Below are 224168 nucleotides of genomic sequence, written 5' to 3'. Positions count from 1 at the left end.
ACCGACAGCGGAAACTCAGCCTTGAGGGCGGCGATGATCTGGGTTTTCACCCTCGCCCCTGCTCCCTCAAGGCCCGCAATTTTTTCAGGTAGGCGACTTCCGCGGACAGCAGCAGGTTCTCCGCCCGCAACCGTTCCAGCTCACTGTCGGCAGGCGCGGACGCACCACCGGCAGGACGGCCCTTCCGCTTGGGCCGCAACGCTTCCTCGCCCTCACTGCGATACGCCCGACCCCAGGTCTCGACCAGCTTGGGCGAGGACAGACCGTGCTCGCGCGCCAGCTCGAGCGCCGTCGCCTCACCACTGACATACCGGCGCACGACCTCGAGCTTGAACTCGAACGTGAACGACGGCTTGCCCGGCTTCCTCATCAGCGCTCCCGCGCTCCGCAGCATCCAACGATCACGCAAGCGTCGCACCGCCGTCGGCGACACACCCAACCGGGTCGCCACAGCCTTCGCGCCATACCCGTTCTCGAACAACACGACAGCGGATGCCCGCTCCCGCTCAGACAACGAACTACCTGGATGCACCCCACCACTCCCCGGAGAGCCGGAACTGGATTCCCAGTCCAACTTCCGGGGAGCGGTTCATCCACGTCAGGTGGATGTGAAGGCGCCCTTCATCACTCACATCAGCGCGGCGATCCGGCGCGCCACGTCCTCGGAGCGTTCCAGCGGCAACATGTGCCCCGCCTTCGGGTAGATCACGAACTCCGCCGACGGCAACGCCTCCGCCAGCACCCGTGAATGCCGCAGAGGCGTGAGCACGTCCCACGACCCGGCCATCACGACGGTGGGCACGTCCGACAGCACCGCGAGCGCCTCCCGCCGCTGGTGCAGCGTCAGCTCCTCGCGGATCCCGACGAACGCCGCACCGCTCGTGTTGCCCGCCATCGCCGCGGCGGCCCGCACGTCGGCCCAGCGCGGCCGATGCCCGAACGTCACTCTCAGGCCAGGCGTGATCAAGCGGCCGAACCCGACCTTCGGCCGCCTGATCAGCCATCGCCCGGCGAGCAGCTCCGCGCCGCTCTGCCCGGGCAGGTCCCCGCACGACGTGGCGATCAACGCCACCCCCGTCACGCGCGAGAACAACTCGGGACGCTGCTCAGCCAGCGCCATGATCGTCATGCCACCGAGGGAATGCCCGGCCAGCACGATCCGCCCGCTCGGGACGCGCTCCTCCAGCACCGCCGCCAGGTCGTCGGCGAGCTCGGAGATCGTCCCCGCGCCGGTGGACTTCCCGTGCCCGCGCACGTCGTACCGGACCACCCGCCCGGGCAGAGCGGCTGCGACGCGGTCCCACGTCGTGAGGTCCATCGTCCAGCCGTGCAGCAGAACCGCGGTCACGCCGGAGGTCGAGTCTCCCGACTCGACGACGTTCAGCCGATCAAGAACGAACGACGCCACGAGCGCATCCCCGGCTTTCCGACGAGTCCGGCCTCTTCCAGGAACGACATGATCCGTTCCCCCGACCAGCGAATGGTCTCCTGGAACCGCGGGTTCGCCAGCGCCTGACGACGGGCCTCCCGCACATCGAGCCCCACAGCGGCGTACACGGCCGGGTTGATGATCGTGCGAGTGATCATCATCGACACGTACCCGATGAGCCACTTCTGGTACGGCAACTCGAAACCGCGGAGGTCCGCCATCCCGCGCACCAGCTCCTCACGCGCGAACCGCACGTGCCGAGCCTCCTCCAACACGTGGATCCGGTTCACCATCCGCACGATCGGCTGGATCGTGTCGTCGTTCATCGCCTCGCGCTGCAACCGGTCGAGGATCTCCTCGGCGACCAGGATCGACCCGTACATCGCCGGCCCGTACCCGATCGCCGGCAGCAGCTTCCCCAGCCGGTGGGTCGAACGAACAGGTCCGTACGGCGGGCACCCGATCCGTTCCACGAGCCGGGCGAACATCGTCGAGTGCCGGCACTCGTCGGCCACCTCGGTCAGCGCGTACTGGGCGTGCCGCGAGGTCGGGTCGGTGTTGTAGACGACCTTGACCAGCATCTGCATGAGCAGCAGCTCGAACCACAGCCCGACCGACGCGATCGAGGCCAGCTCGTGCTTGGACAGCTCGATGCGCTGCTCGTGCGTCAACGAGTCGTAGAGAGGCGTGCCGTAGAGCGAAATGCGCTGTTCAGGGATGTAGAAGAGCCCGTCGACCAGAGGCGCGGACCAGTCGATGTCCACCTCGGGGTCGTAGAACTTCTCGGCGGACGACTTGAGCAGCCTCTCCGCTGTCTTCTCCCGATCGGCGACCCTCATCGGTTGCCCTCCCCGGTAAGTGTTACTTGAGGTAACGGTTACTTCTGGTAGCGTGCGTCACATGGCACGCACTGTCAAGGGGCCGGACGCGCGACGCGAACGCTGGAAGGGGCATCGCGAGCAGCGCAGGGCGGAGTTCGTGGAGGCCACGATCGCCGCCGTCGCCAAGAAGGGCCCCGACGTCGGCATGGAGGACGTGGCCGCGGAGGCCGGCGTCAGCAAACCCGTGCTGTACCGGCACTTCACCGACAAGTCGGACCTGTACCTGGCCGTGGGCCAGCGGGCCACCGAGCTGCTGATGGAACGGATGAGCCCGGCGCTCGCCACCGACGGCCCGATCAAGGACCGCATCCGCAGGATCGTCGACGCCTACCTGTCCGTCGTCGAGGACAACCCGAACCTCTACCGGTTCGTGGTGAAGGGGTCCTTTGTGGACCGGCCGGTCGAGAAGGACGTGGTGCAGGAGGACAAGAACCTCATCGCGAACACCCTCGCCCGCATCCTCGGCGACTACCTGCGGGCGTTCGACATGGACTCGGGCGGCGCCGAGCCGTGGGCGCACGCGCTCGTCGGCATGGTGCAGAACGCGGGCGACTGGTGGCTCGACCGCCAGACCATGTCGCGCGAGAACCTCAGCGACTACCTCGCCACGATCATCTGGCACGCGATCGACGGGCTGTTGCGCTCGGCGGGCGTCCAGGCGGACCCGGCGAAGCCACTCACCCCACTCCGATTGGTGGACTAGATGAGCGAGCACGACGAAGACGGCTACACCGGCGAAGCCGTCCTGGTCTTCGGCACCGACGAGGTCGCGGTGAGCGTCGAGCTGCGCGGCTACTTCCAGCCGATCGACGGCCGCTACCACTGGTACGGCCGGGTGAAGAAGAACGACGAGGTCACCAGCCGTGTCGAGGCGGGCGCGCGCACCGCGTTGCTGCGCACCCCCACCGGGCAGGCGGAGGGCGCGCTGACCGACCCCGACCCGTGGGGCCGCTACCGCGTCGGCGGCGTCTCCACCCCGCCGTACCGGATCGAAGAACCCGCCGAACACTGAAGAAGCCCCGGTCAGAGCTGACCGGGGCTTCTTCGTTCAACGACCTCAGGCGCCGAAACCGACCTTGCGCGAGTCCTGCGGGCCGATCTCCACGTACGCGACGCGGCCAGCGGGCACGACGAACCGCGCACCCTTGGCGTCCACCAGCGACAGCACGCTGGACTTGCCGGACACCGCGTCCGCCACCAGAGCCTCAACGTCCGACGGGTTGAGCTCACTGGTCACGACGAGTTCCCGCGGGCTGTCCGCGACGCCGATCCTGACCTCCACGCTGACCTCCGTGCTCAAAGAGAAAAACTGATCCCGAGCCTACCTAGCCCAGACCCAGCTGCGTCATGCGCCGCGCGTGGGACTGCTGGAGCCGGCGGAACAACTGACCGATCCCGGCGAGGTCTCCCGAGCCCCGCACGATGAGCTCCGACAGCCCGTCCCGCTCCGCCACCACGTACTGGGCCTGCGTCAACGCCTCGCCGAGCAGCCGGCGGCCCCACAGCGCGAGCCGGTCGCGCACCCGCGGATCCGACTCGACGGCGGCCAGGACTTCGCGCTCAGCGAACGCCGAGTGGCCCGTGTCGGCGAGCACGGCGAGCACCAGCTCGCGCGTCGGCTCGTCGAGCCACTCCGCCACCTCGCGGTAGAAGTCGGCGGCCAGGCCGTCGCCCACGTACGCCTTCACGAGCGACTCGAGCCACGACTTGGGGCTCGTCGACTCGTGGAACGCGTCGAAGCCCTTCACGAACGGCGCCATCGCGTCCTCGACCTTGAGGCCCTCGGCGGCGAGGTACTTCTGCAACAGCGTGAAGTGACCGATCTCCGCGGCGGCCATCTGCGCCAGCGCGGCACGCCCGGCCAATGTCGGCGCAGAACGCGAGTCCTCCGTCATCCTGTCGAAGGCCGAGAGCTCGCCATATGCGAGCGCTCCGAGAAGATCGACAACACCCTCCGCAACACCCATGAGACCGAACTCTAGTGGTGAACCGGGTCTTGCCAGCTAGAATGGTCCCGGACGCCCGGCGTGACGAGTGTGACGAACCGCCGCGAGGCGCACGAAATGGTGCGCGTACACCTTTCCCGCAGCTGCTCATCGAGCGCGGTCGAGAGGCCCGGCCAGGGCTCGTACGCGCTTGGTACGAGAGAGGCTGATCACCCTGACCGCTGAAGTAGAAGCACATCTGGACCCGGTCCTCCTGGAGCACAGCGAGGCCGGAGTACCCGAAGAGGACACGTCGCACCCGCTGCTGGCAGACGCCCCGGTGCAGTCCGAATCCCCCACGTTCGCCGAGCTGGGAGTGCGTGACGAGATCGTCAGGGCACTCGGCGAGGCCGGCATCGTCCGCACGTTCGCCATCCAGGAGCTGACGCTCCCCATCGCCCTCGCCGGCGACGACGTCATCGGCCAGGCGCGCACCGGCACCGGCAAGACCCTCGGGTTCGGCGTGCCGCTGCTGCACCGCATCGACACGCCCGGCGACGGCACCCCGCAGGCCCTTGTGGTCGTTCCCACCCGTGAGCTGTGTCTCCAGGTCGCGCACGACCTCACCGACGCGTCGAAGCACCTCGGGGTCAAGGTCGCCGCGATCTACGGCGGCATCCCCTACGAGCGGCAGATCGCGCAGCTCCGCAAGGGCGTCGACGTCGTCATCGGCACGCCCGGCCGCCTGCTCGACCTCGCCGAGCAGCGTCACCTGGTGCTCGGCAAGGTCCGCATGCTGGTGCTCGACGAGGCCGACGAGATGCTCGACCTGGGCTTCCTGCCGGACATCGAGCGCATCCTGACCATGGTTCCCGACGAGCGGCAGACGATGCTGTTCAGCGCGACCATGCCCGGCCCGATCATCACGCTGGCCCGCACGTTCCTCACTCAGCCGACGCACATCCGCGCCGAGGAGAACGACGCAGGTCAGACGCACGAGAACACCTCGCAGTTCGTCTACCGGGCGCACTCGATGGACAAGCCGGAGATGCTGGCCCGCGTGCTGCAGGCCCGCGACCGGGGTCTGACGATGGTCTTCGCCCGCACCAAGCGGACGGCGCAGAAGGTCGCCGACGACCTGACCGAACGCGGGTTCGCCGCGGCCGCCGTGCACGGTGACCTGGGCCAGGGCGCTCGCGAGAAGGCGCTGCGGGCGTTCCGCGCCGGCAAGGTCGACGTGCTGGTGGCCACCGACGTCGCCGCGCGCGGCATCGACATCGACGACGTCACGCACGTCATCAACTACCAGTGCCCCGAGGACGAGAAGACCTACGTCCACCGCATCGGCCGCACGGGCCGTGCCGGGCGCACGGGTGTCGCCGTCACGTTCGTCGACTGGGACGAGACGAACCGCTGGCAGGTGGTCAACGACCTGCTCGGTCTCGGCCAGCCGCTGCCGGTGGAGACGTACTCCACCTCCGACCACCTGTTCGCCGACCTGGGCATCCCGTCCGGTTCCACGGGCCGGTTGCCGATGAGCCACCGCACCCGCGCCGGCCTGGACGCCGAGGAGGAGGAGAACCTCGACACCGGCAAGCGCAAGCGCCGTCGTCGCACGGGCTCCACTCGTGGCGCCGAAGCGGCACCGGAGGCGAACGAGGAGACCCGGCCGAAGCGCTCCCGCTCGCGCACCCGCAGCCGCGCCGGTGTGCCGGTCGAGGGTGAGCAGGCCGACTCAGCCGCCGCCGAGGCGTCGGACAAGACCCCGTCCGACAAGCCCCGCAGGCGTCGGCGTCGCCGAACCTCTGCCGAACAGGCCGCACCTTCGGCAGACTGATCGCCATGTCGTCCCCCGGTTCCGACGTCACCGAGATCGAGGACGTCCTCGACGAGCCAGCGCACGAGACCGCGTCCGGTGCCGCGCCCGTCGTCGAACGTCCGCCAGCCAGGTCGTGGCGCACCCGCGCCGACTTCGTCGCGGTCGCGCTGATCGCCGTGGTGTCGCTCGTCGCGTCCGTGCTGACCTGGGCGTTCAGCGATGCTCGTGCCACGACGTCGGTCACCGGGCCGTCGTCGTGGGATCCGCTGCCCGAGGTGACCGCGCTGCCTCCGTCGCTCGCCGAGGTGTGGCGTGCGAAGAGCGGCGCGACCCAGTCCCCCGTGGTCGTGCTGACCCCGTCGAAGGACACGGGCGAGGAGAAGCCGTCGACGGTGGTGACCGGCGACGGCGGCGAGGTCAACGGGCGCGACCCCCTCACGGGTGACGTCCGGTGGACGTACGAGCGCGATCTGCCGCTGTGCGTGGTGAGCACGGGCTGGGGCCGCGCCATGGCCCTGTACTCGAAGGGCACGAACTGCTCGGAGCTCACCTCGCTCGACGGTGTCACCGGCGAGCGGCGGGCGCAGCGCAACGGCGACGCGGAACCGGGCACGGCGCTGCTCAACGAGGGTTCACACCTCATCGCGACCGGGTCGAAGTACCTCGAGGTCTACCGGCGCGACGACCTGGTGAAGTCGCTGGAGTACGGCAGCCTGCGCGCGATCGTGAACCCCGGCAAGCAGCCGCGGGTCGGGTGCGCGTTCGGCTCGGTCGCGGTGTCGTCCGGCAAGTTCGCGCTGATCGAGCGCTGCCCGGACGACAGCTCCGACCGGGTCTCGGTGCTCAAGCCGAACCCGGACAAGTCCGACGAACCGAAGGTGTTCACGAGCGTCGTCACCGCCGGCAAGAACGCGCAGGTCGTGGCCGTGACGGACAAGCTCGCCGCGGTCGCGTTGCCGAACCCGAGCCGGATCGCGGTGTACGACGCCGAGAGCGGCGCCCTGGTCACCGAGACGCCGGTCGACGTGCCCGCGGCGGACTTCGTCGAGCCGCCGAACCACGTGGCGCGCTCGTTCTCGACCAAGACGAACGTGTTCTGGTTCTCCGGTTCGAAGACGATCGCCCTGGCGCTCGACACGCTCACTCCACAGTGGACGGCCGAGGGCACGCTGGGTGCCGGCACGACCCTCGCGGGCCGTGCGCTCATCCCGGTGAAGGACGGCCTTCGGGTGTACGAGCAGACCACCGGTCAGCTCGTGGGCACGATCCGGGTGAACCGCGAGGGCCACACCGGCCCTGTGCAACTCGCCACAGCCGGTCCCGTCGTGCTGGAGCAGCGTGGCGAAACCCTGGTCGCACTGCGATAGTTCCCTCGTGTACTCGCAGCTCAGCCCGCACCGGGCGCAACGTGTCGACCTGCCTGGCCGTTACGGCACCATCGCGGCGCTGCGCGCGCCCGCCGTGGGCGACGACGCGTTGCGCACGACAGCGCTGCTGGTGCCGGGCTACACGGGTTCCAAAGAGGACTTCGCGCCGATGATCGACTCGATCGCGGACGCCGGTTTCGAGGTGCTGGCGATCGACCTGCCGGGCCAGCAGGACTCGCAGGGCCCTGACGACGAGGCGCTCTACCGGCCGGGTCCGCTCGGGTCGGTGATCGCCGAGCTGATCGAGAAGATCGCGGCGGACGGCCGGAAGGTCCTGTTGCTCGGCCACTCCTACGGTGGTCTCGTATCGCGGGCCGCGGTGTTCGCCGGTGCCCCGATCGCCGGTCTCACGCTGATGTCGTCGGGTCCGTCCGAACTGCCCGCCGGCGAGCGCCGCACGGTGCTGGAGGTCGGCGAGCACGTGCTGGCCGAGCAGGGCGTCGAGGGCACGCACAGGCTGAACGAGCTGCGGTCGTCGCAGAACCCGGCGTGGGTGGCGCTTCCGCAGGAGCTGAAGGACTTCTACCGCAGCAGGTTCCTGAAGTCGCCTGCCGCGGCGCTGCTCGGCATGGGCAACGGCCTGCGCTACGAACCGGACCAGGTCGCGAAGCTGGCCCGCACGCTGCGGTCGTCCGGCACCCCGTGCCTGGTGGTGTGCGGTGACGCCGACGACGCGTGGAGCCCAGCCGCTCAGCGCGACATGGCCGAGCGGCTGGACGCGGACTTCGCCGTGCTGCCCGGTGTGATGCACTCGCCGAACACCGAGGCACCTCACGAGCTCATCGCCACGCTGTTGCCGACGTGGCGGGCCTGGCTCAGCTCGTGATCAACCGCATCACGGCTGGAAGGTGATCTCGCGCTCGTCGTGGGCGGAGTACGGGTTGGTGTAGAGGCTGGTCCTCACGTACGCCTTGCCCCAGATGAACGCCTTTTCCTGTGCGGTGGCGGTGATCGTGGTGGTCTCGGTCTTGTTCGTGCACGGCACGGTCTTGTTGGCGAAGCCCTTGGCGAGACCGCCGAGGACCGCCTGGTTGATGTCCACGCTCAGGCTGGACGTCAGGCCGGAGTTCGTCGGGCAGTTGTAGGTCACCGTGATCTCGACCGCCGCACCCCACGCCTTGATCTTGGCGGGCGACTCGGTCTTGACCGTCCCCGCGGCCGGCGAGTCGGAGCTCACGTCCGCCATGACCGGCATGACGGACGCGAGGACCGCGCCTCCCATCGCGGCGACGACCGCCAGCGTCTTGCCCCCGGAAACCTTCTTCATCCTGCTGTCCCCTCAGACATTCCGTCCCTCGTGGACGGAAACCCCAGACCGGCGCAGAGGCCGACGACGATGAGCACGACGGGCAGGTGCCACAGGAAGTCGAAACCGCTGTGCACCAGCACGACGACGACAGCCGCCACCGACCCGCCCCACAACGGGGTTCCGCGCCCTCGCCACACGGCGACCAGCACGGCGGCAACGATCCCCAGCACCAGCAACAGCCCGACGGCCCCGAGCTCCACGAGCACCTGGAGGTACTCGTTGTGCACGTAACGCATGACGAGCACGCCCCGGTCTCCCGCGTTGAAGAAGAAGGACGCGTGTCCCGGCCCGGTGCCGAACAACGGCGCCCGCGCGACCATGTCCAGCGCGGCTCCGGTGGCCCCGCTGCGATCCGGTGAGCTGAACGAGATCCGCGACGCCAGCCTGTCCGCGAACCCGAACGCCGCCATCGCGCCACCAGCGGCGAGCAGCACCGCGAGCGGCACCGCGAACCGTCCCACCCTGGGCAGACCGAGTGCCACCAGCGCACCCGCGACCAGTCCCGCGACCTCGAGCACCGGCTGCGGCTCGTCGGCCACCCGGATCGACGGCAACAGCGCGCTCACCGCGACCACGGCCCCGAGCAACGGTGGCGTGGCGGTCTCGACGGTCTTCCGGAAACCCTGGCACACGCACAACACCAGCAACCCCGCTGCCAGCGCGATCACCCCGGCGCGGCTCATCGTCGCGCCGATCCCGGTGCACAGCAGGAAAGTCACCGTCGAGTTGACCAGTGAAGGCTTCAGGACCAGCGACAACACCGCCGCGGCGGCCATCACCGCGGCGGCGGCGTTCGGGTAGGTCAACGTCGACGCGGCCCGCGACAGCCCTTCGGCGACCGTCGTCCAGGACGGGATCCGGAACACCACGGCCACCCACCCGGTGAGCCCGACCAGGGCCGCGGTTCCGGTGATGATCGTGGCGAGCAGCTCGCGTTGTCCCTGATCAGCCTGTGCCGCCACGAGAACGGCGCCGACGAGGACGCCGGCCGCGGCCACCGCCGGCAGCGCCGCCGTCACGTCACCGTCGAACAGCCCACGCACCACGGCCCACAGCGCGAACGCTCCGCCAAGTGCCGCAACGAAGTTCATCCTGGGACGTGCCAGGACGACGGCGATGCCGACCAGCAGGCCGGACGTCACGCGGCCCGGCAGGTAGTACCCGCCCTGCGCCACGACGGCGGCCGCGAGTCCCGCGACCACCAGCAAACCCGGTAGCGGCAACGCGACCGAATTCCGGCGCGCGCCAACGACGTCCCCCACGACCACTGGAGCTCCCCCAAGCTCAGACGTCCACCTCCCCCAAGGCGGACCGACAAACACTGTAGGGGCACGTGATGCCGTTGCGGAAGGACCAACTGTGCAAGACCGCGGTGAATGTCCCCCGGCCCGTGGCACCGGTGGTGTGCGGCGACTCCGACGACGAGTGGAGCCCAGCCGCTCAGCGCGACATCGCTGAGCGGCTGGGCTCCGACCTCACCGCGGCTGACGTCCTGATCAGTACGAGAGCCTGATCACGGCCTCGTGGGACGCGGTGTTCGGGTACGCGTTGAGGTTGGCCTGCGCGAACGCGTCGACCGGCCAGAACGCCAGGTTCTGCGCGGTGACGGTGACCTTGGTGGTCTCGAACCCGCCCGTGCAGGTGACCTGCTTCGAACCGCTGCCGGAAGCGATGCGGCCCAGCACGTTCTGGCTGAGGTTCACGTACACGTACGGCTGCGACGAGCCCGGCGGGCACGCGTAGGTGACCGGCACCTCGACCGCCGCGCCCCACGCCTTGAGCTTGCCCGGCGCCTCCACTCTGACCGCCGACAAGGAAGGCGACTGCGCGCTCACCTCGGCCATGACCGGCGCGACGGAGGCGAGAACCGCCCCGCCCGCAACGGCGGCCACGGCCAGCGTCTTGCCCCCGGAGAACTTCTTCATGCTGTTGTCCCCTCAACTTCTCCGTCCCTCGTGGACGGAAATCCCAGACCGGCGCAGAGACCGGCGACGATCAACACGACGGGCAGGTGCCACAGGAAGTCGAAACCGCTGTGCACCAACACGACGACGACCGCCGCCACCGCCCCTGCCCACAACGGTGTCCCGCGCCCGCGCCACAGTGCGATGAGCACCGCCGCGACGACCCCCAGCGCCAGCAGCAGGCCCACCGCCCCCAGTTCGACGAGCACCTGGAGGTACTCGTTGTGCACGTAACGCATGACACGGGTGCCTTCGTTGCCCCGCGCGAAGAAAAAAGATCCATTTCCTGGCCCGACGCCCAGCACGGGCGACTTCGCGACCAGCTCCAGCGCGGCCTGCGCGGCCTGGCTGCGGTCCGGTGAGCTGAACGAGACCCTGGTGGACAGCCGGTCCGCGAACCCGGCGGCCGCGGCCGCACCACCGGCCGCCAGCAGCACCGCGACCGGCACCACGAACCGTCCCAGCCTGCGCAGACCCAGTGCCACCAGGGCACCCGCGACCAGCCCGCCCACCGCGACCAGGACCTGCGGCTCGTCGGCCACGCGCATCGTCGGCAGCAGTGCGGCGACCGCGACCGCGGCACCGAGCAACGGCGGTGCGGCGGCGATGACGGTCGTCTTGAAGCCGCGGCACACGCACAGCACCAGCAGCCCTGCCGCCAGCGCGATCACGCCCGCGCGGCTCATCGTGGCGCCGATCCCGGTGCACAGCAGGTAAGTCAGCCCCATCGTCGGCAGTGTCGGTCGCAGCACCAGTGACAACACCGCGGCCGCCGCCATCACCGCGGCGGCGGCGTTCGGGTACGTCAGCGTCGAGGCCGCCCGCAGCAGTCCTTCCGCGACTGTCGTCCAGGACGGCACGCGGAACACCACGGCGACCCATCCGGTGAACGCGACCAGCCCACCGACGCCGACGACCACTGTGGCCAGCAGCTCGCGTTGTTCCTGATCAGCCTGTGCCGCAACGAGAACGGCACCGACGAACACGGCGGCGGCTGCCACGGCCGGCAACGCGGACAGCACGTCACCCTCGATCAACCCGCGCGCGGCAGCCCACAGCGCGAACGCTCCACCAAGTGCCGCAACGAGATTCGGCCGAGGGCGGGCGAGGACGACGGCCACACCGACCAGCAGACCGGACATCACCCGGCCGGGCAGGTAGTACCCGCCCTGCGCGACGACGGCGGCGGCGAACCCGGCGACCACCAGCAACACCGGAAGCGGCAACGTCACCGATTCCCGGCGCGCGCCAACGACATCCCCTGCGACCACTGAATTTCCCCCAGTGCTTCGAATCCGCCTCCCCAAGCGGATTGAGAGCACACTGTAGGTGCCGGGGGCTCCTGGCGGAAGTGCGGAGTCGTCTCAGCTCAGCAACACCGCGGCGAACGCGCCGAGCAACATGAACGGCCCGAACGGCAGGGTGCTCTTGAGCGTCACCTTCCGCAGGAGCAACAGGACCAGTGACACGACGGCCGACAGGATGAACGCCAGTGCGGCGCCGAGCAGCAGCACCGGCCAGCCCAGCCAGGCGAGCGCCATCCCGATGACACCGGACAGCTTCACGTCGCCGTAGCCCATCCCGGCCGGGTTGACGAACTCCAGCACCCGGTAGACGAACGCGAGGGTGAGGCCGCCGAGCACCGCGCGGCCGAGCGCGCCGATCGTGCCGCCGGTGAGCGCGGCCACCGTCAGCAGGATCAGCACCGCCGGGTACGCGGGCAGCGTCAGCACGTCCGGCAACCGGCGCACGGCCGTGTCGATGAACGCCAGCGCGACACCCACCGCGCCCAGGCACGCGAACGCGAGGACCTCCACCGAACCGGCGAACTTGATCGCGAGCACCGCCAGCACCGCCGCCGACACCAGCGGCAACGCGATGCCGGTGCGCGTGAACCGGTTGACGAGCTCGCGCAGCGCGACACCGGAGGCGAGTCCGCCCACGGCGCCGCCGACGGCCCAGAGAACAGTCATGCGACCGAAGGTAAGGGCCACTCGCTCTCAACGGAACGTGACAGCTCCAGGTATGGCCGAGAGGTCGACAGCGTGTCCCCCGATCGACCGACATGTCCCCCGAAGTGCGGGTTCGTTACACCTCTTCGTCCGATACCGAACCCGATCGTCCGTCACGCAGAGTTGCGGAGTCCTGAAAACCGGATCCTTCCCACAGGAGACCGCCATGCTCACCTTCCTCAGCTACGTGCAGACCTTCCTCACCCGCACCCGGCGCGAAGAGAACGATCGGGGCGCGACCGCCGTCGAGTACGGACTGATGGTCGCCCTCATCGCCATCGTCATCATCGCCGCGGTGACGCTGCTCGGCACGAACCTCGCCGCACTGTTCCAGCAGATCGCGGACGCGCTCTAGTGACGACGCGTCGGCGTGATCGGGACCGCGGCGCCACCGCCGTCGAGTACGGACTGATGGTGGCGTTGATCGTGGTGGCGGCGATGGTCGCCATCACCGCCGTCGGCGACAACATGGCCGCGATGTTCGAGTTCATCGCCGACGTCATCGATGGCTGAAGTCTCCTGTCCCGCGCGGCCGGCCACCCCCCTCGGCCGGCCGCGCACCTTTCTTCGGAGCGGTCATGACCAAGAAAGCTCGCGATCGCGGCGCGACCGCTGTCGAAGTCGCCTTGCTGATGCCGATTCTGCTGATGCTGGTGATGGGCATCGTCGACTTCGGGCGCGCGCTGCACGCCCAGATCACCCTCACCCAGGCGGCACGTGAAGGCGTGCGCGTCGCCGCGTTGAAGCAGTCCGGTGCCGGCACCCGCACCCAGAACGCCGCCACCGGGTTGTCCGGTGTCGGCGTCTCGGTCACCGCCTGCCCTTCGAGTTCCGGCGGCAGTTCCAGTGCCGAGGTGCAGGCCACCTACACGTTCAACTTCATCACGCCGGTCGGCGGTCTCGCCGGGATGTTCGGCGGCGGTGGCTTCGGTTCACCGATCACCTTGAGCGCCAAGGGGGTCATGCCGTGCGAAGGCTGAGGACCGACGACCGCGGCGCGCTCGGCGTGCTGATCGCCATCCTGCTCGGGTTCGGCGTCCTGCTGGGCATGGGCGCGATCGTCATCGACACCGGCATGCTCTACCAGGAGCGCGCGGAGCTGCAGAACGGTGCCGACGCGGGTGCGCTCGCCGTGGCGCAGGGCTGCGCCAAGGGTGCGTCGACCTGCCTGGTGAACAAGGCGAACTACTACGCCAACCACAACGCCAAGGACAACGTGTCCACTGTGGACCAGGTGTGCGGGTTCGACGGGAACGGCGTGCTGTCCTCGTGCGGCGCCTCCGCCGGCACGATGATCGACTGCCCGGCCAAGCCCGCCGCAGGCACCAAGTACGTGGACGTGCACACCTCGACGCAGACGGCCGGTGGCGACACGCTGCTGCCACCCGCGTTCGCCAGGGCGTTGGCGGGCAACAGCGCCTACGACGGCACTCGCGTGCACGCCTGTGCCCGAGCCACCTGGGGCCCGCCGAAGACAGCGACCACCATCGCGCTCACGATCTCGTGGTGCGAGTGGTCGACCGCGACCTCCGGCGGCACGGTCTACGGCCCCACCCCACCGGCCACGCCACCGCTGTCGGCGCACCGGGTGCTGAAGCTGCACACCACCAGCGGCACCGGATGCCCGAGTGGCCCGTCCGGCTCCGACGGCCCCGGTGAGTTCGGCTGGGTCGACGAGGCCGACAGCGACTGCTCGGTGCTGATCACCAACAACACCTACAGCTCGGACACCGGTACCTCGGCCGGCAAGGACTGCAAGGCCGCACTTCAGGCTTCCTGGTCGTCCCACGAGCCCGTCTGGTTGCCGGTCTACAAGAACGTGAGCGGCACCGGCACCGGTGGCACCTACACGCTGACCGGGTTCGCGGGGTTCGTGATCACCGGGTACTGGATCCCCGGCGCGTCGCAGAAGGACTGGCTGACCGGCAAGAACGAGTGCACCGGCTCGGACAAGTGCATCGCCGGCTACTTCGTCCAGGGCCTGATTCCCACCACCGGCACCATCGGCGGCCCCGACCTCGGTGCCCGCATCGTCCAGCTCACCGGCTGAAACCCAGGAGTAGTCATGAAGAACCGCGCATTCATCATCATCCTGGCGGTGTTGCTGGCCGTCTGCGGCAGCGCCGGGGTGTTCCTCTACGTCCGTGCCGCCGACTCGCGGGCGATCGCGGGGCAGCAGGCCGTGACGGTGCTGGTCGCGAAGGAACGCATCCCGGCGGGCACCAGCGCCGAGGCGTTGAAAGAGCTCGTCGAGACGCAGCAGATGCCCAAGAGCAGCGTTCCCGCCAACACGATGTCCGAAGTGGACTCGTCGCTGACGAAGCTCGTGACGTCGTCGGAGATCGCGGAGGGACAGCTGGTCACGAAGACGCTGTTCACCGAGGAGGCCTCGCTCGCCAAGGGCATCTCGATCCCCGACGGGATGATCGCGGTGACCGTGCCGACGGAGGCGTGGCAGCGAGCGGGCGGCCTCATCCAGAAGGGTTCGAAGGTCGCGGTCTTCGACACCTTCACCGTGATGGACGGCAAGGGCAACACACCGGCCGGTGACGGTCTTTCCAAGCAGTACGAACGAAACCAGTCCACCCGCCTGCTGCTGACCGGCCTCGAGGTCCTCTCCGTCGTCGACGAGAAGAAGGCCGCGGAGGACGGCGACGTCGGCAAGGCCATCGTCACCGTCGCGGTGAAGCAGGCGGACGCGGAGAAGCTCATCCACGGCCAGCAGACGGGAACGCTCTACTTCGCGCTGCTCGGCGGCAAGTCCGAGATCGCGCCGGGCAACGGCGTCGACAACCGCTCCCTGTTCGGAAACTGAGGCGTGCCATGACGATTCTGTGCGACCCGGCCGCCCGTGCCGGACAGCTCTCCCCCGCCATCGGTGCCGTCGGCAGCGACGTCCTCACCGCGGCCACGCTCTCCGAAGCCGGCCGGTTGCTCGCCGCCGACCCGTCTGAGCTGCTCGTCGTCATCGGCGCGGCCATCGACCTGAACGAGGCGCTGTCGTTCACCGAGGCGCTGCGGGTCGACCGTCCCGTGGTCGGCGTGGTGCTGCTGCGCGAGGTGCTCGACGTCGGGGTGCTGACGCGGGCGTTGCGCGCGGGTGTTCGTGAGGTTGTCGCGCGGGACGACCTCGCGTCCCTGGCCGATGCCTGTGCTCGCTCGCGGGCGTTGTCCGCGCAGGTCACCGGGGTACCGCAGCCCCGGGTCGACGAGCGCAGGCACGGCCAGGTGATCACGGTCTTCTCCGCGAAGGGCGGGTGCGGCAAGACCACGCTCGCGGTGAACCTCGCCTCGGTGCTCGCCGCCGGTGGTGCGCGGTCGGTGTGCCTGGTGGACCTCGACCTCGCGTTCGGCGACGTCGGCATCTGCCTGCGGGCGGAGCCGGTCCGCACGATCGTGCACGGGCTCGGCATGCTCGGTCACGTCGACGTGACAGGCGCGTCGTCGCTGCTCACGGCGTGCCGGCCGGGGCTGAGCGCGCTGCTCGCGCCCGTCGAACCCGGTGACGCGGAACGGATTCCGGCGTCGCTGGTCGGCGAGCTGCTGGAGGTGCTGCCGACGATGTTCGACTACGTCGTGGTGGACACGCCGTCCGCGTTCAGCGAGCACGTGCTGGCCGCGATGGACGCCTCGCACCACCACGTCCTGCTGACCACGCCGGACGTGCCCGCGCTGAAGAACCTGCGCGTGACGCTCGACATGCTGGACCTGCTGTCGTACGCGCACGACATCCGGTCGGTCGTGCTGAACCGGTCCGACGCGAAAGTCGGCCTGACGATGGACGACATCGACCGCGTTGTGCGCAGCGACATCCGCGCGCACGTGCCGTCCAGCCGGGACGTGCCGATCTCCGTCAACAAGGGCAACCCGATCGTCCTCGACCTGCCGAAGCACCCGGTGAGCGAGGCCATCTCGCGGTTCGCCCGCGAGCACGTGCTCGCCGAGCCCGTCGTCGCCGCGAAGTCCTCGAAGAGGTGGTTCCGTTGAGCCTGGCCAATCGCATTGCCGCACAACGGGAATCCGTGTCGCCCACACCGGTGGCGCGCCGTCACACCCGTGCCGCGGACCCGTTCGCCGAGGTCAAGCGCAGCGTGCACGCGGGTCTGCTGGAGGTGCTCGGCCCCAAGCTCTACGACGCGCACCTCGACCAGCGCGAGCTGGAAACCCGTGTGCGCCAGACGTTGCAGGCCGTGCTGGAACGCGACGAGACGCCGCTGACCAACGCCGACCGGGCCCGCATCGCCCTGGAGGTGCTGGACGAGATCCTCGGTCACGGCCCGCTGGAGCCCTACCTGCGGGACCCCGGCATCTCCGAGATCATGGTGAACGGCCACGACCAGGTCTACGTGGAACGCGCGGGCCGGCTGGAACCGGTGCCCGTGGCGTTCGCCGACGAGTCGCACCTGCGCCGCACGATCGACAAGATCGTCGCCAAGGTCGGCCGCCGGGTGGACGAGGCCTCGCCGATGGTCGACGCCCGCCTGCCCGACGGCAGCCGCGTCAACGCCGTCGTGCCGCCGATCGCGCTGGACGGCTCGGTGCTGACGATCCGCAAGTTCGCCGCGGACCCGTTCACCGTCGACGACCTGGTCGGCTTCGGCACGCTGACGCCCGCGACCGCGTACCTGCTCCAGGCGTGCGTGCACGGGCGGATGAACATCCTGATCGGGGGCGGCACCGGCTCCGGCAAGACGACGTCGCTGAACGTGCTGTCGTCGTTCGTGCCGGCCGACGAACGCATCGTCACCATCGAGGACGCCGCCGAGCTCCAGCTGCGCCAGGACCACGTGCTGCGCCTGGAGGCCCGCCCGCCGAACGTGGAGTCGCGCGGTGAGGTGGCCGTGCGGGACCTGGTCCGCAACGCGCTGCGCATGCGGCCGGACCGGATCATCGTCGGCGAGGTGCGCGACGGTGCCGCGCTGGACATGTTGCAGGCCATGAACACCGGTCACGACGGCTCTATCACCACGGTGCACTCGAACTCGCCGCGCGACTCGTTGTCCCGCCTGGAAACCATGGTGCTGATGGCGGGCGTCGACCTGCCGGCGCGGGCGATCCGCGAGCAGATGGCGTCCGCGATCGACGTGATCGTGCACCAGTCGCGGCTCAAGGACGGCACGCGGCGGATCACCCACATCACGGAGGTCATCGGGATGGAGGGCGAGATCGTGACGCTGCAGGACATCTTCCAGTTCGACTTCCACGCCGGGGTCGACGAGCGCGGCTTCTACCGGGGCCAGCTCCAGTCGACCGGGCTGCGGCCGCACTTCGTGGAACGGTTGCGGGACCGCGGGGTCGACGTTCCTCCGCACCTGTTCGTGGGTGGTGTGCGATGAAGCGGGTTCTCGCGGGGTTCCTCGTCGGCGCGCTGCTGACGTTCGTGTTCACGGCTTTCGCTTCTGCCGCACCGTCTCGCGGGGTGGTCGTGCTGCTCGACACCAGCGGCTCGATGGCACCGGACCGGATCGTGGTGGCACGACAGGCGATCGCGACCTACGTCTCGGGTCTGCCCGCGGACGTGCAGGTCGGTCTCGTGACGTTCTCCTCACAGCCGTCGCTCGTGCTGGCACCGACCGCGGACCGCGGTGCGGTGGGTGCGGCACTGGATCGCTTGCAGGCAAAGGGAGACACGTCGTTGTTCGACGCCGTCCCGGTCGGGCTGTCCGCGTTGCAGGGCATCTCGGAGCGGCGGATGGTGATCGTGTCCGACGGCGAGGACACGGTCAGCAAGTCCACTGTGGACGCTGCGGTCTCCGCTGTCGCCGCCGCCGGTGTGCCGACCGACGTGATCGGGTTCCAGTACAGCGACGACGCGCTGGGCCGGATCGCCGCGGCGGCGGGTGGACGTCTGCTGACGGCCTCGGACGCCTCCGCACTGGCCGCCGCGTTCGCCGCGCTGGTCGTGCCGTCCTCGGTTCCTCCTGAGCCCACCGCTGTCGCGACGCCTGAGCCGGCGCCCGCGCCCGTCGCCGTGCCCGCTCCGACGCCGGGGCTGAACTGGCAGACGATGACGCTGATCGCCGGCACGTTCCTCGTGGTGTTCGTCGTCGTGATGACGATGCTGACGCCGCGTCGTTCCGCGACGGGCCGCAAGCTCGAACGGCACCTGGAGCACTACGGCGCGCAGGAAGCCGCCGCCGCACCGGAGGAGAACCAGGCAGCGCAGACCGCCGTGGTGTGGACACGCCGGATCATGAGCGACGTCAGCGCTGCCCGTCTGTCCGATCGGCTGGACCTCGCGGGGATGAAGGCGAGCCCGGCGGAGTGGACGTTGCTGCGGATCTGCACCGCAGCGGGGCTCGCCGCGCTGCTCACCGTGGTGACGACCGGGTGGATCGGTGTGCCGGTGGGCGCGCTGCTCGGCTGGCTCGCGACGGCGTTGGTGATGAAGATGCGGACCTCCAAGCGCCGTGCGGCGTTCGCCGACCAGCTGCCGGACGTGCTGCAGCTGATCGCGAGCTCGTTGCGCTCGGGTTTCTCGCTGGCCCAGTCCATCGACGCGGTCGTGCGGGACGACACCCAGCCGACCGCGGGCGAGTTCTCCCGCGCGCTGGCCGCCACCCGCATCGGCGCCGAGCTGGAGGACGCCCTCGACCTCGTGGCGCTTCGGATGCGCAGCGCGGACCTCTCGTGGGTCGTGATGGCGGTCCGGATCCAGCGCCAGGTCGGCGGCAACCTCGCCGAGGTGCTGATGACCACCGTGACGACCATGCGCGACCGGTCCCAGACCCGGCGGCACGTCCGCGCGCTGTCGGCGGAGGGCCGCCTGTCCGCCTACGTCCTGGTCGGTCTGCCGATCGGCCTGGCCGCGTTCCTGTTCTGGATCCGGCCGGAGTACATGCGGCCGCTCTACACGACGTTGATCGGCATCGTGATGCTCGCGTTCGCCGCCGTGATGGTCGTCCTCGGCTCGTTGTGGATGCGCAAACTCGTGCGCGTGGAGGTGTGACATGGCGCTTGTCATCGGACTGGGCTGCCTTCTGCTCGCTCTCGCCCTGGGCGTCGTCGCCATCGTGCTGAAGCCGCGCGTCACGGCCGCCGGCTCCCTGGCGTTGATCGAGACGAGCTACTCGGCGTCCGTCGTCTCGACCGACCAGGCCGCCGTCGTCTCGCCGAGCTGGCTGCGGCTGATCGCGCTGAGGCTGTCCCCGGCCGGCGTGACCAACCGGCTGCAGTGCCGCCTCGACCTGGCCGGCAACCCGCCGACCTGGACCCCGGACCGAGTGCTCGCCGCCAAGGGCCTCTGCCTGCTGGTAGGCGCCGGCCTCGGTGGCGTGCTGGGCCTCCGTTCGGCGGGCTGGCTGATCACCGGCCTGGCGGTCGGCGCGGTCTTCGGGTTCTTCCTGCCCGACCTGCTGCTGCTCAACGCGGGCCAGAAGCGCCAGACCCTGATCAGGCGAGCGCTGCCGGACGCCCTCGACATGCTGACCGTGTGCGTCGAGGCAGGCCTGGGCTTCGACGCGGCCCTGGCCCAGGTCGCCCGCAACACCGCGGGCCCGCTGGCCCAGGAGTGCGCCCGCGTCCTGCAGGAGATGCAGATCGGCAAGTCGCGCAACGAGGCCCTGCGCGCCCTGACCGCACGAACCACCGTCCCGGAGCTCCGATCGTTCGTCTCGGCCCTCGCTCAAGCGGGTGAACTTGGTGTCCCGATCGCCGCGGTTCTGCGCGAACAGGCCCGCGAAATGCGCGTCCGCCGCCGCCAGCGAGCGGAGGAACAGGCCCAGAAGGTCCCGGTGAAAATCCTGTTCCCGCTGATCGCGTGCCTGTTCCCGGCCATGTTCGTCATCATCATCGGCCCAGGCGTGATCAGCATCGCCCGAGTCCTGACGAGCCTCTGACAGCCCCTACCCCGATGGGACCAAAGGCTCTATTGGTCCCTTCGGTGTAACCAACGGAGACGTCCGATACGACATGCGGGTTGAACCTTCAACGAGAGGGGGCGACTCATGGCGATCAAAGTTGTCGTCGTCGACGGACACACGCTCACCCGCTTCGGCCTGACAACGCTCGCCGCCGCGCACCCCGACCTGGAGGTGGTCGCGGAGGCGAGCACAGCAGCCGAGGCCCCAGACGTGATCGCGGCAGCCTCCCCAAACGTCGTGACGGTGGCCGTGGGCCTCCCCGACGCCGACGGCCTCCGCCTGGCCCGCGACCTCCGCGACCGCTACCCGGCGCTGGGCATAGTCGTGCTGACCGCCCAAGGCGAGGACGACGTGCTGTTCCGAGCCCTGGAAACCGGCGCCTCGGCCTTCGTGGGCAAGACCGCCCCGGTGGAAGAAATCCTCTGCGCCATCAGACACGCCGCAGTGGCAGCCTCGTCCTTCACCGCAGCGGGCCTGGCCACCGCCATGGCCCGCCGCCAGTCCACAGCAGCCCGCCTGGCCCTGAGCCCACGCGAACGCGAGGTGCTCATGCTCCTGCGCGACGGCGTGTCCATCCCGGCCATCGCCCGCACGCTGTACGTCTCCCCCTCGACGGCCAAGACCTACGTGTCCCGCCTGTACGAGAAGCTGGGAGCCTCGAACCGGGCGCAGGCGCTGATGGCGGCGTTGAGGAACGGCCTGATCAAGAGCGACGCGGCGAGCGCGTGAGCCCTTTGCCAGCCGGTCCCCACGTCACACTGGCCAGAACCAGCGAACTCCTCGCCCCGGTCCCCGCCGTCAGGCCGACCGGGCTACCGGTAATGCGGGCCGGTGCGCCGGGCTTCAGCCCGGTGGTGAAGGCTCGCGCGGGAGGCCGGTCACGGCCGGACGTGTCCTGATCAGACCGGTCGGCTTTGCTGCTCGATGCACTGGCGCAGTACGGAGATCGCGGCGCCGCCGGCCGAATCGGCGAAGTAGGAGCCCGACCACAGGCGTTGTGCCCGCTAGTAGTGGCAGGCGAGTTCGGGGAATTCCTGCCGCATCCGGCGGGACGAGACGCCCTTGAGGGAGTTGACCAGCTTCGAGGCCGCGACCTCGGGCGGAAAGTTCACGAGCAGGTGCACGTGGTTGTGTTCGCCGTTGAACTCGGCCAGTTCGATCTCGAAGTCGGCGGAGACCGCTCACATGATCTCTTCCAGCCGGGTCAGATGCCGGTCACTGAACACCTTGTGCCGGTACTTCGTCGCGAAACCAAGTGTGCCTGTAGCTCGAATATGGGGTGCTCGCCGGTACGAACACCCGCGAGATCCGTCATTTGGGTCAATCCGATACGGTCAGGTCGTGCAGCTGCGGTACAACTTCCGCGTCTACCCGGAGCCCAGTCAGCGGGACGCGCTGGCGCAGACCTTCGGGTGTGCGCGGGTGGTGTTCAACGACGCGCTGCGCGCACGCCGGACCGCCCATGAGCACGGTGAGCCGTACCCCTCGGACGGTGAATTGTCCAAGCGGGTCATCACGCTGGCGAAGGCGACGCCGGAGCGGGCGTGGCTGGGTGAGGTGTCGGCGGTGGTGTTGCAGCAGTCGCTGGCGGATCTGAACACCGCGTACCGCAACTTCTTCGCCTCGGTCACGGGCACCCGCAAGGGCCGCAAGGTCGCCCCGCCGCGGTTGCGGTCCCGCAAGGACAACCGGCAGGCCATCCGGTTCACCCGCAACGCCCGGTTCACAGTGCTGGGCAACGGGCGGTTGCGATTGCCGAAGATCGGCGACCTTCCCGTGCGCTGGTCGCGTCAGCTGCCGGCCGAACCGTCCTCGGTCACAATCATCAAGGACGCGGCCGGGCGGTACTTCGCTTCCTTCGTCGTCACGACGAAGGAGGACGAGACGTTGCCGGCGGCCGGGTCCGAGGTCGGTATCGACCTGGGGCTGACGCATTTCGCGGTGCTCTCGGACGGCACGAAGGTGACCGCGCCGAAGTTCCTGCGGCAGGCGGCCCGCAGGCTGGCGCGGTTGCAGAAAGCAGTGAGCCGCAAGGTCAAGGGCTCCAACAACCGCAAGAAGGCTGTCGTGAAGGTCGCCCGCGCGCATGCGCGGGTGGCTGACACGCGGCGGGACTGGCAGCACAAGCTGTCCACGGCGATCATCCGCGACAACCAAGCGGTGTACGTCGAGGACCTGTGCGTGGCCGGTCTCGGCCGCACGAGGCTGGCCAAGTCCGTGCACGACGCCGGGTGGTCCGGCTTCACCGGCATGCTGGAGTACAAGGCGGCGAGGTACGGACGCGTGTTCGCCCGGATCGACCGGTTCACACCCACGTCGCAGACGTGCTCGCAGTGCGGACGGATCGACGGGCCGAAACCGCTGTCCGTGCGGTCGTGGACGTGCCCGTGCGGCGCCACCCACGACCGGGACATCAACGCCGCCAAGAACGTGTTGGCCGCCGGGCAGGCGGACAACTCAAACGACCGTGGAGCGCAGATAAGACCGGCATCCATGTCGGCACCGCGCCATGAAGCGGTAACCCACCCACACGCGGCGCGATCCACGCGCAGCGTGGAGGGAATCTCCGCCCTTCAGAGCGGAGAGGATGTCAAGCCCACCAAAACGTCCACAGAGTCGCGCCCGCCACCGCCAGCACCACGAGCGACGCCACCGGCGCCCTCCAGTCCGCGTACCGGTCAGCCACGATCTGGCCCGCCACGGCGAACAGCGCCGCCACAACGTGCGCCGTGACCGACAACGTGCCGGGTCCGGGCAGGTCGCGGGAGTTCGCGTAGAACTGGACGCCGATGTTCCCCAGTGCGAGCAGCACCAAGCCCACCGCGAGCACACCGCTCACGGCACGCAGGATTCCGTAGGTCCGCGACGGCCGCTTTGCTGCTTCCACGTCCACCCCAGCCACCCTACGGGGCCGCTGGCCCTGGGGCGGCCAGGGCCCGGCGACCCTCCAAACAACCACGGCAAAAGCCGCACCGCTCGCCGCTCATCAGGGCTCCTACGCAGCCTCAGCCTTCTCACGGGCGCCGGCAACTCCCAGAGACTCCGACCAAGGCGGCCACCCCACAAGCCAGCAACCTCCGGCGACCGCACCACCAGCCGCCCCACCAAGCCCCGCCGCCCCCGACTGGCCGCCCCTCACGGAGCCAGCAAATCCCACGGCTCCAACGAAGGCGCCGCCGCCTGCCCCTCCGGACAACTCCGCCGAAAATCGCACCACTGACACTGCCGCCCCGTCACCGGCGGAAACAGGATCTCCTGATCCCCGCCGGCCTTCAGCGTCTCCGTGGCCAGGTCGATCTCGTCCGCCGCTTCCTCCGCGCGACGGACGTGCCGTGCCAGCGACTCCTCCGTGTGTTCCCAGACCGCCACCGAGCCCGACGGCAGGTGGTGGAGTTCCACGCGGCGGCACGGTTTGCGCAGCGTTCGGCGGGCCGCCAGGGCGTAGAGGGCCAGTGCCTGGGAGCCGCGGGCGTCGTCGGAGGTCAGGACGTGGCGGCCGGTTTTGTAGTCGACGATCACGAGTTCGCCGTCGCGGTAGTCGATGCGGTCCACGCGGCCCTCGGCCACGATTCGCTCGGTCGGGGAGGACACCCAGCGCTCCACGCCGAGCGGCTCGAAGGCGACGTCCAACCCCGCCACGTAGTCGTGCACCCACCGCTGCGCGCGCGACCTGTACTCGGCGGCCTGGTCCACGTCGCGGAAACCCTCGGACTTCCACTGCCTGCTCACCAGCGCCACGGCCTGGTCCGGCGTGCGCTTCTCCACCGGCAGGTCGAACAGCGCCTTCAGGGCGTTGTGCACCACCGCGCCCAGTGTGTTGTGCGCCCAGGCGCCGCCGCGGGGTGGGGTCGGGCGGTCCAGGTACGTCATGCGGAAGCGGCGCGGGCAGTCCGTCCACGTCGCGAGCTTCGCGGGCGTGACGCGCACCAGCCGACGGGGCTGTACACCGAAGTCGAAGCCGAGTTGTTCCACCCCAACCAAGTTACTCAGCACCCCTGACAGTTTCGGATCGCCCCTGCTCCGAGATGGCGACGAGTTCGCCCGGAAGTCGGTCGCTACATTTCGGGGCATGGAGATCTGGCACAACCCGCGCTGCTCCAAGAGCCGCGCCGCAAAGCTTCGCCTCGACGACGAGGGCATCGAGTACACCGAACGCCGCTACCTCGACGACGCCCCCACCGCCGAGGAGCTCGACCACGTCCTGAAGCTCCTCGACAAGGAGCCGTGGGAGATCGCGCGCACGAAGGAAGCGGCGTACCCGAAGCTGCTGGAGCACGACCGCGCCAAGTGGATCGCGCACATGGTCGCCAACCCGAGCCTCATCGAGCGCCCCATCATCATCGACGGCGACAAGGCGCACATCGAGCGTTAAGCGCCAGAGATGAAGCCCTGCACCGACGACGCCACCAGCTGCACGGCGATCGCGGCCAGCAGCAGACCGGCGATCTTGGCCATGAGCAGGATCCCGCTCTCCTTGAACACCTTGATCAGCAGGCCGGCGGACCGCAGCGTCCCCAGCAGGATCAGGTGCACGGCCACGATCGCCGCGGCCAACGCGAGGTAAGAGCCCCAACCGTCGGCCTGACGCACGAACACGATCGTCGCGGCGATCGCGCCGGGGCCTGCCAGCAGCGGCGTGCCCAGCGGCACCAGGGCGATGTTCACGTCCTCGACCTCGGGATGCTGCGTCGCGCCCTTGCCGGTCAGCAGGTCCAGCGCGATCAGCAACAGCAGCAACCCGCCCGCGCCCTGCAGGGCGGGGATGCCGATGTGCATGTACGCCAGGATCGAGTTGCCCGCCACCGCGAACAACGTGATCACCAGGAACGACACCAGCACACCCTGCCGCGCGGCCCGCTTGCGCGCGTCTCGCGACTTGCGGCCCACCAGGCCCAGGAACACGGGCACGGTGCCGGGCGGGTCCATGATCACCAGCAGCGTGATCGAGGCCTCGATGAACAGCCGCAAGTTGAACACTGACGCCACCTACCCCACGAGGATCTTGCCGCCGGTCGCCCGCTCGGCCAGAGCATCCAGCATCTCCGGCGCCGTCGTCTCCGCGCCGAGCCGCACCGTCTTGTTCGTGCCGTGGTAGTCACTCGACCCGGTGACGATCAGCCCCAGCGACGACGCCAGCGACCGCAACGACTCACGGGTGGCAGCATCGTGATCGGGGTGGTCCACCTCGATGCCCGCCAGCCCGGCGGCAGTCAACGAACGCACGACGTCCGCCGTCACGATCGGGCCGCGCGACACCGCGAAGGGATGCGCCAGCACCGTCACGCCGCCAGCCTCGGTGATCATCTCGATGGCGCGCTCGACGGGCGTGTCGGTGCGCCCCACGTAATAACGCCCACCGGTCAGGTACGTCGCGAAGGCCTCGTCCACCGACTCGACCATGCCGGCGCGGATCAGCGCCTGCGCCAGGTGCGGACGGCCCGCGGGCGCGTCGAAGGGCAGCCGCGCCATCAGGTCGACCGGGTCGATGGGGAACCCGTCGGCCTTCATCATCTCGGCCATCTTCTGCAGCCGGTAGCGGCGCTCCTCCCGCAACCGCGACTGCTCGGCCATCAACGCCGCGTGCGTCGGGTCGTAGAGGTACGCGAGGAGGTGCACGGTGATCGTGCGGCCGCGGCCGTCAGGGCACGCGCACGACAGCTCGGCTCCGCGCACGAGCCGCAGGCCAGGAGGCAGTGCGGCAGCGGCCTCGGCCCAGCCGGCCGCCGTGTCGTGGTCGGTGATCGCCACCGCGTCGAGCCCGGCTTTCGCCGCAGCCCTCACCAGTTCGGCAGGACTGTCGGTGCCGTCGGACTCGGACGAATGGGTGTGCAGATCGATGACCACGTCGTCCAGTGTGGACGACGTCGTGCGAGGACCGCGTTACGGGACCATCTTCTTGCCGCGCGCGGCCCGCTGCGCCTTGATCATCGAGAACCGCTCGGCCTGCGCCTTCTTGTCACCGAAGGTCAGCTCCGAGATGGCGTCGTACACCTCTTCGGGGTCCGGCAGGAACTCCAGGCGGTTCAACGCCTGGATCTGACCGGCCGACTCCACGATCAACGTGCCGTAGCCGAACATGCGTCCGCCCACGGTGCGTTCGTACGTGAGGTCGGTGACCTTGCTGATGGGCATCATCGCGACCTTGGTCTCGAAGACGCCCGATGTCAGCATGAACCGCTTGTCGGTGACGACGATGCGCTCGACCCACCACTCGATGATGAAGTAGGCGAGCCGCAGCAGCACGAGCAGCCCGCCGTACCACAACACGTTCTGGAACAGTCCCGCGTCGGCGGGAAGCAGGTACGAGATCATCATGAAGCCGGCGAGCAGCGCCCCGGCCTCGAGCACGTCCCAGATCAGGTAGGACCAGTGCCTGCGCACCCGGATGACCCGACGCTCGCTCGAGAGCAGGTAGTCGTCCGGATCACGTGGTGCGAACATGCGCTACCAGCCCTTTCCTGGTGCCAGCCAGTGCTCTGTCCCTGCCTCCCGGCGAACCGGGTGACTAGAACAATTGTCGCACGAAGGTGATCAGGGCCTCAGCCGCAGTTCGCAGCGAGTTGAGGATGTTCGTGACCAGCTGTGCGGCTTGCTGTGGCTCCGCGATGAGGAAGAACAGCAGCAAGGCGATTCCGGCGAAAGTGAGAATCTTCTTCAAGTTCACGGTGTCCACCCCGTCCGCGTTCGCACCCGTTTGGCGCCGTTCGTGACCGTTGTACAGCACGATTCAGGACCTTGGGAGATTTGTACCGCAGCCGGGGTAGTCCACAGCACCGCCGTTCCGGTGTGACTACGCTTCGTGATCGTGACCGCCAGCAGTGAGCGCACGATCCGTTGCGTCGGAGCCGTCGTGCATGACTCGAACGGGCGACTCCTGCTCGTGCGACGAGCCAATCCGCCTGGTGAGGGCACGTGGTCGATACCAGGTGGGCGCGTGGAGCCGAATGAGACGGATGAGGCAGCCGTGACTAGGGAACTCGTCGAGGAAACGGGACTCTCCGTCACCGTCGGCCGTCTCGTCGGCAGCGTCGAACGACCGGCCCCGAACGGGGTTTTCTTGATCTTCGACTACGAATGCCAGGTCACGTCGGGTGTGCTCCGAGCGGGCGACGACGCATCGGATGTCGCTTGGGTGGACAGTGCGACGTTGGCCACACTTCAGACCGCTCCCGGCCTGCTGGAAGCGCTTTCCGACTGGAACTGCCTGCCCAGGGCCTGATCAGGGTTCACGCGATCGGGGCGGCCCCTCAGCGCCAAACGAGACGTTGCCCGTGGGCCTCCGTGGTCGCCAGGGTGGTCCTCGAAACCTCGCCGTCACGCACTTGGGCGAGCGTGACCTCACCGTCCTCGTGCGCGGCCCACCACGCGGGCCTGCCCAGGGCCGACAGCGCGGGCACGAGGTCGAGCCCGGACCCGCTGGTGATCACGACGAGCGGCGCGTCGATCGGCTCGACGGCCTTGGCGAGGTCCGCGACCGGGTCACCGGTGACGAGCCGCGGCGGGTTCTTGCGCAGCACCCCGCAGGCGACGCCGAACAGGCGCAGTCGCTCCGGCTGGTCGGCCCACACGCACGCCTCCAGCCAGGCGTACGCGTCCTCGTCGGCCAGGTCGGCGGGTGCCACCCCGATGCCCGCCTTCGCGGCCACCTTGACCGTCTTGGGCAGCTTCGGCAGCACCGCGCCCGGTGCGAGCTCCAGCGCGCAGTGCAGGCCCAGCGCGGCCTTGGCGGGCCCGGCGACGAGCTGGCCGGCCTCCGCGGTCTGGTAGCGGTACGAGTACTGGTCGAGCCCGAGCAGCAGGCCCGCCGTCGTGGCGGCCTCCACGAGCCCGATCGGCCCGCCGGCCTGCTTCGCCGCCGCGGCCACGGCCGGGTAGAGCAGGGCCGCGCGCCGCACCTCGTTGGTCTGGATCACCTGTGAGCCGACGAGCGATCTCACCCGGTCGCCGCGCTCCAGCAGGAAGTCCCGGAACAGCGGCCAGGTGCTCTCGTCCGCGCCGTAGGTCCCGCCGAGCGACGGGTAGTAGTTCGAGAGCTGGTGGAACGGTTCGGCCTGCACCAGCCGGTGCGCCGCCGCCAGCAGGAGCTCGCCCGTGGCGTTGTCCTCGCTGGCGGCGGTCAGCAGGTCGGCGACCTCCGGATCCTCGGCGGCACGCGACGCGAGGTGCTCGTAGAGCGGCGAGACACCCGCCGCCTGGGCGGCGAACTCGCGCAGGCGCCGCTGTGCCAGATCCAGAGAGGTCACGTCACTACCCCAAATCAGTCGGATGCAGGTTCGGGGCGCCCGGGCTGCTCGCCGCCACGCGCGTCACCGTAGGACTTCTTCGGCACCATGACCTTGCGCCGGAAGATGCACACGACCGTGCCGTCCTGCTTGTAACCGCGCGTCTCGACGTAGACCACGCCCCGGTCGTCCTTGGACTTCGACGGCGTCTTGTCGAGCACCTCCGTCTCACCGTAGATCGTGTCGCCGTGGAACGTCGGCTTCACGTGCCGCAGCGACTCGATCTCCAGGTTGGCGATCGCCTTGCCGGAGACGTCGGGCACGGACATGCCCAGCAGCAACGAGTAGATGTAGTTGCCGACGACGACGTTCTTCTTGAAGTCCGTCGTGTTCTCCGCGTAGTTCACGTCCATGTGGAGCGGGTGGTGATTCATCGTGAGCAGGCAGAACAGGTGATCGTCGTACTCCGTCACCGTCTTGCCAGGCCAGTGCTTGTAGACCGCTCCGACCTCGAACTCCTCGTAGTACCGACCGAACTGCACCGCGCCTCCAACTACGTGTGATCGAGATCTGTCTCGGGTGGGGAGACAGTCTTCACACGGAGGGAGTACCCTCGGCAACCGGTGTGTGAGGATTTCCACCACCCGTGCCCAACGCCTCGAGGAGGTGAGGACCCCTAAATGAGCAAGGACCCCCACCCTGCCAGTACCAAGCGCGTCCTCACCGAGGTGGCCTTCTAGATCCATCTAGAAAGTTCTGAAGTTCCACCTGGTCAGGACGCCCGTCGTGCTTCCGCACTTCCACGCCGGCGTGTGTACCTGGAGGAACTCACCATGCCCAGCCTGCCCTCGATCCGCGGACGAGGCTCCCAGCGCGGCCCAGCAGGGCAAGTTCCGCACGTCCCCGTCCCGCTCTCCCACTACGTGGTCGACTGCGCGGTGTACGTGGACGGCAAGCGCTTGCCCGGCCGGTGGACGCACACCGACGCGGTCAAAGAGGTGCGCAAGCGGGGCGACGGCTTCGTGTGGATCGGCCTGCACGAGCCGGACGCCGAGCAGATCGAGGGCATCGCGGAGACGTTCGGGCTGCACGAGCTCGCCGTCGAGGACGCCGTGCACGCGCATCAGCGCCCGAAGCTCGAGCGGTACGACAACACGCTCTTCATGGTCTTCAAGACCGTCCGCTACGTGACCAACGAGTCCCCCGACACCGCCAACGAGATCGTCGAGTCCGGCGAGATCATGGTGTTCCTCGGCAAGGACTTCGTCATCACCGTGCGGCACGGCAACCACTCCGGGCTCTCGAAGCTGCGGCACGTGCTGGAGGCCGACCCGGAGCGACTGGAGATCGGCCCGGCCGCGGTGATGCACGCGATCGCGGACCAGGTGGTCGACAACTACCTCGAGGTCACCGACCACATCGAGGACGACATCGACCGCATGGAGGAACGGGTCTTCGCGCCGCGCACCGAGGTGAGCGCGGAGCAGATCTACATGTTCAAGCGCGAGGTCGTCGAGCTGCGCCGCGCGGTGATGCCGCTCGCGAACCCGTTGCGGCGCTTGGCGGAGGGCTACACGCCGCTCATCCCCGAGCAGGTGCGGGCGTTCTTCCGCGACGTCGACGACCACCTCACCGAGGTGTCCGAGCGCGTGACGGCGTTCGACGAGCTGCTGACCACGCTCGTCGACGCGACGCTCGCCAAGATCACGCTCCAGCAGAACACCGACATGCGCAAGATCACCTCGTGGGTCGCGATCATCTCCGTGCCCACGATGGTCGTCGGTGTCTACGGCATGAACTTCGACTACATGCCGGAGCTGAAGTGGAAGTTCGGCTACCCGCTGATCATGAGCCTGGTCCTCGTGGCCTGCCTGACGCTCTACCGAATATTGCGCCGAAATCGCTGGCTGTAGTCCCGGTTTCGCTCGCTTTGTTCGTTGTAGAAGGGCTTCGTCATGACCAGATTGCTCACCAACATCCGCTTCTGGATCCTCGCGTTCCTGCTCTGCTGGATCACCACCGTGTTCGTCCTGATCAGCGGAACGCCCTGACGTGCACCGCCAGCTGACCAACCTGCGGTTCTGGATCATGGTGTTCGCCGTGGGCTGGCTGCTGATGGTGTTCGTGTTCATCGCGTTCTGGCCGGAGCCGGGCGAGGAGTCGCCGGACGAGCTGGCCGTCGAGGTGACGAACGCGTTGCGCGCACACGACTTCCACAAGTTGAAGCCGTTGCTCGCGGTCGGCGGCGAGGACGTGGCGAAGTCGACCGTCGAGCGTTTCCAGGCCGCGCAGGTGGAGCGCGGTGTCTACCGCGACGGTGCCGTCGTCGTCGAGTACACGCACGACGGCACCCGTGCGGAGTTCCGGTTGCCGGTCGAGGTGCGGGACGGGCGGTTCGTCGTGAACCCGCTCGTCACTCCCACGGGGTGACGTTCCAGGTGAAGGGGATGCCGTGCCCTTCACCGACGCCGAGGCACAGCGAGACCCCGGCCGGCCACACCTTGAGCATCAGCGCGAACTTGTAGTCGATCTCCCGGCGCGGCTCGTACACCAGCAGTGCCAACGGTGTCGTGGGTGTCGCCTTCGCCGCCGCGTCGGCCAGGACTGCCCTGCCCATCGCCCGGTCGGCGGGCGAGACGTACTGCCACACCACCGAATGCCACACGACCGTCAGCACGTCGCGTTCGACGCGGGCGAGCTGTTTGGCGAGCCATTCCGGGCCGGCCGACCGGTCCACCCTGACCGGGTCGGTGGCGGCGAGGTCCAGGGCGTCCCTGAGCCGGTTCCACCGGTCGAGCTGGTCGGCCCAGACGAACGAGCTCAGGTGCAGCCGTCCGTCCTCTGTGGACACGTCGACCGGGTTGAGGTCGCACCCGGCCCTGCCGACGACGCGCGGCCGGTGGCTGAGGTCGGCGGGCGGCCTGCCGGTCCACTGCGGGTCGAGGACGAGGAGGCTGTCCGGGTCGCCGAGAACGCCGTCCTCCAGCCGGTAGCCGACGTGGTGCGGGCGCAGGTTGAGCCCGCCGCTCGCGCCGATCTCCAGCAGCCGCAGGCAGAACGGCACGTGCCTGTTCGCGGCCTTCGCGGCTTCCTGCGCGGCGACCACCAGGCCGCCGTAGAGGGGCGCGCTGCGGCCGGGTTCGTTGGTCTGCACGACAGTTGCCTGAACGCGGTGCCGGAGCAGGTCGGCGTGCTCGGTGAGGGCGGGCAACGCGTCCTGCCACAGCGTCGGCAGGTGCGGCCGGCCGCCGACGGACGGGTAGTGCTTCGCGAGGTCCGGCGCGCGCCCTTCGAGCACGAGCCGGTGCACGGCGCCCGCGAACCGCAGTCCGGGCACCTGGCCCTCCCGGTCGCGTTCGGAGCCCGCCATGATCCTGGCGGTGACGCCGCCCTGCCGGAGGTCTGCGGCAGCCTCGTCGAGGAGTCGCTGGGTCAGTGGACTGCGGTCGCGGCACCCGTTCGCGGCCGCGGCGAACAGCTCGGCAAGCACGGCGTTGACGCTAGTGGCAGCGCTGTCCCGCGTCATCTGCGGACTGCGTCATTACGCTGCTGGAATGGTTCGGGTGCTCGCGGTGGCGGACGAGATCGTCGAACAGCTGTGGACTGATCAGGTGCACTCCCTGGAGGTGGACCTGATCGTCGCGGCGGGCGATCTTCCCTTCGACTACCTGGAGTTCCTCACCAACGCGCTGGACAGACCGCTCGTGTTCGTCCCCGGCAACCACGACGTCGACCTCTCGGGTTACTCGAACGTGCGCGGCCTGTGGACCAAGGCGGGCGTACCGGTGCGCTGGCCAGGTCCAACCGGTGCGGTGAACGCGGACGAACGCGTGGTCGACGTCGCCGGCCTGCGCATCGCCGGTCTCGGTGGTTCGATCCGCTACAACAAGGGCCCGAACCAGTGGACGGAACGGCAGCAGGCCCGCCGCGCCCGCCGGGTGTCCCGGCTGGCCGGGTGGCGCAGGCTGCGGGACGGACGTGGCGTGGACGTGCTGCTGACCCACTCACCGCCGCTCGGCTGCGGCGACGAACCCGACGCACCACACCGCGGCTTCGCTTGCCTCGGTTCGCTCGTCTCGCGGCTGCAGCCTTCGTACCTGCTGCACGGCCACATCCACCCGCACGGGGTGCCACGCCCGGACCGGGTTCTGGGCTCGACGCGCGTGATCAACGTGGTTCCGCACAAGGTGCTGGAGATTTCGGGGGTTCGCGATGAGACGTGACACCGGCTTTCCCGTGGCCGACGCCGAGAACGACTTCCTGAGAGCTCGCCGCCGCCAGGTGATGTCCCGCCTCGCGGCCTGGCTGCGCCGCGAGCCGGACGACGTGAACATCATGCTGCCGTTCCACGAGGTCGTGGAGGCCCTGGGCATGGTGTCGGAGAAACGCCTGGGCCTGCAGTCGATCCGCCTGGACTCGATCGTCGGCAGCGTCGACCGCACCCGCGACTTCGACCGCCGCTTCCGCCCCACCTCGGGCCGAGTGCGCGAACGCTGGCAGCGCCTCGCCCTGGCCCAGCGCCGCGGCGAGAACGTCCCGCCGATCGAGGTGTACCGGATCGGCGAGCTGCACTTCATCGTCGACGGCCACCACCGCGTGTCCGTGGCGCACGCGATGGGCCAGTCGACGATCGACGCCTACGTGACCCAGGTGGTCACCCGCATCAACGCCTCCGGCATCCGCTACCGCGGCGACCTGATCGTGAAGGACTACCGCCGCCTGTTCCTGGAACGCGTCCCCCTGACCGGCGAGGCCCGCGCCGCCGTGGTGCTCTCCGACCCGTGGAACTACGCCGAGCTCGGCGAGACCGTCGAGGCGTGGGGGTTCCGCCTCATGCAGGACACGGGCTCGTTCCTGGACCGCGGCGAGGTCGCGCGGCGGTGGTACGCGGATGAGTACAAGCCCGTCGTGGCGATGCTGCGGCAGGCCGACATGATCGGCGACCGGACGGAGACCGAGGCCTACATGTGGGTGGCGGCGGAGCGGTACCGGTTGATCCGGACGCACCGGTGGGACGCGGAGGTGATCAACGCGGTGCGGGAGGAGGCCCAGGGGCACGGGCGCCGCTAGTTCAGCCGCCGCTGCCGAGGTACCGTGGTGGTGAGGCGGGCAGAACGGCAGAGCTGCTGACCTCCGCAAGACGTTCGGAAGAGCTGGGCTTCGACGGCCGGCTAAGACTCCATCCCGTGACAGCACCACCTGAGAGTTCTGTCTTCCCGGCGAGCCGCACGCATCCGTAGGGCGGCTAACGAGGGTCCTTCTGCCGAGGCCGACCTCAGTTCGAACCAGTGAACGCACTGGTCGAGCTGAGCTGCGGCCTGCTCGACCAGATGAGGCGAAAGGCCCTCGGTAGTGGTCGAGATCATCGCAGCCGCAGCGGTGGCGCTCTCCGGCATCGGCGCAGCCGCGTTCCGTTATCTGACGGTGCGCGAGTTCACCAGGCGCGCCAAGCCGGACGACCTGCCGGACATCGCGAGGCACGTCTATCAGCGGCGGTTTCCGTCGCGGCGGCGTGACAGTCCCGACGGCTGATCACCACCGTGCGCGAAACTCGCTCGCCCCGCCGCCTCCGCCGTGGCTAGCGTGCGCCGGTGACCGATCTTGTAACCGACCGCCTGATCCTCCGCCCCTGGTCCGAGCTCGACGTGAAGGCCGTGGTGGAAGAGGCGCGCCAACCGTCGTGGGCCGCCGACTTCCCCTCCGAGGGCGACGCGGTGATCGCCGGCGTGATCGCGAAGAACCCGGACTGGCTCTCGCCGTACGGCCACCGTCTGATCATCGAGCGCTCGACGTCTGAAGTTGTGGGTTCTCTCGGCCTGTTCTGGCCTCCTTCCGAGGGACGGGTGGAGATCGGTTACGGCGTCGTGCCCTCCCGGCAGGGGCGTGGCTACGCGTCGGAGGCGGCCGCCGCCCTGACCGGGTTCGCGCTGTCGCTGGACGACGTGCACACCGTCCACGCCAACGTCGAGCCGTCGAACCCGGCCTCCGCGCGCGTGCTGGAGAAGGCGGGTTTCAGCCGGTGCGCGGCGACCGACGAGCTGGTCAGCTACCAGCGCACCGTCAGCTGACCGGACCGAACTCGCGGTCCAGGACCGCGGGCCAGTCCCATTCCGCCATGCCGCCGTTCACGAGCACGTCGCGCCAGTCGAGCGCGCTCAGTTCGACGGCCTGCCACAACCGCTCCACGCTGCCCTCCGCCATCAGCACGAGGGCGGCGTGCACGCGTTCCACCTCCTGGCTGCCGGACTCGGCCAGGGCGAGCGCGTCCAACGCCTCACCGGCGTCGGCGCCGAAGTCGCGGGCGATGCGCGCGGAGATCCGGTTCGACACGCTCACCGCGGCACGTCCGTTCCCGGTAACAGCCGCAGCTGGCCCGGCTCATCACCCGCGCTGTTGCCGGCCAGACCAAGAACGTTCACCAAGACACCAACTCCAAACCTGTTCCCGCCCGACTGCAGACCAATCCACGCCCAACTCGACCAGACGGCAAAGTCACCACGCCGCATCCCGGTACGCTCATCGGGGCGACATCCGCGACCCGGTCCGGCACCAGCCCGACCCACGCCGGAACCTGACCCGCAACTGGGCACCAACCGAACCCAGCCGCCGCCACAACCCGGACGCACACTCGCACCACAACGCGGCGAACTCACCGCGGCGCCACCCGCGGCCCGTCCGCGTCCGGCAGTGGTCGCGCCTGGTCCAGCACCTCGTCGGTGTACTTGTCCAGCAGCCGCGTGCCGATCTGCTGCGCGTACCCGAAGATCACCGCCCACAGCAGCAGCGCGGCCGCGGACGGGATGCCTATCAGCCCGCTCGTGACCCCTGCGCCGAGAGCCAGAATGCCGACCACCGCCAGTGCCGCGCCGAGCATGATCTTGATCAGGGCCTGGTAGCCGATCATCACGTACGGCGAGAGCGATGGCCGGCGGCGTAAGAGCAGGACCACGGCGGCCAGCACCGCGCCGAACGAGCCGAGGACCTGCACCAGCCACACGTCCACGCCGGACGCCTTCGTGGTGCCACCGGGGCAGACCGTCGGCAGCGCGTTCTCCTTCGGGTCCACGCACAGCGGGATGATGCCCGGCTTCACGATGCCGACCACGCCGAGCACAGTGTTGATCACGAACAGCACCAGCGACGCCGCGATCAGCTTGTTGCGCAAAGCGCGGGAGCCGGCGTGGGCGAAGTCCGAGTTGTCGTAGGCCGCTCGCAGCGCGTCCACCACGATCGCGCGTTCCACGGCGGGCGTGAACTCCCCCGGCCGCAACGCCTCCAGGGCTCGGCGGCGCGGATCGTCGTCGTCGAGGTACTGCGCCACGCGCGCTTGGAGACCGGGCAACCTGCCGAGGAAGCCGCGCTCCGCCGAGATCGTCGCCACCTCGGCCTCGTGCAGCGCGCGCCAGGCCCGTTCGATGTGCCAGCCCGACCACCACGACGGCAGCATGCGCCACCACGGCTCGCGGTCGCTGAGCATCCGGTCCACCACCGCGGCCTGCTCCTCGGCGGTGCGCCGCCACACGTCACCCTCGGGATCGACGGGGTCGGACGGTCCGAGCGCAGCCAGATCCGCGCGGACCCGGTCCAACCGGGACTGCACGACGAGTCGCCAGTCGGTGACTCTGGGTTTGCGCTCAGCCATGTCCCGATGGTGACAGGCACCCCTGACAATTTCGGCAGCCATCCGTGTGACGTGCGAAAACGTCACCAGAACGCCTTATACGCTTGCGCTTATATACGCAGTTAGTTATACAACTACCCGTGGACGTCTTCGAAGCCGTGGCCGAACCGACCCGCCGCCACCTCATCAGTCTGCTGTCCGAACGCGACCACACCGCGGGCGAACTGGTCGACAGCCTGCCGGCCCTCACCCAACCGGCCGTGTCCCGCCACCTGCGCATCCTCAGGGAAGTCGGCCTCGTCGAGGCGCGACCGGACGGCCAGCGCCGCGTCTACGCCCTGAGACCCGATGGCCTGCAACGCATCGACGACTGGATCACCCCGTACCGCCGCTTCTGGCGCGACCACCTCACCGCACTCGAACAGCACCTGGAGAACCAGTGAACGACCTCGGCACCGTGACCACGACCGGCGACCACGCCACCCTCACGTTCGAGCGCAGGCTCAAGTTCCCGATCCAGAAGGTCTGGTCCGCGATCACCGACCCGCAAGAACGCAAAGCCTGGCTCGGCACGACGCACGTCGACGACGGCACCATCGTCATCGAGCCGGAGGACCCGCCCGCTCCAGCGGAAGCGAAAAGAGTCACGGGTCGCATCCTCACCTGGCAGCCGCCGGACAACGGCCACGCGGTCTTCGAACACGAGTGGCGGCAACGGATCGTCGAGGACGGCGTCGTCCGCTACGAGCTCACGGCCGACGGCGACGACACCCTGCTGACGTTCACCCACCGCGGACTGTCCGAACGCAACGCGCTCGGCTTCGTCCCCGGCACGCACGCCTTCCTCGACCGCCTCCAGGCGCACCTGAACGACGAGGAGCCGCCGAACTGGAGCGAGCGCTACGCCGAGGTCGCACCGAACTACCCGGCTTGGCGCTGAACGGTCACGGCAACGCGAGGGCCGCGTCGATCGTCGCGTCCAGGAAGGCGAGGGTGTCGCGGCGGCGGGCCAGCGGGTCGCGGTAGCCGCGACGCCCCTCCGCACCACCGGTGCGCAGGCTCAGGCTCTCGGCGACGATGCGCTGCCAGCGCGGATCGAACGCCGTCAGGGCGTACCGGCCGGCTCCGGTCTTGGAGGTCATCTTCCCGGTGGCGAGAACGTGGTGCAGCCGGCTCACGCCCAGCACCGCCCACACCGGGAACCACGCGCTGAGCCCGATCGCGAGCGACAGAGCGCTGCGCTGCCGCTTCTGCTGCCACCAGGGCCGCCAATAGGTGCGGAGGTTGTCGACCGTGAACGCGCGCAAGGCGTTCAGGTCGGCCCACACGTCGACCGGCTCGGGCCCGCGCACCCGGACGCCGTGCCAGGCCAGCTCGCAGAACGTCACCGGGTTGATCCCGGACCGTCCGGCCGGGACGAAGCGGCCTTCCTGCGCGCAGGGAACGTCGGGGCAGCGGTCCGGCCCGGCAGCGAGGTCGCTCCAGGTGAGCACCGCACCGTCGAAGTGCGGCCGGGGAAACCGGGCCGCGGTGCGGGCGTGCGCCTCGGCCAGCGCCGCCATCTCGCGCGACTCGGGTTCGACCCGGCGGTCGGTCACCGCGACGAAGTCGACGTCGCTGGCGGTGCTGAGCCGCCCCCGGCCGCCGTGCGGCTGGAAGTCCCCGAAGGCCACCGAGCCGACCAGGTAGAAGCCGGTGACCAAGCCCGGCGCCAGCTCGTCCACCGTCGTCAGGAAGAGGTCCACGGTCCGGCCGACCAGGATCGGAAGATCACTGTTGGGCATGCGTTCCAACCTAGCGACCGGGTAGCGAGGGGAGACGCCGCCCAGGGCGGAGCGACGCCTCCCCTCCCGCGGGCTCAGGCGGTCTGCGACGGCTCCACCAGCGCACGGAGCCGGGGAGGCATCCTCTTCTCCAACCCGTACGGTTCGAGGTGAGCCTGCAGCACGCCCGTGAACGCCCGCTCGACCGAAGCGGTGTCCCAGTTGTCGCTCTCCAGGATCGGCTGCTTGAAGTACGGCTGCCCCACGATGTGGAGCTGACGCCCGTTGCAGCGGATGACCTGCCCGGTGATGCCCTCGGAGCGGTCCGAGAGCAGGAACAGCACCAGCGGCGCCACCTTGCCCGGCGTGCGGTCCGCCGGAATCGCGCGCAGGGACCGTTCCGACTTCCACACCATCCGCGTGTGCGCGACCGGGCACACGGCGTTCACGCGGATGCCTTCCGACTCCAGGTCGAGAGCCCACGAGTAGCTCAAGGACGCCACCGCGCCCTTGGTCGCCGAATACGTGGCGAGTTTGCGCTGACCGAAGGAGGCGCCGGAGGAAATGTTGATGATGGAGCCGCCGCCGGACGAACGCATCGCCCTCATCGCGGCGATTCCGACGTAGATGACGCCGAGGACGTTCACCTCGACAACGTGTTTGATCGTCTCTGGGTCGTCTTCCCAGGGCGCGGTCTCGTAGTTCAGTCCCGCGTTGTTCACCAAGCCGTCGACGCGGCCGAATTCGTCGACGCACAGGTCGACGATCTTGGCGGCCTCGCTCGGGTCCGCGACCGTGTGGGTCGAGGCGACGGCACGGCCGCCGTACCCGCGGATGTGCTCCGCGACCCGCTCCGCCAGGTCACCGTCGTTGTCGTTGACCACCACCGAAGCGCCCGCGAGGGCCGCGTGCATCGCGTAGGCCTCGCCGAGACCTCGGCCCGCCCCCGTGATGACGACCGCTTTTCCGTCCAGGATCCCCATTGCACGCTCTCTTTCATCACTCGGCGGCGGCTCCCCGGAACCCCCCTGTGGTCCTGTATCCGCCTTCGACCAGCGTGCTGACCAAACGAAGCCCTGAAGTAGATGTTTCGTTGAGAAGTCGCTGCCGAGCGCCCAATGGCGAACCGAGTTCGGCCCGGCAGATGGTCCCGACTAATCGGCCCTAACCCGAACGAGTGACAAAAACGGGCCGCCTCCCCACGACGCGGGAAGGCGGCCCGGAAAACGAGAATTCAGCGTTCCGTGTAGGTGAGGTTCCTGCCGCTGGACGGGTCGAAGAGCTGGATCTTGTCCGCGTCGAACCAGATGTCCGCCGAGGCTCCCTCCACCGCGCCGGACGCCGACGACAGGCGCGTCACGAGCGAGATGCCGTCACCTGGCACGTCGTCCGACCCAGCGTCCGCCGCGAGCTCCTGCAGCTCGGCCGACGCCGCCTGCTCACCGGTCAGGTTGAAGTAGGCGAACTTGTCCGAGCCCATCGACTCCAGCACGTCCACCGGGGACGTGAACTTGCCGCCGGACGACAGCGCGGCCGCGTCGACCAGTGCCGCGTCCTCGAAGTGCTCGGGGCGGATGCCCATGATCACCTCGCGGGGCGCGTCGGCACCCTCCACCAGCTGCCGCACCCGGTCCGTCAGCGTGCAGTCGCCGAGGACCGACCGCAGCGAGCCGTTCTCCAGCGTCGCCGGCACGAAGTTCATCGACGGCGAGCCGATGAAGCCCGCCACGAAGAGGTTCGCCGGGTGGTCGTAGAGGAACTGAGGCGCGCCGATCTGCTGCACGACCCCGCCGCGCATGACCACGACCCTGTCGCCGAGGGTCATCGCCTCGGTCTGGTCGTGCGTCACGTACACCGTGGTCGTGCCGAGCTGCTTCTGCAGGCGCGACACGGAGGTCCGCATCTGCACGCGCAGCTTGGCGTCCAGGTTGGACAGCGGTTCGTCCATGAGGAACGCCTTGGGGTTGCGCACGATCGCGCGGCCCATCGCCACGCGCTGCCGCTGGCCACCGGACAGGTTGGACGGCTTGCGTTCAAGGTGTTGCGTGAGGTCCAAGATCTCGGCTGCCTCGCGCACCTTCTTCTCGACGGTCGCGTTGTCCACCTTGGCCAGCCGCAACGGGAAGGCCATGTTCTCCTTCACCGTCATGTGCGGGTAGAGCGCGTAGGACTGGAACACCATCGCGATGTCGCGGTCCTTGGGCGCCTTCTCGTTGACGCGCTGCCCGCCGATGCGCAGCTCGCCCTCGGTGATGTCCTCCAGGCCCGCGATCATGTTGAGGGTGGTCGACTTCCCGCAGCCGGACGGTCCGACCAGGATGATGAACTCGCCGTCGGCGATCTCCAGGTTGACCTCCTGCACGGCCAGTGCGCCGTCGGGATACCTCTTGGTCACCTGGTCCAGAACGATTTCTGCCATTGGTCAACTCACCCCTTGACGGCGCCGGAGGTCAGGCCGGCGACGATCCGGCGCTGGAAGAACAACACGAAGAGGATGATCGGGATCGTGATGACCACGGCGGCCGCCGCGATCGACCCGGCCGGGTCCTCGAACTGCGAGCTGCCGGTGAAGAACGACAGCGCCACCGGCACGGTCCGCGACTGCTCGGTCGAGGTGAGCGAGATCGCGAACAGGAAGTCGTTCCAGCAGAAGATGAACACCAGGATCGCCGTCGTGAACACACCCGGCGCGGCCAGCGGCGCGATGACGCGACGGAACGCCTGCCCCGGCGTCGCACCGTCCATCTTGGCCGCCTTCTCGAGCTCCCAGGGGATCTCGCGGAAGAACGCCGACAGGGTGTAGATCGCGAGCGGCAGCGCGAACGTGATGTACGGCAGGATCAGGCCGGGCCACGTGTCGAACAAGCCGAGCGATCGCTCGATCTCGAACAACGGGGACACCAGCGAGACCTGCGGGAACATCGCGATCAGCAGCGAGACGCCGACCAGCAGGTTCTTGCCGGGGAAGTCCAGCCGCGCGATGGCGTAGGCGGCCATCGTGCCGAACACCACGGCGATCGCGGTCGCGATGATCGCGATGCCGATGGAGTTGACCAGCGCCCGCGTGAACTCGGACGTCGAGAAGATGTTCTGGTAGTTCTCCAGGCTCCATTCACGAGGGATGAAGTTGCCGTCCGCCAACGTCTTCGACGACTTGAAGGACAGCGACACGATCCACAGCACCGGGATCAGCGCGTAGATCACGACGACCGTGTTGAGCAGGCCCCAACCGACCTTCTTGCCGGTGGTGTCGGCTCCTCCGATGCCAGCCATCAGCGCTTCCCCCCGTCGTCGCTGCCGGGCGCAGCGGTGCCGAAGAGCTTGATGAAGACGAACGCGATCAGCGCGACCATGAGGAAGATCAGCACCGACATCGTCGATCCGATACCGAGGTTCAAGCCCTTGATGAGGTTGTTGTAGGTCAGCATCGACACCGACGACGTGCCCTGCGAACCCGCGGTGAGCACGAAGAGGTTGTCGAAGATGCGGAACGCGTCCAGCGTGCGGAACAGCAACGCCACCAGGATCGCCGGCTTCATGATCGGCACGGTGATCTTGATGAACCGCTGCCACGCGCTCGCGCCGTCCATCGCGGCGGCTTTGAGCAGGTCGTCCGGCACCAGGGCCAGCCCCGCCATCAGCAACAGGGCCATGAACGGCGTGGTCTTCCAGATCTCCGCGAGACCCACGACCATCAGCGCAGGGATCTTCTCCGTGAGCACGGGCTCGCTGCCCAGTGCCTCGGAGAGGTAGCCGGTGCCGGGCGTCCAGGCGAACCGCCAGGAGAACGCGGCCACGACCGTGACGATGCCGTACGGGATCAGCGACGTCGTCCGCACGATGCCGCGGCCGACGAGCGCCCGGTGCATGATCAGCGCGAGCGCCATGCCCAGCACCAGTTCGACCGCGACGGTGACCACCGTGAGCAGCACTGTCACCCACACCGCGTCCCACCAGTACGGGCTGCTGAGCACGGTGACGTAGTTGTCGAACCAGATCCACTCGGTGCGGTCGGGGAACTTCAGGTCGAACCGCTGCATCGACAACAGGATCGAGTAGAGGATCGGCCAGCCGGTCACCGCGATCATGGTGAGCGCGGCGGGCGCGCAGAGCAGCCAGCCGAGTCTGCGCTCGGCCTTCTTGCCCTCGCTCAGCGCGGCCTTCTTCTTGGGGGCGACGGGTTGCGCGGCGGTCAGGTCGGATGTCCCCGTGTCCTCCGTGGTCGCGTGACTCACGGCAGCACCCCCTTGGAGTCGAGTGCGTTCTGGAGTTCCTCGCGCAACCGGTCCGCCGTCGCCTTCGGGTCGATGCTCGCGGGCGGCGACAGGATCGTGGAGATCACCGTCGAGACGTTCTGGTAGGCGGGCGTGCGCGGCCGCACGCTGGCGCTCTCCAGCGTCTTGAGGATGTCGTCCTTCATCGGGTACGCGTCGACCATCTCGGGCTCGTCGTAGACGGACTTGATGGTCGGCGGCACACCGTCCTTGAGGGCGGCGAGCTTCTGGCTCTCCGCACCGCGCAGGCACAGCACGGCGTCGAAGGCCTCGTCCGGGTGCGTGGTGTAGTTGCTGACGGCGTAGTTGATGCCGCCGACGGTGACCTTCGCGGCGTCACCGCTCACGGTGGGGTACGGCGCCCACTTGAAGTTCTTCGCGAAGTCCGGCTTCTTCTGCGCGGCCGCGTAGACGTACGGCCAGTTCAGTTCGAACGCCGCTTTGCCGGACTCCATGAGGAGGCGTGCGGGATCCTCCGTGGAGTTGGAGAACGACGGGTCGATCGCCTTCGAGGTGGCGAGCTTCTTCAACGCCCCCAACGCTTCCACGGCCTTGTCGTCGACGACGGCCTTGGTGCCGTTCTCGTCGAGGATGGTGCCGCCGTTGGAGTTGACGAGGGTGTTGAACAGCACGACGAGCCCCTCGTACTGCTTGCCCTGTCCCACGATCAGGCCGGGCTTTCCCTGTGCGACCAGGGATTCGGCCATCGAGATCATCTCGTCCCACGTCTTCGGCGGCGTGGGCACGAGGTCCGAGCGGTACCAGAGGAGCTGGACGTTGGTGTTGTCCGGAGCCCCGTACAACTTGCCCTCGTACGTGGCGGTGTCGAGCGGCGTCTGCAGCGTGCCGGTCTCCACCTGCGACTTGACCGAGCCGGTGAACTCCTTGATCCACCCGGCCTTCGCGAGTTCCGCGGTCCACGTGACGTCGAGCGCGAGGACGTCCATGCTGTCGTCCTCGGCGGCGAGTCTGCGCACCATCTGCTCGCGCTGACCGTCCGCCTCACGCGGCAGCTTGTTGTAGACGATGTTGTAACGCCCGCCGGCCTTCGCGTTGCAGCTGTCGACGATGGCCTGGAAGTTCTCCTGGTTGTACTTGTAGACGTTCACGGTGATGCCCTGGCCGCCAGACCCGCACGCCGTGAGCGTTGTCGCCGCGAGCAATGCGGCCCCCGCCCCGACGGCGAGTCGATAGCGCCGTGTCGCACCCATCGGCCCTGCCTCCTTCCCGACTACACGGAGGAGCCAGACCGCCAGCGCCCGGCACCTCGTCGTGCCACCGGCCGCACCGGGCAGACCGGTCAACCGAACCTAGGCCCGGTGATCAGGAGCCGCAACCAAGAGGAGCAACGATTCAGAACCAATCGTTATCGATCGTTGGCCGAACTGAGCGTTTTTCAGGGGTCAGCTGCCGGGGTTGACGGGCCTCATCGCCAGCTTGGCGAGCAGGTCACGCCCCTTCTCGGCCGACTTCGGGTGACAAAGCACGTCGTACCGGCCGGCCACCAGCTGACTGGCCGACTGGAAGTCCCGCTTGCCACGAGCCGACCCGTACCCGACCGCCGCGAAGACCAGCCCGAAGAACACACCGGTGATCAGACCGGTCAGCACGGGCCCGATCGTGACCCCGGGCTCGGTGCTGAAAAGGGTGAGCAGCAGACCGACGAACAACCCGAACCAGGCACCGCTGGCCGCACCGGTCGCCAGAACGCGCCCCCAGGTGAGCTTCCCGGTGATGCGTTCGACGAGCATCAGGTCCACGCCGACGATCATGACGTCCTGCACCGGGAAGTCCTCGACGGCGAGGAAGTCGACGGCACGCTGCGCTTCCTCGTACGTGGCGTACGAGCCGATGGGCCACCCCGTCGGAGGGGTGGGCAGGCGGGGCGGGACACCGGGCCGGTTCGAGCTGGCGAACGGACTCGTCACAGGGACCACCTCTGTCGCGACGCGCTGATCGTTCCATCCTGCCAGTGCCCGGTGCGGCGTGCTCAGACGCCTACGGGTGGTTTGCCGGGTTCAGCGGCGAGGCTCGAACACGACCACGTGTTCGTCATCGCGGTACGGCCGGAAGAACCGCCAGTCCTCCTCCCGCACCGAACCGGTCCTCAACACGTCGATCCGGAAGCCGTGTGAGAGCGAAATGACCAGGTCACCCCATGCAGTGACCTCGACAGACGTCACGACGACCGGCTCGTCGGCCAGGTACGCTCTCAGCTTCCCGGCTCGAACATCGAACCTGGTGGCGCCTTGCACGCCCCAGTCGAAGTCACCGTCACCGGTCCAGCCCGGCCGCGGACGGTAGATGTCGGCGGAGCCGGTGACGAGCTGGTCCTCGTCGAGCACCCGCCACGGGCACTGCACGTGCAGTGCGTACTCGCCCACCTCGCGGGTTTCACCTCGGTGGTCGACCACATCGCGACGCGGGCCGAACTCAAGCCAGACGAGGTCGGCGGCACGCCCGAGAGCGTGCCACCGCTCGCCGATCAGCTTCTCCAAGGACCGGCGCGCTGCCTCGATCACGGACAGCGCGCCTTTCGTCGGGTCTTCACTCATCCGAACAGGGTCTCAACGGTTTCGACGATCTGGTGGTAGGTCAGGCCCTGTCCGGTGATTTCGTCGTGAACCCGCCGCTTCTCCTTGTCGGTCAGCGTTCGGCCGATGCTGCGCTCGCCCGTCCTGATCGCGTCGGCCGCCTGCCTGTTCTGCCTCTGGTTGTCTCCTGGGGTGTTGTAGCCGTCATATTCATCCTCGTCGTCCCACCGCTGCTTCCCCTTCTTCTTCGCAGCACAGTTGTGTACGAGGAGCTGGGACTCGCTGATGTAGTAGTTGTGGAGTCCTTCGACCTCGAAGTTGTAGACGGTGGTGCCCGCCGTGTTCGAGGTGATGGAGCTGATCTCGACGTCAGGGCCGGTCAACGACGTCAGCCGGTCACCGGCCTGCAGCTGACCCGCGTTGACCCATCCCTTGCCGGGAACCCAGAACGGATGTTCCGGCGTGACCTGCACCTGGACACCGCCCGCCACGATGGTCAGCAAAGTGCCCGCCTGCTTGTTGAACAGGCCGACCACCGTGCGCAGCTCGGACTTGCCCGTGATCAGGTTTCGCGCCCAGACGCGGTCACCGACCTCGATCTGCTCGATCGGCTTCGCCCCGCTCTCCGTCGACACGGACGTACCGGCGGGGAAGCAGTTGCAGGTGACGCCCTTCGGGTTCCGGGTGTCCTGCTTCCCGTTGAAACCGGGTTTGAAGGACTCGGGCGAAGCCTTGGTCGCGTACTTGCCGATACCCCAGCGCTGGCCCAGTTCAACGCGGTCGATCCCGCCGCTGTTGCCGCCACCCATCACGGACTCGTTCTCGGTGTAGCCGCGCAACTGGGCGCCGTACGCCCAGTCGAACAGGTCACCGCAGAACTCGCGATCGGAGTCGCACATCGCGAGGATGCGGTTGACGAGATCTTCCTCCGGCGGGTAGTAGGTCGGTTGATCTCGCCGGTAGTTCTTCAACTGGGCATCGATCTTCTTCGCCACCGCGTGAGCCGACGGGGCCTTGTTCAGCTTCGGGTAGACGATGCCGTTGATGTACTGCTCACCCCGGACCCCGGTCATCGCCGTAGTGCCGTTGTTGTAGGTGGCCTTGTCGCCACCACCCAGTTCACTGTCCTTGATGCAGTTCGCGCACCTGTCGACGTAGCCGGGGTCGCCGCGGCAGACGTGGCTGTCGCAGTAGTGCTCGCCGGTCGGGTCGCTGAAGGTGATCGGGCTGTTGTTGCCGTACGCGTACGCGTTCCACTGCTGCGGATCGCCGGCGCTCATGATCGGGTCAGCGGACAGGAACTTGCCGAGCGTCGCGTCGTACTGCCGGGCGCCGATGTGCACCAGCCCGGTGGAGGCGTCGTTGGTACCGCCGACGAACCCTCGTTCACCTGGAATGGCCGACGCAGCGCCACGGGAGCCGCCGAACGGCAGCTGCCTCTTGCGCTGCACCTGCATCGTCGCCTTGTCCACGGAGAGCTGGGTCGTGCCCTGGTAGTCGCCGGCGAGCCACGTGAGCTTGGTCTTTCCCTCGCGCATCGCGACGGTCTTGCCGTTGTGCGTGTAGTACCGCGTCACGGTCGGGGTCGTCGCCCCCTTCGCGAGGCGGACCTCCTGAGCACCGACGTACAACGTGGTCGCATCGGAGGCACGCCGGATCAACCGCGTTCCGTCAGCGTCGTAGAGGAATTCTGAGACGTTCGTACCATCGGTCACCTTGACCACACGGCCTTCGGCGTCCCAGTCGAGCGTCTGGTTCCCTCCAGCCACCTTGCGAGTCGCAGTGTTCCCGGTCTCGTCGTACGTGAACTGGTCGACCTGGTTCACGCCGGGACCTGTCGTGGTCACCGACCCGACCGCGTGCGGCCGCGGTGACCCGGCGGCAGGATAGGTGTAGGTGCGCGTCAGATCGCCCGACGCCGCATGCTGAACCTCCGCCGTCCTGTTTCCTGACGCGTCGTAGGCGTACGAGTGCCAGTACGGCGCCGGTCCCGCGAGGGCCCCCACCGCCGGATCCGCCGTGCAAGTGCCTGAAGGCGTCCACGCGGTGGTCAGCCGACGCAGGTGGTCGTAACGGAAGCACTGCCTGTCCGCCGCCTGGCCCGCGGGAGCGTCGGTGCTCGACAGGATGTTGCCGACGGCGTCGTAGGAGTAGTTGACGTCGGCCTGCATCGGGGACGCCACCTCAGCGTCCACAATGTAGCGGTTCATTCTGCGTGTGTTGTCGTCGTAGTAGTACGACAACCACGTCCGCTTGCCCACCGTGCCCAACTCGAGCCGGTACATCTCGCCCAGACGGGTGTAGAGGGTGCTGTTGACCAACGTGTCCGTGCCGGCACCGCTGAGACCACCGGACGTCTTCACCTGGCGACCGAAGTTGTCGTACTCGTGCAGGACGGTTTCGGAAGCGATACCGGCCGCGGCAACCGCACCGAGCGTCTCACTCGCCACATTGCCGTTGGGCTTGTAGACGTAGCTGGTCTTGTAGATGCCCTTCAACGGACCTTCGGCGGCCGGGATCTCGGTCTCTGTGGACATCGGCTTGTTCAACGACGTGTAAGCCTTGACCCGGTTGACGTACGCCTGGCCGTTCACGTACCGCGTGGCGCTTTCCAGAAGCCCCTTGCCGTACTGGGCGGTGTCGTACTTGGACTCCTGCAACACGGTCGCGCCGGACTTCACCGTCGTGTTGCGCCCCAAAGCGTCATACGCGTAAGTCAGGGTCGTTCCACGGGCGTCCGTGACCGACGCGACGCGGCTTGCTGCGTCGTAGGTCGTCGTGGTCGTTCCCTTGTCGACGTCCTCGGACTTCGTGCGGCGCCCTCGCAGGTCGTAGCTCCAGCGCCAGCTGTTGCCCATCGCGTCGGTCGTGGAGGCGAGCAGACCCGCTCGGGTGTACCCGTACCTGGAGGTCTCGTGGTCACCGGCCGCGGCAGATCCCTTGTACTGCCAGAGTTCCGTCACGAGGCCGCGCGCGTCCGTGATGGTCGTCGTCGGCGTGCCTCCCTGTGGCGGCGTGACGTCGGTCCGGTCTCCTCCGTAGGCGATGGTGGATCGCCACTTCTCCTGGCCGCCGCCCTGGAAGATCGAGTGCTTCGGCCTGCCCGACGCGTCGAACTCACTGCGCGTCAGCCCCGGCACGTCGGACTCGGAGAACATCAGCAGGTTCTTGTCCACCGCCCCTGCGTTGAAGAACGGTTGCGTGGAGCGGACCACACGCCCCTGGGAGTCGTACCTCGTGTCCGCCACCAAGCGGCCACCGTCTGTCGGGGTCTGCACCTGCCTGACCCGGTACAGCCCGTCGTAGACAGTCGTCTGAGCCAGGTAGTTGCCGTTCGCGTTCACCTGGGTGGTGGTCACAGAGGTAGGAGCATCGCGCTGAACGTCGTAGGCGAAAGTCTGGCTGGGACGGTCGGAGAACTCCTCACGGGGCCGGTTCGGGTGCCAGACCTGCGTCGAGCGACCGATCGGGTCGAACGTGGCCTCCGTGGTGTTCCCGTTCGCGTCGACGGACTTGGTCAGCAGACCCCACGCAGGCTCGAACGTCGACGTGGTGACGTGGCCTGCGGCGTCGGTGACCGTGGTTCCGGTCAGCGGGCCTCCTGAAGCCGGGGTGTAGGCGGTACGGGCCGTGTTGCCCAGCGCGTCCGCGACCGCAAGCGGCCGTCCGTAGTCGTCGAAGCTGCTCGTCGACACCGTCTCGAAAACGGGCCCGGAAGCGGGCCGCGCCGACAACACCTCCTGCTTGGTGACCATGCCGGACATCGGTGCCTCGCCGGGTTGACGCCCGTCATAAGCGACCCGTGAACCCACGAGCGCGTCGTCGGGGAACAACGCCTCCGCTCCGCAGTGGACGCCGACCGTCTCGCTCTGCGAGGGGTAGGACCACATCCATTTGGCCTCGTTTTGCGCGTAGGACGTCCTGGTGCACCGGTCGTCCGTCGCCACACCGAGATCGCCGAGATCGTTGGTCCGGACGATCTGGCCGTGGTCGTCGTAGGTGTTCTCGACCTTCGTGATCCGCCACCCTCCCGCGCGGAGTGCGGTGTAGCTGGTCGAAGATCCCGCGCCCACCCAGTACGCCTTGTACGCACCGCGGGTCGAAGTGGGACCGGCCCAGGTCGGCGTCGAGATCGTCTTGGCGAGAACGCTCTCCCCGGTGCCGTCGTGTCCCTGGCTTTCGAACTTGATTCCTTGCAGCCAGTCCGAGTCCTCGCGTCCGCCGCCCTCCGAGTCGGTGACGTTCACGGAGCGGGTGCCGTTGTTCGGCAACCTGTCGCCGTGCATGCCGCGGTAGAAGCGCTCCTCGGTCATCGTGACCGGACCGGCAGCGTCGTTCTCGCTGCCGATGCGGGTGCGCACCCGCCCGTAGCCGCGGAACTCCTTCCAAGTCCTCTTGTCGTCCTTGCTGAACTCCGATGTGTCGTACCGCCAGGCGGCACCGTCCAGGTACTCGTAGCGGACGAGCTGTTCGGCGCTCGCCGCGACGCGGTCGGACGTCGAGACCGACTCGACGACGTACTTGTGGAAGTAGTCCTCGCGCTCCACACCGTTGTCCGGCGTCCACTTCACGGGGTAGCAGCGAAGGGTGTTGGACTCGGGGTTGGTGGGCATCGAGGTGCCCGGCACGCAGTCCGGCTCCGCGTACTTGACCTGCGTGACGCCGCCGGCCTCGGACACCACACCGGTGACGCGGTAGCGGTTCAGCGGACCGATTCCGGTCGGCGTGTCGACGCGGTTCGGCTTCTTGCCGCCTTCGAACGTCACCTCCGGCAGCGGGATCTCACCGCCGACGAGACCGGTGTGCTGGATGCTCTTCAGCCACAGGGCGGCCTGGTAGGCGTCATCGGTCTTGGGGAACTCGTGCTGCAACGTCCAGCGGTCGACGTTCTGGTAGCCGTCACCGCTGCGCACCTGCGTGGTGATCGTCGACAGGCGCTTGGTCGACCAGAACGTCGGGCTGTACTTGTCCTTGCAGGTGGCGGCATCGCAGTTCTCCGACACCGCGGCGTCCGGCCAGTTCTCCTTCTTGGCGAAGGTGCACTCACTGCTCTTGACGCAGCGGTCGGCCAGGCCGAACTCGACACGACCCGCGGCCGGGGCGTTCACGTCGTCGCGCAGGCCGTACTCGATCGACTTCAACGTGCCGGCACGCACGTACGCAACGGCCGTGTCCGTCAGGTTCTTGCCGTACTTGTTGGTCTCGGTGTCGTAGTTGTAGAGGATCACGTTGCCGCGCGGGTCGATGGCCTTGTCGAGGTTCCAGCGCCACGCCCGGTCGCACGAGGACGCCTCGAAAGTGCTTTCGTGGCACGGTTCCCCGGCGTCGTCACCGAACACCGGCACGGTCCAGGTCGACTTCGAGTCGACCCGGGAGCCGAAGAAGTACTGCGTGCCGTCGACCGTCGTGATCTTCCACGACTCGTTGAAGCGATCGCCGTTGCCAGCGGTCGACAGCCGCTCGATGCGGGATCGGTCGTCCTGCTTCATGCGCCAGGCACCGGACTGGTCGTCCTTGATCAGCATGCCGCCCTTGCTGCCGAACGACGCCGTGGCGTTGTCGCTGCGCCAGCAGAGATCGCCGGTCTTGGGCGGTGTCGTACCGCCCTCGGTGTCGGTGGCACAGGCACCGTAGGCGCGTTCGACGTAGCCGGCCGACAGGTCCCAGCCGTCGCCGATCCACGACGGCTGGTTGTTCGTCGCCGACGTCAGACCGTCCACAGCGGACGATCGGTACGACAGGCCCAGTGAGGGGACGAAGCCGCCCGGCGCCGGCGGCACCCGAAGCGGGTACGACCAGCTGAAGTCACCGCTCTGCTTCGACACCTCCCACGACGCCGATGCGGAGAACGGTGTGGCGGCGAAGGAACCACCGCCCGGTGTGCTGCTCGCCGCCGGCTGGTTGCCCGACAGCGCTCGCGACGTTGCCTCGTCGGGGCCGCGGGACGCGAGGGAGCCGTTGGTGACGGGCACGGACTGGACGTCCGGCGCGTTGACCGACGGGCCGGGGGCGGCGATCGCCTGTTGTTCGACGGTCGCGGTGACGGCGGTCAGCGCCAGGCAGACCGCCATCCCTCTCATGAGGGCGCGCTTCAGTTTCATGGTGTTCGTCTCCCCAGAAGTCAGAACGTCGCGGCGGTGGCCGGCGGGCTCACGAGTACGAAGCCGAGCGACTGCTCGACCGGGTGGCCTTCGCAGCTCAACGAGTCGAACCTGTTGCCGACTCCGTTGGCACGGCAGCGGAACAGCTCCTTGGACGGCTTGTCGGCCGGTGCGGTGGTCCAGATGTTGCCCGCGCTGCCGATCTTCTGCTTGCCGCCGCAGGTGGAGTCCAGCGAGCTGAAGGTGTCGGTGCCCTCGCGGCACACCCAGAGCGTCGTGGTGCCCGGCTCACCGGTCATGGCGAGGTAGCCCAGGACGCCCTCCGACTTGTAGCCGGGCAGCACGCCCTGGGTGGTGCTCCAGTGGTCCCAGGGGAACTGCGTGGTGAGGTAGCGGACCAGCGGTGCGTAAGCCCGCAGGTAACCCAGGCGCTTGACCTTGGTCTGGCCCTCGCAGTCGGACGCCAGGGACGTGAACCGGTCGGCGTTGACCACGCACAGGTTGAGCTCGACGGTGGGGATGTTGACCGGCTTCACGGAGTAGACCGCGCCGGTCTCACCGATCAGCGTCGCGCCCTCGCAGTCCGCCGCGGTCGAGCTGAAGTGGTCGGTGCCCGACTTGCACGAGTACAGCCGTTGCGTGTTCGGCTCCGTCGGTGACACCGGCTGTCCCGCCACGCCCTCGTAGCGGTAGTTGGGCAGCGGCGGCACGGAGGTGAGGCCCGTGTAGTGCTCGCCGGTGCCGTTGATGCTGACGTAGCGGCCGAGCTGGCCCGCGGCCGGCAACGGGCGCGAGGCGTGTTCGAGGATCTTCGCCTCGGTCACCGCGCCTTCCACCGCGCGCACCTCGTCGACGAGACCCGCGAAGAGGTCGGCGTCCTTGCCCTGCCACCTGCCCTTGCCGATCGTCATCCCGCCGTCGGACGGCCAGAGCCTGGCCGACTCGCTTCCGGCGAGCTTGCCGTCGACGTAGAGCCGCAGCTGCCCGGCAACGTGGTCGTACACGCCGGCGAGGTGGGTCCAGCGCCACGTGACGGCCGGCTCCGCGGACTGCGCCTTCACCAGCGGCGCCTGGTCGGAGTCCTGGACGGGCGCAGCGAACACCCACCGCTTGGACTCGGGCCGGTACTGCAGGACGAACGTGCTGACGCTGGTGCCGTTCTGGCCGAGCACGGTGTAGGTCTTGTCGTCGCGCTCCAGCCGCGCCCACGCCTCGACGGTGAAGCTGTCACGGGTGTTGACGCCGTGCCACTGCGCCGCAGCGGACGCCGAGCCGTCCAGCTTGAGGGCGTTGCCGATCACCCCGGGCACGTACGAGGCGTTGCCAGAGGTCGTGGCGGTGTTGTTGCGCCACGTGCTGTCATTGCCGCTGTTCTCGTCGAACTTCCAGAGTCCGCTGTCGTTGAACGGCGCGTCGTCGTGGACCTTGCCGACCTCGCCCGCCGTCAGCGCGCTGCCGAAGACGCGCACGTCGTCGATGCCGCGGTAGAACCAGCTGCCCTTCACGCCGTTCACCTTGTTGCGGCCGATGACGAACGGTCCGTCGGCCTTCCACATGACCACGCCGACGTTGACCGCGGACAGCACACCGTTGACGTACAGGCGAAGTTGCTTCGAGGCGGCATCGTGGACGACCGCGAGGTGCGTCCACCGGTCGGTTTTGGCGAGCTCCGTCGAGAGCAGCACCGCGGAGGGCGCCCCGTCCTCGTCCTTGCTCGACTGGACCACCGCCCACTTTCCGGAGTCCCCGTCGTAGGACAGCGAGAACGCGCTCATCCTGGTGCCGTCCTGCGCCAGGACGGCTCGGCGGCCGGTGACGCCGGCCTGGGCGTACACCCAGGCGGAAGCGGTGAAGCTGCGCGACGTGTCCTCGATGACCGGCCCCGCGGTCTCGGCCGAGGCGGTGGAACCGTCGAGCGAGACACCGGCGCCGTTGCGCCCGCCGATCCAAGTGGGGGCGGTGCCGGTGAACGTCATCGTGTTGTTGCGGCCGCTGCTGTCGACCGCGGTCGTGCCGCTGCCGTCGTTCAGCTTCCAGTGACCGGCATCCGCCGCAGGCAGGGTCGCTGCGGGCTGGTCCTTCTCCGGGTACGACCGGAAAAGGCCGAACACACCCTCGTTGTCCAGGGCACCGGTGTAGAAGCGGACGTCGTCGATCGATCCCGCCCAGCGCTCGGCGGGGGCGCTGCGGAGCTTGGCGCGGCCGATCTGCAGGCCACCGTTCGCCTGCCAGACCGAGTTGACCACGCCGTCGCCGACGCGGTTGCCCTGCACGTACAGCAGCACCTGCTTCGCGGCGCGGTCGTACACACCGACGAGGTGCACCCACTCCGTGAAGTCCTCGACCTCCGCAGACACCGCGGCCACGGTCACCTTGGTGGCGTCGGTGTCGTCCTCGGTCATCTCGAACACCCAGTTGCCCAGGTGGTCGCGGTCCTTGAGGAACCCGAGGCGGAACTTGCTGTTGTGCTCGCCTTCCTGGCTCACCGCGACCCGCTTGCAGTTCGCGGAACAGGGCTCGGGCATCTTGACCCACGCCGACACGGTGAAGTTCTGGTCGGTGCGCACGACGGCTCCGGTCGAGACCTCTGCGTTGGTGCCGTTGAACGTCGCGGCGTTGCCGAGCCTGCCCACGCCGAACGCGGCGTTGGTCAGCGTGCCCGCCTTGCCGCCGACCGAGTCCGCGGCGTTCGTGCCGGTGCCCTCGTCGAACTGCCACTTGTGCACGAGGCTGAGGTCGCGGCCCGCCTTGTCGCGGATCTCGTCCGCGAACAGCACGCGGGTGTGCACCTCGACGTCGTCGATCGCACCGGGGAAGTAGTCGGCCTGCTTGCTGTCCCACAGCCCGCGGCCGATCCGGAACTGGCCCGTCGGGTGGTTCCACGCGTCGGGGTGTGCGACCGTGGCGGCCTCAACACCGTTGACGTACAACGTCATCACGTCACGCGCCGCGTCGTAGGTGCCCACGAGGTGGGTCCACACGCCCAGCTGGGCCACCGCGCCGATCGCCCGGTCGTGCCGCGCGCCGCCTCCCGCCTGGTCCGTCTGGAACATCGCGAACGCCCAGTGGCCGTCCGGCGTCGCCTGGAGCTGGAACGCGCTCGTCGTGGTGCCGTCCTGCGACAGCACCGTCGGCGACTGACCGTCGACGAGCTTGTCGAGCCGCGCCCAGGCGCTGACCGAGAAGTTGCGGGACGTGTCGAGGACGTGCGAGGCGTAGAGCGACGCACCGGGGACACCGCTGATGCGCAGGCTCAGGTCCTTCGGGTCGGAGTTGTCGCTCTGCCCGCTGCCCCAGCTGACCTGGTCGCCGAGCGACGCGGTGCCGTTGTAGCCGGACGTGTCGAGGCCGTCGCCGTCGAGCCGCCACTGGCGGACCGGGTCGGCGTCGAGCTTGACGATGTCGGCGACCTCGTCCGCCGCCAGGGCCCTGCTGTGCACCCGGACGTCGTCGAGGTCACCGCGCAGGGCGGCGCCCTGCTGGTCGTTGCCCATGACGAACGCGCCGGCGGAGTCCCAGAACGGCTTGGTCGCCGCGGCGCTCTCCGCGGGTGTCCCGCCGTTGACGTACAGGGACGCCTTCTTGGTGACCGAGTCGAAGACCGCCGCGAGGTGCGTCGGAGTGTTCGCGACGGCGGTGCCCGGAGCGGTCTGCGCGAGCACGTTCCACGCGGTGCTGCCGTTGCCTTCGGTCATGCCGAACTGCCAGCGGCCGTCCTTCTGCTGGAGCACGAACCCGCTGGAGTCCGGGCCGTCCTGGGACAGCACGGTCATCGTGCCGTTCGTGTCCGCGAGCGTGACGTAGCCGGAGACGCTGAAGCTCTTGTCCGTGCGGACAACGGGCCCCGTGGTGCGCACCTGGCCGGTGCCGTCGAAGCGCAGTGCGTGGTTCTTCGGCTGCGGGCGCTGCTCGAAGAACGAGACACCGCCGGACAACATCGCGGACTCGCCATTGGTCACCGAGTTGCGCGCGACGGTGGCCAGGTCCTCCTCGAAGCGCCAGTGGCCCGCCTGGACGTTGTCGCGCCGGACCTCACCGCGCACCTCGGCGTCGGTGAGCGGGCGGTCGTAGACGCGGACCTCGTCGATCCCGCCACGCCACCAGGTGTCGCTGACGCTGCCGGCCTTCGACTGACCGATGCGCAGTTCGCTCGCCGCGTTCCACGGTGTGGGGCTCCCCGGTGAGGTGCCCTGCAACACGCCGTTGACGTACAGCTTCAACTGGGAGTTGCCGGCGTCGTACACACCCGTGAGGTGGGTCCACGCTCCCGCCGTGGGCTCCTCCGTCGACCGCACGAAGACCACCTGGTTGTCCGTGATGGAGTCCTTGTGCGGCATCAAGAACACCCAACGCCGGGAGCCGCCCTCGTAGCGCAGGCAGAACCCGCACGTCTCGTTGCCCACCTGGGAGACCGCGGTCCCCCAGCTCCCGTCGACGGCGTCCACCTTCACCCAGGCGGACACCGAGAAGCTCGCGTCCGTGCGCACCGCGGTGGGCGCGGTGATGTGTCCTCCCGAGCCGTCCAGGTTCAGCGCGGAACCCAGCGGGCCGGACACGTAGCTCACGTTGCCGTGCGTGGTGCCGTGGCGGTCACCGAGGTACGCGCTGTCGTTGACGTTGCCGTCCAACGTGTACTGCGAGATCGCACCGCTGCCCGCGCGGACGTAGATGTGGTGCACGCGCTTCGGACCGGGGTTGCCCGCCTTGTCCCTGGACCGGACGAACAGGTCGCGCGGGCCGTCGCCCGGCGGCGTCAGCGTGACGGTGGCTTTGCCGCCGAGGCCGTTCGCGACGACCGAGTTGGTCATGGCGTCGTCCCAGCCGTAGTCGAACCTGTCGACGTCGGCGTCCTTCGCGGTGAACGTGAACGCGCCGGGCACGGTGGTGCCGCCGTGCCAGCGGTTGTCGTCGGGGTAGGCGAGGCTGCTGACGTCCGGCTGGTTCACCGGTGCGGTGCGGTCGATCCGGAACTGCTTCGGACCGATGACGTACCCGCCCTTCTTGTCACCGTCGCTCGCCGCCACGAACCACGTGATCAGGCGGTCGTCCGCGACGCCGGAGAGCGGCACGTCCTTCGCCGCCGTCGTCCCGGAACCGTGCGGGCCGGACGTGAACACGCGCTTGTTCTGCTTCGCCGGGTCGCCGGGGACGACGTCGTCGTAGACGTCCCAGATGCCGTTGACCTGGTCACCGTCCGGATCGGACAGTTTCGCGCGCAGCTGGATGGTGGAGTCGCCGACCCAGGGCATGCCTGCGCAGTTGGCGCACGCCTGGAGGTTGAGGTCCGTCGACGGCTCCTCCGGCGTGTTCGGCGTGCCGTTGTAGTAGATGACCAGCTTCGTCTTGCCGGGATCGAACTTCCGCCAGTAGTCCTGGTTGCCCTCGTCGGCCGCGCGGATCGAGAACGTCGAGTTGCCGGTCTTGTCGATCTGGGCCGGGAAGTTGGGGCTGGTGAAGGAGAGCGCCTTGTGCCCGGAACAGTTGCTGTACACCGACGGCACCGAGATCTCGCTGATCACACCCCAGTCGGCGGGCTGGTTGTTCCAGTTCGTGTTCCAGTCGACGTCCCACCGGGACTGGTACAGGCGGTGGTTGTGCTCCACGTTGCACGTGGGCGAGTGCACGACCTCGACGTCGAGCCGGGCGGAGGAGATGTCCTTGCTGCCGAGGAAGCTGGTGTTGTACTGGAAGTACGTCCTGGTCTTCAGGTTCCACCCGTAGGCACGGCCGGACCGCGCGGTGGGGCTGACGCCGATCCACCAGTACTCCGGCTTCTCGGCCTCGGTGTCGTAGCCGTTCCAGTGCTTGCCCTCGCGCATCGCGTTGGTGCCGTCGTCGTAGACGGTCGTCCAGCCGTCGTTCACCCCGACGTGCGGTGCCGGGTCGATGTAGACCGGGTAGACGGTCGCGCTGTCGGCGAGCATTCCCTGGTGGGGCACCAGTGTGAGGGCGTCGGCCGCGATCTCCACCCCGACCGGCTGCTGGTCGGTGCGCGGCGCGTCCGGGTTCTCCTGCTTCTTCGAGTCCCACATCAGCGAGGTGGGCACCTCGAACACCTTGGCGCCCGCGGCGTCGACCATGGTGAACGCGCCGTTCTCGGCGGGCTTCAGCTCCAGCCCGTCGGTCTTCACGCCGAGCCGGACGCGCTCGACGTGCCGGGCCGCCTCACGGTTCTTCACGATGATCAGCTGCTGGTACCCGTCGTTCCGCGCGATCATCCGCAGGTCGACGCCGGGCAGGACCTCGGTGTAGGTCGCGTTCGGACCGTCGAGCGCCGGCGCGGGCAGGGTGCCCGGCCAAGTGAGCGCGAACGACTTGCCGTCCTTGCGCAGCCGCACGAGCGGCTCTTCGGTGCCGCCGCGGGAGAAGGTGAGGCCGGTCTCGGTGGCCTTGGGCGTGATGCCGTCGCTGCCCGGCTCGAGCGCGGTCTCGATCGGCAACCACTTGCCGTCGCGCTGAATCCGTTGCGGAACAGCGGAAAGGAGGGCCTTGAGCTGTCCGTTCGGCTGAGCGAACACCTCACGCGTCGATGTCCGCATGCTGATCGCCTCGACCTCGGTGCCCTGAGCTCGGGCGGCGACCAGCGCGCTGCCGGTGTCGGGGGCCTCGGTGATCGGAACTGCCACGGGCGGCGCTTGCGGCGCGCTCGCGGTGACGACCACGGCGGTGGCCGCCATGGTCACGGCGAGAAGCGCCGCTACTGCGTTTCTGGGCGCGCGCAGGCATGACTGCCTCGCCGCAGGGCGGCGGTTGAACACGTAGATCCCCCGTGGTCACGCGCATGTCCCCCGACAACACGCGGACTAAACATCGACCCGCGAATAGTCACAAACGGTGCTGGGGTTACCTATAGTCCAACTGGGTGATACCGATCACGTGTGAGCGAAGTGTGAGTTCGGACAATTCGGAGAAATACCGTTCAGCCAGCTTTGATTGGGCCGAAATGATCGAACACGTGTTCGAGACTGGTCAGGTTCGAAACGTCAGCTCGAACCGGTGCGCGAAAGCCCGGTACGACCGTGCGTAGACGTCGGCGCTGTCCGCCACCCGTTCCCGCTCCTTCTTCAACACCTCACGAGCGGCACCGGCGTTCCCACCCAGCACGTGGATGATCGCGAGCTTGCGCGCCCGTTCGAAGTCGAGCAACGACTCCGGCTTCGCGACGAGCTCACGAGCCAGCGCGTCCCACTTCGCGTGCTTGTCGATGTACGGCAGGCCGTGCTTGACGAACGCGGCGACCAGCTCCGAAGCGGCCGCCGCGTGGTCACCGCCCGGCTCGAACGTCCACCGCCAGACGGGCTTGTCCCCCATCAGCGAGCCGAGTGGCGCCGAGACCAGGGGCATCCCCGGAATCCCGACGCCCAACGCGCGGCAGACCTCGTCGTAGCGGCGGAAACACACGCCCACCAGCGGGGTGAGCTCGAGAGACCCGGACACGCCGAAGCCGAGCCAGCCGGAAACGCCGTCACCGCGGTTCTGCAGCCAGACGTGGCCGCGGCGGACGAAGCCCGTCGGGCGCAGTGCGGTGTCCACGGCCACCAGCACGTCGGTTTTCGGGGAAGGTCTCACGGACGACAGCGTCCCACCGATGACCGCGCTCGGCAGGGTCAGTGCAGGACCGGCTGGAGGAACTTGGTCAGCTTCTCCACCGCGTCCTGCGGCACCTCGTCCAGGTGCTCCGTCAGCTGCAGAAGTATGCGGCCACCACCCAGGTGCTCAACGGAGAAGCACGGTGCGGAAGCGCAGACCTCTTGCACGCCACCCAAAGCGGCGACCTGACGCGGGCCGAGCAGCGTCGCCCAGTGCGGTCCGCGGGCCAACTCCGCTGCCGTGAAAAGGGATTCGTCGAGCCCCACGCCCACGGCCACCTCGTGCGCGGTCCGCACGCCGACCCTGTCCAGCGTGATCCAGCCACCGGACGCCCGCACCAGCGACGCTCCCGACCGGAACGCCGACAGCCACTCCTGTTGCACCACACGGGAAATCCAGCCGCCGAAGAGGGTTCGCGAGGCGGTGACCACGATCTGGTGCGGGAACGACGGGTCGTCCTTCAGCAGGACCTCCGCGCACCAGCCGCCGTCGACCAGCGGCAGGCCCTGGAAGTCGAGCTGGACGAGCTGCACGCGCAGGAACGACGGCAGGTCCGACAGTGCCTCGTCCCACGACGACGGGGTGAAGTCACCCGAAGAGAGCAGCAGCCGCGCGTAACCCGGCGGGCCCCAGGGAGTTGTGTCGGATGGAACGTAGTCGCGGGCCACCGACACCAGCTCCCGCACGGACGCGGGACACAGAGGTGCCAGCAGGTCGTCGAAGAGGGCCGCGAACCACTTGGCCAGCGCGGAACGGTCGACACCGGAGAACGTGTCCAGCTCCATGCGGACGACGTGCGGCGGCGACACAGGTCCCGGCAGCGTCAGATCTGTGCTCAAAGTGAGCGAACCCTATGGGTCCCAGGCGAAAACCGTTAGGGGCCAGTCCCGTGAAAGATTGACCCCTAACGGACGAACCTTCAGCCGCGCGACTGGTACTCGCGGAGCAGGCCGCGCGAGATGATCGTCTTCTGGATCTCCGACGTGCCCTCGCCGATCAGCAGGAACGGCGCCTCGCGCATCAGGCGCTCGATCTCGTACTCCTTGGAGTAGCCGTAGCCGCCGTGGATGCGGAACGCCTCCTGCGTCACCTCGGCGCAGTACTCCGACGCGATGAGCTTGGCCATGCCGGCCTCGACGTCGTTGCGCTGGCCCGAGTCCTTCAGGCGGGCCGCGTTGACCATCATCAGGTGCGCCGCCTCGACCTTGGTGGCCATCTCGGCGAGCTTGAAGGCGATGGCCTGGTGCTCGGCGATGGCCTTGCCGAACGTCTTGCGCTGCTGGGCGTAGTCGATGGCGAGCTCGAACGAGCGGATCGCGATGCCGCACGCGCGGGCGGCCACGTTCACGCGGCCCACCTCGACGCCGTCCATCATGTGGCGGAAGCCCTGGCCGGACACCCCGCCGAGGATCTGGTCGGCGGCGATCTCGAAGCCGTCGAACACCATCTCGGTGGTGTCGACGCCCTTGTAGCCCATCTTGTCGATCTTGCCGGGGATCGTGAGGCCCGGCAGGACCTCCCCGTAGCCCTCGGGCTTCTCGACCAGGAACGTCGTGAGGTTCTGGTGGGGCTTGTCGGCGCCCTCGTCCGTCTTCACCAGCACGGCGGTGAGGTTCGACGTGCCACCGTTCGTCAGCCACATCTTCTGGCCGTTGATCGTGTAGCCGGAGTCGCCCTTCACGGCACGGGTGCGGATCGCCGCGACGTCGGAGCCGAGCTCGGGCTCGGACATGGAGAACGAGCCGCGCACCTCGCCCGCGGCCATCCGCGGCAGGTACTTCTCCTTCTGCTCGGGCGTGCCGTGCTGCTTGAGCATGTGCGCCACGATGAAGTGGGTGTTGATGACACCGGAGACGCTCATCCAGCCGCGCGCGATCTGCTCGACGACGAGCGCGTAGGTCAGCAGGGACTCGCCCAGGCCGCCGTACTCCTCCGGGATCGTCAGGCCGAACAGGCCCATCTCCTTCATGCCCTCGACGATGTCGGCGGGGTACGTGTCGCCGTGCTCCAGCGTCTGGGCGTGCGGAATGATCTCCTTGTCCACGAACGTGCGAACGGTCGCGAGGATTTCTTCCTGGATGTCCGTGAGACCCGCGGTCTGGGCGAGGCGCGCCATCGCACTTCCCTTCCAAAGCAAGAGTTACCGGCGAGTATGGACCGGTTAACGCTCGTTTGCGACCGCGGTGTGCTCTCCGCAACACGGTGATGCCCGCTGTACCGAAACAGCATCACTCACCGGTGGAATCGCGCACCCGCACGCGACGAGGATCGCGTGGGGACCTTAAGATCCCCGCTCACCAGACCTAGGGGGACCCCGATGACCTACGACCCGTACAACCCGAAGCAGCCGGGGGACCCGTACGGCCAGCAGCAGCCCTACGGCCAGCCCGGCCCGTACGGCCAGCAGCCCATGTACGGCGGCTACGGCTACCCGGCAGCGCCCAAGCCGCAGACGAACGCGATCCTCGCGCTCGTGCTGTCGTGCGTGGGACTTGCCACCTGTGGCGTGACGGCCATCGCCGGCGTCATCTTCGGCCACATCGCGATGGGGCGGATCAAGCGGGGCGAGGAGGACGGCCGCGGCATGGCGCTCGCGGGCGTGATCATCGGTTACGTCGTGATCGTTGGGTGGTTGCTCTACCTGGCGATCATCATCATCGCGATCATCGCGGCGGCCAACCAGGGCATCCGGTAGCGAGACTCAGCTCGCGAGGACGATCTCCAGGGAGTCGCCGCAGTGGCGGCAGACGTCGGCGAACACGTGGACGTCGGCATCGCATCCCGGGCAGCTGCGGAAGCTGCGCTCGAGCAGGTCGTCCTCGCGGCGCTTGAAGAGCCGCAGCCGTCTGCTCGCCTTGCCGTTACTCGAACGTGACATGCCCCGAGCATGCACCGCACCGGGGGCCCGATCGCAAACCCCGGTGACGGATTGTGCGCCACCTCACCGGTTTTGAACGCAACCTGTAACGGTTGAACACTTTCAGTGACGGTTCAGGTGAAATGGCACACAATCCGTAACGAGATCAGTCCTCCGGCGGAGTCCAGACGTTCGACCGCGACATGCCCGCGGCGCGCCCCTTGCCGGAGATCACCAACGCCATCTTGCGCGACGCCTCGTCGATCATCTCGTCACCGAGCATCACCGCGCCGCGCTTACCGCCCGCCTCGGACGTGTAGAACTCGTACGCGTCGAGGATGTTCTCGGCGTGGTCGTAGTCGTCCTGCTTCGGGCTGAAGACCTCGTTGGCCGCGTCGATCTGGCCGGGGTGCAGCACCCACTTGCCGTCGAAGCCCAGCGCCGCGGAACGACCGGCGACGCGCTTGTAGCCCTCGACGTCGCGGATCTGCAGGTAGGGGCCGTCGATGGCCTGCTTGTCGTGAGCCCGCGCGGCCATCAGGATCCGCATCAGGATGTAGTGGTAGGCGTCGCCGACGTCGTAGCCGGGCGGCTGCTCGCCGACGACCAGCGACTTCATGTTGATGGACGCCATGAAGTCCGCGGGACCGAAGATGATCGTCTCGACGCGCGGGGACGCGGTGGCGATCGCGTTGACGTTGTTCAGGCCCAGGGCGTTCTCGATCTGCGCCTCGATGCCGATCTTGCCGACCTCGTAGCCCATCGTCTTCTCGATCTGCGTGATCAGGAAGTCGAGCGCGACGATCTGCTCGGGCGTCTGGACCTTCGGCAGCATGATGCAGTCGAGGTTCGCGCCCGCTCCCTCGACGACCTCGGTGACGTCGCGGTAGGTCCACTCCGTCGTCCAGTCGTTGACGCGCACGACGCGGGCTTTGTCGCCCCAGCCGCCCTCGTTCAACGAGGCGACGATGGTCTTGCGGGCGTCGGGCTTGGCCAGCGGGGCGCAGGCGTCCTCGAGGTCCAGGAACACCTGGTCCGCCGGCAGCGTGCGCGCCTTGTCGATCATCTTCTGGCTCGAGCCGGGGACCGCCAGACACGAGCGACGGGGACGCTGCTGGTCGACCACTGGGGTACCTCCTCGTACCGGCCGGTAACTATGTGCGCCACAGTGGCACGCATCATCTCCGGGCGCATATTCGCTGAGTCCGGTCTCACAAAGCCTGGCAGGCTGAACCGGTGGAGATCACTCGAGTTCTGGACGCGGCGCTGCGCAAGGCGGCGGCCGTGTGGATCACCTCGCCCGGCCACGAACCCCGTCTCGTGCACGCGCACTGGCGTGACGACGCGCTCTGGGTCATCACCGGCGGCACCGAGCAGCAGGTGCCCGGCCTGACCGACCAGGCACAGGTCACGGTGACCGTCCGCTCCCCCAGCACGCACTCGCACCTCATCGACGCTCAGGCCGTCGCGCACCTGACCGAGCCGGACGAGGAGACGGCTCAGGCGCTGAGAACAGCACGCCTCAACACCAAGCCGGAGTGGGATGCCGTGTACCGCTTGGAGTTCAGCGCATGATCACGGTTCCGGAAGGCTTCGGAAAGGCTCTCGGCGAACGTGCCGACGAGTGGGTGGCCTCACTGCCGAAGCTCGCCACCAAGGCGTGCGCGCGGTGGCGGCTGACCCCGGACGGGCCGCTGATGAACGGGATGTGCGCCATCGTGCTCCCGGTCCGCCAGGCCGACGGCCACCCGGCGGCCCTCAAGATCACCTGGGTCGGCGAGGAAACCGAGAACGAACCGCTGGCCCTGCGCCTCTACAACGGCGACGGCGCGGTGCGGCTGCTCGACCACGACGAGGAGCTCGGCGCGTTGCTGCTCGAACGCCTCGACCACACGCACTCGCTGGACGACGAGCCGATCGACAAGGCGATCGGGGTGATCTGCGGGCTGCTGCGCCGTCACCGCGACCTGACCGCGCCCGCCGAGATCCGCCGGTTCGAGGGCGAGCTGCGGGATCACCCCGCGATCCCGCGCGCACTGTTCGACGCCGCACGTGATGTTGCCGACACCAGGACCATGGGCACCACGCTGGTGAACGAGGACCTGCACTTCCTGAACGTGCTGCGCGGCGACCGCGAACCGTGGTTGATGATCGACCCGAAGCCGCTGTCCGGTGATCGCGAGTACAGCGTGATCCCGTTGCTGTGGAACAGGTTCGACGAGCTCGACGGCCGCAAGGGCCTGACCGACCGCTTCCTCGCGATCTGCGACGCCGGCGAGCTCGACGTGGCGAAGGCGCGGGACTGGACGCTCTACCGGGCGGTCGCGAACTGGGTGTGGTGCCTGGAAGAGGACTTGGAGGACTTTGCGGTCTTCTGCGCCGAGATCGCCCGGTGGGCGGCCAGAACCTGATCTAGCCTGGTCACTGTGGTGGCTGTGAACCGGGTTTACATCGCTCAGCTGGCCGGACTCCCCGTGTTCGGTCCCGACGGCGAACCCGTCGGCAAGGCCCGCGACGTCGTGATCAGCCTCCGGATCGACCGCCAGCCGCCGCGCGTGCTGGGCCTCGTCGTCGAGCTGGTGACGCGCCGGCGGATCTTCGTGCCGATGCTGCGGCTCACCTCGATCGAGCCGAACGCCGTGACGCTCGCGACGGGATCGGTGAACCTGCGGCCGTTCCACCAGCGCGTCAACGAGGTGATGGTGATCGGCGAGCTGCTCGACGCCAAGATCGAGCTCGCCGACGGTGGCACGGCGGTCGTCGTGGACGCCGCGATGGAGCTGACCCGCACCCGCGACTGGCGCGTGGTCCGCGTCGCCGGGCGGGAGCGCACCGGCAGGTTCGGGCTCAAGGGCCCGGTGCAGGTGTGGCGGTGGGAGGACGTCGGCGGGCTCAGCGTGAACGAGATCGCGGGTCAGCCGCAGGGCGCGCAGCAGCTGGTCGCGGTGTTCGAGGGCATGCGCGCCGCCGACGTGGCGAACGCCCTGCACGAGCTGCCTCCCAAGCGCCGCTACGAGGTCGCCGACGCGCTGGACGACGAACGGCTCGCGGACGTCATCGAGGAACTGTCCGAAGAGGACCAGAAGGACGTCCTGTCGCACCTGGACGAGGAACGCGCCGCGGACGTCCTGGAGGCGATGAACCCGGACGACGCGGCGGACCTGCTGGGCGAGCTGGCCGAGGGCACCAAGGACCGGCTGCTGGAGCTGATGGAACCCGAGGAGTCCGAACCGGTCCGGCGGCTGCTCGAGTACTCGTTCGACACGGCCGGCGGTCTCATGACGCCGGAACCGATCATCCTCACCCCGGACGCGACCATCGCGGAAGCGCTGGCACGCGTGCGAAACCCGGACCTCACCCCGGCGCTGGCGTCGATGGTCTTCGTGTGCCGCTCGCCGTCCGCGACCCCGACCGGCCGCTACCTCGGCTGCGTGCACATCCAGCGGCTGCTGCGCGAACCACCGTTCGACCTGGTCGCCGGCGTGCTCGACACGAGCATGGCGCGACTGTCGCCGAACGCCTCGCTGAGCGACGTGACGCGCTACTTCGCCACCTACAACCTCGTGTGCGCACCGGTCCTCGACGAGACCGAGCACCTGCTCGGCGCGGTCACCGTGGACGACGTGCTGGACCACCTGCTGCCGGACAACTGGCGCGAGACGGGACTGAGCCATGCCTGAACTGCTGCCCCGGCGCCGCCTCGACCAGCCGCGCGAGCCACGCGGCTTCCGCCTGTCCATCGACCCGGACGCGTTCGGTCAGTTCTCCGAACGCCTCGCGCGCTTCCTCGGCACCGGCAAGTTCCTGTTCTGGCAGACGCTGGTCGTCGTCGCGTGGATCACGGTGAACCTCGTCGCGGTGTCGCTGCAGTGGGACCCGTACCCGTTCATCCTGCTGAACCTGGCGTTCTCGACCCAGGCCGCCTACGCCGCGCCGCTGATCCTGCTCGCGCAGAACCGGCAGGACGACCGGGACCGGGTGTCGCTGGAGGAGGACCGGGCGCGGGCGGCGCAGACCAAGGCCGACACCGAGTTCCTGGCCCGTGAGCTGGCGGCGCTGCGGCTGGCCGTCGGGGAGGTGGCGACGCGCGACTTCATCCGCGGGGAGCTGGAGAAGCTGGTGAAGGAGCAGAACAACCTGAGGAAGGTCAGGCCCTGAGCCGCATCACGGCCTGACGCGGCCGCTCGCGACGAGGTCGTCCAGCACCTCGTGGATCGCGGGCGCCGTCTCCACGTGCGCCCGGTACTCGTCACGGGTCACGTACGTCAGCTCGGCGATCTCGCTCGTGGGTGCCGGTGTCCCGAGCAGCGACGCCGTGAAACAGGTCATGTCGACCATCGCGCCCTCCCCCTCGCCGTACGCGGGGGCGACGTAGCGCTTCAGGACCTCCGGCCGTGCCAGCCCGATCCCGAGCTCCTCCCGAACCTCGCGAACAAGCGCCTCGGCAGGGCTCTCACCAGGCTCGATCTTCCCGCCGGGGAGGTAGAAGGCCTTCTTGTTGCGTGAGCGCACAACGAGGAGGCGGCCAGCCTCGACGTGCACCAGTCCCACCACCGTGATCACGGGAACACGTCGTCCGCGGCCAGCCGATCACAGGTGCGGCCGAACGCCTCGAGCTCACCGGGGCCGAAGCTCTCCCCGAAGTGCTCGGCGACGCCGGCGAGGTGGGTGGTGGAGGCACTGCGCAGGCGCTCGGCACCAAGTGGTGTGAGCACGGCCACGATGCCGCGTCCGTCACCGTCGGCGCGTTCCCGCCCGACGAGGCCCGCACGTTCCAGACGGTCCACCAGGCGGGTCACGCCAGAGCGGGACAGCAGGACGGCATCGGCCAGTTCAGTCATGCGCATGCGCATGGAAGGCGTCTCGGCCAGTTGAACCAGCACGTCGTACGCCGCGAGCGAAAGGCGCTGCTCAGCAATCAGTTCGGCCTCGAGGACCCTCGTGATCCGTGCATGCGCGCGGAGGAACGATCGCCACACCCCTAGCTCGACACGGGTGGGCAACCGGGAACTACCCGATTCCGGCACGGGCGTCGATGTTACGGACAGCTCCGGCCCGGCTACGACCTGGCCCTCCGGTCAAAAGTGACCGGCCGGTAGGACGGGCGTGAACCGGACGTAGCATGGCCGGGTGACCACCACGCAGCCCCTCCCCACCGTCGAGGACGTCCGCAAGGCGCTCTCCGGTGTGCAGGACCCCGAGATCCGGCGCCCGATCACCGAGATCGGCATGGTCAAGGACGTCGAGGTGGGTGCCGACGGCGCCGTGGTCGTGGGTGTCTTCCTGACCGTCGCGGGCTGCCCGATGCGGGACAAGATCACCAAGGACGTGACCGCGGCCGTGGAGGCGCTCGACGGCGTCTCGTCCGTGCGCGTCGACCTGGACGTCATGAGCGACGCCCAGCGCACCGAGCTCCGCAAGACGTTGCGCGGCGGCACCGAGGAGCCCGTCATCCCGTTCGCCCAGCCGGGCTCGCTGACGCGCGTGTACTGCGTCGCGTCCGGCAAGGGCGGCGTCGGCAAGTCCTCGGTCACGGTGAACCTCGCCGTGGCGATGGCGGCGCGCGGCCTGTCGGTCGGCATCGTCGACGCGGACATCTACGGCCACTCGATCCCGCGCATGCTGGGCGCCGACGGCAAACCCACCCAGGTCGAGAAGATGATCATGCCGCCGCAGGCGCACGGCGTGAAGGTCATCTCGATCGGCATGTTCACGCCGGGCAACACCCCCGTCGTGTGGCGCGGCCCGATGCTGCACCGCGCCCTGCAGCAGTTCCTCGCGGACGTCTTCTGGGGCGACCTGGACGTGCTGCTGCTCGACCTGCCGCCCGGCACCGGCGACGTGGCGATCTCCGTGGCCCAGCTGGTCCCGAACGCCGAGATCCTGGTCGTCACCACCCCGCAGCAGGCCGCCGCCGAGGTGGCCGAGCGCGCCGGGTCGATCGCGCTGCAGACCCGTCAGCGGGTCGCGGGCGTCATCGAGAACATGTCGTGGATGGAGATGCCCGACGGTTCGCGCATGGAGGTCTTCGGTTCCGGCGGCGGCCAGGCCGTCGCGGAGTCGCTCTCGAAGTCCATCGGCTCCGAGGTGCCCCTGCTCGGCCAGGTTCCGCTGGACCCGCGCCTGCGCGAGAACGGCGACACGGGCACCCCGATCGTGCAGGCGGTGCCGGACTCGCCCGCGGCCGGGGTGCTGAGCGATGTGGCGAAGAAGCTGACCGTGAAGTCGCGCGGCCTTGCGGGCCGCCTGCTGAACGTCTCCCCCGCAGGCCGCTAACCCCTGCTTTCAGGGTTACGCGGGAGCCCCGCGTAACCCTGTGCGGTACGCGGGGCTCCCGCGTACCAAAAAATCAGGTCGCGTCCGGGTCGTACGGCGGACGCTCACCAGGCGCCAGCGGCCGCTGCTCCGGCGCGGGCGGCGTCGACGGCGTCGGGTAGCCGTTCGCCTTGGTCGGCTCGGGGTCGTCGAACAGGTGCTTGGTCACCGCGCGCTTCGGGTCGAAGTTGCGCAGCTCCCGCAGGTCCTCGAGCGGCTTGCGGAGCTGCTCGAACTCCGGGCCCATCTCCTGCTTGAGCTGTTCGCGCGCGCCCGTCGCGTACTCGCGGACCTGGCGCACCGTCTTGCCGAGCCAGGCCGCGGCGGACGGCAGGCGTTCGGGCCCCAGGATGAAGAGACCCGCGACGACGATGATGAGGATCTCTACCCATCCGATGCTGTCGAACACAGGTCCCAGCCTACTTCTCAGTCGCTCTTCAATGTCACGTCGAGTTTCAGCTCGCGGCTTTGGCGGGCCAGCGTGACCTGGACGGTCTGGCCGATCTCGTGCTCCCGGACGGCCACGACGAGCTCGGCCGCGTTGCGGACCATGCGGTTGCCGACCTTGGTGATCACGTCGCCCTCCTGGATGCCGGCGGCCGCGGCGGCTCCACCGGCGGGGACGTTCTGCACCTGAGCGCCCTCGGAGGTCTCGGCGGACACGGACTTCACGTTGACGTTCATGTCCGCGTGCTTCACCGAGCCGTTGCGGATCAGCTCCTGGCTGATCTTGCGGGCCTGGTTGCCGGAGATCGCGAAGCCGAGCCCGACCGAACCGCCCGTCTCGGTGCGGATCGAGGAGTTGATGCCGACCAGCGCGCCGCGTGAGTCGACCAGCGCGCCGCCCGAGTTGCCTGGGTTGATGGCCGCGTCGGTCTGGATCGCGTCGTAGGTGACCTGGGGGCCGCCGTTCTCACCCGCCGCCGTCACGGGGCGGTGCAGCGCGGAGACGATGCCCTCGGTGACGGTGTTGGACAGCTGCAGCGGCGAACCGATGGCGATCACGCTGTCGCCGACCTGGAGCTCGTCGGAGTTGCCGAACTGCAGGACCGTGGGGTTGGTGACCTCGACCTTGATGACCGCGAGGTCGGTCTTGGGGTCGCGGCCGACGACGCGGGCCGCGGCGCGCGTGCCGTCGGTGAAGACGGCGCTGAGCTTGGCCGACGAGTCCTGCGCCGCCGGGGCGACCACGTGGTCGTTGGTCAGGATGTAGCCGCCGCCCTCGATGACGACGCCGGAGCCGACGCCCGCGACGTTGGCGCCTTTGAACTCGATCGACACGACGCTGGGCGTCACGCGCTTGGCGATGTCGGAGATCGATCCGGCCGGACGTTCCTTGCCCTGCTCGATCTCGGCCAGGGTCACGGTCGAGTCGGTCAGCGGGTTGCCCGCGCGTCCGATCAGCCAGCCGACCAGGCCACCGGCGGCGCCCACGAGGAGCGCGACGGTCAGCAGCAGCGCGAGCGCGGTCGGCTTCACGCGACGGCCGAAGATCAGCTCGGGAACGCTCAGCTGCGGACCCGGCTCGGGTTTCTTCTCAGGTTCGCCCGGCGGGTCCTCGCCGACGGCGGGCGGACCGATCACGGCACCGGAGGCCGGGTCGCGCCACGGGTCACCCGCCGGCTTGTCGCCCCAGAACACCGGGTCGATGTCGGGATCGGGGTCGGAGACGGGCTGCGGCGGACGTTGCAACAGCTCCGACGAGCCCTGACGGCCGAACGCGGTCGCGAGGGACTCGGGAGGCGGCGGCGCCGACTGCACGGCGGGCACGGGCACGTCACGCGTGGCGAACGCGCCTGCCACACCGTCCGGGCGGCCGAAGGCGGAGGCGTACGCGGGGTCGACCGGCGGCTGCACCAGGGGGCGTGGCCGGAGCCTGCGGTGCGCTCCGTCGTCCACTCCGGAAACGGGCGTGGGCGTCTGGCCGTTGGGCGACTGCTGGCTCATCTCTCCCCGAATTTTCCGCTAGGAGTGCTGAGTTACAGCCTGCCTCACGAACAGTGAAATGACTGTCAGGGGGTGGTCGCGAAGACCGCGCCGGCGTTCTGCGGAGCGGAGGGCGCGGGAGGCGCTTCGCTCTCAGGGGTGGTGAAAGCGAGGGCGCCGAGCAGCATGCCGCTCACGACGACCCCGGCACCCTGGCGGGCACGACGGCCGCTGAACCAGCCGTTGCTGCCCAGAGGTCTGGAAGAGCCCAGCACCGGCCCGGAGCCGAACGCGGGCTTGTCCGTGCGCTGCACGGCGACGAACTGACCGTCCTCGGTGATCGCGAGCCCGTCCGGAGCGGACGGCAGGTCGACCTCCTGCGGGATGGCACCGAGCCTGTCCAGCAACGACGCCGACGCCGTCGGCGCCGACGCGGTGCGCACGGCAGCGCGCGCCTGCTGCTGGGTGTAGGTCTCGAACGCGCAGAAGCCGCAGCGCTGGATGTGCGCTGAAGCTCGCTCGTGGGCGGTCGAGGACAGTTCTCCGTCCACGAACGCGACCACGGCGTCCGGCAAGAGGTGCTGCTCAGGCAGGCCCCAACCACGGAGGTCGGTCATGCAGAGTCCTCCAGCAACGATTCCTGACGACGGCGTTCGAGCGCGACCTTCAGAGCCTGGCGGCCCCGATGGATCCTGCTCCTCACGGTACCCATCTTCACCCCAAGCGTGGCGCCGATCTCCTCGTAGGAGAGACCTTCCACGTCACACAGGACCACAGCGGCGCGGAACTCCGGCGGGAGCTCGTCCAGCGCGGCCTGCAGATCGGGATCCAGGTGGTTCTCGTCGTAGATCTCCTCGGGGGACAGGTCGTCACCCTCGAGGCGGTCGTTGTCCTCGGGCAGCGCCTCCATGCGGACACGGCTGCGACGGCGAGCCATGTCGAGGAAGAGGTTGGTGGTGATGCGGTGCAGCCACCCCTCGAAGGTGCCCGGCTTGTAGGACGCGAGCGACCGGAAGACGCGGATGAACGTCTCCTGGGTCAGGTCCTCGGCATCGTGCTGGTTGCCGGTCAGGCGATAAGCGAGCCGGTAGACCCTGTCCGCGTGCTCGCGGACGATGGCGTCCCACGAGGGCGGCGTCCAGTCGGCCGTCTCGATGGGCGCGACGGCCTCCGGCGAACTCGACTGCGTGCGCATCAGGTGTTTCGGCACCTCCATGTGGGCCGCCCGGCGACCCTTATGCGGCTCAACGGACGGCGGGTCCGGCTTGTTCCCGCCTAGAGCCTGGCTTGTTGCTTCTGTACCTTCTCCCGCGCTCTTTAAACGATCGTGAGAACTGGCTGAGAGCACCCTGAGAATCTCGGTTCGGGCCGCGTTCACCCGTTTTGGGCACGTCTGGCACTAACCTGCACCCCGTGACCTCGGAATCGGCCCTGCGGGAGTACGTCGAGCAGTACCTCCCCGAGGACGACGTGCACCTGGCCGCACGAGCACGCGGCCAGGAACTGGGCTGCGTGCCCATCGGCCCTGGTGGAGGCGCCGCTCTCCGCTTCCTGGCAACAGCACTCCAGGCGCGTGCGGTCGTGGAGATCGGCACCGGCGCGGGCACCAGCGGCCTCTACCTCCTGGCGGGCATGCCGGCCTCGGGAATCCTGACCTCGATCGACGTGGCCCCGGAGCACCAACGGGCGGCCCGCGAGGCCTACGCCGCGGCAGGCATCTCCCCGTCCCGCACGCGCCTGATCATGGGCAAGGCGCTGGACGTCCTCCCGAGGCTGACCGACGCGGCCTACGACCTGGTCTTCGTCGACGCATACAAACCCGAGTACCCGAAGTACCTGGAACACGGCGTCCGCATGCTCAGGCCGGGCGGGGTCATCGCGTTCGACAACGTCCTGTGGCACGGCGCCGTCGTGGATCCCACCAAGCGGGACGAGTCGACCCAGGCGATGCGGGACATCGCGCGGCTCGTGAGGGAGGACGACCGCCTGGTGCCGGTGATCCTCCCGCTGGGCGACGGCCTCCTAGTGGCCGCGCGCCGTCCTTAGGAAGTGCACGCGGGGAGCTTTCGTTCACCAGGAGTGCACGGAAGGGCCCCGCGTGCGTCGAGCAGACAGCTAGTAGGCGCGGACGCCCTTGCCTAGGACGGTGACGCCGCCAGCGGACACGGTGTAGCGCTCACGGTCCATCGGCGCGTCCACACCGATCAACGCCCCGTCGGGCACCACGACGTTCTTGTCCAGGATCGCCCGCCGCACCACGGCACCCTTCCCGATCCGCACCCCGGGCAGCAGCACCGACCCCTGCACCACGGACCCGACCTCGACCGTGACGTCCGACGAGATCACCGACCCGTGGATCTTCCCGGAGATGATCGACCCGGGCCCGACCATCGAGTCCTCAGCGGACCCACCGGCGATGAACTTCGCGGGCGGCAACGGCGGAGTGGCCGTGCGGATCGGCCAGAGCTGGTTGTAGAGGTTGAAGATCGGGTGGACCGAAACGAGGTCCATGTGCGCGTCGTAGTAGGCGTCGATCGTTCCGACGTCCCGCCAGTAGCCGCGGTCCCGGTCGGTGGCGCCGGGCACCTCGTTGTCCTGGAAGTCGTAGACGTGCGCCTTACCCCGGTCGACCAGCATGGGGATGATGTCGCCACCCATGTCGTGGTCGGAGTCCGGGTTCAACGCGTCCCCGCGCAGCGCGTCCAGCAGCGCCTCGGTCGTGAACACGTAGTTGCCCATCGACGCGAACGTCACCTCGGGGTCGTCTGGCACGTGCGGCGGCTCGGACGGCTTCTCCAGGAACCGCGTGATCTTCCCGGACGCGTCCGAGTCGATGCAGCCGAACGCCTTGGCCTCGGCTCGCGGCACGCGGATGCCGGCGACGGTCACCGCCGCGCCGGACTCGATGTGCTGCGAAATCATCTGGCCGGGGTCCATCCGGTACACGTGGTCGGCACCGAAGATCACGACGTGGTCGGGCTTCTCGTCGTGGACGAGGTTCAGCGACTGGAAGATCGCGTCGGCGGAGCCCGTGTACCAGCGCGGGCCCAGGCGTTGCTGGGCCGGCACCGGCGTCACGTACTGACCGAGCACATTGGACAGGCGCCACGTCGTCGAGATGTGGCGGTCCAGCGAGTGCGACTTGTACTGCGTCAGCACGCAGAGCTTCGCGAGCCCCGCGTTGACCAGGTTCGACAGCACGAAGTCGACCAGCCGGTAGTTGCCCCCGAAGGGCACAGCCGGTTTCGCGCGGTCGGCCGTCAGTGGCCACAGGCGCTTGCCTTCACCACCGGCAAGCACAATTCCGAGAACGTGCGGCTGCCCCTTCACAGCATGTGACCCTATCCGTGCGATCGTTCTCGAACCAGACGCAAACTGGTTCGTCCCAACGGGGACCGCTGTGATCTACGGTGGTGGCGTGCGAGTTGCGCTCATGACGCGGGAGTACCCGCCGGAGGTCTACGGCGGCGCTGGTGTGCACGTGGGATTCCTCGTGCCCCACCTGAGGGAGCTCGTCGACGTCGACGTGCACTGCTTCGGTGCGCCGCGCGGCGACGCCACGGCTCACAACCCTCCGCACAGCCTGGAGCAGGCGAACGCGGCGTTGACCACCCTCGCGGTCGACCTGGAGATGGCCGCCGCGGTGTCCACGGCGAACATCGTCCACTCGCACACCTGGTACGCCAACATGGGCGGCCACCTGGCCAAACTCCTGCACGGGATCCCGCACGTCGTCACGGCGCACTCGCTGGAGCCGCGCCGGCCGTGGAAGGCCGAGCAGCTCGGCGGCGGGTACCGGATCTCGTCGTGGGCCGAGCGGACTGCCTACGAACACGCGGACGCGGTCATCGCGGTGAGCGAGGGCATGCGGGCCGACGTGCTCGACGCCTACCCCGCGCTGGACCCGGCGAAGGTCCACGTCGTGCGCAACGGGATCGATTCCACGGCCTACCACCCGGTGCAGGAGACGGACGCGCTCACGTCCCGCGGCATCGATCCGGAGAAGCCGATCGTGGCGTTCGTGGGGCGGATCACCCGGCAGAAGGGTGTCGGTCACCTCGTCGCCGCCGCGCACGAGATCGACCGGAACGCGCAGATCGTTCTCTGCGCGGGCGCTCCGGACACGCCCGAGATCGCCGAGGAGACCAGGCAGGCCGTGAGCGAGCTCGCGGCCGGGCGCGACGGGGTCTTCTGGATCCAGAAGATGCTGCAGCCCGCCGAGGTCCGGCAGATCCTCAGCCACGCGACGGTGTTCGTGTGCCCGTCGGTCTACGAGCCGCTCGGCATCGTGAACCTGGAGGCGATGGCGTGCGGCACCGCGGTCGTCGCGAGCGACGTCGGCGGCATCCCCGAGGTCGTCGCGCACGGCGAGACGGGTCTCCTCGTCCACTACGACGAGCGTGATTTGTCGACATATCGACACAATTTGGCTCAGACCATTAACGAGCTGATCGCGGATCCGGATCGCGCCCAGCGCTTCGGTGCCGCCGGTCGCAAGCGCGCTGAGCAGGAGTTCTCCTGGTCCGCGATGGCCGAGCAGACCGTCGAGGTCTACCGAAGTGTGATTTGAGCCACACGCGCCGGGGGCAACCCCAAACTGTGAACGCCGCCTTTAACCAGTAGTGACGTTGTCGTTTCATCTGGTGAGGGGCGCGAGACTGTGCGTGGTGCGGTTCTGGGTCTGACGGTCCTCCTCGCGGTGACTGGATGCGCCACAGCCCCCAAGACACAGCAGAAGGCGGTGCAGCTCACCGTCGACGGGCTGAAGCTCGCCGACGCCTCGGACCTCCAGTCGCAGGCCGAGGCCCAGCTCGCCTACACGCTGGACTACGGCTACGTGGCACGGGCGGGCGCCGCGGCGGTCAGCTGCTGGTTCGCCAAGACGGGCGTCGAGTCCGAGGTGGACAAACGCCTGTGGTGCGGACCGGTCCAGGTTCCCGGAACCGGCGCCGGCACCGACTGGGTGCCCGTGCCCATCAAGGAAGTCACCAAGAACGGTGACGAGGTCCGGTACGAGGTGCAGTCGCCGCAGGTGCCGGAGAACGGCAAGCGCAGCACTCCGGGCGGGGTGCTCGTGCGCACCGACGGCAAGGAGTTCGACCCGTCGAAGCAGCAGGATCTCACCGCCGGACGCGACTTCCTCGCCGTGCTGCCCGACGACGGCAAGCGCAACAACGCCGACCTCGGACTTGGCAACGTTGACATCAAGCTGCGCGACGACCTGCTCGCCACCACCGTCACCGGCTGGGCGAACCCGGACACGTGGATCACGGCCGACGGCACGGTGCGGGCCGAGACCGGCGCGCGGCTGCGGGTCGTCCGGATGAAGGTCGAGAAGCTCTGGGAGATCGACAGCGGCTTCCACCGCACCAACTGGCAGGGTTTCGCCCCGCAGCCCTCCGAGCTCGCGCTGGAGGTGCCGGGCAGGCGCCATCTGCTGCCCGCCGACCGGCTCCCGGCCAACGGCTCGGTCTTCGTCGTGTACACCGTGCCCGACCCGCAGGAGGGCACCGAGAGGCTCGCGCTCGGCACCCTCGGCGCCAAGTCGCTGGAGCAGCGCGTCGAGGTCCCGTCCGGCAAGCGCACCGACGCCCCGCCGGCCGTGCTGCAGCGCGGCGCCGGTCCCGCCCAGTTCACCGAGGTCACCCAGAAGATCAGGTACGGCGGCAGCGCGCTCGGCCTGAAGGTCACCGGCGTGCGGCTCGGCAGGCAGCGTCCCGTCAAGCTCGGCGAGAGCCAGTACGACGTCGCGACCGCCTCCGCCGCGGACAAGGCGTTGCTGGAGGTGCGGTTCGAGGCCACCGGCGACCTGCCCGACACCGCGGGCGGCGGCCTGACCAAGGACCTGATCACCGTGACGCTGCCGGACGGCTCCACCGCCAAGCAGGTCGGCGCTCGCTACGACGGCGGGCCGCTGCCGTTCGCGATCGTCGTCGAGATCCCGGCGGACACCCGCTCGGTCTCCGCGGGCCTCGTCGAGGGCGTGGTGGAGCTGCCCAGGCTCGGCCGCACCCTGATCTCGCCGGTGGACTCGCGGGTCACCCTCGCGCTGGAGTTCTGAGCCAGCATCGCGGCCAGCGCCAGCCAGCCCAGGATGACGAGCACCAACCCGCCCCAGCCCCACTCCTCGTACGCGGTGCTGCCGGACGTGCCGCCGATGCTGCTGCCCACGTAGAACCCGCACAGGTACAGCCCGGACGCGTGGCCGCGGGCGTGCTCGGGAGCGCGGGCGCCGACCCAGCCGCTCGCGGTGGCGTGCGCGGCGAAGAACCCGGCGGTGACGACCGCCAGCCCGAGCGGTACCCACATCACGCTCGCAACGGCGCCCAACGCCAGGACACCGATGCACAGCAGCAGCACGCGCCCACGGCCGTAGCGGTCGGCCAGCCCGCCCGCGAACGCCGCCGACGTGCTGCCGAACCCGTAGAACAGGAACACCAGCGTCTCCAGCCACGCCGGACCGCGCAGCTGGAAACCCGCGACGTTGTAGAACGAGATGAACGACCCGACGAGCAGCACGGCCACCACGTACAGCGAGAGCAGCACCGGGTCCGTCAGGGCCGCCTTCATGCCGCGCGGCGCACGCTTCGGCCGGCCGTGGGCCTTGGGCAGGAAGAACACCACGACCAGTGCCGCGACCAGCCCGAACGCACCCGCGAGCAGCACGGAACCGCGCCAGCCCAGCCAGTCGGCGGTCATGCCGGTGACCAGCCGCCCGGTCATGCCGCCCAGGCTGTTCCCGGCGATCATCGCGCCCATCGCGGCGCCGAGCCGCCGGTTGTCGAGCTCGTCCGCGAGGTAGGCCATCGACGCCGCGGGCACCCCGGCGGCCGCGATCCCCTGCAGCACGCGCAGCACCAGGAACACGTCGTAGTCCGGCGCGAACGGCAGCACGAGCCCGAGCAACGCCGCCGTCAGCACGCTGACCACGATCACCGCCCGGCGCCCCACCCGTTCGGACAGCATCGCGACCGGCACGACCGCCACCGCCAGCGCCAGGGTCGCGGCCGAGAGCGCGAGCGACGCACCGCTCGGCCCCAGCCCGTAGTCCTGCGCGATCTGCGGCATCACGGGCTGCGGTGTGTAGAGCAACGCGAAACACGCGAACCCGGATGCGGAGACGGCCGCGGTCAACCTGTTCACGCAGTCGACGCTAAGCCATACGTCCAATACGGAAATGAGTCAGAATCAATTCGTGGATGAATTGGAGCTGGCCCCGAAGCTGGCCGTGCTGAAAGCGCTTGCCGCCGACGAGCACGTGACTCGCGTCGCGGAACGGGTCGGGCTCCCCCAGCCCACGGTCAGCCGCTGGCTCGCCGAGCTGGGCGAGCAGCTGGGTGCGCCGATCATCACGAAGACCGGACGGCGGGTCCGCCTGACTCGCGCGGGCCGGCTGCTCGCCGAGGCGGCGACCCGGTCGCTGGCCGCGCTGGAGCCCGGCCTGCGCGAGGTCGAGGAGGAGCTCGACCCCGAGAAGGGCCGGGTCGTGCTGGGCTTCCTGCACATGCTCGGCCGGTCCGTGGTGCCGGAACTGGTCCGCGGCTTCCGCGCCGAGCATCCGCACGTGCGGTTCGGCCTGGTCCAGAACGCCCGCTACACCGTCGTCGACAAGCTGCTGAACGGCGAGATCGACCTGGCGCTGGTCGCACCGCCGCCGGACGGTCCCGAGTTCGCGTCCGAGGTCCTCTTCGAGCAGGAGCTGATCGTCGTCGTGCCGTCCACGCACCGGCTGGCTTCGCGCAGGGCCGTGCGGCTGAGGGACCTCGAAGACGAGGAACTCATCGTCCTGGAGCACGGCTACGGCCTGAGGCAGATCACCGACGACATGTTCGCCGCCGCCGGGATCACCCCGAAGATCGCGTTCGAGAGCCAGGAGATCGAGACGGTCCGCGGCCTGGTCGCGGCGGGTCTCGGCGTCGCGCTCCTCACGCACGCCGAGACCACACCGCCTGCCGGGCTCCGCGAGCTACCGCTGGCTCCGCGGGCCAGCCGCGTGTTCGGGCTGGCCTGGTTGAAGGACCACCCGTTGCCGCCGGCGGTCCGCGCTTTCCGTGATCACGCGCTCAGGACTCACGACGTCCAGCGCTGAGTCCCCGACCACGTCCGCAGGTACGACTCGGCACCGCCGAGCATGTCCTGCACCAGCTGGTCGCCACCGAGCTGGCGGACCTTCTCGACCCAGTCCGGCAGCAGGCCGATGTGCGCGCCGCCGTCGACGTTGATGTCCCACACCCGCTCACCGGTGCGCTGCCGGTCGACCAGCGGGCCGCCGGGGTAGCTGCGGAACGGGTAGGTCACGCCGGTCTGCGGTGCCGGGTGCGAGCCCACGCCGTTGTAGTCGGAGCCGAACCCGATGCCCACGTCGTACTTGCGGCGCAACGGTTCCGCGGCGGCGGCCTGCGCGACGTACCCGCCGGGGTCGTTCTCGTAGCCCGCGACGAACCCGCCGAGCTGGTAGACCTGCTCGGTCCACTGGGCGTCCATCCAGCTGTGGCTGGAGACGATGCCGGGGTAGCGCTTCTGCGCAGCCAGCTCCAGCGTGCGTCCGGCGGCCTTCACGCTCATGTGGTCGATCTCGATCATCATGTGCCGCTTCATCATGGCCTGCACGGCGTACTCGCCGAGCGAGGTCAGGCCGCGCACGTTGCACCGCTTCGCCGGGTCGTACGCGGGCGCCACGACGGTCGCCGGGATCAGGGCGTTCGGGCCGACCGTGCCGATCGGGTTGTCCTGCTGCGGTCCCTTGCACGCCTCGGTCTGCCACCACTGGCCGGTGCGCAGGAACTGGCCCGCGTTGATCACGCCGCCCTGCGTGCCCGAGTCGAACCGGACGCCGCACAGGGCGTTGTCGAACTTGTGGCACAGGAACGCGCTGCGGACCCCGAGCGCGTACATCTCGTCGAGGCCGCGGTCGATGTCGGCCTTGTTGCACAACGGGAAGTCGAGGAACGTCCGGCAGCCGAAGAGCTCAGAGGTCTCGATGCCCAGCACCACGGCCAGCTTGCCCTGCGCGACCACGTCACGGGCCTGCTCGGCGGACGTGACGATCCGGAACCAGCCCTTGCCGGTCCCGCCGAACTGCTTGTCGATGAACGCCTGCAGCTCGTAGGTCCGCTGGGCCTGCAACCGGATCGACGTCATCTCGTCGCAGGACCGGTCCTTGAACGGGTGGATGATGCACAGCGTGGCGTTGCTGGTGAGGTCCTGCACCAGCACGCGCTGGCCGCCGCGCCACGCCCGCTCCAGCCAGGCGTAGTAGTTCTGCTGGTGCGAGACCGTCGTGGAGGACGGCCAGTCCTTGAACGTCGGCCAGCCCACCGGGTCGTGGCCGTCGAAGTCTCCCGTGACGATCGCCTCGAAGATCGCGCCGAGGCCCAGCGGGTGGTGCTCAGGACAGTCCTTCAACGCGTCCGCGATGCCCTGCTCCGAGAACGGCTTGCCGCAGATCAGCCTGCCGCCGAAGCCCTCGTTCGTCATGAGGTGGTTGTGCGCGTCGACGAACCCGCGCACCCTGCCCTGCCCGTCCGTGCCCTTGAACGGCTCGCCCGTCACGTTGATCTGCGAGTCCGGAGCCGGTCGTGCCACCGGTTCCCACCAGGGCGTGTCCGCGGCGGCAGGCGATATCGACGCTATGACCAGCGAGACGGCGAGAGCCAGGCGGAGTAACACGAGAGCTCCTCTACGACGGTGTGAAGGCGCTCACATCATGCCGTGGAACTTCGCCGTCTCGTATGGCCGATCGTAGGGTCTAACGCGAATATTTTTCAGCCAGCTCGACGAGCGTCCGCGCGCCGAACCCGGTGGCTCCCGCGACGATCTCCTCGTAGACCTTCTCCGACCGCGCGGGACCCGCGATGTCGAGGTGCGCCCACGGCACGTCGCCCGCGAACTTCTGCAGGAACAGCGCCGCGGTGATGCCACCGGGTCCGGGCGGGCACTGCTTGTAGTCCGCGATCTCGCTGGTGACGGCGTCGACGTGCTCCTCCAGCAGCGGCATCCGCCACCACTTCTCGCCGACGTTCACCCCCGCCTCGACCACCTGCCCGGCGAGCTCGTCGGACGAGGTGAACACCGCGCCGGTGCGCAGGCCGAGGGAAACCTTCATCGCACCGGTGAGCGTCGCGACGTCCACGAGCAGGTCCGGCTTCAGGTTCTTCACCGCGTACGCCATCGCGTCGGCCAGGACCATGCGGCCCTCGGCGTCGGTGTTCTGCACCTCGGTGGTCGCGCCGCCGTAGTGGCGCACGACGTCGCCCGGCCGGTACGCCGAGCCGCTCAGGTGGTTCTCCGCGCACGGCACGAGCCCGGTGACCCTGATCGGCAGCTGCCGGCGGGCCACGGTCAGCAGCGCGGAGATCACCGCGGCGCCACCGGCCATGTCGGTGCGCATCAGGTGCATGCCGTCGGCGGGCTTCACCGAGATGCCGCCGGTGTCGAACGTGATGCCCTTGCCGACGAACACCACGTGCGGACCGGTGGTGCCGTACGTGAGCTCCAGGAACCGCGGCGGGCGGGACGAGCCGCCACCGACCGCGAGCACGCCGCCGAAGCCCTGCTGCCGCAGCCACTTCTCGTCGCGCACGACGGCGGACAGGCCGTCGACCTTCTCCGCGAGCTTGGCGGCGGTGGACGCGAGCCAGCGCGGGTCCTTGACGTTGGACGGCGTGTTGGCGAGATCACGGGTGAGCGAGGTGGCGGCGGCCAGCGCGTGGGCCTTCAGCGCGGCGGACGTCAGCACCTCCTCGAAGCCGGTGTCGCCGGTGACCAGGCGCAGCGAGCCGACGCGCTTGGGGGCCTCCTCGCCGGTGACCTTGAAGCGGTAGCCGCCGAGGGCCACGCCGAGCACGAACGCGCGCACCTTGGCGGCGTCGAAGTCGGGGGTCAGCAGCACGTCGGCCGACCTGGGCGCGTCCTCGCCGCTCAGCGCGCGGACCAGGTTCGCCCCCGCCGTGCGGAAGTCGCTCACCGTCCCCGTGCCGACACCGAGCGTCCAGGTCTCGTCGTGACGAACGGTCTCACCGGCCTTGCCCGTCAGGTCGGAGACGTCGATGCCGTCACCACCCGGCCCGAGCGACGGCCCGGTGGCCGCGAGCACGACCGTCGGAACGTTGCGGCGCGCGGTGGTGGCCACCTCGACGTCCACGAGCTTGGTCGGCACTGACGGAACCGTCGACGCCACGGTTGGACCTCCCCATGTATTAACGACCGCTCATTCTCTCCCAGACCGAGAACGAAGCGATGCCCCGGTCTCCACTGTGGAACAGCACAGCGGAAACCGGGGCTCACATTGCTTCCTCGCCGGGTGCCTCAGCCGGCGGCGGCCTTCAGCGCGTCGCCCAAGGCGCTGGCCTCGTCCGCCGACATCTCGACGACAAGGCGCCCACCACCCTCGAGCGGCACGCGCATGACGATGCCGCGTCCCTCCTTGGTGACCTCGAGGGGACCGTCGCCGGTCCGGGGCTTCATGGCCGCCATCGCGTGCTCCCTCCGTCAACATCTTCCCCGTCCGGCCAGGCCGGATCTGCTCCATTCTCCCCTATCGCGACTCAGGGGCGAAACCGAACCGATCTTTTGGCGAGTTCGGGTGACATTTGTTGATCTTGTTTTCACCCTGATCAGTACCCGTTTTCACGACAAGGCAACACTTTGGCGGTGATGGGCACGGCCCGGGGCACGGCGTGACAGACTGGGCCGGGTGCGAGCCCGTTCCGCGCTCTTCGACGTCTACGGCGGCCACCTGCGCGAACGCGGTGGCGCCGCCACCATCGCCGCGCTCGTCCGGCTGCTCGAACCGCTCGGGTTCGCCGCGCCGGCCGTGCGGACGGCCGTGTCCCGCACCGTCCGGCAGGGCTGGTTGCACCCCGTGCGGCTGCCCGACGGGCCTGGTTACGCCATGACACCTCGCGGGGAACGAAGGCTCGACGAGGCCGCCGCCCGCATCTACCGCACCGGGCCGTCCACGTGGGACGGTCGGTGGCACGTCGTGGTGCTGGAGGAGATGCCGGGCCGTGACTCGCGTGACCACCTGGCGTCGGAGCTGCAACTGCTCGGTTACGGCGCGCTCGGCCCTGTGACGTGGATCGCGCCGCGCCCGTCGCCGGAACTGGCCGACGTGCTCGCCGCCGAGGGAGTTCTCGCACGAACTTTTCACGGTTCACACGACGGTGGGGACGCCGAGCTCGCCGCGAAGGCCTGGGACCTGGCCGAACTCGGGCGCGACTACGCCGCGTTCGTCGCGCAGTGGCAGGCACAGGTGTCCGTTGTGGACGAAACCGACGACGCGGCGGCGTTCGCAGCGTCACAGCAGCTGCTGCACGCGTGGCGCAAGTTCCTGTTCCGCGATCCCGGTCTTCCTGCTGAACTGTTGCCACCGGACTGGCCGGGGCACGCGGCAGCGTCGTTCTTCGACGAACAGACACTGCGGCTGGCACCGGGCACGAGTCGTTTCGTCGACGAGTGCCTGCGACCGGTTCGCAATGTTTCCACTGCTTGATGGAGGTCCAGTGTCCGAGCTCCTCGTCGACGACGCCGATGGTGTGCGCACGTTCACGTTCAACCGCCCCGAGTCGTTCAACGCCTTCACGATCGCGCTGAAGGAGTCGTTCCTCGACGCGCTGAAGGAGGCGGCGGCGGACGAGTCGGTGCGCGCGGTGGTGATCACGGGTGCGGGCAGGGCGTTCTGCGCGGGTCAGGACCTCAAGGAGCACATCGGGTTGCTGCAGGCCGGTGACCCCGCGCCGCTGAACACCGTGGAGAAGCACTACAACCCCATCGTGCGCGAGCTGATCGGCATGCCGAAGCCGGTGATCGCCGCGGTCAACGGCAGCGCCGCCGGTGCGGGCGCGTCCTTCGCCTACGCCGCCGACCTGCGCATCGCGGGCGCGTCGGCGAAGTTCCTGATGGCGTTCGCGAACGTCGGCCTGACCGCGGACTCCGGTGCGTCGTACACGCTGCCGCGGCTGATCGGGCACGGCCGCGCGATGGAGATGATGATGCTCGCGCAGCCGGTCGGCGCCGAGGAGGCGTTGCGGATCGGCATGGTCAACCAGGTCGTGCCGGACGAGGAGCTGCTGCCCACCGCGCACGCTCTCGCCGCTCGTCTCGCCGCCGGGCCGACCACGGCCTACGCGAAGATCAAGGAAGCGCTGGCCGCGGCCGCCGACGGCACGCTGGAGGACGCGCTGGAGGCGGAGCGCCGGACCCAGGCCGACTGCGGTGCGACCGAGGACCACCGCGAGGCCGTGGACGCGTTCGTGAACAAGCGGGCACCGAAGTTCATCGGGCGCTAGTGGAGGAACGGCTGGACGGCGGCAACGCCGGTGGTGCGGTGCGGGTCGGCGACACCGTCCGCAAACCCGCCCGCCGTGGCCAACTTCGTCGTGCATGAGGGTGACCTTCACGGACCTCAGGTTTGTGAAGGTCACCCTCGTTGCAGCGGCGGCGCCCTGCAACGCTGCGTGCGCAACGGTGTCGTGGCCGCTCTGGAACGCGCGGCCGAGGAGCTCGACGGCTTCAGGCCGTGGCGCGGAAGCAGGTCGCGATGTGGTCGTCCACCATCCCGGTGGCCTGCATCAGCGCGTAGCACGTGGTGGGGCCGAGGAACTTGAACCCGCGGCGCTTCAGCTCCTTGGCCATCGCCTTGGACTCGTTCGTGATCGCCGGAACGTCCGCGATCGTCGTCGGCCGCACGTGGTCCGACGGCGCGAACGACCACAACAGAGCGTCGAGGTCGACGTCCTGCTCGGCGATCACGCGGGCGTTGTGGATGGCGGCGTCGATCTTCATCCGGTTCCGGACGATGCCCGCGTCGGCCATCAGCCTTTCCACGTCGGCGGGCCCGAACTCGGCGACCAGCTTCGGGTCGAAGCCGGCGAACGCCGTCCGGAACGCCGGCCGCTTGCGCAGGATCGTGATCCACGACAGCCCGGATTGGAACGCCTCCAACGACATCCGCTCGTACAGGGCGTCCGTGCCGTGCAGCTCCACGCCCCACTCGGTGTCGTGGTACTCGACGTAGTCCGGGGTCGAGGCTCCCCAGGGGCAACGCGCGATCACCGGTACTCCTCGGCGAAACGGGCGAACCGCTGCATCGACCGGCGCAGCCCCAGCACGAAGAGCGGCTTCACCACGGGGAAGAAGAACGGCACGTCGAGGCGTTCCGTCCACACGAAACGGCTGCCGCGCACGGCGAACGCACCGGTTCCGCGCACGACCTTGCCGAGCTTGAGGACCTCGACGGCGTGCGGCGGGTCCCAGCGCGTGATCCGCATGCGGTCCGAGACGCCGAACGTGACCGCCTCGATCTCGCTGCCGACCGACTTCCCGTCACCGGCCACGACCGAGACGCGCGTGCCGAACATCCACTCGTGCTGGCGTTCCCAGTCGGTCATGGCGCGGAAGATCGTGTCGGGTGGAGCCGCCACCTCGACCGTCAGCTCAAGCTCGGTCACTGCTGCTCTCCAGCTCCGCCACGCGCGCCCGCAGCCTCTCGACCTCGGACGACAGGCGCTGCAACGCCCAGTCGACCTCGCTCATCTTGTAGCCGCGGAACACCTGCTGGAACTTCAGCTCGCGGACGTCCTCCGCGGTGATGTCCTCCGACGGCAGCCGCGTCGGCGAGGCTCCTGGCGGCAGCGGGGCGAGCTCCTCGCCGCGTCCGAACACCAACGCCGCGAGCAGGAACACCACTGCCGCGACGGCCACCATCACGATCAGGTAGAGAAGGGCGTTGGTCACCCGACGATCGTGGCACAGCTCAGCGCGCGGCGAGCGAGCAGACCGAGACGAATGATCACGGCCCACGTCACGAAGCTCGCGATCGACATCGGCAGCGACTGCACGAGCCGTTGCGGGTCGACACCCCAGGTGGCGGTGAGGATGGCCACGTTGCCCAGCACCACGAGCAGCACGGACACCAGCGCCGTCGCGCCCGCGATCCTGGCCAGCACCCTCGCGTCGACCCTGCGGGCCACGACCCGGCCGAGGACGAGCGCGACCAGTGCGACGCCGGCGGAGATGCCGCTGGTCATGTCGTTGGCCTTGGCGATCCACAGGTACCAGGACGGCACCGGGCCGCCGAAGTCCTGCCACGGGCCGATGAAGTACATCCGGCCCATCTCCCACGCGGCGTGCATCACCGGCAGCACCAGGGCGAGCCACATCAGCGTCCGTGCGCCGTACGCGACGGCGAGCTCCGCCTGGTACTCCCCGGCGATCTCGCGGACAGAACCGAACTCCTCGACGGCCCTGCGCTGGGCCGTCTCCTCGTCCAGGCCGCGGCCGAGGTGGGCCTCGGTGGCGTCGCTCAGGCTGTCGCGGGTCTCGGTGAGCAGGTCGCGCACCTGCCTGCGCGATCCCTGCAACCGTGACCCGAGATCGGTCACGTAGCGCTCGATCAGGTCTGTGCCCACTTGCCGTCACCCCCCAGCACCCCGTCGATGACCGTCGTGAACTCCCGCCACGCGCTGCGCTCGGCGTTCAGCGCCCGCTGACCCGCCTGCGTGAGCTTGTACGTGCGGCGCTTGCGGCCGCCGACCGTGCTCCAGTCGCTGACCACGTGCCCGGCTCGCTCCAGCCGCCGCAGCGCGGGGTAGACCGTGCCCGTCGGGAGGTCCAGCGCGCCGCCGCTGCCCTGCTGCAACGCCTCGATGATCGCGTAGCCGTGCAGCTGCCTGCCGTCGAGCGTGGCCAGCAGCAACGCGTCGAGGTGGCCGCGTAGCGCGTCGGGCTTCATGGGTCGTGACTCTACTGATCCGGCCCTGGGACCGGCCCCTGGGAAATCCCTGATTTCGGACCAACCCTCTGGTGTCCGAGGGCACGAACCTGTTGCGCTGGAAGCAGTTCGGCGAGGCTTCAGCGTCCCTTCAGGGTCGGCCCTGAGATGTCCCTGAGATGCGCTCCGATCCGTTCATAAGTAGGCGCGCTACCTATAGCGTCCCTACCTATGAGCGCAGCAGACCTCGCCCGTCTCCAGTTCGCGTTGACGACGTCCTTCCACTTCCTGTTCGTGCTGCTCACGCTGGGCCTGGTCACCTTGCTCGTGATCATGCAGACGCGGTTCACGATCACCGGCGCGCCCGTGCACGAACGGATGACGCGGTTCTGGGGCCGGATCTACGTGATCAACTACGCGCTGGGGATCGCCACCGGCATCGTGATGGAGTTCCAGTTCGGCCTCAACTGGTCGGGCCTCGCGACCTATGCCGGTGACGTGTTCGGGGCGCCGCTCGCGCTGGAGACTCTGATCGCGTTCTTCCTGGAGTCGACGTTCCTCGGCCTGTGGATCTTCGGCTGGGGCAAGCTCAACCGCTGGGTGCACCTCGCGTTGCTGTACCTGACCGCTCTCACCGCGTTCGCGTCGGCGTTCTGGATCATGGCGGCGAACGGGTTCCTCCAGCACCCCGTCGGCTACCGGGTCGAGGGGAACGTGTTGCGGCTGGACGACTTCTCCGCGCTCCTGAGCAACCCCACGTTCAACTCGGCGCTGATGCACGTGATCTTCGCGTCCATCACGGTCGGCGGGGTGTTCATGACCGGGGTGTCCGCGTACCACTTCATCAAGCGGACGCCCGAGGTCGACTTCTTCCGCCGCTCGCTGCGGATGGGCGTGGTCACGACGGCCCTGGCCACGCCGTCGCTGATCGGCGCGGGGTTCGCGCAGTTCCCGATCATCAGCGAGCTCCAGCCCGGCAAGTTCGCGGCCGGCCCGGGAGTCGCGCTCGGGTTCATGATCCTGATCGGGATGACGCTGACCCTGGTCAGCTGGCTCACGCTGCCGCTGCTGATCAAGGACGCCGTGATCCGGATGCGCTTTCCGCTGTACCTCATGGTGATCGGCATTCCGCTGCCGTTCTGCGCCGCCGTCTTCGGGTGGATGTTCCGCGAGGTCGGCCGGCAGCCGTGGCTCGTCTACGGCCTGCTGCGCACCGAGGACGCGGTGTCCCACGTGGACGCGTCGCAGATCCGGTTGTCGCTCATCGTCTTCACGTCCCTGTTCGTGCTGCTGGCCTGCGTCGACTGGGCGTTGATCGCACGTGCGGTCCGTCGTGGTCCGGACGTGGCGCCGGCTCCCGTCTCGCCGCTGGTGGTGACTCTCTGATGGAAACGCTCTGGTTGTTCGTGCTCGGCACGCTGACCGTCGGCTACTTCTCGCTGGCCGGCTTCGACTACGGCACGGCGTTGCTGCTGCCGTTCCGCCGGAAAGCCGAGGCACTGCAGCGGATGACGCCGTTCTTCCTCGGCAACGAGGTGTGGCTGGTGGCCGCGATCGGTGTGCTGTTCGCGGCGTTCCCGCGGCTCGAAGGCGAGTTGCTGTCCGGCGCGCACAGCACGTTCACGCTGGTCCTGGCCGGGTTGGTGTTGTTCATGGCGTCGGTGCAGCTGCGGCTGTGGTGGTGGCTCGTGTTCACCGGCGGGTTGATGGTTTCCGTTGGCTGGGGCCTGTTCCTGGTGCACCTGCTCGACGCACCCCCGCTGGTGGCGCTCGTGATGCCGGTGCTGTTCGCGGTGCACGGCTGGGTGTTCCAGAACCGGCGGTGGACGCTGTTCCCGTTGACCGCGTTGCTCTGCGCGTTGCCGATCCCGCTCGCGTTCAGCTCGATCGACGTCAGCGGGCTCATGGCGCACAGCGACACGCTCGGTCTGCTCGCGTGGGTCGCGATCCCGATCATCCCGCTGGTGGTGGTGTTGCAGTGGTCGATCGTCGCCATCTCCTCGCGCTGATCCCGATCCCGTTCCTGGTGCTGGCGCAGGCAGAGCTCCTGGCGTCGGTCTTCAGCGGCGGCAGCGGATACCTGTTGCTGTGCCTGGTCATCGGCTTGCGGGTGCTGGTGTGGTGGGTGCACCGCGAATGGGCACACCGGGCGGCGGAACGGACTCGCGCCCGGCTTCGGGAGGCCTTCCTGCGCACGCCGGGGAACAAGGCCGGCGAGGTCGCCACGCTGGTGACGCGCGGCGTGCACGACGTGACGCCGTACGTCGTCGGGTACTTGCCACAGCAGGTCCTGGCCGTGGCCGTGCCACTCGCCGTGGTGATCCGGTTGGCGTTCGCAGACCTGACCGCGGCCTTGACGATCCTGGCGACGCTGCCGTTGGTCCCGGTCTTCGGTGCCCTGGTCGGCGCGCACACCCGTGAGCGGACGGCCAGGCAGTGGGACGCGCTCGCGACCCTCGGCGGGCACTTCCTCGACGTGGTCAAGGGAATCGGCACGCTGCGGGCGTTCGGCAGGGCCGAGGCCCAGTCCACCACGGTCCGCCAGTTCGCCGCCCAGCACATGACCGAGACGATGTCGGCGCTGCGGGTGGCGTTCCTGTCGGCGTTCGTGCTGGAGCTGGTCGCGACGATGTCGGTGGCGCTCGTCGCCGTCCCGGTCGGTCTCCGGCTGCTCGGCGGCGGAGTTGCGCTGCACACCGCGCTGCTCGTGCTCTTCCTTGCACCAGAAGCGTTTCTGCCGTTGCGTGCGGCCGGGGCGCAGTACCACGCGAGCGCGCAGGGCCGGGAGGTGCTCGCCAAGCTACCCACCGCGACCGTCCGCACCGGCGTGACGCCACCGGATCTCGCCGAGGCCGAGATCGTGTTCGACGAGGTGAGCGTCCGCAGCCTCGAGAACTTCTCGCTGCGCATCGAACCCGGCGAACGCATCGCGCTGGTCGGGCCCAGCGGCGCGGGCAAGAGCACGATCCTCGGGCTGTTGCTGGGTTTCGTGCGGCCGGACCGCGGCCGGGTCCTGGTCGGTGGCGTCGACCTGCGCGAGATCGACCAGAAGAAGTGGCTGGAAGCGCTGTCGTGGGTGCCGCAACGGCCCACACTCGTCCCGGCGAACCTCTCGTCCGGTGAGCAGCAACGTGTCGCGCTCGCGAAGGCGCTGGACCGGCGGCAAGCCGGACTGTTCCTGCTCGACGAACCGACCGCGCACCTCGACGCGGAGACGGAATCCCTTGTGCTCGAGGCGACGCGCGACTTCACGAAGGGCAGGACCGCGGTGATCGTGGCGCACCGGCCGACGTTGCTGAACGAGGTCGACAGGGTGGTGACGGTGTGAGACTCGCGATCGGTGTCGGCGTGCTCGCCGAACTGGCGGGCGTCGGCCTCACCGCTACGGCGACGTGGCTGATCATGCGTGCCGCCGAGCACCCGCCGATGCAGGCGCTGACCGTGGCCGTCGTGGCGGTCCGCACGCTCGCGCTGGCCAAGGGCGCTCTCCGCTACCTCGAACGCCTGACCAGCCACAAAGCCGTGCTCAGCGAGGCCGTCGAGCTCCGCGGGCGCGTCTACGACGACCTCGCCCACCGTCGGCACGTCCCGTCCGGCACGGCCTTGACCCGCATCGTCACGAACGTCGACCAGCACCTCGACGCGAGGCTCCGCACCACCCTGCCGTGGATCACCGCGGCCATCGTGAGCGCGGTGGCAGCGTGCTTCTCGCTCCCGCTCGCGATCGGCCTGCTGATCAACGTCGTACTGCTCCCCTGGCTGGCCATCCGCAAGCCGCAGGACCTCACGCCGTTGCGCGCCAAGCTCACCGAGCAGACCACGGAACTGGTGCACAGCAAAGAAGAACTCATCGCCTACGGCCTGTTCGACGAAAAACTCGCTGCCGCGACCACTACGGCGAAAGAACTGTCTCGCAAGGAACGCACCCGCGACCTGACCCCGTTCGCGATCGCCGCCCAGTTCGGCACGGCGCTGGTGATGCTCGCCCTGCACGAGCCCGCGTGGCTGATCATGGCCGCCGTCGCGACGTTCGAGATCACCATCCCGCTCGCTGCCCTCAGCAAGCCGGCCCCGGAGCCGACCGACGAGCCGGAGCCGGCCCGAGTCACCGAAACCCCTGCGCTCCAGGGGAAAACCGCGATCGTCGGCCCGAGCGGCGCCGGCAAGACCACGTTGCTCAACGCCCTCGCCCACCAGCTCGAACCGAGCAGGGGCGCGCTGGCCGACGCCCATGTCTTCCACACCACGGTCCGCACGAACGTCCTGCTGGCCAAACCCGGTGCGACACAGGAGGAACTGGACCGGGCGGCCGCGATCGCCGAGCTCGACCTCGACTGGGACCAGGTCGTCGGCGAGCGCGGCGAGGAGATCTCCGGCGGCCAGCGCCAGCGCCTGATCCTCACCAGATCAGTGCTGGCGAACCCGGAAGTCCTGCTCCTCGACGAACCCACGGAAGGCCTCGACCCCGAACAGGCAGACCGAGTGCTCAAGAACGTCCTGGACAACTGCCAGGGCACCGCGCTGGTCGTGACGCACCGCGAAGAGCAGTTAGCCCTCTTCGACCACGTGCACCATCGGCGGCCGATCGGCCACGAGCACGTCGGTCGAGTCGGGTAGCCACTCGCCGCCGACCTGCACGAACTGCGTCAGTGTTTGATTTTTTGGGGCACCGGAGTCCGCGGACACCCCGCACCGGGCCAGCGCGGTCCCCATGATCTGCGAGGACATCACGCCGAGCTGCAACAGCGACCGGTTCCGGTGCTTGCGCACACCGAGGTTCACCTGGGCCAGCGCGGACAGCCCGTAGAGCCGGTGCACGTCCAGCAACAGCCCGATCTCCACGCCGTACCCGGCCGCGAAGGGCACGGACTCCAAAAAGGACCTGGTGGCCGCGTACTCGCCGCCGAGCGGTTGCACCACACCGGAGAGCTCCGGCCGCAACGTGTTCAGCAACGGCCGCGCCACCAGTTCGGTGACCCGCCCACCACCACTGCTCTCCAGCCGCAGCGGCCGCCGGTAGAAGCCCTTCACCAGGTGCACGTCCGGAACGTCCAGCAGCGGCCCGAGCAACGCCGTCACGAACGCGGTCTCCGGCTCCACCAGGTCCGAGTCGAGGAAGACGATCAGGTCACCTGACGTGGCGGCGAGCGAACGCCACAGCACCTCACCCTTGCCGGGCAACGGTTCCAGCCACGGCACGACGTCCTCGCGCCGCACGACCCGCGCCCCGGCGGCGGTGGCGACCTCCGCCGTCCGGTCGGTCGACCCGGAGTCCATCACCACCAGCTCGTCGACGAGCGTCCCGAGCAACGGCGTGACCACGGAAACGACGTCGCCGACGGTCTCCTCCTCGTTCAGCGCGGGCAGCACCACCGAGACGGTCCGGCCGCGCTTCAACGCCACGAGTTCGTCGACCGTCCACAACGGCTGCTGCCACGTGTGCGTGGAGAACCAGGCTTCGACGGTGGACAGCATCAGGCGAGCGCCCGCACCGCTCGGGCAGGCGGACGGGTTCCCGTCACGCTCGCGACCATCTCCACGACCTTCCTCGCCTGCCGCACGTCAGTTGCACGAACGGCCCTTGCTCCGGACATCGCAGCCACCGTGGCGGCCGCGAGGGTGAAATCTTCATCCCCTGGCGGGATCGTCACGACGTCCAACGTTTCGGACAGCTTCGACAATTCCAGTTCACCGTCGAATTCCACGATGTCGGCGCCGTCATGAATGGCCTGACTCAACGCATCCGCGCTGGTCAGATGCGCGACAACCAGCACCCGGTCTTTCGGCAGCTCATGGACGCGGAATCGGTTCACGCCACCCAGCGTAAACAGTGAGCTGGCTCACAGCTTGTTGCTACCCGTCAGTAGCAATCTGGTTTACTCCCCGGTAACAACCCTGTGTGATCTACGTCATGGTCAAGGAGGACCAGCGTGCGACGATCACTTGTTTCAGTCCTGGTACTCCTCACAACCCTGCTCGGTGCTCCAGTCGCCAACGCGGCGCCGGGGCACTCCATCACCTACGAGTCGATCTCCGGTGTCGGTGGCACCACCCTGAAGGCCTTCGTCATCGAGCCGACCGGTCAGGGCAGCGGCCCGTTCCCGTTGCTCGTCATGCCGTCCAGCTGGGCGGTGCCCAACATCGAGTACGTCGGCGCGGCGGCCAAGCTCGCCAAGGAGTCCGGCTACGTCGTGGTCAGCTACACGAGCCGCGGCTTCTGGGACTCCGGCGGCGAGATCGACATCGCCGGTCCCGACACCGTCGGCGACGTCAGCTTGGTCATCGACTGGGCCGTCGCGAACGCACACGCCGACAGCACCAAGGTCGGCGTGGCCGGGATCTCCTACGGCGCAGGGCAGTCCTTGCTCGCGGCGGCCGCGGACAAGCGCATCAAGGCCGCGGCGGCGTTGAGCACGTGGACCGACCTGGCCCGCTCGCTCTACCCGTACAGCACCGTGAACAAGCAGGCCGTCGAGGTCCTGCTCGCTGCGGGCCACGCCACCGGACGTCCCGGCCCCGTGTTGAACGAGGCCGAGGACGCCTACCGCGACGGCAGGTTCTGGGAGGTCGTGCCGATCTCCGCGGGACGTTCGGCCGCCTCGAAGATCGACCAGATCAACGCCAACGGCACCGCGGTGATGATCGGCAACGCCTGGAACGACGGCATCTTCGCGCCGGGCCAGGTCGCCGACTTCTACTCGAACCTCACCGGCCCCAAGCGACTCATGCTCTCGCCGGGCGACCACGCCACCGCCGAGCTCTTCGGCGCGGCGGGCCTGCCCAACGAGATCTGGGAGTCGGTGGGCCGCTGGTTCGACCGCTACGTCAAGGGCGCGGCCAACGGCATCGACGCCGAGCAGCCGGTGCAGCTCAAGCCCAACAACGGCGGCACGTGGAAGAAGTTCGGCGCGTGGCCGGCGGGCGCCACCGACACGATGCAGCTGGACGGCAAGAAGATCCACGCCGGCTGGAACACGGTCGCGGACAGCGGCACGATCCTGCTCTCCGGTGCGCTGCAAGGGTTCCTGAACATCCCGACCGGGGTGGGGCTGCCGTTCGTCGACCGCAACCTGGCGGGCGTGTGGAGCGGCCCGCAGTACTGGAACGGCGCCACGATCGCGGGCACCCCGAAGCTGAAGCTGACGGTGACCCCGAGCGCGGAAACGACCACGCTGTTCGCGTACCTCTACGAGGTCGGACCACTCGGCCTCGGCTCGCTGATCACGCACAAGCCGGTGAAGGTGACCGGCGCTGGCCGCACGCAGACGCTCGACGTCGAACTCGAGCCGACGGTGTGGAACGTGGGCGCGGGCGACCGGCTCGCACTGGTGATCGACACCGTGGACCCGCGCTACCTCAGCGAGTCGACGCGTGGTTCGACCGTCACTTTCGGACCGTCGAGCCTGACGGTTCCGAAGGCCTGACACGGCTGGGGCCCGCCTTCGGCATCGCCAGCTCGATGGTGCCGAAGGCGGGCAACACCCAGCCCGGCCCGCCTCCGGCAAAACCCAGCCCGACACCATCGAGCTACCAGGTGCCGAAGGCGTAAGAATGTCCGGGTGGACCTCACCCGGCAGCAGGTGCTCCTCCACCGGATCCATCAGCACGAGCTGGACCGGCGAGTCTCCGACGCGGCCGAGTTGGCGGTGTTCTCCCTGGGCGTCCAGGACAACACCTCCGGCTCGGCCCTGCTGAGTCTCGCCGCCAGGCTCGACGAGCCCTCGGTGGACGAGTTCGTCGTGACCTGGTCCGTGCGCGGTGCCCCGCACCTGCACCGGGCCGGCGAGCTGAAGGCGTTCTCCCGCGCACTGTGGCCGTGGAGCGACGCCGACGCCCGTGCCCGCGCTTCCCGTCCCAAAGTGGACGACATGGTCGACGCCCTGCGGCACATCGCGACGGCGATGAGGTCGATCGTCACCAAGCCGATGACCAAGGGCGACGTCAGCACGGCGCTGACCCCGTTGGCGCCGAAGCAGACCATCGAACCGTGCCGGGGCTGCGGGACCGAGCACGTGAGCGACTCGATCTTCCGGCTCGGCGCACTTCCCGCGGGTCTCCGGATCATCCCGGAGGAGAAGACCGTGACGTTCGAGCGCATCCACGGCTGGCCGGGCGTGCCGCGCAAGACCGCGGGCTTCGACGAGCTCATCCACCGCTACCTGACCCTGCACGGTCCCGCCGGACCGTCCGAAGTGGCCAGTTACTTCGGCACGACCACCCGTGAGGTCAAGAAGCAGTGGCCGAAGGACGGCCTCGCAGAGGTGACCGTCGACGGCCACAAGGCGTGGCTGCCGGAAGACCTGGAGATCGCCGACGCCGAACCGCCCGCCGTGCGCCTGCTGCCACCGACCGACCCGTACCTGCAGGCCCGCGACCGGGACCTGCTGCTGCCGGACAAGGCCGCGCAGAAGGACATCTTCCGCATCCTCGGCCGGCGTGGCGCCGTGCTCGTCGACGGCGAGATCGCGGGCTCCTGGCAGGGCAGGGTGGTCTCCGGCAAGCGGTTCGAGGTGACGGCCACGCCGTACCGTCCGCTGCCGGATCTCCTGCCGGAGGCCCAGATCCTGGCCAAGGCCAAGGGGCTAAACGACGCAAGCGTCAAGAGCAACTGACACGTCGTCCGTGACGACGAGCGACTTCAGCGCCGCGTGGGACACGAATCCCTTGTCCCGCAACTCGCTCAGCCACTCGACGAGTCCCTTGTAGTGGTTGTCGACGTCGAGCAGCACGACGGGCTTGGCGTGCATGCCCAGCACACCCGCCGTCCAGACCTCGAAGAACTCCTCCGCGGTCCCGATGCCACCGGGCAGCGTGAGGAACGCGTCGGCCTTGTCGTCCATCATCTTCTTGCGCTCGCGCATGGTGTCGACGACGTGCAGCTCGGTCGACTCGCGGTCGGCGATCTCCCTGGTGGCCAGCCCCTTCGGGATGACACCGTAGGTGAACGCCCCACCGGCGCGGGCCTCCCGCGCCACCGCACCCATCATCGACGTCTGCCCACCGCCCCACACGAGGTTCCACCCGCGCGCGGCGATCTGGCGCCCCACCTCGGCGGCGAGGTCGATGTAGCTCTGCGGAACCGTCGCGAGACTCCCGCAGTAAACAGCGACAAACATCAGTGTGCGTCCGCCCATGCCTGGTGCGCTTCCTTGACCACGCGCACCGCGTCCTCGATGTCGTCGGTGAGGTGCAGCAGCGCGAGGTCCTTCTCGCCGACCTTGCCGCCTTCCAGCACCGAGTTCTTGATCCAGTCGTAGAGCCCCTGCCAGTAGTGCGTTCCGAAGAGCACCACCGGGAACTTGGTGACCTTCTTCGTCTGCACCAGCGTCAACGCCTCGAAGAGCTCGTCGAGCGTGCCGAAGCCACCCGGCAGGCAGATGAACGCCTGCGAGTACTTGATGAACATCGTCTTGCGCACGAAGAAGTAGCGGAAGTTCACCCCGAGGTCCACCCACGGGTTGAGCCCCTGCTCGAACGGCAGCTCGATCCCGAGCCCGACCGAGAACCCACCGGCCTCGGAACACCCGCGGTTGACGGCCTCCATGGCCCCCGGCCCACCCCCGGTGATCGCCGCGAACCCGGCCTGGGCCAGCGCCGCACCGAGGTCCCGCCCGAGCTGGTACTCGGGATGATCCCGCCCGGTCCGGGCAGACCCGAACACGGTCACCGCACTGGGAACCTCTGCCAGCGCACCGAAACCTTCGACGAACTCCGCCTGAATCCGCAGCACCCGCCACGGATCGGTGTGCACCCAGTCCGAGGGCCCACGAGAATCGAGCAGGCGCTGATCCGTGGTGGTGAGCTCGTCCCTGCGCTCCCGCCGCAACACGACGGGCCCGCGCACCTTCTCGTGAGGACGCTCGTCCACAACGCCGTTCTTGTCTTCCGTCATCACTGAGATATTAGTGATCAGGCAAGCAGAAATCGCTTAAGCACGTCGAAACACCCGGTGATCTGCTGGACCGCCACGTGCTCTTCCTGCGTGTGCGCCAACGTGGGATCTCCGGGCCCGAAATTGACCGCAGGCATCCCCAACGCCGCGAACCGGGCAACGTCGGTCCACCCGAGCTTGGCCACCGGCACCCCACCAGCCGCCTCCACCAGTTCCCGAGCGGCAGGCGCCTGCAACCCGGGCAACGCCCCACCGGAGAAGTCCGTGACAACGACCTCGAACCCCTCGAACACCTCACGAAGGTGCTGCTCGGCCTGCTCAACGGACCGATCAGGCGCAAACCGGTGGTTCACCGTCAGCACGGCCTCGTCCGGCACGACGTTGCCGGCGACACCCCCGCTGATCTTCACCGCCTGCAACCCCTCGTGGTACCGGCACCCGTCGATCTCAGGCTGCCGAGGCACATAAGCCTCAAGCCGCCGCAACGCCTCGCCCATCCCGTGAATGGCGTTCTCCCCCATCCACGCCCGAGCGGTGTGCGCCCGCTTCCCCCGAGTCCGAACCTCAACCCGCATGGTCCCCTGACACCCGGCCTCAACCGTCCCGTTGGACGGCTCGCACACGATGGCCAGATCCCCGGTCAACCACTCGACGGCCTCCCGCTCGATCCGAGTGAGCCCGTTGCGTTCAGCCTCGATCTCCTCGCAGTCGTAAAAGACGAACGTCAGATCGTGCCGAGCCTGAGCACTAAGAGCCGCGATGGCGAGCATGACCGCGTCGCCACCCTTCATGTCGACGGTCCCGCACCCGTGCAGGACATCGCCCTCACGACGACTGGGAAAGTTCTGGTTGATCGGCACGGTGTCCAAATGCCCGGCCAGCACCACCCGCCGCTCCCGCCCGAGATTGGTCCGCGCCAGCACCGCGTTCCCCGATCGAGTGATTTCCAGATGCGGCGCATGAACCTTCAGCGACCGCTCGACGAGATCAGCGATCTCCGCCTCCTCCCCGGACACGCTGCGCACATCGACAAGCGCAACCGTCAACTCAACCGGGTCAGCGAAGAGATCAAGGGTGTCAGACACCCCTCAACCCTACTAACCGACTTGGGACTACTCCGTTCAGCCGATACCGTGCACTCCGTGTTCAATCGCACACTCATGGTCATCCCATTGATGCTCATGGCAACGGCCTGCGGCGAACCCGAAGCAGCCTGCGACCGCCAGTGCGGCCAGATTCGAACCCTCTTCACCGCACCCTGCGGCTCCCAGCACACCGGCACCCCGGCGGACTGCGCGGCCTGGGTGTCCCAGGTCAGCACCATGACCCGCAACCTGAACGCGGCCTTCCAGGGCAAACAGGTAGAACAGGACGTCAGCGAGGTCCTCCCCCGCCTGATGACCGCCGTTGGCGACTTCGAAGCCCTCAAGTGCAGCGACGTGAAGGTGGACAACGTCTCGAGCACAGACGCCCGCCAGTCGAAGTGCAACGAGGCACTGATAGCCACCAGGGGCGACCTGGGCAGCCTGTACTTCAGCGCAGACGTACCGGACTAGCCAAGCCGACGCCGAAGGCAAGGCGAGGCGACGCGAAGGCGCAGCCGAGCAGTCCTTGCCCTAAACGCGAGGTTCCGGCGGTGTGGTCCCGTCACGAGTCGTGCCACAGCTCTTGTCGCGCCCGAGGGGAGAGGTCAAGTCGCACGCTTTTCGCGACTTGACCTCTCCCCTCGGGTGTGACCAGCTCCTGGCTCGGCTCGTGACGGGACCACACCGCCCGAACCGGCCAACCCACCCAACAGCAAGCCGCCCAACCCACCAGGCGTGCCATCAACCCGCAGGCGGCGCTGGACTGGTCCTTGATCAGATTGGCGGGGTCTGGGGCGGCGCCCCAGAAATCTTGAAACAGGAACGGAACCCGCCCAACCCCAACCACCCATCGGACACGAAACAGGCAGACGCCAAAGCACCAGGGGGACGACCAACGCAACCGACGCGAGCAGAAACCCCGAGGACTAGGCTCACCCCCGTGAGCACCGCATACGGCATCGGCCTGGCCACAGTGACCCCGGACGGCACCGTCCTAGACACCTGGTACCCGTCCCCAACCCTGGGAGACGCAGACGACCTGGCCACCACCCGCCTGTCGTCCGCCGAAATCGCCAACGCCCTGGGCGAGTCCGCGGCCAAGCTCCTGGGCGAAGACCTGGAACGCAACGTAGAGGTAGTAGGCGTCAAGGTGGCCATCGACCTGACCACGGCCCCCCGAGACACCTACGACGTCTGGCTCAGGCTTCACCTCCTCAGCCACCGCCTGATCAAGCCCCACGGCGCCAACCTGGACGGCCTCTTCGGCCTCCTCACCAACGTGGTCTGGACGAACCACGGCCCCTGCGCGGTGGACGGCTTCGAGCAGACCCGCATCAGGCTCCGCACCAGGGGCCCGGTCACGGTCTACGGAGTCGACAAGTTCCCCAGGATGGTCGACTACGTGGTCCCCACGGGCGTCAGGATCGGCGACGCGGACCGGGTCCGTCTGGGCGCCCACCTCGCCCAGGGCACCACGGTCATGCACGAGGGCTTCGTCAACTTCAACGCCGGCACCCTCGGCAACTCCATGGTCGAGGGCCGGATCTCCGGCGGTGTGGTGGTCGGCGACGGCTCCGACGTGGGCGGCGGCGCCTCGATCATGGGCACCCTGTCCGGCGGCGGCAAGCAGGTCATCAGCCTGGGCGAGCGTTGCCTGCTCGGCGCCAACGCGGGCCTCGGCATCTCCCTCGGCGACGACTGCGTGGTCGAGGCGGGCCTCTACATCACAGCGGGCACCAAGGTCACGCTCCCGGACGGCGAGGTCGTCAAGGCCGTGGCGCTCAGCGGGCAGTCCAACCTGCTCTTCATCCGGGACTCCGTGACCGGCACCGTCAAGGTCAAGCCGCGCAAGGGCACCGGCGTCGAACTGAACGCCGCTTTGCACGCGAACGACTGACAGCGACAGGCCGCGTCTAGGGGACAAGCCGCTTCCAGGAGATAAAACTGTGCACGGGCCCGGTCTGCTGAGGCAGGCTGGGCCCGTGCCAACTTCATGACCGCACGGACGACCGCCCAGAGGAGGTGCAGGTGCTGAAACAGCGACTCGAGTTGAACGCTCGCGCTGCCATCGAGCGTGCCCTGCAGGGCGCGCAGTCCGAGGACTCCTTCGTGGAGTTCAAGACGCAGTGGCCGGTCGACCACGGCAAAGCCGCGCGCCAGATCGCCGCGCTGTGCAACGCCGCCCGCGGTTCCGAGGCGATGTGGATCGTCGGTGTCGACGAGAAGGGCCGCTACGTCAAGGGAGCGCCCGCCGAGGAGCTGTCGAGCTGGTGGCCCAGGGTGGAGAGCCACTTCGACGGCGTTGCGCCGGGTCTCACCACCGTCGCGTTCGACTGGGCGAGAGGCCGCACGGTCGTCGTCCTCAGCCTCCAGACCGACAACGCGCCGTACGTGTTCGTCACGAAGAAGGAGCCCTACAGCCGGGAAATCCCGTGGCGCTCGGGCGAACGCACGCGGAGTGCGCGCCGGGGCGAGATCCTGGAGCTGCTGGTCCCCAAGCTCGACATGCCGGGCTGGGAGTTCGTCAGCGCCAGGGCCACCCTGAGCCAGCACTCGCCGACGCTGCGGTTCGAGGGCGACCTCTACCTGGAGACGAACCAGCCGCTGTCGCTGCCGCACCACCGCTGCCACTCGTACGCGACCTTCGGGCTCGACAGCGAGACGGTCGACCTGGCGTTCAGCTTCCGCACGAACACGCGGGACGTGCGGGCGGTCGAGCGCGTCGTGCGGGTCGCGGAACCGGCCGTGCTCCACGTCAGCGCGGACGCGGACGTGGAGCTGGACGCGTTCCAGGACCTCTGGGACCTGCACTGGCACCTGGTGCTCGGCCTCGGCCTGAGCGGCGAGGAGATCAGCACGAGCGTGCGGCTCACCACGGACGCGGTGCCGCCGAACCAGTTCACCCGCAGGGTCTGGTCAGCACTCAAACCTTGAGGCGCTCGGCAGCCGCCGCGATCCGCTCGTCGGTGGCCGTCAACGCGATCCGCACGTGCTGAGCACCTGCCGGCCCGTAGAACGTGCCGGGAGCGGCCAGGATCCCGCGGTCGGCCAGCCAGGAGATCGTCTCCCAGGCGTCCTCCCCGCGTGACGACCACAGGTACAGCCCCGCCTCGGAGTGCGACACGGTGAACCCGGCCGCCTCCAGCGCGGGCTTCAGCACCTCGCGCCGGGCGAGGTACCGGGCACGCTGCTCGGCCACGTGCGCGTCGTCCTCCAACGCCGCCCGCATGGCCTCCTGCACCGGCCGCGGGACGATCATCCCGGCGTGCTTGCGGAGCTCCAGCAGGTCCGAGATCAGCTCCGGGTCACCGGTGATGAACCCGGCGCGGTAGCCCGCCAGCGACGACGACTTCGACAGCGAGTGCACGGCGAGCACGCCGTCGAACGAGTCCACAACGGACGGATGCAGCACCGACACGGGCGAGGAGTCCCACGGCAGAGCCAGGTAGCACTCGTCCGACGCCACCACGGCACCGACCTCGCGAGCGGCGGCGACGGCGTCACGCAGCTGCGCCGCGGACAACACGCGTCCGGTCGGGTTCGACGGCGAGTTCAGCCACACCAGCCGGGTGCCGGCCGGGGGCTTCTCACCGTCGGCCAGGCGCACGACGGAAGCGCCCGCCAGCAGCGCGCCGACCTCGTAGGTCGGGTACGCCACGGAGGGCACGGCCACGATGTCGCCAGGGCCCACACCGAGCAGGGTCGGCAGCCACGCCACGAGCTCCTTGGAGCCGATCGTGGGCAGCACCGCGTCCGCGGACAGCCCGACGATCCCGTACCGGCGCTCCACCGCGGCCACGAAGGCCGCACGCAGCTCCGGCGTGCCGTGGGTGGTCGGGTAACCGGGAACGTCGGCGACCGACGACAACGCGGACTGGATCACCGCGGGGACCGGGTCGACGGGTGTGCCGACCGACAGGTCGACCACGCCACCGGGGTGCTTGCGCGCCTTGGCGGCGTGGTCGGACAGCGAGTCCCACGGGAAGTCCGGCAGTGCCGGGCCCCTGCGCTGAATGATCAATGCCCCTCAGCCTGCGGCTCGAGCACCTTGATGAACTCGGGGTCGGCGCTGACCTTGCCGACCTTCGACGCGCCACCGGGCGAGCCGAGCTCGTTGAAGAAGTCCGCGTTCGCCTTGGTGTAGTCCTTCCACTCGTCGGGGACGTCGTCCTCGTAGTAGATGGCTTCCACCGGGCACACGGGCTCGCACGCGCCACAGTCCACGCACTCGTCGGGGTGGATGTAGAGCATCCGGTCGCCTTCGTAGATGCAGTCGACGGGGCACTCTTCGATGCACGCCTTGTCGAGCACGTCCACGCACGGCTGGGCGATCACATAGGTCACTGCGCTCTCCAACTTCCTCTGGTCCACACCGCGCAAGCCGGAGAGTACGCGGCACGTTCGAGTATCACCCGGTCAGGCTTGCCTTAGCTGCACGGTGTTCCACGTCACTCCATCTGCTGAGACGTGCTCGGGAGAGGATGAACGCGTGCACACCGTGGATCACCTGGAATCGCTCTGCGCGCGAGCATGGCCCGCCCTGGCAGAAGTTCCGCTCGGAAACTGGTCGATGCGCGCTGCCGACGGCTTCACCGGCCGCGCCAACAGCACGCTGACCAGCGGTGATCCCGGAATGCCGATCCAGCAGGCCTTGACCGTCGCAGAAGGGTTCGCGCGCGAGCACGGCATCAAACCCACGGCTCACGTCGTGAACGGCTCCGCGAACGAGCGGGCGATCGAGGCCGCGGGCTGGCGCGTCGATCTCGATCATCCCGGCGGCGCGGAGTCGCTGGTGATGACCGGTCCGCTCGAGAAGTTCGCCCTCGGCGTAGCGGAGAGTCGCGATCTTCCCGGATGGTGGGAACTCACGGCCGGATCCGAGGTTTCCGCCGCCCAGCGGCACGTGCTCGGAAGCGGTCCCGGGGTGTGCTTCGCGAGCATCACCGACAACGGCTGGGTGATCGCCGCCGTGCGGGGCGCGGTCGTCGAGGACGTGCTGCACGTCGCCCGCCTCGCGGTGCGGCCGTCACACCGCCGCCAGGGCCTCGCACGGCGCCTCATGGGCGAGCTGGCTGGCTGGGGCCTCGAGCAGGGCGCCACGACGTGCGTGCTCCAGGTCGCCGAGCACAACGAGCCGGCGATCAGGCTGTACGAGGAGCTCGGCTGCACCGAGCACCACCGCTACCGCTACTGGATCCCGGCCGTCTCGTAGAGACCGGGCCGGTTGGCCGCGTTGCGCGCCATGACGGCCCCCACGGCGATCGCCCCCGGCAGCGCGCCACCCGCGATCAGCAGCAGCGTGCGCCAGTCGCCCAGCAGGAACTGACCGTTGCCGCCGGGCTCTAGGAAGCCGAGCGTGAAGATCGTGAAGAACCACACGATCAGCGGCGCGGCGGCGGCCAGTACCCGTCCGGACAGGGCGGCCGCCCACTGCACCAGCACCGGCGTCGTGACGACGGCCACCGCGATCGTGATCGGGAACGGGAAGTCGCCCAGGCGCGGCAGCAGCGTGCCGTCGAAGCGGACGGGCAGGAAGAACGTTTCGAGCACGGCGAGCACTGCTGCCTCGACGCACAGGAGCAGCAGGAAGAACACTCGCCGGCTAACGGTCACCCAGTCCTCCGAACAGGTCTGTCGACGCTCCGTCCGCCGACCCCTTCGCCAGCACGTAGTACTCCGCGCCGACCAGCGGCTGCGCGATGTTGTTCGACAACGCGTACCCGTCGTCCCACACACTGACCTGCGTCGAGTGTGCACGCAAAGCACGACGCTTGGCCGTCAGGTGCTCGGACACGTCCACAACCGTTGTGATCTCTTCATCCGGCGTCACCGGCAGCTCGCCTGGCTCCGGCAGCCGGAACGCCTCCGGAACGTTCTCCAGCCCCGCCACACCGGCCTTCGTGGCGTCCCGGGAGGTCACCGCGTAGAAGACGCGATCGACGTCGGACACCTGGGCGCACGCGGCCACGGTGATCTCGTGCGCGCGGATGTGGTCCGGGTGGCCGTAGCCGCCGAACGCGTCGTAGCTCACGACGACCTGAGGCTTGACCTCGCGCAGGATGTCGACCAGCTGGGCGGTCTGGTCGTCGAGCGAACCCTGGACGAACGCGCGCGGGTGCGCGTTGGACGGCACGTCGACCATGCCGGAGTCGCGCCAGCGTCCGATGCCGCCGAGGAACCTGTGGTCGGTCACGCCGAGTGCGGCGCAGGCCGATCTCAGTTCACCCACGCGGTACCCGCCCAGCTGGTCGGCGGCGTCGGCGGCCAGGTGCGCCAGCGCGGGCGGAATGATCTCGCCCTCTTCGCCCAGCGTGCAGGTGACCACCGTGACGTGCGCGCCGGCCGAGGCGTAGCGCGCGATGGTGCCGCCGGTCCAGAGACTCTCGTCGTCCGGGTGGGCGTGCACGAAGAGCAACCGTGGTGGGGCAGTCAGCGTCACTGGAAAAGAGTAAAGGCCGCCTTCATCGGATGATAAAGGCGGCCTTTGCTAACCATCTCGATTGGTCAGCGAGACGGTTAAACGACCGAGCGTTCCTCGGCGAAGTGGCACGCGGACAACGTTCCTTCCGGCCCACCACGCAGTTCCAGCTTCGGCTCCTCGGTGGCGCAGATGTCCTGCGCCTTCCAGCACCGCGTCCGGAACCGGCAGCCCGACGGCGGGTTGACCGGCGACGGCACGTCACCCGTCAGCACGATCCGCTGCCGCTTGCGCTCCTGCTTGGGATCCGGCATCGGCACCGCCGACAGCAGCGCCTGCGTGTACGGGTGCATCGGCCTGCTGTAGATGGTCTCGCGCTCGCCCATCTCGATGATCTTGCCGAGGTACATCACCGCGACACGGTCCGAGATGTGCCGCACCACCGAGAGGTCGTGCGCCACGAACAGGTACGCGAGCCCGAGCCGTTCCTGCAGTTCCTCCAGCAGGTTCACGACACCGGCCTGCACCGAGACGTCCAGAGCGGACACCGGCTCGTCCAGCACCATGAACCGCGGGTTCAGCGCCAGCGCGCGGGCGATGCCGATGCGCTGCCGCTGACCGCCCGAGAACTCGTGCGGGTAGCGGTTGCGGTGCTCGGGGTTCAGGCCCACGAGCTCCAGCAGCTCGTTGACCCTGCGCTGCACGCCGCCTTCGACACCGTGGATCTGCAACGGCTCCGCGATGATGTCGTTGACCTGCCACTTGGGGTTCAACGACGCGTACGGGTCCTGGAAGACGATCTGGATGTCCTTGCGCAGCGGCCGCAGCTGCTTGTTGCTCATGGCCGTCAGCTCGCGGCCCTCGAACTTCACCGAGCCCGAGGTCGGCTTGTGCAGCTGCAGGATCGCGCGTCCGGTCGTGGACTTGCCGCAGCCGGACTCGCCGACCAGGCCGAGCGTCTCGCCGGGGTTCAGCGAGAACGACACGCCGGACACGGCCTGCACGGTGCCGATGTTGCGCGGGATGATCCCCTTGCCGCGCACGGGGAACTCCTTGACGAGGTCGGTGACCTCCAGCAGCGGAGCGGTCACTTCGCCTCCTCATCCGTGATCAGAGTGCCGTGCACGGCGGTCACCTCGAGCGAGTCGTCCGGGTTGGCCGCGGCGAACACCGCCGGGTTCTCCACGGTGCCGATCTCGTCGTGCAGGAACAGCCTCTGGGGGTGGTCGATCGTCGCGAGGTGCTCCCACCGGTGGCACCGCGTGCTGTGGTTGGCACCGGCCTCTTCCAGCTCCGGCTCCCACTCGTTGCACACGTCGGCCACGAGCGGGCAGCGCGGCGAGAACGAGCAGCCGGTCGGCAGGTTCACCAGCGAGGGCGGCGCGCCCTTGATCGGGGTGAGCCTCTTGCCCAGCGTGGACGGGTTCGGCACCGAGCCCAGCAGGCCGACGGTGTAAGGCATCCGCGGCCGTTCGAAGACGTCGTCCACCGGGCCGGACTCGACCACGGTGCCGCCGTACATCACCTGCACGCGGTTGACCATGCCCGCGACCACGCCGAGGTCGTGCGTGATCATGACGATCGCCGCGTCGGTCTCGGTCTGGATCCGCAGCATGGTGTCGAGGATCTGGGCCTGCACCGTCACGTCGAGCGCGGTGGTCGGCTCGTCGGCGATGATCACGCTGGGGTCGTTGATGATCGCCATCGCGATGACCACGCGCTGCCGCATGCCGCCGGAGAACTCGTGCGGGTACTGGGCCGCGCGCTTGTCCGGCTGCGGGATGCCCACCAGCTCCAGCGCCTCGACCGCCTTCGCCCACGCCGCCTTCTTCGAGACGTTGTGGTGCGCGCGGTAGGTCTCGGCGAGCTGCCACCCCACGGTGTAGACGGGGTTCAGCGACGTCATCGGGTCCTGGAAGATCATCGAGATGTGCTTGCTGCGGAACGGCTGCATCTGCTTGTAGGTGCGGCCGTTCAGCTCCTCGCCGCGGTAGCGGATCGAGCCTTCGATGATCGCGTTCTTGGGCAGCAGGCCCATGATCGCCATGGAGGACACCGACTTGCCCGAGCCCGACTCGCCGACGATGCCCAGCACGTCGCCGGGGTTGAGGTCGAACGAGACGTTGCGCACGGCGCGGACGTCACCGTCGTCGGTCGGGAACGTGACGGACAGGTCCTTGACCGAGAGCAGCGGTGCGGTGGTGTTGGAGGGCAGGAAGTCCTCCGACAGTTCGGAAACACTCGTCATCAGGCACGCACCTTCGTCTGCCTCGGGTCGAACGCGTCGCGCAGGCCGTCACCGATGAAGTTGACGGCGAGAGAAAGCGACACGAGCACGATGAACGGACCCCAGAACAGCCACGGCCGGTTCAGGAACTGCCCGTAGTTCTCGAGCACGATCACGCCGAGCGAGGTGTCCGGGGGCTGGACGCCCAGTCCCAGGAACGACAGCGCGGCCTCGGTGAGCACCGCGGCCGCGATCGCCAGCGTGGCGTTGACCGTGATGCTGCCGATCATGTTCGGCACGAGGTGCTTGAAGATGATGCGCGGAGTGGAGGCACCGCAGGCACGCGCCGCCTCGATGAACTCCCGCTGCGCCAGCGACAGCGTCTCACCGCGCGTGATGCGGGCGATCTGCATCCACGCGAACGCGGCGAGCACCAGCGCGACGACGTACCAGCTGCCGGAGAAGCCCTTGACGACGATCGCGGCGACCGCGATCTGCGGGATGATCAGCAGCAGGTCGACCAGGCGCATCAGCGCCGTGTCGACGAAGCCGCGCAGATATCCGGCCAGGGCACCGAAGGTCACGCCGATGGCCGTGGCCAGCGCGGCCACGATCAGCGCGATCTGCAGCGAGTAGCCGGTGCCGCGCATGAGCAGCGCCAGCATGTCCTTGCCGACCTGGGTGGTGCCGAGCGGGTGAGTGCCGCTCATCGGCTGGTACGACTTGCTGGACACGTCCTCGAAGTCGTAGGTCCAGATGAACGGGCCCACGAACGCGAAGAGGACGAGGAAGACGAAGACGCCGAGGCTCACCATCGCGAGCCGGTGACGCAGGAAGCGCCGCAGGACGAGCTGGCCCTGCGTGCGGGTCTTGGTGGCGTCGAACTCGTGCGAGTCGGACTGGGGAGCGCTGTTGACCACGCCGCCCTCGGACGCCAGGTTGATGTTAGCCAAGGCGAATCCTAGGGTCGAGGATGCCGTACACGACGTCGGCGATCAGGTTGAACAGCACGACCAAGGTCGCGGTGACCATCAGCCAGCCCATCAGCATGGGCGGGTCGAACTGGCGCACTGAGTTCACCAGCAGCGTACCCATGCCGGCCCAGCCGAACACGGTCTCGGTGATGATCGCGCCGGACAGCACGGCACCGAAGTTCAGCGAGAACAGCGTGGCGACGGGGATGAGGGCGTTGCGGAACGCGTGACGGAAGATCACGCGGCTCTGCGAGATGCCCTTGGCCCGTGCGGTGCGCACGAAGTCCGAGTGCAGGATCTCCAGCATGGAGGCGCGTTCGAACCGGCTGTACGCGGCGAAGCTGATCAGCATCAGCGCGACGGTCGGCAGCAGGAACGTACCGGTGTACTTGAAGATCACTTCACCGAAACTGCCGCTGAAACCACCTGGCCGCGGACCCGCGGTGGTGAGCCAGCGGTCCAGCCCCATCGACTCCAGGACGTTGTTGAACTGGATGCCGTAGTTCTTCACGATGACCGCGACGCAGAAGATCGGCATCGAGAACATGAGGAACGCGGTGCTGGTGGCGAGGTAGTCGAAGATCGAGTACTGGCGCACGGCGGCGAGCACGCCGACCGAGACACCCAGGGTGAGAGCGAGCAGTTCGGCACCGATGACGAGCCGACCGGTGGTCCACAGCGCGTCCGTGACGGCGGGGTAGACGGCGGTCTTGGCCTGGCCGAGGGCGATGCTCTGGCCCCAGTCACCGCTCATGAAGTCGGTGAGCCAGTTCCAGTAGCGGACGACGACGGGCTTGTCCAGACCGAGGGAGATCTCAGCGGCCTTGATGTCGGCTTCGGTGACGCCGGGCCGGAATCGCATTTCCGCCAGGGGGTTGCCGGCGGTGGCGACGAGGACGTAACAGGCGAAGCTGCCGATCAGCAGGATGGGTATCGAGATCAGCAGGCGCCGGATGATGTAGCGGATCACGGGCGGGCTCCTAGGGGGCAACCCGGCTCGGGCGGGGCCGGACTCGTGGTCCGGCCCCGCCCGGTCAGGCGTTGCGCACTTCAGCTATGGCGAATTACTTGGTCTGCCACTCGTTGGCGTCCCAAAGCGCGCCGAAGTAGCTCTGGAAGTACACGCGGTCGAGCCCCTTGAAGGCCCACATGTTCGGCATCTGGAACAGCGGCAGCGAGCCGTACGAGTCGGCCAGTGCCGCGTCCGCCTCCGCCCAGTTCTTCAGCGAGTCGGAGATCGACGTCTGCGAGACGGCCTGCTTCATGGCCTCGTCGGCCTTCGGCACGGACAGGTTCTGCCAGTTCTGGCCACCACCGGTCTCGTAGATCGACTTCTTGCCGCCCTTGAACGGCGAGCCGGACCACGCGAACAGCGCGACGTCGTAGTCACCAGCGGAGACGCGCTCGTCGAGGAAGTTCGGGTCGGTGTCGTCCTTGACCTCGATGCCGGCTTCCTTGCACTGGCCCTGGATCAGCTCGACGGTCTGCTTGCGACGCGGGATGTCGGTGTGGCTGATCCGGAAGGAGGCACGCACGCCGTCCTTCGCGAACACGCCGTCGGCACCCTGCGTCCAGCCCGCGTCACCGAGGATCTTCTTCGCCGCGGCCGGGTCACCCTTGGCCTTGTCGGCGTAGTTGTCCTTGTAGCCCTCGTCCTTCGGGAAGAAGATGAGGCTGCCCATCGGCTTGGCGTCGGACTGGACCTCGCTGATGAGCTTGTCGATGATGTCCTGACGCTTCACGCACATGAAGAAGGCCTTGCGGATCTCTTCCTTGGCGAGAACCGGGTTCTTCATCTGCAGGTCGAGGTGCTCGAACGACAGGCCGGGGCCCGCGCCGAACGTCACGCCCTGGGCGTTGAGGCCCTTGAGCTTCGTCGCCGCGTTCGCGTCCGGCTGGGCGAAGGAGTTGACGGCGAGCTCGCCGTTCTCCAGCGCCTGCGCCTGCGCGACCGGGTCCGGGATCGCCTTCAGGATGATCTTCGCAGGACCACCGGGCTTGCCGACCCACTTGGGGTTGCGCTCCAGCGTCACCGACTGGTTCGGCTCGAAACCGGTGAGCACGTAGGTGCCCGCACCCGGCATGAGCTCCTTGGTGAAGCCGTTCCACTTCTCGTTCCAGAAGTCAGCGACCTTCTGGATGTCAGCGGCGGCGCTGTCCTTGTTCACCTTGGTGATGTCGGCGACGCCGGTCTGCTTCTCGAGGATGTGCGCCGGGAGGACGTCCGTGTTGAACATGTCCTCGTAGTCCGGGTACGGCGCCGAGAAGGTGCCGACGAACGTCTGGTCGTCCTTGCACGCACCGGTCATCAGGTCGTACCCGGTCGTGCCGGCCGGCTTGAAGAACTTGCTGCCGTCGGCCTTCTTGGCGGAGTTGCTCTGCGTGAACCACGCCATGTAGAAGTCGTCGCAGTCCCAGGCCTCGCCGTCAGACCAGGTGACGCCCTTCTTCAGCTTCCAGGTCACGACCTGCGGCGACTTCGAGGTGACCTCGATGCCGTCCATGACGTCCTTGTTCAGGATGACCTTGTTGTTGCCGTTGATGAGATGCGCACCAGGCTGAACAAGCGTCAGCGCGAACGTGTTGTAGGACTGGTTTGCGTCCTCCGTCGCGTTGTTGTACGAGGTGAACGGCTTGTCGGTCGACACGACGACCTGGTCGCTCTGCTTCGTATCCGGCGCGGTGTAGCCATCCGCGGACTCACCGCGGGCGGTCGCCATGTCCGCGACGGTGGCGTCGCCACCGTCGGCGTTGTTGCTCCCGCCGCCGCCACCGCAGGCACCCAGCACGAGAGACGCGCTGGCGACCAGCGCGATCGCCGGAAGTGCTTTGGTTCTCCTCATTGACACGTGCCCTCCTAGCACTGGGCGGCCGTCACCGGGTCGGCATGCACGCCCAAAACGAAGATGTGCCATACGCGCCCCGAACCGGCACATCGGGGGCACGGTATGAACCCGCTGAGGTGGTGGTCACTACCTGATGGGGTGATCGTGACCCAATGGAAACAGGTTGTAGCACGCCGCAATGGCCCGATTACCGGGCGGAAGCGTTCGTTGACCGGGCGGGAGAAATTCTGTCAACGAGGGCGGCCGAAAGTAGCAACGCCGGAACCCCTCGCGCAACGGGTTTCCCACGCCTTGGCTACTTGCCCAGACGCCGCCATTCGGGCGCCCCGCTGAGCACGCCGGCGAGCGGCGCACCGGTGTCGACACCCGACACCGCGGAGGGCAGCACCCCGAGAAGATCGACCACCTGGAACAGCGGCACCGCGACGGCCTGAGCCTGGATCTGCGGCTCGACCCGTGCCAGCACGTCCGACAGCAGCGCCTTGCCGTTCAACGCGGCGTCGACGTCGGTCTGCATCGCCTGGTCGCAGAATCCGGCCGGGTTCTGCGGGCTGGGCGTGCCCCCGTCCTGCACGGTCCCGGCGCACCCGTAGACGCTGGCCAGCGCCGCCGACGAGTCACCCGCGTCCACGCGGGGCACGACAGCGATGTCGACGTCCTTCTCGACGAGCTGCTTGCTGAACAGCTCAGCGGCGTTGGGCGTGACGACCTCGGAGTCGATGCCGCGCTCGGCGAGCTGCGCCTTGATCCGGTTCGCGATGCCGACGTACGGCTCGACCTTCTCCGGCGCGGCGATCCTGAGCTTGAGCGGCTTGCCGGCCTTCTGCCACCCCGTACCGGCCTTCGCGTACCCGGCCTCGGTGAGGAGCTGGTCGACCGCCGCCGCGTTGAGCGTGTTGCCCGTGATGGTCGCCTGGTACCCGGCCCGGCTGGGCGGCACGACGTAGGAGTCGGCCCGGAACTGCGCACTCGGCCCGCTCTGCGTGCCGTACGCGATCAGCGCGTCCCGGTCGAGCGCGGCCACGACCGCCCGCCGGGCCTTGACGTCCGCGAGCTGCGGACTGACCGGCCGGAGCAGGACCTGCACGACCTCGTTGCGAGGAACGGGCTTGGTGGTGAGCTGCTCGATCGCCTTCAACAGGTTCACGTCAGCAGCGTCCGCCCGCAGCAAAGCCGCCTGGTTGTCGCCTTTGGACAGAGACTCGGCCATGGCGCTGTGCGTGGCCCGCCGGATCACGACCCGGTCGAGCGTCGTCGGCACCTCCCAGTACCGGTCGCTGCGCTCCAGCACCACCTCACCACGGGGCTCGTCCAGGCTGCGCACCTGGAACGGCCCGGCAGTGGCGGGAAAACCGGTGCTCAACACGTTCGACCAGGTACCGGGCGCGTCCTTGAGCAGGTGAGCGGGCAACAGGTTCGCGAAGAGACTCCGCCAGCCGGGGAACGGCTTGCCGAACGCGACCTCGACGACCTTGCCACCCTCCCGGGCGCTGATGTTGTTGATGAGCCGGTAACCCGCCGGATCCACAACACCGGGCTCGACGCGCATACGCTGCCAGAGGTACGAGAAGTCCTCGGCGGCAATGGGCGCACTGTCAGACCAGCTGGCGTCCTTGCGGATCGTGTAGGTGACGGTGAACGGCTCGGCCTTGGTGACCTTCGCACTGACCATGAGGTTCCGGTCGAGCTGCGGCGCGCCATCAGCCCCGGCCCGGAACACCGACGGAAGCAGCAGCGAACTCAGCGCCGTGGTGATGGGACTCTGCGCGGCGAGCGAGTGCGGGTTGTAACCACCCGCGACGTCGTCGACCCCGACCACGATCTCGGTCACCTTGGGCCCCGTGGTGGTGATGACGGGAGCCTCGGACTTGGGGACCAACGGCGGAGGCGGCGCGTTCGTACACGCCGCGGCTGTGCCGCACAGCACGGCAGCAACCAGCACTCCCCCGAGTCGCCTCATGGTCCTCACATTGCCAGAAGGGTGGTGTTGACGTGCGGGCAACCCGGGTTTTGTCACCCGCGCCTAGAGGAGAGACGTCGGGGCGGGTGGCGGGGTTGCTTGCACGGTGGGTAGTACGGCCCACCTCGTCGGGTGGTTCGGTGGACGGGTCGGCTGGTTTCGGGCGGTTGAAACGCCGGCGCGGGGGTGGGGTTGGGGTGGCTTGCGGCTTGCGTTGGGGCGTGTGCGGGTCGGCTTGGGGTGGTTCGGCGCGGGTTCCAGCGGGGTGGTCGCCTTCTGCTGGTGTGGTCGCCTTTGTGGTGGTGGTCGCTTTGGGTCGTATGACGAGCCGGGTCATTTCATCGCCGCTTCGCGACGATTGCGATTGGGGCTTGACTTCGGGGCCCTTGCGAGGCGCTGTGTCGGGCGGAAAAGGCCGGATGCTTCGCACCCGCCCGATCCGAAAAGGCTAGCACCTCGCTCCCAAAGTCAAGCCCCAATCGCAATCGTGCGTGGTTGCGTTTGTTGTTCGGCTCACCTCATTACCGCTTGCCCGATGACGCATAGCCCTGTCCGGCTCGGCTTCGCCATCGCGGTTGGTGGGGGCTCGGCTTCGCCGTCGTGGCGTTTGTGGTGGAGATTCGGCTCGGCTTCGCCATTGCGGTTGATGGGGTGCTGGCTTCGCCATCGACAGCGGTTCGAGTGGCGAGAGCGGCGAGAGCGGATTGTGCTTCGCCATCGCGGTTAGGGGACGCTCGGCGTTAGCGTTACGCGCTGCCATTATTTGCTGCCATTTTGCCGCTGCCGCCCGACCTTCGGGCTTCGGGCTTCGGGCTTCGGGCTTCGGGCTTCGGGCTTCGGGCTTCGGGCTTCGCGGAATTGTCCTCACCGGGCGCAAGCTCCACGCGACAGCAAGAAGGCGGCCCCCATTCAGTCAACAACCAGGCAGCATTCACCTGCTTGCCTGGCCGCAGCCAGGCAGCATCACTACGCCTGCCCGGCCGTGGTCAGGCGGTGTTGATCAGGTTGCGTCTGGGACTTCGTTGGCAGTCAAGCCAGGCTGGTGGGTAGAACGTCGGCATCCCGGTGACCAGCCTGACTTCCCACTCGCTCTGGTGGATGAGCGTGTGGTGGTGGCGGCAGAGCAGGACCGCGTTGTCCACCGACGTGTCGCCGCCGTTGGCCCAGTGCTGGATGTGGTGAGCGTCGCACTGCCTGGGCGGTCTGCCGCAGCCGGGGAAGGCGCAGCCCCGATCCCTGGTGACCAGGGTCCTGCGGATTGCGGCGGGGAAGGTGCGGGTTTTGCGGCCGACGTTGAGCGGCTGGCCCGCTCCGCCCAGGACCATCGGGATGATGCCCGCGTTGCAGGCCAGCTCACGCACCTGCTCGGCCGGGACGCGGTCGCCGTTGTCGAGGGTGGCGTGGCCGACCTGGTTGGCCAGGTCCTCGTAGGGCATGGTCAGGGTCAGGGTGACTGGTTCGCCGCCGTGTTCGGGCAGCTGGTCGGCGCGCAGCATCAGGTCGACCAGTTCGGCCAGGGCGTCGCCTTCGCGTTCCTCGCGGGAGCGCGGGTCGGGGCCTTCGTCCGCGGTGGTCGGGCGGGGCTTGGCCAGCGGGTCGAGTAGCGCCTCGTACTTGGCGCCGGTCACCTTGTCGAGCTTCGCGCGGATCTCCAGTCGCCCGTTCTTCCAGAACATCGAGTGCTGGTTGCCCGGCGGCGCAGGCTTGGGGTCGCGCGGCTCGGGGTCGTTCTGGTGGATGGTGTAGGCGAGTTTCGTGCCCAGACGGCGGACCGTGACGGGCTCGAAGTCGCGCGCGTAGCCCACCACGGTGACCTCGTGCTCGGCGGGCACGGTCTTCATGATCTCGGCGACCACGGCGACGTGGTCGATCGACAACGCGCCTTCGGCCACCGCCTCCGCCGTCAGCGGAAGCACCGGAGCCAGTTCGCTGCCGGTCGGGGTGATCTCGTTGGTCAGCAGTGCGGCATTGGCAATCCAGCGCCTGGCGGTGTGGAGATCCCAGCGGACGGCATGCCGCAAGACGTGCGGCAAATCCTTGTAACCCAACTCGGCCGCAACCCCACGCCGCTCCAACTCGGCAAGCTTCTGCAATGCAGCGTTCTCGCGAACCCGGATTTCCGTCACCTCGTCGACGAGACTGCGGAGCAGCTCGTCGGTGGAGAGGAGGCGGGTTTCGATCACGTGTTCTAATCTACCGCAAGATCACGAACGAATAACGGGCAAAGCCGCACACGATCGGGTGAACCAGCGATGGCGAAGCCGAGCCGAACCGGGCAATACGAACGCAGGCAACCGGTAATGAGGCGAGGCGAACAACAAACGCAACCACGCACGACTGCGATTGGGGCTTGACTTTGGGAGCGAGGTGCTAGCCTTTTCGGATCGGGCGGGTGCGAAGCATCCGACCTTTTCCGCCCGACACAGCGCCTCGCAAGGGCCCCGAAGTCAAGCCCCAATCGCAATCGTCGCGAAGCGGCGATGAAATGACCCGGCTCGTCATAAAAGCAACGCAACCACGCTGGAACTCGACCGAACCAGCAACACAACGACAAAGGGCGGCCAGGCCGAAGCCCAAGCCGCCCCGTCAAGGCGTAACGAACGCGATCAGCCGCGCTGCTTCAACCGCGACCGCTCACGCCCACGCAGGTTCGCGTCCAGCGTCACCTTGCGGACGCGCACGACCTCCGGTGCCACCTCCACGCACTCGTCGAAGGCGCAGAACTCCAGGGCCTCTTCCAGCGACAGCTTGCGCGGGCGGGCCAGGGTCTCCATCACGTCGGCCGTGGAGGAGCGCATGTTGGTGAGCTTCTTCTCGCGGGTGACGTTGACGTCGAGGTCCTCGGCGCGCGGGTTCTCGCCCACGACCATGCCCTCGTACGCGTCGGCGCCCGGCTCTACGAAGAAGGTGCCGCGGTCGGCCAGCTGGATCATCGCGTAGGCGGTGATGGAGCCGGAGCGGTCGGCCACCAGGGAGCCGTTGTGGCGGGTGCGGATTTCGCCCGCCCACGGGCCGTACCCCTCGGACACGGCGTTCGCGATGCCGGTGCCGCGGGTTTCCGTCAAAAATTCAGTCCGGAAGCCGATCAGGCCTCGCGACGGGACCACGTAGTCGAGCTTGATGCGGCCGGTGCCGTGGCCCGACATGTTCTCCATGCGGCCCTTGCGGTTGGCCAGCAGCTGCGTGACGGCGCCGAGGTGCTCCTCGGGGCAGTCGACGGAGAGGCGCTCGAACGGCTCGTGGACCTTGCCGTCGACGGTGCGAGTGACCACCTGGGGCTTGCCCACGGTCAGCTCGAAGCCCTCGCGGCGCATCTGCTCGACCAGGATGGCCAGCGCCAGCTCGCCGCGGCCCTGCACCTCCCAGGTGTCCGGGCGCTCGGTCGGGAGGACGCGCACGGACACGTTGCCGATCAGCTCGGAGTCGAGACGCGACTTGAGCATGCGGGCGGTGAGCTTGGTGCCGCCGTTGCGACCCGCCAGCGGAGACGTGTTCACACCGACGGTCATCGAGATGGCGGGCTCGTCGACCGTGATGCGGGGCAGCGCGACCGGGGCCTCGGCGTCGGCCAGCGTGTCACCGATGGTGATGTCCGGGATGCCGGCGATGGCGACCAGGTCACCCGCGCGGGCGACCTCGGCGGGCTGGCGGTCCAGCGCCTCCGTGATCAGCAGTTCGGTGATGCGGACCTTGACGGGCTCGCCGTCCTCGCGGCACCACGCCACGGTCTCGCCCTTGCGCAGCGTGCCCTGGTGGATGCGGCACAGCGCGATGCGGCCGAGGAACGTCGACGCGTCGAGGTTCGTGACGAGCGCCTGCAGCGGGCCGTCCACGTCGACCTTCGGCGCGGGGATGTGCTCGAGCAGCACCTGGAACAGGGTGTCGAGGTTCTCCTCGTCCGGCAGGCCGCCGTCCTCGGGCTGGGTGAGCGAGGCACGACCGGCGCGCGCGGAGGCGTAGACGACCGGCAGGTCCAGGACGGACTCGTCGGCGCCGACCTCGGTGGCCAGGTCGAGCAGCAGGTCGTGGGCCTCGTCGACGACCTCGGAGATCCGGGCGTCGGGGCGGTCGACCTTGTTGACCAGCAGGATCACCGGCAGACCGGCGGCCAGGGTCTTGCGCAGCACGAAGCGCGTCTGGGGCAGCGGGCCCTCGGACGCGTCGACGAGCAGGACGACACCGTCCACCATCGACAGCGCGCGCTCGACCTCGCCACCGAAGTCGGCGTGGCCGGGGGTGTCGACGACGTTGATGATCACGTCGCCGTCCGGCGTGTGGCGACGCACGGCCGTGTTCTTGGCGAGGATCGTGATGCCCTTCTCACGCTCGAGCTCGCCGGAGTCCATGACCCGGTCGACGAGCTCGGCACGCGCGGAGAAGGCGCCGGACTGGCGCAGCATGGCGTCGACCAGGGTGGTCTTGCCGTGGTCGACGTGCGCGACGATCGCAACATTTCGCAGGTCAGTGCGCGTCTGAAGGGCAGACGCGGTGGCCGTGGGCACGCAGAACTCCTAGAGCTTCGAAGGCGTTGGAGGGGCTCGCGCCGGACACTTCGATGCGCAGGGCCGCTGCTGATACTACCGGTTGCGTCGGCATTACCACACAAGTGTGCCGAGTGAAGTGAGCCTCACCTACTCTGGCGACACGTGTCGGAGTGGAGTGCAACCAGTGGGTAAGAAGCTCAAGAAGAAGTGCTGCAGGTCGAAACCCCAGTGCAAGCGCTGCCCCGTGCCGTTCCTGCTCAAGGAGCGCGACAAGGCCCGCAAGAAGGCCGCGAAGAAGGCGGCGAAGGCGGCCAAGAAGGCGCTGAAGAAGGCCGCCTGATGCGGCTGGCGTTGATCACGGTGCTGCTGTTGGTCGTCACCGCCGGTGAACCCGTCTCCGCACCACGCGCGTATCTCGACACCGCACTCGGCCTGCTGCAGCAGCACTCGGTGGAGAGCCCGAAAGCCGACTGGCCACGACTACGTGCCCAAGCTCACCGTGACATCGCGCACGCCCAGCGGCCCGCCGACACCTATCGCGCCATCAACCGGGTGATCGCCCTGCTCGGCAACTCGCACACCTTCCTGGACGCCTCGGCCGCCGGCGGCGCGCCGTCCACGGTCGGCACCACCCCGGACGGCCGGATGATCGGCACCACCGCGTACCTGCAGATCCCGGCGGTCTCGTCGGAGCACGGCGAGGCGTACGTCGACGCCGGCCGGCGGGTGTTCGGCGATCTCCTCGCCGCCCGGCCGCGGAGCTGGGTCGTCGACCTGCGCGGCAACGGTGGCGGCGACATGCACCCGATGCTCACGGTGGTCGCGCCGTTGCTGGGCGAAGGCAGGACGGGGTCGTTCGTCGGCCCGCGCGGCAGCCTCGGGGACTGGGGCGTCCGGGACGGTCACGTCTACAACGGTGCCGAAGTCGCATTCCCGCAGGTGAAGATGCCGGCCGCGGTCGACGGACCGGTGGCGGTGCTGGTCGACGGCCAGACCTCGAGCTCGGGTGAGGCGGTCCTGATCTCGTTCACCGGCGCGGCGAACGCACGCAGCTTCGGCGAACCGACGGCGGGCTTCGCCACGGCCAACAACAGTTTCGAACTGCCCGACGGCGCGCGGCTCGCGATCACCGTGGGGCACATGGCCGACCGGACCGGCCGGGCGTACGGCAACGCCCCGATCACCCCGCACGCAGTCGTCGACAGGCGCAAAGCGCTCGACGCGGCGATCGAGTGGCTGGCCACGCGGCAGCGCTAGTGCTGCAGCGCCACGGCCTCGTTCAGCTTCACGAGCTCCGGCGCCGTCCGCGTCGCCTCGAACTCGGTGATCTCGTACTTCACCAGGTTCTGCGAGGCCCACGGGTCCGTCGCGAGCAGCGCTTCGAGCTTCCCGCGGGGCATGGGCCGCGTGATGATCACGCCGCCGACCCTCGGCACCTGACGCCCGGAAGCGAGGAAGTAACCCCGCTCGTACTGCTTCTCGACCCACTCGCGGTGGTCGGGCAGGGCGTAGTCGATCTGTTCCAGTGGCGCGACGTACTTCAGCAGCACGATGAACATTCTTCAACGGTAGTCCTATACTGCTGATCGTGCGCACTCTGAACGCCTTCTGGCGGGCCGCTTTCAGGCGGCCGGAGTAGCTGTGCGCTGACTCGTTCACAGGCCGCCCGAGACGGGCGGCTTTTTTGTGCGTTTCGTCCGGGCGGTCCTCCACGGAAGGACCACCACCATGATCAGGCTCTCCGCGATCACCCCCTCCGGCCAGGTCCACCTGGGCAACTACCTGGGGGCGCTGCGGACGTGGGCCCGTGAGGGCACGCACGAGGACGTCTACTTCATCAGCGACCTGCACGCGATGACGTCGTCGCACAACCCGCAACGACTGCGATCCATGACGCGCGAACAGCTCGCCGTGCTGGTCGCGTCCGGCATCGACCCGGCGAGCGTGTGCGTGCAGAGCGACCTGATCCGCGAGCTGGGAGCCCTCAACTGGGTGCTGGAGTGCACTTGCACCTACGGCGAGGCCGCGCGCATGATCCAGTTCAAGGAGAAGTCGCTCGGGCGCGAGTCCGTGCGTCTCAGCCTGCTCACCTATCCGGTGCTGATGGCGGCGGACATCCTGCTGCAGGGCACGGCGGAGGTGCCGGTCGGCGAGGACCAGCTCCAGCACGTCGAGCTGGCCCGCGCGCTCGCCCGGCGCTTCAACAACGCGTACGGGGACGCGTTCATCGTCCCCACCGCGGTCGTGCCGAAGGTGGGCGCGCGGATCAAGGACCTCTCGGACCCCGCGCGCAAGATGGACAAGTCCGCGCAGAACTCCGCGGGCGTCGTGTTCGTGCTCGACGAGCCGGACCTGGTGCGCCGCAAGGTCCGGCGCGCCGTCTCGTCCACGGAGGGCATCGAGAACCTGACCGAGATCCTCGCCTCCTGCACCGGCAAGGAGCCCGAGGACTACACGAGCAGGTTCTCCGACCTCAAGAACGTCGTGGCCGAGGCCGTGATCGAGGAGCTGCGTCCCGTGCGCGACCGCACGCTGGAGCTCCTCGCCGACCCGGCGGAGCTGGACCGCATCCGGTCGGCGGGTGCGGACAGGGCCCGCGACCGCGCCCAGCACCGGCTGGACGCGGCGCTGCGCCTCTCCGGACTCAGTTGAGGAGCTCCTGAAGGGCCGGCACCAGCACCCGGTCCGCGGGCAGCCAGTCCGTCGCCGGCAGCTCGTCGGCGGTGAGCCAACGGACAGCGTTGTGCTCCAACGCTTCCGGCTCATCGCCGTCGAGCTCCGCCAACTCGGCGGCGAAGATCCGCAACACCACGTCCTTGCGCAACGGCACGTCCGGCCCGACCTGCTCGCCGACGACGACGCTCACGCCGAGCTCCTCGACGCACTCGCGGACCAGCGCCTCCTCGGGCTTCTCGCCGTCCTCGACCCGGCCGCCGGGAAGTTCCCACTGCCCCGCGTGACTCTCCGGATAGGACCGTTGCTGCGCGAGCAACCGTCCACCCCGGACGATCGCCGCCCCGACCACGACCCTGGCCCCGCTCAGTTCGCGGCACCGTTCCGCGAGCAGCGCCGACCGCTTCTGCAGCACCCGCAACGCCATCCCGCGCCCGACCGTGACGTCCGCGAACCGCCCGACCACACCACCGACGGTCGTCCAGGCGACGCGGTCGATCACCATCGTCCCGGCCCCGGTGACCACGAGATCCGTGTGCAGCTCCAGAAAATCCCCGGCGGCGGACACACCGGACAAATCAGCGCGGGTCACCGTCAGCTTCACCCCGAACGGCCCGGTGAGCACATCTCCCAGGCACAGCAGGGGACCCGGCACCTTGACGCCGAACCCCGCGATCAGCGAGGTGTCCAGCAGGGCACCGGCAACGACGGCAACAGGCGCGTCGACCAGCGCCGACGCTCGCAACTCTGGCACCACCGTTGACTACCAGGAAGGCCAGCGGATCTCAAAACGCGCACCACCGGCAGGTGACTCCGCCGCGCGCACCGACCCGCCACGCCGCCCCACGAGGTGCGCCACCAGCGCGAGCCCGAGCCCGAACCCACCGGACCGCCGCCCGCGATCCTCTTCCACCCGGTAGAACCGGTCGAAGACCTTCGCCCGGTGCTCAACGGGAATCCCGTGCCCGTCGTCGTCCACGAGCAACCGCACGTCCCGACCCACCGGCACCAGCGTCAGCGTGATCGTCGAGTACGCGTACCGGGCGGCGTTGCGCAACAGGTTGTCCAGCACCAGCTCGACCTCGGACCGCGTCGCCGACACCAGACAGGCCGACGGCGGTGCGCTCAACCGCACCAGCAACTCGGTGTCGAGCCGCCCGATGGCCGCCTCGGCCTCCAGCACGAGATCCACCGCTTCGGCCCGAGGCGGCGCCCCGGTGTCCGCACGGGCCAGGATCAGCAACGAGTCCACCAGCGCACTGAGCCGGATCGACTCCTCGACCACCGACTCCAGCACCTCGATCGAGAAGTCCGGATCGGGATGCGCCACCGCCACCTCGGCCTGCGCCCGCACCGAGGCCACCGGCGACCGCAGCTCGTGCGCGGCGTCCCCCGTGAACCGCCGCAACCGATCCGACGCCTCGTCCCGGCGGGCCAGCAAGGCGTTCAACGCCTCGGCCAACGCCTGCAACTCATCGCGCGACGGCGGCACCGGCAACCGCTCCCCGTGCGGCAACTCCCCGGCAGCCACCCGCATCCGCTCCACCGGCCGCAACGACGACCGCACGGCCAGCCAGGTGGCGATCCCCACCAGTCCCGCCACCAGCACGGCCGCAACCGCCAACCACCGAGTCCCCAGCGTGTTGGCGTTCTCGTACCCGAGCAGCGTGCTCCCGTACACCTCGAGCCGGGGCGTGCCGTCCTCCGCGAACACCACCCGCCCCCGGAACCGGTGCGCCGACTGCCCGTCCAGCCGCAACACCGGCTGCCCGGACTTCAACGTCCGAATGTCCTGAGCCGTCAACGGAAGCGGAGCCTCCCCGTCGACCGGCACCCCCGACACGTCCAGCACGCGCGGCGGCGACTTCTCCAGCTCCTGGTCCACAGCCGTGATCTGGACCAGTCCGATCAACGCGGGCGCCAGCCCGGTGAACGCCAGCAGGCACAACAACGCCACCCCGGTGGCGACCACGGTGATCCGGAACCGCAGCGTCCGCCGAAACCACCAGCGGCGAGGGTTCACCGATTCCCCAGGGCGCTGTCGAGGTCCGGAGTGGACGCGATGTACCCGTGTCCCCGGATGGTCCGGACGACCTCGCCGGCTCCCACAGCCTCCAGCTTGCGCCTGAGGTACCCCACGTAGACCTCGACCGCATTCCGCGTAGCGGCCTGCTCGTCGCCCCAGACGGTCCGCAACAACTCGTCCTTGGTGACCACGGACCCGGCCCGGGAGGCCAGCACGTCCAGCACCGCGTACTCCCGCGGGCTGAGCGACACGTCCTGCCCGTCCCAGCTGACCTCGCGCAACCCCCGGTCGATCACCAGACTCCCGAGCGTCAACCGGCGCCGAGCCCCACCGCCGCGCCGCAACAGGGCCCGAACCTGCGCCACCAGCACCACGAAGCTGAACGGCTTGACCAGGTACCCGTCAGCCCCGAGGTCCAGCCCGTCCGCCTGGTCGATCTCCCCGTCCTTGGCCGACACCATCAACACCGGCGTCCGCACCCCGTCGGCCCGCATGCGCTGCAAGATCCGGTACCCGGACAACCCTGGCAGCATGATGTCCAGCAACACCACGTCGAAGGCCCCGGTCAACGCCACCCGCAGAGCAGTGGGCCCGTCAGAGGCCGTGACGACCTCCATCCCCTCAGCGGCCAGCCCACGCTCCAACGCCCGGCGCACGCCGACCTCGTCGTCCACGACCAGCACTCGAGGCTTCACACCGCACAGCATGCCGCGCACGGCTCCCGGCCGCGCACATGATCTCAGCCGACTCTCAGCAAGCACTCTGAAACGAGCACAAACTCGCAGGTCAGAGTAGTCTCAGCACCATCTCAGCAACCCCGATCCAAGCTGTGAGTACAAGCCCTTGGAGGAGGGGACAACAGATGAACAACCGAAAGGTGACCCTGGCCGCGGCAGCGGCCGGTGTGCTCACCGGTGCGGCAGGCCTCAGCCTGCTCGCCATGCCCGCAGGCGCAGGCCAGCCACCTTCCCTGCCGAACATCGCCCCGGAAACGCTGGTCGAGCAGGTCCTGACCAGCAAACCAGGCGCGTTCGGCGGCACGGTCGAGGTCGACAACAAGCTGGGCCTGCCGTCGATCGCGGAAATCCCGCAGCTCGCGGACGGCAAGCACAGCGCGAGGATCTGGACCGACGGCAACGGCAAGCTCCGGCTCGCCCTGCCGAACGGCCAGTCCGAGCAGACGATCGTCGACGACGGCACCACCACGTGGTCCTGGAACTCGCAGGACAACGAGGTCACGAAGTCCGAGCACAAGGACGGCCGGAAGGACGAGGCCAAGCCGGACAACGCGATGGACCCGGCCACCGCGGCCAAGGAGATCGTCAGCAAGACCAAGGAGTTCAGCGACATCTCCGTGGACGGCACCGCACGGGTCGCCAACCGTGCCGCCTACGAGCTCGTCCTCACCCCGAAGGCCGGCGAGAAGACGCTGGTCCGCGAGGTCAGGATCGCGGTCGACTCCGAGCTCAAGATGCCGCTGCGCGTCGCCGTGCTGACCAACGGCACCGCGGAGCCGGTGGGTCAGGTCGGCTTCAGCCAGATCAACGTCGGCCCGCAGGACTCGAAGCTGTTCGAGTTCACGCCGCCGTCGGGCGCCAAGGTCACCACTCCGGAGGCCAAGGAAGAGCAGCAGAGGCACAAGCCCGAGATCGGCATCGAGCAGGCGCTGCGGGGTGAGAACCCGCAGATCTTCGGCACGGGCTGGGACACGGTCGTCGGGGCGAGGATCCCGGCTGACGCCATGACCCAGGTGCCGGCCGAGGCGCAGGGCCTGGTCGACCGGTTCACCAAGAAGGTGAGCGGCAACTGGGGCAGCGGCAAGCTGTTCACGACCAAGGTCGCCACGATCCTGATCGCGGACGACGGCCGCGTGGTCGCGGGTGCCGTGCCCGAGCAGGTGCTGTTCGACACGATCGGACAGGTGAAGTGACCACCTCGACCAGCGCGCCGGTGACAGCGCCGACCACGCACGCTGTCGCCGCGCGGACCAAGGGTCTGCGCAAGGAGTACGGGAGCACGGTCGCCGTGGACCGCGTCGACCTCGAGCTGCCGGAAGGAGCCGTGCTCGGCATGCTCGGCCCCAACGGGTCGGGCAAGACGACCACGATCCGGATGCTGCTCGGGTTGGTCCGCCCCACGCAGGGGGAGATCGAGCTGCTCGGTCAACGTCTTCCGGACGGGGTCGAGCAGGCGCTGCCGCACGTGGGCGCGCTGGTCGAGGGTCCGGGGTTCCACCCGTTCCTCAGCGGACGGGAGAACCTCATCCGCTGTGCCGCGTTCGAGCCCCTCCTGCCGAAGAAGCAGATCAAGCAGGCCGTGGAGGACGCTCTCGAACGCGTCGGGCTCGCGCAGGCGGCCCACCGCAGGTACCGGGGGTACTCGCTCGGCATGAAGCAACGTCTCGGCCTGGCCGGGGCGTTGCTCGTGCCGCGCAAGCTGGTCGTGCTGGACGAGCCGACGAACGGCCTCGACCCGGCGGGCACCAGGGAGATCCGCAAGATCATCGCGGAGCTGCACGAGCAGGGCAGCACCGTCCTGGTCTCCAGCCACCTGCTGAGCGAGGTCGAGGCGACCTGCACGCACGTGGCCGTCCTGCACCGCGGAACCGTGGTGGCGCAGGGAGAGCTGACCGAGCTGCTGCAGGCGGGCGGCTCGGCGCTGCAGGTGATCACCCCGGACGTCGAGACGGCGCTGGGTGCGCTGCGGCAGGCCAAGATCTCCGCCCGGCCACTCGGTGAAGGCCTCCGGGTCGAGCTCGCCGGAACGAGCGCGCCCCAGGTGATCGAGACGCTGGTGAAGGCCGGCGTCGGCGTCTACGAGGCCACCCGGTGGAAGACCGGCCTGGAGGAGCTGTTCGCGCGGCTCACCGAGGCCGAGGAGGCCGAGCGCGGAATGTCCTCTGTGGACACGCTGGACGGGGGACGGCGATGATCACACGTCAGCTCGGTTCCGAGGTGCGCTGGATGCTGCGCCGGCCGCGGACCATCATCGGCCTGTTCGGGCTCGTCCTGGTGCCGATCATCATCAGCTTCGGCATCTGGACCGCGAGCGACGAGGGTGGTGGCGGTCCGGGACTCGCCGCGATCCTCAAGGGCAACGGCATGGTCGTGCCCATCTTCACGCTGTTCCTGTCGCTCAACCTGCTGCTGCCGCTGGTCGCCTCGATCTGGGCGGCGGACGGCCTCGCGGGCGAGGCGCAGCACGGCACGTTGCGCGGCCTGCTGGTCGCACCGGTGTCACGGGTGCGGCTGCTGTTCGTGAAACTGTTCGGGCTGACCGCGATGTCGCTGTTCGCCGTCACGCTGATGGCGGTCGTGGGCATCATCGCGGGCACCGCGTTCCTCGGCACGGACGGCATGATGACGCTGTCCGGCACCACCCTCAGCACCGCAGAGGGCCTGGTGCGCATCGTTTTGTTCATCCTGCTGGTGACGTTCCAGATGGTGTCGATCGGCGCGGTCGCCCTCGCCGTCAGCTCGACCACCGAGCACCCGCTGGTGGTGCAGGCGGCGACGATGACGACGATCATCGTGTTCCAGGTGCTGGGTCAGTTCCCGTCGCTCGACTGGCTGCACCCGTTCCTGATCACGACCGGGTTCCCCGGCCTGATCGACGTCATGCGGGACCCGATCCCGTTCGGTCAGATCTGGGACAGCACGCTGCTCGCGGGCTGCTACCTGCTGATCGGGACGGGCCTCGCCGCGATGCGCCTGATCACGAAGGACAACTAACGCCGGAAGCCGCCTTCGCTGTTGATCACCTGACCGGTGATCCACGCGGCGTCGTCGGTGCAGAGCCAGGAGACCAGCCGGGCGGCGTCGTCCGGCTGGCCTCAGCGGGCCGAGCGGCATCCGCTCCCGCACCCACTCGTACGTCTCCGCACTCGCGTACCCGGTGTCCGCCGGCCTCACCCAGGGCGCCGTCGTGCTGCCGGGCAAACGCTTGCGCCAGCAGGGTCGACGACCTCGTGTTCACCGCGTAATGCCTGTCCAACACGGCCGCGTCCAGCTCGCCCAACGGTCCGTCCGACCCGCTCCCCAGCTAACCGATTCGAGCGACGCCGTCCAAGTCGATTTCGAGCCGCACGCGGTCCCCGACCTCGGTCATGGGCCCGACGGCCTCGTACTCCTCGCCGTCGATCTCCACCAGCAACCGCACGTGGTCACGCCGGTGCACCCGCTCCAGCACCGTGCCCTCCAACGGACCGGAGTCGGCCACCCGCAACGCCGTGGCGCGCAGCCCGACCCGTCCAGCGGAGAGCCCCACGAACGACCCCGGCACGAACTTGTTGCACCCCAGGAACTTCGCGGTCTCCACGTCGACCGGCGACGACCACACCTCGGCCGGTGGGCCGACCTGGACGATCCGGCCGCGCGACATGATCGCCACCCGGTCGGCCAGCGTGAACGCCTCGTCGTGGTCGTGCGTCACGACCAACGCGGTGGTCTGCGCCTCCCGCAGCAGCCGCGCCAGGTCCACCGCGAGCTGCTCGCGCAACGCCCGGTCCAGCGCCGACAACGGCTCGTCCAGCAGCAGCAACCGCGGTGACGGCGCCAACGCCCGCGCCAACGCCACCCGTTGCTGCTCACCACCGGACAGCTGCGTCACCCGGCGGTCGGCATACCCCTCGAGGCCGACCAGCTCCAGCAGCGACAGCACCCGCTTGTCCCGCGACTCGCGCTCGATCTTCTGCATCCGCAGCCCGAACGCCACGTTGCCCGCGACCGACCGGTGCGGGAACAGCTGCCCGTCCTGGAAGACCAGCCCGAACTCGCGCCGGTGCACCGGAACGCCGGCCAGGTCACGCGAATCCCACCGCACAGCACCGGAAGACGGCTTCTCCAGCCCCGCGATCGTGCGCAGCAGCGTCGACTTGCCGCACCCGGACGGCCCGAGCAGCGCCACGACCTCCCCGTCGGCGACGGACAGCGACACGTCCGACACCGCGACCGTCTGTCCATAGCGGACGGTGATCGAGTCCAGTTCCAGCGCCATCAGAACTCCCCGCTGCTCGGCACGCGCAACCGTTCGATCAGCAGCACGCACCCGACCGTGACGACCATCAGCAGCGCGCACGCCGCGTAGGCCATCTGGCTGTTCAACTCCCCCGGCCGCGACATCAGCCGTGCGATCACCACCGGCAACGTCGGCGCGTCCGGTCGCGCGAGGAAGCTCGTCGCCCCGAACTCCCCCAGCGCCACCACGTACCCGAACCCGGCCGCCGCCGCGAGCGAACGGCCGGCCAGCGGCAGGTCCACCTCGCGCCACACGCGCCACGGCGAAGCGCCCAGCGTCGCCGCCGCCTGCCGCAGACGTTCGTCGACGGCCCGCAGCACCGGCAGCACCATCCGCACGATCAACGGCGTCACGACCAGTGCCTGCGCCAGCGGCACCAGCATCGGCGAGGTCCGGAAGTCACCGGGCAACGCGTCCATCGTGACCAGGTAGCCGAAGCCGACCGTCACCGCGGATACCCCGAGCGGCAGCATCAACGCGGTGTCGAGCACCTCGGAGATCCGCGATCCCGACCGCCGCAGCCCGACCAGCACCACCGCCGAGAACACCCCGACCACCAACGCCACCAGCGTCGCGTCGAACGCGGTCCGCACCGAGTTCAGCGCGGCGTCGATCCCGGTCACCGCCAACGTGCCGCGGTCACCGCGGGACGCCAGCGCCGCGTAACCCGCGAAACTCCATCCGTCCCGAGTGGACAGCGACCGCGTCACCAGTCCGACGACCGGCGTCAGCAGAGCGGCCACGACACCGAACGCCACGGCCACGACGCACCACTCGCCACCGGACGGCCGCCGCGCCAGCTCTTCCCTGCCGCGCAACGACAACGCGGTCTCCCGCCGGCGCCGGGCGAGAGCCCCCAGCACCAGCACGGCGAGCACCGCGGCGAACTGGAGCAACGACAGCGCCGCCGCCCCCGACAGGTCGAACAGCTCGACCGTCCGCAGGTAGATCTCGGTCTCCAGCGTCCGGTACCGCGACCCGCCCAGCACCAGGACCACACCGAAACTGGTGGCGCAGAACAGGAACACGACCGCCGCGGCCGACCCGATCGCGGGCGCCAGCGCGGGCAGCACCACCGACAGGAACGCCCGCGGCCGTGAGGCACCCAAGGCACGAGCCGCGTCTTCGGCCCGTCGATCCGTGTGCGCCCAAAGCCCGCCGACGGTCCGTGCGACGACGGCGACGTTGAAGAAAGCGTTGGCCAGCACGATCGGCAACACCCCGCCGTCCGGCCAGAACGTGCGGAAGGCCAAGCCCACCACCACGGTCGGCAGCACGAACGGCACCATCACGGCCGCGCGCACGAACCCGAGCCCGCGCAGACGGCAGCGCGCGAGCACGAACGCCACGGGAAGCCCGGCGACGACTGCCACGACCGTCGACGCCAGAGCCTGCCCGAGCGTGAAGCCGACGAGCTCCCAGGTCTCCCCGCTGAACAGGGCGGAGACGACCCCGCCCTCGCGCAGCCCGAGCGACACGATCGCCAGCACGGGCCACGCGAAGAACAGTCCCAGGAAGGCCAGCGGCAGCAAAGCGGCCGCTGACCAGCCAGAACGAGCCGTGATCAGCCCTGCACGAGCTTGCGCCACTGCTCGACCCACGCTTCGCGGTTGTCCTTCACCTTGTCCGCGGGCAGCGTCTGCGGGTTCGTGGGCAACGGCGCGTCCTTGGCCCACGACTCGGGCTGCGCGACGCCCTCGCGCGACGGGTAGACGTACATCTGCTCGGCGACCTGGGCCTGGAACTTCTCGCCAAGCAGGAAGTCGAGGACCTTCTTCGCGTCCTCCGGGTTCTTCGCCCCGGACAGCACACCGGCGTACTCGACCTGGCGGTAGCAGGTGCCGAGCACGGCCTTGGTCTTGCCGCCCTCCGCCGACGGCGACGAGGCGTACGACACCACGATGGGCCGCGTGCCCTTCGTGGCGGAGAACTCCTGGTTGTAGGCCTCTTCCCAGCCGCTCACGACCTTGACGCCGTTGGCCTTGAGCTTGGTCCAGTAGTCTTGCCAGCCGTTCTCGCCGAACTTCGCGATCGTGCCGAGCAGGAACGCGAGCCCGGGCGAGGACGTGGCCGGGTTCTCCACGACCAGCTTGTCCTTGAACTTCGGGTCGGTCAGGTCCTCGTACGACGTCGGCTCGACCCCGCCGAGCTTTGCCGGGTCGATGTTCAGGCACACGTCACCGACGTCGACGGCATGCAGGCGGCCCGTGGAGTCGACCTGGTACCGCTGCGCGCCCTTCGAGGCCTCCGGCGAGGCGTACTCGGCGAACACGCCCTCGGACAGCGCCCGCGAGGCGAACGTCGAGTCGACGCCGAACGCGACGTCACCGATCGGGTTGGCCTTGGTGAGCACCAGCTTGTTCGTGAGCTCGCCGGCGTCACCCGAAGCGATCTGCTTCACGGTGATGCCGCTGGCCTTCTGGAACTCGTCCAGGAGGCCTTCCTTCACCACGAACGAGTCGTGCGTCACCAACGTGACCTCGTGCGTCTGCGGCGCGGTCGACGTACCGGCCGAACAACCGGTCAGCGCCAACGCGGCGAGAACAGCAAAAATCCTTCTCACGTCAATCTCTCCCTACGCCGGTATGACCCGGATCAGGTGGACGGTCGAGGGCTTGCGAGCCCTCCTCTCAGCCCGGCGCTTCACCGGACTCCCGTGGCAAACGCGCAGCTTACGTGACGTGGTGGGACGATCAGGACATGGCCGAGCTGTTGAGCGACGATCAGCTGAACGACGTGCTGCCCAAGCTGCCCGACTGGACCGCCCAGGACGCCACCCTGGTCCGGACCGTGGAACTGGCGAGCTTCGCGCAGGCGATCATGGTCGTGAACCGGGTCGCGGAGATCGCGGAGAACGACAACCACCACCCTGACGTCGACATTCGCTACAAGACCCTGACATTTCGCCTGAGCACCCACTACAAGGGAGGAATCACCGCGCTCGACGTGTCCCTCGCCGAGGAAATCGACGGGGTCCTGGACGCGTTGACCTGATTCGGTCAAGAATGTGCGCTGCCGCCGCCCGCGGAGATGAGAGGGAACACCCTCATGCGGTTGCGCACACCTTTGTTCGTAGTTGCGCTGGCAGGCAGTCTTCTGATCGCACCGGCGGCCGCGCAGGCCGTGCCCTGTGCCGTGACGGACGTGATGATCAAGGCCAGTGCGGCGTGGGTCACCAAGGGCACCGACCTCAAGGCGAACAACTGGTCCAACGCGAACTTCCACACCGGCAACATCGCGCAGGTCCGGACGACCGGGATCAGCAACCACAAGACGTGGCCGTGGGTGCAGGCCAACAAGTACCTGCTGCCCCTCGACCCGGCGAACCCGTACGCCCCGGACCCGCAGGCGAGCGGTGAGGCCTACCTCGCCGTGTCGTTCTTCCACCCGGAGCCTGAGGTGCTCCAGCCGTTGCGGGACAACCTGCGGGCCCAGGCGAAGACCGGGAAGTACGACTACTGGAAGTCGCCGGACGCGCTGACCATGTCGCTGCCGTCGTTCACCGAGGTCGCCGTGCGCGACCTCGACCAGGACCTGCTCGACTACTCGTACCGGTCGTACCGCAGCCTCAAGAAGCGCACGTTCAACGAGCTCACGGGTCTGTGGAGCCTGAACGTGCAGACCAACGGCTGGGCCGTGCAGGGTCTCGCCAAGGCGATCCTGGCGCTGCCGAAGGACAACCCGTACCGCGCCGACTACGCCAAGACCCTGCGCAAGAGCGCGCACACGCTGCGGTACCTCCAGCGCCACGACGGCTTCTGGGGCGCCACCGGCAAGGACTCGGCGGCCACCGCGATGATCACCTACGCGTTCGCCGCGGGCATCAACGCGGGCGTGCTCGACAAGGACACCTACCTGCCGCACGTGCGGAAGGGCTGGCAGGCGCTCCAGACCGCGCTCGACGCCGACGGCCTGCTCGGCTGGACGGCGGCCCGCAACTCCTGGAAGCCGGCCTCAGCCGGCGACTCGGCTGGGTTCGCCGTCGGCAGCTTCCTCCTCGCCGGCCAGCAGCTCGTCCCGTTGACGCCGGGTTGCTAGACCGATCGCGACCAGCGTGAGCATGCCCGCGGCCGGATAGCCCCAGCCGAGCAGCACGAAGATCCACGGCCGTGGGAAGTCCCAGATGTTCGGCTGGGCGAGCAGCAGGAACGAGATCAGGTAGCCGCCGGTCAGCAGCACCCAGAGACCGGCGGTGATCTTGCACAGGAGGTGTCCGCCCTCGTAGATCAGCCACAGCAGGGCGGGCACCATCCACACCCAGTGGTGGCTCCACGAGATCGGCGAGACCAGCAGGCCGAGCATCTGGACGCTCACGATCAGCGCGAGCACGTCCTTGGTCTTGCTGACCGCGAACCACGTCAGAGCGGCGGCGAACAGCATGACGGCGAGATAGAGGTAGAAGGCCAGAGTGGAGTCGGAGACCAGGTGGTCGTGTCGCAGGTGCCCGACGTCGTAGCCGACCGTGCGGCTCAACGCCCCGCGCAACGACTGGTTGATCGCACTGCCGACCGGTCCGACCCGGCTCGCGTCACCGAGCAGCTCGAACCAGAACTCGTTGGACTGCGCGGGCGAGATGACCCAGCCGATGCCGTACACGGCGACGAACGCCACGAACGACCAGACGGCAGCCATCCACCGGCGTTGGATGAGGAAGTACAAACCGGAAATAGCGGGCGTCAGCTTGATGCCCGCGGTGAAACCCACACCGGCGCCGCCGACCCAGTTCCGCGCGCTGGCGAGCGTGCCGATCAGGATCGCGCACAGCACCAGGTTGATCTGGCCGTAGTTGAGCGTGGTGCGCACCGGCTCGATCCACAGCACCAGCGCGGTCCAGAACATCGCGCGGCGCGGGTCGTTCAGCTTCAGCAGCTTGAGGCTGGTGCGCACGATGAAGTACAGGCAGCCGAGACAGATCAGCTGCCAGACCCAGCGGGACGCCTCCCACGGGATCCAGCTCATCGGCGTGAAGATCGCGGCCGCGAACGGCGGGTACGTGAACGGCAGCGGGAACACGTCCGCGTACTGGTCGAGCCGCCACGCGTAGAGGTCACCGCTGAAGAGGTGCGGCGACCCGTTGCGGTAGACCAGCAGGTCGATCATGGTCATCTTCGTCTGGAACGCGACCATGAACAGGTGCCCGATGACCGACAGGGCGAGCAGCCACGGCGCTACGGAGAGCACACGCGCTTCCACAGCACGGAGTTTCACCCCGAAAACGTTACCCGAGGCAACTTTTGCGGGTACCCCGGCGTCATAGGGACGGGAGAGATCGCAAGAGGGAGTTTTTCTGATCATGTCTGTTGATCTTGTTGTTGCCGCCGTCGCCGCTCTGGCCATGCTGGGGGTCGCGTTCGGAGTGTTCGCGGCTGCCGCACGCGCGAAGAACAACGTGTAAAACCGTTGTGATACAACGCGAAGGGGGAACCTCCACAGTGGAGGTTCCCCCTTCGTTGTTCCTCAGGTGAGGAACGGACGCTCAGGCGGCCTTAGAAGTAGTGCGCGCGTCCACCGACCGGCTTGCCGACCGCGCCGAGCACGGCCAGGATCGCGCCGATCACCAGAAGCACTACTCCGATGGTCGTCAGGATGCTGATGCCGGCCAGCCATCCGACGACGAGCAGGATCAGACCGAGAACGATCATGACACCTCCAGGTGGGGAATCCTTCTCTGGGCTACCCCACAGAGGTCGGTACAAACCTGTTCGAGTGACGAGAGACGTTCCCGCACGTCCGCGAGCTCCGGCCGCCCCAGCCGCAGGTAGATGGACTCCGCCTCGACGAGGTGGCCACGGGCACTCCCGGCGTCCCCGGCGGCGAGGTGGACCTCGGCCAGGTTGACGAGCGACACCGCGAGGTCTCTCGCCGCCTTCATCTGCCGCAGCAGCCCGATGGCCTCCCGGTAACTGTCGATCGCCTCCGCGTGACGACTGAGCTCGAAGTGGATGGCGCCCAGGGTCTCGAACGCGGTGGCGCGGGCCTCGGTGGGCATCTGGTCGGGGAACCGGGCGAACAACGCCGTCGCGCGACCGCAGGCTTTCAGTGCTTGTTCGTGCTCACCCACCTTGTGCTGAGCGAACCCGAGCGCGCTGAGGTAGTTGGCTTCCTCCAGGCTCCCCCGCAGACCGGCGGCCTTCTGCTGGAACTCCTCCAGCACCCTGAGCGCGTCCTGCCTGCGTCCCTGCAGCTCGTAGACGAAGGACAGGCCGCGCAGGAGGTTCGACTCCTCCGGAAGGGGACCGAACTCGCTTTCGTAGCGCAGCGCTGCCTCGAGATGACTCACCGCCTGCGGCAGAGCACGCAGGCCGATGCGGGTCGCGGCGAGGCAGCGCTGCAGGCGCGCCTCCGCCCACCCGTCACCCAGGCGCTGGGCGGCGAGAAGCCCTCGTTGCTCGACCGCTTCGGCCCCTCGCAGATCACCGCTGAACAACAGGGGCAGGTGCAACGACAGGGCCAGCCGCCAGACGGCTTCGTCAGCTCCAGCAGCCTCCGCTTGGGACACCACGGACAGCAACACCCGGATTTCCTCGGCGAACCACTCGTGGGCGGCGTCGTAGTCCGCTGGTGCGACGACCACCGCACCCCGCACCGGCAGTCCGCCGGCCTGCTCGGCGGTCACGTTGGAAATCATGCGCCAGGCGGCGAGCGAACTGTGGACGTCGTGGTCGAACATCCGGCGCTGCGCGTCCGCTCGCCGTGCCGGCGCCAGCTCCGCGGCACGTTCCGCGGCGTAGTCCCGGAGCAGGTCGTGCAGGGCGAACCGGCCGACGCCCGGCGCGCTCGCCAGACTGCCCGCGACGAGCTCGTTCAGCGCTTTCCGCGCCTCGGCGAGCGACAGGGCGGCGAGGCTGGCGACGGCGGCGACCGTGACGTCCGGGCCGGGATGCAGGCCCAGCAGCACGAACACCTCCGCCGCGACCTCGCCGACGGAGCGCAGCGACCACGAGAAGACGGACCGGATGCCGGTCTGCGGATCATCGATGTCGAGCGCGTCGAGCCGTTCCTGGTCCAGCTCGTCCGCCAGCACGGCGAGCGAGTCGCCGTAGGCCGCCCGTGCCGCGACGATGCCGAGTGCCAGCGGCAACCCCGCACACCGTTCGACCAGCCGTGCCACCGCGCTGGGCTCCTCGTTCACGCGCGCCGCGCCGATCCGTTCGGCCAGGAGCGCGACTGCGGCCTGCTCGTCCAGCACGTCGACCGCGACGGGCCGCGCGCCTTCCCGCGCGACGAGCCCGCTCAGGCGGTTGCGACTGGTGATCAGGACCAGACTCGCGGTGCCACCCGGCAGCAACGGACGGACCTGTTCGACGTCCCTGGCGTTGTCCAGCACCAGCAGTACCCGCCGCCGTGCCAGCTCGGACCGGTACGACGCGATCAACGCCTCCCGCGACGACGGCACCTCCTTCGCCGGCACGCCAAGCGCGAGCAGGAAGTCGCGGGCGACCGCGGCCGGGTTCAGCGGCTCGGCACCGGTGTCGAAGCCGCGCAGGTTGACGTACAGCTGACCGTCCGGGAAGCGGTCGACGACCCGGTGCGCCCACTGCACGGCGAGCGCGGTCTTGCCGACCCCGCCGATACCGTTGATCGCGGAGATCAGCACCGGCTCACCGGGCCTCGCGGCCAGCGTCTCGGTCAGGCGCGCCAGCTCCTGCTCACGGCCGACGAAGCGCGGGTGCGCGGAGGGCAGCTGACGAGGCACCGCCGACTCCGGCACCGCACCGCTGAGCACCGCCTCCTGCGCGTCGCGCAACCGTTGACCGGGACTGACGCCCAGCTCGTCCGCGAGGCGCGCGCGAATCTCCTGGAAGACTGTGAGCGCCTCGGCCTGCTGCCCCGCCCGGTGCAGCGCGAGCATCAGCTGCGCCCAGAACGTCTCGCGCAGCGGGTGCTTCTGGATCAACGACCGCAGCTCCGGCACCAGCACGTCCGTGGCACGCGCCAGGTCGTCGTCGATCCGGCGCTCCAGTGCCGCGAGGTGCTCCTCCAGCAACCGCGGCACGTCCTCGCGGTGCAGCGACTCGCACTGCACGTCGGCGAGCACCGGCCCACGCCAGAGCTCCAGCGCCGCCCGGTGATCACCCGCCGCCGTCAGCTCGCGAAACCGGGTGAGGTCGAGCTGCCTGGGCGCGACCTCGGCCGCATACCCGCGCGTCGACGTGCGCACGCAGTTGGCCGCACCCAGCGCCTGCCTGAGGCGCAGCACGACCGTCTGCAACGTCTTGTGGGCCCGGTCCGGGGCAGGCGGATCACCGTCCCACACCCGTTCCACGAGCTCGCCGACGGACACGAACTCGTTGGGGCGCAACAACAAGGTGGCGAGCAGCGCCCGGCCTCTACCAGCGGGAACCGGGACGGGTGCACCGTCGAGCAGCACCTCCAACGCCCCCAGCACGCGGTACTCGACGATCACACCGCCGAAGTCTAGGCGCGCGAGATGAGACGCACGGTCGACGCGAGCCCGGTCGGGCTGCCAGCCTTCGGACATGCGGGGAGTGAGCAGAACAGCGCTGTGGGTGGCTTCGATGCGCGCCACCGAGTCCGCCCGGCCGGACCGGATCTGCTCCGACCCGCTCGCAGCAGCCTTCGTCGCAGCTGCCGAGGAGGAGATCCCACCGGCCCCGCCGGGCGCCGCGGAGTTCATGGCCGTCCGCACCCGCTTCTACGACGACTTCCTGCTGTCGTCCGCAGTTCCGCAGGTAGTGGTGCTCGCCGCGGGCCTCGACGCCCGCGCGTTCCGCCTGCCGTGGCCTCCCGGCGTGCGACTGTTCGAACTCGACCTGCCGGAACTCCTCGTGTTCAAGGAGAAGGTGGTGTCAGGTCTGGTGCCTGCGTGTTCCCGCGTCGTCGTGCCGGTGGATCTGCGCTCGGACTGGCCCGCGGCTCTGCTTTCCGCCGGCCTCGACCGCTCGGTGCCCACGGCCTGGATCGCCGAAGGGCTGCTGCAGTACCTGAGCGAGGCCGAAGTGGGGCGCCTGCTCGACTCCGTCCGGGAACTGTCGTGCGCCGGCAGCCGGTTCGCGTTCGACCACATGGACACGTCGGCGAACGACCGCGAGTCGGTGGTGGACGCGGTGGAACGCATCCGGAGCATGGGCGCGGAGATGGACCTGAGCACCGACGACCCGGCGCGGTGGCTGACCGCGCACGGGTGGACGGCGACGACGTCTCGTGTGCCTGCGTTGGCCGTGGAGTACGGGCGGCCGTTGCCGGACTTCATGGATATGGCGGCGGCCAACGCGACCGCGCTGTGCACGGCCGCGCTGGGTTGATCAGACGTTGAAACGGAACTCCACCACGTCACCGTCGACCATCACGTAGTCCTTGCCCTCCATGCGGACCTTGCCCGCAGCCTTCGCATCCGCCTTCGACCCAGCCGCCACCAGATCGTCGAACGACACGACCTCGGCCTTGATGAAGCCCTTCTCGAAGTCCGTGTGAATCACACCCGCAGCCTGCGGCGCCGTCGCACCCTGCGGAATCGTCCACGCCCGAGCTTCCTTCGGACCCGCCGTCAAATACGTCTGCAAACCCAACGTGTGGAAACCCGCACGCGCCAACGAGTGCAAACCCGGCTCGTGCTGACCGATCGACTCCAGCAGCTCCCGAGCCGACTCCTCGTCCAGCTCCAGCAGCTCGGACTCCACCTTGGCGTCCAGGAACACCGCGTCGGCCGGGGCCACCAGCTCGCGCAGCTCCTTCATGCGGGCCTCGTCGCTCAGCACGCCCTCGTCGGCGTTGAAGACGTAGAGGAACGGCTTGGTGGTGAGCAGCGAGAGCTCGCGCAGCAGCTCGCCGTCCACTTCGGACTGCGCGGAGAACAGCGTGCGGCCGGAGTCGAGGATCTCCTTGGCCTTCTTCGCGTTCTCCAGGGCGGCGCGGCGGTCCTTCTGCATCCGCGCCTCCTTCTCGATCCTCGGAATGGCCTTCTCGAGGGTCTGGAGGTCGGCGAGGATCAGCTCGGTGTTGATCGTCTCGATGTCGCTCGACGGATCGACGCGGCCGTCGACGTGCACGACGTCCGGGTCGTCGAAGACCCGGATGACCTGGCAGATCGCGTTGGCCTCGCGGATGTTGGCGAGGAACTTGTTGCCGAGGCCCTCGCCCTCCGAGGCGCCCTTGACGATGCCCGCGATGTCGACGAACGACACCACGGCGGGCACCTCGCGCTCGGAGCCGAAGATCTCGGCGAGCTTGGTGAGGCGCGCGTCCGGCAGCGGCACGACGCCCACGTTCGGCTCGATGGTCGCGAACGGGTAGTTCGCGGCGAGCACGTCGTTGCGCGTGAGCGCGTTGAAGAGGGTGGACTTGCCGACGTTGGGCAGGCCGACGATACCGAGGGTCAAACTCACGGGAAGCGAGTCTACGGCAGGCCACGGTCATGTCCGATTCCCGCGAGCCATTGACCGTTCCCGCTGGCAGGATCGATGGCATGGTCATTGACGAAGAACACGCGTATCGGGTCTGCGCCGCGCGTGACGCCCGGTTCGACGGGTGCTTCATCCACGCGGTCCGCACGACCGGCATCTACTGCCGGCCGTCGTGCCCCGCGGTGACCCCGAAGCGCCGCAACAGCCAGTTCTTCCTGACGGCGGCCGCGGCGCAGTCGGCCGGCTTCCGCGCGTGCCGACGGTGCCTGCCGGACGCCGTGCCGGGCTCGCCGGAGTGGAACCTGCGGGCCGACCTCGCGGGACGGGCGATGCGCCTGATCAGCGACGGCATCGTCGAACGCGACGGCGTGTCCGGGCTGGCGGCGAAGCTCGGGTACTCGGAGCGGCACCTCACGCGGGTGCTGACCGCGGAACTCGGCGCCGGGCCGCTCGCCCTCGCCCGCGCCCACCGCGCGCACGCCGCCCGGTTGCTCATCGAGACGACCGACCTGCCGTTCGCGGACATCGCGTTCGCCGCCGGCTTCGCGTCGGTGCGACAGTTCAACGACACCATCCGCATGGTGTTCGCCTCGACACCGTCCGACATGCGCGGCCGCGGCAAGGCGCCGGTGGGCACACCGGGCCGGATCGTGCTGCGGCTGCCGTACCGTGCGCCGTTCGACGCCATCGGGCTGTTGACCTACTTCCGCGCGCACGCGTTGCCGGGTGTGGAAGAGGTGACAGACGACTCCTACGCGCGCACGTTGTCGTTACCGCATGGCGAGGCAACGGTCCGTTTGACGTTCCCTGCGGACCACGTGCTGTGCTCGCTACGCCTCACCGACGTGCGCGACCTGGGCGCGGCGGTCTCCCGCGTCCGGCGTCTGCTGGACCTGGACGCCGACCCGGTCGCCGTGGACTCGTTCCTCGGCGCGGACCCGGTGATCGGCCCGCTGGTCCGCGAGGTGCCCGGCATCCGCGTCGCGGGCAGCGTCGACGGCGCCGAGACCCTGCTGCGGCTGGTGGCACCGTTCGCCGGCACGCCGCTGCGGATCCCCGACGGGGCGCTGACCCACCTCTACTCGGCCGGGGACCACCCCGTCACCGAGGCCGTGACGAGCGGCAGACTCGTCGTGGACGTGGGCCGCTCGATCGAGGACCTGACCGAGGAGCTCGCACCACTGGTCGGTGCACGGGTCGCCGACGAGGTGGCCATGCGGGTGCTGGGCGCACCGGACGTGCTGGTGCTCCCGAGGTCGATGCAGAACCTGGCTTCCCACGGCCCCGACTGGCGGCCGTGGCGCTCCTACGCCGGAGCACACCTGACGAGGAAGGCAGCAACATCATGAGCGTCGCACACACGTCCACTGTGGACACCCCGGCGGGGCCGTTCACCGCGGTCGTCGCGCCGGACGGAGCGGTGCTGGCGAGCGGCTGGACCAGCGACATCTCCTTGCTGACGCCCCAGATCCACGCCTCCCTGACGCCGTCGGAGATCACGCCGCGCACCGACCTGGGCGACGTCACCAAGGCCGTGGTCGCCTACCACGAGGGCGACCTGACCGCGATCGACACGATCGAGGTCCGGCAGAAGTCCGGCCCGTTCCTGCAGCACGCGTGGGACGTCCTGCGCACGGTCCGAGCAGGCGAACCCGTCACGTACAGCGAGTACGCGGAACTCTCCGGCCGCCCGGCCGCCATCCGCGCCGCGGCCTCGGCCTGCGCGCGCAACTCGGCGGCGCTGTTCGTGCCGTGCCACCGGGTGATCCGGATCGGCGGCAACCTCGGCGGGTTCCGCTGGGGCCTCGACGTCAAGCGCTGGCTGCTCGCCCACGAGGCCTAACCGACGAGGTTGATCTCCGGTGGACCGGTCATGGTCACCAGCTCGGTCGCACAGCGCGGACAAGAGCTGGTGACCGGCCAGACCTGGTTGCTCTGCACGGAGTTCTGCGGCCCGAACCAGTCGTCGTGGCCCGCGTCCCGGCAGACGTGACAGCCGACGCGGAAGTGCAGCCGGACCCACGGGTGCTCGGCCAGCTCGGCAGCGCGCTCGTCAGGCCGCTTGAGGTCGAAGAACGGCGCCCACCAGAAGGACACACGGCACCGCAGCCGCTCAGCACCGCCGCCGGTGGTCGTGTCGAAGCCGGTGACCCTGATCGGCGCCGGATGCGCACCCGCGACGTCGTCCTGCTCCTCGAGCCGGCGGTCCGACGAGTGGCAGAGCCCGCTCTCGGCGCCGGGATGCAGCGCCACCGTGCGTCCCACGCGGCGGCACACGAAGCAGTCGTGCGAGTACTCGAGGCGGTTCGACCACACGAAGTGGGCGGCCGGGGTGACCGTGGCTCGCGCGGTGATCTCCACGTGGGACAGCACGAGGCGAGGATAGTGGGGCGGGTCGGAGCGTTGCCGGATGAACGCGCGGTCCGGCGGGTACGCACGGGTGAGCAGGTGCCGGACGAACGCACGGTCCGACAGGTGCGGCGCGGGTCAGCAAGTGCCGGCCGAGCCCGCGGTCCGACAGGCCACCTCGGGCAGCCCTTCAGCGCGACCCGCTGCACCCCGTTTGTTGGGCGATGCGTGGCTAGGCCAGCGACACCTCCAACGTGGACCCCGAGCGCGCCTTGCGGACGCGGAGCCGGGTCGGGATGCGTTGGCGCAGCTCCTCGACGTGTGAGACCAGGCCTACGACTCGGCCGCCGGCTCGCAGTTCGTCGAGGGTGTTCATGACGATGTCGAGCGTGTCCGAGTCGAGGGTGCCGAAGCCCTCGTCCACGAACAGCGTGTCGAGGAGGGCGCCGCCGGTTTCGTTCGCCACGACGTCTGCCAGGCCGAGGGCGAGTGACAGCGAGGCCAGGAACGACTCGCCGCCCGACAGCGTTTTGGCGGGGCGGGCGCGGCCCGAGTAGTCGTCCAGCACGTCCAGGCTCAGGCCGCCTCGGGTGCCGCGGGCGCCGGCCGAGTCGGAGTGCACGAAGCTGTAGCGGCCCTGGCTCATGCGGTGCAGGCGGGCCGAGGCGGCTACGGCCACCTCTTCCAGGCGGGCTGCCAGGACGTACGAGCGGAGCGTCATCTTCTTCGAGTTCTGGCCGCGGCCGTTGATCACGTCGGTCAGCGCGTCCAGCTCCGCGTAGGTCGCCTCCAGCGGCTCCAGCGACTTCCACTCAGCTCGCAGGCGGGCGGCCAGTTCGCTCACTCGGTCCAGGGCCGCGCGAGCGCGATCCAGACCGGTCTGCGCCGAGGAGGCGGCGGCACGGGCGGCCGAACACCGCGCCGTCACCTCGGCGAGGTCCACCTCGGTCGACGGGTCGACCTCCGCCAGTTCCTCGAGGGTCGCCAGTGCCGAGGCTCGGGCGCGTTCCCAGGCGGCGATGCGGTCGTCCAGGGCCTGGAGCTTGATCGCAGGGCGGGCTGCGGCCAGTGCGGACTCCACGTCCGGGAAGCCCGCTTCGGTGGCCAGAGCGGCTACCGAGGCCTGTTGTTCCTCCACGCGGGCCAGGGCGGCGTCGCGGGCCGAGCGGCGGTCGGCCAGTTCCACCAAGGCCTTCGCGAGGCGCAGCAGGTGGTCGCGGCGGGTCAGGACGTCCTCGTGCTCGCCGCGCGCCTTGTCCAGCCGGGCGCCGCGTTCCTCGACGACGGCGGTCAGCGACGCGTGTTCGGTGCGCAGGCCCACCAGGTCCTGCTCGACCTTCGCCTTCTCGGCGCCCAGGTCGCGGGTTTTCGCTTCCAGCGCAACGAACTCCGTCTGGCGCTGCGACCGCGTGCGAGCGAGTTCGCGAGCCGCGCCGTACTCCGCCAGGACAGCGGACGGCTCGTCGGATCCCAGAACTTCCCAGCACGCCTGGATGCGCAGCTCGGCGGCGTGGGCGGACCGTTCGGCCTCGTTGCGGCGGTCCAGCGCCGACTGCTCCTCGGCGGCCGCCACTTCCTCGTCGGCCGCGTCCACGCCGCCCAGCATCGGCTGCGCGGGCGCGGGGTGGCTCGGCGAACCGCAGACCGCGCACGGCTTGCCGCGCTTCAACGCCGCGGCCAGCTCGATGGCCATGTTCTCGAGGCGCTGCTGACGAACCTGCTGCAGGACGTCCTTGGCCTTCTGGTGGACGTCGATCGCCTCGTGCAGCTCCTTCTTGGTGCGCTCCAACGCTTTCCCGGCGCCGGGCAACGACTCCGCCGCCTCCGCGCGCACCTTCAGGCTCTCCAACCGGCCAGAGGCCTCCACCGCCGCGTCCAGCTGAACCCGGCACTGCGCCAGGCGTTCCGGGAGCACCTCCAGCTCGGCGTTGAGCGCCAGCAACCGGCGTTCGACCTGGTACGAGGAGTTCTTCAGCACCGACAGCTTGCGCACGTCGGCGTGGTGGCGTTCGGCCTCCGCGGCCAGCTCGCCCAGACCGCCCGCCTCCTCGCGGTAGCGCTCGGCGTCCTCTCGCAACGACGAACCCGTGTATCCCAGGCGTGCCAACGACTCCGCGGCACGGGCCTCGTCGCGCACCGCGAACTCGTACGACTGCTGGAGTTTCGCGATCTCCCCGAACGCCGGCACGACGGGACTAGCGCGGCGGGCCGCGTCACGTTCGGCGAACCACGACGCCGAGTCCGCCGCCTCGACCTTTGCCAGCAGCTCGCGGGCCTCGCGCACGCGGCGGATCTGGTCGGCCTGCACGCGGGCCTGGGCCAGCAGGGCGTCCGCGCCGTCGGCCACGCCCGCCGTCTCCACCGACAGCGCATCGGCTTCCCGGACGGCGAGAGAAAGCCGCTCCAGCACCGATTCCAGCCAGCCCTGCTCGAACGACGGCTCCTCACCAGCCGCCTCGGCCACGCGGTGCATCAGCTCGGAAGCACCCTTGCGGCGTTCCTCCAGCACCCGGCCCGCCGCGACCCTCTTGTCGCGGAACCACTTCTCGACGTCCAGGAACCGCTCGGTGCCGAAGAGCTTCTCCAGCAACACCTCGCGTTCGGCGGTCTCGGAACGCAGGAACTTCGCGAACTCGCCCTGCGGCAGCAGCACGACCTGGAAGAACTGCTCGTACGACATCCCCAGCAGATCTTCGACGGCACGCGCCACGTCGTCGATGCGCGTGATGCCCTCGCCGTCCCACCCTTCGAGCCACGTCAGCGAGCACTTCGCGGGCTGCGTCGTGAAACCACCGCCGCGCTTCTTCGGCCTGTCGAACTCCGGCGACCGCACGATCCGGAACCGCCGCGACTGCACCGTGAGCTCGAGCGACACCTCCGTCGGCACCTCGGGATCGGCGTACTCGCACCGCAGCTTCTTCACGTCGCCACGCGCACCAGGAACCCGGCCGAACAGGGCGAACGCCACCGCGTCGAGCAGCGTCGTCTTGCCCGCGCCCGTGTCGCCGTGCAGCAGGAACAACCCGTCCGCGCCCAGCTCGTCGAAGTCGACGGTCTCCGGCCGCGGGTAGGGCCCGAACGCGGTCAGCTCCAGGCGGTGCAGTCTCATTGCTCCTGCTCCCTCGCCACGGACGCGAACGCCTCGCGCAGCAACGCCTTCTCCGCTTCGGAAGGTTCGGAACCCCGCGCGTCCGACACGAAGCAGCAGGCCACTTCCTCGTCGGTGCGGCCGCGCACCCGTTCCGCGTACGTCATGGTGTGCTGCTGGGCCTGCTCCGGCCGCCACTCCACGTGCACCGCGTGCTCGAACCGCTTCTGCAGCTGCCGCAACGCGTCCATCGGCCGCACCTGGTCCGTCAGCACGACCGACAGGAAGTGGTCCTCGATCGGCGTGTGCGCCGGATCCTCCAGCACCTCGGCCAAAGTACCGCTCACGACGGCCAGCTGCCGCGGCACCGGCAGATCACGCCGCTCCACCCCGACGAGCCCGCCTTCGTCCAGCTCGACCAGCCACACCGACTTCCGCTGCCGCGCCTCGGAGAACGAGTAGGCCAGCGGCGAACCGGAATACCGCAGGTTCTCCGCCAGCGTCTGCGGTCCGTGCAGATGCCCCAGAGCCACGTAGTCGACGCCCTCGAACACCTGCATCGACACGTCCTGCACGCCACCCACCGCGATGGTGCGCTCGGACTCCGACGGCGCCCCGCCGGTGACGAACGCGTGCGCCAGCACGACCGACCGCGCCTCGCGACCGGCCAGATCGGCACGGATCCTCCGCATCGCCTCGCCGAGCACGGGTGCGTGCCCCTTCTCCGCCACGCCGAGCACGTGCCGGGCCGGTTCCGGCTCCAGGAAAGGGATCCCGTACACCGCGACCGGCCCGTGCTCGTCCTCCAGCTCGACGGGCTTGTCCAGCAACGAGATCTGCGTGCGGAGGAAGAGCCCGCCCGCCGCCGCGAACTCGCCGAACACCCCGATCCGCGCCGCCGAGTCGTGGTTGCCGGGCGTGATCACGATCCGCGCACCGGCAGCGCGGATCCGCATCAGCACCCGCGCGCACAACGACACCGCGTCGGCCGAGGGCACCGCCCTGTCGTAGAGGTCGCCGGAGATGACCACGACGTCGACCTTCTCGGAAGACACCAGGTCAGCGAGGCCGCTCAGCACCGACTCCTGCTCGACGAGCAGGTCGCGGCCGTGGAAGGTGCGCCCCACGTGCCAGTCGGAGGTGTGCAGGATCCGCATGGCACCAACCGTAGAGACGAGGTCTGACAAATCTCCGGGAGGGTTCCCGGCGTGTCACCCGATCGAGTTCAACATCTTTGAGGGAGCATCATCGTGCCGTGACCGCAGTGATCATCACCGCCTCGCTCGTCCTGGCGCTCGTCAGTGCCGGGGCGCTGGTGTTCGTCTGGCGCCTCTACCAGGACAGCGTTCGCCGCACCGACGAGGCGCTCAACGCCATCAGCACCGAACGCGCGCGCTACGACGCACAACAACAAGCCCTGCAACGGTACGAAGTGGCGTTCTCCAGCGTCAGCGGCCGCGGTGAGCTAGGCGAACAGGTGCTCGTCGAGACGGCGCGCGCACTCGGCCTGAGGGAAAACCTCCACTACACGCTCCAGACCGACGTCGCCGGCGGCGGTGCGGTGCGCCCGGACATGGTGCTGAACGTCGGCGGCGGCCGCATGGTCCCGGTCGACTCGAAGATGTCCATGGCGACGTGGGCCGAAGCGGTCGAAACGGACGATCCGCAGGAACGCCAGGACGCGCTGCGGGTGCACGTCCGCAACATCCGCTCCCGCGCCGCCGAGCTGGCGGGCAAGGGCTACCAGCGCTGGGCCGACGCGATCTACGGCACGATCATGTTCGTCCCCAACGACGGCGCGGTCGTCGCCGCCCTGGACACCGATCCCGAACTGCTGCGCTGGCTGCTGGACCGCCGCGTCTTCCTGTGCGGCCCGACCGGGTTCGCCGTGATCGCCTCCAGCGCGATGTTCGCGGTCACCGAACGGGCCCTCGCCGACGACGTCGAGCAGGTCAGGCTCCAGGCCGGGCGCGCCAACCGGGCCGCGGACACCGCCATCGAGGCGGTCAACCTCTCCACGACCCACCTGCAGCGCTTCCTCTCGGCACGGCGCAGGGAACTCGACGCCCTGGAGGGCTTCCGGGCGAGCGTGGAGCCGCTCACGGACGCCTCGGCCACGCCCACGCCACTGCCTCTCGTCCGAAGGGCTGACGAACAGTCCGCTTAAAACGCACGCAGAGTGCCCGCAGGTTGCTTCTGGGTGAGAAAGCAGCGGACCGGCGAACACCGAATGGCCGAACGGCTACCGTGTGCGGCGTGAGTGAGTTGCGCGAGCGTTCGGCAGCCTTCGATGACGACGTCGAGGACTATGACGCGGTTCCGTGGAACTACCGGGCCGCCTTCGGCGAGTTCAAGGGCATCCCCTGGTGGGCGGCGATCCTGTCCGCCCTGGTCCCGGCGTTCATCGGCGCGTTCATCGACATCAACTCCAGCAAGACCGTCGGCTGGACGTTCAACGCGGTGTTCTTCGTCGGCGCGCTCGCCGCGATCCTGCTGGTCCAGCGCCGCAGCCTGTTCGCGCCCATGGTCCAGCCGCCCCTGGTCCTCGCCGCCACGGTGCCCCTGCTCGTGCTGTTCACGGGCGGCATCCAGAAGGGCAACCTGGCGTCCATGGCGCTCGGCCTGGGCCGGCCGCTGATCGACAGCTTCCCGGTCATGGCCCTCACCACCGCCGTCACCGTCGCGCTGGGCATCCTGCGGATCTTCCTCCAGAAGGACCCGAACCGGCCGTCCAAGGACGAGGTCCGCGAGGCCAAGGCCGAGCTGAAGTCCCGCGGCAAGCCGGCGGCCCGCAAGCCCGCACGAGAGCGCGACCGCGACCGCGAGGAGCCCGCGGAGGAGCGCCCGCGCCGTCCCCGCCCGGAAGGCGCACCGGCCCGCCGCCCGCGTCCCGAGGGCGCCCCTGCCCGCCGTCCACGTCCGGAAGGCGCCCGCGGCGAGCGTCCGGCAGGCCAGCGCAGGCCGCGGCCACCGCGTGAGGACCGCTAGCGGGTTGTTCGGGATCGCGCCGCGAACCACGGACAACGGATCACGGACAACAACGCCCTGACCAGCACCGCACTCTGCCAGCATGAGTGCGATGCCTAGAGGGGAACGTCCGCTGGACGACGGCGACAGTCCACTGCTGCTGTTCGCCGCGGACCTGCGACAACTGCGCACCAACGCGGGGAAGCCGAGCTACCGGGAGCTGTCCCGGCGCGCGCACTTCTCCGCGAGCACTCTGTCCGACGCGGCGGGCGGGCGGAAGCTGCCGGGCCTCGACGTCACGCTCGCCTACGTCAGGGCGTGCCACGGCGACGAGACCGCGTGGGAACGGCGCTGGCACGACCTCGCCGTCGCGATGGCGAGGAGCAGGACCACCGACGGGCCGTCCCCGTACGTGGGCCTGAACCCGTTCACCGCCGAGGACGCCGACCGGTTCTTCGGCAGGGAGACCCTCACCGCGTCGTTGCTCGACCGGCTCGGCCGCCAGCGGTTCCTCGCGGTGTTCGGCGCCTCCGGCGAGGGCAAGTCGTCACTGCTCAGGGCGGGCATCGCGGCGAAGTTCCCGAACGCGGTGGTGTGCACGCCCGGCCAGGACCCCGACGCCGCGATCGCCGACGCGCTGGCTCACGACCCCGAACTGCTGGTCGTGGACCAGTTCGAGGAGCTCTTCACGCTCTGCGAGGACGAGGTCCAGCGCACGGCGTTCCTGGACGCCCTGCTCACCGCCGACTGCCGGCGCGTGATCGCCGTGCGGTCCGACTTCTACCCGCACTGCGCTCAGTACCCGAAGCTCGCGGACGCACTCACGGACGCACAGGTGCTCCTCGGCACGATGACACCTGACGAGCTGCGCCGTGCCATCACCCAGCCCGCCGCCACTGCCGGGTGCACGGTCGAGACAGCCCTGCTGACCACCCTCGTCGCCGAGGCCGCCGGACGCAGCGGAGTGCTCCCCCTGGTCTCCCACGCGCTGCTCGAGACGTGGCACCGCAGACGTGGCCACACGCTCACGCTCGCGGGCTACCAGGCCGCCGGTGGCATCCAGGGCGCGCTCGCACAGAGCGCGGAGGCCGCGTTCGCCTCCCTCGACGACTCCGAGCAGCACCTGGCGAAGCAACTGCTGCTCCGGCTGAGCTCCGACGGCACCAAGCGCCCGGTCCCGCGCCTGGAGGTCGTGGGCGAGGAGGTCCTGAACGTCCTGGCCGAGACCAGGTTGATCACCGTCGGCGAGCACACCGTCGAGGTCACCCACGAGGCGCTGTTCTCGGCCTGGCCACGGCTGCGCGCCTGGCTGGACTCCGACCGCGAGGGCCTCAGGACGCACCGCAGGCTCACCGACGCCGCCAGGACGTGGGCAGAGCTGGGCCGGGACACCGACTCGCTCTACCGGTCCACCAGGCTCTCCGAGACGGACGAGTGGGTCGCCCGCGCCAGGCCTGAGCTGACCGGTACCGAACGCGAGTTCATCGGCGCCTCCAGGGCTCTGCACCGCCGCCGCCTGCGCCGCCTGCGCTGGATCGCGACCGGGCTGTCGGCCCTGCTCGTGGCCACCACGGCGACGGCGGTGGTCGCCGTGCAGCAACGCCGCGAGGTCGAGCGGCTCAGCCTCATCGCGCAGTCGCAACAGCTCGCGTCGGCCTCGGACGCGCTGGCCGTCAGCGATCCCCTGCAGTCCGCCCGCAAGGCGACCGAGGCGTACCGGACCTATCCCACCACCGAGGCACGCAGCCGTCTGCTCAGCGCAGCAGCAGCGGCACGTGGCCGCAAGGTCGATCACAACGGCGCGTGGAGCTTTGGCACGGGCAAGGACACCATCAACCTGATGGGACCTGACGGGCTGATGCAGTACGACGCGGCCAGCCTGTCACCGAAGGCGAAGTGGCGGCCGAGCCAGGACAGCTACGTGCACTCCTGGGACATCGCACCGGATGGCCGCACGATCGCGGCGGTCCTGCAGAACGGGCGAATCCTCCTCTGGACGGGCCCAGAGGCCGACCCCGTCGTGATGCAGGAGTACGGCACACACGGCGGTGTCGCGTTCACGTCCGATGGCCGCTCACTCGTCGTAGGCGGCGACGTCTGGGACATGACCACCCACAAGCTCGAGTTCTCATTGCCGGTCGGCCAGGACTACGGCCCGTTCGCGCTCAACGACCGTGTCCTGGCGTTGTCGAAAGGCGACGCCATCTCGTTGTGGGACCTCCAGACGCGGCAGCAGACCGGCACGCTCCAGGTGCAGACGAGCGGGATCAGCAAGATCCGCCTGCTGCCCGGCGGCAAGCTCGTCGCGATCGCCACCACCGAAGGCCAGGTGCAGGTGCGCGACCTCGCCACGGGTGCGGTAACCGCCACCCCGCCCGCCCACACCGGCATCGTCCAGGGCCTCTCGCTCAACGCTGACGGCACCGTGCTCGTCTCGGCAGGTGAGGACGGCCGTGTGCACCTGTGGGACCTCACGCGCAATGCGGTCATCACGACGCTCACGGTCAACGAACCCGCCCGCAGCGCGAAGTTCACCGCGGACGGCACCCTCGCCGTGCTGACACCGCGTGCCCTGCGGTTCTGGCCTCCCGGCAGCCTGCCGACGAGGGTCGGCTACACGGTCCAGGCGCTCGCGGTGGACGAGGACGGCTCGGTGCTCACCCTCGACGAGATGGGCGTGATCGAACGTCGCGACTCGGCCTTGCGCACGCAGCAGCGCGTTGAAACCGGTGCAGAACAACACACATCGGGCCGCTTCAGCCCAGACGGCACTCTCGTCTCGACGAGCTGGCCGTTCGCGGTGCGTGACGTGGCGACGGGAAAGCCGGTCTTAGAGCCGAAAGCGGGCGGCGGCAGTCTGCTGATGTCCCGGTCGGCGGTCGCGTTCGGCGAGAACGCCATCGCCGTGGTGGGCGCCACCAGTCCCGACGCCGTCTGGCCGCTCACCGGCGAGATCACGCCGTCGTACATCGGCGGCGACTCCGCGGGCCCGCGGACCGCGGTCTCGTTCGGCCGGCGCAGCAATCAGCTCGTGCTCGCCCGCGAGGACGGCGAGGTGCAGATCCGCGAAGACGGCCTGAACACACTCACGTTGCCCCGCACGCACTCCGCCGCGGTGCGGGTGATCGCGCTCTCGGCCGGCCAGAAGTTCCTCGCGACAGGCGGCGACGACGGCCTGATCGCTCTCTGGGACACCGCGACGTGGCAGAAGATCGGCGAGCTGAGCGGGCACTCCGACGCGGTCACGGCGCTGCAGTTCAGCCCGGACGGCAACCGGCTCGTGAGCGGTGGCGCCGACCGCACGGTGATCGTGTGGGACGTGCGCGCGCAGGCGGCGTGGGCGAAGTTGCGCGGCCACAGCCGGGGCGTCACGCACCTGGCGTGGGGCAAGGACGACAGGACCGTGGTGTCCGCCGGTCACGACGGCATCGTGGTGTGGGGCCTGGACGTGGACCAGGCCCTGCGCACCCTGGGCTGAACGGCACGCGGGGCCCTCTCGTGCGCTCAGAGTGAACGAAAGCTCCCCGCGTGCACTCGGAACTAGCGGACCAGGTCCTTGCGGAGCTCGCGCGGCAACGAGAAGGCGATCTTCTCGTTGGCCGTGGTGATCTCCTCGACGTCGCCGAACCCGTGCGACTCGAGGAACTTCAGCAGCTCCATCACCAGGATGTCCGGCACCGACGCGCCCGACGTGACGCCGACGGTCTCGACGCCCTCGAGCCACGCCATGTCGACCTCCTTGGCGTAGTCGATGAGGTACGCGGCGTCGGCGCCGTGCTGCAGCGCGACCTCGACCAGCCGGACGGAGTTCGACGAGTTCTTGGAACCCACGACCAGCACCAGGTCGCACGACGGCGCCATCGTCTTCACCGCGGTCTGGCGGTTCGACGTGGCGTAGCAGATGTCGTCCGACGGCGGGTCCTGCAACTCGGGGAAGCGGTCCTTGAGCTGCCGCACGCGCACCATGGTCTCGTCGACCGAGAGCGTGGTCTGCGACAGCCAGATGACCTTGGACGGGTCGCGCACCTCGACGGTCGCGGCGTCCTCGGCGGTGTCGACGAGCTGGACGTGGTCCGGCGCCTCACCGGCGGTGCCCTCGACCTCCTCGTGGCCCTCGTGGCCGATCAGGAGGATGTCGTAGTCCTCCTTGGCGAAGCGCACGGCTTCCTTGTGAACCTTCGTCACCAACGGGCAGGTGGCGTCGATGGTGCGCAACGAGCGCTGCGCCGCCTCCTCGTGGACGGCGGGCGACACGCCGTGTGCTGAGAACACCACGAGTGCGCCCTCAGGAACCTCGTCGGTCTCGTTGACGAAGATGGCACCGCGGTCGGACAGCGTCTCCACGACGTACTTGTTGTGGACGATTTCCTTGCGCACGTAGACGGGTGCGCCGTACTGCTCGAGAGCGCGCTCGACCGTCTCCACGGCACGATCAACGCCCGCGCAGTAACCACGCGGCTTCGCCAACAGGACTCGCTTGGGCATGGCACCAGGGTACCCAGGCAGTTCCGTCGCATTCTCAGCGCTGTTGCGGCAGGCTTACACGCATGAAGCCACTGCCTCTGGGTGTCCGCGTCGCCGCCGGACTCGCGGTGACCGCCCTCGAACAGGCCCGCAAGCTGCCGCAGCAGCTCGCCGGACTCCCGTTGACGGTGGTCAGCGAGGCGATGCAGCTGTCCATGCGCGTTCAGCAGCATGTGACCGAACTCGCCATCAAGGGCGACGACGTCCTCTCCGGACTGAGGCCCGCGGAGGAGGAGCCGGAGTGGGCGACCTTCGACGAGGACGAGACGCCCGTCACGACTTCTCAGGAAGTGATCGCCGACGACCCGTGGGAAGAGGAAGAGCGGGCGATCGCCGAGGTTCCCGAGTTCCTGCCGTCCTACGACGAGCTGTCGATCGCCCAGCTGCGCGCCCGGTTGCGCAACCTGGACGTCGAGCAGCTCGAGGAACTGCTGCGCTACGAGAAGGCGCACGAGGCCAGGCCTGAGTTCGTCGGCATGCTCAACCGCCGGATCGCGACGGTCAAAGCTCAGTGACTGAAGCGAAATCCACGCCGGAGAATCCGTGGCCGGTGCGGACCGTCGCCCGCAAGCTGCTCGACTGGATCAACCGGCTCGGCGACGTCTGGGTCGAGGGCCAGGTCACGCAGCTCAACGCGCGCAGCTCCACGGCGTTCCTGACGTTGCGCGACCCGAGCGTCGACATGTCGATGTCGATCACCTGCAACGCCGGGATGATCCGCGAGCTGCAGCTCACCGAGGGCAGCCGCGTGATCGTGCACGGGAAGATCAGCTTCTACCCGAACCGCGGCACGCTGTCGTTGCGGGCGGACGACATCCGCGCGGTCGGCGTCGGCGAGCTGCTGGCGCGCATCGAGCGGTTGCGCAAGCTGCTGCACGCCGAGGGCCTCTTCGACCCGCGCCGCAAGCGCCGTCCGCCGTTCCTGCCGAACAAGATCGGTCTGATCACCGGTCGCGCCTCGGCGGCCGAGCGCGACGTGCTCACGAACGCGCGCAACCGCTGGCCCGGAGCGCACTTCCGGGTCATCAACGTCGCCGTGCAGGGTCCGATGGCGGTCACCCAGGTGATGACCGCACTGTCCACTCTGGAACGTGACCCCGAGTGCGATGTGATCATCATCGCCCGCGGCGGCGGCAGCGTGGAGGACCTGCTGCCGTTCTCCGACGAGGCGTTGTGCCGCGCGGTGTCCTCGTGCCGCACGCCGGTGCTGTCCGCGATCGGCCACGAGCCGGACACCCCGCTCCTCGACCACGTCGCGGACCTGCGCTGTTCGACGCCGACCGACGCGGGCAAACGGGTGGTTCCCGATGTCGCCGAAGAGAGTGAACGCGTCCGCCAGATGCGCGACCGCGGGCGGCGTGCGCTGCACGGCTGGGTCGACCGCGAACGCAAACTGCTCGACGCGCTGCGCTCGCGACCAGTACTTTCGGACCCGTACGGCCCTCTGGAGCGCCGTGCCGAGGACGTGAAACGTTTTCGCGACCAAGGCCGCAGGGCTGTCACGCAACGTCTCGACAGGGAAGACGTCCACCTGTCGGGGACAAAAGCCCGCTTGACGACCCTCGGACCAGCCGCCACGCTGGCCCGCGGCTACGCCGTTGTGCAACTCGTCACACCTGAGGGGCCGGACGGCGTGCTGCGGTCTGTGGCGGACGCCCCGAGCGGAACACAGCTGCGGGTACGCGTCGTTGACGGAGCAGTGGGAGCAGTGGTCACCAACGTGGAAGGGGGAGGTACCGATGATGCGTGATGCCGTGTTCCTGCCCCTGACCATGGAGGCGGCCGGCGCGTGCGGCTCGGGGCTGCGGAACAAGGCGGAAGCGGCGAACAAGGCCGCCGCGGACTGCTGGACGGCGCTGGTGGGCGACTGCGACACCACGAGCCGCCGCACGCTGATCCTCACGTTGCACGACCTGAGCGAGGCCACCGCCGGAACCGTGCAGTACCGGCGCGTCGCGGAGGCCGAGGCGCTCATCGGCGAGGCGGTGCGAGAGGGTGACGGCGAGGAGTTCGCGGAGGCGCTGGTCGGGTACGACCTGGCCGTCGCGACCGTGCTGAGCCGTCTGAGGAGCCAATCCGCGTGAGTTCGGAAACACTCGGTTACGAAGCCGCCCGCGACGAGCTGGTCGAGGTGGTGCGCAAGCTGGAGGCCGGTGGCCTGTCGCTGGAGGACTCACTCGCCCTGTGGGAACGCGGTGAGGCGCTCGCCAAGACGTGTGAGCAGCATCTCGCCGGTGCGCGCGAGCGAATCGATGCAGCTCTCGCTGTGGTCGAGGAGGACGTTTCCGAGGCGTGATCCCGTGCAAGGATTCAGTTGCCGATCACAAAATCCGGCACGCTGAGTAGTCGCATGGAGGCGCGCAATGGTGAACACCCCCGCGGAACGACGTCGCGAAGCCCCCGACCGGAACCTGGCATTGGAGCTCGTGCGCGTCACCGAGGCCGCGGCCATGGCCGCCGGCCGGTGGGTGGGCCGCGGCGACAAGAACGGCGGTGACGGCGCCGCGGTCGACGCGATGCGCAAGCTGATCCACACCGTCTCGATGCGCGGTGTCGTGGTGATCGGCGAGGGCGAGAAGGACGAGGCGCCCATGCTGTTCAACGGCGAGGAGGTCGGCAACGGCGAAGGGCCGGAGTGCGACGTCGCGGTCGACCCGATCGACGGCACCACGCTGATGTCCAAGGGCATGCCGAACGCGCTGGCCGTGCTGGCCGTGGCCGAGCGCGGGGCGATGTTCGACCCGTCCGCCGTGTTCTACATGGAGAAGCTCGCCGTGGGCCCGGAGGCGGCCGACGTCATCGACATCACCGCCCCGCTCGCGGAGAACATCCGCCGCGTCGCGAAGGCCAAGCACAGCGACGTGTCCGACGTGAACGTGTGCATCCTGGACCGGCCTCGGCACGAGTCGATCGTGCAGGAGGTGCGCAAGGCCGGCGCCCGCATCCACTTCATCTCGGACGGCGACGTCGCGGGCGCGATCGCCGCCGCACGCCCCACGTCGGGCGTGGACATGCTCGTGGGCATCGGAGGCACGCCGGAGGGCATCATCGCCGCGGCGGCGCTCAAGTGCGTCGGAGGGGCCATTCAGGGCCGTCTGTGGCCCAAGGACGACGAGGAGCGCGAGAAGGCGATCGGCGCGGGCCACGACCTGTCCCGCGTGCTCACCACGAACGACCTCGTCTCCGGCGACAACGTCTTCTTCTGCGCCACGGGCGTGACCGACGGCGACCTCCTGCGCGGCGTGCACTACCGCGCGGGTGGCTGCACCACGCAGTCGATCGTCATGCGCTCCAAGTCCGGCACCGTCCGCATGATCGACGGCTTCCACAGCCTTCACAAGCTGCGCGAATACGCCTCGGTCGACTTCGACCTGCCGGAGGACGTGCAGCAGCCGCTGCCGTAGTTCCCTGTGAAGCTGTGAACCGTCAACGGACAGTCACCCTCCGAGTGACCCTAGTGACGAAGTCACTTTCGTCCTTAGTTTCCGAACTGACCCCGGCAACCCTGCGCCGGGTTCAGGAAGGAATCTCAACGATGAGGGCACGTTCGTTGTTCTCCGCAATCGCCGTGGCCGCGGGCGCCCTGCTCGCCTCGGCCGCCGCGGCCACCGCGGCTCCCACGCCCACCGCCGACGGCGAGATGGGCACGATGATCGTCGGCGGCACCAACGCCACGCAGGTCTACTCCTGGATGGTCTCCCTGCAGAGCACCTCCGGCAGCCACTTCTGCGGCGGCACGCTGATCAAGGCCAACTGGGTCGTGACCGCGAAGCACTGCGTCCAGGGCTCGTCGCCGTCGTCGATCCGCACCCGGATCGGCACCACCAACCGCACCAGCGGTGGCACGGTGACCGGTGCGTCCCGCATCGTCACGCACCCGTCCGCCGACCTCGCGCTCGTGCAGCTGAGCACCTCGGTCAGCCAGGCGCCCGCCCCCGTGGCGTCGGTGTCCGGCCCGGTCGGCACCGCCACCCGGATCATCGGCTGGGGTCAGACCTGCCCGACCCGCGGCTGCGGCTCCGCTCCGATCACGCTGCAGCAGCTCGACACGTCGATCGTGACGGACAGCCGTTGCTCCGGCATCAGCGGTGCCTCGGAGATCTGCACCAACAACACCGGTGGCAACAAGGGCGCCTGCTACGGCGACTCGGGTGGCCCGCAGGTGAAGTCGGTGAACGGCCGCTGGGAGCTCATCGGTGCGACCAGCCGCTCCGGTGGCGGCGCGACCTGCGCGACCGCTCCGTCGATCTACGTGGACGTCCCGTACTTCCGCTCGTGGATCAGCCAGTACGCGGGCTCGGTCTAAACCGGTAAACGCATTCCGAGGGCCCGTCTCCCATTCGTTATGGGAGGCGGGCCCTCCGCGTTGCAACCTCGGTCATCCCCCCGTCGTCTACATCGGCAAAGGATGGGATCACAAGGGGGGTGCGCGATGCGGATGCTGCTCGCGGCGGTCGCGTTGATGTCGGTGGCGGGGTGCGCGCAGGGGGCCGTGCACGCGGAAACTCCCACAGCACCACCACCTCCGGCGTCTTCTTCCGTGTCGCCCTCTTCTCCGGCGCCGCCGCCGTCGTCCTCGGAGACGCCTCCTCCTCCCCCACCACCGCCGCCGCCTCCCGTCGTGAAGCCGACGCCGTGCAGCATCAGCGACGGCGCGTGCATCCAGCTCTCCACGAACCAGTCGTGGGTCGTGCGCGGCGACAAGATCGTCTACGGCCCGGTGCAGATCACCCACGGGCGCAAGGGTTACGAGACGCCGCTCGGCAACTTCCCGGTGCTGCGCAAGGTGAAGAACGAGTGGAGCAAGCCGTACAACGCGCCCATGCCGTGGTCGACGTACTTCACCGACAGCGGCATCGCGTTCCACGAGGGCTCGCTGACCGTGCCGTCGCACGGCTGCATCCACCTGGATCCCGCGGCCGCGCAGTACTACTTCCAGAACCTCGCGCTCGGCGAGACCGTTCAGGTCGTCGCATAGGACGATGATTCAAGTCACCCCTCAGTGGTTACTCCACCACCGAGGGGTGATGTGAGATGCGAGTTCTGATCGCGACGGTGCTCCTGATCCTCGGTTTCGCGGTACCCGCGCAGGCGCAGGCGGGGTGCACCGTCTACAACGGAGCGTGCCTGGAGAAGCACACGAACAAGGCATGGCTGGTGTACAACGGAAAAACCAGCTACGGCCCGGTGCCGATCAGCCACGGCAAGCCGGGGTACGAGACCCCGGTCGGCACGTTCTCGGTGCTGCGCAAGGTGAAGAACGACTGGAGCGTCCCCTACAACGGCCCGATGCCGAACGCGGTGTACTTCACCTCGGACGGCATCGCGTTCCACCAGGGTGACACCGCGGTCCAGTCCCACGGCTGCGTCCGGCTGGCGGCCGACGCGTCGCTGGTGTTCTACGACAACCTGATGATCGGCGAGAAGGTCCAGGTCCTGCCGTAACTCGATCGCTGCCCACCGGCGCCGCTGGTGGGCAGCGGTTCTGCCGGTCAGCCAGCGTCGCTCGAGTGACCGGGGAACAGGTGCGCGGACGGGTTGAGCGCGACCGCGATGTTGTTGACCGCCGTCGCCGCCTCCCCGAACCCGGTGGCGATGAGCTTGACCTTGCCGGGGTACTGCGCGACGTCGCCCGCCGCGTAGACCCGGTCCAGCTTGGTCTTCATCGTGGTGTCGACGACGACCGCGCGGTGGTCGAGCTCCAGTCCCCACGACTCGATCGGCCCGAGGTCGGCCGTGAACCCGAGTGCCGCGACGACGGTCTGCGCGGGCAGCGTCTTCACGTCCTCGCCCTTGACCTTGACGTCCACTTCGGACAGCGGTTCGCCGCGCAGCTCGAGCACCTCGGCGTCGGTGACGATCTCGACCCCGAGCTCCCTCACCTGCCGCACGGTGGCCGCGTGCGCCCGGAAGTTCGCCCTGCGGTGGACGATCGTGACGCTGGCGGCGATCGGGTGCAGCGCGAGCGCCCAGTCGAACGCCGAGTCGCCACCGCCGACGATCACCACGTGCTGTCCCGCGTGCTCGGCCAGCACGGGCACGAAGTGCACCATGCCGCGTCCCAGCCAGCCGTCACCCGCGGGCAGCGGACGGGGGTTGAACTCGCCCATGCCCGCCGTGATCAGCATGGCGCCCGCGGTGATCGTGGTGCCGTCCGCCAGGCCGATCCGCAGTCCATCCTCTGTGGACTCCAGTGTGCGCGCCTGCCTGCCGAGCAGATAGGTCGGCTTGAACTGCGCAGCCTGCTCCACCAGCCCGTTGACGAGGTCGCGCCCGCGGATGGCGGGGAAGCCGGCGACGTCGAAAATCATCTTCTCCGGATACATCGCGGTGACCTGGCCGCCGGGCTCCGGCAAGGCGTCGACCACCGCGGTTCTCAGTTCCCGGAAGCCTGCGTAGTAAGCGGCGAACAACCCCGTGGGACCAGCGCCCACGATGAGGAGGTCGACGTCACGCTCCATGAGTGGTGCCCTTCTGCCAGTGGTGGGTGGCAGTGCTGTGATCGACCATAGAGACTCGAAGGCATGTCTGAACAGGAGTACCGCGTCGAGCACGACACGATGGGTGAGGTCCGCGTGCCGGTCGACGCATTGTGGCGCGCCCAGACCCAACGCGCGGTCGAGAACTTCCCGATTTCCGGTCGAGGCCTCGAACGAGCCCAGATCAGGGCCCTCGGCCTGCTCAAGGGCGCCGCGGCCCGGGTCAACGCCCAGCTGGGCGTTCTGCCGGAGGACCTGGCCGCAACCATCGCCGCGGCAGCCGACGAGGTGGCCGCGGGCCAGTGGGACGACCACTTCCCGGTCGACGTGTTCCAGACGGGCTCGGGCACGTCGTCGAACATGAACGCCAACGAGGTCATCGCGACCCTCGCGACCCGCTCCCTGGGCCGCGACGTGCACCCGAACGACCACGTCAACGCCTCGCAGTCGTCCAACGACACGTTCCCCACGACCCTGCGCGTGGCCGCCACCGAGGCCGTGGTGACCGACGTGATCCCGTCGCTGGAACACCTGGAGTCGGTTCTCGCGTCGCGCGCTGCGGAGTGGTCGGACCTGGTCAAGTCGGGCCGCACGCACCTGATGGACGCCGTGCCCGTGACGCTGGGCCAGGAGGCCGGCGCCTGGGCGTCCCAGGTCCGCTACTCGGTGGAACGGCTGCGAGCGTCGATTCCTCGCCTGGCCGAGCTGCCGATCGGCGGCACCGCCGTGGGTTCGGGCCTGAACGCCCCCGCCGAGTTCGGCGCCCGCGTGTCCGCGGAGCTCGCGTCGGCCACGGGCCTGCCGCTGGTGGAGGCCCGCGACCACTTCGAGGCCCAGGCCACCCAGGACGGCGTGGTGGAGATGTCCGGGCAGCTCCGCGCGTCCGCCGTGGCGTTGTTCAAGATCGCCAACGACCTCCGCTGGCTCGGCTCTGGCCCCCGCACGGGCCTCGGCGAACTGGCCCTGCCCGACCTCCAGCCGGGCTCCTCGATCATGCCGGGCAAGGTCAACCCGGTGATCTCGGAGGCCACGATGATGGTCGTCGCCCAGGTCATCGGCAACGACGCCGCCGTCGCGTTCGCGGGCTCGCAGGGCAACTTCCAGCTGAACGTGATGCTGCCGGTCATCGCCCGCAACGTCCTGGAGTCCTCCCGCCTGCTGGCCGCCGTGGCTCGTCTGCTCGCCGACAAGGTCCTGGCCGGGGCCGAACCGCAGGTGGAGCAGATGAGCGAGTACGCCGAGTCGTCACCGTCGATCGTCACGCCGCTGAACCGCTACCTCGGCTACGAGGAGGCGGCGTCGATCGCCAAGCAGTCGCTGAAGGAGCGCAAGACCATCCGCGAGGTGGTGCTGGAACGCGGCCACGTGCCGTCGAAGCTGTCCGAGGAGCAGCTGGACGCCGCGCTGGACGTGCTGAAGATGGCCCGCGGTGGGCGTTGACGTCCGGGTGGTCCGGCCGGGGTCGCGGCACCACGTGACGGTGGTGGCCATGCTGCCGGACCCCGGCTTCGTGCTCAGCGCACTGCTGGAACGGGTCGATCATCCGCTGTTGAACCGCATCGAACCGTACGGCTACCGGGAGCTGGGCTCTGTCGACATGTCGGACCTCGTGGCGGCGCTGGACGCGGTGGGCGCGGAGGGACGTCATTTCGACGACCTCCGCGCACTGGCGGCGGTGTGTGCGGCGGACCGGTCGCTGACGATGGAGTTCGTGGGCGACTGACCAGGTCAGCAGTCCACGAGCTGGCTCGGCGCCACGTGGAACTCGTCTCGACCGGTCTCGGTTTCGACACCCCGTGGACGTCGAGTCGAGATGGTCACCAGGTCGCGGCCGCTCGCGTCGACCTGACGCGACACGATCTCGCAGTCCAGCTCGACATCGACCGGGTACGCCGCGTCGGGCGTGAGCCTGTCATCCGCATCGAAGATCGGCGGCTTGTCGAAGAGGCTCCAGACGGCTCCATCCGCGTCGACGAGATGAACCTCGACCCAACCGGGCTGAGGTTCATCGCTCACCCAACGCACGGCCTGGCATCTCACGCGTGTCATGCGGACCAGGTCAGGAGTACATCGCGAGCCAGATGGCGATGTAGTGGCAGATCGCCGCCACCACCGTCGCGGCGTGGAAGAACTCGTGGTACCCGAACACCTGCGGCCACGGGTTCGGCCACCGGGTCGCGTAGAACACCGCGCCGACCGTGTAGAGCGCCCCGCCGACCAGCAGCAACACCAGCGCGGCGACCCCGGCGTGGTGCAACAGCTCAGGCAGCACGAAGACCGCGACCCACCCGAGAGCGATGTAGATCGGCACCCCGAGCCACCGCGGCGCGTGCGGCCACGCCAGCTTCAGCGTCACGCCTGCCAGCGCGCCGATCCAGACGACCCAGAGCACCGTGCTCCCGGTTCCCGGATCCATCGCCAGCAAGGCGAACGGGGTGTAGGTGCCCGCGATGAACACGAAGATCATCGAGTGGTCCAGGCGCTTCATCCACGTGCGCACGCGGTTGGACTTCCACGTGACGCGGTGGTAGAGCGCCGAGACGCCGAACAGGCCCAGGACCGTCAGGCCGTAGACCGAAGTGGCCAGAGCGGCGCGCGCTGACACTGTGGACGCTGCCAGAGCGATCAGTGTCGCGCCGGTCGCCACGGAGGTGATGAACGACCAGAGGTGCAGCCACCCACGAAGGCGCGGCCGCAGTCCGGGCTGTGGAGGAATGGTCGCAGTGGTCACGGGAACCTAGGTTACGCGACCGTAGGTTTCGGGACCGCTGCTCAGTGATGAAGCTTGCACGGCGTACGCTGTTCGGACGTGGCACTCCGCACCCGTGTGAAAGACGTCGCTATCCACTTCTACGAGTGGATTCTCCGTCGCGAGCTGAGCGAGAACACGCAGGTGCCGAAGCACGTCGGCGTGGTCCTCGACGGCAACCGCAGGTGGGCGAGGGAAGCCGGGTTCACCGACGTCGCGCACGGGCACCGGGCCGGCGCGCGGAAGATTCTCGAGCTGCTCGACTGGTGCGGTGACGCCAAAGTGGAGGTCGTCACGCTCTGGATGCTGAGCACCGACAACCTCAACCGCGACATCGAAGAACTGGCCCCGCTGCTGGACATCATCGCGGACATCACCGACGAGCTCGCCGAGGACGGCAAGCCGTGGCGAGTCAGGCACGTCGGCGCCATCGACATGCTCCCCGCGGAGCACGCGGAACGTCTCACCAACGCCGCCAGCAAAACCAAGGACCGCACCGGCATCCAGGTCAACGTCGCCGTCGCGTACGGCGGCAGGCAGGAGATCGCGGACGCCGTCAGGAAGCTCCTGCAGGCGCACGCCGAGAGCGGTGGCACCATCGAGGAGCTGGCCGAGGTGCTCGACGTCGACCACATCGCGGAGCACCTCTACACGTCCGGCCAGCCAGATCCCGACCTGATCATCCGCACGTCCGGCGAGCAGCGGCTCTCCGGCTTCATGCTCTGGCAGTCGGCGCACTCGGAGTTCTGGTTCTGCGAGGCCTACTGGCCCGGCTTCCGGCGCACGGACTTCCTGCGGGCCCTGCGCGAGTACGCCAAGCGCCACCGCAGGTACGGCAGCTAGTCCCCCGGACAGCGAAAAGGGGCGCTCACCGCGAGGTGAGCGCCCCTTCGAGCGTGACGACGAGATCAGTCGTCGTAGCCCCAGTCGTCGCCGTCCTCGATGCCGCCGGCGGCGCAGGTCTCGGTGATGGAGGGCGAGTTCACCGGAACCGCGCCACCGAGCACCGCGACGTTGTTGCCGCACGCGCCCACAACACCGTTGAGGTTGTTGGCGTTGCCGACGACCAGCAGCGGCGCGTTCTCCCAGTGGTGGCCCTGAACGGCCATCGCGGGGGAACCAACAGCGAGGAACGCCGCGGCCGCGCCGAGAGCGGCACCTGCCTTCTTCAGCACGATTTTCTCCTTAAACGGGATATTGCGGTGAAAAACATCTGGGGGCGCCAGAAATGACGCCCCCAGACGCAGAACAAAAGAGGAGATCAGCCCTCGTCGACGATGCCGCCGGCGGCGCAGGTCTCGGTGATCGACGGCGAGTTGATCGGCACGGCGCCACCCAGGACACCGACGTTGTTGCCGCAGGCACCGATCGTGCCGTTGAGGTTGTTGCCGTTCAGCAGGACCAGCAGCGGGCCGTTCTTCCAGTGGTGTCCACCGTGGCCGTGGTGGCCCTCGCCCGCCATGGCGGCCGGGGCGAACGCGAGCGACAGCGCAGCAGCGGCCGCAACCGCGGCACAAGCCTTCTTCACGTCATTCTCCTTCATGTCGGGTCATCCCCGTCATTTCCGGAGTCTTCGGGGATCTCCGGAGGCTGGGGTCTCCGGGCGGAGACGCTATCGGTGCAGAACTCAATTGGCGGCCCGCATGACCCCATTGTGTGACCCCAAGATCAACAACATTCCCCAATCAGGTGGTCGTCCATTCACGATTCGGTCGCGAGTAAGACGCTGTGGTAGACGCTCTACGCTCTCCGACTCATGGACTCCAACGAGCTGGTGCGCGGATACCTGGTGCTGGGGCTGCGGCTCGGGCGCCTGGTGCACGGGTTCGTCGACTCGTTCACGGGCGACCCCGCGCTGAGCCGCGCCGTCGACAACGAACCGCGCCTGCACCCGCGCGCGCTCTCGGACCACGCGCGGCTGCTCCGCAAGGAACTTCCCGGCAGCGACCTCGCCGACCAGCGCAAACAGTTCCTCGACGCACACCTGCGCGCGCTGGAGTGCACCGCGCGCAAGCTCGCCGGCGAACGCGTCACGTTCATCGACGAGGTCGAGCAGTACTTCCAGGTCCGCATCCGCCCCGGTGACGAGGACGCGTACGCGCAGGCCCACCGCAACATCGACGCGGTGCTCGAGGGTCCGGGCTCGCTCACCGAACGCCTCCACGCCTTCCGCGCGGCCGACGAGGTGCCCGCACGCAGGCTCCAGGGCGTCGTGCAGGCCCTGTCGAGCGCTCTGCGGGACCGGGTGCGGCAGAAGTACGCACTGCCCGAGCAGGAGATCGTGGAGTACCAGGTCGTCACGAACAAGCCGTGGAGCGGCTTCAACTACTACCTCGGCGCCTACCGCAGCCGCGTCGCGATCAACGCCGACCTCGGCCACCGCATGTCGAACCTGCCGCACCTGGTCGCGCACGAGTCCTATCCGGGCCACCACACCGAGCACTGCCGCAAGGACGCGGGCCTGGTCGCCAAGCGCGGCCACGCCGAGCAGTCGATCTTCCTGATCAACACGCCCCAGTGCCTGATGGCCGAGGGCATGGCGGACCTCGGCCTGCACGCCGCGGTGGGGCCGGGCTGGGGCGTCTGGGCGGAGCAGATCTTCCGCGACCTGGGGTTGCGAATGGACGGCGAACTGTCCGAAAAGGTCGAATCAGCGGCATCCGGGCTGCTCACGGTGCGGCAGGACGCCGCCCTGCTGCTACACGATCGGGGTGCGGATCAGGATGACGTGGTTGCGCATCTGCGCAGGTGGCTGCTAGTGCCGGAGCGCCGCGCACGGCAGATGGTTCGCTTTCTGGCAGACCCGTTGTGGCGCGCGTACACCACCACTTACGTCGAAGGTGTGCGCCTGGTGAGGGCCTGGCTCGACGTCCGCGCACCCGGCGAGTCGCTCGATTCCCGGTACCTGAGGCTTCTCGACGAGCCTCTCGTGCCGAAATCGCTCGAATCCCAGGTGAGGGACGGCTTGTCGTGGCTCGCCCGCAACACCCACGAAAACAGCATCTGACCAGCGAAAACACGTCTGCGCTCACGTTGCGGGTTGTTTTCGGGCAGATGACAAATCCGGATTCACCTGTGTGGCTTCGTGCCGACGAGGTACTTCCGCAGGTAACTTCGAAAGCGGCGGGACGCGACCACTGCGGACCGCGCAGGGAGGCTCTGATCGTGGCAGACAACGTCGCGAGGGGGCCGGCACCCGGCCCTCGTGGTCGACCTGCCTGACGCCGTACCGGCGGAAGGCGAGACGACCGATCAGGGTGGTGCCTGGCCCAGCGAGGAGCGGACGCGGGTGCCGCGTTCGTGAGGGAGTTGCCGTGAACGCACGACGTCCCGCGAGCCGTTCCTCAGGCTCATCGCGCAGTTCTTCCTCCAGGCGCAAGTCCGCCGCCCCAGCCATCACGACATATGTGCTGGACACGTCGGTACTGCTGTCCGACCCACTCGCCGCCACCCGGTTCGCGGAGCACGAGGTCGTGCTGCCGCTCGTGGTGATCAGCGAGCTGGAGGGCAAGCGCCACCACCCCGAACTGGGCTGGTTCGCGAGGGAAGCCCTGCGTCTGCTCGACGACCTGCGCTTGCGGCATGGTCGCCTCGATTCGCCGATCCCCATCGGGGATCTGGGAGGCACCTTGCACGTCGAGCTCAACCACTCCGACCCGGAGGTGTTGCCATCAGGTTTCCGAACGGACTCCAACGACGCCCGGATCCTCGCCTGCTCTCTCAACCTCGCTGCTGAGGGGCGAAACGTCACTCTGGTGACCAAGGACATGCCGCTGCGGGTCAAGGCCGGATCGGTCGGCCTGCAGGCGGAGGAGTACCGGGCGCACGACGTGACCCTGTCGGGCTGGACGGGAATGTCCGATCTGGACGTTCCGCAGTCGTTGATAGACAGCCTGTTCAAGGAGAACGTCGTCGACCCGACCCAGTACGAGGACCTGGAGCACATCGCGGAACTGCCCTGCCACACCGGACTCCGGATGCTGGCGGGCACCTCGAGCGCTCTGGGCCGGGTTACCGCGGACAAGCAGATCAGGCTGGTGCGCGGAGATCGGGAGGCGTTCGGACTGCACGGAAGGTCCGCTGAGCAGCGGATCGCGCTGGACCTGCTGCTCGACGCCGATGTCGGCATCGTCTCGCTGGGCGGACGTGCGGGCACCGGCAAGTCGGCGCTGGCGCTGTGCGCCGGCCTCGAAGCGGTGATGGAACGCAGGCAGCACCGCAAGGTCGTGGTGTTCCGGCCGTTGTACGCGGTCGGTGGCCAGGAGCTCGGTTACCTGCCTGGCAGCGAGAACGAGAAGATGGGGCCGTGGGCGCAGGCCGTGTTCGACACGCTCGGCGCGCTGGTGAGCCAGGCGGTGCTGGAGGAGGTGCTGGACAGGGGCATGCTCGAGGTCCTGCCCCTCACCCACATCCGCGGCCGCTCGCTGCACGACTCCTTCGTGATCGTCGACGAGGCGCAGTCGTTGGAGCGCAACGTGTTGCTGACCGTGCTGTCCCGCCTGGGCAGCAACTCGCGGGTGGTGCTGACGCACGACGTGGCGCAGCGCGACAACCTGCGGGTGGGCCGGCACGACGGCGTGGCGGCGGTGATCGAGAAGCTGAAGGGCCACCCGCTCTTCGCTCACGTCACGCTGACCCGCTCGGAGCGTTCGCCGATCGCGGCTCTCGTCACGGAGATGCTGGAGGACTACGCCTCCTAGCGGTGTCCTGAGTGGAACGGCCCCGCGCGTTGCGCGGGGCCGTTCTTCTAGTCCAGGGCTCGTTTCATGAAGCCGCGCAGACCGAGCCCGCCGAAGCCCGCGATCGCGACGACGAGCACGAGCAGCACGATCGGCAACGGGATGTGCGGCACGTTCGGCACCAGCTCCGCGCGCATGCCCTCGCTCACGTACGTCAACGGGTTGAGCGCGCAGATCACCTTGAACCACAGCAGATCGTCGCTCAGCGACCGCCACGGGAACTGCGAGGAACCCGTGAACAGCAACGGCGTCAGGATCACCGCGAACATGACGTTGACCCGGCGTGCGGGCACCGACGTGCCGATGACCAGACCGACCGCGCCACCGGCCAGACAACCCAGGATGATCACGACGAGTGCGCCGGGAATCCCCGACCAGGCCCAGGAAACGTCGAGCATCACGAACCCGACCGGCACCATCAGAACGGCCGCGAAGAACCCGCGGATCGCGCCGAACACGATCTTCTCCACGGCCACGAGCGGGATTGAGATCGGCGCGAGGAGCCGGTCCTCGATCTCCCGCGTCCAGGAGAAGTCCAGCACCAGCGGCAGCGTGGTGTTCTGCAACGCGCCCAGGAAACCGTTCATCGCGATGATGCCGGGCAGCAGCACCTGGGCGAAGTCGTTCTGGACGTACCCGATGTCCCCCAGGACCTTCGCGAAGATGAACAGGATGAAGAACGGCTGGATGATCACCTGCGCGAGGAAGCTCGGCAGCTCGCGGCCCGTGACGAAGACGTCGCGCCACAGGATCGCCTGGAACGTCCTGATCTGGCTCACCGCAGCTCCCTGCCGGTCAGGTGGATGAAGACGTCTTCGAGGCTGGGCTTGCCGATCGCGACGTCGCTGACGACGACGTCGAGGTCCCGCAGCACGTTCAGCACCGCGGGCAACGTGATCGCGGTGTCGACGTCGGTGTAGACGCGGAACATGTTGTTCACTTCCTCGACCCGCTGCACACCGTCCACTTCGGACAACGCCTTGGTGGTCTTCGCGGGCTCGTGGCCGTTGGGGCTCACCGTGACGCTGACGGTGTTGCTGCCGGGCAGGCTCCTGGTGAGCTCTTCCGGTGTGTCGAGCGTGAGCAGCTTGCCGTGGTCGACGATGCCGACGCGGTCGCAGAGCTTGGCGGCCTCGTCCATGTCGTGCGTGGTGAGCACGACCGTGACGCCCTCCGCGTGCAGTGCGGCGACGCGTTCGTGGACGAAGAGCCTGGCCTGCGGGTCGAGTCCGGTGCTCGGTTCGTCGAGGAACAGCACCTTGGGCCGGTGCATCAGCGCGCGGGCGATCATCAGCCGTTGCGCCTGACCGCCGGACAACGTGTCCACGAGCGCGTTCTGGTGGTCCTTGAGACCCATCCGCTCGAGGATGTCGTCGGCGAGCTCCTGGCGTTCCCGCGGCCCGATGCCGTGGTAGGCCGCGTGGAACAGCAGGTTCTGCCGCGCGTTGAGCGAGCGGTCGAGGTTGTTGCGCTGCGGCACGACGGCGAGCAACTGCCGTGCGCGCTTGGAGTCCGCGACCACGTCGACGCCCTCGACGAACGCCTGCCCCGCGGTGGGGCGGACGCGCGTGGTGAGCACGCCGACGGTGGTCGTCTTGCCGGCCCCGTTGGGACCGAGCAGACCGAAGACCTCACCGCGGCGGACGGTGAAGCTCAGCCCGTCCACCGCAGGTTTTTGTCCTGTTCTATAGACTTTGCGGAGGTCTCTTACCTCGACCGCTTCGTCCATTCTCACCATCCCCCTGGCAAAGGCCTGCCTTCCGCGAACCCAGCCGCCGACTGGATGCCGAGAACAGCCCTGGAGTGGAATTCCTCCAACGAGGTCGCGCCGGCATACGTGCAGGCCGAGCGGACGCCGGAGGTTATCGCGTCCAGCAGATCCTCCACGCTCGGACGCACCGGGTCCAAGCGCATTTTCGACGTGGAGATGCCCTCTTCGAACAGCCCCTTCTTGGCCCGGTCGAACGCGTTGTCACTGCGCGTCCGCGCGGTCACGGCACGCTTCGACGCCATTCCGAAGGATTCTTTGTAGAGGTTTCCCCGCTCGTCGCGCTGCAGGTCACCGGGCGACTCGTAGGTGCCGGCGAACCAGCTGCCGACCATGACGCTGCTGGCCCCGGCCGCGAGCGCCAACGCGACGTCCCGCGGATGCCGCACACCGCCGTCGGCCCAGACGTGCTTGCCGAGCTTCCGCGCCTCGGCCGCGCACTCCGCGACCGCGCTGAACTGAGGCCGCCCCACACCCGTCATCATCCGCGTGGTGCACATCGCGCCCGGCCCGACACCGACCTTGATGATGTCCGCGCCGGCCTCGACCAGATCCCGCACACCTTCGGCCGTGACGACGTTGCCCGCCGCGACCGGCACGCCGGGGTTGGCGTCCTTCACGGCCCGGAGCGCGGTGAGCATCTTCTCCTGGTGCCCGTGCGCGGTGTCCACGACGAGAACGTCCACACCGGCCTTGACCAGCGCCTCGGCCTTGGCCCGCACATCGCCGTTGACCCCGACCGCGGCCGCGATCCGCAGCTTGCCGGCGTCGTCGGTGGCGGGCCGGTAGACCTCCGCCCGCAACGCCGTCAGCTCGGTCAGCACACCGCTGAGCCGCTGCTCGTCGTCGATGCCGAGCGCGATCTTGTACGCACTGTGGTGCAGCTGGTCGAAGACGTCCTGCGGCTTCGTGGCGAGCGGCAGCTTCAGCACGTCGGTGTTCATCACGTCCCCGAGGCGCGCGAACCGGTCGACGCCCGTGAGCGCAGCCTCGTCGACGACCCCGATGGGCCTGTTGCCGTCATCCACGACGATCACTGCGCCGTGCGCCCGCTTGTGCAGCAGGTTCCACGCGTCCGCCACCGCATCGCCCGTGGTGAGCGTCAGCGGCGTGTCCCAGACGGGATGCCGCTCCTTGACCCACGCGATGATCTCCGCCACCGCCTCGGTGGGCACGTCCTGCGGGATGACGACGAGCCCGCCGCGCCGAGCGATGGTCTCGGCCATGCGCCGCCCGGCGACAGCCGTCATGTTCGCGACGACGATCGGGATCGTGGCCCCGGTGCCGTCCGAAGTGGAGAGGTCGACGCCGAACCGCGACTCCACGGCACTGCGGCCGGGAACGAGGAACACGTCGTCGTAGGTCAGGTCGTAAGAGGGTCGATGCCCTTCGATGAACCGCACGTGCTTCCACGATACCCGGTGCGTCTCACTTGGGCATGCGACCTCGGCCTTGCTCGCTCGTCTCCCCGGCGGTCAGTCGGAGCTGGACCACCACGACACGTCCGGACCGTCCGGCGTGAGGACCGGCAGCCACGCCTCGTCGAACTGGTCGATCCTGCTCTCGTCGAGGACCAGCGGCACGGGCTCGGCGAGTTGCCACGGTGGCGCAGGATCGTCGTCCACAGCGTAGTCGAAGACGCGCACGAGGTAGCCCTGCACCCCGTCCCGGACTCGTAGTCGCCGTCCGAGCCCGCCCCCCGCGCTTCCTCACCTTGCGGAACGAAGGGAAAGCCGTTTGAGTTCCCGGCTGTCCACAGCTTAGCCAGCACGGTGTTTCCGCAGGTCGAACGACCACGACCTGTGGACAACTCGAGATCATGGTTTCCAGACGTAGCCCGTGGTCGTGGTGACCGGCACGAACCCGAGCCGCTCCAGGATCGGCCGACTGTCCTCGGACGCGTCGACCTGGAGGTACTTGATGCCGCGCTGCACGGCCATTCGCGCACGATGGGCGACGAGCGCGCGGTAGATGCCCTTGCCGCGCCACTCGCGGAGTGTGCCGCCGCCCCACAGGCCGGCGAACTCCGTGCCGGGCACGATCTCGATGCGCGAGGACGAGACGACCTGACCATCGGCTTCCGCGATCACCGCGACGACGTTCGGGTCGTCCTTCTTCTCGATCAGGCGGTCGACGAGCCAGTCGTGCTTCCTGCCGAACACCTTGGTGGCCGTGGCGGCGAGGCGGTGCACGTCGGCCTCGTCCGCGACCTCCCGCAAGACGATGCCGTCGAGCTCGACCGGCGTGGTCATCTCCTCGGCGAGGCCGATGAGCACGGTTTCCCGGCCATCGGACTCGAAGCCGGCTGCGAGCAGGCGTTCGGGCAGGTCAGCAGGGGTGTCGTGACCCCACGTCTTCCACTCGACGCCCTGGCCACGCTCGGCGAAGAAGTCGCGTTGGCGGGCGATGAGCTCGTCGAGCCCGGCACCGCTGACGCCCAGGTCGGGCGGGCCCCCGACGAAGCCGCTGCGGCGCGGCCAGCTCACGCGGAAGACAGGACCGTCGCGGTGGACGGTGGCACCTGGGTCCAGGACCGTCCACTCGGCGGGGCGGGACTGGTCGTCGAACGCGCGGAGCAGCGCGGCAGCATCGGTCACTGGCCCGACGCTATTGCCGGGTGTCGGTGGGCCGCACGCGATTTTCCGCGTTGGCGCGCCGCCTCCACCACGGGCGGTGCGGCTATTCGTCGGTCGGCACGCGACGCGGTAGCGGGATCGGCGACCGGCACGGGCCACAACGCATCCGCTGACCACTCAGGTGGGTTCGCCGGCCAGCGCGACCCACGCGATCGCGATCAAGGCCGCGCCCGCGACCACACGAAGCAACCCGGCAGCACCACACAGGTTTCCGGCACTGGCGTGCCACCACCCGCGGGCACCGCCACCCGTCAGTCGGCACGCGTCACGGCAGCGGAATCGACGACCGGCACGGGCCGCAACGGATTCGCTGACACGCCGTCGGCCGCACGTTCCGCACCTGACGCACCCAGGCAGGACTGGCCACCGCAACGGTGGCGCCTCTGGCCGGTCAGCTCTCGGGATTCACTTGTGCCGCAGGAAGAAGTGCCCTCACCTCCTCGATCGTTGTGGCCTCCGACGGATCCTTGTCCGGGCGGTAGCGCACGACACGGGCGAACCGCAGCGCTACGCCGCCGGGATAGCGCGGCGAGACCTGGACGCCGTCGAGTTCGATCTCGATCACCAGTTCCGGGCGGACCTTGACCACCCAGTCGTTCTGCTCGGTGGCGATCTCCTGCAACGCCGTGGTCTGCCACTTGAGCAGCTCGTCGGTGAGGCCCTTGAAGGTCTTGCCGACCATCACCGGCGGGCCGCCGTCCGGGTCGCGGGCGCCGAGGTGCAGGTTCGACAGCCAGCCGCGGCGGCGGCCGCTGCCCCACTCGACGCCGAGCACCACCAGGTCGAGCGTGTGCACAGGCTTCACCTTCTGCCAGGCCCTGCCGCGTCTGCCCGCCGCGTAGGGCGAGGCCAGGGACTTCACCATCACGCCCTCGTGGCCTGCGGACAGCGCCGCCGTGACCACCTCCGCGGCCTCCTCCGGTGACGGGTCCAGCACACCGGGGATGACGTGTTCGCCCGCCGCCTGCCGCAGTGCGGCGAGGCGGTCGCGCAACGGTTCGTCGAGCAGGTCCTTGCCGTCGAGGTGCAGGCAGTCGAAGAAGTACGGGTGCAGCAGGAGCTCGCGCTCGTCCTGCGCTCCGAAACGGCTCATCGTCTCCTGGAACGGGCGCGGTCTCCCCTCGTCGGTCAGCGCCAGGGTCTCGCCGTCGAGCACCACCGACGCGCACGGCAGCCCGCGCACGAGCTCGACCAGCTCGGACACCGTCTTGGTGATCTCGCGCAACGTGCGGGTGTAGACGTGGACCTCGTCGCCGGAGCGGTGGACCTGGATGCGCGCGCCGTCGAGCTTGTGTTCGACCACGCAGCTGCCGAGCTCGTCCAGCGCCTCGTCCAGCGACTCGGCGGGCGAGGCCAGCATGGGGCGCAGCGGCCGGCCGACCTCCAGCCGGAACGCCTCCAGCGCCGCCGCACCGCCGTCGAGCGCGGCCACGGCCGTCTCAGGTAAGCGGCCCGACAGCATGAACGCCCGCCGCACCACCTCCCCCGGCACGTCCGCGGCCGAGGCGATCGCGTCCAGCATCACCCCTTCGAGTGCACCTTGGCGCAGTTCGCCCGTGAGCAGCCTGCGTAAGAAGTCCTGCTCTGCCTCCGTGGCACGGCCGAACAGCGCCACCAACAGGTCGACCCGGCGCTGCGCCGAGCCCTTGCCGGACGTGGTCGCCACCTCGGCGAGCGCGGCGTCGACCTCCTCGACCGTGAGCCCGGCCGCGACGGCCGGAGGCACGGACAGGTCGAACACCGTGCGCCAGCCCGCGCCGATGCGACCCTGCTGCGGCGTGCCTATGAGGAAGGACACCACCGCGATCACGACGTCGGCCGACGCCGAGCGCAGCAACGCCGACAACGCCTTGACCTTGGCAAGGCGCGACCGGGTCGCCGCCACGGCGGCCGACGTGTCGACTACTTCGGAGAGGAGCACGGGTCTCATGGTGCACCCGAGCACTGACAATTTCTCGAGGCTCGGGTTAGGCTGACCGCGACGACCGTTCTACCTGGGGGTTTGCCGGACCATGCGTGCTTTCAAGATCGTTGCTGCCGCTCTGCTGTTCGCCGCCGTCGCGGCACTCGCGGGGCCCGGCACCAGCGACCGGGAGCACATCATGAGCGTCGACACGAGCTCCGCGCGCGAGCACATCCTCTAGGCCACGGCGACCTTCGCGATCTCCCTGACCGCCTCCCGCAGGCGGTCGGGCGTGAGCGACGCGTACCCCAGCACCAAACCGGGCCATGTTGGCGTGCGCGTGTACTGCGCCAACGCCCAGACGTGCACCCCACGCTCCTCAAGCCTGCTCTTCAGCGCGAGGTCGTCCGTCCCGTCAGGCATGCGCAACACCACGTGCAGACCGGCCGCAACGCCGATGGACTGCCATGCGGGCAGATGTTCCGCAACGGCTTCCAACAACGCGTCCCGCCTCTTCCGGTAGAGCGCGCGCGTACGGCGCAGATGCCGGTCATAGCCACCCGTCCGCAACATGTGCGCGAACGCGGCCTGAGGGATCGTGCCGGTCCCCATGTCGTTGTACTGCTTGCGTTTCACGATGCCCTCGCGCAGACGTTCGGGCACCACCAGCCATCCGAGCCTGAGCGCGGGCGCCAGAACTTTGCTCGTCGTGCCCTGGTACACCACGTGCTCTGGAGCCAGCGCCTGCAACGCTCCCAGGGCCGGCCTGTCGTAGCGGTGCTCGGCGTCGTAGTCGTCCTCGATGATCAACCCATCACGCTCGCGCGCCCACTCCACGAGCGCGCGCCGTCGTTCCGGGTGCAGCACGACGCCCAGCGGGAACTGGTGCGCCGCCGTCACGAGGACGGCGCGACAGTCCGTTTTGGACAGAAGATCGACGCGGATCCCCTTGTCGTCCACGGGAACCGGCACTGTGGTCAGCCCGTGCGACTGCAACATGTGCTCGCCGCCGAAGTGGCTCGGCTCCTCGATCGCGATGCTGCCGTTCAGGACCCGCGCGGTGAGCTGCAAGCCGTCCGCCGCGCCGTTGGTGATCACCGCGTCCCGTGCCACGACCGCGCGAACCCGCGCCAGGTAGTCGACGATCTCCTTGCGCAGTCCCACGAATCCGGCCGGATCGGGGTAGGCGAGGTCGTCGTCGGGCAGCTCGGCGAGCGCGGCGCGATGAGCCGCAACCCATTCGGCACGGGGAAACGCGCCCAGCGCGGGCAGTCCGGGCCGCAGGTTGAACCGCCACCGCTGCGGCGGCTCCGGCACACCGGACGCGCCGGCGGGCCCGAGACTCGCGACCGTCGTCCCCGAGCCGCGCCTGGTGGTGAGGTAGCCCTCCGCGACGAGCTGCGTGTACGCCGACGTCACCGTCCCGCGCGCGACGCCGAGCTGGGCGGCCAGATCACGGCTGGACGGCAGCCGCGTCCCCGGCACGAGCCGCCCGTCCCGGATGGCCCTGCGAAGTTCGACCTCCACCCCGCGACGCCGCTGGTGCCCCGGCAACAGCAGCTCGCGAAAAGTGGTCCAGTTCGTGCTCATTGAAGTGGAGCTTAAACCTGGACCAGTTCAGCGCAAGGCTTGGTGGCATGAAAATCGGGGTGGCCGCGGGAGCGACAGCGGCATCGATCGTCGGCGCGTCAGTTCCGGTCACGGGCATGCTGGAGGGCTACCCGGTCCTGACCGGCCAGGCCATGCGTTACGCGCTGGGCGCAGCCGTGTTGTTGCTGGTAGCGCGCCGCCTGCCCATGCCGTCGTGGCGCGACATCCCACCACTCCTGGGCGTGGTCGCGTCGGGCATGCTCGGCTTCAACGCTCTGCTCATCGCCGCTCAGCAGTACGCGGAACCGGGCTTCGTGGCCGCGGTCATGGGCGGCTCCCCCGTTGCTCTGGCTCTGCTGTCCCGCCAACGGACCGTGTCCGCCATTGTGGGCGCTGTGGTGGTGGCGGCGGGCATCGTGCTGTTGTCGGGCGGCGGTTCGTGGCACGGTCCAGGCCTCGTGCTCGCGTTGCTCACGATGGCCGGTGAGGTGTGCTTCACGCTGTTCGCCGTCGGAGTGGTGCGACGCCTCGGCGTGCTGGGCGTGGCCACGTGGACGTGCCTGCTGGCGACGGTGATCGGCGCGGTCGTCGGCACGTTCGTCGGCGGCTGGCAGGTGCCGAACACCAGGCAGACCTTCGCTCTCGTGCTGCTGGCCGTGGTGGTGACCGCGCTCGCGTTCGGGCTCTGGTACTTCGCCGTGAACCGGCTGGGCTCGGACCGCGCGGGCGTGCTCATCGGCCTGATGCCGGTGTCCGGGCTGGCGACGTCGGTGTTGCTGGGCCTGCAGGAACTCACGCTCGTGTCGGTCGTTGGCGTCACCACGGTCGCACTCGGGTGCGTCATCGGGCTCCGCAGGGGACCACACCACACACACGACGCCGGCCGGGTACCCCCAAAATCAACAATAGCGAGCGGGTCTGACACTCCGGCGGGAGTTGTTGTGCCGTAACGGCCGTCAGGCTCCCTGTCAGAGCTTGCCGCCCCGGAAGGACGCCATCGCGTCGGCGGCGTCCTTCAGCAGGGAGAGGCGTCCGGTCGCCTGACCGTCGAACGTCGTGAGCATGGTCAGCACGAACCAGGCGACTGCCGCGACGACGAACGCGCCGCCCATCGGGCCGCTCAGGTCGAGGCCGGCGACCTTTGCTCCGAACACGGCCGCCAGCGGGATGAGGCCCAGTACGAGGCCGCGGACGGCGTTGCCGAGCACGGCCAGGCGGCGTGGGCCTGGCGGCGCGGTGGGGAGTTCGTCGAGGCTGCCGCGCACGAGCACGTGGATCAGGTTGACGATCTCCGCCTGCAGGTCCGTCCGGGTTTCCCTGCGCGGCAGGACGATCCAGAGGTCGAACGAGCGCAGCCGCTGGGCGCACTGGCGGCATCTCGACCGCCAGGTGTGGCGGCTCAACGGGTTCGTGAGCTGGATCTGTTTCCAGAAGTGCGATTCGAGCACGACGGCCGCGTTGTCCAGCAGGCCCAGGAGACGGGACTGGTCATCGAGCGCACGGGGGTTGTTCAGCGCATGCGCCAGCGCGAAGAGCTCGGTCAGGAGCGCGAGCCGTGGTTGCGTGCGCAGGGCGGACCGGCGCCGCAGCCAGTTCGCCGGCCCCAGCGTCGGGGCCATGAGGCCGAACAGGGTCACCGGGACCAGGGCGAAGCCGGTCACCGCGATGCGCCACATCTCCGCCGCGATCGTGTCCAGCAAGGCGTCCGCCGGGCCCGCCGCCCGCCAGAGCAGGTAGAGGCCGCCGACCACGCCGGCTGTGCCGACCCCGTAGACGAACACCTGCAGACCAAGCGGCAGCCTTCTGAGGAAGGCGTTCAGCCCGTGGAGTGCCAGAACGCCCGTCAGCCAGCCGCCGACGTAGAACACCGCGGCGAGCCAGCCGGAAGAGGACCTGTTCGCGAGCAGAACGAACAGAAGAAGAAGCCCGCTGTAGAACAGAAAATTGATCAGTCTTTCCGTGGTGGCGTCGATCCGCCGTTTGCGTGCTTCACGACGCGCCCGCCAGCGGTAGGACTCCCGGTACGCGGCGGCGAGGTCCGGTGCGAGCTCGTCGTCCGCGACCGCGTGCAGCACGGCCTCGCGGTCGCGCAACGCGGTGCGGACGACGTCCCGCACACGGGAACCGGCGCCGAGGTCTGGAAGTCCCACGGCCGGAGGTTCGCGGCCGAACGCTCAGGCGTTACCGATCACCCGAGATCGGGGCCCTGCGAACGCAGGTCGTCGACCCGAGACATCGCGTCGCGCAGCTCACCGAGCCACGAGTCGGCGTGCTCCCCGACCAGCCGCACGGCCCACGCCAGGGCGTCCGCGCGGGAGCGGGCCACGCCTGCGGCCACCAGGGTGTCGAGCACCTGGCGTTCCGGCTGGCGCAGGCGCGTCATCACCGGCACGGCCAGGTGCGTGAACAGCTCTCGGGTGCCGCCCAGGGAGGCCCCCCAGGCGACCTTGCGGCCGTAGCGGTGCTCTGCCTGGCGGGCGATCTCGATGCGCTCGTCGCGCGTCTCCTCGCGCCACCGGGAGATGCGGCCCGACTCGGCCGCGGCGCGGGAGGCGTCGTCGAACTCGCCTTCCAGTGGCGTCAGCGTGCCGATGACCGTGATCTCCTCGCGGTCCACGATCACCTCGGGCGCGCCCGTGAACCAGCCGTCGGGCAGCCTGCCCGTGAACCAGGCCGCCGCGTCGTCGGCCGACGGCAGGTCAGCCTGCTGCCAGCCGCCTCTTCCTCGCCATCCTCGTCCCATGTCACTCACTCCTGATTACATGATTACGTCGTTACCGACGTTACGCCTGCAATCAGCTACCGAGTGTTCGCCGTCAGCGAAGTGACCAGCGCATCCACCGACACAACAGGCCTGTCGCACACGTAGCCGCGGCACACGTAGGCGGCGGGTGCCTCATCCACCAACGGGCGATCTTCCAGCAACGGCGCGGACGCGGGCTCTCCTGCCACGACGACGCCGCCTCCTGGCACATGCGCGACCGCCGCCGCCCACAGCGACGCACGGCGCGGGTCGTCGCCCGCGCCGACTACGGCCACCTGCAACGGGCCCGCGACCAGGGTTTCGGCGACGGTCAGCCAGTGGCCGGCGAAACGAGGTGCCCGTGCGGCCAGCAGACCGGCGCGGGTCACGGCCGCCGAAGCAGCCTCGAAATACCGTGAAGAACGATCAACGCCGGACAGCAGAGAAGCCGTCAGCAAAGCCGCGGCCAGGGAAGACGCACCCGACGGCGACGCGTTGTCGGTGGAGTCGGCGGGGCGGCGCACCAACGTCTCCGCGTCGTCGGCGGTGTCGTAGTAGGCGCCGGGCGAGTCCGGTACGGCGAAACGAGAGAGAGCGGTGTCCAACAGGCCGCACGCCAGGTCGAGCCAGCGGATCGAGCCCGTCACCTGGTGCAGCGCCAGCAGGCCGTCGGCCACGCAGCCGTAGTCCTCCAGCACGCCGAACGACGGACCCGCGACACCGTCACGAGACGTGCGCAGCAGCCTGCCCTCCACCAGATGCACCGAGGCCAGCAACGTCGCCGCCTCCGAGGCAGCCGTGATCCAAGCGGGCTCACCGAAGAACGCGCCCGCTTCGGCCAGCGCCGCGATAGCCATGCCGTTCCACGCGGCGACCACCTTGTCGTCACGGCCTGGCTGCGGGCGCGCGGCACGAACAGCCAGCAACGCCGACCGCACGTCCTCCCCCGGCTCCGACACGAACCGCAAGGTCGACTTGCCGTCCTCGAAGTTCGGCTCGGAGGTCACCCCGAACGCAGCGGCAGCATCCCCGAGCTCATCGAACGACCACACGTAGGTCAGACCCTCGACGCCCTGAGTGTCCGCGTCCAACGACGCCGCGAACCCGCCCTCCGCCGTCCTCAGATCACGCAGCAAGAACCCAGCCGTGTCCCGCGCGACCCGTTCATAGCGCTCAGAACCGGTCACGCGCGTCAGACGCGTGTAGAAGCGAAGCAGCAAAGCGTTGTCGTACAACATCTTCTCGAAGTGCGGCACCACCCACGACGCGTCGACGCTGTACCGCGCGAAACCACCGCTGAGCTGGTCGTACATGCCGCCGTTCGCCATCGCGTCGGCCGTCGCGGTCGCCATCGAGATCGCCTCGACCGAACCCGTGCGTTCGTGGTGGCGCAGCAGGAACTCGACCACCATCGACGGCGGGAACTTCGGTGCGCCACCGAATCCTCCGTTGCGGCGGTCGAACTCGCCGAGCAACGACACGACCGCGCCGGACAACGCCTCTTCATCCACAGTGGATGGAGGCAGCGGCGCGGTGTGCCGGGAAATCTCCTCCACCACAGCGGAAGCCGACTCCAGGATCTCGCCAGGGCGCTCGGCCCACGTCGCCGTCACGGCCTCGACGAGCTGGGTGAACGACGGCATGCCCGGCCGCGGCGACGGCGGGTAGTAGGTGCCCGCGTGGAACGGCCGCGCGTCCGGCGTCAGGAACACCGTCATCGGCCATCCGCCCTGGCCAGTCATGGCCTGCGTGACCTCCATGTACACCGCGTCGACGTCCGGACGTTCCTCGCGATCCACCTTCACGGACACGAAGTGCTCGTTCACGAACGCGGCGACAGCAGGATCTTCGAACGACTCGTGCGCCATCACGTGACACCAGTGGCAGGCCGCGTAGCCGACGGACAGCAGCACCGGGACGTTGCGCCGTCGTGCCTCCGCGAACGCCTCCTCGCCCCACGGCCACCAGTCGACCGGGTTCTCAGCGTGCTGCAGCAGGTACGGGCTGGTCGCGTCCGCGAGTCGGTTCGCCATGCCTCCACCCTAAATCGCCTGCGGAAACAACGACTCTCGATCAGACTCGACCTCGTGTTGCTCACCATGACCACGACCCACCAGCCGGCGACCGATCTCGGTCACCTGCTGCACAAGCACCCGGACCGGGCTCAGTCCTTCACGACGAGCTCGGGTGTCGCGCACGTCTTCTACCCGAAGGCGACGAACGAGGAATGCACGGTCGCCCTCCTGCTGGAGGTCGACCCGATCGCGCTGGTGCGAGGTCCTGGCAGCACGCTCACCCAATACGTCAACGACCGCCCGTACGCGGCGGGGTCGTTGCTCACGGTCGCGCTCGGCAGTGTGTTCCGCACGGCGATGAACGGCCGCAGCGAGAGCTACCCCGAGCTGGCGAACACGCCGATTCCGCTGGTCATCCGCATTCCCGCGCTGCCGCACCGGCTCGCGGACCGGCTGTTCACGCCGCTCGGCTGGACGGTCGAGATCACCGAACACGGCGAGCGCCACGGCGACGTCACGCTCACCGGCACCGTCCGGCTGAGCGACGCCCTGAAGCACCTCTACGTGCTGCTGCCCGTGCTCGACGGCGGCAAGCACTACTGGGTCGCCGCCGACGAGGTCGACAAGCTGCTCAAGGCAGGTGACGGCTGGCTTTCCCAGCACCCGGACAAGGAGCTGATCACCACCAGGTACCTGGCGCGCAAGCGTCCGTTGATCACCTCCGCGCTGGAACGTCTCGCGGACGTCGACGAGGTCGAGCCGGAGGAGCTCGACAACGCGCTCACCGAACCGAAGATCTCTCTTGCCGCACAGCGCAAGGAGGCGGTGATCAAGGCGCTCAAGCAGGCAGGGGCCCAGCGCGTGCTCGATCTCGGCTGCGGCGGCGGCGCGTTGCTGCGCGAGCTCGTCAAGGACCCCGGGTTCACCGAGATCCACGGTGTCGACGTGTCCGCGAAGGCGTTGCAGGAGGCCGCGCGCAAGCTGCACCTCGACCGCCTGGACGACCGCCGGCGCGAGCGGATCACGTTGCGGCAGTCGGCTTTGACGTACGCGGACACCGCGCTCGCCGGGTACGACGCGGCGGTGCTGATGGAGGTCGTCGAGCACGTCGACCCGTCGCGCCTGCCCGCGCTGGAACACTCGGTGTTCACCGTCGCACGGCCGCGCACGGTCCTCGTGACCACGCCGAACGTCGAGTACAACCCGCTGTTCGAAACGCTGCCGGAAGGCCAGCTGCGGCACTCCGACCACCGTTTCGAATGGACTCGCGCCGAGTTCCAGGAGTGGGCGGACGGCGTCGCGGAACGCCGCAACTACACCGTGAGTTACGTGCCGATCGGACCGGAGGACGCCGACCGCGGTGCGCCGACCCAGATGGCCGTGTTCACCTCGAAGGGAGGAAAGAACTGATGGAGCTGAAGATCCCCGACCTGTGCCTGGTGGTGCTCGTCGGCGCGTCCGGTTCGGGCAAGTCCACGTTCGCTCGCAGGCACTTCCTCCCCACGCAGGTGCTGTCGAGCGACTACTTCCGCGGGCTCGTGTCCGACGACGAGAACGACCAGTCGGCGTCCGCAGCCGCGTTCGACGTGCTCCACTACGTGGCGGGAAAGCGGCTGGAGGCCGGCAAGGTCACCGTCGTCGACGCCACCAACGTGCAGGCGCCCGACCGCGCCAAGCTGATCGAGGTCGCGAAGAAGGCCAACGTGCTGCCGGTCGCGATCGTGCTCGACACGCCGACCGACGTGTGCCTGAAGCGCAACGCGCAGCGGCCGGACCGCGACTTCGGCGCGCACGTCGTGAAGCGGCACCGCTCGGCGCTGCAGCGGTCGTTGAAGTACCTGGGCAAGGAGGGGTTCAAGCGCGTCCACGTGTTGCGCTCGGAGTCCGATGTGGACAGCGCGACCATCGTGTACGAGCGGCTGCTCAACGACTTGCGGCACGAGACCGGCCCGTTCGACGTGATCGGTGACGTGCACGGCTGCCGCGCCGAGCTGGAGGAGCTGCTGACCGACCTGGGCTACCAGGTCCAGCGCGACGACGAGGGCCGTGCGGTCGACGCGATCCCGCCGGGCAGCCGCAAGGCGGTCTTCGTCGGCGACCTCGTCGACCGCGGCCCGGACACGCCTGGCGTGCTGCGCCTGGTCATGGGAATGGTCGGCAACGGCCACGCCCTGAGCGTGCGCGGAAACCACGAGGAGAAGCTCGTGCGCGCGTTGCGCGGCCACAAGGTGACGGTCCAGCACGGGCTGGAGAAGTCGCTGGAGCAGCTCGCGCACGAGTCGGAGGAGTTCCGCCGTGCTGCCACGAAGTTCTGCGACGGCCTGGTGGCGCACTACGTGCTCGATGGCGGCAACCTCGTCGTCGCGCACGCCGGTCTGCCTGAGCGCTACCACGGCCGTGCGTCGGCCAAGGTGCGCAGCTTCGCTCTGTACGGCGACACGACCGGCGAGACCGACGAGTACGGCATGCCGGTGCGCCTGCCGTGGGCGAACGACTACCGCGGCAACGCGATGGTGCTGTACGGACACGTCCTGGTGCCCGAGGCCGAGTGGATCAACAACACCATGTGCCTCGAGACCGGTGTGGTGTTCGGCGGGAAGCTGACCGCGTTGCGCTACCCGGAGAAGGAGCTCGTCTCCGTCAAGGCGCACGAGGTCTGGTACGCCAACGACCGCCCGCTGGAGACCCTGGTCGTCCAGCGCGAGCCGGACGTCCTGGCGTTGAGCGACGTCACGGGCCTGCGCCGGATCGAGACGTCGCTGCTCGGTGCCGTCACGATCCGCGCGGAGCAGTCCGCCTCGGCGTTGGAGGTCATGAGCCGGTTCGCGATCAACCCGCACGACCTGCTGTACCTGCCGCCGACGATGGCACCGACGGCGACCTCGCAGCGCGACGACGTGCTGGAGCACCCGGACGAGGCCTTCGCCGAGTACCGGGCGGCCGGTGTCGCCCAGGTGATCTGCGAAGAGAAGCACATGGGTTCCCGCGCGGTGTTGTTGGTGCGCAAGGAAGGTGGCGCGATCTACACGCGCACCGGCCGTGCGTTCTTCGACGGCGCGCTGGGCGACGAACTGCTCGACCGCGTGCGCGGGGCGGCGAAGCCGTTGTTCGACGAGTTCTCGACGGACTGGCTGCTGATCGACGCCGAGCTGATGCCGTGGAACGCCAAGGCGTCCGGGTTGATCCGCGAGCAGTACGCGGCAGTCGGTGCGGCGGCGGGCGGAGCGCTTCCGGTGGCGGTCGAAGCACTGGAAGCGGCGAAGGCACGGGGCATCGACGTCACGGACCTGCTGGCGCGCACGGCTCAGCGCTCGGCCAACGCCGCGGCCTACCGCGCGGCGTACGAGCGGTACTGCTGGCCGACCGACGGGCTGGAGGGCGTGCGGATCGCGCCGTTCCAGCTCCTGGCAGTCGAGGGACGGACGTTCCACGACCGTTCGCACCTGTGGCACCTGGAGACGTTGAGCCGGCTCGAAGGTCCGTTGTTCCAGCAGACCAGGCACCTCGTGGTCGACACCGCGGATCCGGCCGCCGGCGTGCGGTGGTGGGAGGAACTGACCGAGGCGGGAGGTGAGGGGATGGTCGTGAAGCCGCTCGCGAACCTCGGCGGACGGGTGCAGCCGGGCGTGAAGGTGCGCGGGCGCGAGTACCTGCGGATCATCTACGGCCCCGACTACACGTCGCCGGAGAACCTCTCGCGGCTGCGCAAGCGTTCTCTCGGCCGCAAGCGCGGGCTCGCCCTGCGCGAGTACGCCCTGGGCATCGAGGCACTCGAACGCGTAGCGCGCGGCGAACCGTTGTGGCGCGTGCACGAGTGCGTTTTCGGTGTGTTGGCGTTGGAATCGGAACCGGTGGACCCACGACTGTGATCCTCGAAGCGATCATCGGGTCGCACGCCTACGGGCTCGCGACTCAGGACTCCGATGTGGATAGACGCGGTGTGTTCGTCGCGCCCACGGAGGCGTTCTGGCGCCTGGAGAAGCCCCCGACGAGCGTCGAGGGCCCAGGGCCGGAACGGCTCAGCTGGGAGGTCGAGCACTTCTGCAGGCTGGGGCTGAAGTCGAACCCGACGGTGCTCGAAACGCTGGTGAGCCCGCTGGTGGAGATCAGCACGCCTCTCGGAGAGGAACTGCGGGACCTGCTGCCCGCGTTCCTCTCCCGGTACGCGGTGCGGGCGTTCACGCGCGCGACGGAGATGCAGCTGTCGCGCGCGGGACGCAACCTCAAGCCGAAGCAGCTCATGCACGTCGTGCGGCTGCGGTTGGTGGGCCTGCACCTGCTGCGCACCGGCAGGTACGAGATCACGGCCGACCGCGCGCTGCTGAAGATCCGCGACGGCTCGATGCCGTGGGACGACGCCGTGGCGTGGGCGCACCGGCTCGGGGACGAACTGGCGCACGCCGACGGCCCTCTTCCCGAGGAACCGGACCGGGCACGTGTGGAGGACTGGCTGATTTCGGTGCGCAGGAGGTCGTTGTGAGTTACGAGGTTCCCGACCTGAGCGCGGTCGTGGCCGAGCAGTCCCACGGGCTGCTCTTCGCGACCGTGTCCGGCGCGCACCTGTACGGGTTCCCGTCGCGCGACTCGGATGTCGACCTGCGCGGCGTGCACGTCCTGCCGCCGGAGGAGGTGGTCGGCCTGCGCCGCGGACCCGAGACCAAGGAACGGATGTGGGTGCGCGACGGCGTCGAGATCGACCTCGTGACCCACGACGTGCAGAAGTTCTGCAAGCTCCTCACCCGCCCCAACGGCTACGTGCTCGAACAGCTGCTGTCACCGCTCGTGGTGCACACCACCGAGGGGCACCGGAAGCTGGCGGAGCTCGCCGCCGGATGCCTCACCAACCGGCACGGGCACCACTACCGCGGATTCGCCGTCACCCAGTGGCGGCTGTTCGAGCGGACCGGCGAGATCAAGCCGCTGCTCTACACGTTCCGCGCGCTGCTGACCGGCGTGCACCTGCTGCGCACCGGCGAGGTGAACGCGCACCTGCCGACGTTGCTGGAAAAGCTCGACGGGCCGGACTACCTGCCCGCGCTCATCGAGGCGAAGGTCCTCGGCGAGCACCGGGGGCTCGCCGGCGTGCCGCACCGGCCCGCTCCCGAACGGCTGGAGGCCGACCTCGCGCACTGGCAGGAGGAGCTGCGGGCCGCGCGGGAGACCAGCGACCTGCCCGAACACCCGCCCGCCTTCGAGGCGGTGCACGAGTTCGTGGTCGCGACGCGGCTGAGCTAGTCCTTCTTCTTCTCCTCCGCGGCCTCGTCCGCGGTCGGCGCGGGCTCGTCGAACGACGCCGGCACCCGCTTGAGGTGCTTGTTCATCGACTTGACCAGGAAGAAGACGGCGATGAAGAAGAGGATCAGCAGGACGAGGCCGACCGGGGAGGACTTGCCGAAGTCCTCGCCCTGGCCGCCCTTGTCGTTGTTCGTGTTCGACGGCTGCACGGCGACGAACGCCACCGTGCTTCCGAGGTCGAATTCTGGGGAGAGCACCCCTAGACCTTAACTCCGGCGAACAGGTCGTTCTCCGGCAGCGTCGAGTCCACCTGCGACCGCACGAGCTCGTACTCCTCGGTCGGCCAGACTTCGCGCTGCAGGTCCTGCGGGATGGCGAACCAGCGGCTGGTCGGGTCGATCTGGGTGGCGTGCGCCTTGAGCGCCTCGTCCCGGATCTCGAAGTAGTCGGCGCACTCGACCTGCGTGGTGACGCGGTCCATCACGTCCGGCCGGTTCGCGTCCCAGTTCGCCAGCCACTCGGTGTACGGCGACTCCATCCCACGAGCCTCCATCGCCTCGTGGAACGCCATCAGCTTCGCGCGGGAGAAACCGTGCGAGTAGTAGACCTTCTGCGTCTCCCACGCCCCGCCCAGTGAGGGCTGGAACTCGGGGTCGGCAGCGGCGTCCAGCGCGGCCATCGAGATCTCGTGCGTGCGGATGTGGTCCGGGTGCGGGTAGCCGCCGTTCTCGTCGTAGGTCACGACGACGTGCGGGCGGAACTCGCGGATGACCTGCACCAGCGACGGCACCGACTCCTCCAGCGGCACCAGGGCGAAGCAGCCCTCGGGCAGCGGCGGCTTCGGGTCGCCCTCCGGCAGGCCGGAGTCCTTGAAGCCGAGCCAGCGGTGCTGGATGCCGAGGATCTTGGCCGCGGTGGCCATCTCCTCCCGGCGGATCTCGACCATGTTCTCGAGCACGTCCGGCCTGTCCATCGCCGGGTTCAGAATGCTGCCCGCACCACCGTCGGTACAGGTCACGACCATCACGTCGTGCCCTTCCGCGATGTAGCGGGCCATCGTGGCCGCGCCCTTGCTCGACTCGTCGTCGGGATGTGCGTGCACTGCCATGAGGCGCAGCTTGTCGGCCATGACCCCCGTGGTCCTCCTGTGTGAACGGTCCTGCGACACTCAACAACTGAACGCAGGTCACCATTGTTCCCCAGAGGTTGAGGAGGGCGCGGGATAGTGGCACAGCGCGCGCTCCCCGAGGGGCGGTACAGCAGGCAGACCCGCAGGCCACTGGGCAGGTGGGCCCGCTGGGCGTTACTCGCTGTAGCCGTGGCCGCAGGTGCTCTGATCGCCTTCGTCGGTTACCGAAATCTCGGCACAAAGCCGATCGAGGCGAAGCAGACCGCGTTCATCATCCTCGGCGACGACAGCGTGAAGGTCAGTTTCGAGGTTTCCCGAGATCAACCGGACCGTGCGGCGGTCTGCATCATTCGGGCCCGATCCAAGGACGGGGACGAGACGGGCAGACGCGAAGTTCTGGTTCCGCCGGGGAATTCCGTCGTCGTCGAGACAACAGTTCTCCGCACCTCGAAGCCGCCGGTCACCGGCGAGGTGTTCGGGTGCTCCTACCAGGTTCCCGCCTACTTGTCCACGAGCTAGCGGCCAAGCGGGTGATCTGCGGTTTAAACGGCGATCTGGGGAACAAATCGCCGTCGCTGAACGTTGTCTTCGTGTTACTATTGCCGCTCAAGCACGGCCCCGGCGCGGGCCGTGTTTTTCCGTTCCGGGCCCCCGGCCCGGGAACTATCTGGGGCACACGTGTGCACCAGAGCAAGACGAGGAGTTGGTGACCGTGAGCGACACCCAGGTGACCTGGCTGACCCAGGAGGCCTACGACCGGCTCAAGGCTGAGCTGGACGAACTCATCGCGTACCGCCCGGTCATGGCTGCAGAGATCAACGCCCGCCGCGAGGAGGGCGACCTCCGCGAGAACGGTGGCTACCACGCGGCTCGCGAGGAGCAGGGCAAGCAGGAGGCGCGGATCCGCCAGCTGCACGAGCTGCTCCAGGCCGCGAAGGTCGGCGAGGCCCCCACCACCAAGGGTGTTGCGGCTCCGGGAACGGTGCTCACGATCCGCTACGAGGGCGACGACGAGACCGAGACCTTCCTGCTAGCGACCCGTGAGGAGGGCGCGCACGGCGAGATGGAGGTCTACTCCCCGTCCTCGCCGCTCGGCAAGGCCCTGAACGGCGCGAAGGACGGCGAGACCGTCGAGTACGAGCTGCCCAACGGCAAGCTCCAGAAGGTCACGCTGATCGAGGCGCTGCCGTACGCCGGGTAGTTCCCAGACGTTGCGAAGGGGCGGTCACCCGCGTGGTGATCGCCCCTTCACGCGTTCCAGGAGCGGCCGCACACGTGGAGGCACCGGCGTGGACAGGGCGATCGACGTCGAGAGCCGGCGCACGTGCGGCACGTCGACGATGTGGTCGACCACGCGCTGCAGGTCCGCGTTCGACCTCGCGACCATTCTCACGAACAGGTCGCCCTGGCCGGTCGTGGCGTGCACCTCGCACACCTCGGGGATCGCGGCCAGGCCCTCGCACACCTCGGCCCGCCTGCCCTGCGCGATCTCGACGACCGCGAACGCCGTCAGCCCGTAGCCCATCGCGCCGAAGTCCAGCGCCGGCGGGAACCCGGTGAGCACGCCGCGTTCGACGAGACGGTCCAGCCGCGCCTGCACCGTTCCGCGTGCGACGCCGAGCCGACGGGAGCATTCGAGGACGCCGAGACGTGGCTCGTCGGTGAGGAGCAACAGCAACCTGGCGTCCAGTTCGTCCACCGGCTGGTCAGAGTGCTCACTCTGCTGATCTGAAGGCACAGATCACTATACAAACTGCTCAACGAAATCGCTGACTGTTGCTCACCCTGTCGGGTCGACTCATGCTGAGAAGCATGACGCAGCAGCTTGACGACGTGAGCTACGACCAGCTCCGGCAGCTCGTGGGCTTGGTCGACTACGACGCGACCAAGGACCCCTTCCCCGTGCGCGCCATGGATGCCGTGGTGTTCGTCGCGGGCAACGCGACCCAGACCGCCTGGCTCTACCAGGTGGCGTTCGGCATGGAGCTCGTGGCCTACGCGGGCCCCGAGACCGGCCAGCGCTCCCACAAGTCGTTCGTGCTGAAGTCGGGCTCGGCCCGCTTCGTGATCCACGGCGGCGTGCAGCCCGGCTCGCCGCTGCTCGACCACCACCGCAAGCACGGCGACGGCGTGGTCGACCTGGCGCTCGAGGTCGGCGACGTCGACCAGTGCATCAAGCACGCGCGCGAGCAGGGCGCGACGGTGCTGGAAGAGCCGCACGACGTGTCCGACGAGCACGGCACCGTGCGTCTCGCGGCCATCGCGACCTACGGCGAGACCCGCCACACGCTGGTGGACCGCTCCAAGTACAACGGCCCCTACCTGCCCGGTTACGTGGCGCGGACGTCGTCGGTCAAGCGTCCGGAAGGCGCTCCGAAGCGCCTGTTCCAGGCCGTCGACCACTGCGTCGGCAACGTCGAGCTCGGCAAGATGGACTACTGGGTCGAGTGGTACAACCGCGTCATGGGCTTCGTGAACATGGCGGAGTTCATCGGCGACGACATCGCCACCGACTACTCGGCGCTGATGTCCAAGGTCGTCTCCAACGGCAACCACCGCGTCAAGTTCCCGCTCAACGAGCCGGCGATCGCGAAGAAGAAGTCGCAGATCGACGAGTACCTCGAGTTCTACGAGGGCGCGGGCGTGCAGCACATCGCGCTGGCGACCAACGACATCATCAAGACCGTCTCGGCGATGCGCGACGCGGGTGTCGAGTTCCTCGAGACGCCGGACTCCTACTACGACGACCCGGAGCTGCGCGCCCGGATCGGCGAGGTCCGCGTGCCGATCGAGGTGCTCAAGGAGCACCGCATCCTGGTCGACCGCGACGAGGACGGCTACCTGCTGCAGATCTTCACCAAGCCGATCGGCGACCGTCCGACGGTCTTCTACGAACTGATCGAGCGGCACGGTTCGCTCGGCTTCGGCAAGGGCAACTTCAAGGCCCTCTTCGAGGCGATCGAGCGAGAGCAGGAGCGCCGCGGCAACCTCTGATGGCGTTCCCCCGGTAAGGTGCTTTACGGGGGATACACATCGTGGGGAGGTGGCATGGCACTCGTAAGACGCGTGGCCGCGGTGATTCCGCTGGTCGGAGCCGTGACCACGGCTGCGGCTCTGACCGGCGCGGCGTTCTTGACCGTGGCTCACGCGGGCTGCGACGAAGCCGGCCGCTTCGTCCGCACCGGCGAGTCGATCGAGTTCGTCGGCGGCTGTGTCAACGGCGCCGATCTACCGTCGGCTCCGACGGCCGAGGCCGAGAACGTCGACAGGTTCGGCGGCTCCAAGAAGCCCTAGGTCAGATCGATGAAGGGCTCCTTCATTGAACCGCTCCCCGGAAGTTGGACTGGGAATCCAGTTCCGGCTCTCCGGGGAGTGGTGGGGTGCATCCAGGTAGTTCGTTGTCTGAGCGGGAGCGGGCATCCGCTGTCGTGTTGTTCGAGAACGGGTATGGCGCGAAGGCTGTGGCGACCCGGTTGGGTGTGTCGCCGACGGCGGTGCGACGCTTGCGTGATCGTTGGATGCTGCGGAGCGCGGGAGCGCTGATGAGGAAGCCGGGCAAGCCGTCGTTCACGTTCGAGTTCAAGCTCGAGGTCGTGCGCCGGTATGTCAGTGGTGAGGCGACGGCGCTCGAGCTGGCGCGCGAGCACGGTCTGTCCTCGCCCAAGCTGGTCGATACCTGGGTTCGGGCGTATCGCAGTGAGGGCGAGGAAGCGTTGCGGCCCAAGCGGAAGGGCCGTCCTGCCGGTGGTGCGTCCGCGCCTGCCGACAGTGAGCTGGAACGGTTGCGGGCGGAGAACCTGCTGCTGTCCGCGGAAGTCGCCTACCTGAAAAAATTGCGGGCCTTGAGGGAACAGGGGCGAGGGTGAAAACCCAGATCATCGCCGCCCTCAAGGCTGAGTTTCCGCTGTCGGTGCTGCTGGCGGTCGCCGGCCTGACCCGCTCGACGTTCTTCTACCACCAGGCCCGCCTGGACCGGCCCGATCCGCATGCCGAGCTCAAGGCGGCGATCACGGAGGCGTTCGAGCAGGCCAAGGGCCGCTACGGGCACCGGCGGATCCACACGGTGCTGACCCGCCAAGGCTGGCAGGTGGCCAAGAAGACCGTGCTTACGCTGATGAACACGCTGGGTCTGGTCTGCATAGTGCGGCGGCCCCGGCGGTACCGGTCCTGGCTCGGGCAGCCCGGCACGGTCGCCGAGAACGTGCTCAACCGCGAGTTCGGCGCCGAGGCTCCGGACACGAAGTGGGTCACCGACGTGACCGAGTTCCGGATCGGGGACCGCAAGGTCTACCTGTCACCCGTGATCGACCTGTTCGACCGGTCCGTCATCGCCTACTCCTGCGGACCCTCGCCGACGCTGGAGCTGACGAACTCCTCGCTGCGCGAGGCGATCGCCACCCTGCCCGCCGGGGCCGCGCCGCTGGTGCACTCCGACCAGGGCTTCCAGTACCAGCACGCCTCCTGGCGTGCCCTGCTGGCCGACGCGTGCCTGACCCAGTCGATGTCACGGCGCGCCAACTGTCTCGACAACTCGATCGCCGAGAACTTCTTCGGCCATCTGAAGGAAGAACTGTTCCACCACACCAGGTTCGACACCGTCGAGGAGTTCACCGTGGCTCTGCACGAGTACATCGACTGGTACAACACCACCCGTATCTCGACCACGCTCAAGGGCCTGAGCCCGGTCGAGTACCGAGCCCAGGCCCTCGCGGCCTAACCTTTACTTAGCCAGTCCAACTTCCGGGGACCAGTTCACATCCACCTCACGTGGATGAAGGAGCCCTTCATCGTGGTCGGACTCAGCCGAGGGCTTCGAGCAGGTCGGCCACCAGGTCGTCACCGGACTCGATGCCCACCGACACGCGCACGAGGTCCGCCGGCACCTCCAGCATCGACCCGGCGGTCGAGGCGTGGGTCATCTTGCCGGGGTGCTCGATCAGCGACTCGACGCCGCCCAGCGACTCCGCCAGCGTGAAGAGCTTGGTGCGCGCGCAGACCTCCAGCGCCGCCTCCTCGCCACCCTCGACGAGGAACGACACCATGCCGCCGAACCGGCGCATCTGCTTGGCCGCCACCACGTGGCCGGGGTGCGACTCCAGGCCGGGATAGATGACCTTCTTGACGCGCGGGTGCCGCGTCAGGGCCTCCGCCACCAGCTCGGCGTTGTCGGAGTGCTTCTCCATGCGCAGCTCAAGGGTCTTGATGCCGCGCAAGGTCAGGTACGCGTCGAACGGTCCGGGCACCGCGCCCGCGCCGTTCTGCAGGAACCCGAACGCCGCGTCGATCTCCTCGTCCGAGGTGATCAGCGCACCGCCGACGACGTCGGAGTGGCCGCCGACGTACTTGGTCGTCGAGTGCAGCACCACGTCCGCGCCCAGCTCCAGCGGCGTCTGCAGCGCGGGCGAGGCGAACGTGTTGTCCACGACCAGCTTCGCGCCGGCCTCGTGGGCGACGGAGGCGATGGCCGCGATGTCGCCGATGTTCAGCAACGGGTTCGTCGGCGTCTCGATCCACACGAGCTTCGTGGCCGGGGTGATCGCGGCGCGGATCGCGTCGACGTCCGAGACCGGCGCCGGCGAGTGGGTGACACCCCACTTGGAGAAGACCTTGTCGATCAGCCGGAACGTGCCGCCGTACGCGTCGTTCGGGATGACGATGTGGTCGCCGGGCTTGAGGAACGTGCGCAACGCCGCGTCGGTCGCACCCATGCCGGAGGAGAACGCACGGCCGTAGCGGCCGCGTTCGAGCGACGCGAGGCACGTCTCCAGCGCGCGGCGGGTGGGGTTGCCGGTGCGCGAGTACTCGAAGCCCTCACGCAGCCCTCCGACGCCGTCCTGGGCGTACGTGGAGGTCGCGTAGATGGGCACGTTCACCGCACCCGTGGTCGGGTCCGGGTCCTGACCGGCGTGGATCGCCCTGGTCGCGAAGCCGTAGGGGGTGCTCATGTTCGAAGAGTACTCACCCATCTGGCGGTCGACGGGAGTAGTCCAAGCAGTGAACCGGCCACCGCGAACACCAGCGTGAACCACACGACGTCCTGCACGTGCAGGAACGCGAACGCCATCACCGGAACGACCGCGCCGAACGGGAACTCCTGCAGGATCGCGACCAGCACGATGCCCACCACCACGACCGCGCCCACGGGGAGGAGGAACCTGCCGAAGCCCACCCGCAGGCACAACAACAACCCGCCGCACAGCAGCAGCACGGCCGCGAGCGCCTGCAACGCGAGCAGGACCAGCGGGGTCACCGCGTCGATCAGCAGACCGAACGTCCCGCCGATCTGGACCAGCGCCCAGATCGTGCCGCCCAGGACGAAGAGACCGGCCAGCACTCCCGAGATACCGCCGATCACGCCCGTCGCGCCGCTCGGACGCGCCGGACCGGGCCTGCCACCAGGCCCCGGATGCGGGCCAGCCCCCGGCCACTGGGTGACCGGGGGCTGGTACGGCTGCTGAGGGTTCACCAACCCTGCTGCTGGCCGCCGTAGCCCTGCTGCGGCGGCTGGCCGTAGCCACCCGGCTGCTGCTGCGGGTACCCACCGGTGCCCGGCTGCTGCTGGAAGCCACCGGTGCCGGCGCCACCGCCGTACGGAGAGGCGGTCTCCGGGGCGTTGATCACGATGGACTTCATGATCTTGTCGGCCCAGGTCTGCTTCTTCGGCTCCCACAGCGGGGCGAAGTAACCCGCGTAGCACGGCAGACCGTCGATGACGTGGCACAGCTGGCGCACGAACGTCGTACCGCCGCCAAGAGGCTGCATGGTCTCCTCGGAGACCAGCTTGATCTTCGCGACCTTCTTTCCGATCGACTGACCGGTCTGGCCCTGCTTGATGATCGAGTTCCAGATCACGAAGCCGAGGTTCGCCAGCCAGATCGGGATGGCCAGCAGCGCGAGGCCGGGAGCGTCCGCGCCAACCGCGATGCCGACGACCACGTAGTAGAGGATCAGCGTCACGACGGTCGGGGCCGCGATGTCGATCAGGAAGCCGACGAAGCGCGAGCCCCACTCGGCGTAGCCGGTGGGAGGCGGCGGCGCCATGCCGTAGCCGGGCGCGCCGTAGCCGCCGGGCTGGCCGTACGCCTGCTGCTGCGGCTGGCCGTACGGGTTCGACTGCGGCGCACCGTACGGCTGCTGCGGCTGACCGTACGCCTGCTGCTGCGGCTGGCCGTACGGGTTGGACTGCGGAGCACCGTACGGCTGCTGCTGCGGCTGCCCGTACGGGTTCGACTGCGGCGCACCGTACGAGGGCGGCTGCTGGGCGGGGAAACCGCCAGAGCCGGGTCCCTGTGCCGGGAAGCCGCCCGAACCGTGGGCTGCCGCCGGCGGCACCTGGCCGGGGCTGACGACCTGGGTGGCGTCCGCGTTCTGCTGCGGTGCCGCGGGAGCCTGACCAGGCGAGACGACCTGCGTCGCGTCCGGGTTCGGGTTCGCCGCGGACGGCTGCCCACCCCCCGGGACGATCTGCGTGGCGTCCGCGTTGGGCTCCTGCGGCTGACCGCCGAACTGGTTTCCTGGCGGCTGCGGAGCGTTCATCCGGTTTCCAACCCCCTTGGCTGGGCCGTGTACGAGTAAGACTGATGATCTGGGGCGTCACGCTATCGGACGCACCCGGTTCTACGCTCAGCGACCAGCCAAGAACCCCAGAATGTCCTGTCGCGTGACTACGCCGGCGGGCTTGCCGTCCTCCAGGACGAGGGCCGCGTCGGCGTGCGAGAGGGCGTTCATCGCGATCCCGACCGGCTCGCCGGCGCCGAGCGTGGGCAGCGGCGGCGACATGTGCTTGTCCAGGCGGTCCGACAGCTGGGCCTTGCCGGTGAACAGGGCATCGAGCAGGTCGCGCTCGTTCACCGCGCCCGCGACCTCGGCGGCCATGACCGGCGGTTCGGCGTTGACGACCGGCATCTGCGACACGCCGAATTCGCGCAGGATCGCGACGGCGTCACCGACGGTCTCGTTCGGGTGAGCGTGCACGAGGTCGGGCAGCATGCCGCCCTTGCGGCGCAGCACGTCGCCGACGGTCGCGCCGGTCGAGTCCGGCGGGAGGAAGCCGTAGGAGGCCATCCACCGGTCGTTGAAGACCTTCGAGAGGTAGCCGCGGCCGCCGTCCGGGAGGATCACGACCACGACGGCGTCCTCGGGCAGGTCCTTGGCGATGCGCAGCGCCGCGGCGGCCGCCATGCCGCAGGAACCGCCGACGAGCAGGCCTTCCTCGCGGGCGAGGCGGCGGGTGATGTCGAACGAGTCCGCGTCGGAGACCTCGACGACCTGGTCGCAGATGGTCTTGTCGTACGCCTCCGGCCAGAAGTCCTCGCCGACACCCTCGACCAGGTACGGACGACCGGTGCCGCCCGAGTACACCGAGCCCTCGGGGTCCGCGCCGATGATCTTCACCGCGCCGTCCGAGACCTCCTTGAGGTAGCGGCCGGTGCCGGAGATCGTGCCGCCGGTGCCGACGCCCGCGACGAAGTGCGTGATCTTGCCCTCGGTCTGGCGCCAGATCTCGGGGCCGGTCTGGTGGTAGTGGCTCGCCGGGTTCTCCGGGTTGGAGTACTGGTCCGGCTTCCACGCGCCGGGGATCTCGCGGACCAGCCGGTCGGAGACGTTGTAGTACGAGTCGGGGTGCTCTGGCGCGACGGCGGTCGGGCAGACCACGACCTCGGCGCCGTAGGCCTTGAGGACGTTGCGCTTGTCCTCGCTGACCTTGTCCGGGCAGACGAAGACGCACTTGTAGCCCTTGCGCTGGGCGACCAGGGCGAGACCGACGCCGGTGTTGCCGGACGTGGGCTCGACGATCGTGCCGCCGGGCTGGAGCGCGCCGGACTTCTCTGCCGCCTCGACCATCCGCAGCGCGATGCGGTCCTTCACGCTGCCGCCGGGGTTCAGGTACTCGACCTTGGCCAGCACCGTGGCCTTGATTCCCGAGGTCAGGGAGTTGAGCTTGACCAGCGGCGTGTTGCCGACCAGATCGACGACGTGCTCGACGTACTCCACCGCGTAACTCCCCACTCCCACTCTTCGAGATAGCGAACGAAGCCTAGCTCTAGTGACTGCGGAGGTTAATTCGAACAGCGGTACCGACGATTCACTTTGAAAGGGGGTGTTGCGGATGATCGGACTGAGAACGCTGCGAGCGGTGGCGATGACCGCCGCGACGCTCGGCGGGCTCTCGGGCGCGCTCGTCGGGTTGCTGAACGAGCAGGGCAGACGCGCTCGCCTGGCCATCGGCGTGCTGGAGCACCTCTGGCCCGCCCCGGACGGCGTCTACCTGGACGACGGCGGCGATCCGCTGCGGCTGGCCGTGCTCGGCGACTCGATGGCGGTCGGCGTCGGTGTGACACATCCCTCGCAGATGCCGGGCGTGCTGCTGGCCCGGGCGCTGGCGGAGGAGGCGGCACGGCCGGTGCGGCTCTCGACGTACGCCGTCAGCGGCTCGACCACCCGCGACCTGGTGCGGCAGGTCGAAGCGGCCGTGCTGGACGAACCACAGGTGGCGCTGATCATCATCGGCGCGAACGACGTGACGTCGCGGCTCGGCGTGCGCGAGTCCGCTTCGCTGCTGGGTGAGCAGGTGCGGAAGCTGCGCGCGATCGGGTGCGGTGTCGTCGTGGGGACCTGTCCCGATCTGGGGACCGTGCGGCCGATCCCGCAGCCGTTGCGGATGGTCGGGCACCAGTACAGCGTGCGGCTCGCGGCGGCCCAGACGGCCGAGGTGTCGCGGTCGGGCGGTGTGCCGGTGTCGCTCGGGAACCTGCTCGCCCCGGAGTTCACCGCGCGGCACGTGGACATGTTCAGCTCCGACCGCTTCCATCCCAGCGCCGTCGGCTACGAGGCCGCGGCCGGCGTGCTGCTCGCGCCGTTGTGCCAGGTGGCGGGACTGTGGCCGGGCTGGGCCGGGTCGTCGTCACCGGTGCGTTCGGCGGCGGCGCTGGCGGTCAGGACGTCCCGCGTGCCCGCGTGGCTGCAAAGGCGGCACGCCTGAGTTTCGAAATCCCCGTCACGTGCGCTGGCCGGGGTGAGCGGGCGTTAACTACGCTCGACGGCAACCTTGACTCTCAACGAGGAGTTTCGTGATGCCTGAGGCCGTGATCGTCTCCGCTGCCCGTTCCCCCATCGGCCGCGCGGGCAAGGGCTCGCTGAAGGACGTGCGGCCAGACGACCTGGCGGCGCAGATGGTTCGTGCAGCGCTCGGCAAGGTCCCCCAGCTCGATCCCGCGCAGATCGACGACCTGATGCTCGGCTGCGGCCTGCCCGGCGGCGAGCAGGGCTTCAACATGGCGCGCGTGGTGTCCGTGCTGCTCGGCCAGGACAACCTGCCCGGCACCACCGTCACCCGGTACTGCGCCTCGTCGCTGCAGACCACGCGCATGGCCCTGCACGCCATCAAGGCGGGCGAGGGCGACGTGTTCATCTCGGCCGGCGTCGAGACCGTGTCGCGGTTCGCCAAGGGCAGCTCCGACTCGTGGCCCGACACCCACAACCCGCTGTTCGCCGACGCCGAGGCGCGCACGGCGTCCACCGCCACCACCGGCGCCTCGGAGTGGGTGGACCCGCGCACGCTGGACGTCGTGCCGGACGTCTACATCCCGATGGGCCAGACCGCCGAGAACCTGGCGCTGCTCAAGGGCGTGACGCGCCAGGAGATGGACGAGTTCGGCGTCCGCTCGCAGAACCTCGCCGAGAAGGCCATCGCCGACGGCTTCTGGGCCCGCGAGATCACCCCGGTGACGCTGCCCGACGGCACGGTCGTGTCGGCCGACGACGGCCCGCGCGCCGGCGTGACCTACGAGGCCGTCTCGCAGCTCAAGCCCGTCTTCCGCCCCGACGGCCGCATCAACGCCGGCAACTGCTGCCCGCTCAACGACGGCGCCGCGGCCCTGGTGATCATGTCCGACACGAAGGCGCGCGAGCTCGGCATCACCCCGCTGGCCCGGATCGTCTCCACCGGCGTCTCGGGCCTGTCGCCGGAGATCATGGGCCTCGGCCCGGTCGAGGCGTCGAAGCGCGCACTGGCCCTGGCCGGCCTGTCGATCTCCGACATCGACCTCGTGGAGATCAACGAGGCGTTCGCCGCCCAGGTGATTCCGTCCTACAAGGACCTCGGAATCGACATTGATCGTCTGAACGTGAACGGCGGCGCCATCGCCGTCGGCCACCCGTTCGGCATGACGGGTGCGCGAATCACCACGACCTTGATCAATTCTCTGCAGTTCCACGACAAGCAGTTCGGTCTCGAAACCATGTGCGTCGGCGGCGGCCAGGGCATGGCGATGGTGATCGAGCGCCTCAGCTGAGGTTTTTTCCTCAAGATCTGCAAATTGACGCTTGCAAGTAGCTCCGCTTCACCCGAACGGAGCTACTTGCGTGCGACCTTTCTGCCGATGAGGTATTTCGTCGCGCAACGGCGTCATCCGGCGAGGGGAAGTCCGTCCCTACCGATGAGCAAGGAGGGTCGGACATGCCGTACGTGTGGTGGCAAAGCGAATACGACCTGCAATGCCATGCCTTCTCCCTCGACCAGGCCAATGGCTCCCGGAGCTTTTACGAGGCCGTCTGCGAGCACTCGGTACCCGATGAACGGGTTTCGCGTGCTCAGGCGGGCGCCCTGTGCACGACCTGCCTGATCAAGGTGGGTACCGAACTGCCCGACGTGCGGTGGCGCGCCTAGTTCGCACGGTCCCGATAGAGCGCGGTGCGCGCTTCCTTCGTGTTGAGCGCCTTCAGCCCATGCACCGCGTACATGCGCAGTTCCTCGTTCGCCAGGTGCCGCACCAGGAGTGGCAGCGCTTTCGGATCACGCGCTTCCGCGATCAGCTCGAACAGCCACGCCCTCAGGCCGTGGTCCTGCTCCGCGTGAAACGCCTCGATCAACTCGTCGACGTGCTCGGCGGCGTGCGGCTTCAGCGCCCAGAAGCCGTCTTCCCGCAATTGCGGGTCGCGACGGCGCATCAACCGCATCGCCTCGGCGAATCGCTTGGTCATTTCCACCCCCTGCAAACGCCGGAGGGCGCCCCGCCGAAGCGAAGCGCCCTCCGAACCCACCTGCGGGACGTCAGTCCGAGTTGAAGTACGACAGCAGGCGCAGGATCTCGGTGTACAGCCACACCAGGGTGACCGTGAGACCGAACGCGATCTGCCACGCGTACTTGGCCGGCACGCCGGCCCGGATCGCCTGGTCGGCGGCGTCGAAGTCGATCAGGAAGCTGAACGCCGCGAGGCCGATGCAGACGAGGCTGAAGATGATCGCGAGCGCGCCACCCGAGCGGAGGCCGAGGCCCGCCGGCATGAAGAAGCTGGCGATCAGGTTGAACAGCATCAGGACGGCGACACCGATGATCGCGCCCGTGATCCACTTCGTGAACTTCGGCGTGACGCGGATCGCGCCGGTCTTGTAGACCACGAGCATGCCGGCGAACACGCCGATCGTGCCGATGATGGCCTGACCGATAACGACGACGCCCTGGCCCGGGTTGCCGGTCCAGCGGTCGATCATGGTGCCGATGATCCCGCTGAACGCGCCGAGGAACACACCTTCGACGGCGGCGTAGGCGATGACCAGCGGCGGGCTCGGGACTCGCTTGAACGAGATGATCAGGCCGAGCACCAGGCCGACGATCGCGGCCGGGAAGAGGAGCCCCCACCACTGCATGAGGTACGTGACGACGGCGGTGACGGCCACCACGGCCAGCGTGATGCCGGTCTTGGTGACGACGTCGTCGATCGTCATGGGCCGCTCGCTGGTCAGCGGCGGCGGAGCCTGCTGGTAGCCGGCCTGTTCAGGCTGGCCGAAGCCTGCGTAGCCTCCGTACCCGCCGCCTGTCGGCAGGTTACGGAAAGCCGGGTTGCTGCTGGAGCGCACCTGGTCCTCCTGGGGCGTTGCTTTACGCCGTCACGGGTACAACGAGCACGCTCGGTGCCAGGTTCCCCGTCGGTAAAGACGACTTTACCCCCGACGACGATCACACGTGCGCAAATACTGCGCTAACTCCGGAGCGTAGTGAAGTTACGGCGTGTCGCGGCGTGTCCTACACAAAGTGCGTAAGGCCGGTCACATTCCGATCACGTTCACACGGAAAGTAGCGACACACTTCCTCCCTGTGGCGGCTTGTCCCCGATGTGGGGGACCGACAAGCTCGCACGCGGGATTAACACAGGTCAGAGGGGATCAAGATCCAAATGGGCTGGAAACGTCTGGCCGCCGTGGCGATGGTCTCAGGGCTCGCGCTCCTGACCGTTCCCGCGACGGCGTCAGCGGTCGGCGTCAAGGGCATCGGTCACAACGCGTCAGGGCTCCAGCCCAACGCCACTCCAGGTAGCGAGTGGCACGGGTCATACGTCTGGCAGGAGAAGCACGTGTGGTGCGTGCAGTACGCACTGCCCGCGCCGGACAGCAACGTCGGTTACAAGGAAGGCGACGCGCTGCTCACCAAGGCGGGCAAGGCGCTCGCCCCGGACATCGCGGCGAACATCTCCTACCTCCTCCTCCGCTACTCCACGACGAAGTCGCCGGACGAGGCCGCCGCTCTCGCGCACCTCCTGCACAGCTGGACGTCCGCTCCGGACGGTGCCGTGCGCCTCGACACCACCGACCCGAAGTTCCTCGCCTACGACGCGCCGTTCTACGCCGCGCGGCTGCCGCAGTCCGTCATGGACGCCGTCGCGCGCATGAAGGCCGACGCCGAGGCCAACCGCGGCCCGTGGACGCTCAGCGCCACCGCGCCGAAGGAACCTCTGATCATCGGCGCCGACTCGAACTGGACCGTCGCGCTGACCAAGGCCAACGGCAAGGGCGTGCCGAACGCGCCGATCGCGTACAAGCTCACCGACGCGAAGCTCTTCGACGGCAGCGTCGAGGGCACGGTCACGACGGGCCCCGACGGCGGCCCGGCCGCCATCAAGATCATCCCCACCGGTCCCAAGCCCTCGATCGCGGTCACCGCGGACTCCCCCGCCGACCGGCCGGTCGTGCACCAGCCGATCCAGACGGACAACATGCAGCGCATGGTCACGACCGGTGGTGAGAAGAAGCTCAACGCCGAGGCCAACGGCCAGGCCAAGACCGCGCCCGGCGCCGTGAAGATCACGAAGATCGACTCGGAGACCAAGAAGGCCATCTCCGGCGTCGCCCTGCGCGTGACGGCCAAGGACCAGACGAGCCCCGCGCTCAAGCAGGACGACTCGCCGCTGGTCGGCACGGACGGCAAGCCGCTCGTGCTGCAGACCGGTTCCGACGGCACGGTGACCGTTCCCGACCTGCGCACCCCGCAGGAGATCTGCCTGGTCGAGGCGGCCGCGCCGAAGGGGTACGAGGAGTACTACGACCCGAAGGCGCCACCGGCCGCGTGCGGCACGCTCGCCGCGGGCCAGACGCTCGCGCTGGAGCTCGTGAACAAGCCCAACAAGCCCGTCGTGCCGAGCACGATTCCCGCGGGTGCGGACGGCCAGACACCGGTCGCGACCGCGTCGTTCGACACGCAGCTGCGTCCCGGTCTGATGCTCGTGGTGGGTGGCCTGGTGCTGCTCGGCGCGGCGCTGGCAGGCTTCCTGGTGTGGCGCAGGCAGTGAGTCCCAAGGCGTTTCTGACCGGCGTGCTGGTGGCAGGCGTCGCCGCCACCAGCGTGCTGGTCACCAACACCGACACCGAGATCCTCAAAGGACGAGCGATCGCGGACGAGATTCCCGTGGTCGGACCGGGCCCGGTGGCGGACAGCCTCAGCACCGGTCGCGGCGCCGACCTGACCGGCCTGGCCGGCGGGGCGAACACGGCCAACGCCAAGCCGGCCGACCCGCCGGCGCAGGCGCCCGCGCCGCCCAAGACGGGTCCCGGCTCGGTCCGGCTGCCCGCGGGCGGTTCGGCCACGCTGGTGCGCAAGGAGGTCAAGAACGGCGTGCTGCCCGTACCCGACGGCATCGGCGAGGCGACCTGGTGGGGCACGGACATCGCCGGCGCGGAAGGCGCGACGGTGCTCGCCGGCCACGTCGACTGGAAGGGCGCGAAGGGCCCGTTCGCGGAGCTGTGGCAGGCGCAGAACGGCCGCGAGGTCGTGATCTCCGACAGCGCGGGCAAGGAGTTCAAGTTCCGCATCAAGCAGATTGAGACGGTCCGCAAGGAGGAGCTCCCGGCCCGCGCCGTCGAGTTCTTCGGCCCGCGCGGCCCGCACCGGTTGGTGCTGGTCACCTGCGGCGGCACGTGGATCGGCGGACAGCAGGGGTACGAGGCGAACCGAGTGGTGATCGCCGAACCCGTTGCGTGACCAATTGCTTCCTCCGCGCAACCCGTTCGGGTGACCATTCGTCTCCTTAAGTGTGAAACGGTGGGGATGGTTGACCACGGGCCTGGCACTGGGGCTGGTTCTTGCGATGGTGATGACCCTCGGGTCGCGCAAGGAGCCGGAGAACCAGGCGGAGTCCGGTCCGTTGCCGATGGCACCGCGGCTGCCCGCCCCCAAGGACGCCGGACCGACGCCGACGGTGCCCGCTCCCACCCCCGAGCAGATCCAGAAGCAGCCGTGGATGCACAAGCTCGCACCGGGTGAGAAGCCGCCGCAGTTCGTGCTGTTCTCCTTCGACGGCGCGGTGTCCAAGCAGCACTGGGACAAGGTCCTGCCGATCGCCAAGGCCAAGAACGCCCACGTCACCGGTCTTCTGTCGGGCGTGTACATGTTGTCCGACCAGGACAAGATGCAGTACCAGCCGCCGGCGGGGCTCAAGCGCGGCGTCTCCGACATCTCGTTCGGCGGCAGCAGGCAGGACATCGCGGCACGCATCGGCTACCTGAACCAGGTGATCGACGACGGCCACGAGATCGGCACGCACTACAACGGCCACTTCTGCTCCGGCGGCACGCAGCCGTCGGTGGACAAGTGGGACAACAAGGCGTGGAACGAGGAACTGGCCCAGTTCAAGCAGATCGTCGACAAGGCGCGGGCGGCCGGGTTCAAGCTGCCCGACGGCGCTGTCCGGGGTGGACGGACGCCGTGCCTGGAAGGCAACTGGGACCAGGCCTTCCCCGCGATGGCCGCGAACGGTCTGGTCTACGACACCAGCAAGGTCGCGCTCGGCGTGCAGTGGCCGTCCGTCCAAAACGGACTGTACGAGTTCCCGATGCCCGAGGTGCGGGTGCCGGCGCTCGGCAAGCAGGTCGTGATGATGGACTTCAACCTCTGGTACTCGCTCAACCAGGCGAAGGACGAACCGGGACGCGCGCCGGAGTTCACCCAGATCGTCTTCGACACGTACAAGTCGGTGCACCAGGCCGCGCTGAACGGCAACCGCGCGCCGATCGTGGTCGGCAATCACTTCAACGAGTGGAACGGGTCGGCGTTCTCGAACGCCATGGAGCAGTTCCTCGAGTACGTGTGCGACAAGCCGGAAACGGTGTGCGCCACCTACACCGAGGTGATCCAGTGGATGCAGCTGCAGGATCCGGCGGTGCTGGACCAGCTCCGCCGGATGCCCGCAGCTCGTAACTAACCCTCACCCATCCGTGTCTGCTGACGGCACGCGGGGACCCCACGTACCGTTGTGGAGTACGCGAGGTCCCCGCGTGCCGTTCAGGAAGCACTCGGATGGGTGACGGTCAGCCGTCGGTGGAGATGATCCGGTCGTCGTTCGAGCTCGGTGAACCGTTGTTGTCCTGGTTGGACGTGCCGAGCCACAACGTGCCGTCCGGCGCGGGAGCCACCGCGCGCACACGGCCGTAGCTCGTGAACACCGACTGCGGGGTGCCGAGCGAGGTGCCGTTCACCGGGATCTTCCAGACGCGCTTGCCGGTGACCGCGCCGACGTACAGGGCGTTCTTGTAGAACGCGATGCCGGACGGGCCTGCCTGGCTGGTGCTCCAGGTCTTGACCGGGTTGGTCATGCCGGCGGTGCTGCAGTTGCCTTCACAGGTCGGCCAGCCGTAGTTCTTGCCGGCTTCGATGCGGTTGATCTCGTCGGTCTTGCTGTTGCCGAACTCGGTGGCGTACGCGGTGTTGCCGACCCACGTGATGCCCTGGACGTTGCGGTGGCCGATCGAGTACACGACGCTGCCGGCGCGAGGGTTGCCGGCAGCGGCCTTGCCCGCGGTGTCGAAGCGCAGCACCTTGCCGCCCAACGAGTTCCAGTTCTGCGCGTTGGCGGTGTTCTGGCCGTCGCCCGTGGTGGCCCACAGGAAGCCGTCCGGACCCCACTCGAGTCCGCCGCCGTTGTGGTAGCGGTTCTTGGGGATCCCGGTGACGATCGGCTGCGGGGTGCCGCCGAGCTGGAGCTTGGCGATCCGGTTGTCGCTCGCCGTCGAGTAGTAGATGAAGACGGAGTTGTCCGTGGCGAAGGTCTTCGACACGGCGAGGCCCAGCAGGCCTCCTTCACCACCGGTCGTCTGGGCCTGCTCGACCGTGTCCAGCTCGGTCACGGTCGTGCCCTTGATCTTCTTGATCTTGCGGGTGTCCCGTTCGGTGAAGATTCCGCTGCCGTCCGGCAGGAACTCGATGTCCCACGGGATGTCCAGCTTCGTGGCGAGGGTCCGCTCGGCGAGTGCCGAGGGATCACCCTGAGCCGAGGCCGGCACGACGCAGAGGGTTGCGACTGCGGCAGTGCAGGCTGCCGCGGCTGCGATGCGACGAGCACGCATGTGTGCTCTCCTTTGGTCCGCTCGTGAGTGTCTGCGGCGGCGTTGCAGGGCGTGCCCACCCAAGCACACATCGTGCACACAGGCAAAGGTCCTCCGATGTGTCGCGACGGATGAACGGCGCACTCGTACGCCTGAGGTGTACGACTGCGCCGTTCATCGGTTTGACACGTCTGCGGATCGAGGCGCTCATCCGATGACTTCAGGGAACTTTCTGTACGGTCTGGACCTCGGTGGTGCGGAGGACATACCGTGTGGTTCGCCGCCGCACCCACGGAAAAGTGCCACGCCTGCCCACTTCGGGCTCGCTGGCCGGAGACCCGAGGAGTTGCGCCATGAACGTTGCAGTCCCCACCACCGAGACGAAGCTTCCCGAGGTCAAGCGCGAGTGGGTGAAGCCCGACTTCCGCGACTTCGAGACGCCGATGGAGGTCACGGCCTACGCGGCCCGCAGCTGACGTTGCTCCGCGCCGGGGTTCCCACCTCCTGCCGGGAGCCCCGGTTCCTCCTGGTGAACCGAGGAGTTTTGCGTCCATGACTGCCGTTGCCCCCGCGGAGTTCGTCGCCGAGCTGCGCGCCCTCGCACCCCGGTACTGGGACAGCCACCCGTTCCACCTGCGCATGCACGCCGGCCAGCTGAGCAAGCACGAGCTGCAGGCGTGGGCCGCGAACCGCTGGTACTACCAGCGCTGCATCGCGCAGAAGGACGCCGCGATCCTCTCCAACTGCCCGTCGCCGGAAATCCGGCGGCAGTGGCGCGAGCGGATCATCTGGCACGACGGCACCCAACCGGGAGAGGGTGGCGCCGAGAACTGGATCCGGCTCGCGGAAGCCGTTGGGCTGACGAGGGAAGAGGTGCTCGACGAACGCCACGTGCTGCCCGGCACGAGGTTCGCCGTCGACGCCTACGTGAACTTCGCGCGCACCAAGCCGTGGGTCGAGGCGATCGCCTCCGGGCTCACCGAGATGTTCTCGGGTGCGTTGATGCGCAGGCGTCTGGCGGCGCTGCGGGAGCAGTACCCGTGGATCGCCGAGGAGGGCTTCGCCTACTTCACCAACCGCATCGAGGCGGTCGCCGGGGAGGGACGGGCCACTCTGGACATCGTGGTCGAGCACTCACGGACCAGGGAGCAACAGCTCGCGGCCATCGCCGCGTTGTCGTTCAAATGCGACGTCTTACGCGCTGTGCTGGACGCCGTCGACTACTACTCGGGCAAGGGAAAGCCGTGATCTCGGCCGTCGCGCTGGACGCCGTGCCGCGCATCCGGCGCGGGGTGAAGTGCACGTACGACCAGATCCGCTCCGCGCACGTCGTCCTGTTCCCGGAGGGTGTGCTGGTGCTGAACGAGACCGCTGCTTCCGTTGTGTCACTTTGTGATGGCGTGCGTTCCGTCGGGGACATCGCTCTCGTCCTGGGTGACGAGTACGACGGTGTCGAACCCGCGGACATCGCCTCGCTGGTCGCTCGCCTGGTCGAGCGGAGGGTGGTGGACGTCGATGGCTGAGGCTCCTTTCGGACTGCTGGCCGAGCTGACGCACCGGTGCCCGTTGCAGTGCGGCTACTGCTCGAACCCCGTCGAGCTGGTGCGGCGCGACGCGGAGCTCTCGACCGAGGACTGGCGGCGCGTGTTCGACCAGGCCCGGTCGCTCGGCGCGTTGCAGATCCACCTGTCCGGCGGCGAACCGTTGCTGCGGCCCGACCTGCCCGAGCTGGTGACGCACGCGAACAGCCTCGGCTGCTACGTCAACCTGGTCACGTCCGGAGTGGGCCTGTCCCGGGAAAGGTTGCGGGACCTGGCTGCGCGCGGCGTCGACCACGTGCAGCTCTCGTTGCAGGACGCGACCCGCGAGGGCAACGACCGGATCGCGGGCATCAAGGCGTTCGACCGCAAGGTGCAGGCCGCCGCCTTCGTTCGTGACGAGGACCTGCCGCTGACGGTCAACACCGTGCTGCACCGGCAGAACCTCGACAACGTCGCCGGCATCATCGCGATGGCGGAGGAGATGGGCGCCGAGCGCCTGGAGCTCGCCAACACCCAGTACTACGGCTGGGCGCTGCGCAACCGGGCCGTTCTCCTGCCGACACGCGACCAGCTCGCCGCCGCGGACCCGGTCGTCGCCGCCGCGCAGGAACGGCTGCGCGGGCGAATGGAGATCGTCTACGTCATCGCGGACTACCACGAGGCCCACCCGAAACCGTGCATGTACGGGTGGGGAGCCCGGCAGCTGACGGTCGCGCCGAACGGTGACGTCCTCCCCTGCCCCGCCGCCACGGTGATCTCGACGCTGAAGATCGAGAACGTGCGGGAGAAGTCCTTGCACGACATCTGGCACGACTCGCCGTCGTTCAACGCCTTCCGCGGCTTCGAGTGGATGCGGTACCCGTGCCGCTCGTGCCCGCGCAAGGAGATCGACTTCGGCGGCTGCCGCTGCCAGGCCTTCCAGCTCACGGGCGATGCCGCCGCGACCGACCCGGTCTGTTCGCTGTCCCCCGCGCGGTCCACTGTGGACCTGATCCTGGAGACCGAGATGGCACCGCCCGAGGTTCCCGCGATGGCCATGAGGAAGATGCCGTGAGAGCCGTCCTGCTCGGCACCACGGCAGGCGGTGGCTTCCCCCAGTGGAACTGCGCCTGCGCCCTGTGCGTGCGCGCCCGGTCGGGCTCGCTGCCGTCGCGGTCGCAGGACTGCCTCGCGATCAGCGGCAACGGCACGGACTGGTGGCTGGTCAACGCCTCACCGGACATCCGCACCCAGATCGCCGCGTGTTCTTTCCTGAACCCCGGTCCCGGACCGCGCGACACCCCGGTGCGCGGGGCGTTGTTCACCGACGCCGAGCTGGACCACACGCTGGGTCTGCTGACGTTGCGCGGCGGGACGGGGCTGACGGTGTGGGCGCCCGGTACGGTCCTGCACGCGTTGCGGGACCAGTTCGACCTGCGCACGGTGATCGACGGCTACGCACCGGTGGCGTGGCGCGAGGTGGACGCGGATCAGTTCGACCTCGGCGGGTTGCTCGTCACGGCGATCCCGATCAGCGGCAAGCGCCCGAAGTACGCCCGCTCGTCCACTGTGGACAGCCGCTGGGTGGTGGCGTACAGGTTCGAGGACCCGGTTTCGGGAGGTGTGCTGGTCTACGCGCCCTGTCTGGCGTCGTGGCCGGAAGGCTTCGACGAGGTGGTGGCGCAGGCCGGCTGCGTGCTGCTCGACGGCACGTTCTACGCGGCCTCGGAGATGGGCTCGGCGACCGGCAGCTCGTCCGGCCAGGCCGCGATGGGGCACCTGCCGATCACGGCCAGTCTGCCGGAGCTGCGGCGGTTTCCGGAGGTGCGGCGGATCTACACGCACCTCAACAACACCAACCCGGTGCTGGATCCGTCGTCGCCGGAGTCGTTCAAGCTGCGGGAGGCAGGCGTCGAGGTTCCGCTCGACGGCACGGTGATCGAGCTGTAGATCCGCCAGAATCGGCGGATGTCCTACGTGATCGGCGGACGTCCGGTGGCCGACCGGATCGTCGCGGAGCTGCCCTCCTTCGTGCGGCAGGTGATCGCGTCGCTGGTCGAGCGCGTTCCCGCGTACGCCCAGCTGCCCGCGGAGGAGCTCCAGGGCGACATCTTCCGGGTCGTCGAACACGCGTTGCGCGCTTTCGCCCAGGTGCTCGGGAGCGGTGAGCTGCCGTCCGAGGACGAGCTGCGGTTCCTGCGCGAGTCGGCGGCACGGCGGGCGGAGGAGGGCGTGCCGATCGACGTGGTGCTCACGGCGTACCACGTGGGCATCCAGGTCGTGTGGGAGTCGCTGGTGCCCGAGGCGCGGCCCGAGGAGGTCGGGGAGGTGCTGGCGCTGAACGCGTTGGCGTTGCGGTACCTCCAGCTCGTGACTCCGGTCGTGAGCGCCGGGTACCTCGACGAGCGGCAGACGATGTTCGACGACGAGAGGTCCGCGCGGCACACGTTGCTGGCCGCGTTGCTCGACGGGTCCGCGGAGGTGTCCGGACCGCTCGTGGTGCTGGCGCTGCACGTGCCGCCGCATCCCGACGAGCTGCTGGCCGGTGTGGACGCGGCCATCGCCGGGCGCCGGAAGCTGCGCCGGCTGCGGACCGAGCTGGAGCGGCACAGCCGGGAGCCGGTGCTGTCCTCGCTCACCCCGGACGGCGGGATCGCGCTGCTGCCCGGCGAGGACGACCGCGTGGACCGGATCGTCGCCGACGTCGCCAAGGCCGCGGGTGTACCGATCACGGTGGCGGCGGTCGCGGCCTCCCCCTCCGGGGTCGCGGCCGCCGCCGGGCTCGCGCGCGAGGTCCTCGCCGTGGCCGTGCGGTCGGGTCCTGGCCTGTACCGGCTCACCGACGTGCTGCTCGAGTACCAGCTGTCCCGGCCGAGCGCGGCGCTCGGACCGTTGGCCTCCGTTGTGGAGCCGTTGACCGAGGAACTGGTGCAGACGCTGGAGGTCTACCTCCGGCGCGGGTCACGGCGTCCTGCCGCGACCGAGCTGCACGTGCACCCGAACACCGTCGACTACCGGCTGCGGCGGGTCGCCGAGTTGACCGGGCTGGACCCGACGCGGATCGAGCACGTCACGCTGCTGACGGCGGCACTGGCCGCACGGCGCTCGCGACCGTAGTCCCGAACGCCTTCATGCCCGCGGCGTTGGGGTGCAACGGTGCGGCGATCGTCGTCGGGATCAGGCCTTCGAGGTACCGGTCGGCCGGCTCGGCGCAGATGTCGTGCCCGACGGTCACCGCGGCGAAGTCCACGAAGGTCGCGCCGCGCTTGGACGCCTCGGACCTCGCGGTCGCGCTGATCCTGTTCATGACGCCCTGCAGGTAGTCGGCGTCGCGGCCCCAGACCGGCTGACGCGGATAGCAGCCGCCCGGCCTGATGTAGGTGCCGTAGCCGGTGACCAGCAGCTTCGCGTTCGGCGAACGGCGCTTGATCTCGTCCAGCGCGGCACCGAACTCGGGTGCCCACGCGTCAACGGCCGCGGCGAGCTGGTCGGCACCACCGGCGGTGTAGCGGTCCTTGCAGGAGAGCCCAGCCGGTTCGGGCAGGAGGTTGATGCAGCTCAACGCCGTCTGGAAGAGGCCGATGTCGTTGGCGCCGATCGTCAGCGACACGAGGTCGGTGCTCGGCTTCAGCGCGTCGTACTGCGGTGCGACGAACCCGAACTGGCGGCCCGCGAAGTCGTCGGTCTTCGCGCCGGAGCACGTGACGTCGGTGAGCCTCGCACCGAGCAGTTTCGCCGCGACCTGCGGGTAGTTCTGGTCCGAGCGCAGGCACCACAGCGCCGGGTCCTGGTTCGGGATGAGCGGACCGGCCGCCGCCGAGTCACCCAGTGCCACGTAGTCGAGGGTGTCGTCCGCCTGTGCTGCGGTTGTTCCGGCGACCAACGTCGCCACGAGCGCCAACCCGGCCACGATCCGCATTCCGAACCTCCAACGTCGCTGTCAGGTCTGCTCATCGTGGTGGTTCTGGTCACTGCCGCGGGTGGGACGCTGCCCAGAGTCCGCCGGACGTGTTTGTGACGGATCACAATGGGGCCGTGACTCCTGGGGATCTTCTCGCACTGGCCGCACGGTCCTGCGCGGACGCCGCGAAGCTGCTGCACGAGCTGCCGGTCGACGTGTCGGCGAAGGGCACGTTCGACCAGGTCAGTTCGGCGGACCTGGAGGTCGAGGCGTTCCTGCGCCGGGCGCTCGTGGCCGCGGTGCCGGAGTCGGCGGTGATCGGCGAGGAGCTCGGGTCGGCCCGAGCGCCGATCACCTGGTACGTCGACCCGATCGACGGCACCCGCAACTTCGTGCGCGGCCTGCCCTTGTCGTGCATCTCGGTGGCCGCGGCCGTCGACGGCGAGCTGGTCGCGGGCTGCGTGCTGGACCCGTTCCGCGACGAGCTGTTCACGGCGGCCGTCGACGTGCCGTTCGCGGTCAGCTCGACCGGGCTGACGATCACCCCTGGGGTGAGCCCGCGGCCGCTCGTGCTGACCGACATGCCGTTGCCCGGCAGCCCGTACCGCGGCGAGCTGGACCTGCTGGGTGAGCTGATGGAGGTCGCGGACGTGCGCCGCGTCTACTCCACCGCCCTGTCGCTCGCCTGGGTCGCGGCCGGGCGGGCGGACGCGGCGGCGAACCTCGGCATCCACCCGTGGGACGTCGCGGCGGGCGCGGTGCTCGTCCGCTCGGCGGGCGGAGAGTTCCGCGAGATCGGCTCCACCGGGTTCGTGGCGGGCCGGGGTGAGATCGTGTCGTGGCTGGCCGACCGACTGGAGGGCGTCGTCTCGTGATCGATCTCCGCGGCAGGGTCGTACTGGTCACCGGAGCCGGCGGCACCATCGGCGCGGGCATCTCGGCCCGGTTCGCCGACGCGGGCGCCGTGGTCGTCCGCCACCTCGGACGCGCCGACGGCGACCTGCGCACGGACGCCGCGAGGATCGTCGACGAGGCCGTCGCGCGGCACGGCAGGCTGGACGCGGTCGTCAACAACGCCGGTGTGCAGCCCGTGGAACCGTTGCCGGACATGACGATCGAGCAGTGGCGATCTGTCGTGGACACGAACCTGACGGGCCCGTTCGCCGTCACCCAGGCCGCGGCGCGCCACCTGGGCCGCGGCGGTTCGATCACCCACATCGCGTCGATCGAGGGGTCCCACCCGGCGCCCGGCCACGCCCACTACGCCGCCTCGAAGGCCGCGCTGATCATGCACGCGCGTGCGGCGGCGCTCGAGTACGGCCCGCGCGGGATCCGCGTCAACACCGTCTCACCGGGTCTGGTGGCCAGGCCCGGCATCGAGGAGCAGTGGCCGGAGGGCGTCGCCCGGTGGCAGGCGGCGGCACCGTTGGGGCGGCTCGGGACGCCGGAGGACATCGGCAACGCGTGCGTGTTCCTCGCCTCGGACCTCGCCTCGTGGATCACCGGCCACGACCTCGTGGTCGACGGCGGCGTCACGGCTCGCCCGACGTGGTAGCGCTACCCACGCTCATCGTGGCTGAAACACTACTTTCCGTAATCACCCATTCTAGTTACATCACGTGACACCGGAATTAACAGAGCACAAAGACCCATCCTTGACCCTCGGAAGAACCGCTGGTCACAAGCGGTCCGTCACGCATCATGCACTGTCCGCATCGATCACTTATCAAAGGTGTCAACTTGGTCACGGACCAAGTTTTGACTACACCTAGTGATAACGCGGACGTCGTTTTCGTCGAATCCTCAACCAGTCGACCTGGACCAGAGGGGGACGGACGACATGACAACCGAGAACCGAGGACTTTCCCGTCGGACACTGCTGACCGCCGCGCTGGGAGGCGCAGCGGCGAGCGTCGTGGGGCACAGCGTGTTCGCCGGAGTCGCCTCGGCGGCGCCCGGACGCAGGAAGCTGATCATCGGCAGCGTGGACCACCTGGGCAACGGAGTCGTGCAGCTCGCCGACCCGAGCCTGAACGGCGGGTCCACGATCGTCGCCGTCAACGGCCAGCCCAACGGGATCGCGGGCTCGCCGGACGGGCTGCGGGCGTACGTGGCAACGGCGTTCGGACCGGGCCTGAGCGTCGTGGACGTGGACGCCGCCAAGGTCACCGACGAGATCGCCGTCGGCGGGTTCGCCAACGAGGTGGTGGTCTCGCCCGACGGCAAGACCGTCTACGTCGCGACCGGGTCGAGCGGTGCCGGTGGTTCCCGCGGGCACGTGGCCGTGGTGGACGCGGCGACCGGTGACGTGCGCACCCTGATCAACGCGGGACTGTGGCCTCGCTCGCTGGCGTTGACGCCGGACGGCACGCAGCTGTTCGTGGGCGACGAGCGGGCGAAGAACGTGACGATCGTCGACACCGCGAAGAACGCGGTGGCCGGTTCGTTCAGGACCGAGAAGCAGGTGCTCGAACTCGCCATCGACCCCAAGGGCAAGAGCCTCTACGCGGCCGCGTTGCGCGAGCTGGTCACGTACGACCTGCGTGGCGGCAAGTCGGGTTCGACCGAACTGGAGGGCGTTCCCTGCGGCCTGGCGGTGCACCCGAACGGAACGTTCGCGGTGGTGAGCCTCTACGCGGGCCGCAACGCGGACTCGCAGCTCGTGACGGTGAACATCGCGTCCAACAAGGTGAGGACGAAGGAGCCCAACGGCAAGGCGAACGGTCCTCTGACGATGAGCAAGGACGGTGACCGCGCGTTCGTGCTGGACAAGAAGAACCGCAAGGTCACGTCCGCGGACACCGCGTCCGGCAAGCCGGACAACTCCCTGTCGACCCCCAACTCGAACACGCCGACCTGCGTCGCGTTCGTCGAGACCGTCTGAGCCGGGAGGAACCCGCGATGCCTTTCTCCATGGCCGTCAAGACCCTGGACTACACCCCGACCTGGCCCACCTACCCGAGCCTGTGGATGGGCGGCTACTGCGGTGCCGCGCGCGGCAACGCGGGCGCGGTGGACCGCAGGCTGCGCGCCCAGTGCGTCCTCATCGACGACGGTGCCGGCCCCAAGGTGATGCTCCGCGTCGACGTCGTGAGCATCCCGCGCTACGTCCACCAGGCGATCAGGTCCGCCGTGCTGTCGTTGGTGGGCAACAACAACGGCAACTTCCTGATCATCTGCAGCCACACCCACTCCGGTCCGATGATCGGCACCACGCGGCCGAGCCCGTACGTGATGATGGACCTCACGGCCGCGGACATCAGCGCGATCGAGGGCACCACGACGGTGTTCATCAACCAGATGGTCGCCCTCGTGCAGCAGACCGTCGCCATGGCCCGCACGCCGGTCACCTTGTCGTACAAGGAAGGCAACACGACGATCGGCTACAACCGGGCGGAGGAACCCAACGTCCTCACCACGATCTCCGCGCTGGTCGCCCGGCGCACGAGCAACAACAGCCTGTTCACCGTCCTGTTCGGCTACGCGTGCCACGCCGTGTCCCGCGGCAACGACAAGGTGTTCTGCAGCGACTACCCCGGCGCCGCGACCGACGTCATCAGCAACGCCCTCGGCGTGCAGGCGTTGTTCTTCCAGGGCGCCGCGGGCGACCAGGAACCCAACGACCCGCACGCGCCCGGCCAGGTCACGAGCCTCGGCACGACGCTGGGCAACGCGGTCGTGCAGATGGTGAACTCCGGTGGCTGGAACGCGGTCAACGGCCCGATCAGCACCTACTACAACGAGGTCAAGCTCCCGCTGACGGTGGACTTCGGCGACCCGGCGGCGGTGATCCGCGCCCGCAACTCCTACAACGAGCGGATCGACACGTTCCCGCCCGACGACTTCGCGTACCGCCACGCCGAGGTCATGATCGAGCAGATCCACGGCGAGGGACTGCCCAAGGTGTTCCCGATGCCCATCCAGCGCTGGAACCTGGGCGGCCTGAACATCCTCGCGATGTCGCACGAGGTCCTCTCGCAGTACGCGGTGACGTTGCAGAACCAGACCCCGGGCTGGCTCTGGATCATGGCCTACGCCAACGAGACCGAGGGCTACGTCGCGGCCAACGGCGTCCTGCAGGCAGGCGAGGCGAAGCACTTCGGCTACGAGGCCGGCTGGACCGACGACGACCAGATTTCGGGTCCCGGCTCGTGGACGACGTTCTACGCCTGGCCCGCACCACTGAAGTTCAACCCGAGCGGCGCGGCCTCGCCCGGGACCACCGAGCGTCTGGTTCTCGACGCCTGCACCGCCATGCTGAACCTCTGAGGGGTGGAGTGAGACATGCCAGGACCCAGCACCACGTTGTCGGCCCGCTACGGCCTCGCTCCGGTCTACCCGTGCGACAACGTCGGCGACCTTTACCTGTTCGAACACTCGACGCCGACCACCGGTACGTTCGTCTGGGGCGAGAGCTACCAGGTGGGCGCGGGCTGGCAGGGCCGCGTGCTCGCGGGCCCGAGCGGGTGGATGTTCAGCATCACCACCGGCGGTGAGCTGAGACTGTTGCACTACAACGGAACCAACTGGGACTCGTTCAACGGCAGCGAGTACGTCGTGCTCGGCCAGGGCTGGTCCTACACGGCGGCCAACACCCGCTACCGGATCTCGGTGGACGAGGACGGCGTGATCTACACGCTCGACACCCTCGGCAACCTCAAGGCGCACTACTACAACTTCGCGACCCAGCAGTGGGCCGTGCAGGGCGCCCTGCTGGACACCGGCCTGACCCAGTACAACGCGATCGTCGCAACGAGCCGTGGTGTCGTCTACGCGCGCAACGCGGCCGGCGCGATGTACCGCTACTACATCGACTTCTGGTCGGCCGCCACGGCGACGTGGGTCAAGCCCGTCACGACGGTCACCACGGGCTGGGCGAACCTGAAGAACCTGAGCTCGGCCGGCGGCGAGACGTTCTACGCCGTGAACCAGAACAACGGCAACCTGCTCTGGTACAGCTACAACCCCGTCGCCAAGACGTGGAAGAACGCGAAGATCATCGGCAGCGGGTGGAACAGCGAGCAGGACGTCGTCGTGCAGTCCAACGCGTGCAGCCGGTTCCCGTGGAACTCCGCGTGCAACTCGTTCGGGCCGCAGGACGGTGGTGCGGTGATCACCCGGCTGAACCAGGTGAAGAAGAACTGAGTCCGTGAGTGGACCGGCGGACAACCAGCTCCGGCTGCACGAGCCGGCGCCGGTCCACGCCGGTCCGTTCGTTGATGAGCGCGATCAGCAGGTCGACCGCTTCCTCACCGATCCGATCCGGGCGCAAGCTCACCGCGGTCACGGGCGGGCTCGTCGTCGCGTAGTCCGGATCCTCGCTGATGCACGCCACCAGCAGGTCCCGCGGCACCTCGAGCCCGTGATGCCGGGCGGCGGCGAGGATGTTGTGGCCCGAGTCGGAGTAGACGCCGACGATCGCGTCCGGTCGTGGATCGCGGTCGAGCAGCAGCCCGGCCGCAGTCTGTTCGGTCGTGAAGTAGTCGGGCAGCGAGGCGTACCTCTCGACGAGGATCGGCACGTCCCGTTCGGCGCACCAGGACACGTAGGCCTGCTCGACCAGGTGCGGGTACGCGTCGTCGTGCACCGGCAGGGTGAGCGCGATCCGCCGGGCGCCCGCCTCCGCGAGGTGGTCGAGCGCGAGCCGCAGTCCCGCGTCGAGGTCGGCGTCCACCCACGCGTCACCGGGCACCGGGCGGCACGGCCTGCCCTCGCTGACGATCGGGATGCCGCGTTCCCGCAGGAGGGAGCGCACCGGGTCGTCGGCACGCGGTCCGGCGTGGATGACACCGTCCATCGGCGCGCTGAGCCACATCCACGGTGACAACGAACTCGGCATCACCATGAGCATGTAGCCGCGCTCGTGCGCCGCTGCCATCGCGCCCAGCGCCAGCTGTCCGTAGTACGGGATCTCGGTGTACGACACGGGAAGGTCGCCGTAGGTCGTCATCGTCAGGCCGAGCACCCCGGTGCAGCCGGACGCCACGGCCCTCGCCGTGCTGGCGGGCGCGTGACCGAGCTCGCGGGCCGCGGCGATCACGCGTTGCCTCGTCGCCTCGGACACCCGTCCGGTGCCGTTGAGGGCGTTCGACACCGTGGCCGTGGAGACCCCGGCCAGCGCGGCCACGGCTCCGAGCGTGGGACGCCGCCAGACATGCGTGGTCTTCATGTCCATCTCAACAGGCCCCGCCCGGCTTGTGGTTAAGACGTTAATCACTCAACCTACCGGCGAACGCGGGTGGGAACGAGTGCTTCATGTGGACAGAGGGGAAGCGGTGGAGGCAAAGATTTCACAGGTGCGGCAACGCACCACACCTCCGGTCGTCATGGCGCGGTGGGCGCTGTGGGCGTTCGTCGTCGTCAACCTGGTGATCGTCGAGGTCCTCTTCTTCACCGCCGGAGCCGGCAAGAACGAGGTGCTGACCGTCGCCAAGTTCTTCGGCATGCACGCCGCCGTGGTGATGCTGTTCCAACTGCTGCTGGTGGCGCGACTGCCGTGGCTCGACCGCCGGATCGGCATGGACCGGCTCACCGTGTGGCACCGCTGGGTCGGCTTCACCCTGCTGTGGACCATCCTCACCCACGCCTTCATCGTGGTGCTGGGCTACGCGACGCTCGACAACGCGTCGATGGGCAAGACGTTCCTCGCACTGGCCGGAGTACCGGCCTCGCTGCTGGGCATGTGCGCCGCGCTGATCGTCGTCGTGATCGGCACGGTCTCCACGCGGAACGTGCGGCGGCGGCTGCGATACGAGACGTGGCACGGCCTGCACCTGTTGCTGTACTTGGCGTTGGGCCTGGCGTTCGTCCACCAGCTGCGGGAGACCACGACCTTCAAGTCGTCCCCGTTCGCGCAGATCTACTGGTGGGCCCTGTGGCTGTTCGCGTTCGGCGCTTTGGTTACGGGCCGGATCGTGATGCCCCTGTGGCGCAACGCCTACCACCACTTCGAGGTCGCGGCAGTCGTCCCGGAGTCCGACGACGTGGTGTCGATCCACGTCACCGGCCGCCACCTCGACAAGCTGCCTGCCAGGGCAGGCCAGTTCTGCATCTGGCGCTTCCCCGGCCACAACCACTGGTGGCTGGCGAACCCGTTCTCCCTCTCGGCGGCACCCGACGGCCGCACGCTGCGCCTGACGGCCAAGGCGGTCGGCAAGGTCAGCGCCGGCCTGCGCAACGTCCCGGTGGGAAGCCGAGCCTTCGTCGAGGGCCCGTACGGCGCGTTCACCTCACTGCACCGCACCCGCCCCGGCGCACTCCTCATCGCCGGCGGGGTGGGCATCACGCCGATCCGAGCCCTTCTGGAGGAGGAACCGGCAGGCGACGTCGTGGTGCTCTACCGGGTCCGCACCGCTGAGGACGCCGTCCTGGCCGACGAGGTGCGCACGCTGGTCGCGGAACGCGGCGGCCGGCTGCACCTGCTCACCGGCCGCACGGCGGACAGGCCCTCGCCGTTCGAGCCGGGCAGTCTCCGCACCCTGGTTCCCGACATCGACGAACGCGACGTGTACGTGTGCGGCCCGCCCGCGATGACCTCAGCCGTGCTCGATGCGCTGCGCCGGTTGAAGGTTCCTGGGCGGCAGGTGCACTCGGAGCGGTTCGGGCTGGCGTGACGCCGGGCTGAAGTGGACGGGCTCGCCGCTCCGGTGGCGAGCCCCGAAGAACGGGCTGAGACGTAGCGCACACCCGCCCGGCACCCGGACCGACGTCGGCACCACATCGACACGGGGGCGGGCACCGGGCCCCGAACAGCCCGGTATCACCCAGGGTTACAAGATCATCATTCGACAGCGCTTGCGCTGGTCAGCACCAGCGCCGGAGGAGTGAAACGCGTGGTGCCCCCGACGGGATTCGAACCCGTACTGTGATCCTTTTAAGGGACCTGCCTCTACCGATTGGGCTACGGGGGCGTGGGGAGCCTAGGGCTTGATCGTCCGCTTGTGTGAGCGGATGGTGATTTCTCGCCCGCACGGCCCATCAGGTTGGACTAGAACGAGCATCCGGCTAAGGTTCGAACGGACCCGAACATCAGCGTGCCCTCCCCGCCCCGAGCAGCTCCTTGAACCGCAGCGCCACCCAGTCGTGCACGGCCGCGGAGACCGAGTTGTCCCCCGCCCGGTGCTCGAACCAGCGCCAGTCGCAGTTCACGTTGATCTCCAGGAACACGTGGTCGCGGCCGGTCACGAGCAGGTCGAACGCCGCCACCTGCACTCGCCAGTGGCGCGCCAGGGCCAGCAGGCGGTCCGACAGAGAAGAAGGCACCGAGGTCGGCGTCACGCGCACGGCGTCCGGGTCGACCCAGAGTTGGGCCGGGTCGAGTTTGTCCACCTGGAACGCGATGCAGCGCTCTCCCACCACGAACACGCGCAGTTCCGTGTCGGACGGGACGTACTCCTGGACGATCACCGGCGCGGGCTCGGGGGCGTCGGAGGCGCGTGAGGTCTCCAGTGGCCGCGGGAAGAGGCCGTGTTGCACGCCCGGACGTGGTTCCAGCAGGTGGCGGCCGGCGGTCTTGACGATGCAATGGGCTCCGCCGGGGCGCGTACGGCCCGGACGTGTCGTCACGGCCGTGCGGGGGACACGGAGGCCGAATGCCGCTGCGTCGGAAAGCTGCGTCAGGCGGTCCAGATGCGTCGAGAAGCGCGACGGGTTCACATGAGCCCAGTCGGAGCGTGAGGACAGCCAGTTGGCCACTGAGGCCCACTGGTCGACCGCGTAGGCGCCGGCCAGGGTTCCCGGCTCCACGGGCACGGCGGAGAGTTCGAAGTGGCGGCGCCAGACGAGCAGGGGGCGCAGCAGCCAGCGGTCGAGCTCGATCAGCGGCTGGTCGGTGTAGACGGAGAGCGGCAGGTCGACGCAGCGGTCGGCGTCGATGCGGGCCATGCGGATGCCGCGTTCGGCCAGTGCGATGGAGAGCTCGTTCATCTCCATGTCGGCGGCGCGCGCAAGCACCAGCACACAGGGTTGGGGATTGCCGTCGCCCTCGTCGACCATGCCGAGGCGGTGCACCTGTTCCTGGAAGTCCAGGCACTTGGGCGGAGAGCGGAAGAGGTAGTCCTGACCCTGGAGCAGCAGAGGTCTGGCAGCCTCGGACGGGGCACCCGGCACCCGCCCGTCAGCCGACCTGCTCAATCGTCCTTCTTGCTGCGGAAACTCTGCCCCGCCTGCGCGTACTCTGCGGCGTACTGCGCCAACGCGGGGTCCTCGATCTCGCCACGACGAAGCTGTGCGGCCAGCTCCTCGAGAGACATCGGGATCACCTCTCTCCCCACACGGGCGAATCACGCATTCAGGTGATGCACCAGCCGTAGTCTCTGGTTCACGTAACGCAATGTCAAGGCAGCCCCTGGAGCTTACTCCGATTGGGCGCTCAAGTTCCGCCCCTGGACGCACGAAGTGCCCCGAACGTGGTCACGTTCGGGGCACCTGTGCACTCACGGGGAGTAATGGATCAGCTTTGCACCGCGCGGTCGAAGTCCGACTTCGGGTCGTTGATCTGACCGAGCGCCACGATCTCGCGCCCGTAGAACAGCGCCTGCGTCCAGTCCATCAGCACGCGCAGCTTGCGGTTCACGGTCGGCATGAACGCCACGTGGTAGCTGCGGTGCATGAACCACGCCGGCAGGCCCTTGAAGCGCAGGCCGAACACGTCCGCCACGCCCTTGTAGAGGCCGAGGCCCGCGACCGAGCCGAGGTACTTGTGGAAGTAGTCCTTCGGCTTCTGGCCGCGCAGCGACGCGACGATGTTCTTGGAGAGCAGCTTCGACTGACGGATGGCGTGCTGCGCGTTCGGCACGCACGTCGCCGTCGGGTCCTCCTCGATGCGCGAGAGGTCCGGCACGGCGGAGCAGTCACCGGCGGCCCACACGCCGTCGAGGCCCTGGACCTGCATGGCGGCGGTGCACCGGACGCGGCCGCGCTCGTCGAGCGGGAGGTCCGTGTTGCGCAGCACCGGGTTCGCCTTCATGCCGGCGGTCCAGATGATCGTGTCGGAGTCGAACTCGGTGCCGTCGTCGAGGATGACGTGGCCGTTCTCCAGCGACTTGACCCGGGTGTCGAGGTAGATCTTGATGCCGCGCTTCTCCAGCGCCTCGACGGTCCACGCGCCGAGCTTGGCGGACACCTCGGGCATGATCCGGCCCATCGCCTCGACGAGGACCCAGTTCATCTCCTCGGGCTTGACACCCTCGTAGTACCGAAGCGCATACCGCGTCATGTCCTCGAGCTCGGCGAGCGTCTCGATGCCCGCGAAGCCGCCACCGATCACGACGAAGCTCAGGAGCTTCTTGCGCAGTTCCGCGTTGTTCGTGCTCGCGGCCTGGTCGAGGCGCGACAGCACGTGGTTGCGGACGTAGATCGCCTCGCCGATCGTCTTCATGCCGATGCCGACCTCGGCCAGGCCGGGGATCGGAAGCGTGCGGGAGATCGCACCCAGCGCGGAGACGAGCACGTCGTACTCGATCTCCTCGACGTGGCCGTCCGACAGCTCGGCGGTCACGATCTTGCGCGCGTGCTCGATCTTGGTGACGCGGCCCGTGACGACGTGGCAGCGCTTGAGCACCTTGCGCAGGGGAGCGACGACGTGGCGCGGCTCGATGGAGCCGGCCGCCGCCTCAGGCAGGAAGGGCTGGTAGGTCATGTGCGGCTGCGGGTCGATGACGGTGACCGACGCCTCACCGGAGCGCAGCTTCTTCTGCAGTCCGAGAGCCGTGTACATCCCGACGTACCCACCGCCGACAATGACGATTCGCGTGGGTTGCGACTTCACAGCAGCCATACACATATGGTCGCACCACGACCCGCTTTTTCGCGCGTCCGGAGGGGCCGTTGTGACTACCGTCGCCGGGTGATGCCGAACACCCTCACCGCTGACCTGCACCTTGAGTGAGATTTGACCGGTTCTCGCTGAGAGTGTCGATTCAGATCCTCAGCGCGAAGACCATGATCACGACCGTCAGAGCGCCCAGTCCGAGGAGCTCGACGAGACCGATATCAGGCCCCGACGGGACGATCGCCGCGAAGCCCGCGACAGCGAAAGAGATCGCCTGGACAATGGCGAACCGGCGTGCCGGCGCTTTGAGTGAGGCAGCCTCGATTTTCGTTTTCACCGGAACGACCGCCGCCAGCGCGGACGTGAGGTGAACGAGGTGCAACGCCGGAATCATGATCAGCACGCCCAGCCGCAGCGGGTGCCCGTCGCCGAACGCCATCGCGAACGCCGCGTACCCGATCAGCAACGCCGGACCCGCGCTCCCCGGCATCACCGCGGTGACCGCCGTCAGCGCCGCGACGATCACGAGCGGCCCGATGGAGTCGGCCTCCCGGTGGAGGATCAGCGCCACCGGCAGTGCGGCGAGCACGATCGCCAGTCGCATCAGCACTCGGTCGTCACCGCCACCCCGTGCTCGGCCATGCGCCGCAACCGCAGCCGGTGCTCGGCGGCGATCAGCTCCGCCGCGACCTCACCCCACGGCGTCTCCTCGTCGGGCTCGAGCGGCAACGGCAGGGTGTTGATCGCCAGCACGACGTGACCGTGTTTGCGCGTCTGCACGGCCAGCTCCGCGATCTCGTCGTCGAGGAACGGCGACAGCAGCACGACAACGCTTCCGTGCGGGAGCTTCCGCAACGCCACGCGCGACGCCCATCCGGCGGCCTGCACACACACGACCAGCTGCGTGCGGATGCGCATCAGGTGCCGCCGGCCGACACCGGAACGAACGTTGAGCTGCGGCCTGCTCAGGTCCATCAACGCCACCCGGTCGCCCTGCCTGAGGTAGCCCGCTGCCATCGACGCCGCCCTGCGCACCGCGCGGTCCAGGCTGCCTCCCGGCCGCGTCGTGGCGCCGTGGTGGGGCGACGACCACTCCGCCACCTTCGCGCTGAGGTCTGTGCGCGTGTCGAGCGCCAGCACGATCTCGGCGTCGGCCTCGGCGTGCCGCTCGCGGACGTGAACCGTGCCGGTGCGGGTGGTGACGCGCCAGTCGATGCGCTTGAGCCGGTCCCCCGGCTGGAACGCCCGGATGTCGCGCAGCTCGGTGGAGTCCCCGGCGCGCGGCGAGCGGTGGATGCCGACCAGCCCGGCGGGCCGGGGCGGCAGCGGGCCTGCGGGGTGGTGCTCGACCGGCGGCAGGATCGTGCGGACGTGCTCGGTGCCGACGATCGGGCCGTAGACGTGCATGCCGTCGGGTCCGGCGAAGAGGTGGTCGAGCCGGACGTCGACGCCCGGTCCCCACGCGTCCCGCCTGATCTCCACGGGCAGGTCGGGCGAGTGCACCGGCACCACCTTCGGGCCGCCCGGCAGCTTGACGACCGCCAGCTCGGCGTCCGCGCCGTCGACGTGCGCGACGGTGTGCACGACGCCGGCACCCTCGCCGCGCGGCACCGGGCGCACGCTGACCGTCGGCGTGCCCTTCGGTTTGTTCGTGATCAGCACGGAGAGGACCAGTGGCACGCCGAACAGCACCAGCTCGACCTGGTGCAGGAACATCCCGGCGGCAACCAGTCCGGCACCGAGCCAGACGGCGCGGGAGTACGCGTCCGTCGAGTGCCAGTGCGCGCCGTGCGACCCGGCGAACGCCTCCCTGATCTTGTCCGCTCTGCTCATGAGCTGGGCGGGCCGGGAACCCTGCCGAGCAGGTCGGTGACGACCTGCACCCCGCTGACGCCGGACGTCCACGTCTCCGGCTTCATCACGAGCCGGTGCGCCAGAACGGCCACCGCGCACTCCTTGACGTCCTCCGGTGTCACGTAACCGCGTCCGTCCAAAGTGGCCAATGCGCGGGCGACGAGCACGAGCGCCTGCGCACCTCGCGGCGAGGCGCCGACCTCCACCGACGGGTGGCGCCGCGTCGCGACGGCCAGATCGACGCAGTACCGCAGGAGATCGTCGTCCACTGTGGTCTTCTCGAGCTCGGCCTGGAGCTCGGCGAGACGTCCGGGGGCCAGGACCGGCGGAACCTCGGCTTCTTCCTTCTGCCGCGCGATTCGCCGGCGCAGCACCTCGACTTCCTCCTCCGCGGGCGGGTACCCGATGTCGAGCCGCACGAGGAACCTGTCGAGCTGCGCCTCGGGCAACGGGTAGGTGCCCTCGTACTCGACGGGGTTCGAGGTCGCGAGCACGTGGAACGGCTTCGGCAGGGCGAACGTGCGGCCCTCGACCGTGACCTGCCGCTCCTGCATGGCTTCCAGCAGCGCCGACTGGGTCTTGGGCGGCGTGCGGTTGATCTCGTCGGCGAGGAGCAGCCCGGTGAAGACGGGCCCGTGGTGGAACTCGAACTCGCGGCTGCCGGGGTCGTAGAGGAACGACCCGGTGACGTCCGCGGGCAGCAGGTCCGGCGTGCACTGCAGGCGGCGGAAGTCGAGGCTGAGCGCCTGCGCGAGCGACCGCGCGATCAGCGTCTTGCCGAGCCCCGGCACGTCCTCCAGCAGCACGTGCCCGCCGGCCAGCACGGCCGCGAGCGCAAGCCGCACGGTCCGCGTCCGTCCGACGACGACCTTGCCGACCTCGTCGAGGACGGCTTTGGCCTCCACGGACACGGATTCTGGACTGATGCTCACTCGACCCTCCTGAGCCGTTCTGCGAGTTCCTTCGGGTCCGGCATCTCGGACGCGTCGATCCCCAGTCGTGCGAGCCGGGCCTGGAACCGTTCTTCGTAGCGCCGCGGGTCCCCGGCCGCCTCCGCGAGCCTGCTGGCGAGAGTGCTGGCGTGCGCGGTGCTGATCGAACCGGGCGCGGGCGGGTCCGCGCTCCAGACGATGTCGGTGGCTTTGGGCAGCTTCGTGACGAGCACGCCGAACGCGGTGGGCGGCACGGCCAGCGCCGCGGCCCACGCGGGCGAGGCACCGAGCCACCAGATCGCGACGCCGAGGATCACCCCGATGACGAGCGCCAGCACGGTTCTCATGCGAGCTCCCTGACGATGCGGCTCAACTCCCGTTGGGCATCTTCCGCTTGCTCGGCCGTCACGTTCTCGTGCCCGAACCGCGCCCGTTGATAGAGATCTTTCAGCACGGCGGCGTCGACCCCGAGCTTCTCGGTGAACTCGGTGGGCGTCTGGTGCGGCCGGCGAGGCTCAGCGGCCTCGAGCGCGAGCCAGGCGGCGATCACGGCGTCGCGCGGCGGCCGGTTCGGGTGCTCGGTGAACTCCTGCAGCGCCTTCTCGACGCGCTGGACGACGGCCACCTGCCCGACCTCGAAGCCCTCGATCTCGACGGTTTTGACGCCACGACGCCGGCGCCAGCGCGGCAGCTCGAGCGCGAGCAGGATCCCGATCAGTCCGAACAGGACGAGCCCGGCGAGCACCAGCAGGTACAACGTGAACGGCAACGCCACCAGGTCCGGCAGGTCCCGCGGGAGCTCCAGGTCCACCGACGGCTCGCGGTTCTCCGGCGGAGGACGGTCGTCGAGCCGGTTGACGAACGTGACGGGCGAGGTGCCTGAGGCCGCGACGACGACGATCAGCAACGCCGCCACCGCCACCCCAGCTCGCCACCACTTCATGCGGGTCAGCGTGACACGGACCGGCGCGGTTCGGATGATCCTTTGGTAGGTCAGTCGGGGAAGGGGAAGCTCCAGAGCGGTCGCCGCGGTTCGACGTCGACGACGTGAGGTACCACCTTGCGCAGCGCCGCTGACTGTTCGGTGATGCGCTTGCGGACGACATGTCCGCTTCCCCCGCCATCGGGCACGTCCCGTTCGGGCCCCAGCCCGAGATCGACGTAGAGGTCGCGGAGGCTGACGCTGGCACTCAGCTCGCGCACCCACACCGTCGTGCTGACGCCTCGTTCTCCTCCGTACCAGCTCCACACGCCGATCTCGACGCTCAGCTTCCCGCGCTCGTACCGCAGACCGCCGTGATCGTGGAAACCCTCTGGCTCGACGGTGTGGGGACCGGTGAACCCGTACTTCTCGACCAGGAACGCGAACGCAGCCGGACCCTCGGTCCACAGCACGTGCGCCGGACTCCGCTTCCCCATCAGCTCACCGGTTTCCCCGTCGTCGTGATGATCCTTTTGGCTGACTTGCGGTCGTGGCCCGGACTTCGACCCTCGAAGAGCGCGAGATCCGGCACTACACCCGTGGCTGCTGCCAAGCGCCCATCGAGCGCCAGTGGAACTACGTTTACCGCGACAGCGCCCCTCGGCGGCGTATTTCGCGAACTGCTACCACCACACGGACCAGCCACACGACGTGTGGATGGACATCATCATCGGCACGTGGGGTCAGAACGACGCCCTCGTGGCAGCCGACGTCTTCAGCTCGTCAAGCGGGCGAACTCCTGCAAGAGGTCGTCAACCAGCACCACCATCGACAACTTGATCTCGTCGGGATCGCTGAAGCCCATCTCAGCATCAGCAGCCATCCGCGGAAGGAGACCTTCTGGGCCCGCCGCGAGCTCGCGAAGAGCCCTGACGGCACCTGCGACCACGACGCTCGAGAGCTCGGCCGAAGCGATGATCGCCAAGTTCGCCGCCAGAGATGCCGTGTCGATGGCGCGCAGGAGCCGAAGCACGTCGAGCGCGTCTTTGGGCTTCAGGCGATCTGGCTGCTGCTCGCGTCGCTCTGCGATCTTGACCACCTTCGACACCACGAGTGCCGCAGGCCCGGCCACCTTGATCTCGAACTTCCTGGGATCCTCAGGATCGAGCGCACCGATCAGGTGAACGTCGTTGTCCACCACCGCAGGCTCGAGCCCGAGTGTTCTGCGAGCAGTGGCCTTGGCCTGGTGCGGCGGCTGCAGGTGGGCTGCTCTCCGACCACCTCGGCCGCACAGCGCCTCAGGAGCCATGAGGTCGACGGCGATGTCGCCAGGTCCCACCCACCTTCCAGGTTGCGAGCCTGCAGCGAACCCGGCCGCGAGCATCGCGTCAACGATCGAAGGCTCGTCCGCCAACCGGTCCGGCACGAGCGCGAGATCCGCATCCGTCGTGGTCGGCGCCGTGGCGAAGTCCGCGGCGCCTGAATGCAGGTACACAGCCTGGGCGCCAACGAGAACGAGCGCGTCTCGGTGCGGCCCCAGTCCGTCCAAGGCGTCGAGGAGAACCGCCCGCGCCTCGACGTACTCCTGCGAGATCAACTTTCCCAGCCTGACTCTCTCGATTCGAGCACTGCCATCAGCTGCTCGGCTTCCTCGGTCGACCGCCCCGGTCCGGTCAGGAGATCCGCGACGACCTGTGCCGGCGACGCGTACTCGACGCCACCGACAAGTCGGGCCTTCGCGTGGACGACATCGTCGTGCGGCCGCATGACCAGAACATTGGTTCCGCGGTCGGCGGTCTTCAGTCCGAGCTGCTTCATCAGCCCGATCGGGTCCTCGGCGTACAAGCTCAGGGAGACGAGAGGAGAAACGGGCGTGATGTGGTCGGGCAGGTACGCGCGTGCGGCTGCCGAACCCGTGACGGTGACCCGCGTGTTGAGAGTCGGCAAGGCTTTCAACGCGTGGCTCAGCCCTCTCGGGTCCAGTGCGGCAACGACCTCGTTCGAAGCCATGACCTTGTAGTCCTGCACCCAGCGCCACAGCAACAGCCGCTTGCGGACGGCGGTGACAGCACCGTCGTCGCTTCTGGTGATCACCGCTTCCCGATCCAGCAGCTCGAGCACCCTCGCGCTTGTCGCCACTCCGACTTGTGCCCGCTCAGCGAGCTCACGGACCCCCACCGGCAAAGAGGTCTCGGCGAGTTCCAGCACGACCTTGGCTGCAGCGGAGCCACGGAGAGACTTGAGCAGGCGGTCCTCGGGGTCTCGAAACCCGCTGCGCTCCGCTCCCGTGCGATCGAGGAAGACCGCGGGCTTGTCCAGCCTGAGACGCAGGTTTCCGGTCAGGTCGAACCAACCCATGCCGTGCTGGTCCAGCTGTGCACGGGTCATCGGAGACACGAACGGAGCAACCAACACCATGCCCCCGACAGGCGCACCACCACCTGAGATCTCGGCCGCATACGCCATGATCCGCTGAGCAGCTCGTGCGACGTCCCTCGGAACAATCCCGGCTTTGCATTCGAGCAGGACGGTCGTGACCGTGCCATCCGGCGCACCGATGACGACCTGCGCATCGGGCTCGACCACCCGGTGACCGCCGGAAACCCGCGGCTGCAGGTCGAGACGAACAGACCACGTGACCGGCAGCAGAGACCTGAGCTGCTGCTCGAACGAGCCCAACAGCTCGACCGTTCCACCTTTTCCGGCGTTCCGTGACACATGGAACATGTTACTTCATGGAACAGTTCCAAGCGGACAGTCGACGTCACACAGTCGGTGGGTTCACTGCCCGCCTGAGCACGTCCTGCAGCATCTCCTGCGTCAGCCGTCCGGTGTACGTGTTGTGCGGCGACACGTGGTAGCACCCGATCACCCGCAGCCCGCCCGCCTCGACCTCCACCCCGTGCCCGAACTTGGGCGGCCGTGACACCCCCAGCAACGGCAGGAACGCCTTCCACCCGAACCCGCCCAGCACCACCGCGGACCGCAGGTTCGGCATCAACGCGATCTCCTCGCGCAGGAAGTGCGAGCACCGGTCCCGTTCGTCGGTGGTCGGCTTGTTCTCCGGCGGCGCGCACCGCACGGGCGAGGCCATCCGCACGCCGTACAGCTCCATGCCGTCGTCCCGGGCCCACGCGGAGGGCTGGGAGGCGAGGCCCACCTCGTACAGCGCCCGAAACAAAAAATCACCGGACGCGTCGCCGGTGAACATCCGCCCGGTCCGGTTGCCGCCGTGCGCGGCCGGGGCGAGGCCTACGAGGAGCAGGGAGGCGTCCACGGGGCCGAAGCCCGGCACCGGCTTGCCCCAGTACTCCTGGTCGCGGAACGCGGCTCGTTTCACCGAGGCGACCGACTCGCGCCACGCGACCAGGCGCGGGCACGCTCGACAGGCCGTTATTCGATCGTCGAGTTCCGTAGTGTTGCTCCCATGTCCGAGGAGAAGACCGAAGAAAAGCCCGCGTCTCCGTCCGATGATCTGGTCACCACCCAGCACAGCATCACCGTCAAGGGCCGCGAGCTGAACTACACCGCGACCGCCGGGCGTGTCGTGCTCAGGGAAGAAGTGCTCAAGGACGGCGTGTTCGAGGGCCACAAGCCCAAGGCCGAGGTGTTCCTGACCGCGTACACGCTCGACGGCGCCGACCCGCTGCGCAGGCCCGTGACGTTCGCCTTCAACGGTGGACCCGGTTCCGCGAGCGTCTGGCTGCACATGGGGCTCCTCGGGCCCCGCCGGGTGCTGAGCGGTGACGTCGGCAACCTGACTGCTCCGCCGTACGGGATCGCGGACAACGAGGAGTCGCTGCTCGCCGAGAGCGACCTCGTGTTCATCGACCCGGTGTCGACCGGGTACTCGCGGGCCGCGCAGGGCGAGAAGCCCGGCAGCTACCACGGCTACCAGCCCGACGTCGACTCCATCGCCGAGATCATCCGGCTCTGGACCTCGCGCAACGGCCGGTGGATGTCGCCGAAGTTCATCTGCGGCGAGTCGTACGGCACGCTGCGGGCCGCGGGCCTGGCTGAGCAGCTGCAGAAGAAGTACGGCATGTACCTCAACGGACTCATGCTGATCTCCTCGGTGCTGGACTTCGCGACGCTCGAGTTCAACGAGGGCCACGACCTCGGCTACACGCTCTTCCTCCCGACGTACGCGGCCATCGCGCACTACCACGGCCTGCACGGCGACCGGCCGCTCAAGGAGGTGCTCGCGGAGGCCGAGGAGTTCGCGAGCCGCGACTACCCGTACGCCCTCGCGCGCGGCAACCGGCTCTCCGACGTCGAACGTGCCGCGACCATCGAGAAGCTCGCGAGGCTCACGGGTCTGTCCGAGGAGTACGTGGACGCGGTCGACCTGCGCATCGAGCACATCCGGTTCTTCACCGAGCTGCTGCGCCGCGACCGCAAGACCGTCGGCCGCATCGACGCCCGCTTCACCGGCTGGGACACCGACTACGGCCGCGAGGGCATCTCCGCGGACCCGTCCATCGACGCGATCGTCGGGCCTTACGCCTCGACGCTCAACCACTACCTGCACGCCGAGCTCGGCTACTCCAACGACCTGCCGTACGAGATCCTCTCGCGGGCGATCGAACAGTGGTCGTACAAGGAGTTCGAGGGCCGCCACGTCACGACGGCGGGCAAGCTCTCGGCGGCGATGCGCGCGAACCCGCACCTCAAGGTCCACGTCGCGTTCGGCTGGTACGACGGCGCGACGCCGTACTTCGCGGCCGAGCACCTCCTGGCGCACCTGCAGATCCCGAAGGAGCTGACGGCGAACATCGAGTCGGCCTACTACCCGGCCGGCCACATGATGTACGTGCACGAGCCGTCGCGCGTGCAGCAGTCCGAGGACCTCGCGGCCTTCGTGCGGAACTCGTCCAACACGTGATCCTGGACCTGTCCGACGACACCGTCCTGCACGAGCTGTGGACGGTGCAGCGGCTGGCTTATGCCGTCGAGGCCGAACTGATCGGCTTCGACGGCATTCCGCCGTTGCACGAGTCGCTCGAGGAGCTGCGGAAGTGCGGTGAGACCTTTCTCGGGCTGTACGACGAGGAAGGTCTCGTCGGTGCGGTGTCGTACCAGCTCGACGGGTCCACTGTGGACATCTGCCGGTTGGTCGTGCATCCGCGGGCACACCGGCGCGGAATCGCTTCCAAGCTCCTCGACGCACTGCCGGAAGGGCCGCAGATCGTCAGCACCGGTAGCAAGAACGAACCCGCGCTCCGGCTGTACCGGAAGCGCGGGTTCGTGGAC

At 68.8% G+C, this 224168-nt stretch carries 229 protein-coding genes, 1 tRNA gene and 3 pseudogenes (1 of these 233 cut by a window edge); 108 read left to right on the top strand and 125 right to left on the bottom strand.

Translation table 11 applies throughout. The features are described from left to right. Window positions 1-46: 46 nt before the first annotated feature. The 4 genes and pseudogenes from AOM45_RS27695 to AOM45_RS27685 all read right to left on the bottom strand — a co-directional run bounded on the left by AOM45_RS27695 (window position 47) and on the right by AOM45_RS27685 (window position 2268). Complete coding sequence (locus AOM45_RS27695; protein ID WP_236703849.1) at window positions 47-370, bottom strand: helix-turn-helix domain-containing protein; 324 nt, start codon at window positions 368-370, stop codon at window positions 47-49. 33 nt (window positions 371-403) lie between these two features. Then, a pseudogene (locus AOM45_RS54030) lies at window positions 404-532 on the bottom strand (helix-turn-helix domain-containing protein); the annotation flags it as partial. A 96-nt stretch (window positions 533-628) separates the two neighbouring features. Further along, window positions 629-1408 carry an alpha/beta fold hydrolase gene (locus AOM45_RS27690; protein WP_030474072.1) on the bottom strand — a complete coding sequence of 260 codons (780 nt, stop codon included), beginning with the start codon at window positions 1406-1408 and terminating at the stop codon, window positions 629-631. After that, the gene (locus AOM45_RS27685) at window positions 1381-2268 is read right to left on the bottom strand and encodes an AurF N-oxygenase family protein (protein WP_030474073.1); all 888 of its coding nucleotides are present in this window, start codon (window positions 2266-2268) and stop codon (window positions 1381-1383) included. Before AOM45_RS27685 ends, AOM45_RS27690 begins: the two co-directional genes overlap by 28 nt. A gap of 61 nt (window positions 2269-2329) precedes the next feature. Between AOM45_RS27685 and AOM45_RS27680 the strand changes: the two genes are divergently transcribed. Next, window positions 2330-3013, top strand: coding sequence for a TetR/AcrR family transcriptional regulator (locus tag AOM45_RS27680; RefSeq protein WP_156094481.1), 684 nt, complete (start codon window positions 2330-2332; stop codon window positions 3011-3013). Next, window positions 3014-3322 carry a DUF4873 domain-containing protein gene (locus AOM45_RS27675; protein WP_030474075.1) on the top strand — a complete coding sequence of 103 codons (309 nt, stop codon included), beginning with the start codon at window positions 3014-3016 and terminating at the stop codon, window positions 3320-3322. A 45-nt stretch (window positions 3323-3367) separates the two neighbouring features. Here the strand turns inward: AOM45_RS27675 and AOM45_RS27670 are convergent, their stop codons facing one another. Then, on the bottom strand, window positions 3368-3592 hold the full coding sequence (locus tag AOM45_RS27670; RefSeq protein ID WP_030474076.1) for a DUF3107 domain-containing protein: 225 nt from the start codon (window positions 3590-3592) through the stop codon (window positions 3368-3370). Between the two features lie 43 nt (window positions 3593-3635). Then, complete coding sequence (locus tag AOM45_RS27665) at window positions 3636-4277, bottom strand: ferritin-like fold-containing protein (protein WP_030474077.1); 642 nt, start codon at window positions 4275-4277, stop codon at window positions 3636-3638. Between the two features lie 169 nt (window positions 4278-4446). Between AOM45_RS27665 and AOM45_RS27660 the strand changes: the two genes are divergently transcribed. The 3 genes from AOM45_RS27660 to AOM45_RS27650 are packed head-to-tail and all read left to right on the top strand — an operon-like array spanning window position 4447 to window position 8307. After that, window positions 4447-6072 carry a DEAD/DEAH box helicase gene (locus tag AOM45_RS27660; RefSeq protein ID WP_081902845.1) on the top strand — a complete coding sequence of 542 codons (1626 nt, stop codon included), beginning with the start codon at window positions 4447-4449 and terminating at the stop codon, window positions 6070-6072. A 5-nt stretch (window positions 6073-6077) separates the two neighbouring features. After that, on the top strand, window positions 6078-7421 hold the full coding sequence (locus AOM45_RS27655) for an Rv3212 family protein (protein ID WP_051784837.1): 1344 nt from the start codon (window positions 6078-6080) through the stop codon (window positions 7419-7421). 7 nt (window positions 7422-7428) lie between these two features. Then, the gene (locus AOM45_RS27650) at window positions 7429-8307 is read left to right on the top strand and encodes an alpha/beta fold hydrolase (protein WP_030474080.1); all 879 of its coding nucleotides are present in this window, start codon (window positions 7429-7431) and stop codon (window positions 8305-8307) included. Between the two features lie 9 nt (window positions 8308-8316). Here the strand turns inward: AOM45_RS27650 and AOM45_RS27645 are convergent, their stop codons facing one another. Both AOM45_RS27645 and AOM45_RS27640 read right to left on the bottom strand, forming a co-directional pair. Beyond that, window positions 8317-8748, bottom strand: coding sequence for a hypothetical protein (locus tag AOM45_RS27645; protein ID WP_030474081.1), 432 nt, complete (start codon window positions 8746-8748; stop codon window positions 8317-8319). Continuing rightward, window positions 8745-10052, bottom strand: a complete 1308-nt coding sequence (locus AOM45_RS27640; protein WP_156094482.1) for an O-antigen ligase family protein — start codon at window positions 10050-10052, stop codon at window positions 8745-8747. Before AOM45_RS27640 ends, AOM45_RS27645 begins: the two co-directional genes overlap by 4 nt. Window positions 10053-10126: 74 nt before the next feature. Between AOM45_RS27640 and AOM45_RS27635 the strand changes: the two genes are divergently transcribed. After that, complete coding sequence (locus tag AOM45_RS27635; RefSeq protein ID WP_156094483.1) at window positions 10127-10303, top strand: hypothetical protein; 177 nt, start codon at window positions 10127-10129, stop codon at window positions 10301-10303. Here the strand turns inward: AOM45_RS27635 and AOM45_RS27630 are convergent. The 3 genes from AOM45_RS27630 to AOM45_RS27620 form a co-directional block, all read right to left on the bottom strand. Continuing rightward, window positions 10287-10715, bottom strand: a complete 429-nt coding sequence (locus AOM45_RS27630; protein ID WP_030474084.1) for a hypothetical protein — start codon at window positions 10713-10715, stop codon at window positions 10287-10289. The two genes, AOM45_RS27635 and AOM45_RS27630, sit on opposite strands and share 17 nt — an antisense overlap. Further along, a complete protein-coding gene (locus tag AOM45_RS27625) occupies window positions 10712-12025 on the bottom strand; it encodes an O-antigen ligase family protein (RefSeq protein WP_156094484.1) in 1314 nt (437 codons plus the stop codon). The genes AOM45_RS27630 and AOM45_RS27625 overlap by 4 nt, the downstream gene beginning before the upstream one ends. 93 nt (window positions 12026-12118) lie before the next feature. Then, window positions 12119-12727: a prepilin peptidase gene (locus tag AOM45_RS27620; RefSeq protein ID WP_030474086.1), complete on the bottom strand. Its 609-nt coding sequence runs from the start codon at window positions 12725-12727 to the stop codon at window positions 12119-12121. 205 nt (window positions 12728-12932) lie between these two features. Here AOM45_RS27620 and AOM45_RS27615 point away from each other — a divergent pair, with 205 nt between their 5' ends. The 10 genes from AOM45_RS27615 (at window position 12933) to AOM45_RS27575 (ending at window position 21357) form a co-directional block, all read left to right on the top strand. Continuing rightward, a complete protein-coding gene (locus tag AOM45_RS27615; protein ID WP_030474087.1) occupies window positions 12933-13121 on the top strand; it encodes a Flp family type IVb pilin in 189 nt (62 codons plus the stop codon). Continuing rightward, on the top strand, window positions 13121-13279 hold the full coding sequence (locus AOM45_RS51130; protein ID WP_156094485.1) for a Flp family type IVb pilin: 159 nt from the start codon (window positions 13121-13123) through the stop codon (window positions 13277-13279). The genes AOM45_RS27615 and AOM45_RS51130 overlap by 1 nt, the downstream gene beginning before the upstream one ends. A 65-nt stretch (window positions 13280-13344) precedes the next feature. After that, window positions 13345-13746: a TadE/TadG family type IV pilus assembly protein gene (locus tag AOM45_RS27610; protein ID WP_030474088.1), complete on the top strand. Its 402-nt coding sequence runs from the start codon at window positions 13345-13347 to the stop codon at window positions 13744-13746. Further along, the gene (locus AOM45_RS27605; protein ID WP_030474089.1) at window positions 13734-14816 is read left to right on the top strand and encodes a TadE/TadG family type IV pilus assembly protein; all 1083 of its coding nucleotides are present in this window, start codon (window positions 13734-13736) and stop codon (window positions 14814-14816) included. Before AOM45_RS27610 ends, AOM45_RS27605 begins: the two co-directional genes overlap by 13 nt. Before the next feature lie 15 nt (window positions 14817-14831). Beyond that, entirely contained in the window at window positions 14832-15581 is a 750-nt protein-coding gene (cpaB, locus tag AOM45_RS27600; protein WP_030474090.1) for a Flp pilus assembly protein CpaB, read from the top strand. An 8-nt stretch (window positions 15582-15589) separates the two neighbouring features. Next, a complete protein-coding gene (locus AOM45_RS27595) occupies window positions 15590-16753 on the top strand; it encodes a CpaE/TadZ family protein (protein ID WP_051784838.1) in 1164 nt (387 codons plus the stop codon). Next, on the top strand, window positions 16750-18102 hold the full coding sequence (locus AOM45_RS27590; protein ID WP_030474092.1) for a TadA family conjugal transfer-associated ATPase: 1353 nt from the start codon (window positions 16750-16752) through the stop codon (window positions 18100-18102). The genes AOM45_RS27595 and AOM45_RS27590 overlap by 4 nt, the downstream gene beginning before the upstream one ends. Beyond that, window positions 18099-19715 carry a VWA domain-containing protein gene (locus AOM45_RS49880; protein ID WP_051784839.1) on the top strand — a complete coding sequence of 539 codons (1617 nt, stop codon included), beginning with the start codon at window positions 18099-18101 and terminating at the stop codon, window positions 19713-19715. The genes AOM45_RS27590 and AOM45_RS49880 overlap by 4 nt, the downstream gene beginning before the upstream one ends. A gap of 1 nt (window position 19716) precedes the next feature. Beyond that, window positions 19717-20604, top strand: a complete 888-nt coding sequence (locus tag AOM45_RS27580) for a type II secretion system F family protein (RefSeq protein WP_030474094.1) — start codon at window positions 19717-19719, stop codon at window positions 20602-20604. Window positions 20605-20712: 108 nt separating this feature from the next. Then, window positions 20713-21357: a response regulator transcription factor gene (locus tag AOM45_RS27575; protein WP_030474095.1), complete on the top strand. Its 645-nt coding sequence runs from the start codon at window positions 20713-20715 to the stop codon at window positions 21355-21357. A 170-nt stretch (window positions 21358-21527) separates the two neighbouring features. Here the strand turns inward: AOM45_RS27575 and tnpA are convergent. Continuing rightward, window positions 21528-21943: pseudogene (gene tnpA, locus AOM45_RS27570) on the bottom strand (IS200/IS605 family transposase). Window positions 21944-21969: 26 nt separating this feature from the next. Here tnpA and AOM45_RS27565 point away from each other — a divergent pair. Further along, the gene (locus AOM45_RS27565; protein ID WP_236703848.1) at window positions 21970-23361 is read left to right on the top strand and encodes an RNA-guided endonuclease InsQ/TnpB family protein; all 1392 of its coding nucleotides are present in this window, start codon (window positions 21970-21972) and stop codon (window positions 23359-23361) included. A 402-nt stretch (window positions 23362-23763) separates the two neighbouring features. Here the strand turns inward: AOM45_RS27565 and AOM45_RS27560 are convergent, their stop codons facing one another. Then, window positions 23764-24600, bottom strand: a complete 837-nt coding sequence (locus tag AOM45_RS27560; RefSeq protein ID WP_030473037.1) for a RecB family exonuclease — start codon at window positions 24598-24600, stop codon at window positions 23764-23766. Between the two features lie 97 nt (window positions 24601-24697). Between AOM45_RS27560 and AOM45_RS27555 the strand changes: the two genes are divergently transcribed. Continuing rightward, the gene (locus AOM45_RS27555; RefSeq protein ID WP_030473036.1) at window positions 24698-25000 is read left to right on the top strand and encodes an ArsC/Spx/MgsR family protein; all 303 of its coding nucleotides are present in this window, start codon (window positions 24698-24700) and stop codon (window positions 24998-25000) included. Here AOM45_RS27555 and AOM45_RS27550 read toward each other — a convergent pair. From AOM45_RS27550 to AOM45_RS51895, 4 genes are all read right to left on the bottom strand, one after another. After that, the gene (locus AOM45_RS27550; RefSeq protein ID WP_030473035.1) at window positions 24997-25614 is read right to left on the bottom strand and encodes a MarC family protein; all 618 of its coding nucleotides are present in this window, start codon (window positions 25612-25614) and stop codon (window positions 24997-24999) included. The two genes, AOM45_RS27555 and AOM45_RS27550, sit on opposite strands and share 4 nt — an antisense overlap. Then, window positions 25615-26472, bottom strand: a complete 858-nt coding sequence (locus AOM45_RS27545; protein ID WP_030473034.1) for a PHP domain-containing protein — start codon at window positions 26470-26472, stop codon at window positions 25615-25617. A gap of 36 nt (window positions 26473-26508) precedes the next feature. After that, a complete protein-coding gene (locus AOM45_RS27540) occupies window positions 26509-27069 on the bottom strand; it encodes a PH domain-containing protein (RefSeq protein ID WP_030473033.1) in 561 nt (186 codons plus the stop codon). A gap of 64 nt (window positions 27070-27133) precedes the next feature. Next, window positions 27134-27292: a hypothetical protein gene (locus AOM45_RS51895; RefSeq protein ID WP_167971300.1), complete on the bottom strand. Its 159-nt coding sequence runs from the start codon at window positions 27290-27292 to the stop codon at window positions 27134-27136. 135 nt (window positions 27293-27427) lie between these two features. Here AOM45_RS51895 and AOM45_RS27530 point away from each other — a divergent pair, with 135 nt between their 5' ends. Further along, window positions 27428-27847 (top strand): NUDIX hydrolase, encoded by a 420-nt coding sequence (locus tag AOM45_RS27530; protein WP_372497496.1) that lies wholly within the window; start codon window positions 27428-27430, stop codon window positions 27845-27847. Window positions 27848-27875: 28 nt separating this feature from the next. Here the strand turns inward: AOM45_RS27530 and AOM45_RS27525 are convergent, their stop codons facing one another. Both AOM45_RS27525 and AOM45_RS27520 read right to left on the bottom strand, forming a co-directional pair. Then, entirely contained in the window at window positions 27876-28871 is a 996-nt protein-coding gene (locus tag AOM45_RS27525) for a DUF2332 domain-containing protein (protein ID WP_030473031.1), read from the bottom strand. A 14-nt stretch (window positions 28872-28885) separates the two neighbouring features. After that, window positions 28886-29392, bottom strand: coding sequence for a MaoC family dehydratase (locus AOM45_RS27520; protein WP_030473030.1), 507 nt, complete (start codon window positions 29390-29392; stop codon window positions 28886-28888). Window positions 29393-29683: 291 nt separating this feature from the next. Between AOM45_RS27520 and corA the strand changes: the two genes are divergently transcribed. Together corA and AOM45_RS27510 are read left to right on the top strand one after the other, a co-directional pair. Next, window positions 29684-30763, top strand: coding sequence for a magnesium/cobalt transporter CorA (gene corA / locus AOM45_RS27515; protein ID WP_030473029.1), 1080 nt, complete (start codon window positions 29684-29686; stop codon window positions 30761-30763). 139 nt (window positions 30764-30902) lie between these two features. Next, window positions 30903-31280 (top strand): hypothetical protein, encoded by a 378-nt coding sequence (locus AOM45_RS27510; RefSeq protein ID WP_030473028.1) that lies wholly within the window; start codon window positions 30903-30905, stop codon window positions 31278-31280. On the opposite strand, the gene AOM45_RS27505 is transcribed toward AOM45_RS27510, so the two are convergent. Beyond that, a complete protein-coding gene (locus AOM45_RS27505) occupies window positions 31264-32340 on the bottom strand; it encodes a DUF2332 domain-containing protein (protein WP_030473027.1) in 1077 nt (358 codons plus the stop codon). The two genes, AOM45_RS27510 and AOM45_RS27505, sit on opposite strands and share 17 nt — an antisense overlap. A gap of 64 nt (window positions 32341-32404) precedes the next feature. Here AOM45_RS27505 and AOM45_RS27500 point away from each other — a divergent pair, with 64 nt between their 5' ends. The 4 genes from AOM45_RS27500 to AOM45_RS27485 all read left to right on the top strand — a co-directional run bounded on the left by AOM45_RS27500 (window position 32405) and on the right by AOM45_RS27485 (window position 34918). Continuing rightward, window positions 32405-33073 (top strand): metallophosphoesterase family protein, encoded by a 669-nt coding sequence (locus tag AOM45_RS27500; RefSeq protein WP_030473026.1) that lies wholly within the window; start codon window positions 32405-32407, stop codon window positions 33071-33073. Further along, window positions 33063-33920, top strand: a complete 858-nt coding sequence (locus AOM45_RS27495; RefSeq protein ID WP_030473025.1) for a hypothetical protein — start codon at window positions 33063-33065, stop codon at window positions 33918-33920. Before AOM45_RS27500 ends, AOM45_RS27495 begins: the two co-directional genes overlap by 11 nt. 282 nt (window positions 33921-34202) lie before the next feature. Next, a complete protein-coding gene (locus AOM45_RS27490) occupies window positions 34203-34382 on the top strand; it encodes a hypothetical protein (protein ID WP_030473024.1) in 180 nt (59 codons plus the stop codon). 59 nt (window positions 34383-34441) lie between these two features. After that, window positions 34442-34918 (top strand): GNAT family N-acetyltransferase, encoded by a 477-nt coding sequence (locus AOM45_RS27485; RefSeq protein WP_030473023.1) that lies wholly within the window; start codon window positions 34442-34444, stop codon window positions 34916-34918. Here the strand turns inward: AOM45_RS27485 and AOM45_RS27480 are convergent. After that, entirely contained in the window at window positions 34911-35186 is a 276-nt protein-coding gene (locus AOM45_RS27480; protein WP_030473022.1) for a hypothetical protein, read from the bottom strand. The genes AOM45_RS27485 and AOM45_RS27480 overlap by 8 nt on opposite strands. A 313-nt stretch (window positions 35187-35499) precedes the next feature. Further along, entirely contained in the window at window positions 35500-36492 is a 993-nt protein-coding gene (locus AOM45_RS27475) for a hypothetical protein (protein WP_030473021.1), read from the bottom strand. 119 nt (window positions 36493-36611) lie between these two features. On the opposite strand from AOM45_RS27475, the gene AOM45_RS27470 reads away from it, so the two are divergent. Together AOM45_RS27470 and AOM45_RS27465 are read left to right on the top strand one after the other, a co-directional pair. Continuing rightward, window positions 36612-36914, top strand: coding sequence for an ArsR/SmtB family transcription factor (locus AOM45_RS27470; protein ID WP_030473020.1), 303 nt, complete (start codon window positions 36612-36614; stop codon window positions 36912-36914). Further along, window positions 36911-37411, top strand: coding sequence for an SRPBCC family protein (locus tag AOM45_RS27465; RefSeq protein WP_030473019.1), 501 nt, complete (start codon window positions 36911-36913; stop codon window positions 37409-37411). The genes AOM45_RS27470 and AOM45_RS27465 overlap by 4 nt, the downstream gene beginning before the upstream one ends. 4 nt (window positions 37412-37415) lie before the next feature. On the opposite strand, the gene AOM45_RS27460 is transcribed toward AOM45_RS27465, so the two are convergent. The 13 genes from AOM45_RS27460 to AOM45_RS27400 form a co-directional block, all read right to left on the bottom strand. Then, window positions 37416-38255, bottom strand: a complete 840-nt coding sequence (locus AOM45_RS27460) for an aminoglycoside adenylyltransferase domain-containing protein (protein ID WP_051784648.1) — start codon at window positions 38253-38255, stop codon at window positions 37416-37418. Between the two features lie 74 nt (window positions 38256-38329). Beyond that, entirely contained in the window at window positions 38330-39217 is an 888-nt protein-coding gene (locus AOM45_RS27455) for an SDR family NAD(P)-dependent oxidoreductase (protein ID WP_030473017.1), read from the bottom strand. Window positions 39218-39468: 251 nt separating this feature from the next. After that, window positions 39469-40653, bottom strand: coding sequence for an ABC transporter ATP-binding protein (locus AOM45_RS27450; protein WP_059362728.1), 1185 nt, complete (start codon window positions 40651-40653; stop codon window positions 39469-39471). 8 nt (window positions 40654-40661) lie between these two features. Then, window positions 40662-41507, bottom strand: coding sequence for a carbohydrate ABC transporter permease (locus AOM45_RS27445; protein ID WP_030473015.1), 846 nt, complete (start codon window positions 41505-41507; stop codon window positions 40662-40664). Then, window positions 41507-42469 carry a carbohydrate ABC transporter permease gene (locus AOM45_RS27440; protein ID WP_035913530.1) on the bottom strand — a complete coding sequence of 321 codons (963 nt, stop codon included), beginning with the start codon at window positions 42467-42469 and terminating at the stop codon, window positions 41507-41509. Before AOM45_RS27440 ends, AOM45_RS27445 begins: the two co-directional genes overlap by 1 nt. Next, window positions 42466-43719 carry an ABC transporter substrate-binding protein gene (locus tag AOM45_RS27435; RefSeq protein WP_030473013.1) on the bottom strand — a complete coding sequence of 418 codons (1254 nt, stop codon included), beginning with the start codon at window positions 43717-43719 and terminating at the stop codon, window positions 42466-42468. Before AOM45_RS27435 ends, AOM45_RS27440 begins: the two co-directional genes overlap by 4 nt. A gap of 192 nt (window positions 43720-43911) precedes the next feature. Continuing rightward, the gene (locus tag AOM45_RS27430) at window positions 43912-44445 is read right to left on the bottom strand and encodes a YflT domain-containing protein (protein ID WP_156094383.1); all 534 of its coding nucleotides are present in this window, start codon (window positions 44443-44445) and stop codon (window positions 43912-43914) included. A gap of 81 nt (window positions 44446-44526) precedes the next feature. Beyond that, window positions 44527-45063, bottom strand: a complete 537-nt coding sequence (locus tag AOM45_RS27425) for a hypothetical protein (RefSeq protein ID WP_030473011.1) — start codon at window positions 45061-45063, stop codon at window positions 44527-44529. Further along, window positions 45060-51143, bottom strand: a complete 6084-nt coding sequence (locus AOM45_RS27420) for an RHS repeat-associated core domain-containing protein (protein ID WP_081902722.1) — start codon at window positions 51141-51143, stop codon at window positions 45060-45062. Before AOM45_RS27420 ends, AOM45_RS27425 begins: the two co-directional genes overlap by 4 nt. A 20-nt stretch (window positions 51144-51163) precedes the next feature. Next, the gene (locus AOM45_RS27415) at window positions 51164-57820 is read right to left on the bottom strand and encodes a laminin G domain-containing protein (protein ID WP_051784646.1); all 6657 of its coding nucleotides are present in this window, start codon (window positions 57818-57820) and stop codon (window positions 51164-51166) included. A 292-nt stretch (window positions 57821-58112) separates the two neighbouring features. Continuing rightward, window positions 58113-58712, bottom strand: coding sequence for a hypothetical protein (locus AOM45_RS27410; RefSeq protein ID WP_156094381.1), 600 nt, complete (start codon window positions 58710-58712; stop codon window positions 58113-58115). 38 nt (window positions 58713-58750) lie between these two features. Then, a complete protein-coding gene (locus AOM45_RS27405) occupies window positions 58751-59572 on the bottom strand; it encodes a hypothetical protein (RefSeq protein ID WP_156094380.1) in 822 nt (273 codons plus the stop codon). Window positions 59573-59652: 80 nt separating this feature from the next. Next, on the bottom strand, window positions 59653-60849 hold the full coding sequence (locus AOM45_RS27400) for an acyl-CoA dehydrogenase family protein (RefSeq protein WP_030473006.1): 1197 nt from the start codon (window positions 60847-60849) through the stop codon (window positions 59653-59655). Between the two features lie 201 nt (window positions 60850-61050). Between AOM45_RS27400 and AOM45_RS27395 the strand changes: the two genes are divergently transcribed. After that, a complete protein-coding gene (locus tag AOM45_RS27395; RefSeq protein WP_030473005.1) occupies window positions 61051-61428 on the top strand; it encodes a DUF4190 domain-containing protein in 378 nt (125 codons plus the stop codon). Between the two features lie 6 nt (window positions 61429-61434). On the opposite strand, the gene AOM45_RS51125 is transcribed toward AOM45_RS27395, so the two are convergent. Beyond that, the gene (locus AOM45_RS51125) at window positions 61435-61611 is read right to left on the bottom strand and encodes a hypothetical protein (RefSeq protein ID WP_156094379.1); all 177 of its coding nucleotides are present in this window, start codon (window positions 61609-61611) and stop codon (window positions 61435-61437) included. Between the two features lie 145 nt (window positions 61612-61756). Then, the gene (locus tag AOM45_RS27390; RefSeq protein WP_030473004.1) at window positions 61757-62716 is read right to left on the bottom strand and encodes an HpcH/HpaI aldolase/citrate lyase family protein; all 960 of its coding nucleotides are present in this window, start codon (window positions 62714-62716) and stop codon (window positions 61757-61759) included. A gap of 110 nt (window positions 62717-62826) precedes the next feature. Here AOM45_RS27390 and AOM45_RS27385 point away from each other — a divergent pair, with 110 nt between their 5' ends. The 4 genes from AOM45_RS27385 to AOM45_RS27370 are packed head-to-tail and all read left to right on the top strand — an operon-like array spanning window position 62827 to window position 65748. After that, the gene (locus tag AOM45_RS27385; RefSeq protein ID WP_236703847.1) at window positions 62827-63165 is read left to right on the top strand and encodes a hypothetical protein; all 339 of its coding nucleotides are present in this window, start codon (window positions 62827-62829) and stop codon (window positions 63163-63165) included. Beyond that, complete coding sequence (locus AOM45_RS27380) at window positions 63162-64001, top strand: aminoglycoside phosphotransferase family protein (RefSeq protein WP_030473002.1); 840 nt, start codon at window positions 63162-63164, stop codon at window positions 63999-64001. Before AOM45_RS27385 ends, AOM45_RS27380 begins: the two co-directional genes overlap by 4 nt. Window positions 64002-64016: 15 nt before the next feature. Then, on the top strand, window positions 64017-65270 hold the full coding sequence (locus AOM45_RS27375; protein ID WP_030473001.1) for a magnesium transporter MgtE N-terminal domain-containing protein: 1254 nt from the start codon (window positions 64017-64019) through the stop codon (window positions 65268-65270). Continuing rightward, on the top strand, window positions 65263-65748 hold the full coding sequence (locus tag AOM45_RS27370) for a DUF1003 domain-containing protein (RefSeq protein WP_030473000.1): 486 nt from the start codon (window positions 65263-65265) through the stop codon (window positions 65746-65748). The genes AOM45_RS27375 and AOM45_RS27370 overlap by 8 nt, the downstream gene beginning before the upstream one ends. A 6-nt stretch (window positions 65749-65754) precedes the next feature. On the opposite strand, the gene AOM45_RS27365 is transcribed toward AOM45_RS27370, so the two are convergent. Further along, complete coding sequence (locus AOM45_RS27365; protein ID WP_030472999.1) at window positions 65755-66153, bottom strand: NUDIX hydrolase; 399 nt, start codon at window positions 66151-66153, stop codon at window positions 65755-65757. Then, on the bottom strand, window positions 66150-66593 hold the full coding sequence (locus AOM45_RS27360; RefSeq protein ID WP_236703846.1) for a MarR family winged helix-turn-helix transcriptional regulator: 444 nt from the start codon (window positions 66591-66593) through the stop codon (window positions 66150-66152). The genes AOM45_RS27365 and AOM45_RS27360 overlap by 4 nt, the downstream gene beginning before the upstream one ends. A gap of 127 nt (window positions 66594-66720) precedes the next feature. Between AOM45_RS27360 and AOM45_RS27355 the strand changes: the two genes are divergently transcribed. Then, a complete protein-coding gene (locus AOM45_RS27355; RefSeq protein ID WP_030472997.1) occupies window positions 66721-67866 on the top strand; it encodes an Mrp/NBP35 family ATP-binding protein in 1146 nt (381 codons plus the stop codon). A 73-nt stretch (window positions 67867-67939) separates the two neighbouring features. Here AOM45_RS27355 and tatB read toward each other — a convergent pair whose 3' ends face one another. The 4 genes from tatB to sigE all read right to left on the bottom strand — a co-directional run bounded on the left by tatB (window position 67940) and on the right by sigE (window position 71047). Further along, window positions 67940-68314 (bottom strand): Sec-independent protein translocase protein TatB, encoded by a 375-nt coding sequence (tatB, locus tag AOM45_RS27350; protein ID WP_030472996.1) that lies wholly within the window; start codon window positions 68312-68314, stop codon window positions 67940-67942. Window positions 68315-68331: 17 nt separating this feature from the next. Then, entirely contained in the window at window positions 68332-69852 is a 1521-nt protein-coding gene (locus tag AOM45_RS27345) for a S1C family serine protease (RefSeq protein WP_030472995.1), read from the bottom strand. Window positions 69853-69917: 65 nt separating this feature from the next. After that, entirely contained in the window at window positions 69918-70448 is a 531-nt protein-coding gene (locus tag AOM45_RS27340; RefSeq protein ID WP_051784645.1) for an anti-sigma factor, read from the bottom strand. Then, window positions 70445-71047: an RNA polymerase sigma factor SigE gene (gene sigE / locus AOM45_RS27335; RefSeq protein ID WP_030472993.1), complete on the bottom strand. Its 603-nt coding sequence runs from the start codon at window positions 71045-71047 to the stop codon at window positions 70445-70447. Before sigE ends, AOM45_RS27340 begins: the two co-directional genes overlap by 4 nt. A 197-nt stretch (window positions 71048-71244) precedes the next feature. Between sigE and AOM45_RS27330 the strand changes: the two genes are divergently transcribed. After that, a complete protein-coding gene (locus tag AOM45_RS27330) occupies window positions 71245-71877 on the top strand; it encodes an O-methyltransferase (RefSeq protein WP_030472992.1) in 633 nt (210 codons plus the stop codon). A 69-nt stretch (window positions 71878-71946) separates the two neighbouring features. Here AOM45_RS27330 and glgC read toward each other — a convergent pair whose 3' ends face one another. Beyond that, on the bottom strand, window positions 71947-73161 hold the full coding sequence (gene glgC, locus AOM45_RS27325; RefSeq protein ID WP_030472991.1) for a glucose-1-phosphate adenylyltransferase: 1215 nt from the start codon (window positions 73159-73161) through the stop codon (window positions 71947-71949). An 88-nt stretch (window positions 73162-73249) separates the two neighbouring features. Between glgC and glgA the strand changes: the two genes are divergently transcribed. Next, the gene (glgA, locus tag AOM45_RS27320) at window positions 73250-74401 is read left to right on the top strand and encodes a glycogen synthase (RefSeq protein WP_030472990.1); all 1152 of its coding nucleotides are present in this window, start codon (window positions 73250-73252) and stop codon (window positions 74399-74401) included. 1328 nt (window positions 74402-75729) lie between these two features. On the opposite strand, the gene AOM45_RS27315 is transcribed toward glgA, so the two are convergent. Beyond that, window positions 75730-76974 carry an MFS transporter gene (locus AOM45_RS27315; RefSeq protein ID WP_035913521.1) on the bottom strand — a complete coding sequence of 415 codons (1245 nt, stop codon included), beginning with the start codon at window positions 76972-76974 and terminating at the stop codon, window positions 75730-75732. Window positions 76975-77008: 34 nt separating this feature from the next. Between AOM45_RS27315 and AOM45_RS27310 the strand changes: the two genes are divergently transcribed. Next, window positions 77009-77920, top strand: a complete 912-nt coding sequence (locus AOM45_RS27310) for a LysR family transcriptional regulator (RefSeq protein ID WP_030472987.1) — start codon at window positions 77009-77011, stop codon at window positions 77918-77920. Here AOM45_RS27310 and AOM45_RS27305 read toward each other — a convergent pair. The 3 genes from AOM45_RS27305 to AOM45_RS49870 all read right to left on the bottom strand — a co-directional run bounded on the left by AOM45_RS27305 (window position 77902) and on the right by AOM45_RS49870 (window position 81306). Further along, a complete protein-coding gene (locus tag AOM45_RS27305) occupies window positions 77902-79500 on the bottom strand; it encodes an amidohydrolase family protein (RefSeq protein ID WP_156094378.1) in 1599 nt (532 codons plus the stop codon). The genes AOM45_RS27310 and AOM45_RS27305 overlap by 19 nt on opposite strands. 79 nt (window positions 79501-79579) lie before the next feature. Beyond that, window positions 79580-80989 (bottom strand): leucyl aminopeptidase family protein, encoded by a 1410-nt coding sequence (locus tag AOM45_RS27300; RefSeq protein ID WP_236703844.1) that lies wholly within the window; start codon window positions 80987-80989, stop codon window positions 79580-79582. A 149-nt stretch (window positions 80990-81138) separates the two neighbouring features. Next, complete coding sequence (locus AOM45_RS49870; protein WP_065914675.1) at window positions 81139-81306, bottom strand: DUF3117 domain-containing protein; 168 nt, start codon at window positions 81304-81306, stop codon at window positions 81139-81141. Window positions 81307-81526: 220 nt separating this feature from the next. Between AOM45_RS49870 and AOM45_RS27295 the strand changes: the two genes are divergently transcribed. Together AOM45_RS27295 and AOM45_RS27290 are read left to right on the top strand one after the other, a co-directional pair. Beyond that, window positions 81527-82324: a PaaX family transcriptional regulator gene (locus AOM45_RS27295; protein WP_030472985.1), complete on the top strand. Its 798-nt coding sequence runs from the start codon at window positions 81527-81529 to the stop codon at window positions 82322-82324. Window positions 82325-82334: 10 nt separating this feature from the next. Then, complete coding sequence (locus AOM45_RS27290) at window positions 82335-83120, top strand: enoyl-CoA hydratase-related protein (RefSeq protein WP_236703843.1); 786 nt, start codon at window positions 82335-82337, stop codon at window positions 83118-83120. 223 nt (window positions 83121-83343) lie between these two features. Here the strand turns inward: AOM45_RS27290 and AOM45_RS27285 are convergent, their stop codons facing one another. From AOM45_RS27285 to AOM45_RS27265, 5 genes are read right to left on the bottom strand one after another with little or no spacing between them, the layout of a single operon-like run. Continuing rightward, window positions 83344-83883: a DNA-3-methyladenine glycosylase I gene (locus AOM45_RS27285; protein ID WP_030472983.1), complete on the bottom strand. Its 540-nt coding sequence runs from the start codon at window positions 83881-83883 to the stop codon at window positions 83344-83346. After that, window positions 83883-84281, bottom strand: a complete 399-nt coding sequence (locus AOM45_RS27280; protein ID WP_030472982.1) for an SRPBCC family protein — start codon at window positions 84279-84281, stop codon at window positions 83883-83885. The genes AOM45_RS27285 and AOM45_RS27280 overlap by 1 nt, the downstream gene beginning before the upstream one ends. Continuing rightward, window positions 84268-84567 carry a DivIVA domain-containing protein gene (locus AOM45_RS27275; RefSeq protein WP_030472981.1) on the bottom strand — a complete coding sequence of 100 codons (300 nt, stop codon included), beginning with the start codon at window positions 84565-84567 and terminating at the stop codon, window positions 84268-84270. The genes AOM45_RS27280 and AOM45_RS27275 overlap by 14 nt, the downstream gene beginning before the upstream one ends. Continuing rightward, complete coding sequence (locus AOM45_RS27270) at window positions 84564-85241, bottom strand: permease prefix domain 1-containing protein (RefSeq protein ID WP_051784643.1); 678 nt, start codon at window positions 85239-85241, stop codon at window positions 84564-84566. Before AOM45_RS27270 ends, AOM45_RS27275 begins: the two co-directional genes overlap by 4 nt. Then, a complete protein-coding gene (locus AOM45_RS27265; protein WP_030472979.1) occupies window positions 85226-85564 on the bottom strand; it encodes a PadR family transcriptional regulator in 339 nt (112 codons plus the stop codon). Before AOM45_RS27265 ends, AOM45_RS27270 begins: the two co-directional genes overlap by 16 nt. A 210-nt stretch (window positions 85565-85774) precedes the next feature. Here AOM45_RS27265 and AOM45_RS27260 point away from each other — a divergent pair, with 210 nt between their 5' ends. Genes AOM45_RS27260 through AOM45_RS27245 form a run of 4 tightly spaced genes read left to right on the top strand, consistent with a single transcriptional unit; the run spans window position 85775 to window position 90160 of the window. Then, complete coding sequence (locus tag AOM45_RS27260; RefSeq protein WP_030472978.1) at window positions 85775-86929, top strand: cytochrome ubiquinol oxidase subunit I; 1155 nt, start codon at window positions 85775-85777, stop codon at window positions 86927-86929. Continuing rightward, entirely contained in the window at window positions 86929-87552 is a 624-nt protein-coding gene (locus AOM45_RS27255) for a cytochrome d ubiquinol oxidase subunit II (RefSeq protein WP_051784642.1), read from the top strand. Before AOM45_RS27260 ends, AOM45_RS27255 begins: the two co-directional genes overlap by 1 nt. After that, entirely contained in the window at window positions 87522-88871 is a 1350-nt protein-coding gene (locus AOM45_RS27250; protein WP_030472976.1) for an ABC transporter ATP-binding protein/permease, read from the top strand. Before AOM45_RS27255 ends, AOM45_RS27250 begins: the two co-directional genes overlap by 31 nt. Next, window positions 88868-90160 carry an amino acid ABC transporter ATP-binding/permease protein gene (locus AOM45_RS27245; protein ID WP_051784641.1) on the top strand — a complete coding sequence of 431 codons (1293 nt, stop codon included), beginning with the start codon at window positions 88868-88870 and terminating at the stop codon, window positions 90158-90160. The genes AOM45_RS27250 and AOM45_RS27245 overlap by 4 nt, the downstream gene beginning before the upstream one ends. Here the strand turns inward: AOM45_RS27245 and AOM45_RS27240 are convergent. Together AOM45_RS27240 and AOM45_RS27235 are read right to left on the bottom strand one after the other, a co-directional pair. Next, on the bottom strand, window positions 90092-91018 hold the full coding sequence (locus AOM45_RS27240) for a glucosyl-3-phosphoglycerate synthase (RefSeq protein WP_030472974.1): 927 nt from the start codon (window positions 91016-91018) through the stop codon (window positions 90092-90094). The genes AOM45_RS27245 and AOM45_RS27240 overlap by 69 nt on opposite strands. Next, window positions 91018-91356, bottom strand: coding sequence for a hypothetical protein (locus AOM45_RS27235; RefSeq protein ID WP_156094377.1), 339 nt, complete (start codon window positions 91354-91356; stop codon window positions 91018-91020). Before AOM45_RS27235 ends, AOM45_RS27240 begins: the two co-directional genes overlap by 1 nt. 117 nt (window positions 91357-91473) lie before the next feature. Here AOM45_RS27235 and AOM45_RS27230 point away from each other — a divergent pair, with 117 nt between their 5' ends. Both AOM45_RS27230 and AOM45_RS27225 read left to right on the top strand, forming a co-directional pair. Then, window positions 91474-92967, top strand: coding sequence for a CocE/NonD family hydrolase (locus AOM45_RS27230; protein WP_030472972.1), 1494 nt, complete (start codon window positions 91474-91476; stop codon window positions 92965-92967). A 135-nt stretch (window positions 92968-93102) separates the two neighbouring features. After that, window positions 93103-94155: a winged helix DNA-binding domain-containing protein gene (locus AOM45_RS27225; protein ID WP_030472971.1), complete on the top strand. Its 1053-nt coding sequence runs from the start codon at window positions 93103-93105 to the stop codon at window positions 94153-94155. Here AOM45_RS27225 and AOM45_RS27220 read toward each other — a convergent pair. The 3 genes from AOM45_RS27220 to dapE are packed head-to-tail and all read right to left on the bottom strand — an operon-like array spanning window position 94126 to window position 96520. Further along, window positions 94126-94659: an LOG family protein gene (locus AOM45_RS27220; protein WP_236703842.1), complete on the bottom strand. Its 534-nt coding sequence runs from the start codon at window positions 94657-94659 to the stop codon at window positions 94126-94128. The two genes, AOM45_RS27225 and AOM45_RS27220, sit on opposite strands and share 30 nt — an antisense overlap. Then, complete coding sequence (locus AOM45_RS27215; protein WP_063757181.1) at window positions 94659-95435, bottom strand: LOG family protein; 777 nt, start codon at window positions 95433-95435, stop codon at window positions 94659-94661. Before AOM45_RS27215 ends, AOM45_RS27220 begins: the two co-directional genes overlap by 1 nt. 17 nt (window positions 95436-95452) lie before the next feature. Then, entirely contained in the window at window positions 95453-96520 is a 1068-nt protein-coding gene (dapE, locus tag AOM45_RS27210) for a succinyl-diaminopimelate desuccinylase (RefSeq protein WP_030472968.1), read from the bottom strand. Window positions 96521-96577: 57 nt separating this feature from the next. On the opposite strand from dapE, the gene AOM45_RS27205 reads away from it, so the two are divergent. The 3 genes from AOM45_RS27205 (at window position 96578) to AOM45_RS27195 (ending at window position 99454) form a co-directional block, all read left to right on the top strand. Then, window positions 96578-96991 carry a hypothetical protein gene (locus AOM45_RS27205; RefSeq protein ID WP_156249741.1) on the top strand — a complete coding sequence of 138 codons (414 nt, stop codon included), beginning with the start codon at window positions 96578-96580 and terminating at the stop codon, window positions 96989-96991. Between the two features lie 469 nt (window positions 96992-97460). Next, complete coding sequence (gene dapD / locus AOM45_RS27200; protein ID WP_030472966.1) at window positions 97461-98417, top strand: 2,3,4,5-tetrahydropyridine-2,6-dicarboxylate N-succinyltransferase; 957 nt, start codon at window positions 97461-97463, stop codon at window positions 98415-98417. Window positions 98418-98548: 131 nt separating this feature from the next. Beyond that, a complete protein-coding gene (locus AOM45_RS27195; RefSeq protein ID WP_156094375.1) occupies window positions 98549-99454 on the top strand; it encodes a hypothetical protein in 906 nt (301 codons plus the stop codon). Here the strand turns inward: AOM45_RS27195 and dapC are convergent. Beyond that, a complete protein-coding gene (dapC, locus tag AOM45_RS27190) occupies window positions 99444-100535 on the bottom strand; it encodes a succinyldiaminopimelate transaminase (protein ID WP_030472964.1) in 1092 nt (363 codons plus the stop codon). The genes AOM45_RS27195 and dapC overlap by 11 nt on opposite strands. Window positions 100536-100537: 2 nt before the next feature. Then, entirely contained in the window at window positions 100538-100864 is a 327-nt protein-coding gene (gene fdxA, locus AOM45_RS27185) for a ferredoxin (protein WP_030472963.1), read from the bottom strand. A gap of 145 nt (window positions 100865-101009) precedes the next feature. Between fdxA and AOM45_RS27180 the strand changes: the two genes are divergently transcribed. Beyond that, on the top strand, window positions 101010-101732 hold the full coding sequence (locus tag AOM45_RS27180) for a GNAT family N-acetyltransferase (protein ID WP_030472962.1): 723 nt from the start codon (window positions 101010-101012) through the stop codon (window positions 101730-101732). Here the strand turns inward: AOM45_RS27180 and AOM45_RS27175 are convergent. The 10 genes from AOM45_RS27175 to typA all read right to left on the bottom strand — a co-directional run bounded on the left by AOM45_RS27175 (window position 101708) and on the right by typA (window position 115447). Then, complete coding sequence (locus AOM45_RS27175; RefSeq protein ID WP_035913515.1) at window positions 101708-102133, bottom strand: hypothetical protein; 426 nt, start codon at window positions 102131-102133, stop codon at window positions 101708-101710. The two genes, AOM45_RS27180 and AOM45_RS27175, sit on opposite strands and share 25 nt — an antisense overlap. Beyond that, entirely contained in the window at window positions 102123-102959 is an 837-nt protein-coding gene (gene mshB, locus AOM45_RS27170; RefSeq protein WP_030472960.1) for an N-acetyl-1-D-myo-inositol-2-amino-2-deoxy-alpha-D-glucopyranoside deacetylase, read from the bottom strand. The genes AOM45_RS27175 and mshB overlap by 11 nt, the downstream gene beginning before the upstream one ends. 77 nt (window positions 102960-103036) lie before the next feature. Then, the gene (locus tag AOM45_RS27165; protein WP_051784640.1) at window positions 103037-104029 is read right to left on the bottom strand and encodes an ABC transporter ATP-binding protein; all 993 of its coding nucleotides are present in this window, start codon (window positions 104027-104029) and stop codon (window positions 103037-103039) included. Continuing rightward, complete coding sequence (locus tag AOM45_RS27160) at window positions 104026-105186, bottom strand: ABC transporter ATP-binding protein (protein ID WP_051784639.1); 1161 nt, start codon at window positions 105184-105186, stop codon at window positions 104026-104028. Before AOM45_RS27160 ends, AOM45_RS27165 begins: the two co-directional genes overlap by 4 nt. Then, window positions 105186-106109: an ABC transporter permease gene (locus AOM45_RS27155; protein WP_372497510.1), complete on the bottom strand. Its 924-nt coding sequence runs from the start codon at window positions 106107-106109 to the stop codon at window positions 105186-105188. The genes AOM45_RS27160 and AOM45_RS27155 overlap by 1 nt, the downstream gene beginning before the upstream one ends. 1 nt (window position 106110) lies before the next feature. Continuing rightward, window positions 106111-107109, bottom strand: coding sequence for an ABC transporter permease (locus AOM45_RS27150; protein WP_030472956.1), 999 nt, complete (start codon window positions 107107-107109; stop codon window positions 106111-106113). Window positions 107110-107203: 94 nt separating this feature from the next. Next, window positions 107204-108982 carry an ABC transporter family substrate-binding protein gene (locus AOM45_RS27145; protein ID WP_030472955.1) on the bottom strand — a complete coding sequence of 593 codons (1779 nt, stop codon included), beginning with the start codon at window positions 108980-108982 and terminating at the stop codon, window positions 107204-107206. A 298-nt stretch (window positions 108983-109280) separates the two neighbouring features. Next, a complete protein-coding gene (locus AOM45_RS27140) occupies window positions 109281-110945 on the bottom strand; it encodes an ABC transporter family substrate-binding protein (protein WP_051784638.1) in 1665 nt (554 codons plus the stop codon). 986 nt (window positions 110946-111931) lie between these two features. After that, on the bottom strand, window positions 111932-113128 hold the full coding sequence (locus AOM45_RS27135; protein WP_059362722.1) for an HNH endonuclease signature motif containing protein: 1197 nt from the start codon (window positions 113126-113128) through the stop codon (window positions 111932-111934). 423 nt (window positions 113129-113551) lie between these two features. Continuing rightward, window positions 113552-115447, bottom strand: coding sequence for a translational GTPase TypA (gene typA, locus AOM45_RS27130; protein WP_030472952.1), 1896 nt, complete (start codon window positions 115445-115447; stop codon window positions 113552-113554). A gap of 166 nt (window positions 115448-115613) precedes the next feature. Between typA and AOM45_RS51890 the strand changes: the two genes are divergently transcribed. Together AOM45_RS51890 and AOM45_RS27125 are read left to right on the top strand one after the other, a co-directional pair. Further along, the gene (locus AOM45_RS51890) at window positions 115614-115769 is read left to right on the top strand and encodes a hypothetical protein (protein WP_162185756.1); all 156 of its coding nucleotides are present in this window, start codon (window positions 115614-115616) and stop codon (window positions 115767-115769) included. Continuing rightward, window positions 115769-116686: a S41 family peptidase gene (locus AOM45_RS27125; RefSeq protein WP_051784636.1), complete on the top strand. Its 918-nt coding sequence runs from the start codon at window positions 115769-115771 to the stop codon at window positions 116684-116686. Before AOM45_RS51890 ends, AOM45_RS27125 begins: the two co-directional genes overlap by 1 nt. Here the strand turns inward: AOM45_RS27125 and AOM45_RS27120 are convergent. After that, on the bottom strand, window positions 116683-116988 hold the full coding sequence (locus AOM45_RS27120) for a YciI family protein (RefSeq protein WP_030472949.1): 306 nt from the start codon (window positions 116986-116988) through the stop codon (window positions 116683-116685). The two genes, AOM45_RS27125 and AOM45_RS27120, sit on opposite strands and share 4 nt — an antisense overlap. 169 nt (window positions 116989-117157) lie before the next feature. Between AOM45_RS27120 and trpS the strand changes: the two genes are divergently transcribed. Then, window positions 117158-118081: a tryptophan--tRNA ligase gene (gene trpS / locus AOM45_RS27115; protein WP_030472948.1), complete on the top strand. Its 924-nt coding sequence runs from the start codon at window positions 117158-117160 to the stop codon at window positions 118079-118081. Here trpS and AOM45_RS53050 read toward each other — a convergent pair. Genes AOM45_RS53050 through AOM45_RS27100 form a run of 3 tightly spaced genes read right to left on the bottom strand, consistent with a single transcriptional unit; the run spans window position 118074 to window position 120835 of the window. Beyond that, window positions 118074-118856 (bottom strand): (deoxy)nucleoside triphosphate pyrophosphohydrolase, encoded by a 783-nt coding sequence (locus AOM45_RS53050; RefSeq protein ID WP_236703841.1) that lies wholly within the window; start codon window positions 118854-118856, stop codon window positions 118074-118076. The two genes, trpS and AOM45_RS53050, sit on opposite strands and share 8 nt — an antisense overlap. Before the next feature lie 9 nt (window positions 118857-118865). Next, window positions 118866-120125 (bottom strand): sensor histidine kinase, encoded by a 1260-nt coding sequence (locus AOM45_RS27105; protein ID WP_030472946.1) that lies wholly within the window; start codon window positions 120123-120125, stop codon window positions 118866-118868. Continuing rightward, a complete protein-coding gene (locus AOM45_RS27100; RefSeq protein WP_030472945.1) occupies window positions 120122-120835 on the bottom strand; it encodes a response regulator transcription factor in 714 nt (237 codons plus the stop codon). The genes AOM45_RS27105 and AOM45_RS27100 overlap by 4 nt, the downstream gene beginning before the upstream one ends. Window positions 120836-120990: 155 nt before the next feature. Here AOM45_RS27100 and AOM45_RS27095 point away from each other — a divergent pair, with 155 nt between their 5' ends. From AOM45_RS27095 to AOM45_RS27085, 3 genes are read left to right on the top strand one after another with little or no spacing between them, the layout of a single operon-like run. Beyond that, window positions 120991-122058, top strand: coding sequence for a LolA family protein (locus tag AOM45_RS27095; protein WP_030472944.1), 1068 nt, complete (start codon window positions 120991-120993; stop codon window positions 122056-122058). Then, window positions 122055-123059 carry an ABC transporter ATP-binding protein gene (locus AOM45_RS27090; RefSeq protein ID WP_051784635.1) on the top strand — a complete coding sequence of 335 codons (1005 nt, stop codon included), beginning with the start codon at window positions 122055-122057 and terminating at the stop codon, window positions 123057-123059. Before AOM45_RS27095 ends, AOM45_RS27090 begins: the two co-directional genes overlap by 4 nt. Then, window positions 123056-123859 carry an ABC transporter permease gene (locus AOM45_RS27085; protein WP_030472942.1) on the top strand — a complete coding sequence of 268 codons (804 nt, stop codon included), beginning with the start codon at window positions 123056-123058 and terminating at the stop codon, window positions 123857-123859. The genes AOM45_RS27090 and AOM45_RS27085 overlap by 4 nt, the downstream gene beginning before the upstream one ends. Window positions 123860-124169: 310 nt before the next feature. On the opposite strand, the gene AOM45_RS27080 is transcribed toward AOM45_RS27085, so the two are convergent. Genes AOM45_RS27080 through AOM45_RS27070 form a run of 3 tightly spaced genes read right to left on the bottom strand, consistent with a single transcriptional unit; the run spans window position 124170 to window position 127707 of the window. Next, window positions 124170-125123 carry an ABC transporter ATP-binding protein gene (locus AOM45_RS27080; protein WP_030472941.1) on the bottom strand — a complete coding sequence of 318 codons (954 nt, stop codon included), beginning with the start codon at window positions 125121-125123 and terminating at the stop codon, window positions 124170-124172. After that, entirely contained in the window at window positions 125123-126733 is a 1611-nt protein-coding gene (locus AOM45_RS27075; RefSeq protein ID WP_372497497.1) for an ABC transporter permease, read from the bottom strand. The genes AOM45_RS27080 and AOM45_RS27075 overlap by 1 nt, the downstream gene beginning before the upstream one ends. After that, window positions 126709-127707 carry a thiamine ABC transporter substrate-binding protein gene (locus AOM45_RS27070; protein WP_030472939.1) on the bottom strand — a complete coding sequence of 333 codons (999 nt, stop codon included), beginning with the start codon at window positions 127705-127707 and terminating at the stop codon, window positions 126709-126711. The genes AOM45_RS27075 and AOM45_RS27070 overlap by 25 nt, the downstream gene beginning before the upstream one ends. A 137-nt stretch (window positions 127708-127844) precedes the next feature. On the opposite strand from AOM45_RS27070, the gene AOM45_RS27065 reads away from it, so the two are divergent. Beyond that, the gene (locus AOM45_RS27065; protein ID WP_030472938.1) at window positions 127845-128138 is read left to right on the top strand and encodes a 4a-hydroxytetrahydrobiopterin dehydratase; all 294 of its coding nucleotides are present in this window, start codon (window positions 127845-127847) and stop codon (window positions 128136-128138) included. 60 nt (window positions 128139-128198) lie between these two features. After that, window positions 128199-129182 (top strand): glycoside hydrolase family 88 protein, encoded by a 984-nt coding sequence (locus AOM45_RS27060; RefSeq protein WP_162185758.1) that lies wholly within the window; start codon window positions 128199-128201, stop codon window positions 129180-129182. On the opposite strand, the gene AOM45_RS27055 is transcribed toward AOM45_RS27060, so the two are convergent. From AOM45_RS27055 to AOM45_RS27050, 3 genes are all read right to left on the bottom strand, one after another. Then, window positions 129099-130352, bottom strand: coding sequence for a mannosyltransferase (locus AOM45_RS27055; RefSeq protein ID WP_051784634.1), 1254 nt, complete (start codon window positions 130350-130352; stop codon window positions 129099-129101). The genes AOM45_RS27060 and AOM45_RS27055 overlap by 84 nt on opposite strands. 278 nt (window positions 130353-130630) lie before the next feature. Continuing rightward, the gene (locus AOM45_RS51885; protein ID WP_086662791.1) at window positions 130631-130786 is read right to left on the bottom strand and encodes a DUF6131 family protein; all 156 of its coding nucleotides are present in this window, start codon (window positions 130784-130786) and stop codon (window positions 130631-130633) included. After that, complete coding sequence (locus tag AOM45_RS27050) at window positions 130783-133626, bottom strand: AfsR/SARP family transcriptional regulator (protein WP_051784633.1); 2844 nt, start codon at window positions 133624-133626, stop codon at window positions 130783-130785. Before AOM45_RS27050 ends, AOM45_RS51885 begins: the two co-directional genes overlap by 4 nt. A 37-nt stretch (window positions 133627-133663) precedes the next feature. Here AOM45_RS27050 and AOM45_RS27045 point away from each other — a divergent pair, with 37 nt between their 5' ends. Then, a complete protein-coding gene (locus AOM45_RS27045; RefSeq protein WP_236703840.1) occupies window positions 133664-134410 on the top strand; it encodes an SAM-dependent methyltransferase in 747 nt (248 codons plus the stop codon). Here AOM45_RS27045 and ychF read toward each other — a convergent pair whose 3' ends face one another. Further along, the gene (gene ychF, locus AOM45_RS27040; protein ID WP_030472933.1) at window positions 134411-135490 is read right to left on the bottom strand and encodes a redox-regulated ATPase YchF; all 1080 of its coding nucleotides are present in this window, start codon (window positions 135488-135490) and stop codon (window positions 134411-134413) included. It abuts the gene before it with no gap. An 80-nt stretch (window positions 135491-135570) separates the two neighbouring features. Between ychF and AOM45_RS27035 the strand changes: the two genes are divergently transcribed. Together AOM45_RS27035 and AOM45_RS27030 are read left to right on the top strand one after the other, a co-directional pair. After that, window positions 135571-136857, top strand: a complete 1287-nt coding sequence (locus AOM45_RS27035; protein ID WP_030472932.1) for an AlkA N-terminal domain-containing protein — start codon at window positions 135571-135573, stop codon at window positions 136855-136857. Then, a complete protein-coding gene (locus AOM45_RS27030) occupies window positions 136854-137351 on the top strand; it encodes a methylated-DNA--[protein]-cysteine S-methyltransferase (protein WP_030472931.1) in 498 nt (165 codons plus the stop codon). Before AOM45_RS27035 ends, AOM45_RS27030 begins: the two co-directional genes overlap by 4 nt. Here AOM45_RS27030 and AOM45_RS27025 read toward each other — a convergent pair. The 3 genes from AOM45_RS27025 to AOM45_RS27015 all read right to left on the bottom strand — a co-directional run bounded on the left by AOM45_RS27025 (window position 137348) and on the right by AOM45_RS27015 (window position 142102). Beyond that, entirely contained in the window at window positions 137348-137881 is a 534-nt protein-coding gene (locus tag AOM45_RS27025) for a hypothetical protein (RefSeq protein ID WP_156094374.1), read from the bottom strand. The two genes, AOM45_RS27030 and AOM45_RS27025, sit on opposite strands and share 4 nt — an antisense overlap. A gap of 208 nt (window positions 137882-138089) precedes the next feature. Continuing rightward, a complete protein-coding gene (locus tag AOM45_RS27020; protein WP_030472929.1) occupies window positions 138090-140966 on the bottom strand; it encodes an AAA family ATPase in 2877 nt (958 codons plus the stop codon). Next, on the bottom strand, window positions 140963-142102 hold the full coding sequence (locus AOM45_RS27015; protein ID WP_030472928.1) for an exonuclease SbcCD subunit D: 1140 nt from the start codon (window positions 142100-142102) through the stop codon (window positions 140963-140965). The genes AOM45_RS27020 and AOM45_RS27015 overlap by 4 nt, the downstream gene beginning before the upstream one ends. A gap of 98 nt (window positions 142103-142200) precedes the next feature. Between AOM45_RS27015 and AOM45_RS27010 the strand changes: the two genes are divergently transcribed. The 3 genes from AOM45_RS27010 (at window position 142201) to AOM45_RS27000 (ending at window position 147390) form a co-directional block, all read left to right on the top strand. Next, window positions 142201-143112: a DNA recombination protein RmuC gene (locus AOM45_RS27010; RefSeq protein ID WP_030472927.1), complete on the top strand. Its 912-nt coding sequence runs from the start codon at window positions 142201-142203 to the stop codon at window positions 143110-143112. An 89-nt stretch (window positions 143113-143201) separates the two neighbouring features. Then, window positions 143202-143933 carry a DUF6542 domain-containing protein gene (locus AOM45_RS27005; protein WP_035913547.1) on the top strand — a complete coding sequence of 244 codons (732 nt, stop codon included), beginning with the start codon at window positions 143202-143204 and terminating at the stop codon, window positions 143931-143933. 91 nt (window positions 143934-144024) lie between these two features. After that, window positions 144025-147390, top strand: coding sequence for an nSTAND1 domain-containing NTPase (locus tag AOM45_RS27000; RefSeq protein WP_051784631.1), 3366 nt, complete (start codon window positions 144025-144027; stop codon window positions 147388-147390). Between the two features lie 62 nt (window positions 147391-147452). Here AOM45_RS27000 and AOM45_RS26995 read toward each other — a convergent pair whose 3' ends face one another. Then, a complete protein-coding gene (locus tag AOM45_RS26995; protein WP_051784630.1) occupies window positions 147453-148397 on the bottom strand; it encodes a 4-hydroxy-3-methylbut-2-enyl diphosphate reductase in 945 nt (314 codons plus the stop codon). A 62-nt stretch (window positions 148398-148459) separates the two neighbouring features. Here AOM45_RS26995 and AOM45_RS26990 point away from each other — a divergent pair, with 62 nt between their 5' ends. From AOM45_RS26990 to AOM45_RS26955, 8 genes are all read left to right on the top strand, one after another. Next, window positions 148460-148951, top strand: coding sequence for a lipid droplet-associated protein (locus tag AOM45_RS26990; RefSeq protein ID WP_030472923.1), 492 nt, complete (start codon window positions 148460-148462; stop codon window positions 148949-148951). Beyond that, window positions 148948-150186: an exodeoxyribonuclease VII large subunit gene (gene xseA / locus AOM45_RS26985; RefSeq protein WP_030472922.1), complete on the top strand. Its 1239-nt coding sequence runs from the start codon at window positions 148948-148950 to the stop codon at window positions 150184-150186. The genes AOM45_RS26990 and xseA overlap by 4 nt, the downstream gene beginning before the upstream one ends. After that, the gene (locus tag AOM45_RS26980) at window positions 150176-150520 is read left to right on the top strand and encodes a hypothetical protein (protein ID WP_030472921.1); all 345 of its coding nucleotides are present in this window, start codon (window positions 150176-150178) and stop codon (window positions 150518-150520) included. Before xseA ends, AOM45_RS26980 begins: the two co-directional genes overlap by 11 nt. Further along, the gene (locus tag AOM45_RS26975) at window positions 150517-150732 is read left to right on the top strand and encodes an exodeoxyribonuclease VII small subunit (protein WP_229813098.1); all 216 of its coding nucleotides are present in this window, start codon (window positions 150517-150519) and stop codon (window positions 150730-150732) included. Before AOM45_RS26980 ends, AOM45_RS26975 begins: the two co-directional genes overlap by 4 nt. A gap of 67 nt (window positions 150733-150799) precedes the next feature. Then, window positions 150800-151840 (top strand): class II fructose-bisphosphatase, encoded by a 1041-nt coding sequence (gene glpX / locus AOM45_RS26970; protein ID WP_030472919.1) that lies wholly within the window; start codon window positions 150800-150802, stop codon window positions 151838-151840. Window positions 151841-151971: 131 nt separating this feature from the next. After that, window positions 151972-152742 carry a S1 family peptidase gene (locus AOM45_RS26965; RefSeq protein WP_030472918.1) on the top strand — a complete coding sequence of 257 codons (771 nt, stop codon included), beginning with the start codon at window positions 151972-151974 and terminating at the stop codon, window positions 152740-152742. A 126-nt stretch (window positions 152743-152868) separates the two neighbouring features. Next, window positions 152869-153414 carry a L,D-transpeptidase gene (locus AOM45_RS26960; protein WP_236703839.1) on the top strand — a complete coding sequence of 182 codons (546 nt, stop codon included), beginning with the start codon at window positions 152869-152871 and terminating at the stop codon, window positions 153412-153414. 56 nt (window positions 153415-153470) lie between these two features. Then, a complete protein-coding gene (locus AOM45_RS26955) occupies window positions 153471-153881 on the top strand; it encodes a L,D-transpeptidase (RefSeq protein WP_030472916.1) in 411 nt (136 codons plus the stop codon). Window positions 153882-153928: 47 nt separating this feature from the next. On the opposite strand, the gene AOM45_RS26950 is transcribed toward AOM45_RS26955, so the two are convergent. Further along, window positions 153929-154897: an NAD(P)/FAD-dependent oxidoreductase gene (locus tag AOM45_RS26950; protein ID WP_030472915.1), complete on the bottom strand. Its 969-nt coding sequence runs from the start codon at window positions 154895-154897 to the stop codon at window positions 153929-153931. Window positions 154898-154960: 63 nt separating this feature from the next. On the opposite strand from AOM45_RS26950, the gene AOM45_RS26945 reads away from it, so the two are divergent. Both AOM45_RS26945 and AOM45_RS26940 read left to right on the top strand, forming a co-directional pair. Then, the gene (locus tag AOM45_RS26945) at window positions 154961-156355 is read left to right on the top strand and encodes a class II fumarate hydratase (protein WP_030472914.1); all 1395 of its coding nucleotides are present in this window, start codon (window positions 154961-154963) and stop codon (window positions 156353-156355) included. Continuing rightward, the gene (locus AOM45_RS26940) at window positions 156345-156638 is read left to right on the top strand and encodes a hypothetical protein (protein ID WP_030472913.1); all 294 of its coding nucleotides are present in this window, start codon (window positions 156345-156347) and stop codon (window positions 156636-156638) included. Before AOM45_RS26945 ends, AOM45_RS26940 begins: the two co-directional genes overlap by 11 nt. Window positions 156639-156643: 5 nt before the next feature. Here AOM45_RS26940 and AOM45_RS26935 read toward each other — a convergent pair whose 3' ends face one another. Continuing rightward, window positions 156644-156931, bottom strand: coding sequence for a hypothetical protein (locus tag AOM45_RS26935; protein ID WP_030472912.1), 288 nt, complete (start codon window positions 156929-156931; stop codon window positions 156644-156646). A 43-nt stretch (window positions 156932-156974) separates the two neighbouring features. After that, complete coding sequence (gene trhA / locus AOM45_RS26930) at window positions 156975-157646, bottom strand: PAQR family membrane homeostasis protein TrhA (protein ID WP_051784629.1); 672 nt, start codon at window positions 157644-157646, stop codon at window positions 156975-156977. A 78-nt stretch (window positions 157647-157724) separates the two neighbouring features. Here trhA and AOM45_RS26925 point away from each other — a divergent pair, with 78 nt between their 5' ends. After that, complete coding sequence (locus tag AOM45_RS26925; protein ID WP_035913504.1) at window positions 157725-158507, top strand: isoprenyl transferase; 783 nt, start codon at window positions 157725-157727, stop codon at window positions 158505-158507. A gap of 65 nt (window positions 158508-158572) precedes the next feature. On the opposite strand, the gene AOM45_RS26920 is transcribed toward AOM45_RS26925, so the two are convergent. Together AOM45_RS26920 and AOM45_RS26915 are read right to left on the bottom strand one after the other, a co-directional pair. After that, complete coding sequence (locus AOM45_RS26920) at window positions 158573-158839, bottom strand: hypothetical protein (protein WP_030472909.1); 267 nt, start codon at window positions 158837-158839, stop codon at window positions 158573-158575. Window positions 158840-158925: 86 nt separating this feature from the next. After that, complete coding sequence (locus AOM45_RS26915) at window positions 158926-159192, bottom strand: hypothetical protein (protein WP_236703838.1); 267 nt, start codon at window positions 159190-159192, stop codon at window positions 158926-158928. Window positions 159193-159420: 228 nt separating this feature from the next. Between AOM45_RS26915 and AOM45_RS26910 the strand changes: the two genes are divergently transcribed. Then, complete coding sequence (locus AOM45_RS26910; RefSeq protein WP_030472908.1) at window positions 159421-160671, top strand: hypothetical protein; 1251 nt, start codon at window positions 159421-159423, stop codon at window positions 160669-160671. A gap of 388 nt (window positions 160672-161059) precedes the next feature. Beyond that, complete coding sequence (gene phoH2 / locus AOM45_RS26905) at window positions 161060-162364, top strand: RNA 5'-3' helicase PhoH2 (protein ID WP_372497498.1); 1305 nt, start codon at window positions 161060-161062, stop codon at window positions 162362-162364. A 47-nt stretch (window positions 162365-162411) separates the two neighbouring features. Here phoH2 and AOM45_RS26900 read toward each other — a convergent pair whose 3' ends face one another. The 6 genes from AOM45_RS26900 to AOM45_RS26875 all read right to left on the bottom strand — a co-directional run bounded on the left by AOM45_RS26900 (window position 162412) and on the right by AOM45_RS26875 (window position 168728). Beyond that, complete coding sequence (locus AOM45_RS26900) at window positions 162412-163182, bottom strand: ABC transporter permease (RefSeq protein WP_030472906.1); 771 nt, start codon at window positions 163180-163182, stop codon at window positions 162412-162414. After that, window positions 163179-164132 carry an ABC transporter ATP-binding protein gene (locus tag AOM45_RS26895; protein WP_030472905.1) on the bottom strand — a complete coding sequence of 318 codons (954 nt, stop codon included), beginning with the start codon at window positions 164130-164132 and terminating at the stop codon, window positions 163179-163181. The genes AOM45_RS26900 and AOM45_RS26895 overlap by 4 nt, the downstream gene beginning before the upstream one ends. A 2-nt stretch (window positions 164133-164134) precedes the next feature. Further along, window positions 164135-165574, bottom strand: a complete 1440-nt coding sequence (locus tag AOM45_RS26890; protein ID WP_030472904.1) for a GuaB1 family IMP dehydrogenase-related protein — start codon at window positions 165572-165574, stop codon at window positions 164135-164137. A 72-nt stretch (window positions 165575-165646) separates the two neighbouring features. Further along, window positions 165647-165832, bottom strand: coding sequence for a DUF6210 family protein (locus AOM45_RS26885; RefSeq protein ID WP_030472903.1), 186 nt, complete (start codon window positions 165830-165832; stop codon window positions 165647-165649). A 156-nt stretch (window positions 165833-165988) separates the two neighbouring features. Next, window positions 165989-166768: a GNAT family N-acetyltransferase gene (locus tag AOM45_RS26880; RefSeq protein WP_030472902.1), complete on the bottom strand. Its 780-nt coding sequence runs from the start codon at window positions 166766-166768 to the stop codon at window positions 165989-165991. Between the two features lie 430 nt (window positions 166769-167198). Then, window positions 167199-168728 carry an ATP-dependent DNA ligase gene (locus AOM45_RS26875; protein WP_030472901.1) on the bottom strand — a complete coding sequence of 510 codons (1530 nt, stop codon included), beginning with the start codon at window positions 168726-168728 and terminating at the stop codon, window positions 167199-167201. 91 nt (window positions 168729-168819) lie between these two features. Here AOM45_RS26875 and AOM45_RS53565 point away from each other — a divergent pair, with 91 nt between their 5' ends. Then, complete coding sequence (locus tag AOM45_RS53565) at window positions 168820-168951, top strand: hypothetical protein (RefSeq protein ID WP_269083664.1); 132 nt, start codon at window positions 168820-168822, stop codon at window positions 168949-168951. Here the strand turns inward: AOM45_RS53565 and pdxR are convergent. Then, the gene (pdxR, locus tag AOM45_RS26870; protein WP_030472900.1) at window positions 168948-170300 is read right to left on the bottom strand and encodes a MocR-like pyridoxine biosynthesis transcription factor PdxR; all 1353 of its coding nucleotides are present in this window, start codon (window positions 170298-170300) and stop codon (window positions 168948-168950) included. The genes AOM45_RS53565 and pdxR overlap by 4 nt on opposite strands. 47 nt (window positions 170301-170347) lie before the next feature. On the opposite strand from pdxR, the gene AOM45_RS26865 reads away from it, so the two are divergent. Further along, complete coding sequence (locus AOM45_RS26865) at window positions 170348-171250, top strand: DMT family transporter (protein ID WP_081902716.1); 903 nt, start codon at window positions 170348-170350, stop codon at window positions 171248-171250. Window positions 171251-171268: 18 nt separating this feature from the next. On the opposite strand, the gene AOM45_RS26860 is transcribed toward AOM45_RS26865, so the two are convergent. From AOM45_RS26860 to AOM45_RS26850, 3 genes are read right to left on the bottom strand one after another with little or no spacing between them, the layout of a single operon-like run. After that, the gene (locus tag AOM45_RS26860) at window positions 171269-172450 is read right to left on the bottom strand and encodes a hypothetical protein (protein WP_156094373.1); all 1182 of its coding nucleotides are present in this window, start codon (window positions 172448-172450) and stop codon (window positions 171269-171271) included. 38 nt (window positions 172451-172488) lie between these two features. Beyond that, a complete protein-coding gene (abmR, locus tag AOM45_RS26855; protein ID WP_030472897.1) occupies window positions 172489-173043 on the bottom strand; it encodes an ATP-binding transcription factor AbmR in 555 nt (184 codons plus the stop codon). 56 nt (window positions 173044-173099) lie between these two features. Beyond that, window positions 173100-175076: a thioredoxin domain-containing protein gene (locus tag AOM45_RS26850; protein WP_030472896.1), complete on the bottom strand. Its 1977-nt coding sequence runs from the start codon at window positions 175074-175076 to the stop codon at window positions 173100-173102. Window positions 175077-175130: 54 nt separating this feature from the next. Here AOM45_RS26850 and AOM45_RS26845 point away from each other — a divergent pair, with 54 nt between their 5' ends. Genes AOM45_RS26845 through AOM45_RS26830 form a run of 4 tightly spaced genes read left to right on the top strand, consistent with a single transcriptional unit; the run spans window position 175131 to window position 180293 of the window. Then, window positions 175131-176468 carry a 3' terminal RNA ribose 2'-O-methyltransferase Hen1 gene (locus tag AOM45_RS26845; RefSeq protein WP_030472895.1) on the top strand — a complete coding sequence of 446 codons (1338 nt, stop codon included), beginning with the start codon at window positions 175131-175133 and terminating at the stop codon, window positions 176466-176468. Further along, window positions 176468-178927 carry a polynucleotide kinase-phosphatase gene (locus tag AOM45_RS26840; protein ID WP_030472894.1) on the top strand — a complete coding sequence of 820 codons (2460 nt, stop codon included), beginning with the start codon at window positions 176468-176470 and terminating at the stop codon, window positions 178925-178927. The genes AOM45_RS26845 and AOM45_RS26840 overlap by 1 nt, the downstream gene beginning before the upstream one ends. After that, window positions 178924-179538 carry a nucleotidyltransferase domain-containing protein gene (locus tag AOM45_RS26835; RefSeq protein ID WP_030472893.1) on the top strand — a complete coding sequence of 205 codons (615 nt, stop codon included), beginning with the start codon at window positions 178924-178926 and terminating at the stop codon, window positions 179536-179538. Before AOM45_RS26840 ends, AOM45_RS26835 begins: the two co-directional genes overlap by 4 nt. Beyond that, on the top strand, window positions 179535-180293 hold the full coding sequence (locus AOM45_RS26830; RefSeq protein ID WP_030472892.1) for a nucleotidyltransferase domain-containing protein: 759 nt from the start codon (window positions 179535-179537) through the stop codon (window positions 180291-180293). The genes AOM45_RS26835 and AOM45_RS26830 overlap by 4 nt, the downstream gene beginning before the upstream one ends. Here the strand turns inward: AOM45_RS26830 and AOM45_RS26825 are convergent. Continuing rightward, entirely contained in the window at window positions 180290-180517 is a 228-nt protein-coding gene (locus tag AOM45_RS26825; RefSeq protein WP_051784650.1) for a hypothetical protein, read from the bottom strand. The two genes, AOM45_RS26830 and AOM45_RS26825, sit on opposite strands and share 4 nt — an antisense overlap. 35 nt (window positions 180518-180552) lie before the next feature. Next, window positions 180553-181422 carry a mycothiol conjugate amidase Mca gene (gene mca, locus AOM45_RS26820; RefSeq protein ID WP_030472890.1) on the bottom strand — a complete coding sequence of 290 codons (870 nt, stop codon included), beginning with the start codon at window positions 181420-181422 and terminating at the stop codon, window positions 180553-180555. 96 nt (window positions 181423-181518) lie between these two features. Between mca and AOM45_RS26815 the strand changes: the two genes are divergently transcribed. Next, the gene (locus AOM45_RS26815) at window positions 181519-181941 is read left to right on the top strand and encodes a DUF4307 domain-containing protein (protein ID WP_030472889.1); all 423 of its coding nucleotides are present in this window, start codon (window positions 181519-181521) and stop codon (window positions 181939-181941) included. Window positions 181942-182125: 184 nt separating this feature from the next. Next, entirely contained in the window at window positions 182126-182623 is a 498-nt protein-coding gene (gene greA, locus AOM45_RS26810) for a transcription elongation factor GreA (protein ID WP_156094372.1), read from the top strand. Window positions 182624-182647: 24 nt separating this feature from the next. Here the strand turns inward: greA and AOM45_RS26805 are convergent, their stop codons facing one another. After that, window positions 182648-183121, bottom strand: a complete 474-nt coding sequence (locus AOM45_RS26805) for an Lrp/AsnC family transcriptional regulator (protein WP_030472887.1) — start codon at window positions 183119-183121, stop codon at window positions 182648-182650. Window positions 183122-183234: 113 nt separating this feature from the next. On the opposite strand from AOM45_RS26805, the gene hppD reads away from it, so the two are divergent. The 5 genes and pseudogenes from hppD to AOM45_RS51120 all read left to right on the top strand — a co-directional run bounded on the left by hppD (window position 183235) and on the right by AOM45_RS51120 (window position 186139). Next, entirely contained in the window at window positions 183235-184416 is a 1182-nt protein-coding gene (hppD, locus tag AOM45_RS26800) for a 4-hydroxyphenylpyruvate dioxygenase (protein ID WP_030472886.1), read from the top strand. Between the two features lie 54 nt (window positions 184417-184470). Beyond that, window positions 184471-184716 (top strand): hypothetical protein, encoded by a 246-nt coding sequence (locus tag AOM45_RS26795; RefSeq protein ID WP_051784627.1) that lies wholly within the window; start codon window positions 184471-184473, stop codon window positions 184714-184716. Window positions 184717-184802: 86 nt separating this feature from the next. After that, a pseudogene (locus AOM45_RS53850) lies at window positions 184803-184931 on the top strand (helix-turn-helix domain-containing protein); the annotation flags it as partial. Between the two features lie 33 nt (window positions 184932-184964). After that, window positions 184965-185288, top strand: coding sequence for a helix-turn-helix domain-containing protein (locus tag AOM45_RS53045; RefSeq protein WP_236703837.1), 324 nt, complete (start codon window positions 184965-184967; stop codon window positions 185286-185288). Beyond that, window positions 185285-186139, top strand: a complete 855-nt coding sequence (locus tag AOM45_RS51120) for an IS3 family transposase (RefSeq protein ID WP_030474319.1) — start codon at window positions 185285-185287, stop codon at window positions 186137-186139. The genes AOM45_RS53045 and AOM45_RS51120 overlap by 4 nt, the downstream gene beginning before the upstream one ends. An 82-nt stretch (window positions 186140-186221) precedes the next feature. Here the strand turns inward: AOM45_RS51120 and AOM45_RS26780 are convergent, their stop codons facing one another. From AOM45_RS26780 to AOM45_RS26765, 4 genes are all read right to left on the bottom strand, one after another. Next, the gene (locus AOM45_RS26780) at window positions 186222-187367 is read right to left on the bottom strand and encodes a cystathionine gamma-synthase (RefSeq protein WP_201780073.1); all 1146 of its coding nucleotides are present in this window, start codon (window positions 187365-187367) and stop codon (window positions 186222-186224) included. Further along, window positions 187364-187888 carry a hypothetical protein gene (locus tag AOM45_RS26775; RefSeq protein ID WP_156093810.1) on the bottom strand — a complete coding sequence of 175 codons (525 nt, stop codon included), beginning with the start codon at window positions 187886-187888 and terminating at the stop codon, window positions 187364-187366. Before AOM45_RS26775 ends, AOM45_RS26780 begins: the two co-directional genes overlap by 4 nt. Next, entirely contained in the window at window positions 187885-188958 is a 1074-nt protein-coding gene (locus AOM45_RS53560; protein WP_051783326.1) for an RDD family protein, read from the bottom strand. Before AOM45_RS53560 ends, AOM45_RS26775 begins: the two co-directional genes overlap by 4 nt. Before the next feature lie 87 nt (window positions 188959-189045). Further along, entirely contained in the window at window positions 189046-190416 is a 1371-nt protein-coding gene (locus tag AOM45_RS26765) for a cystathionine beta-synthase (protein ID WP_030467540.1), read from the bottom strand. A 115-nt stretch (window positions 190417-190531) separates the two neighbouring features. On the opposite strand from AOM45_RS26765, the gene AOM45_RS26760 reads away from it, so the two are divergent. The 3 genes from AOM45_RS26760 (at window position 190532) to AOM45_RS26750 (ending at window position 193090) form a co-directional block, all read left to right on the top strand. After that, window positions 190532-191404 carry an SGNH/GDSL hydrolase family protein gene (locus AOM45_RS26760; protein ID WP_030467541.1) on the top strand — a complete coding sequence of 291 codons (873 nt, stop codon included), beginning with the start codon at window positions 190532-190534 and terminating at the stop codon, window positions 191402-191404. Window positions 191405-191495: 91 nt separating this feature from the next. After that, entirely contained in the window at window positions 191496-192716 is a 1221-nt protein-coding gene (locus tag AOM45_RS26755; protein WP_030467542.1) for an acetyl-CoA C-acetyltransferase, read from the top strand. A 164-nt stretch (window positions 192717-192880) separates the two neighbouring features. Next, window positions 192881-193090 carry a hypothetical protein gene (locus AOM45_RS26750; RefSeq protein ID WP_030467543.1) on the top strand — a complete coding sequence of 70 codons (210 nt, stop codon included), beginning with the start codon at window positions 192881-192883 and terminating at the stop codon, window positions 193088-193090. Here the strand turns inward: AOM45_RS26750 and AOM45_RS26745 are convergent. Next, entirely contained in the window at window positions 193087-193404 is a 318-nt protein-coding gene (locus AOM45_RS26745; protein ID WP_030467544.1) for a HEAT repeat domain-containing protein, read from the bottom strand. The two genes, AOM45_RS26750 and AOM45_RS26745, sit on opposite strands and share 4 nt — an antisense overlap. 70 nt (window positions 193405-193474) lie before the next feature. Next, window positions 193475-194281, bottom strand: a complete 807-nt coding sequence (locus AOM45_RS26740) for a Bax inhibitor-1/YccA family protein (protein ID WP_030467545.1) — start codon at window positions 194279-194281, stop codon at window positions 193475-193477. Between the two features lie 317 nt (window positions 194282-194598). Here AOM45_RS26740 and AOM45_RS26735 point away from each other — a divergent pair, with 317 nt between their 5' ends. The 3 genes from AOM45_RS26735 to AOM45_RS26725 all read left to right on the top strand — a co-directional run bounded on the left by AOM45_RS26735 (window position 194599) and on the right by AOM45_RS26725 (window position 197895). After that, entirely contained in the window at window positions 194599-195987 is a 1389-nt protein-coding gene (locus AOM45_RS26735) for an MSCRAMM family protein (RefSeq protein ID WP_030467546.1), read from the top strand. Further along, window positions 195972-196676 carry a class F sortase gene (locus tag AOM45_RS26730; RefSeq protein ID WP_236703836.1) on the top strand — a complete coding sequence of 235 codons (705 nt, stop codon included), beginning with the start codon at window positions 195972-195974 and terminating at the stop codon, window positions 196674-196676. Before AOM45_RS26735 ends, AOM45_RS26730 begins: the two co-directional genes overlap by 16 nt. A gap of 70 nt (window positions 196677-196746) precedes the next feature. Next, on the top strand, window positions 196747-197895 hold the full coding sequence (locus AOM45_RS26725) for a polysaccharide deacetylase family protein (protein WP_236703835.1): 1149 nt from the start codon (window positions 196747-196749) through the stop codon (window positions 197893-197895). A gap of 106 nt (window positions 197896-198001) precedes the next feature. Here the strand turns inward: AOM45_RS26725 and AOM45_RS26720 are convergent, their stop codons facing one another. Continuing rightward, on the bottom strand, window positions 198002-199036 hold the full coding sequence (locus AOM45_RS26720; RefSeq protein ID WP_030467549.1) for a PQQ-dependent sugar dehydrogenase: 1035 nt from the start codon (window positions 199034-199036) through the stop codon (window positions 198002-198004). 332 nt (window positions 199037-199368) lie between these two features. Here AOM45_RS26720 and pqqA point away from each other — a divergent pair, with 332 nt between their 5' ends. The 6 genes from pqqA (at window position 199369) to AOM45_RS26695 (ending at window position 203652) form a co-directional block, all read left to right on the top strand. Further along, complete coding sequence (pqqA, locus tag AOM45_RS48925; RefSeq protein WP_063757028.1) at window positions 199369-199491, top strand: pyrroloquinoline quinone precursor peptide PqqA; 123 nt, start codon at window positions 199369-199371, stop codon at window positions 199489-199491. Between the two features lie 76 nt (window positions 199492-199567). Next, entirely contained in the window at window positions 199568-200263 is a 696-nt protein-coding gene (pqqC, locus tag AOM45_RS26715; protein ID WP_030467550.1) for a pyrroloquinoline-quinone synthase PqqC, read from the top strand. Next, entirely contained in the window at window positions 200260-200538 is a 279-nt protein-coding gene (gene pqqD, locus AOM45_RS26710; RefSeq protein WP_308202604.1) for a pyrroloquinoline quinone biosynthesis peptide chaperone PqqD, read from the top strand. The genes pqqC and pqqD overlap by 4 nt, the downstream gene beginning before the upstream one ends. Then, window positions 200531-201610 carry a pyrroloquinoline quinone biosynthesis protein PqqE gene (pqqE, locus tag AOM45_RS26705; protein ID WP_030467552.1) on the top strand — a complete coding sequence of 360 codons (1080 nt, stop codon included), beginning with the start codon at window positions 200531-200533 and terminating at the stop codon, window positions 201608-201610. Before pqqD ends, pqqE begins: the two co-directional genes overlap by 8 nt. After that, complete coding sequence (gene pqqB, locus AOM45_RS26700) at window positions 201607-202485, top strand: pyrroloquinoline quinone biosynthesis protein PqqB (protein WP_030467553.1); 879 nt, start codon at window positions 201607-201609, stop codon at window positions 202483-202485. Before pqqE ends, pqqB begins: the two co-directional genes overlap by 4 nt. A gap of 18 nt (window positions 202486-202503) precedes the next feature. Then, a complete protein-coding gene (locus tag AOM45_RS26695; protein WP_030467554.1) occupies window positions 202504-203652 on the top strand; it encodes a PucR family transcriptional regulator in 1149 nt (382 codons plus the stop codon). Here AOM45_RS26695 and AOM45_RS26690 read toward each other — a convergent pair. Continuing rightward, window positions 203606-204454 carry an SGNH/GDSL hydrolase family protein gene (locus AOM45_RS26690; RefSeq protein WP_051783328.1) on the bottom strand — a complete coding sequence of 283 codons (849 nt, stop codon included), beginning with the start codon at window positions 204452-204454 and terminating at the stop codon, window positions 203606-203608. The genes AOM45_RS26695 and AOM45_RS26690 overlap by 47 nt on opposite strands. A gap of 116 nt (window positions 204455-204570) precedes the next feature. On the opposite strand from AOM45_RS26690, the gene AOM45_RS26685 reads away from it, so the two are divergent. The 5 genes from AOM45_RS26685 to AOM45_RS26665 all read left to right on the top strand — a co-directional run bounded on the left by AOM45_RS26685 (window position 204571) and on the right by AOM45_RS26665 (window position 209581). After that, window positions 204571-205311 (top strand): inositol monophosphatase family protein, encoded by a 741-nt coding sequence (locus AOM45_RS26685; RefSeq protein ID WP_051783329.1) that lies wholly within the window; start codon window positions 204571-204573, stop codon window positions 205309-205311. Beyond that, complete coding sequence (locus AOM45_RS26680) at window positions 205308-205991, top strand: SDR family NAD(P)-dependent oxidoreductase (protein ID WP_030467557.1); 684 nt, start codon at window positions 205308-205310, stop codon at window positions 205989-205991. Before AOM45_RS26685 ends, AOM45_RS26680 begins: the two co-directional genes overlap by 4 nt. A 285-nt stretch (window positions 205992-206276) precedes the next feature. Further along, the gene (locus tag AOM45_RS26675; protein ID WP_156093811.1) at window positions 206277-207320 is read left to right on the top strand and encodes a YncE family protein; all 1044 of its coding nucleotides are present in this window, start codon (window positions 206277-206279) and stop codon (window positions 207318-207320) included. A gap of 17 nt (window positions 207321-207337) precedes the next feature. Further along, window positions 207338-208705: a hypothetical protein gene (locus AOM45_RS26670; RefSeq protein WP_030467559.1), complete on the top strand. Its 1368-nt coding sequence runs from the start codon at window positions 207338-207340 to the stop codon at window positions 208703-208705. 15 nt (window positions 208706-208720) lie between these two features. Further along, entirely contained in the window at window positions 208721-209581 is an 861-nt protein-coding gene (locus AOM45_RS26665; protein WP_030467560.1) for a tachylectin-related carbohydrate-binding protein, read from the top strand. Here the strand turns inward: AOM45_RS26665 and AOM45_RS26660 are convergent. Further along, entirely contained in the window at window positions 209550-210605 is a 1056-nt protein-coding gene (locus AOM45_RS26660; protein WP_030467561.1) for a LacI family DNA-binding transcriptional regulator, read from the bottom strand. The genes AOM45_RS26665 and AOM45_RS26660 overlap by 32 nt on opposite strands. 106 nt (window positions 210606-210711) lie before the next feature. Here AOM45_RS26660 and AOM45_RS26655 point away from each other — a divergent pair, with 106 nt between their 5' ends. Continuing rightward, on the top strand, window positions 210712-212049 hold the full coding sequence (locus AOM45_RS26655) for a ferredoxin reductase family protein (protein ID WP_236703834.1): 1338 nt from the start codon (window positions 210712-210714) through the stop codon (window positions 212047-212049). 220 nt (window positions 212050-212269) lie between these two features. Here AOM45_RS26655 and AOM45_RS26650 read toward each other — a convergent pair. The 13 genes from AOM45_RS26650 to AOM45_RS26595 form a co-directional block, all read right to left on the bottom strand. Beyond that, window positions 212270-212346 (bottom strand) — tRNA-Leu (locus tag AOM45_RS26650). 118 nt (window positions 212347-212464) lie between these two features. Further along, the gene (locus AOM45_RS26645; protein ID WP_081902110.1) at window positions 212465-213568 is read right to left on the bottom strand and encodes an ATP-grasp domain-containing protein; all 1104 of its coding nucleotides are present in this window, start codon (window positions 213566-213568) and stop codon (window positions 212465-212467) included. Next, window positions 213565-213687 carry a hypothetical protein gene (locus AOM45_RS53555; protein WP_269083663.1) on the bottom strand — a complete coding sequence of 41 codons (123 nt, stop codon included), beginning with the start codon at window positions 213685-213687 and terminating at the stop codon, window positions 213565-213567. The genes AOM45_RS26645 and AOM45_RS53555 overlap by 4 nt, the downstream gene beginning before the upstream one ends. A gap of 200 nt (window positions 213688-213887) precedes the next feature. Next, window positions 213888-215213, bottom strand: coding sequence for an NAD(P)/FAD-dependent oxidoreductase (locus AOM45_RS26640; RefSeq protein ID WP_030467564.1), 1326 nt, complete (start codon window positions 215211-215213; stop codon window positions 213888-213890). Between the two features lie 142 nt (window positions 215214-215355). Continuing rightward, window positions 215356-215811 carry a hypothetical protein gene (locus tag AOM45_RS26635; protein ID WP_156093812.1) on the bottom strand — a complete coding sequence of 152 codons (456 nt, stop codon included), beginning with the start codon at window positions 215809-215811 and terminating at the stop codon, window positions 215356-215358. Next, on the bottom strand, window positions 215811-217040 hold the full coding sequence (locus AOM45_RS26630) for a DUF58 domain-containing protein (protein ID WP_051783331.1): 1230 nt from the start codon (window positions 217038-217040) through the stop codon (window positions 215811-215813). The genes AOM45_RS26635 and AOM45_RS26630 overlap by 1 nt, the downstream gene beginning before the upstream one ends. Beyond that, window positions 217037-217987: an AAA family ATPase gene (locus AOM45_RS26625; protein WP_201780076.1), complete on the bottom strand. Its 951-nt coding sequence runs from the start codon at window positions 217985-217987 to the stop codon at window positions 217037-217039. Before AOM45_RS26625 ends, AOM45_RS26630 begins: the two co-directional genes overlap by 4 nt. 2 nt (window positions 217988-217989) lie before the next feature. Beyond that, window positions 217990-218340 carry a hypothetical protein gene (locus AOM45_RS26620; protein ID WP_051783333.1) on the bottom strand — a complete coding sequence of 117 codons (351 nt, stop codon included), beginning with the start codon at window positions 218338-218340 and terminating at the stop codon, window positions 217990-217992. Further along, complete coding sequence (locus tag AOM45_RS26615) at window positions 218337-218936, bottom strand: DUF4129 domain-containing protein (protein WP_081902111.1); 600 nt, start codon at window positions 218934-218936, stop codon at window positions 218337-218339. Before AOM45_RS26615 ends, AOM45_RS26620 begins: the two co-directional genes overlap by 4 nt. 50 nt (window positions 218937-218986) lie before the next feature. After that, window positions 218987-219412 (bottom strand): hypothetical protein, encoded by a 426-nt coding sequence (locus AOM45_RS26610; RefSeq protein ID WP_030467570.1) that lies wholly within the window; start codon window positions 219410-219412, stop codon window positions 218987-218989. Between the two features lie 278 nt (window positions 219413-219690). Next, the gene (locus AOM45_RS52450; RefSeq protein ID WP_201780072.1) at window positions 219691-220113 is read right to left on the bottom strand and encodes a hypothetical protein; all 423 of its coding nucleotides are present in this window, start codon (window positions 220111-220113) and stop codon (window positions 219691-219693) included. A gap of 395 nt (window positions 220114-220508) precedes the next feature. Next, a complete protein-coding gene (locus tag AOM45_RS26600) occupies window positions 220509-221633 on the bottom strand; it encodes a type IV toxin-antitoxin system AbiEi family antitoxin (protein WP_059362708.1) in 1125 nt (374 codons plus the stop codon). A 46-nt stretch (window positions 221634-221679) separates the two neighbouring features. Then, a complete protein-coding gene (locus AOM45_RS26595; protein WP_035910263.1) occupies window positions 221680-222312 on the bottom strand; it encodes a uracil-DNA glycosylase in 633 nt (210 codons plus the stop codon). Window positions 222313-222342: 30 nt separating this feature from the next. Between AOM45_RS26595 and AOM45_RS26590 the strand changes: the two genes are divergently transcribed. After that, the gene (locus tag AOM45_RS26590; protein ID WP_030467572.1) at window positions 222343-223800 is read left to right on the top strand and encodes a S10 family peptidase; all 1458 of its coding nucleotides are present in this window, start codon (window positions 222343-222345) and stop codon (window positions 223798-223800) included. Continuing rightward, window positions 223797-224168: the 5' portion of a GNAT family N-acetyltransferase gene (locus AOM45_RS26585; protein WP_030467573.1), read on the top strand. The gene runs 57 nt beyond the window's last position; only the first 372 of its 429 coding nucleotides appear in the window; it begins with the start codon at window positions 223797-223799; its stop codon lies beyond the right edge, outside the window. Before AOM45_RS26590 ends, AOM45_RS26585 begins: the two co-directional genes overlap by 4 nt.

The organism is Lentzea aerocolonigenes (assembly GCF_000974445.1).
Lineage (GTDB): Bacteria > Actinomycetota > Actinomycetes > Mycobacteriales > Pseudonocardiaceae > Lentzea > Lentzea aerocolonigenes.
This window is presented reverse-complemented; position numbering and strand designations above follow the sequence as displayed.

Bases quoted from the DNA above. Each gene is read 5' to 3' on its own strand.
- pqqA (WP_063757028.1), top strand. From the start codon at position 199,369: ATGAACGTTGCAGTCCCCACCACCGAGACGAAGCTTCCCGAGGTCAAG.
- AOM45_RS27495 (WP_030473025.1), top strand. From the start codon at position 33,063: ATGAGACGTGACACCGGCTTTCCCGTGGCCGACGCCGAGAACGACTTC.
- AOM45_RS27695 (WP_236703849.1), bottom strand. From the start codon at position 370: ATGAGGAAGCCGGGCAAGCCGTCGTTCACGTTCGAGTTCAAGCTCGAG.
- AOM45_RS49870 (WP_065914675.1), bottom strand. From the start codon at position 81,306: ATGGCGGCCATGAAGCCCCGGACCGGCGACGGTCCCCTCGAGGTCACC.
- AOM45_RS26620 (WP_051783333.1), bottom strand. From the start codon at position 218,340: ATGAGAACCGTGCTGGCGCTCGTCATCGGGGTGATCCTCGGCGTCGCG.
- AOM45_RS27030 (WP_030472931.1), top strand. From the start codon at position 136,854: ATGAGCGTCGCACACACGTCCACTGTGGACACCCCGGCGGGGCCGTTC.
- AOM45_RS26665 (WP_030467560.1), top strand. From the start codon at position 208,721: ATGCCAGGACCCAGCACCACGTTGTCGGCCCGCTACGGCCTCGCTCCG.
- AOM45_RS27540 (WP_030473033.1), bottom strand. From the start codon at position 27,069: ATGTTCGCACCACGTGATCCGGACGACTACCTGCTCTCGAGCGAGCGT.
- AOM45_RS26750 (WP_030467543.1), top strand. From the start codon at position 192,881: ATGCCGTACGTGTGGTGGCAAAGCGAATACGACCTGCAATGCCATGCC.
- AOM45_RS26990 (WP_030472923.1), top strand. From the start codon at position 148,460: ATGAAGCCACTGCCTCTGGGTGTCCGCGTCGCCGCCGGACTCGCGGTG.
- AOM45_RS27680 (WP_156094481.1), top strand. From the start codon at position 2,330: ATGGCACGCACTGTCAAGGGGCCGGACGCGCGACGCGAACGCTGGAAG.
- AOM45_RS26670 (WP_030467559.1), top strand. From the start codon at position 207,338: ATGCCTTTCTCCATGGCCGTCAAGACCCTGGACTACACCCCGACCTGG.
- AOM45_RS26980 (WP_030472921.1), top strand. From the start codon at position 150,176: ATGATGCGTGATGCCGTGTTCCTGCCCCTGACCATGGAGGCGGCCGGC.
- AOM45_RS27615 (WP_030474087.1), top strand. From the start codon at position 12,933: ATGCTCACCTTCCTCAGCTACGTGCAGACCTTCCTCACCCGCACCCGG.
- AOM45_RS27020 (WP_030472929.1), bottom strand. From the start codon at position 140,966: ATGAGACTGCACCGCCTGGAGCTGACCGCGTTCGGGCCCTACCCGCGG.
- AOM45_RS27240 (WP_030472974.1), bottom strand. From the start codon at position 91,018: ATGCTGTCCACCGTCGAAGCCTGGTTCTCCACGCACACGTGGCAGCAG.
- AOM45_RS27080 (WP_030472941.1), bottom strand. From the start codon at position 125,123: ATGGCGCTGGAACTGGACTCGATCACCGTCCGCTATGGACAGACGGTC.
- AOM45_RS27380 (WP_030473002.1), top strand. From the start codon at position 63,162: ATGATCACGGTTCCGGAAGGCTTCGGAAAGGCTCTCGGCGAACGTGCC.
- AOM45_RS27085 (WP_030472942.1), top strand. From the start codon at position 123,056: ATGATCACACGTCAGCTCGGTTCCGAGGTGCGCTGGATGCTGCGCCGG.
- AOM45_RS27045 (WP_236703840.1), top strand. From the start codon at position 133,664: ATGCGCGCCACCGAGTCCGCCCGGCCGGACCGGATCTGCTCCGACCCG.
- AOM45_RS27035 (WP_030472932.1), top strand. From the start codon at position 135,571: ATGGTCATTGACGAAGAACACGCGTATCGGGTCTGCGCCGCGCGTGAC.
- AOM45_RS26675 (WP_156093811.1), top strand. From the start codon at position 206,277: ATGACAACCGAGAACCGAGGACTTTCCCGTCGGACACTGCTGACCGCC.
- AOM45_RS27255 (WP_051784642.1), top strand. From the start codon at position 86,929: ATGGAAACGCTCTGGTTGTTCGTGCTCGGCACGCTGACCGTCGGCTAC.
- AOM45_RS26660 (WP_030467561.1), bottom strand. From the start codon at position 210,605: ATGAAGACCACGCATGTCTGGCGGCGTCCCACGCTCGGAGCCGTGGCC.
- AOM45_RS27575 (WP_030474095.1), top strand. From the start codon at position 20,713: ATGGCGATCAAAGTTGTCGTCGTCGACGGACACACGCTCACCCGCTTC.
- AOM45_RS27345 (WP_030472995.1), bottom strand. From the start codon at position 69,852: ATGAGCCAGCAGTCGCCCAACGGCCAGACGCCCACGCCCGTTTCCGGA.
- AOM45_RS27635 (WP_156094483.1), top strand. From the start codon at position 10,127: ATGCCGTTGCGGAAGGACCAACTGTGCAAGACCGCGGTGAATGTCCCC.
- AOM45_RS27340 (WP_051784645.1), bottom strand. From the start codon at position 70,448: ATGACCGACCTCCGTGGTTGGGGCCTGCCTGAGCAGCACCTCTTGCCG.
- AOM45_RS27145 (WP_030472955.1), bottom strand. From the start codon at position 108,982: ATGAGGAGAACCAAAGCACTTCCGGCGATCGCGCTGGTCGCCAGCGCG.
- AOM45_RS27065 (WP_030472938.1), top strand. From the start codon at position 127,845: ATGGCCGAGCTGTTGAGCGACGATCAGCTGAACGACGTGCTGCCCAAG.
- AOM45_RS27445 (WP_030473015.1), bottom strand. From the start codon at position 41,507: ATGGCTGGCATCGGAGGAGCCGACACCACCGGCAAGAAGGTCGGTTGG.
- AOM45_RS27500 (WP_030473026.1), top strand. From the start codon at position 32,405: ATGGTTCGGGTGCTCGCGGTGGCGGACGAGATCGTCGAACAGCTGTGG.
- AOM45_RS27265 (WP_030472979.1), bottom strand. From the start codon at position 85,564: ATGAAGCCCGACGCGCTACGCGGCCACCTCGACGCGTTGCTGCTGGCC.
- AOM45_RS27015 (WP_030472928.1), bottom strand. From the start codon at position 142,102: ATGCGGATCCTGCACACCTCCGACTGGCACGTGGGGCGCACCTTCCAC.
- AOM45_RS27595 (WP_051784838.1), top strand. From the start codon at position 15,590: ATGACGATTCTGTGCGACCCGGCCGCCCGTGCCGGACAGCTCTCCCCC.
- corA (WP_030473029.1), top strand. From the start codon at position 29,684: ATGCCCAGCCTGCCCTCGATCCGCGGACGAGGCTCCCAGCGCGGCCCA.
- AOM45_RS27000 (WP_051784631.1), top strand. From the start codon at position 144,025: ATGCCTAGAGGGGAACGTCCGCTGGACGACGGCGACAGTCCACTGCTG.
- AOM45_RS27455 (WP_030473017.1), bottom strand. From the start codon at position 39,217: ATGGGGATCCTGGACGGAAAAGCGGTCGTCATCACGGGGGCGGGCCGA.
- AOM45_RS27665 (WP_030474077.1), bottom strand. From the start codon at position 4,277: ATGGGTGTTGCGGAGGGTGTTGTCGATCTTCTCGGAGCGCTCGCATAT.
- AOM45_RS27475 (WP_030473021.1), bottom strand. From the start codon at position 36,492: ATGGCTGAGCGCAAACCCAGAGTCACCGACTGGCGACTCGTCGTGCAG.
- AOM45_RS26945 (WP_030472914.1), top strand. From the start codon at position 154,961: ATGTCTGAACAGGAGTACCGCGTCGAGCACGACACGATGGGTGAGGTC.
- AOM45_RS26630 (WP_051783331.1), bottom strand. From the start codon at position 217,040: ATGAGCAGAGCGGACAAGATCAGGGAGGCGTTCGCCGGGTCGCACGGC.
- AOM45_RS26615 (WP_081902111.1), bottom strand. From the start codon at position 218,936: ATGAAGTGGTGGCGAGCTGGGGTGGCGGTGGCGGCGTTGCTGATCGTC.
- pdxR (WP_030472900.1), bottom strand. From the start codon at position 170,300: ATGAGCACGAACTGGACCACTTTTCGCGAGCTGCTGTTGCCGGGGCAC.
- AOM45_RS27675 (WP_030474075.1), top strand. From the start codon at position 3,014: ATGAGCGAGCACGACGAAGACGGCTACACCGGCGAAGCCGTCCTGGTC.
- AOM45_RS27215 (WP_063757181.1), bottom strand. From the start codon at position 95,435: ATGACGGAAGACAAGAACGGCGTTGTGGACGAGCGTCCTCACGAGAAG.
- AOM45_RS26590 (WP_030467572.1), top strand. From the start codon at position 222,343: ATGTCCGAGGAGAAGACCGAAGAAAAGCCCGCGTCTCCGTCCGATGAT.
- abmR (WP_030472897.1), bottom strand. From the start codon at position 173,043: ATGGGACGAGGATGGCGAGGAAGAGGCGGCTGGCAGCAGGCTGACCTG.
- AOM45_RS26910 (WP_030472908.1), top strand. From the start codon at position 159,421: ATGGACTCCAACGAGCTGGTGCGCGGATACCTGGTGCTGGGGCTGCGG.
- AOM45_RS26955 (WP_030472916.1), top strand. From the start codon at position 153,471: ATGCGAGTTCTGATCGCGACGGTGCTCCTGATCCTCGGTTTCGCGGTA.
- AOM45_RS26760 (WP_030467541.1), top strand. From the start codon at position 190,532: ATGATCGGACTGAGAACGCTGCGAGCGGTGGCGATGACCGCCGCGACG.
- AOM45_RS27310 (WP_030472987.1), top strand. From the start codon at position 77,009: ATGAGTCAGAATCAATTCGTGGATGAATTGGAGCTGGCCCCGAAGCTG.
- AOM45_RS27450 (WP_059362728.1), bottom strand. From the start codon at position 40,653: ATGGCAGAAATCGTTCTGGACCAGGTGACCAAGAGGTATCCCGACGGC.
- AOM45_RS26640 (WP_030467564.1), bottom strand. From the start codon at position 215,213: ATGGCTGCTGTGAAGTCGCAACCCACGCGAATCGTCATTGTCGGCGGT.
- hppD (WP_030472886.1), top strand. From the start codon at position 183,235: ATGACGCAGCAGCTTGACGACGTGAGCTACGACCAGCTCCGGCAGCTC.
- AOM45_RS27220 (WP_236703842.1), bottom strand. From the start codon at position 94,659: ATGTTTGTCGCTGTTTACTGCGGGAGTCTCGCGACGGTTCCGCAGAGC.
- AOM45_RS26960 (WP_236703839.1), top strand. From the start codon at position 152,869: ATGCGGATGCTGCTCGCGGCGGTCGCGTTGATGTCGGTGGCGGGGTGC.
- AOM45_RS27120 (WP_030472949.1), bottom strand. From the start codon at position 116,988: ATGTTCATCGTGCTGCTGAAGTACGTCGCGCCACTGGAACAGATCGAC.
- AOM45_RS27260 (WP_030472978.1), top strand. From the start codon at position 85,775: ATGAGCGCAGCAGACCTCGCCCGTCTCCAGTTCGCGTTGACGACGTCC.
- AOM45_RS26850 (WP_030472896.1), bottom strand. From the start codon at position 175,076: ATGGCGAACCGACTCGCGGACGCGACCAGCCCGTACCTGCTGCAGCAC.
- AOM45_RS27435 (WP_030473013.1), bottom strand. From the start codon at position 43,719: ATGGGTGCGACACGGCGCTATCGACTCGCCGTCGGGGCGGGGGCCGCA.
- AOM45_RS27630 (WP_030474084.1), bottom strand. From the start codon at position 10,715: ATGAAGAAGTTCTCCGGGGGCAAGACGCTGGCCGTGGCCGCCGTTGCG.
- glpX (WP_030472919.1), top strand. From the start codon at position 150,800: ATGGTGAACACCCCCGCGGAACGACGTCGCGAAGCCCCCGACCGGAAC.
- AOM45_RS51125 (WP_156094379.1), bottom strand. From the start codon at position 61,611: ATGTCACGTTCGAGTAACGGCAAGGCGAGCAGACGGCTGCGGCTCTTC.
- AOM45_RS26995 (WP_051784630.1), bottom strand. From the start codon at position 148,397: ATGCCCAAGCGAGTCCTGTTGGCGAAGCCGCGTGGTTACTGCGCGGGC.
- AOM45_RS27415 (WP_051784646.1), bottom strand. From the start codon at position 57,820: ATGGCGGCCACCGCCGTGGTCGTCACCGCGAGCGCGCCGCAAGCGCCG.
- AOM45_RS49880 (WP_051784839.1), top strand. From the start codon at position 18,099: ATGAAGCGGGTTCTCGCGGGGTTCCTCGTCGGCGCGCTGCTGACGTTC.
- AOM45_RS26950 (WP_030472915.1), bottom strand. From the start codon at position 154,897: ATGGAGCGTGACGTCGACCTCCTCATCGTGGGCGCTGGTCCCACGGGG.
- AOM45_RS27400 (WP_030473006.1), bottom strand. From the start codon at position 60,849: ATGGCGCGCCTCGCCCAGACCGCGGGTCTCACGGACATCCAGGAAGAA.
- AOM45_RS27140 (WP_051784638.1), bottom strand. From the start codon at position 110,945: ATGAGGCGACTCGGGGGAGTGCTGGTTGCTGCCGTGCTGTGCGGCACA.
- AOM45_RS27655 (WP_051784837.1), top strand. From the start codon at position 6,078: ATGTCGTCCCCCGGTTCCGACGTCACCGAGATCGAGGACGTCCTCGAC.
- AOM45_RS26610 (WP_030467570.1), bottom strand. From the start codon at position 219,412: ATGGGGAAGCGGAGTCCGGCGCACGTGCTGTGGACCGAGGGTCCGGCT.
- AOM45_RS27420 (WP_081902722.1), bottom strand. From the start codon at position 51,143: ATGAAACTGAAGCGCGCCCTCATGAGAGGGATGGCGGTCTGCCTGGCG.
- AOM45_RS26720 (WP_030467549.1), bottom strand. From the start codon at position 199,036: ATGCGTGCTCGTCGCATCGCAGCCGCGGCAGCCTGCACTGCCGCAGTC.
- AOM45_RS27370 (WP_030473000.1), top strand. From the start codon at position 65,263: ATGCCTGAACTGCTGCCCCGGCGCCGCCTCGACCAGCCGCGCGAGCCA.
- mca (WP_030472890.1), bottom strand. From the start codon at position 181,422: ATGGCCGACAAGCTGCGCCTCATGGCAGTGCACGCACATCCCGACGAC.
- pqqE (WP_030467552.1), top strand. From the start codon at position 200,531: ATGGCTGAGGCTCCTTTCGGACTGCTGGCCGAGCTGACGCACCGGTGC.
- AOM45_RS26635 (WP_156093812.1), bottom strand. From the start codon at position 215,811: ATGCGACTGGCGATCGTGCTCGCCGCACTGCCGGTGGCGCTGATCCTC.
- AOM45_RS26695 (WP_030467554.1), top strand. From the start codon at position 202,504: ATGTCCTACGTGATCGGCGGACGTCCGGTGGCCGACCGGATCGTCGCG.
- AOM45_RS53045 (WP_236703837.1), top strand. From the start codon at position 184,965: ATGAGGAAGCCGGGCAAGCCGTCGTTCACGTTCGAGTTCAAGCTCGAG.
- sigE (WP_030472993.1), bottom strand. From the start codon at position 71,047: ATGGAGGTGCCGAAACACCTGATGCGCACGCAGTCGAGTTCGCCGGAG.
- AOM45_RS27460 (WP_051784648.1), bottom strand. From the start codon at position 38,255: ATGCCCAACAGTGATCTTCCGATCCTGGTCGGCCGGACCGTGGACCTC.
- AOM45_RS27555 (WP_030473036.1), top strand. From the start codon at position 24,698: ATGGAGATCTGGCACAACCCGCGCTGCTCCAAGAGCCGCGCCGCAAAG.
- AOM45_RS27685 (WP_030474073.1), bottom strand. From the start codon at position 2,268: ATGAGGGTCGCCGATCGGGAGAAGACAGCGGAGAGGCTGCTCAAGTCG.
- AOM45_RS27395 (WP_030473005.1), top strand. From the start codon at position 61,051: ATGACCTACGACCCGTACAACCCGAAGCAGCCGGGGGACCCGTACGGC.
- pqqC (WP_030467550.1), top strand. From the start codon at position 199,568: ATGACTGCCGTTGCCCCCGCGGAGTTCGTCGCCGAGCTGCGCGCCCTC.
- AOM45_RS27610 (WP_030474088.1), top strand. From the start codon at position 13,345: ATGACCAAGAAAGCTCGCGATCGCGGCGCGACCGCTGTCGAAGTCGCC.
- AOM45_RS53560 (WP_051783326.1), bottom strand. From the start codon at position 188,958: ATGAACGCTCCGCAGCCGCCAGGAAACCAGTTCGGCGGTCAGCCGCAG.
- AOM45_RS26795 (WP_051784627.1), top strand. From the start codon at position 184,471: ATGGCACTCGTAAGACGCGTGGCCGCGGTGATTCCGCTGGTCGGAGCC.
- AOM45_RS26895 (WP_030472905.1), bottom strand. From the start codon at position 164,132: ATGGACGAAGCGGTCGAGGTAAGAGACCTCCGCAAAGTCTATAGAACA.
- AOM45_RS26865 (WP_081902716.1), top strand. From the start codon at position 170,348: ATGAAAATCGGGGTGGCCGCGGGAGCGACAGCGGCATCGATCGTCGGC.
- AOM45_RS27125 (WP_051784636.1), top strand. From the start codon at position 115,769: ATGCGGCTGGCGTTGATCACGGTGCTGCTGTTGGTCGTCACCGCCGGT.
- AOM45_RS27160 (WP_051784639.1), bottom strand. From the start codon at position 105,186: ATGACGAGTGTTTCCGAACTGTCGGAGGACTTCCTGCCCTCCAACACC.
- AOM45_RS26780 (WP_201780073.1), bottom strand. From the start codon at position 187,367: ATGAGCACCCCCTACGGCTTCGCGACCAGGGCGATCCACGCCGGTCAG.
- AOM45_RS53565 (WP_269083664.1), top strand. From the start codon at position 168,820: ATGCGTGCTTTCAAGATCGTTGCTGCCGCTCTGCTGTTCGCCGCCGTC.
- AOM45_RS26840 (WP_030472894.1), top strand. From the start codon at position 176,468: ATGGAGCTGAAGATCCCCGACCTGTGCCTGGTGGTGCTCGTCGGCGCG.
- AOM45_RS27095 (WP_030472944.1), top strand. From the start codon at position 120,991: ATGAACAACCGAAAGGTGACCCTGGCCGCGGCAGCGGCCGGTGTGCTC.
- AOM45_RS26755 (WP_030467542.1), top strand. From the start codon at position 191,496: ATGCCTGAGGCCGTGATCGTCTCCGCTGCCCGTTCCCCCATCGGCCGC.
- AOM45_RS27580 (WP_030474094.1), top strand. From the start codon at position 19,717: ATGGCGCTTGTCATCGGACTGGGCTGCCTTCTGCTCGCTCTCGCCCTG.
- AOM45_RS26690 (WP_051783328.1), bottom strand. From the start codon at position 204,454: ATGCGGATCGTGGCCGGGTTGGCGCTCGTGGCGACGTTGGTCGCCGGA.
- AOM45_RS27425 (WP_030473011.1), bottom strand. From the start codon at position 45,063: ATGAGTGAAGACCCGACGAAAGGCGCGCTGTCCGTGATCGAGGCAGCG.
- AOM45_RS26735 (WP_030467546.1), top strand. From the start codon at position 194,599: ATGGGCTGGAAACGTCTGGCCGCCGTGGCGATGGTCTCAGGGCTCGCG.
- AOM45_RS53555 (WP_269083663.1), bottom strand. From the start codon at position 213,687: ATGTCTCTCGAGGAGCTGGCCGCACAGCTTCGTCGTGGCGAGATCGAG.
- AOM45_RS27645 (WP_030474081.1), bottom strand. From the start codon at position 8,748: ATGAAGAAGGTTTCCGGGGGCAAGACGCTGGCGGTCGTCGCCGCGATG.
- trpS (WP_030472948.1), top strand. From the start codon at position 117,158: ATGATCAGGCTCTCCGCGATCACCCCCTCCGGCCAGGTCCACCTGGGC.
- AOM45_RS26745 (WP_030467544.1), bottom strand. From the start codon at position 193,404: ATGACCAAGCGATTCGCCGAGGCGATGCGGTTGATGCGCCGTCGCGAC.
- AOM45_RS27620 (WP_030474086.1), bottom strand. From the start codon at position 12,727: ATGACTGTTCTCTGGGCCGTCGGCGGCGCCGTGGGCGGACTCGCCTCC.
- AOM45_RS51885 (WP_086662791.1), bottom strand. From the start codon at position 130,786: ATGATCGTTCTCGGTCTGATCCTGCTCGTCGTCGGATGGCTGGCCGGC.
- AOM45_RS26965 (WP_030472918.1), top strand. From the start codon at position 151,972: ATGAGGGCACGTTCGTTGTTCTCCGCAATCGCCGTGGCCGCGGGCGCC.
- AOM45_RS27050 (WP_051784633.1), bottom strand. From the start codon at position 133,626: ATGTCCGAAGGCTGGCAGCCCGACCGGGCTCGCGTCGACCGTGCGTCT.
- AOM45_RS27100 (WP_030472945.1), bottom strand. From the start codon at position 120,835: ATGCTGTGCGGTGTGAAGCCTCGAGTGCTGGTCGTGGACGACGAGGTC.
- cpaB (WP_030474090.1), top strand. From the start codon at position 14,832: ATGAAGAACCGCGCATTCATCATCATCCTGGCGGTGTTGCTGGCCGTC.